This is a genomic window from Flavobacterium sp. AC274 (assembly GCF_979258275.1).
In genome coordinates this window covers 1903157-2133842 of the sequence record NZ_OZ409852.1, presented here as the reverse complement: position 1 = coordinate 2133842, position 230686 = coordinate 1903157, and the positions used below count along the sequence as shown (strand labels likewise).

The 230686-nt window shown below is 33.5% G+C and carries 192 protein-coding genes, 3 tRNA genes, 1 other RNA gene and 13 pseudogenes (1 of these 209 only partly in view); 119 read left to right on the top strand and 90 right to left on the bottom strand.

The window, feature by feature from the left end:
- From ACZZZT_RS10005 to ACZZZT_RS09995, 3 genes are all read left to right on the top strand, one after another.
- A protein-coding gene (locus tag ACZZZT_RS10005) for a four helix bundle protein (RefSeq protein ID WP_463460249.1) crosses the window boundary here: on the top strand, positions 1-180 show its 3' portion. Its footprint begins 171 nt before the window's first position; only the last 180 of its 351 coding nucleotides appear in the window; its start codon lies beyond the left edge, outside the window; its stop codon occupies positions 178-180.
- Between the two features lie 62 nt (positions 181-242).
- A complete protein-coding gene (locus tag ACZZZT_RS10000) occupies positions 243-2048 on the top strand; it encodes an acyl-CoA dehydrogenase family protein (protein ID WP_463460248.1) in 1806 nt (601 codons plus the stop codon).
- 334 nt (positions 2049-2382) lie between these two features.
- Positions 2383-3477: a glycoside hydrolase family 18 protein gene (locus ACZZZT_RS09995; RefSeq protein WP_463460247.1), complete on the top strand. Its 1095-nt coding sequence runs from the start codon at positions 2383-2385 to the stop codon at positions 3475-3477.
- A gap of 240 nt (positions 3478-3717) precedes the next feature.
- On the opposite strand, the gene ACZZZT_RS09990 is transcribed toward ACZZZT_RS09995, so the two are convergent.
- Together ACZZZT_RS09990 and ACZZZT_RS09985 are read right to left on the bottom strand one after the other, a co-directional pair.
- Complete coding sequence (locus ACZZZT_RS09990; RefSeq protein WP_463460246.1) at positions 3718-4236, bottom strand: DUF4251 domain-containing protein; 519 nt, start codon at positions 4234-4236, stop codon at positions 3718-3720.
- 5 nt (positions 4237-4241) lie between these two features.
- Entirely contained in the window at positions 4242-4736 is a 495-nt protein-coding gene (locus ACZZZT_RS09985) for an META domain-containing protein (protein ID WP_463460245.1), read from the bottom strand.
- A gap of 119 nt (positions 4737-4855) precedes the next feature.
- Here ACZZZT_RS09985 and ACZZZT_RS09980 point away from each other — a divergent pair, with 119 nt between their 5' ends.
- Together ACZZZT_RS09980 and ACZZZT_RS09975 are read left to right on the top strand one after the other, a co-directional pair.
- The gene (locus ACZZZT_RS09980; RefSeq protein ID WP_042563108.1) at positions 4856-5383 is read left to right on the top strand and encodes a superoxide dismutase family protein; all 528 of its coding nucleotides are present in this window, start codon (positions 4856-4858) and stop codon (positions 5381-5383) included.
- A 106-nt stretch (positions 5384-5489) separates the two neighbouring features.
- Positions 5490-6692 (top strand): LETM1-related biofilm-associated protein, encoded by a 1203-nt coding sequence (locus ACZZZT_RS09975; protein WP_463460244.1) that lies wholly within the window; start codon positions 5490-5492, stop codon positions 6690-6692.
- A gap of 34 nt (positions 6693-6726) precedes the next feature.
- Here the strand turns inward: ACZZZT_RS09975 and can are convergent, their stop codons facing one another.
- From can to ACZZZT_RS09955, 4 genes are all read right to left on the bottom strand, one after another.
- A complete protein-coding gene (can, locus tag ACZZZT_RS09970) occupies positions 6727-7365 on the bottom strand; it encodes a carbonate dehydratase (protein WP_042563110.1) in 639 nt (212 codons plus the stop codon).
- 127 nt (positions 7366-7492) lie between these two features.
- Positions 7493-9166, bottom strand: a complete 1674-nt coding sequence (locus ACZZZT_RS09965) for a SulP family inorganic anion transporter (protein WP_463460243.1) — start codon at positions 9164-9166, stop codon at positions 7493-7495.
- 53 nt (positions 9167-9219) lie between these two features.
- Positions 9220-9432 (bottom strand): hypothetical protein, encoded by a 213-nt coding sequence (locus ACZZZT_RS09960; protein ID WP_463460242.1) that lies wholly within the window; start codon positions 9430-9432, stop codon positions 9220-9222.
- 204 nt (positions 9433-9636) lie between these two features.
- Positions 9637-10116 carry a Dps family protein gene (locus tag ACZZZT_RS09955; protein ID WP_042563113.1) on the bottom strand — a complete coding sequence of 160 codons (480 nt, stop codon included), beginning with the start codon at positions 10114-10116 and terminating at the stop codon, positions 9637-9639.
- A gap of 108 nt (positions 10117-10224) precedes the next feature.
- Between ACZZZT_RS09955 and ACZZZT_RS09950 the strand changes: the two genes are divergently transcribed.
- On the top strand, positions 10225-11169 hold the full coding sequence (locus ACZZZT_RS09950; RefSeq protein WP_073395279.1) for a LysR substrate-binding domain-containing protein: 945 nt from the start codon (positions 10225-10227) through the stop codon (positions 11167-11169).
- A 31-nt stretch (positions 11170-11200) separates the two neighbouring features.
- Here ACZZZT_RS09950 and ACZZZT_RS09945 read toward each other — a convergent pair whose 3' ends face one another.
- Together ACZZZT_RS09945 and mnmC2 are read right to left on the bottom strand one after the other, a co-directional pair.
- Positions 11201-11398: a hypothetical protein gene (locus ACZZZT_RS09945; protein WP_042563115.1), complete on the bottom strand. Its 198-nt coding sequence runs from the start codon at positions 11396-11398 to the stop codon at positions 11201-11203.
- Positions 11399-11563: 165 nt separating this feature from the next.
- Positions 11564-12229, bottom strand: coding sequence for a tRNA (5-methylaminomethyl-2-thiouridine)(34)-methyltransferase MnmC2 (gene mnmC2, locus ACZZZT_RS09940; protein ID WP_463460241.1), 666 nt, complete (start codon positions 12227-12229; stop codon positions 11564-11566).
- 308 nt (positions 12230-12537) lie between these two features.
- On the opposite strand from mnmC2, the gene ACZZZT_RS09935 reads away from it, so the two are divergent.
- Positions 12538-13608, top strand: a complete 1071-nt coding sequence (locus ACZZZT_RS09935; RefSeq protein ID WP_463460240.1) for a branched-chain amino acid aminotransferase — start codon at positions 12538-12540, stop codon at positions 13606-13608.
- A 248-nt stretch (positions 13609-13856) separates the two neighbouring features.
- Here ACZZZT_RS09935 and ACZZZT_RS09930 read toward each other — a convergent pair whose 3' ends face one another.
- Positions 13857-14237, bottom strand: coding sequence for a pyrophosphohydrolase domain-containing protein (locus tag ACZZZT_RS09930; protein ID WP_463460239.1), 381 nt, complete (start codon positions 14235-14237; stop codon positions 13857-13859).
- 82 nt (positions 14238-14319) lie between these two features.
- On the opposite strand from ACZZZT_RS09930, the gene ACZZZT_RS09925 reads away from it, so the two are divergent.
- The 5 genes from ACZZZT_RS09925 (at position 14320) to ACZZZT_RS09905 (ending at position 17296) form a co-directional block, all read left to right on the top strand.
- Entirely contained in the window at positions 14320-14508 is a 189-nt protein-coding gene (locus ACZZZT_RS09925) for a hypothetical protein (protein ID WP_042563119.1), read from the top strand.
- A 191-nt stretch (positions 14509-14699) separates the two neighbouring features.
- Positions 14700-15851: an SRPBCC family protein gene (locus ACZZZT_RS09920; protein WP_463460238.1), complete on the top strand. Its 1152-nt coding sequence runs from the start codon at positions 14700-14702 to the stop codon at positions 15849-15851.
- 64 nt (positions 15852-15915) lie between these two features.
- Positions 15916-16485, top strand: a complete 570-nt coding sequence (locus tag ACZZZT_RS09915; protein WP_463460237.1) for an RNA polymerase sigma factor — start codon at positions 15916-15918, stop codon at positions 16483-16485.
- A gap of 5 nt (positions 16486-16490) precedes the next feature.
- Positions 16491-16907, top strand: coding sequence for a hypothetical protein (locus ACZZZT_RS09910; protein ID WP_463460236.1), 417 nt, complete (start codon positions 16491-16493; stop codon positions 16905-16907).
- A 221-nt stretch (positions 16908-17128) separates the two neighbouring features.
- Positions 17129-17296 (top strand): hypothetical protein, encoded by a 168-nt coding sequence (locus tag ACZZZT_RS09905; RefSeq protein WP_463460235.1) that lies wholly within the window; start codon positions 17129-17131, stop codon positions 17294-17296.
- Between the two features lie 327 nt (positions 17297-17623).
- Here the strand turns inward: ACZZZT_RS09905 and ACZZZT_RS09900 are convergent, their stop codons facing one another.
- On the bottom strand, positions 17624-18604 hold the full coding sequence (locus tag ACZZZT_RS09900; protein ID WP_463460234.1) for a WD40/YVTN/BNR-like repeat-containing protein: 981 nt from the start codon (positions 18602-18604) through the stop codon (positions 17624-17626).
- A 201-nt stretch (positions 18605-18805) separates the two neighbouring features.
- Between ACZZZT_RS09900 and ACZZZT_RS09895 the strand changes: the two genes are divergently transcribed.
- From ACZZZT_RS09895 to ACZZZT_RS09885, 3 genes are all read left to right on the top strand, one after another.
- On the top strand, positions 18806-20095 hold the full coding sequence (locus ACZZZT_RS09895; protein ID WP_463460233.1) for a hypothetical protein: 1290 nt from the start codon (positions 18806-18808) through the stop codon (positions 20093-20095).
- Positions 20096-20226: 131 nt separating this feature from the next.
- Positions 20227-22191, top strand: a complete 1965-nt coding sequence (locus ACZZZT_RS09890; protein WP_463460232.1) for a KUP/HAK/KT family potassium transporter — start codon at positions 20227-20229, stop codon at positions 22189-22191.
- Between the two features lie 146 nt (positions 22192-22337).
- Positions 22338-23552, top strand: a complete 1215-nt coding sequence (locus ACZZZT_RS09885) for an RsmB/NOP family class I SAM-dependent RNA methyltransferase (protein ID WP_042563127.1) — start codon at positions 22338-22340, stop codon at positions 23550-23552.
- Between the two features lie 448 nt (positions 23553-24000).
- Here the strand turns inward: ACZZZT_RS09885 and ACZZZT_RS09880 are convergent, their stop codons facing one another.
- Complete coding sequence (locus tag ACZZZT_RS09880) at positions 24001-25041, bottom strand: AMP-binding protein (RefSeq protein WP_463460231.1); 1041 nt, start codon at positions 25039-25041, stop codon at positions 24001-24003.
- A 7-nt stretch (positions 25042-25048) separates the two neighbouring features.
- Positions 25049-25981, bottom strand: a complete 933-nt coding sequence (locus ACZZZT_RS09875; RefSeq protein WP_463460230.1) for a lysostaphin resistance A-like protein — start codon at positions 25979-25981, stop codon at positions 25049-25051.
- Between the two features lie 159 nt (positions 25982-26140).
- Here ACZZZT_RS09875 and arsC point away from each other — a divergent pair, with 159 nt between their 5' ends.
- From arsC to fumC, 3 genes are all read left to right on the top strand, one after another.
- The gene (arsC, locus tag ACZZZT_RS09870) at positions 26141-26485 is read left to right on the top strand and encodes an arsenate reductase (glutaredoxin) (RefSeq protein WP_463460229.1); all 345 of its coding nucleotides are present in this window, start codon (positions 26141-26143) and stop codon (positions 26483-26485) included.
- Between the two features lie 95 nt (positions 26486-26580).
- The gene (locus ACZZZT_RS09865) at positions 26581-29034 is read left to right on the top strand and encodes a TonB-dependent receptor (RefSeq protein WP_463460228.1); all 2454 of its coding nucleotides are present in this window, start codon (positions 26581-26583) and stop codon (positions 29032-29034) included.
- Positions 29035-29796: 762 nt separating this feature from the next.
- Positions 29797-31182, top strand: coding sequence for a class II fumarate hydratase (fumC, locus tag ACZZZT_RS09860; RefSeq protein ID WP_073395290.1), 1386 nt, complete (start codon positions 29797-29799; stop codon positions 31180-31182).
- A gap of 147 nt (positions 31183-31329) precedes the next feature.
- Here the strand turns inward: fumC and ACZZZT_RS09855 are convergent, their stop codons facing one another.
- Positions 31330-32532 (bottom strand): NAD(P)-dependent oxidoreductase, encoded by a 1203-nt coding sequence (locus ACZZZT_RS09855; protein ID WP_463460227.1) that lies wholly within the window; start codon positions 32530-32532, stop codon positions 31330-31332.
- Positions 32533-32772: 240 nt separating this feature from the next.
- Between ACZZZT_RS09855 and ACZZZT_RS09850 the strand changes: the two genes are divergently transcribed.
- Both ACZZZT_RS09850 and ssrA read left to right on the top strand, forming a co-directional pair.
- On the top strand, positions 32773-33978 hold the full coding sequence (locus ACZZZT_RS09850) for a serine hydrolase domain-containing protein (RefSeq protein WP_463462408.1): 1206 nt from the start codon (positions 32773-32775) through the stop codon (positions 33976-33978).
- A 67-nt stretch (positions 33979-34045) separates the two neighbouring features.
- Positions 34046-34441: a transfer-messenger RNA gene (gene ssrA, locus ACZZZT_RS09845) on the top strand.
- Positions 34442-34715: 274 nt separating this feature from the next.
- Here ssrA and ACZZZT_RS09840 read toward each other — a convergent pair.
- From ACZZZT_RS09840 to ACZZZT_RS09825, 4 genes are all read right to left on the bottom strand, one after another.
- Positions 34716-36380, bottom strand: coding sequence for an arylsulfatase (locus tag ACZZZT_RS09840; protein ID WP_463460226.1), 1665 nt, complete (start codon positions 36378-36380; stop codon positions 34716-34718).
- Positions 36381-36758: 378 nt separating this feature from the next.
- Positions 36759-36899: a hypothetical protein gene (locus ACZZZT_RS09835; protein WP_463460225.1), complete on the bottom strand. Its 141-nt coding sequence runs from the start codon at positions 36897-36899 to the stop codon at positions 36759-36761.
- Between the two features lie 93 nt (positions 36900-36992).
- The gene (locus ACZZZT_RS09830; RefSeq protein ID WP_463460224.1) at positions 36993-37160 is read right to left on the bottom strand and encodes a hypothetical protein; all 168 of its coding nucleotides are present in this window, start codon (positions 37158-37160) and stop codon (positions 36993-36995) included.
- Positions 37161-37360: 200 nt separating this feature from the next.
- A complete protein-coding gene (locus ACZZZT_RS09825; protein ID WP_463460223.1) occupies positions 37361-38017 on the bottom strand; it encodes a response regulator in 657 nt (218 codons plus the stop codon).
- Between the two features lie 96 nt (positions 38018-38113).
- Between ACZZZT_RS09825 and ACZZZT_RS09820 the strand changes: the two genes are divergently transcribed.
- From ACZZZT_RS09820 to ACZZZT_RS09810, 3 genes are all read left to right on the top strand, one after another.
- On the top strand, positions 38114-38827 hold the full coding sequence (locus tag ACZZZT_RS09820; RefSeq protein ID WP_463460222.1) for a LytR/AlgR family response regulator transcription factor: 714 nt from the start codon (positions 38114-38116) through the stop codon (positions 38825-38827).
- Positions 38828-39152: 325 nt separating this feature from the next.
- Positions 39153-39356, top strand: coding sequence for a hypothetical protein (locus ACZZZT_RS09815; protein WP_463460221.1), 204 nt, complete (start codon positions 39153-39155; stop codon positions 39354-39356).
- A 132-nt stretch (positions 39357-39488) separates the two neighbouring features.
- A complete protein-coding gene (locus ACZZZT_RS09810; RefSeq protein ID WP_463460220.1) occupies positions 39489-41444 on the top strand; it encodes an ATP-binding protein in 1956 nt (651 codons plus the stop codon).
- A 57-nt stretch (positions 41445-41501) separates the two neighbouring features.
- Here the strand turns inward: ACZZZT_RS09810 and katG are convergent, their stop codons facing one another.
- The 9 genes from katG to ACZZZT_RS09765 form a co-directional block, all read right to left on the bottom strand.
- Positions 41502-43766 carry a catalase/peroxidase HPI gene (gene katG, locus ACZZZT_RS09805; RefSeq protein ID WP_463460219.1) on the bottom strand — a complete coding sequence of 755 codons (2265 nt, stop codon included), beginning with the start codon at positions 43764-43766 and terminating at the stop codon, positions 41502-41504.
- A gap of 245 nt (positions 43767-44011) precedes the next feature.
- Positions 44012-44356, bottom strand: a complete 345-nt coding sequence (locus tag ACZZZT_RS09800) for a TolC family protein (protein WP_463460218.1) — start codon at positions 44354-44356, stop codon at positions 44012-44014.
- Entirely contained in the window at positions 44353-45420 is a 1068-nt protein-coding gene (locus tag ACZZZT_RS09795; protein ID WP_463460217.1) for a TolC family protein, read from the bottom strand. Before ACZZZT_RS09795 ends, ACZZZT_RS09800 begins: the two co-directional genes overlap by 4 nt.
- Positions 45401-46753, bottom strand: coding sequence for an HlyD family secretion protein (locus tag ACZZZT_RS09790; RefSeq protein ID WP_463460216.1), 1353 nt, complete (start codon positions 46751-46753; stop codon positions 45401-45403). Before ACZZZT_RS09790 ends, ACZZZT_RS09795 begins: the two co-directional genes overlap by 20 nt.
- 2 nt (positions 46754-46755) lie before the next feature.
- Positions 46756-48411, bottom strand: a complete 1656-nt coding sequence (locus ACZZZT_RS09785) for a peptidase domain-containing ABC transporter (RefSeq protein WP_463460215.1) — start codon at positions 48409-48411, stop codon at positions 46756-46758.
- 101 nt (positions 48412-48512) lie between these two features.
- On the bottom strand, positions 48513-48917 hold the full coding sequence (locus tag ACZZZT_RS09780; RefSeq protein WP_073395299.1) for a hypothetical protein: 405 nt from the start codon (positions 48915-48917) through the stop codon (positions 48513-48515).
- Between the two features lie 424 nt (positions 48918-49341).
- Positions 49342-49671, bottom strand: a complete 330-nt coding sequence (locus tag ACZZZT_RS09775; RefSeq protein WP_042563144.1) for a DUF4870 domain-containing protein — start codon at positions 49669-49671, stop codon at positions 49342-49344.
- A 128-nt stretch (positions 49672-49799) separates the two neighbouring features.
- Positions 49800-50543: a LytR/AlgR family response regulator transcription factor gene (locus ACZZZT_RS09770; protein ID WP_207384877.1), complete on the bottom strand. Its 744-nt coding sequence runs from the start codon at positions 50541-50543 to the stop codon at positions 49800-49802.
- The gene (locus ACZZZT_RS09765; RefSeq protein WP_463460214.1) at positions 50540-52564 is read right to left on the bottom strand and encodes a sensor histidine kinase; all 2025 of its coding nucleotides are present in this window, start codon (positions 52562-52564) and stop codon (positions 50540-50542) included. Before ACZZZT_RS09765 ends, ACZZZT_RS09770 begins: the two co-directional genes overlap by 4 nt.
- Before the next feature lie 247 nt (positions 52565-52811).
- On the opposite strand from ACZZZT_RS09765, the gene ACZZZT_RS09760 reads away from it, so the two are divergent.
- From ACZZZT_RS09760 to ACZZZT_RS09745, 4 genes are all read left to right on the top strand, one after another.
- Positions 52812-53264, top strand: coding sequence for a hypothetical protein (locus tag ACZZZT_RS09760; RefSeq protein WP_463460213.1), 453 nt, complete (start codon positions 52812-52814; stop codon positions 53262-53264).
- A 4-nt stretch (positions 53265-53268) separates the two neighbouring features.
- Positions 53269-53727 (top strand): hypothetical protein, encoded by a 459-nt coding sequence (locus ACZZZT_RS09755; RefSeq protein ID WP_042563148.1) that lies wholly within the window; start codon positions 53269-53271, stop codon positions 53725-53727.
- Entirely contained in the window at positions 53711-54181 is a 471-nt protein-coding gene (locus ACZZZT_RS09750) for a hypothetical protein (RefSeq protein ID WP_463460212.1), read from the top strand. Before ACZZZT_RS09755 ends, ACZZZT_RS09750 begins: the two co-directional genes overlap by 17 nt.
- Positions 54182-54243: 62 nt before the next feature.
- Positions 54244-54855, top strand: a complete 612-nt coding sequence (locus ACZZZT_RS09745; protein WP_042563150.1) for a hypothetical protein — start codon at positions 54244-54246, stop codon at positions 54853-54855.
- Between the two features lie 49 nt (positions 54856-54904).
- On the opposite strand, the gene ACZZZT_RS09740 is transcribed toward ACZZZT_RS09745, so the two are convergent.
- Positions 54905-56377: a M28 family metallopeptidase gene (locus ACZZZT_RS09740; RefSeq protein WP_463460211.1), complete on the bottom strand. Its 1473-nt coding sequence runs from the start codon at positions 56375-56377 to the stop codon at positions 54905-54907.
- A 399-nt stretch (positions 56378-56776) separates the two neighbouring features.
- On the opposite strand from ACZZZT_RS09740, the gene ACZZZT_RS09735 reads away from it, so the two are divergent.
- The 7 genes from ACZZZT_RS09735 to ACZZZT_RS09705 all read left to right on the top strand — a co-directional run bounded on the left by ACZZZT_RS09735 (position 56777) and on the right by ACZZZT_RS09705 (position 69750).
- A complete protein-coding gene (locus ACZZZT_RS09735; RefSeq protein WP_463460210.1) occupies positions 56777-57364 on the top strand; it encodes an RNA polymerase sigma factor in 588 nt (195 codons plus the stop codon).
- A 352-nt stretch (positions 57365-57716) separates the two neighbouring features.
- Positions 57717-58751, top strand: coding sequence for a FecR family protein (locus tag ACZZZT_RS09730; protein WP_463460209.1), 1035 nt, complete (start codon positions 57717-57719; stop codon positions 58749-58751).
- A gap of 281 nt (positions 58752-59032) precedes the next feature.
- Entirely contained in the window at positions 59033-62272 is a 3240-nt protein-coding gene (locus ACZZZT_RS09725) for a SusC/RagA family TonB-linked outer membrane protein (RefSeq protein WP_463460208.1), read from the top strand.
- Between the two features lie 11 nt (positions 62273-62283).
- The gene (locus ACZZZT_RS09720; RefSeq protein ID WP_463460207.1) at positions 62284-63654 is read left to right on the top strand and encodes a RagB/SusD family nutrient uptake outer membrane protein; all 1371 of its coding nucleotides are present in this window, start codon (positions 62284-62286) and stop codon (positions 63652-63654) included.
- Positions 63655-63717: 63 nt separating this feature from the next.
- Positions 63718-64665, top strand: coding sequence for an ABC transporter ATP-binding protein (locus tag ACZZZT_RS09715; protein ID WP_073395305.1), 948 nt, complete (start codon positions 63718-63720; stop codon positions 64663-64665).
- Positions 64666-64676: 11 nt separating this feature from the next.
- The gene (locus ACZZZT_RS09710; RefSeq protein WP_463460206.1) at positions 64677-66938 is read left to right on the top strand and encodes a Gldg family protein; all 2262 of its coding nucleotides are present in this window, start codon (positions 64677-64679) and stop codon (positions 66936-66938) included.
- Positions 66939-66984: 46 nt separating this feature from the next.
- Positions 66985-69750: a M16 family metallopeptidase gene (locus ACZZZT_RS09705; RefSeq protein ID WP_463460205.1), complete on the top strand. Its 2766-nt coding sequence runs from the start codon at positions 66985-66987 to the stop codon at positions 69748-69750.
- A 208-nt stretch (positions 69751-69958) separates the two neighbouring features.
- Here the strand turns inward: ACZZZT_RS09705 and ACZZZT_RS09700 are convergent, their stop codons facing one another.
- The 12 genes and pseudogenes from ACZZZT_RS09700 to ACZZZT_RS09645 form a co-directional block, all read right to left on the bottom strand.
- Complete coding sequence (locus ACZZZT_RS09700; protein WP_463460204.1) at positions 69959-71539, bottom strand: T9SS type A sorting domain-containing protein; 1581 nt, start codon at positions 71537-71539, stop codon at positions 69959-69961.
- Positions 71540-71885: 346 nt separating this feature from the next.
- Complete coding sequence (locus tag ACZZZT_RS09695; RefSeq protein WP_463460203.1) at positions 71886-72788, bottom strand: ROK family protein; 903 nt, start codon at positions 72786-72788, stop codon at positions 71886-71888.
- A gap of 111 nt (positions 72789-72899) precedes the next feature.
- Entirely contained in the window at positions 72900-74360 is a 1461-nt protein-coding gene (locus ACZZZT_RS09690) for a glycoside hydrolase family 125 protein (RefSeq protein WP_463460202.1), read from the bottom strand.
- 4 nt (positions 74361-74364) lie between these two features.
- Positions 74365-76635 carry a GH92 family glycosyl hydrolase gene (locus ACZZZT_RS09685; RefSeq protein WP_463462407.1) on the bottom strand — a complete coding sequence of 757 codons (2271 nt, stop codon included), beginning with the start codon at positions 76633-76635 and terminating at the stop codon, positions 74365-74367.
- An 82-nt stretch (positions 76636-76717) separates the two neighbouring features.
- The gene (locus ACZZZT_RS09680; RefSeq protein WP_463460201.1) at positions 76718-78994 is read right to left on the bottom strand and encodes a GH92 family glycosyl hydrolase; all 2277 of its coding nucleotides are present in this window, start codon (positions 78992-78994) and stop codon (positions 76718-76720) included.
- A 211-nt stretch (positions 78995-79205) separates the two neighbouring features.
- Positions 79206-81193 (bottom strand): annotated as a pseudogene (locus tag ACZZZT_RS09675) (beta-mannosidase).
- A gap of 338 nt (positions 81194-81531) precedes the next feature.
- Entirely contained in the window at positions 81532-83049 is a 1518-nt protein-coding gene (locus ACZZZT_RS09670; protein ID WP_463460200.1) for a SusD/RagB family nutrient-binding outer membrane lipoprotein, read from the bottom strand.
- Between the two features lie 10 nt (positions 83050-83059).
- A complete protein-coding gene (locus ACZZZT_RS09665; RefSeq protein ID WP_463460199.1) occupies positions 83060-86149 on the bottom strand; it encodes a SusC/RagA family TonB-linked outer membrane protein in 3090 nt (1029 codons plus the stop codon).
- A 306-nt stretch (positions 86150-86455) separates the two neighbouring features.
- On the bottom strand, positions 86456-87466 hold the full coding sequence (locus tag ACZZZT_RS09660; RefSeq protein ID WP_463460198.1) for a LacI family DNA-binding transcriptional regulator: 1011 nt from the start codon (positions 87464-87466) through the stop codon (positions 86456-86458).
- A gap of 457 nt (positions 87467-87923) precedes the next feature.
- Complete coding sequence (locus ACZZZT_RS09655; protein ID WP_073395313.1) at positions 87924-89186, bottom strand: MFS transporter; 1263 nt, start codon at positions 89184-89186, stop codon at positions 87924-87926.
- Between the two features lie 21 nt (positions 89187-89207).
- Entirely contained in the window at positions 89208-89435 is a 228-nt protein-coding gene (locus ACZZZT_RS09650) for a hypothetical protein (protein ID WP_073395314.1), read from the bottom strand.
- A gap of 6 nt (positions 89436-89441) precedes the next feature.
- Complete coding sequence (locus ACZZZT_RS09645) at positions 89442-90038, bottom strand: TetR/AcrR family transcriptional regulator (RefSeq protein WP_302097103.1); 597 nt, start codon at positions 90036-90038, stop codon at positions 89442-89444.
- A gap of 547 nt (positions 90039-90585) precedes the next feature.
- Here ACZZZT_RS09645 and ACZZZT_RS09640 point away from each other — a divergent pair.
- From ACZZZT_RS09640 to ACZZZT_RS09585, 12 genes and pseudogenes are all read left to right on the top strand, one after another.
- The gene (locus tag ACZZZT_RS09640) at positions 90586-91851 is read left to right on the top strand and encodes a histidine kinase (RefSeq protein WP_463460197.1); all 1266 of its coding nucleotides are present in this window, start codon (positions 90586-90588) and stop codon (positions 91849-91851) included.
- A 106-nt stretch (positions 91852-91957) separates the two neighbouring features.
- A complete protein-coding gene (locus tag ACZZZT_RS09635; RefSeq protein WP_463460196.1) occupies positions 91958-94555 on the top strand; it encodes a zinc-dependent metalloprotease in 2598 nt (865 codons plus the stop codon).
- Between the two features lie 26 nt (positions 94556-94581).
- Complete coding sequence (locus ACZZZT_RS09630) at positions 94582-97932, top strand: SusC/RagA family TonB-linked outer membrane protein (RefSeq protein ID WP_463460195.1); 3351 nt, start codon at positions 94582-94584, stop codon at positions 97930-97932.
- A gap of 11 nt (positions 97933-97943) precedes the next feature.
- Positions 97944-99263 (top strand): RagB/SusD family nutrient uptake outer membrane protein, encoded by a 1320-nt coding sequence (locus ACZZZT_RS09625; RefSeq protein WP_463460194.1) that lies wholly within the window; start codon positions 97944-97946, stop codon positions 99261-99263.
- A 57-nt stretch (positions 99264-99320) separates the two neighbouring features.
- Positions 99321-100079 carry a LytR/AlgR family response regulator transcription factor gene (locus ACZZZT_RS09620; RefSeq protein WP_463460193.1) on the top strand — a complete coding sequence of 253 codons (759 nt, stop codon included), beginning with the start codon at positions 99321-99323 and terminating at the stop codon, positions 100077-100079.
- Positions 100080-100475: 396 nt separating this feature from the next.
- Positions 100476-101687: an NO-inducible flavohemoprotein gene (gene hmpA / locus ACZZZT_RS09615; protein ID WP_463460192.1), complete on the top strand. Its 1212-nt coding sequence runs from the start codon at positions 100476-100478 to the stop codon at positions 101685-101687.
- A 453-nt stretch (positions 101688-102140) separates the two neighbouring features.
- Positions 102141-102587 (top strand): response regulator, encoded by a 447-nt coding sequence (locus ACZZZT_RS09610; protein WP_042564616.1) that lies wholly within the window; start codon positions 102141-102143, stop codon positions 102585-102587.
- A 10-nt stretch (positions 102588-102597) separates the two neighbouring features.
- Positions 102598-103095, top strand: coding sequence for a PAS domain-containing protein (locus ACZZZT_RS09605; RefSeq protein WP_463460191.1), 498 nt, complete (start codon positions 102598-102600; stop codon positions 103093-103095).
- 32 nt (positions 103096-103127) lie between these two features.
- Positions 103128-104711: a PAS domain-containing protein gene (locus ACZZZT_RS09600; RefSeq protein WP_463460190.1), complete on the top strand. Its 1584-nt coding sequence runs from the start codon at positions 103128-103130 to the stop codon at positions 104709-104711.
- Positions 104681-105043, top strand: coding sequence for a PAS domain-containing protein (locus tag ACZZZT_RS09595; protein WP_463460189.1), 363 nt, complete (start codon positions 104681-104683; stop codon positions 105041-105043). The genes ACZZZT_RS09600 and ACZZZT_RS09595 overlap by 31 nt, the downstream gene beginning before the upstream one ends.
- A pseudogene (locus ACZZZT_RS09590) lies at positions 105040-105399 on the top strand (PAS domain-containing protein); the annotation flags it as partial. The gene ACZZZT_RS09595 and the pseudogene ACZZZT_RS09590, both read left to right, overlap by 4 nt.
- Positions 105400-105474: 75 nt before the next feature.
- Positions 105475-106182, top strand: coding sequence for a sensor histidine kinase (locus ACZZZT_RS09585; RefSeq protein WP_463460188.1), 708 nt, complete (start codon positions 105475-105477; stop codon positions 106180-106182).
- Between the two features lie 92 nt (positions 106183-106274).
- Here the strand turns inward: ACZZZT_RS09585 and ACZZZT_RS09580 are convergent, their stop codons facing one another.
- Positions 106275-106646 carry a lipocalin family protein gene (locus ACZZZT_RS09580; RefSeq protein ID WP_463460187.1) on the bottom strand — a complete coding sequence of 124 codons (372 nt, stop codon included), beginning with the start codon at positions 106644-106646 and terminating at the stop codon, positions 106275-106277.
- A 446-nt stretch (positions 106647-107092) separates the two neighbouring features.
- Between ACZZZT_RS09580 and ACZZZT_RS09575 the strand changes: the two are divergent.
- Positions 107093-108453, top strand: a pseudogene (locus ACZZZT_RS09575) (GH1 family beta-glucosidase).
- Positions 108454-108497: 44 nt separating this feature from the next.
- On the top strand, positions 108498-108662 hold the full coding sequence (locus tag ACZZZT_RS09570) for a hypothetical protein (RefSeq protein WP_165768485.1): 165 nt from the start codon (positions 108498-108500) through the stop codon (positions 108660-108662).
- A 90-nt stretch (positions 108663-108752) separates the two neighbouring features.
- Here the strand turns inward: ACZZZT_RS09570 and ACZZZT_RS09565 are convergent, their stop codons facing one another.
- The 6 genes from ACZZZT_RS09565 to ACZZZT_RS09540 form a co-directional block, all read right to left on the bottom strand.
- Entirely contained in the window at positions 108753-110186 is a 1434-nt protein-coding gene (locus ACZZZT_RS09565; protein WP_463460186.1) for a TolC family protein, read from the bottom strand.
- Positions 110179-113346 carry an efflux RND transporter permease subunit gene (locus ACZZZT_RS09560; RefSeq protein ID WP_463460185.1) on the bottom strand — a complete coding sequence of 1056 codons (3168 nt, stop codon included), beginning with the start codon at positions 113344-113346 and terminating at the stop codon, positions 110179-110181. The genes ACZZZT_RS09565 and ACZZZT_RS09560 overlap by 8 nt, the downstream gene beginning before the upstream one ends.
- Before the next feature lie 121 nt (positions 113347-113467).
- Positions 113468-114550, bottom strand: a complete 1083-nt coding sequence (locus tag ACZZZT_RS09555; RefSeq protein ID WP_463460184.1) for an efflux RND transporter periplasmic adaptor subunit — start codon at positions 114548-114550, stop codon at positions 113468-113470.
- Positions 114551-114736: 186 nt separating this feature from the next.
- A complete protein-coding gene (locus ACZZZT_RS09550) occupies positions 114737-115084 on the bottom strand; it encodes a hypothetical protein (protein ID WP_463460183.1) in 348 nt (115 codons plus the stop codon).
- Positions 115085-115387: 303 nt separating this feature from the next.
- Positions 115388-115597 carry a GNAT family N-acetyltransferase gene (locus ACZZZT_RS09545; protein ID WP_463460182.1) on the bottom strand — a complete coding sequence of 70 codons (210 nt, stop codon included), beginning with the start codon at positions 115595-115597 and terminating at the stop codon, positions 115388-115390.
- Complete coding sequence (locus ACZZZT_RS09540) at positions 115579-115773, bottom strand: hypothetical protein (protein WP_463460181.1); 195 nt, start codon at positions 115771-115773, stop codon at positions 115579-115581. The genes ACZZZT_RS09545 and ACZZZT_RS09540 overlap by 19 nt, the downstream gene beginning before the upstream one ends.
- Before the next feature lie 176 nt (positions 115774-115949).
- On the opposite strand from ACZZZT_RS09540, the gene ACZZZT_RS09535 reads away from it, so the two are divergent.
- The gene (locus ACZZZT_RS09535; protein WP_463460180.1) at positions 115950-116513 is read left to right on the top strand and encodes an outer membrane beta-barrel protein; all 564 of its coding nucleotides are present in this window, start codon (positions 115950-115952) and stop codon (positions 116511-116513) included.
- Positions 116514-116584: 71 nt separating this feature from the next.
- Here ACZZZT_RS09535 and ACZZZT_RS09530 read toward each other — a convergent pair whose 3' ends face one another.
- The 6 genes from ACZZZT_RS09530 to ACZZZT_RS09505 all read right to left on the bottom strand — a co-directional run bounded on the left by ACZZZT_RS09530 (position 116585) and on the right by ACZZZT_RS09505 (position 123375).
- A complete protein-coding gene (locus ACZZZT_RS09530; protein WP_463460179.1) occupies positions 116585-116977 on the bottom strand; it encodes an ACT domain-containing protein in 393 nt (130 codons plus the stop codon).
- Positions 116978-116997: 20 nt separating this feature from the next.
- On the bottom strand, positions 116998-118224 hold the full coding sequence (locus ACZZZT_RS09525) for an alpha/beta hydrolase-fold protein (RefSeq protein WP_463460178.1): 1227 nt from the start codon (positions 118222-118224) through the stop codon (positions 116998-117000).
- A 211-nt stretch (positions 118225-118435) separates the two neighbouring features.
- Positions 118436-119053, bottom strand: a complete 618-nt coding sequence (locus ACZZZT_RS09520) for a hypothetical protein (RefSeq protein WP_463460177.1) — start codon at positions 119051-119053, stop codon at positions 118436-118438.
- 183 nt (positions 119054-119236) lie between these two features.
- Positions 119237-121096: a M1 family metallopeptidase gene (locus tag ACZZZT_RS09515; RefSeq protein ID WP_463460176.1), complete on the bottom strand. Its 1860-nt coding sequence runs from the start codon at positions 121094-121096 to the stop codon at positions 119237-119239.
- Positions 121097-121403: 307 nt separating this feature from the next.
- Positions 121404-122984 (bottom strand): NADP-dependent glyceraldehyde-3-phosphate dehydrogenase, encoded by a 1581-nt coding sequence (locus ACZZZT_RS09510; protein ID WP_463460175.1) that lies wholly within the window; start codon positions 122982-122984, stop codon positions 121404-121406.
- Positions 122985-123063: 79 nt separating this feature from the next.
- On the bottom strand, positions 123064-123375 hold the full coding sequence (locus ACZZZT_RS09505; RefSeq protein ID WP_302097126.1) for a rhodanese-like domain-containing protein: 312 nt from the start codon (positions 123373-123375) through the stop codon (positions 123064-123066).
- 364 nt (positions 123376-123739) lie between these two features.
- Between ACZZZT_RS09505 and ACZZZT_RS09500 the strand changes: the two genes are divergently transcribed.
- Entirely contained in the window at positions 123740-124366 is a 627-nt protein-coding gene (locus ACZZZT_RS09500) for a Crp/Fnr family transcriptional regulator (protein WP_073395514.1), read from the top strand.
- A 34-nt stretch (positions 124367-124400) separates the two neighbouring features.
- On the opposite strand, the gene ACZZZT_RS09495 is transcribed toward ACZZZT_RS09500, so the two are convergent.
- Positions 124401-124577, bottom strand: a complete 177-nt coding sequence (locus ACZZZT_RS09495; RefSeq protein ID WP_463460174.1) for a hypothetical protein — start codon at positions 124575-124577, stop codon at positions 124401-124403.
- A 76-nt stretch (positions 124578-124653) separates the two neighbouring features.
- Between ACZZZT_RS09495 and ACZZZT_RS09490 the strand changes: the two genes are divergently transcribed.
- On the top strand, positions 124654-125439 hold the full coding sequence (locus tag ACZZZT_RS09490; RefSeq protein WP_463460173.1) for a sulfite exporter TauE/SafE family protein: 786 nt from the start codon (positions 124654-124656) through the stop codon (positions 125437-125439).
- 216 nt (positions 125440-125655) lie between these two features.
- On the opposite strand, the gene ACZZZT_RS09485 is transcribed toward ACZZZT_RS09490, so the two are convergent.
- The 4 genes from ACZZZT_RS09485 to ACZZZT_RS09470 all read right to left on the bottom strand — a co-directional run bounded on the left by ACZZZT_RS09485 (position 125656) and on the right by ACZZZT_RS09470 (position 129503).
- Positions 125656-126129: a hypothetical protein gene (locus tag ACZZZT_RS09485; RefSeq protein WP_463460172.1), complete on the bottom strand. Its 474-nt coding sequence runs from the start codon at positions 126127-126129 to the stop codon at positions 125656-125658.
- A 170-nt stretch (positions 126130-126299) separates the two neighbouring features.
- Positions 126300-127376, bottom strand: coding sequence for a cytochrome d ubiquinol oxidase subunit II (gene cydB / locus ACZZZT_RS09480; protein WP_463460171.1), 1077 nt, complete (start codon positions 127374-127376; stop codon positions 126300-126302).
- Positions 127377-127378: 2 nt separating this feature from the next.
- Entirely contained in the window at positions 127379-128725 is a 1347-nt protein-coding gene (locus tag ACZZZT_RS09475) for a cytochrome ubiquinol oxidase subunit I (protein WP_463460170.1), read from the bottom strand.
- Positions 128726-128912: 187 nt separating this feature from the next.
- A complete protein-coding gene (locus tag ACZZZT_RS09470) occupies positions 128913-129503 on the bottom strand; it encodes an HD domain-containing protein (protein ID WP_463460169.1) in 591 nt (196 codons plus the stop codon).
- A 209-nt stretch (positions 129504-129712) separates the two neighbouring features.
- On the opposite strand from ACZZZT_RS09470, the pseudogene ACZZZT_RS09465 reads away from it, so the two are divergent.
- From ACZZZT_RS09465 to ACZZZT_RS09340, 26 genes and pseudogenes are all read left to right on the top strand, one after another.
- A pseudogene (locus ACZZZT_RS09465) lies at positions 129713-131130 on the top strand (MBL fold metallo-hydrolase).
- A 149-nt stretch (positions 131131-131279) separates the two neighbouring features.
- Positions 131280-131847 (top strand): annotated as a pseudogene (locus tag ACZZZT_RS09460) (YeeE/YedE family protein).
- Between the two features lie 28 nt (positions 131848-131875).
- Entirely contained in the window at positions 131876-132355 is a 480-nt protein-coding gene (locus ACZZZT_RS09455) for a DUF6691 family protein (protein ID WP_463460168.1), read from the top strand.
- Between the two features lie 183 nt (positions 132356-132538).
- A complete protein-coding gene (locus ACZZZT_RS09450; RefSeq protein ID WP_463460167.1) occupies positions 132539-134149 on the top strand; it encodes a glycerol-3-phosphate dehydrogenase/oxidase in 1611 nt (536 codons plus the stop codon).
- Between the two features lie 227 nt (positions 134150-134376).
- Positions 134377-134838, top strand: a complete 462-nt coding sequence (locus ACZZZT_RS09445) for a MarR family winged helix-turn-helix transcriptional regulator (protein WP_042564639.1) — start codon at positions 134377-134379, stop codon at positions 134836-134838.
- Positions 134839-134842: 4 nt separating this feature from the next.
- Positions 134843-135474: pseudogene (locus ACZZZT_RS09440) on the top strand (NAD(P)H-dependent oxidoreductase).
- A gap of 31 nt (positions 135475-135505) precedes the next feature.
- Complete coding sequence (locus ACZZZT_RS09435) at positions 135506-136072, top strand: YceI family protein (protein ID WP_042564641.1); 567 nt, start codon at positions 135506-135508, stop codon at positions 136070-136072.
- A gap of 201 nt (positions 136073-136273) precedes the next feature.
- On the top strand, positions 136274-137548 hold the full coding sequence (locus tag ACZZZT_RS09430) for a hypothetical protein (RefSeq protein WP_463460166.1): 1275 nt from the start codon (positions 136274-136276) through the stop codon (positions 137546-137548).
- Positions 137549-137841: 293 nt separating this feature from the next.
- A complete protein-coding gene (locus tag ACZZZT_RS09425; RefSeq protein WP_463460165.1) occupies positions 137842-139242 on the top strand; it encodes an anthranilate synthase component I family protein in 1401 nt (466 codons plus the stop codon).
- Between the two features lie 192 nt (positions 139243-139434).
- Positions 139435-139593, top strand: coding sequence for a hypothetical protein (locus tag ACZZZT_RS09420; protein ID WP_463460164.1), 159 nt, complete (start codon positions 139435-139437; stop codon positions 139591-139593).
- On the top strand, positions 139590-139874 hold the full coding sequence (locus ACZZZT_RS09415) for a hypothetical protein (RefSeq protein WP_463460163.1): 285 nt from the start codon (positions 139590-139592) through the stop codon (positions 139872-139874). The genes ACZZZT_RS09420 and ACZZZT_RS09415 overlap by 4 nt, the downstream gene beginning before the upstream one ends.
- A 93-nt stretch (positions 139875-139967) precedes the next feature.
- Complete coding sequence (locus ACZZZT_RS09410; RefSeq protein WP_463460162.1) at positions 139968-140534, top strand: anthranilate synthase component II; 567 nt, start codon at positions 139968-139970, stop codon at positions 140532-140534.
- Positions 140535-140586: 52 nt separating this feature from the next.
- On the top strand, positions 140587-140994 hold the full coding sequence (locus ACZZZT_RS09405) for a GNAT family N-acetyltransferase (protein ID WP_463460161.1): 408 nt from the start codon (positions 140587-140589) through the stop codon (positions 140992-140994).
- A gap of 85 nt (positions 140995-141079) precedes the next feature.
- Positions 141080-142072, top strand: a complete 993-nt coding sequence (gene trpD / locus ACZZZT_RS09400) for an anthranilate phosphoribosyltransferase (protein WP_463460160.1) — start codon at positions 141080-141082, stop codon at positions 142070-142072.
- Between the two features lie 87 nt (positions 142073-142159).
- On the top strand, positions 142160-142945 hold the full coding sequence (gene trpC / locus ACZZZT_RS09395) for an indole-3-glycerol phosphate synthase TrpC (RefSeq protein ID WP_463460159.1): 786 nt from the start codon (positions 142160-142162) through the stop codon (positions 142943-142945).
- A gap of 143 nt (positions 142946-143088) precedes the next feature.
- The gene (locus ACZZZT_RS09390; RefSeq protein ID WP_463460158.1) at positions 143089-143721 is read left to right on the top strand and encodes a phosphoribosylanthranilate isomerase; all 633 of its coding nucleotides are present in this window, start codon (positions 143089-143091) and stop codon (positions 143719-143721) included.
- A gap of 12 nt (positions 143722-143733) precedes the next feature.
- A pseudogene (gene trpB / locus ACZZZT_RS09385) lies at positions 143734-144914 on the top strand (tryptophan synthase subunit beta).
- Between the two features lie 155 nt (positions 144915-145069).
- A complete protein-coding gene (locus ACZZZT_RS09380) occupies positions 145070-145387 on the top strand; it encodes a gamma-glutamylcyclotransferase family protein (RefSeq protein ID WP_073395349.1) in 318 nt (105 codons plus the stop codon).
- Positions 145388-145402: 15 nt separating this feature from the next.
- Complete coding sequence (locus ACZZZT_RS09375; RefSeq protein WP_463460157.1) at positions 145403-146140, top strand: carbon-nitrogen hydrolase family protein; 738 nt, start codon at positions 145403-145405, stop codon at positions 146138-146140.
- A gap of 230 nt (positions 146141-146370) precedes the next feature.
- On the top strand, positions 146371-147132 hold the full coding sequence (gene trpA / locus ACZZZT_RS09370; protein ID WP_463460156.1) for a tryptophan synthase subunit alpha: 762 nt from the start codon (positions 146371-146373) through the stop codon (positions 147130-147132).
- Between the two features lie 48 nt (positions 147133-147180).
- Positions 147181-147423 carry a hypothetical protein gene (locus tag ACZZZT_RS09365; protein ID WP_463460155.1) on the top strand — a complete coding sequence of 81 codons (243 nt, stop codon included), beginning with the start codon at positions 147181-147183 and terminating at the stop codon, positions 147421-147423.
- On the top strand, positions 147414-147611 hold the full coding sequence (locus tag ACZZZT_RS09360; RefSeq protein ID WP_463460154.1) for a hypothetical protein: 198 nt from the start codon (positions 147414-147416) through the stop codon (positions 147609-147611). Before ACZZZT_RS09365 ends, ACZZZT_RS09360 begins: the two co-directional genes overlap by 10 nt.
- Positions 147612-147863: 252 nt before the next feature.
- On the top strand, positions 147864-148493 hold the full coding sequence (locus ACZZZT_RS09355; RefSeq protein ID WP_463460153.1) for a TetR/AcrR family transcriptional regulator: 630 nt from the start codon (positions 147864-147866) through the stop codon (positions 148491-148493).
- Entirely contained in the window at positions 148483-149802 is a 1320-nt protein-coding gene (locus ACZZZT_RS09350) for a TolC family protein (protein ID WP_073395354.1), read from the top strand. The genes ACZZZT_RS09355 and ACZZZT_RS09350 overlap by 11 nt, the downstream gene beginning before the upstream one ends.
- Positions 149803-149814: 12 nt before the next feature.
- A pseudogene (locus tag ACZZZT_RS09345) lies at positions 149815-150893 on the top strand (HlyD family secretion protein).
- Positions 150894-150896: 3 nt separating this feature from the next.
- Positions 150897-152486 (top strand): MDR family MFS transporter, encoded by a 1590-nt coding sequence (locus ACZZZT_RS09340; RefSeq protein ID WP_073395356.1) that lies wholly within the window; start codon positions 150897-150899, stop codon positions 152484-152486.
- A gap of 158 nt (positions 152487-152644) precedes the next feature.
- Here the strand turns inward: ACZZZT_RS09340 and yaaA are convergent, their stop codons facing one another.
- Positions 152645-153403, bottom strand: a complete 759-nt coding sequence (yaaA, locus tag ACZZZT_RS09335) for a peroxide stress protein YaaA (RefSeq protein WP_463460152.1) — start codon at positions 153401-153403, stop codon at positions 152645-152647.
- A gap of 340 nt (positions 153404-153743) precedes the next feature.
- Between yaaA and ACZZZT_RS09330 the strand changes: the two genes are divergently transcribed.
- Both ACZZZT_RS09330 and ACZZZT_RS09325 read left to right on the top strand, forming a co-directional pair.
- A complete protein-coding gene (locus ACZZZT_RS09330; RefSeq protein WP_463460151.1) occupies positions 153744-155174 on the top strand; it encodes a CCA tRNA nucleotidyltransferase in 1431 nt (476 codons plus the stop codon).
- A 367-nt stretch (positions 155175-155541) separates the two neighbouring features.
- Positions 155542-156567 (top strand): COX15/CtaA family protein, encoded by a 1026-nt coding sequence (locus ACZZZT_RS09325; RefSeq protein WP_463460150.1) that lies wholly within the window; start codon positions 155542-155544, stop codon positions 156565-156567.
- Positions 156568-156746: 179 nt separating this feature from the next.
- On the opposite strand, the gene ACZZZT_RS09320 is transcribed toward ACZZZT_RS09325, so the two are convergent.
- Genes ACZZZT_RS09320 through ACZZZT_RS09300 form a run of 5 tightly spaced genes read right to left on the bottom strand, consistent with a single transcriptional unit; the run spans position 156747 to position 159680 of the window.
- The gene (locus ACZZZT_RS09320; protein ID WP_463460149.1) at positions 156747-157514 is read right to left on the bottom strand and encodes a LytR/AlgR family response regulator transcription factor; all 768 of its coding nucleotides are present in this window, start codon (positions 157512-157514) and stop codon (positions 156747-156749) included.
- A 37-nt stretch (positions 157515-157551) separates the two neighbouring features.
- Positions 157552-157917, bottom strand: coding sequence for a 2TM domain-containing protein (locus tag ACZZZT_RS09315; protein WP_463460148.1), 366 nt, complete (start codon positions 157915-157917; stop codon positions 157552-157554).
- A gap of 16 nt (positions 157918-157933) precedes the next feature.
- The gene (locus tag ACZZZT_RS09310) at positions 157934-158251 is read right to left on the bottom strand and encodes a 2TM domain-containing protein (protein WP_082036945.1); all 318 of its coding nucleotides are present in this window, start codon (positions 158249-158251) and stop codon (positions 157934-157936) included.
- Positions 158242-158568, bottom strand: a complete 327-nt coding sequence (locus tag ACZZZT_RS09305) for a 2TM domain-containing protein (protein ID WP_042564661.1) — start codon at positions 158566-158568, stop codon at positions 158242-158244. The genes ACZZZT_RS09310 and ACZZZT_RS09305 overlap by 10 nt, the downstream gene beginning before the upstream one ends.
- 2 nt (positions 158569-158570) lie before the next feature.
- Positions 158571-159680 (bottom strand): histidine kinase, encoded by a 1110-nt coding sequence (locus ACZZZT_RS09300; protein ID WP_463462406.1) that lies wholly within the window; start codon positions 159678-159680, stop codon positions 158571-158573.
- Between ACZZZT_RS09300 and ACZZZT_RS09295 the strand changes: the two genes are divergently transcribed.
- Positions 159640-159930, top strand: coding sequence for a hypothetical protein (locus tag ACZZZT_RS09295; RefSeq protein WP_394332802.1), 291 nt, complete (start codon positions 159640-159642; stop codon positions 159928-159930). The genes ACZZZT_RS09300 and ACZZZT_RS09295 overlap by 41 nt on opposite strands.
- 3 nt (positions 159931-159933) lie before the next feature.
- Here ACZZZT_RS09295 and ACZZZT_RS09290 read toward each other — a convergent pair whose 3' ends face one another.
- The 3 genes and pseudogenes from ACZZZT_RS09290 to ACZZZT_RS09280 form a co-directional block, all read right to left on the bottom strand.
- Positions 159934-160557, bottom strand: coding sequence for a hypothetical protein (locus ACZZZT_RS09290; protein ID WP_042564663.1), 624 nt, complete (start codon positions 160555-160557; stop codon positions 159934-159936).
- Positions 160558-160605: 48 nt separating this feature from the next.
- Positions 160606-161013 carry a DUF2141 domain-containing protein gene (locus tag ACZZZT_RS09285; RefSeq protein WP_117614809.1) on the bottom strand — a complete coding sequence of 136 codons (408 nt, stop codon included), beginning with the start codon at positions 161011-161013 and terminating at the stop codon, positions 160606-160608.
- Between the two features lie 327 nt (positions 161014-161340).
- Positions 161341-163505: pseudogene (locus ACZZZT_RS09280) on the bottom strand (TonB-dependent receptor).
- Positions 163506-163643: 138 nt separating this feature from the next.
- Between ACZZZT_RS09280 and ACZZZT_RS09275 the strand changes: the two are divergent.
- The 9 genes and pseudogenes from ACZZZT_RS09275 to ACZZZT_RS09235 all read left to right on the top strand — a co-directional run bounded on the left by ACZZZT_RS09275 (position 163644) and on the right by ACZZZT_RS09235 (position 170388).
- Positions 163644-164102, top strand: coding sequence for a DinB family protein (locus tag ACZZZT_RS09275; RefSeq protein WP_042564665.1), 459 nt, complete (start codon positions 163644-163646; stop codon positions 164100-164102).
- Between the two features lie 319 nt (positions 164103-164421).
- Entirely contained in the window at positions 164422-164997 is a 576-nt protein-coding gene (locus ACZZZT_RS09270) for a sugar O-acetyltransferase (RefSeq protein WP_463462405.1), read from the top strand.
- Positions 164997-165386, top strand: a complete 390-nt coding sequence (gene gloA2 / locus ACZZZT_RS09265) for an SMU1112c/YaeR family gloxylase I-like metalloprotein (RefSeq protein WP_302097167.1) — start codon at positions 164997-164999, stop codon at positions 165384-165386. Before ACZZZT_RS09270 ends, gloA2 begins: the two co-directional genes overlap by 1 nt.
- Positions 165387-165643: 257 nt before the next feature.
- On the top strand, positions 165644-166924 hold the full coding sequence (locus tag ACZZZT_RS09260) for a chloride channel protein (RefSeq protein ID WP_463460147.1): 1281 nt from the start codon (positions 165644-165646) through the stop codon (positions 166922-166924).
- Positions 166925-167018: 94 nt separating this feature from the next.
- The gene (locus ACZZZT_RS09255) at positions 167019-167618 is read left to right on the top strand and encodes an HPP family protein (protein WP_463460146.1); all 600 of its coding nucleotides are present in this window, start codon (positions 167019-167021) and stop codon (positions 167616-167618) included.
- 295 nt (positions 167619-167913) lie between these two features.
- Positions 167914-168453 carry an IS1096 element passenger TnpR family protein gene (locus ACZZZT_RS09250; protein WP_042564669.1) on the top strand — a complete coding sequence of 180 codons (540 nt, stop codon included), beginning with the start codon at positions 167914-167916 and terminating at the stop codon, positions 168451-168453.
- Positions 168454-168569: 116 nt separating this feature from the next.
- Complete coding sequence (locus ACZZZT_RS09245; RefSeq protein ID WP_073395371.1) at positions 168570-168929, top strand: four helix bundle protein; 360 nt, start codon at positions 168570-168572, stop codon at positions 168927-168929.
- 42 nt (positions 168930-168971) lie between these two features.
- A pseudogene (locus ACZZZT_RS09240) lies at positions 168972-170027 on the top strand (nucleoid-associated protein); the annotation flags it as partial.
- A gap of 187 nt (positions 170028-170214) precedes the next feature.
- A complete protein-coding gene (locus ACZZZT_RS09235; protein ID WP_463460145.1) occupies positions 170215-170388 on the top strand; it encodes a hypothetical protein in 174 nt (57 codons plus the stop codon).
- Between the two features lie 80 nt (positions 170389-170468).
- On the opposite strand, the gene ACZZZT_RS09230 is transcribed toward ACZZZT_RS09235, so the two are convergent.
- Together ACZZZT_RS09230 and ACZZZT_RS09225 are read right to left on the bottom strand one after the other, a co-directional pair.
- Entirely contained in the window at positions 170469-171050 is a 582-nt protein-coding gene (locus tag ACZZZT_RS09230) for a TetR/AcrR family transcriptional regulator (protein WP_463460144.1), read from the bottom strand.
- Positions 171051-171120: 70 nt separating this feature from the next.
- Positions 171121-171873 (bottom strand): glucose 1-dehydrogenase, encoded by a 753-nt coding sequence (locus ACZZZT_RS09225; RefSeq protein ID WP_463460143.1) that lies wholly within the window; start codon positions 171871-171873, stop codon positions 171121-171123.
- A 228-nt stretch (positions 171874-172101) separates the two neighbouring features.
- Between ACZZZT_RS09225 and ACZZZT_RS09220 the strand changes: the two are divergent.
- A pseudogene (locus tag ACZZZT_RS09220) lies at positions 172102-174470 on the top strand (GAF domain-containing protein).
- A 17-nt stretch (positions 174471-174487) separates the two neighbouring features.
- Here the strand turns inward: ACZZZT_RS09220 and ACZZZT_RS09215 are convergent.
- Entirely contained in the window at positions 174488-175672 is a 1185-nt protein-coding gene (locus ACZZZT_RS09215; RefSeq protein WP_463460142.1) for a Pycsar system effector family protein, read from the bottom strand.
- Between the two features lie 26 nt (positions 175673-175698).
- Here ACZZZT_RS09215 and ACZZZT_RS09210 point away from each other — a divergent pair, with 26 nt between their 5' ends.
- Positions 175699-178356: a metallophosphoesterase gene (locus ACZZZT_RS09210; protein ID WP_463460141.1), complete on the top strand. Its 2658-nt coding sequence runs from the start codon at positions 175699-175701 to the stop codon at positions 178354-178356.
- 89 nt (positions 178357-178445) lie between these two features.
- The gene (locus ACZZZT_RS09205; RefSeq protein ID WP_463460140.1) at positions 178446-179432 is read left to right on the top strand and encodes a BamA/TamA family outer membrane protein; all 987 of its coding nucleotides are present in this window, start codon (positions 178446-178448) and stop codon (positions 179430-179432) included.
- Positions 179433-179600: 168 nt separating this feature from the next.
- On the opposite strand, the gene ACZZZT_RS09200 is transcribed toward ACZZZT_RS09205, so the two are convergent.
- On the bottom strand, positions 179601-180437 hold the full coding sequence (locus tag ACZZZT_RS09200; RefSeq protein ID WP_463462404.1) for an SdiA-regulated domain-containing protein: 837 nt from the start codon (positions 180435-180437) through the stop codon (positions 179601-179603).
- 125 nt (positions 180438-180562) lie between these two features.
- Positions 180563-181614 (bottom strand): annotated as a pseudogene (locus tag ACZZZT_RS09195) (hypothetical protein).
- Between the two features lie 107 nt (positions 181615-181721).
- Between ACZZZT_RS09195 and ACZZZT_RS09190 the strand changes: the two are divergent.
- From ACZZZT_RS09190 to ACZZZT_RS09180, 3 genes and pseudogenes are all read left to right on the top strand, one after another.
- Positions 181722-182632: pseudogene (locus ACZZZT_RS09190) on the top strand (ABC transporter ATP-binding protein).
- A gap of 3 nt (positions 182633-182635) precedes the next feature.
- Entirely contained in the window at positions 182636-183472 is an 837-nt protein-coding gene (locus ACZZZT_RS09185; RefSeq protein ID WP_463460139.1) for an ABC transporter permease, read from the top strand.
- A 13-nt stretch (positions 183473-183485) separates the two neighbouring features.
- Positions 183486-185822, top strand: a complete 2337-nt coding sequence (locus ACZZZT_RS09180) for a choice-of-anchor L domain-containing protein (RefSeq protein WP_463460138.1) — start codon at positions 183486-183488, stop codon at positions 185820-185822.
- Between the two features lie 91 nt (positions 185823-185913).
- Here ACZZZT_RS09180 and typA read toward each other — a convergent pair whose 3' ends face one another.
- Entirely contained in the window at positions 185914-187710 is a 1797-nt protein-coding gene (typA, locus tag ACZZZT_RS09175; protein ID WP_463460137.1) for a translational GTPase TypA, read from the bottom strand.
- A 167-nt stretch (positions 187711-187877) separates the two neighbouring features.
- Here typA and ACZZZT_RS09170 point away from each other — a divergent pair, with 167 nt between their 5' ends.
- Positions 187878-189590 carry a PAS domain-containing sensor histidine kinase gene (locus ACZZZT_RS09170; RefSeq protein WP_463460136.1) on the top strand — a complete coding sequence of 571 codons (1713 nt, stop codon included), beginning with the start codon at positions 187878-187880 and terminating at the stop codon, positions 189588-189590.
- 5 nt (positions 189591-189595) lie between these two features.
- Positions 189596-190006, top strand: coding sequence for a response regulator (locus tag ACZZZT_RS09165; protein WP_042564684.1), 411 nt, complete (start codon positions 189596-189598; stop codon positions 190004-190006).
- Positions 190007-190158: 152 nt separating this feature from the next.
- Here ACZZZT_RS09165 and rpsT read toward each other — a convergent pair whose 3' ends face one another.
- The 5 genes from rpsT to proS form a co-directional block, all read right to left on the bottom strand.
- Positions 190159-190410 carry a 30S ribosomal protein S20 gene (gene rpsT / locus ACZZZT_RS09160; RefSeq protein WP_041517133.1) on the bottom strand — a complete coding sequence of 84 codons (252 nt, stop codon included), beginning with the start codon at positions 190408-190410 and terminating at the stop codon, positions 190159-190161.
- A 155-nt stretch (positions 190411-190565) separates the two neighbouring features.
- Positions 190566-190637, bottom strand: a tRNA-Glu gene (locus ACZZZT_RS09155).
- 42 nt (positions 190638-190679) lie between these two features.
- Positions 190680-190751 (bottom strand) — tRNA-Glu (locus ACZZZT_RS09150).
- A gap of 46 nt (positions 190752-190797) precedes the next feature.
- Positions 190798-190869: transfer RNA gene (locus tag ACZZZT_RS09145), tRNA-Glu, on the bottom strand.
- Positions 190870-190946: 77 nt separating this feature from the next.
- The gene (gene proS / locus ACZZZT_RS09140; protein WP_463460135.1) at positions 190947-192425 is read right to left on the bottom strand and encodes a proline--tRNA ligase; all 1479 of its coding nucleotides are present in this window, start codon (positions 192423-192425) and stop codon (positions 190947-190949) included.
- A gap of 101 nt (positions 192426-192526) precedes the next feature.
- On the opposite strand from proS, the gene ACZZZT_RS09135 reads away from it, so the two are divergent.
- The 8 genes from ACZZZT_RS09135 to ACZZZT_RS09100 all read left to right on the top strand — a co-directional run bounded on the left by ACZZZT_RS09135 (position 192527) and on the right by ACZZZT_RS09100 (position 200007).
- Positions 192527-193543 carry a hypothetical protein gene (locus tag ACZZZT_RS09135; RefSeq protein ID WP_463460134.1) on the top strand — a complete coding sequence of 339 codons (1017 nt, stop codon included), beginning with the start codon at positions 192527-192529 and terminating at the stop codon, positions 193541-193543.
- 45 nt (positions 193544-193588) lie between these two features.
- On the top strand, positions 193589-195091 hold the full coding sequence (locus tag ACZZZT_RS09130; protein WP_463460133.1) for an OmpP1/FadL family transporter: 1503 nt from the start codon (positions 193589-193591) through the stop codon (positions 195089-195091).
- A gap of 433 nt (positions 195092-195524) precedes the next feature.
- The gene (locus ACZZZT_RS09125) at positions 195525-195965 is read left to right on the top strand and encodes a hypothetical protein (protein WP_463460132.1); all 441 of its coding nucleotides are present in this window, start codon (positions 195525-195527) and stop codon (positions 195963-195965) included.
- A gap of 181 nt (positions 195966-196146) precedes the next feature.
- Positions 196147-196536, top strand: a complete 390-nt coding sequence (locus ACZZZT_RS09120) for a hypothetical protein (protein ID WP_463460131.1) — start codon at positions 196147-196149, stop codon at positions 196534-196536.
- The gene (locus tag ACZZZT_RS09115; RefSeq protein ID WP_463460130.1) at positions 196533-196949 is read left to right on the top strand and encodes a MauE/DoxX family redox-associated membrane protein; all 417 of its coding nucleotides are present in this window, start codon (positions 196533-196535) and stop codon (positions 196947-196949) included. The genes ACZZZT_RS09120 and ACZZZT_RS09115 overlap by 4 nt, the downstream gene beginning before the upstream one ends.
- A 215-nt stretch (positions 196950-197164) precedes the next feature.
- Entirely contained in the window at positions 197165-198478 is a 1314-nt protein-coding gene (rimO, locus tag ACZZZT_RS09110; RefSeq protein ID WP_042564688.1) for a 30S ribosomal protein S12 methylthiotransferase RimO, read from the top strand.
- Positions 198479-198518: 40 nt separating this feature from the next.
- Positions 198519-199067, top strand: a complete 549-nt coding sequence (locus ACZZZT_RS09105) for a hypothetical protein (protein ID WP_463460129.1) — start codon at positions 198519-198521, stop codon at positions 199065-199067.
- Between the two features lie 34 nt (positions 199068-199101).
- Positions 199102-200007: an N-acetylmuramoyl-L-alanine amidase gene (locus tag ACZZZT_RS09100; RefSeq protein ID WP_302097190.1), complete on the top strand. Its 906-nt coding sequence runs from the start codon at positions 199102-199104 to the stop codon at positions 200005-200007.
- Positions 200008-200395: 388 nt separating this feature from the next.
- Here the strand turns inward: ACZZZT_RS09100 and ACZZZT_RS09095 are convergent, their stop codons facing one another.
- From ACZZZT_RS09095 to ACZZZT_RS09060, 8 genes are all read right to left on the bottom strand, one after another.
- Complete coding sequence (locus ACZZZT_RS09095) at positions 200396-201490, bottom strand: outer membrane beta-barrel protein (RefSeq protein WP_302097191.1); 1095 nt, start codon at positions 201488-201490, stop codon at positions 200396-200398.
- Positions 201491-202080: 590 nt separating this feature from the next.
- Positions 202081-203046, bottom strand: a complete 966-nt coding sequence (locus ACZZZT_RS09090; protein WP_463460128.1) for a glycoside hydrolase family 5 protein — start codon at positions 203044-203046, stop codon at positions 202081-202083.
- Positions 203047-203056: 10 nt separating this feature from the next.
- Complete coding sequence (locus tag ACZZZT_RS09085; RefSeq protein ID WP_463460127.1) at positions 203057-204292, bottom strand: glycoside hydrolase family 27 protein; 1236 nt, start codon at positions 204290-204292, stop codon at positions 203057-203059.
- An 88-nt stretch (positions 204293-204380) separates the two neighbouring features.
- Positions 204381-205652: a fasciclin domain-containing protein gene (locus tag ACZZZT_RS09080; protein ID WP_463460126.1), complete on the bottom strand. Its 1272-nt coding sequence runs from the start codon at positions 205650-205652 to the stop codon at positions 204381-204383.
- 79 nt (positions 205653-205731) lie between these two features.
- Positions 205732-206790, bottom strand: coding sequence for an IPT/TIG domain-containing protein (locus ACZZZT_RS09075; protein WP_463460125.1), 1059 nt, complete (start codon positions 206788-206790; stop codon positions 205732-205734).
- A gap of 18 nt (positions 206791-206808) precedes the next feature.
- Entirely contained in the window at positions 206809-208368 is a 1560-nt protein-coding gene (locus ACZZZT_RS09070; RefSeq protein WP_463460124.1) for a RagB/SusD family nutrient uptake outer membrane protein, read from the bottom strand.
- A 10-nt stretch (positions 208369-208378) separates the two neighbouring features.
- On the bottom strand, positions 208379-211546 hold the full coding sequence (locus ACZZZT_RS09065; RefSeq protein WP_463460123.1) for a SusC/RagA family TonB-linked outer membrane protein: 3168 nt from the start codon (positions 211544-211546) through the stop codon (positions 208379-208381).
- Between the two features lie 307 nt (positions 211547-211853).
- Positions 211854-212732 (bottom strand): AraC family transcriptional regulator, encoded by an 879-nt coding sequence (locus ACZZZT_RS09060; RefSeq protein WP_073395391.1) that lies wholly within the window; start codon positions 212730-212732, stop codon positions 211854-211856.
- Between the two features lie 302 nt (positions 212733-213034).
- On the opposite strand from ACZZZT_RS09060, the gene ACZZZT_RS09055 reads away from it, so the two are divergent.
- The 11 genes from ACZZZT_RS09055 (at position 213035) to ACZZZT_RS09005 (ending at position 223021) form a co-directional block, all read left to right on the top strand.
- The gene (locus ACZZZT_RS09055; protein WP_463460122.1) at positions 213035-214165 is read left to right on the top strand and encodes a glycoside hydrolase family 26 protein; all 1131 of its coding nucleotides are present in this window, start codon (positions 213035-213037) and stop codon (positions 214163-214165) included.
- A 114-nt stretch (positions 214166-214279) separates the two neighbouring features.
- Complete coding sequence (locus ACZZZT_RS09050; protein WP_463460121.1) at positions 214280-214903, top strand: MFS transporter; 624 nt, start codon at positions 214280-214282, stop codon at positions 214901-214903.
- Complete coding sequence (locus ACZZZT_RS09045; protein WP_463462403.1) at positions 214789-215643, top strand: MFS transporter; 855 nt, start codon at positions 214789-214791, stop codon at positions 215641-215643. Before ACZZZT_RS09050 ends, ACZZZT_RS09045 begins: the two co-directional genes overlap by 115 nt.
- A gap of 54 nt (positions 215644-215697) precedes the next feature.
- Entirely contained in the window at positions 215698-216210 is a 513-nt protein-coding gene (locus tag ACZZZT_RS09040; protein WP_463460120.1) for a hypothetical protein, read from the top strand.
- Positions 216138-216887, top strand: coding sequence for a glycoside hydrolase family 130 protein (locus ACZZZT_RS09035; RefSeq protein WP_463460119.1), 750 nt, complete (start codon positions 216138-216140; stop codon positions 216885-216887). Before ACZZZT_RS09040 ends, ACZZZT_RS09035 begins: the two co-directional genes overlap by 73 nt.
- A 6-nt stretch (positions 216888-216893) precedes the next feature.
- On the top strand, positions 216894-217454 hold the full coding sequence (locus ACZZZT_RS09030; RefSeq protein ID WP_463460118.1) for an AGE family epimerase/isomerase: 561 nt from the start codon (positions 216894-216896) through the stop codon (positions 217452-217454).
- A complete protein-coding gene (locus ACZZZT_RS09025) occupies positions 217451-218086 on the top strand; it encodes an AGE family epimerase/isomerase (protein WP_463460117.1) in 636 nt (211 codons plus the stop codon). The genes ACZZZT_RS09030 and ACZZZT_RS09025 overlap by 4 nt, the downstream gene beginning before the upstream one ends.
- 2 nt (positions 218087-218088) lie before the next feature.
- The gene (locus tag ACZZZT_RS09020; RefSeq protein ID WP_463460116.1) at positions 218089-219318 is read left to right on the top strand and encodes a glycoside hydrolase family 26 protein; all 1230 of its coding nucleotides are present in this window, start codon (positions 218089-218091) and stop codon (positions 219316-219318) included.
- 336 nt (positions 219319-219654) lie between these two features.
- On the top strand, positions 219655-220485 hold the full coding sequence (locus ACZZZT_RS09015; protein WP_463460115.1) for a glycoside hydrolase 5 family protein: 831 nt from the start codon (positions 219655-219657) through the stop codon (positions 220483-220485).
- A complete protein-coding gene (locus ACZZZT_RS09010; RefSeq protein WP_463460114.1) occupies positions 220437-220937 on the top strand; it encodes a glycoside hydrolase 5 family protein in 501 nt (166 codons plus the stop codon). The genes ACZZZT_RS09015 and ACZZZT_RS09010 overlap by 49 nt, the downstream gene beginning before the upstream one ends.
- 104 nt (positions 220938-221041) lie before the next feature.
- Complete coding sequence (locus ACZZZT_RS09005) at positions 221042-223021, top strand: glycoside hydrolase family 97 protein (RefSeq protein WP_463460113.1); 1980 nt, start codon at positions 221042-221044, stop codon at positions 223019-223021.
- Positions 223022-223092: 71 nt separating this feature from the next.
- Here ACZZZT_RS09005 and ACZZZT_RS09000 read toward each other — a convergent pair whose 3' ends face one another.
- Positions 223093-224049, bottom strand: a complete 957-nt coding sequence (locus ACZZZT_RS09000) for an aldo/keto reductase (protein ID WP_463460112.1) — start codon at positions 224047-224049, stop codon at positions 223093-223095.
- A 112-nt stretch (positions 224050-224161) separates the two neighbouring features.
- Between ACZZZT_RS09000 and ACZZZT_RS08995 the strand changes: the two genes are divergently transcribed.
- The gene (locus tag ACZZZT_RS08995; RefSeq protein ID WP_463460111.1) at positions 224162-224392 is read left to right on the top strand and encodes a DUF433 domain-containing protein; all 231 of its coding nucleotides are present in this window, start codon (positions 224162-224164) and stop codon (positions 224390-224392) included.
- A complete protein-coding gene (locus tag ACZZZT_RS08990) occupies positions 224392-224727 on the top strand; it encodes a DUF5615 family PIN-like protein (RefSeq protein WP_463460110.1) in 336 nt (111 codons plus the stop codon). Before ACZZZT_RS08995 ends, ACZZZT_RS08990 begins: the two co-directional genes overlap by 1 nt.
- Positions 224728-224872: 145 nt before the next feature.
- Here the strand turns inward: ACZZZT_RS08990 and bglX are convergent, their stop codons facing one another.
- The 4 genes from bglX to ACZZZT_RS08970 form a co-directional block, all read right to left on the bottom strand.
- On the bottom strand, positions 224873-227170 hold the full coding sequence (gene bglX / locus ACZZZT_RS08985; protein ID WP_463460109.1) for a beta-glucosidase BglX: 2298 nt from the start codon (positions 227168-227170) through the stop codon (positions 224873-224875).
- Positions 227171-227462: 292 nt separating this feature from the next.
- Positions 227463-228854 carry a sialate O-acetylesterase gene (locus ACZZZT_RS08980; RefSeq protein WP_463460108.1) on the bottom strand — a complete coding sequence of 464 codons (1392 nt, stop codon included), beginning with the start codon at positions 228852-228854 and terminating at the stop codon, positions 227463-227465.
- Positions 228844-229107 (bottom strand): SGNH/GDSL hydrolase family protein, encoded by a 264-nt coding sequence (locus ACZZZT_RS08975; protein ID WP_463460107.1) that lies wholly within the window; start codon positions 229105-229107, stop codon positions 228844-228846. Before ACZZZT_RS08975 ends, ACZZZT_RS08980 begins: the two co-directional genes overlap by 11 nt.
- A 2-nt stretch (positions 229108-229109) precedes the next feature.
- Positions 229110-229931 carry an SGNH/GDSL hydrolase family protein gene (locus tag ACZZZT_RS08970; RefSeq protein WP_463460106.1) on the bottom strand — a complete coding sequence of 274 codons (822 nt, stop codon included), beginning with the start codon at positions 229929-229931 and terminating at the stop codon, positions 229110-229112.
- 221 nt (positions 229932-230152) lie between these two features.
- On the opposite strand from ACZZZT_RS08970, the gene ACZZZT_RS08965 reads away from it, so the two are divergent.
- Positions 230153-230662, top strand: coding sequence for a C40 family peptidase (locus tag ACZZZT_RS08965; RefSeq protein ID WP_463460105.1), 510 nt, complete (start codon positions 230153-230155; stop codon positions 230660-230662).
- Positions 230663-230686 lie beyond the last annotated feature (24 nt).

The following is a 230686-nucleotide window of genomic DNA, read 5'->3' as shown; positions in this document are numbered from 1 at the left end:
ACAGATAAATCTTTTAGTCATTTTTTAGACATTTCTCTAGGTTCTTCATTTGAACTCATTACACAATTATTGATTGCAACGCATAGAAAATATATAAACGAAACACAATTTAACCAATTAGAAATTAAAATAGAAGAATTTCAAAGAATGACAATGGGCTTCCAAAACGGCTTAAAGTAAAGTAAGCCCAGTCTAAAATCTATTCTCTATATTCTATTTTCTTTTCTCTAAAAAGAATAAAAATGGCAGATACAATCGAAAAAAACGTAACCCGTGGTGGTCAGTTTTTAGTTAAAGAAACAAAGTGCGAAGATATCTTTACACCAGAAGATTTCTCGGAAGAGCAGTTAATGATGCGTGACTCTGTGAAGGAGTTTGTAGACAAAGAAATTTGGCCTAACAAAAATCGTTTTGAGAAAAAAGATTACGCATTTACAGAAGAAAGCATGCGTAAAGCTGGTGAATTAGGACTTCTTGGAGTTGCAGTTCCTGAAGAATACGGTGGATTAGGAATGGGATTCGTATCTACAATGTTGGTTTGCGATTACATTTCTGGTGCTACAGGATCTTTCTCAACTGCTTTTGGAGCACATACAGGTATTGGAACTATGCCAATTACACTTTATGGTACAGAAGAACAAAAGAAAAAATACGTTCCGAAATTAGCTTCTGGAGAATGGTTTGGAGCTTATTGCTTAACTGAACCAGGTGCAGGATCTGATGCTAACTCTGGAAAAACAAAAGCTGTTTTATCTGAAGATGGAAAATATTATTCAATCACTGGACAAAAAATGTGGATTTCGAACGCAGGTTTCTGTAGCGTTTTCATCGTTTTTGCCCGTATTGGAGATGATAAAAACATTACAGGTTTCATCGTTGAAAACGATCCGTCTAACGGAATTTCTATGAATGAGGAAGAGCATAAATTAGGAATCCGTGCATCTTCTACTCGTCAGGTTTTCTTCAACGAAACGAAAGTTCCGGTTGAAAACATGTTGTCTGAGAGAGGAAACGGTTTCAAAATTGCAATGAATGCATTAAACGTTGGTCGTATTAAATTGGCTGCTGCATGTCTTGATGCTCAAAGAAGGGTTACTTCAGGAGCTGTAAAATATGCTAACGAAAGAATTCAGTTTAATACTGCAATTTCATCTTTTGGAGCTATCCGTTCTAAATTGGCTGAAATGGCTACTAGCGCTTATGCCGGAGAAAGTGCTTCTTACAGAGCTGCAAAAGATATTGAAGACAGAATTGCTGCTCGCGAAGCAGAAGGTACAAGTCATCAGGAAGCTGAATTGAAAGGTGTTGAAGAATATGCTATCGAATGTTCTATTTTGAAAGTAGCTGTTTCTGAAGATGTTCAGAATTGCGCTGACGAAGGAATTCAGGTTTTTGGTGGAATGGGATTCTCTGAAGACACTCCAATGGAAAGTGCCTGGAGAGATGCTCGTATCGCTCGTATTTACGAAGGAACAAACGAAATCAACAGAATGCTTTCTGTAGGTATGCTGATCAAAAAAGCAATGAAAGGTCACGTTGATTTATTAGGACCTGCAATGAAAGTTCAGGAAGAATTAATGGGAATTCCATCTTTTGATACTCCGGATTTATCTGAATTATTTGCTGAAGAAAAAGGAATTATCGCTAACCTGAAAAAAGTTTTCCTGATGGTTGCCGGAAGCGCTGTTCAAAAATACGGTCCGGATTTAGATTCTCACCAACAGTTATTAATGGCTGCTTCTGATATCTTAATCGAAATTTATATGGCTGAAAGTACTATTCTTAGAACTGAAAAATTAGCCAAAAATCAAGGTGAAGCTAAAGTACAGGAACAAATTGCCATGGCAAAATTATACTTATACAAAGCTGTAGATATCGTGAACTTAAGAGGAAAAGAAGGAATTGCTTCTTTCTCTGAAGGAGACGAACAACGTATGATGTTAATGGGATTAAAACGTTTTACAAAATACACCAACTTGCCAAACGTAGTGGCATTAAGAGAAACAATTACCAATAAATTAGTTGCAGAAAACGAATACTGCTTCTAATACAAAAATAGTTTTTAGCTTTTAATTTGTTTAAACCCGCACTAATCCGAAACAGTGCGGGTTTATTTTTTTATTTTTTCACTATGTGAATTTTTTTCACCATATAAGTTATATAAGTTCATTTAAATATATTTTGCCGATATTGTTTGCGATTTTAATTACTTATATTTTCTAAAACGCATTTAAAAGATATAGCTTATATTTTCTTATATAACTTATATGGTTTAAACAATCACAAATCTTTATTAAAATTACAATTCTGTTACATATTCTATAGCGATTTTTATATTCTAATGTTTTATATTTAGCATTTCAAAAAACTAATAGCTTAAAAATGAAACAAATTAACCTGATTGCCCTTTTATTATTTTGTGCTCTTACTACAAACATCTTTGCACAAAAAAATAAAAAAATGGATGTCATTGCTTACTATACTGGTGATGATAAACTAATTAACGAATACGAAGTAAATAAACTGGATCAAATTATTTTTAGTTTTTGTCATTTAAAAGACGGAAAACTAAGCGTAGATTCTGCTAAAGATTCTACCACTATTAAACATTTGGTTTCTTTAAAAGCATCAAATCCACAACTAAAAATTGTGCTTTCACTTGGTGGCTGGGGAGGTTGCGAACCTTGTTCAGCAGCATTTTCGACTGCTGAAGGAAGATTGAAATTTGCAAAGTCCGTAAAAGAAGTAAGTACTTATTTTAAAGTTGACGGTTTAGATCTTGATTGGGAATATCCTGCAATTGAAGGACTTCCGGGTCATTTATTTCAACCTGCTGATAAACCTAATTTTACAGAATTAATTAAAATTCTGCGTTCTACTTTAGGAAAAAAATACGAATTGAGTTTTGCTGCCGGAGGTTTTCAAAAATATCTTGACGAATCTATCGACTGGAAAGCGGTTACGCCATTGGTAAATCGTATTAATATTATGAGCTACGATTTGGTAAACGGTTATTCTAAAGTTACAGGACATCATACGCCATTATACAGCACAAATCCTAATGAAGAATCTACAGACAGAGCGGTTGCTTTTTTACTAAAACAAGGAGTTCCTGCTGAAAAACTAATTATTGGCGGTGCATTTTATTCGAGAACATGGAAAAATGTAGAAAACGTAAACAATGGTCTATACCAAGCCGGAGAACATATTCAGGGTGCTGATTTCAAAAACTTTGCAACCACTTATACAGAAGCAAATGGCTGGAAATATTTTTATGATGAAAAAGCACAAGCACCATATTGGTACAATGCGGGTACAAAAACATTTGCAACATCTGATGATATTAAATCTATCAAAGCAAAAACTGAATATGTAAAAGCTAAAAAATTAGGTGGAATTATGTTCTGGGAACTTACCTTAGATAGTCCTAAAAACGGAATGGTTAATGCTATTTATGAAGTTAAAACAGCCAAATAATCACATTAAAAACAACTATTGGGTGTAATTTTTAACACATAGAAACATAGAATTATTGAACTCAGAAAGACGTTTCACTTGCATTAACAAACATAGCTATGTGTGAGAAACTAGTTTCTTTTTGATTTCCTTTTTCAACTACATAAATCTATGCCTCTATATGTTTAATTAATTTTTATGATTACAATGGATTTAAAAGAATAAAAAACGGCAGTTGTCTTAGAGATAACTGCCGTTTTTTTATTTTTTAGTTTCACTCTCTTTCGGAGCATGAATTCTTCCATCGTAAGAAATGGATGCTCTGTTATTACTATTGATACTAACCGATGTACCGCCATCATAAAAAATAGTAAACAAAAGATCATAAACATCATTTGTTCCGCTAACGGTTGTTTTGATCAGGTATTTTTTTCCCTTTTGTTCTACTTTGATATTTTCCGGTTTTCCTTCAAATTTTATTCCGCCATCAGATCCATACCCTACGTTGAATGCTCTTCCAAAAAAAGGCAAATCGCAAACTACATTTTCTGAAGTAAATTTTATAAAATAGGTATTGTAATCTAAATTAAGCATTCTGGTTCCTTGCGGATAAGCTTTCTCTGCATCAAAAACAAAATTTTTAGAATTGATAAGTGCTTCAATTTCTTTTTGTTTTTCAAGTTCTTTTTCTTGTTTTAATTCTTTTTTGGTTTTTTCCTGTGCGAAACCATCAAAGCTAAAGAAACAAAACAGCATCAATAAAATGGCTACCCTTTTCATGATTTCTATTTTTTAGTGAATCGCATCATAGCAATATCACCAGAAATTAAATTCAGTGTTTTGCCATCATCTGTAATATCGTACGAAGTTATTTTTTGCAGTGTATTCATATACGTCTGCTCACCTTGCCCATCTCCACACATCATTTTGGTCATTGCCATTGGTTGTGTAAAATCAATTTTGTTGCCGTCAATGCTCAATTTTCCTGTGTATGAATTACAGCTGCTATTACCCGAAACACGGTTTTCTTTTGAGTCAAAAACTATGGTTGGTTTTTTATTTGGGTATAAACCATCAAAAGCAATTCTTGGTCCTGAAATATAATTAAGTTCCCAGGTTCCGTCAAGTTTAGAAACTGTATTTGTTTTTGTGCATTTACATGAGATCGATACAAGCCCTAAAAAAACTAAAATTAAAGCATTCTTTATCATAATATTACTGATTAAATTAAAAATTTCAATTGAATTATTTACGTAAAATCGTACCCAGAACTGAATCATTTTTATAAAAACAGGAACAAAGCAAAACCAATAGTTTTGGTTTTTTTTAACTTTTGGCCTCAGAGAGTTTCAGTAATTTTATGCTAAATTTACTTATTATTTAATTAAATGCCTTAAAAATGAAAAAAATAATCCTCTCTTTCGCTATAATTACAGCCTTAATTGTTGGTTGTAAAACAAGTACAAAATCTAATGATGCTAAAACTTTAACGGTTGCACTGGAACCAAAAAGTGGAAGCACTGTTACCGGAACAGCAACTTTTACTGAGAAAAATGGAAAAGTAACATTTACAGCAAAAATGGCCGGATTACAACCCGGAGTTCACGCTATACATATTCACGAAAAAGCAGATTGTTCTGCTGCTGATGCAAGTTCTGCAGGCGGACACTGGAATCCAACCTTTAAAAAACATGGAAAATGGGGCGTTGGAGAGTATCACAAAGGTGATATTGGAAACTTTACCGCAGATGCCCAAGGTAATGGTTCTATCACATTGACAACTGACGAATGGTGTATAGGATGTGAAGATGAAACCAAAAATATCCTGGGAAAAGGTTTAATCGTGCATCAGGGAACGGATGATTTTACCACTCAGCCAACCGGAAATGCAGGCGGTCGAGCGGCTTGTGCAGGAATTATCAAGTAAAAACACAATAACCACTATTTTTTCACAAAATTTAGTGGTTATTTCATTTAAAATTTAAACATACCACAAGAAAAAGATATAGCTTTGTAGCCTCAAACTAGTAATAATGATTAACCCATCGGCATCCGGCTGGATCGATAAATTTTTTAGCGAACAAAAGTTCTCAGAAGCAATTCCTTTTGAAACTGTGGATTCTTTTTACTATAAAGTGAGAGAAACCGGCTTTATCTATGGGCACATTATTTCAATTGATTCCCAAATTCCAATTCCGATAAAAGGCTGGTTTAAAACCGAAATTTCTAAAATTGCCTTATTAAATACTTTATATGGTGTTTTTTGTTTAGAAAAAAGAAATTCGGAACCAAAGAATTTTATTGCAGAGGTTTTAAAGTTCTACAATGAAATGAATCCTGAGGGATTTAATCTTTTTAAAATTTTACTGCCAAAAGATACTCCTTCCCTTTCTTTAGAAAATATAATCGATGAAAGAGTTCAGACTAATGATAGTATTATTAGTAAAAACTTTTCGCATTTGGTAACCAACGCTTTGTTGTTTATTGATGTTTTGGCTTTCAGACAGTATTTGGCTCATGGTGAAATTCCGGAGAAGTATTTAAAACGAATTGAAGAAACGGTGCTTGGTATTGTTGGTTTGGCTTTAAAAACCAAAACAGTAAAATCACAACATGACGATTTATTGATTAAACTTTTTGAGGCTTCTATTCGCTATTCAAAATTTTCAAAAGTTACTGTTGAGACTTTAGAAACTTTGCAATTGGATTATTTCATCAACAGGTTAGAACAATACTATTTGATTGATATGGCGGGAATGGCTTTATGGAGCGATGGTGTTGTAGAAAATGAAGAAGCTTATTTTCTATATTCATTAGGATCGATGTTGCGCGTTTCTGATAATTTTGTAACACAAAGTATTGATACTACACATAGTTTTATTACAACCCATAAACATAAAATTCCTTATTTTAATTACTCAAACCCAGTAAAGCATTTTTACGACCAAATGACGCATACGGTTGTAAAACTGATTATAAGAAACAAAAACAGACTTGTTAGGGAAATTGTTCAAAGCAAAGAATTAATGGTTCTTTTGGCTCATTCTACAACGAGGGATCTGGATGCGAAAGAAAAGAAAAAAGTAAAAAAACAGATTTTGGATATCTGTAAAACGATCCCGTCGCTCACTATATTTTTACTTCCGGGAGGAAGTTTGTTATTACCGATTTTAATCAAGTTTATTCCAACCATGTTACCATCGGCATTCAATGAAAACCTGGACGAAAACGAATAAAAAAAATCGCCCTTTTGAGGCGATTTTTTATTTCTTATAAATTACTAAGCTGGTAAACTTCGTCTAATTCATCATTCGAAGCAATATTTACATTTAAATCGGTTACAAAACCAGAATTTAAACCGTAAACCCATCCGTGAAGCATTAAATCCTGACCGTTTTTCCAGGCACCTTGTACAATTGATGTTTTGGCTAAGTTGTAAACTTGTTCTTTAGCATTAATTTCAACAAAAGCATTAAAACGCTCTGTTTCATCTTCAATTGAATTTAAATATTTATCATGTAAACGATATTCATCTTTAATATGACGAATCCAGTTATCAATAATTCCAACAGACATATTTCCCATTGCAGCTTTTACACCACCACAACCGTAATGTCCGCAAACAATAACGTGTTTTACTTTCAAAACATTTACTGCATAATCCAAAACACTTAGCATATTCATATCAGAGTGTACGACCATGTTGGCAATATTTCTGTGTACAAAAACTTCACCCGGTTTAGCACCAATAATTTCGTTTGCAGGAACGCGGCTGTCAGAACATCCAATCCATAATAATGGCGGTGTTTGTCCTTTTGCTAAATCTGCGAAATAATTTGGGTCTAATGCTAATGATTTTTCAACCCATTCTTTATTGTTGTCTAATAATTTTTGATAAAATTCTCTCATAATGTATTACTATTTTATAATGGCATTTATAGTGTCTAAAAATATCAATAAAGACTACTTTTTTGTAAAGTTACCTAAATTCTGATATTTCTTCACTTTAGAAATACCTAAAATTTATTTAATTGTTTTAAAATTGTTCTTTTGTAACTTCTTTCTTAACCAGCGCTCTTTTTGCAACATCATAATAATGTTCTATCGAAACGTGATTGTTATTATCAGGCGTATTTTCTAATTCATACGCTTTTTTGAAACCTTTCAGTTTCACCTTAATATTTTCGTCAATTGCACGTGTTTCTTTAAACTCGCGAATTAAATCAAGAACATCATGAGCAATATATTCCGTATCATGCGCATTGATGATTACTTTTGAATTTTCAGGAATTTCACTCAATGTTAATTTAATTGCCGCTTTGTTTAAAAATGAAACTTCCTGCGCCAAATCGATATGAATAACATCTCCGTCTTCGTATTCTTCCTTTTTAAAGCTGTAGGCTCTTTTCAGGTTTCCTCTCAATACAAAAATAATACTGATGATGATTCCTAATGCCACACCTTTTAATAAATCTGTTGCAACAACAAATACCAAAGTGGCAATAAAGGGCACAAACTGATATTTTCCTTTTTCCCAGAAATGGAAAAACGTTGCAGGTTTTGCTAATTTATATCCAACTAAAATCAAAACAGTTGCTAAAGTAGCCAACGGAATTTTGTTTAAAAGTGCCGGAATAGACAAAACACTTACTAATAAAAGTACACCGTGAATAATTGCCGACATTTTAGATTTTGCCCCGGCATTGTTATTTGCTGAAGATCTTACCACAACAGATGTCATTGGCAAACCTCCTAAAAGTGAACTTACTATATTACCAATTCCCTGAGCTCTAAGTTCAACATTGGTATCAGTATAACGTTTTTGAACGTCCATTCTATCTGAAGCCTCAATACACAATAAAGTTTCGATAGAAGCAACAATAGCAATGGTAACACCAACAACCCAAACCTGTGGATTTGTTACTGCAGAAAAATTTGGTGTAACTATAATAGATTTAAATTCATCAAAAGATTTTGGAACCGGTAAAGAAACCAAATGTTCTTTTGCTATCGCCAAAGAGCTTCCGGTAGCAATAAAAATTTCATTTAAGACTACTCCTAAAATAACAGCAATAAGCGCACCCGGAACTAATTTTAATCGCTTTAAGAAAGGAACTTTATCCCAGGAAATTAAAATCGCCAGCGAAATTAATGAAATAACCACTGCTCCTAACTGAATATGATTGATAACATCGAATAAAAATGAAAATGAATTGCTTCCATCATTTTGAATAAATGCCTGATCGCCTTCAAAATCAGCATCGTAACCAAAAGCATGCGGAATTTGTTTTAGGATGATAATGATACCAATACCTGCTAACATTCCTTCGATAACATTGGTTGGAAAATAATTTGAAATACTTCCGGCTTTTAAAAATCCTAATGCTAACTGAATTGCCCCGGCAATAAAAACAGACATTAAAAATACATCGAAGGCACCAAAATCAGTGATTGCGGTTAAAACTATAGCTGTTAAACCAGCTGCGGGACCAGATACACTAACATGTGACTGGCTTAAAAACCCAACCACAATACCACCAATAACACCTGCGATAATTCCAGAAAATAAAGGCGCTCCAGAAGCCATTGCAATACCTAAACACAACGGAAGAGCCACCAAAAAAACCACTAAACCTGAAGCAAAATCAGATTTAAGGTTGGCAAAAAGATTAATTTTTTTGACATAATACAATACTAATAATTGATACATAAAAGATCTACTGTATTTATGATAGAATACAGTTTTTTAAATAATCGGAAGTATTATGACAAGTTGGGAGGTGGAGCAAAAATGCTCTGAGAAATATTATCAAGTTTGGCAATATTTTCAGAAACTATTGTTCTTTTTTCAATATAAGCGGGCAATAAAACTTCATGTTGAATTATTGCCGGATGAACAGTTGCTTTAAGTTCTTTATGTGAATGCTCTTCTTCAGAAAAACTGAAAGATAAAGACGTATTATTACATTTCTTCATCAACGTTACTACTGTAGGAGTTGATAAGAAAGCAATAAATATGAATAATAATATGCGAGCAACTAATTTCATTGTGGCAAAAATAGCGTTAAACAAATAAAATCAAAGCGAAGAACGTAAAATTTTATAGAAATTTAACAAAAATAAAAAACAGAATGATGTTTAATTAACCATTCTGTTTCTAATTTATTTATAAAGAGCTTTTTACAACTCTTCTTCAAGCCAGGCATTCATCATCCAAATTGTTTTTTCCTGTTCGGCAATGAAATCACTCATCATAGAATTTGTTCCTTCATCATTAATTTCTGCTGCTTTATTAAGAATTTCTCTTTCAATTTTTAATAAATCAGATAAGGAATTAACGATTAAATGAACCGCTTTCTCATCATTTGAAATGTTTTTTCCAACAGTTAATTTGTTATTTTGAATGTAATCTTCAAATGTATGCAACGGAGTTCCGCCTATGGTCAGGACTCTTTCGGCAATCATATCAATTTTCAATTGTGAATCTGTATATAATTCTTCGAATTTTACGTGTAAATCAAAGAAACGTTTTCCTCTAATATTCCAGTGAATTCCTCTTAAGTTTTGATAATAAACCTGAAAGTTTGATAATAAAACGTTTAGCTCTTTTACTAATAATTCTGACTCTTTTACAGGTAATCCTAAAATATTTGTTTTCATGTTTTTATTGTTTTTACAGTAACTTACTACAAATTTAGAGGAAGTTCTTTAAAAAAAGTATAAAAAAAATTATATTTTCTTATTTTTGTATCAAAAATTACTATCAAAATGACGATAACTCAATTACAATATGTATTAGCTGTAGCCGAACATAAAAATTTTACCCTTGCTGCCGAAAAATGTTTTGTTACGCAACCCACTTTAAGCATGCAGATTCAGAAAATTGAAGAAGAATTGAATATTTTAATTTTCGACAGAACAAAAAAACCAATCCAACTTACAGAAATTGGTCAAAAGATTGTAAATCAGGCCAAAAATATTGTAAATGAAGCTGATAGAATTAAAGATATTGTAGAACAGCAAAAAGGTTTTATTGGCGGAGAATTTCGTTTAGGAATTATTCCGACGATTATGCCAACGCTTTTACCTATGTTTTTAAATAATTTTATCAAGAAATATCCAAAAGTGAAGCTTTTAATCGAAGAATTAAATACGGATGAAATTATTGTAAAATTAAAAAACGGACATCTTGATGCTGCGATTGCCGCCACTCCATTAGAAGATGAAAAAATTAAGGAAATCGTTTTGTACTTCGAACCGTTTGTAGCTTATATTCCGGAGCAGCATGCTAATTTTCAAAAGGACGAAATTGAAGTTGCCGATTTAAACATCAACGAAATTTTGCTTTTGCAGGATGGACATTGCTTTAGAGACGGAATTTTGAATTTATGCAAAAACGGAACCGATGTAGAACAAAATAATTTTCAGATTCAAAGCGGAAGTTTTGAAACCCTTATAAAATTAGCCGATGAAGGTTTGGGCACAACGTTACTTCCGTACTTGCACACCTTAGATTTGAAAGATTCCGATAAACTGAAACTACGAAACTTTAAGGAACCAAAACCTGCCCGCGAGGTAAGTTTAATTTACCCAAAGAGCGAATTAAAAATGCAAATCATTGACGCTCTCAGGTCTACAATTGCCGGAGTTGTAAAAGGCGCAATTGTTTTTCAAAACGTACAAATCATTAGCCCGCTGCATCAAAAGAAATAAAATAAAAAAGGAGCTGATTAGGCTCCTTTTTTTATACTTTGATGAGTAGTAAACTTGGTTTTAGTTCTGGTTTTTCAATAATAAAATTTAATAACCACTCTTGTAATTGCTCCATTTCGTATGGTAACAGCGTTTTGATAGCTTTTTCTAGTTCTTTACAGAAAAGTATCGGATCGAAACTTACTCTCTCAAGTATTGATTTCGTGTAATCAAACATCATTTTTGACATAATAAAATATGAATATGGGGGTTATTTATATTTCTAAACTCGCACCAAATGTAAACAAATATCACACATAAAGATGCTTTTTAACTTATTTTTTTAAAAATTTTAGCAACGAAACCGTTTTCTTAATAAACATAAATCAATATAGAACTATTCTAAATAACTGATTTAAGTGCTTTTAGTCGCTCTAAACATCTCACGTTTTCCTGGTGGTCCAGCTAACTTTTCTACGGTAAATCCTACCGAAATCATGCTCCTTTTAACAACTCCTCGGGCAGCATAAGTTACCAAAACACCATTTGGTTTTAAACTATTATACATTTTCTGAAAAATTTCTGTACTCCATAACTCCGGTTGAACCCGATATCCGAAGGCATCAAAGTAAATCAAATCAAAAATTTCATAATCGTCTATTTCATCAAAAAATTGTTTCCTTTTAGTTAACGAAAAGCAGGTGCTAATTTCGGTTTTAATATTCCATTCACATTTATGCATTTTTTCAAAAATGTTATCGAATTCCAATGCGCCGAGTTCTGTCACATAATTCATTTCTAAAACTTCACTTGCATCAACAGGATATGCTTCTACCCCTACATAATCTATATTTTGCTGTTTTTGGTTTGCTTCCAGAAAAGTAATAAAAGCATTAAGTCCGGTACCAAAACCAATTTCAAGAATCGAAACGGGTTTATCACCAAATAATGAAAGTCCATTTTTTATAAATACGTGTTTTGCTTCCTGAATTGCGCCATGTTTAGAATGGTAACATTCATCCCATTCTTTCAAATGAATTGTCGTTGAACCATCTAGCGTTTTAATTATTTCTCTTTCCACTTTTTTGAGATTACTAGCAGGATTTTATTCGTTTAAAATCCATTTTCCTAGTCAAAATTACTCAAAACAAATGCGTAAAGCCTTAAAATTCGATTGTTTTTTCATAAATTCTTTATAAAACTAAGTATTTTATTTCCGTTTATTATAAGATAAATAAATCTCAATTAAACACAGGAATTAATGCAGTTTTACCAAGCAAATTGTATAATTTTACTTAATTTTGCATTGAATAAAACCTATTTAACACCAAATCATCACTTTAGATTCATTTTATTGAGATAACATTACATAAAAAAACATACATTACTATGAGTACAACTCAAACAAACAAAATTGAAATCAGAAAAGCTACTTCGTCTAAAATAAGCGCAGTAGACTTTGAAAACTTAAGCTTTGGTGCTGTTTTTACAGACCATTTATTTGAATGTGATTTTAAAAATGGAGAGTGGCAAAATCCTGTCATTAAGCCTTATGCTCCTATTTTAATGGATCCATCTTCAAAAGTCTTCCATTACGGACAAGCTATTTTTGAAGGAATGAAAGCTTATAAGGATGAAAACAATGATGTTTGGTTGTTTAGACCTGATGAAAACTACAAACGTTTCAACAATTCTGCGGTTCGTATGGCAATGCCTGAAGTTCCTGAAGACATTTTTATGGAAGGTTTAAATGAATTATTGAAAATCGATCAGGAATGGATTCAGAGAGGAAACGGAAGCAGTATGTATATCCGTCCTTTTATGATTGCTACAGGACCTGGTGTTATTGCAAATCCGTCTGATGAATATAAATTCATGATTTTACTTTCTCCTGCAAAATCATATTATGGTGGAGAAGTAAAAGTAATTATTGCTGAACATTATAGTAGAGCTGCAAATGGTGGAATTGGTGCTGCAAAAGCGGCCGGAAACTATGCTGCACAGTTTTACCCAACTAATTTGGCAAACAAAGATGGTTTCCAACAGGTTATCTGGACAGATGATGCAACGCATACTAAATTGGAAGAAGCAGGAACAATGAACGTTTTCTTTAGAATTAATGATACTTTATTGACTGCTCCAACAAGTGAAAGAATTTTGGATGGTGTTACCAGAAAAAGTCTAATTGCTATGGCAGAAAAAGAAGGATTAAATGTAGAAGTTCGTCCGGTTATTGTTTCAGAATTGGTAGAAGCTGCTAAAAACGGATCTTTGAAAGAAATTTTTGGAGCTGGAACTGCTGCCGTAATTAGCGTAATTAAAGGATTCTCCTATCAGGATGTTTATTACGAAATGGATCCAATTGAAAATTCATACGCTTCTTTATTAAAAGAAAAACTAACAAATCTTCAAAATAAATTATCTGAAGATACTTTTGGCTGGACTGTAAAAGTTCAATAATCGAAAGATATTTCAAAATAAAAACCCGACAGATTTAAAATTTGTCGGGTTTTCTGTTTTATTCTATTTATTTATAATGTAAAAAAATTAAACACATAGAAACATAGATTTTATATGCATAACAAAGAATATAAAAAGAAACAAGTTCCTCAAACATAGCGATGCGTATTAATACAAGTGAAAACGACTTTTTTCAAGCTTCAAAAAACTATGTTTCTATGTGTTTAAAATATTTGCAACAAGATTTTTTATAACAGTTTCGAAAAATCCGGTTTAAAATAATTTGGGCCTTTCATTACCTTACCATCTTCTCTGTAAATTGGCTGTCCGTTTTCGCCTAATTTACTCATATTACTACGCTGAATTTCATCAAAAACAGCTTCAATTTTATCCTGCAAACCGTGTTCAATAATTGTTCCGCATAAAATATACATCATATCTCCAAGAGCATCAGCAATTTCGACTAAATCATTTTTTTGCACTGCATCGAGATATTCTTCATTTTCTTCTTTCATTAAATTATAACGAAGGTATTTTTTAGTTTCGCCCAAATCTGCAATTGGTGTTTCGCTGTGTCCTATTTTAAAAGCCGTATGAAATTCTTTTACAGCATCTATTTGTTTCTTCATGATTTTATTTAGTTAAATGGAGTACCAAATTAGCAACTATTCATATACAATTCTCTAAATTTGTCAAAAATAATTTCAACTTATGTTTAGTCAGGGACAATTAATATTCGCAGTCTGTTTTTTTATCGCATTTGTAATCGTTATGATTTTTGCTTACCGAAAAGATCTTGCACTGCACAAAATTTTTTACAAAGGAAATTACAAAGTATTAATTGGTTTCTTACTTTTTATTGCGATTTTATTTGTCATCAAAATCTTTTTTAAAAGGTAATTCCGGAATTTATTTCTATATTTAAAATATAAAGACAGAAGCCTGAGATTTATACTTAAGTTTTTATTATTACCGTTCTGTCTAAATATTTTTATTGATCATATTATAACTAAAAAGTACCGTTTTATTTTTACGCTATTCGCCAGACTAGTAATAAAATTTATAACTTTACGAACCAAATAACCTGCACGATGAAGATTTTAAAATATCTATTTCTATTATTATTACTAACTCTAGTTGCCCTAACTGTATTTGTTGCTACTCAAAAAGGAATTTTTTCTATTGAAAGAAGCAAGGTGATTAATTCACCCCGAGCTACAGTTTATAACTATGTAAATGATTTTAGAAATTATGAAGATTTTGAATCATGGTCTCTGGAAGATCCTTCAATGAGAATGACTTTTCCAAATAAAACTATCGGAAACGGAGCTTCATATTCATGGGAAGGTGTTGAAGGAAAAGGAAGTGCGATTACACTTAAAACAAAAGACGGGGAAAGTATTGAGCAAAAAATGAAGTTTGATGATACAGAAGCGGATGTAAACTGGACTTTTAAAGACACTTTGGCAGGTAAAACTGTTGTAACCTGGAAAGCCAAAGGAACAATGAGTTTTTTATTTAAAATCTATACCGCTTTAAACGGCGGATCTGATAATGTTATTGGTACTATTTATGAAAAAAGTCTTGCTAACATTGACAAAAACTTAGATTACGAAACTAAAACTTTTACTGTAAAAGTAAATGGTGTTGTTAAAAAAACAGAGACTCCTTATATTAAACAAACTTTTACGAGTGAAATTTCTAAAGTAAATAAAAATGCCAGAGTCGTAATTCCGAAACTGATTCATTTTAGCCAGACTAACGGATTACATAATAATGGAAAACCATTTATTATATATCATACTTACGATATAACAACAGGTTTGGCAAAAATTTCTATTTGTTTGCCAATCAATAAAGAGATTTCGATTAGCGCAGGAAGTGATATTTTAGCTGGAAAATTAAATAGTTTCGAAGCTGTAAAAACCACTTTAACGGGCGATTACTCGCATACTAATGAGGCAATTGTAAAAACAAGAGCTTTTATAAACAATGAAAAAATTGTTCCTGAATTGGGATGGTCGCATCTTGAAATTTTAACGGTTAGTAAATTGGATGTAAAAAGTCCGTCGAAATTAGTAACTGAAATTTATTTTCCAACAAAACCAAAAGTAGTTCCAGTTCCGGTTGAAGCTCCGGTTTACAGACCGCAAACCCAAACACAGGCACCAGCACAACAAAAACCAGCAGCTACAACAACTACGCCTCCACCTGCAAAAGAAGAAGAGCAATCTGAATTCTAAAAAAATTAAAAGGTAGATTAAACCTTTTGTTTTAAATTCATTCTAATAAGTTAAATGATAAAGCTTGACAAACGAGAAGGAATTTATCGCACAATTATTAGATCCTAAAACGCAAAATATTGCGTTTCAAAAACTCGTGTCTGATTATCAAAAACCACTGTATTCTCATGTTCGAAACATTGTTTTGAACCATGATGATGCCGATGACGTTTTGCAAAATACTTTTGTGAAGGTCTTTCAGTATTTAAAAAATTTTAAGGGAGAAAGTAAACTCTTTTCCTGGATGTATCGCATTGCGACCAATGAAGCATTGACTTTTTTGAGCCAAAAAGCAAAACTAAACGGAATAACATCTGAAGCCTTACAAAATAAAACAATCGACAATTTAAAAGCCGATACTTATTTTGATGGTGACGAGATTCAGATTAAACTTCAAAAAGCTATTGTAACATTGCCGGAAAAACAGCAATTGGTATTTAAAATGAAGTATTTCCAAGAATTAAAATACGAAGAAATCGGAGAAATTCTGGGAACTTCGGTTGGGGCACTCAAAGCATCTTATCATCATGCAGTAAAAAAATCGAATTATATGTTACATCAAATTAAACCTTTTGTTATAAAACATATCTTATAGACATTATGAAGACATTTAAATTAGAAAACGAACCGAAAATAACAACTGGATTTAAAACTCCGGATGATTATTTTGATGATTTCTCAGCAAAAGTTTTACAGCAAATTAACGAAACGAAAGAAGTAAAAGTAATTCCGATTTACAAACGTAAAAATGTTCTTTCAATACTTGCCGCTGCTGTTGTTTTTATAGGCTTATTGATTCCGATAGTAAACAACTACAACAATACATCAAAAGAACTTGACGAAGCTACTTTAGAAACCTATTTAAGCTATCAATCTAATTTGAATCAATATGATTTAATTAAAGAATTGGATACAAAAGACATAGACAAACTTAATAAGAGTGTTGCTCTTGAACAGGAAACACTGGAAGATATTTTATCTTCAAATCCAAACATTGAAAATTTAATTTCAGAATAAAAAACTTAAAAGATGAAAAAAATATACTACCGATTCTGCTATTTTTAGTAAGTTTTTCATTTTATGCACAAAGTGATAAAGACGAAAAACGCGAAAAAATAAAAGCTTATAAAGTTTCTTTTTTAACGACAGAACTGGAACTTACTTCAACAGAAGCAGAAAAATTCTGGCCGATTTACAACACTTATGATGACAAACAATTTGAATTGCGTCATGATAAAATGAAAACATATTTACGAAAATTAGATGATGATAATATCAATTCTTTATCTGAAAAAGATGCAGCAACACTTTTGGCACAAATAGAAAGTACTGATAAAGAATTATATCTTTTGCGTGAAAAATATATGACAAATCTTAAAAAAGTCCTTTCGGCAAAAAAATACTAAAGCTTAAAAAATCTGAAGATGACTTTAACCGCAAATTGCTAAAACAATATCGCGATAAAGCTGCCAAAAAAGAATAAAAGAAACAACAGCGACAAGGCCCCTATATAATAATACTTACTTTATTATTTAGGGGTCTTGTTATTTTTATTTAAGTAGTAAATCTAAGTGTAATTTTAACCGCAAGGCACGCAAAATTTTTTAATATGATTGGGTTAGAAAACGCAAAGTTCGCAAAGCTTTCTATTTAATTAGCTTTGCGAACTTTGTGTTTTCTAAACATATGCTTAAATAAATCTTAGCGCACTTTGCGTTAAAATATAACAATTATTATTTAAATCGAAGACGGATTACTTTATTAAAACCTGCAGCAATAGCTGTATTTCTATTGACAAAACGAATCGTAAACAGAGAGGAATCAGTAGATAACTGCATCCAGTTTTCGCCTCCATTTTGAGAGTATTGTATCCCTTCTGAACCAACACATATAATTTCTTTTCCATTTCCGCCCGGAACATATTGTATACAAGAAGCGTATCCAAACCCCATATCCTGGCCTATTAATGTCCATGTCATTCCGCCATCAGCAGTAAAAGCTTTATTATTTGATTTTTTGTTTGGAAGATCATAATCTCCTCCGGCAATAAATCCGTGTTTAGAATCATAAAAATCGGCTGTAAAAATACCCGTCATTGCCTTTCCCTGCACGATTGGAGTTTCAATAACTTTCCATGTTTTTGCTTTATCGGCAGAGTAAAAAACACGTGCTTTTTTTCCTCCGGAAACCAGCCATGTATCATTTCCATTAATTACAATATTCGTGTTACTTGCTGCAAAAGCCGCCTCTCCTTGCGAGTTTGTTGGCAATTTATCTGATAATAATTTTGTCCATGTTTCACCTCCGTCGCGGGTAACAATTATAGAAAATGTATCTTCTGTCGGATCTCCAATTGCAATACCTTCTTTATCGTTCCAAAATTGCATACTATCGTAAAAAACTTTCTGATTGATTTCTTTATAAACTAATTTTACTTTTTGTGTTTTTTTAGAAACCTGGTAAAGCAAAGCAGGATTTGCAACACTCAATAAATATATATTTTGTGAAGTTTGTGCGATACTTCTGAACTCTAATTTTAAAGTGTCACGATAAATATGTTCTTCAAATTTTTCGTTTTTATCTAAATCATAATAGCCAAAGCGAGAATAATCTCCTCCGTACCACACTTTATTTTTATCAATTAATATTGCTCTAATACTAATTTTATCCTTAAATAAAGTATCTATTTGTACTGAAGTAAAACCACCGAACAAAGCTTTTTCTCATTGAAGTTCAGCGTTTTAAAAGACACCATCAAAACAAATAGAGTGCAAAATAAAAGTACTTTTTTCATATAGATTAGATTTTTTTTATTGCTAAAATACAATTATTTATAACATTTAAAAGAGGTTTGATATTTTTTTCTGGCACAGTAATTGGATATCCAACAATATTAAACTTAATATGATTTTATCATGAAAACGAAACTACTTTTAATAGCGATAATAGCAATAGGTTTTGGATCTTGTAAAGCACAAAGCCAAACTACTGTATATGCAAAAAATTCAGATATAAGCGATAATTTAGACTTAAGAGCCGTGGCATCGATGTTTGGGGACTCAGACAATCTTCAGGATTTTGAAAGAAGACTGAACGATCCTAAATATCAAATTTCAAACCTTGACTTAAATGGTGATGACCAGGTTGATTATTTACGTGTAATAGAATCTGTAGAAGACAGAACTCACGTTGTAATTATTCAGGCTGTACTTGATCGTGATGTGTATCAGGACATTGCAACTATAGATATTGAAAGAGACAATTCTAATAAAGTTGTTGTTCAGGTTGTGGGTAACAGTTATTTATATGGAGATAATTATATTTACGAGCCTGTTTATAGTGTAGCACCAGTAATTTACACTTCATTTTGGGTAACGAATTACAGACCATATTATTCAACTTGGGGTTGGAATGTTTATCCAACATATTATTCTGCCTGGAGACCTTACCCTATTTACAGATATAGAAACAACGTTAATGTTTGTATCAACGTAAATAACCATTACAACTATGTAAACACACGTAGAAGTTACAGAGCTCCTGTTATCTATCAAACAAGACGTAGTTATGGTTATGAAACAATGCGCCCTAATTACGGTTTCTCTCAAAGACATTCAAATGTAAACAACCGTTATGAGTTAGATCAAAGACGTGTTGCAAGCAGAGAAGCAAACAGAGGTTCAAATACATATAACACAAACAGATCTAATTCTAATAGAGTTTCTGGTTCTGATAACAGAACAACAACAAACAGAAATTACACAGAAAACAGAACTAATACAAACAGAAGTTACAATTCTGAAAGAGGTAATGCAAGTAGAAATAATTCGGCTACGCCAAATAATTCTGCAAGAGTTGATAATAATACACAAAGAACTGAATCAAGAGGATATTCAAGCGAAAACAGATCAAACACAAACAGAACTTCTACAGCTTCACAACAAACACAGCCTACAAGAAGTTATTCTGAAAACAGATCAAACACAAGCAGACCAACCTCTGTGCCTCAACAGACGCAGCCAACCAGAAGCTATTCTGAAAGCAGCAGATCAAGTTCTAATAATAACTCATCAAGAGCACAAAGCTCTCAAAATACGCAACGTTCTGAATCTCCAAGAGCAAGTCAGGAATCAAGAAGCAGCAGCCAACCGCAAAGAGGAGAAAGCGGATCTAACTCATCAAGAGGTGGCGGAAGAAGAGGTTAATAAATTCTTATTTCTTAATCAAAAATTAAAGCACAATTTGACGATTGTGCTTTTTTTTATCTTTTTAATTTTAATTACCGCTAATTTGTTTTAAAACAGTAAATTTGCAACCGTCTTTTATAAAAATATACATGAGCGCAGCACATAAAAACTTACACAGTAAGTTGTCTATTGGGGGTTTATTAATCACACTAGGAATTATTTATGGAGATATTGGTACATCTCCATTGTATGTAATGAAAGCCATCCTTGGCGAGCATGCTATTACTGCGGATATCGTTTTAGGAGGTATTTCATGTGTTTTTTGGACATTAACATTACAAACTACTATAAAATATGTACTTATTACCTTAAGCGCTGACAATCATGGCGAAGGTGGTATTTTTGCTTTATATGCATTAGTCAAAAAAACAAAAATTCAGTGGCTTATTGTTCCTGCAATTATAGGTGGTAGCGCCTTGCTGGCAGACGGAATTATTACACCGCCCATCTCAGTATCATCTGCTATAGAAGGAATAAAAACATACTATCCTGAAATAAATACTATTCCAATCGTTATCGGAATTTTATTTGTTTTATTTACAATTCAACAATTTGGAACTAAACTAGTTGGTAAATTTTTCGCACCAATGATGTTAATTTGGTTTACCATGCTGGGAACTTTAGGAGTTATTCAAATTGCGCAACATGTCGAAGTTATAAAAGCCATTAACCCGTATTATGCTTATCATTTACTGCAAGTACACCCAGAAGGATTTTTCGTTCTTGGGCTAGTATTTTTATGTACAACCGGAGCCGAAGCTTTGTACTCAGACATGGGACACTGCGGAAGAAAAAACATTAGAATAAGCTGGATTTTTGTAAAACTAACTTTAGTATTAAACTACTTTGGTCAGGCAGCTTATTTAATTCACCATGAAGGTCAAACTTTACAGACTTTGGGCGGAGAAAACGGAAATCCGTTTTACTTAATCATGCCGGACTGGTTTCAGCCTGTGGGAATTATTATAGCAACTTTGGCAGCTGTAATTGCATCTCAAGCTTTAATTAGCGGATCGTTTACTTTGATTAACGAGGCAATGAGATTGAATTTCTGGCCTAAAGTAAAAATCAAATATCCTACTGAAGTAAAAGGACAATTGTACATTCCGTCGATTAACTGGTTATTGTTTTTTGGTTGTGTGGGAATCGTTCTTCACTTCGAAAAATCTAGTAATATGGAGCATGCCTACGGTTTAGCGATCGTGTTATGTATGATCATGACTACTATTTTGCTGAATTATTACTTAATCATGAAAAGAATAAAATTGTATTTCATGGTTCCGTTAATAACCGTTTATTTATTGATCGAATTTAGCTTTTTGATTGCCAATGTTACCAAATTTGCCGAAGGTGGTTACGTAACTTTAATCATAGCAGCAATTTTGATTTCGATCATGACCATTTGGTATCTGGCTAAGAAAATCAATAAAAACTACACCAAAATCGTTAAGATTGACGATTACAAAAAAGTACTAGTTGAGCTAAGCAAAGATTTATCGATACCAAAATATGCTACGCATTTAGTTTACATGACCAATGCCAATCGTGTTGACGAATTAGAACAAAAAGTAATGTATTCTATATTACAAAAACGTCCTAAAAGAGCTGACATTTATTGGTTTGTACATGTAAATATTTTAACTGAACCATACAAAACACAATACAAAGTAACTGAAATTGCAAAAGACGATATTTACAGAGTTGATTTTAATTTAGGTTTTAGAGAGCCAACAAAAATCAATTTGATGTTTCGTGAAGTAATTAGAGATATGGTAAAAAATGGCGAAGTAGATATTACAAGTCGTTACGAATCATTAAATAAAAACAATATTATTGGAGACTTTAAATTTGTATTGTCTGAGAAGTTCTTATCAAACGACAATGATTTAAGATGGCACGAGAATATTATCATGAACTCTTATTTCTTCATTAAAAAATTAAGTTTGTCTGAAGAAAGAGCTTTCGGTTTAGATAGTAGTTCTGTAAAAATAGAGAAATTCCCAATGGTGCTTCATGCTCCGGAAAATATTGGATTAACGAGAATTATAAAATAAAAGTTATTTCAAAATAAATTCAGAAAACACTCTTTTAAACTTTATTAGAGTGTTTTTTTCTTTTTAATGAAAGTTGAAACTACAATTAGAATTAAAAATTTAACTTTCAATCAATTAATAGTACCTTTGCAACTCAAATAATAAAAATGAGATTACACAGAAATTTAGTTTATACTACCATCGATTCTTTAAATGCAATTTTCAATGAAGGAGAATATGCAGACAAAGTGGTAGCAAGAGCCTTAAAAAAAGACAAACGTTGGGGAAGTTCTGACAGGAAGTTTGTTGCTGAAACGATATACGAAATTGTTCGTTGGAAAAGATTATATGCTGAAATTGCCGAAGTTAAAGAACCATTTGACAGAGACAATTTATGGAGAATGTTTGCAGTTTGGGCCGTTTTAAGAGGATATCCAATTCCGGATTGGAAACAATTAGAAGGAACACCTGAAAGAAAAATAAAAGGACGTTTTGACGAACTTTCAAAAGTTAGAGCATTCAAAGAATCTATTCCGGATTGGATGGATGAATTGGGTGTAAAAGAATTAGGCGAAAAAGTTTGGTCTAAAGAAATTGCTGCTCAAAACCAGCCTGCAAAAGTTATTTTAAGAACAAATACACTTAAAGGAACAAAAGAAAACCTAAGAAACACGTTGATGGATTTAAATATTGAAACAGAATATTTAAAAGATCAGCCCGAAGCTTTAGTTTTAAAAGAAAGAGCCAATGTATTTTTAACAGACGCTTTTAAACAAGGTCTTTTTGAGGTTCAGGATGCCAACTCACAATTAGTGGCTGGTTTTCTGGATGTAAAACCTGGAATGCGTGTTGTAGATACTTGCGCAGGAGCTGGTGGAAAAACATTGCATATTGCGTCTTTGATGGAAAACAAAGGACAATTGATTGCAATGGATTTGTACGAAAGTAAATTGAAACAATTGAAATTAAGAGCCAAAAGAAATGGTGCTTTTAATATTGAATATCGCATTATCGACACTACAAAAGTCATTAAAAAACTGCACGAAAAAGCAGATCGTGTTTTAATTGATGCACCTTGTAGCGGTTTAGGAGTACTAAAAAGAAATCCTGATGCAAAGTGGAAATTACAGCCTGAATTTATTGACAACATTCGTAAAGTTCAATCTGAAGTTTTAGAAAGCTATTCTAAAATTGTAAAACCAGGCGGAAAATTAGTTTATGCAACATGTTCTGTTTTACCATCGGAAAATCAGGAACAAGTTGAAAAATTCCTGAAAACTGAAATAGGAAAACAATTTAATTTTATAAAAGACCGTAAAATTTTGGCCTCAGAGTCTGGTTTTGATGGTTTTTATATGGCACTTTTAGAACGTAAGGAATAAATTAAATCCCAAATAAGATTAAATTCCAATAAAAAAATCCCAAATTCCAACCGTAAAATTGGAATTTGGGATTTTTGTTTGCTTTTATTTTTTTTGATTTATCGCTTAGAATGTTTAGTCCCTACGGGCAATGTCGTTAAGTTAAGCTTTTTAAAAAATAAAATTATTGCAAATCAAATCTGTTTTTATCCGCGTTTTTACAAAGTAAATCTGTTTTATCCGCGTCAAAATTAGACGCTGATTTTACTGATTCCCTAAAGCGAAAACGCTGATAAAAACGGATTTTTCTAATTACTTTCTTGATTAAATTGTTAGGTAATTTTTAGACTTACTCTTAACTTAACGACATTGCCCGTAGGGACTACACTTCATTATAAAAAATTTTCAAATAAAAAATCCCAAACCCCAATTTTACGGTTGGAATTTGGAATTTTTATTTATTGGAATTTCACACTAAACTCGGTTTACGCAACAATTTTCCGTTTTCGTTTTCTTTGAATTTCGGAACAAAAACAATTTCTTTTGGTTTTTCATATCTGTCCAGAACATCAAAAAAATCAGTTGCAAAATCTTGTTTTTCACCTTCAATAACCAAAATTAATTTTTCTCCCAAAACAGTATCCGGAATTCCGGTTACAAAAAATCTGGAATTAATTTTATCAATCAGCTTTGCTTCTATTTGCTCTGGAATCAATTTTACTCCTCCGCTATTGACAACATTATCAATTCTTCCTAAAAAAATAAACTGATTTTCTCTTATTATTTCTACCAAATCGTTAGTTACTATTGGTTCCTCAGAAATAGTATCAACAGTAATAACAAGACACCCTCGATCATCCTGAGCAATATTTACGTTTGGCAAAACGGTAAAAACGTTCTCTCCTACCCTTCTTGCCGCGATATGGGTAATGGTTTCCGTCATGCCATAAGTTTCATAAACTTCTGTTTTTAACGGCAAAACTTTTTCCTCAAGAGATGAATCCATCTTGGCTCCGCCAACAATCAGTTTTTTAACATTTTGCAAAGCTTCAATTGAATTTTGAACTTGTAAAGGTACCATTGCAACAAAATCATATTTAGTAATATTTAAAGCTAATGGATGTGTGCTTGGCTCAACAATATCTAAATCAAGACCTAAAATAAAACTGCGAACCAGCATCATTTTACCGGCAATAAATTTTACAGGCAAACAAAGTAAAGCTTTATCACGAGGTTCTAATTCAAAAAAATCTCCCGTAGCCAATGCAGATTGAATCATGGCTTGCTTTTGCAATTTTACCACTTTTGGCAATCCTGTTGTTCCCGAAGTTCTCATTTCGATATAATCTTTATCATCAAACCAATCCAATAAAAACTCTCCTATAGCTCTATCATTTGCATCGCCTTCTTTTATATAATCATAACCCACGCGACGCAATTCATCTGCAGTTAAATGATATCCGTTTATCTTAAAATAATTGTGAACATTTTTATGTGTTAACTGTAACATATATTATTTAATTTGATGATTCTACTACGTTTATTTTTCCAGTTAATTTTTCTTTCCAGTTGCTCCAATTGTATTTTTTAGTAAAAATAAAAAGCAAAATAGGATAAACCACTACCACAGGCAGGATAACATCCAGACCCGCAGAAGGTTCTGATAAATCTATAAAAACAGAATGTGTTTGAAAAACCGTCCAATCCGAAGTTACCAATAAAGCACCTACCAAATTATTAGCAGCATGAAAACCTAAAGACAATTCCATTCCTTCATCCATGAGGGTAATTACTCCTAAAAACAGGCCAGTACCGATGTAATAAATCATAATGATATACCCCATTTTTGTTACTTCAGGATTAAAAACATGCATAGATCCAAAAATTAGTGAAGTCATCAGTAATGGAAACCATTTGTTTAGAGATAAATTGGCAAATCCCTGCATTAAATATCCTCTAAAAACATATTCCTCTGTACTGGTTTGTATCGGAATTAAAATAGAACCAACGGCTACCAAAATTAAAAACGGAACTAATTTAAAATTCCACACAAAATTTTCAGGAGCTCTGAAATAAATTATAAAAAAGCTAATTATTGAAAAAACCGCCCATAAAATAAAGGAAAAGAAAACCCTCCCCCAATCTATTTTTTGACGTGATGTTGTAATTGATAAAAGAGTTTGATTGTGCAGATATTTTACTACGAAATAAATCCCGGCAAACGCAAAAGCAAAGGATATCATGACCAAAAACAATGTTAGATTGGGTTCAAACATTTTCATTAACATTTCATTGCTTTTTGGTTCCGCCCTATTATTAAATATAATTTCATATTTAACAAAGCCCCAAAATGGCATCTGTCCCAAAACTGAAGCAGCTATGATTAAGGCTGATCCAATAAGGTATTTCCAAAATCTATTTTCGGGCTTAATTCCTTGTTCTAAAAACATATATTAAAAATTTAAAAAATGAGAAATAATATCTTTTAAAGTTATGATATATTTATTGCTTTTAAAAGATATATGATAAATAAGTAAATCTTACTTTTGGTGTAGCTAAAATACCTAAATTTTACTTTAACTGCCTTACAACATATTAAAATTAACAAAATGATACAAATTTATCATAATCCCCGTTGCGGAAAATCAAGAAATTGTCTTGCATTTATTGATCAGTCAAATCAGGAATATGAAATTATTCCCTATTTAACGGAAACACCTTCTTTTGACGAATTAAAATCTTTATTACAAAAATTAGATCTTCAACCTATTCAATTAGTGAGAACTAAAGAAAAAATTTGGATCGAAAATTATAAAGGAAAAACGATGAATGATGATGAAATTATTCAGTCCATGATTGACAATCCTATTTTAATTGAGCGCCCAATTGTTGTAAAAGACGGAAAAGCCATTATAGGAAGAGATCCTGATTTGGTTGCTGCCTTTTTAGATTGATTATAAAGAAGCGCATTAACATTTTTTTGTGATTTCTCTCTTTAAACCAAAAGCTACATTTGCGGTCTAAAAAGAAAAAGAAACCAGAAAAAACAATGAAACAAATCAAATTTGCTGTATTACTTGTATTGCTTTTTACAAGTTTTTACAATTATGCGCAACAACCACCTGCAGGAAGAAACAAGGTAAAAGTTACCGGAAAAGTTTTCGAAAAAGTGAGTAAACAACCACTTGAATATGCAACAATTTCGATAATAGCACCTAATGATACCAAAGTTATTGCCGGAGGAATAACGAACCCAAAAGGTGAATTTGAAGTTGCTGTTGCACCAGGAACTTACGACATAAAAATTGAGTTTATTTCTTTTAAATCAACCGAAATTAAACAAAAAAGCATTGAGGATGATACGAACTTAGGTGTAGTAAACCTGTCTGAAGATGCAGCCCAATTGAATGAAGTTGTAGTTCGTGCCGAAAAATCGACAGTAGAAATAAAACTTGATAAAAAAGTTTACAACGTTGGTCAGGATATGATCGTTAAGGGCGGAACTGTAAGTGATGTTCTTGATAACGTTCCTTCGGTTTCTGTTGATACAGAAGGAAATGTAAGCTTAAGAGGAAGCGATAATATCCGTATTTTAATTGACGGAAGACCATCAAATGCTATTAATGTTGCCGAAGCTTTACGTCAGCTTCCGGCAGATGCTATTGACAAAGTAGAAGTTATTACCAACCCATCGGCCCGTTATGATGCAGAAGGTGGTTCGGGTTTGATCAATATTATTTTGAAAAAAGGAAAAAATCAAGGTTTCAACGGAACCTTTATTGCTTCGACAGGACTTCCTGAAACGTATGGCTTAAGCGCCAATTTAAACTATAAAACAGAAAAATTAAACTACTTTACCACTGGAGGTTACAACTACAGAACAAACGAAGGTGGCGGAAAAACTAATTCTGAATATTTTAACGAAGACGGTACAACTAAAAGTTATTTAGACGAAGATCGTGATACCAAAAGAACCAGAGACGGATTTAACGGAAGAGCGGGTGTTGAATGGACATTAACACCAACTACTTTTTGGACAAACGCCATTAACTACCAAAAAAATACCGGAGAAGATGTAGATGTAATCAACTACAATAATTACGACGCTGCCCGTGCTTTTACCGGAGCTTCATCCCGATTAAACAATGCCGATACCGGAAGTGAAAATGTAGAATTTACTTCTAATTTAATCAAAAACTTCAACGACAAAGGTCATAAACTTACTGCTGATTTATCTATTTCAAGAAATACAGATGACAGCAACAGTATTATTACCGCATCGCCAAATTTCAATACTACTTTAAATGATCAGGTTCAAAAACAAGTTTTATTACAGGCCGATTACGTTTTGCCATTAGGTAAAGGAGGTCAGTTTGAAGCCGGATATAAAGGAAGTTTTGGCGACCTGAACAACCAATATGTAATAACAGACGATCTAAATCAACCAGATCCAAATTTATCAAATACATTGGAATATAAAGAAAACATCAATGCACTTTATACCCAATATGGTTTCAAAGTAAACAAATTTTCTTACTTATTTGGTTTGCGCTGGGAAGACACTAATATCCAGGTTAACTTATTAGACAATAACGATTTCAACACTAAAAAATACAACAACTTATTTCCAAGTGCGTTTATTAGCTACGAAATCTCAGATCAAAGTAATTTTACAGCAAGTTACAGCAAGCGTTTATCAAGACCGAGAGGGCGTTTTATGAACCCTGCAACAAATTACTCAAGTAACATTAATATTTTTCAGGGAAATCCAGATTTAGACCCATCATTAACAGACAAATACGATATTGGTTTTATCAAGCGTTGGGACAAAGTAACTTTCAATACTTCGGCTTATTTTGAAGATACAAAAGACGTTTTCAGTTTTGTGAGATCTCCTACGGGCGAATTAGTAAATGGAATTCCTGTTATTTTAAGCAAACCTATTAACTTAGGTCAGGAGCAAAAATTTGGTTTTGAATTTACTTTCAATTACACACCTTTCAAATGGTGGAAAGTAAACAGTAACTTCAACTTTTACAATGTAAAAACAACAGGAGAAAACAGCTATGTAGATGTTGTAACCGGAGAAACAGTAGTACAAAATCTCGACAATCAGGCAAATTCATGGTTTGCAAGAATTAATTCTAAAGTTACTTTGCCATACAAAATTGATTGGCAATTAACCGGAATGTACAATGGAGAGCAAAAAACTGCACAAGGTAAAAACTTAGGTCAGTTGGGTATCAATACTGCTTTTAGTAAAGATGTATTAAAAGACAAAGCTACAATTGCTTTCAATATTAGTGATATTTTCAACTCAAGAATCATGAAATCATATACTTATCTTGAAAATCAAACATCATACAGCGAAATGCAATTCCGTAAACGTCAATTCAACTTATCGTTTACCTATCGTTTTAACAAAGCTAAAAACGAACGAGAGAAAAATGCAGCACCTAAAAATGATGGCGGCGGCGAAGGCGGCGGAGAATTTCCGGGATAGTATATAAAATTCCAAAAAAAATAAATTCCAAATTCCAATTTTCTAAACTTAATTATTAAGTCTCGCAAATTGGAATTTGGAATTTTTTAATTGCTATTTTGATTTTCTTATTGGAATTTGGAATTTAAAAATATTGGAATTTATTTATTTTTTAGCATAAAAAAAGGACTCGTAAAACGGGTCCTTTTTTATTGAAATCAATTTAAAATTAAATCGATTGTTCTTGTCTTTTCTTTGCTCTTTTCTCTTTGAACATTTCCCAGCTAGCACCCGTAACCCAATAAGATACGAAACCAACTAAGAAAAACATCAACCAAAACCCTATAGTTAGTATGGTCAAGAAAAGTAAAAAACCTAAGTACTGTGAAAATTCAAACATGTTTTCCGGAATTTTTGAATGTAATGACAAATGTAAGTTTTATATTTTTCCTTAGCAATAAAATCCAAATCAATTTTCGTAAAATCACAATTATCCGTATATTTAAACTCATTTTAAATAAGGATTTTTTCATATAAACTTTTAACTATCTAAATAAGAAGAATATGAGTGTTTTCAGGAGCTATTTCCTGCTGTCCACTATATCTTTTATGGTGAACCCCACCATAAAAGGATGCCGTTTCCATCAGGGCTAGGGCAATCGTTTTCAAAAGAAATTTAAACATGAAAATAAAAAATCCGTTTTAATCAGCGTTTTTACAAAGTAAATCAGCGTCATCCACGTTCAATACACCACAACAAACAATAATCATATATACAACAAAATGAAATACAGAATAGAAAAAGACACCATGGGTGAAGTTCAGGTCCCAGCCGATAAATATTGGGGTGCACAAACAGAACGTTCCAGAAATAATTTCAAAATTGGTCCATCGGCATCTATGCCACAAGAAATTATAGAAGGTTTTGCTTATCTAAAAAAAGCGGCCGCTTATGCCAATCATGATTTAGGTGTTTTGCCAATCGAAAAACGTGATGCAATTGCAGCGGTTTGCGATGAAATTTTAGAAGGAAAATTAGATGATCAATTTCCGCTTGTAATTTGGCAGACCGGTTCAGGTACACAAAGCAACATGAACGTAAATGAAGTTATTGCAAACCGCGCTCAGGTTCTTAAAGGTTTTGAAATTGGAGAAGGTGAACAATTTATAAAAGCAAATGATGACGTGAATAAATCGCAGTCATCTAACGATACTTTCCCAACCGGAATGCATATTGCGGCTTATAAAATGATTGTGGAAACCACAATTCCCGGAGTCGAGAAACTTCATGCTACTTTATCCGCGAAAGCGAAAGAATTTAAGGATGTTGTAAAAATTGGCCGTACGCATCTTATGGACGCAACACCTTTAACATTAGGACAGGAAATTTCAGGCTACGCTGCTCAATTGGCATTCGGATTAAAAGCTTTAAAAAACACTTTAGCCCATTTATCTGAAATTGCATTAGGTGGAACTGCCGTTGGAACCGGACTTAATACTCCAAAAGGTTACGACGTAAAAGTGGCCGAATATATTGCGCAATTTACCAATCATCCTTTTGTAACTGCAGAGAATAAATTTGAAGCTTTGGCTGCTCACGATGCCATTGTTGAAACGCACGGTGCATTAAAACAATTGGCTGTTTCTTTAAATAAAATCGCCAACGATGTTAGAATGCTGGCTTCTGGTCCACGTTCGGGAATTGGCGAAATTCATATTCCAGAGAACGAACCCGGATCTTCTATAATGCCTGGAAAAGTGAATCCAACACAATGTGAAGCTTTAACTATGGTTTGTGCTCAGGTTATTGGAAATGATATGGCAATTGCCGTTGGCGGAATGCAGGGACATTATGAACTGAATGTTTTTAAACCTGTTATGGCTGCCAATTTCCTTCAATCTGCCAGATTATTAGGAGATGCTTGTGTTTCATTCGACGAACATTGCGCTCAGGGAATTGAGCCTAACTACAAACGCATCAAAGAATTAGTTGATAATTCATTAATGCTTGTTACGGCTTTAAATACTAAAATTGGTTATTATAAAGCGGCAGAAATCGCTCAAACCGCACACAAAAACGGAACTACACTAAAAGACGAAGCCGTTCGTTTGGGTTATGTAACTCCAGACGATTTTGACGCCTGGGTGAAACCAGAGGAGATGGTTTAGATTTTTTATTTAAAAAAGTTTCAAGTTTCAGGTTTCACGTTCTGGATCGCAGAACTAACTACAAACTATTTGAATAACAAAAAGCGATATAAAACTTTAAAAGTTTTATATCGCTTTTTAACTTGAAACCTGAAACTTGAAACTTTTTTACTTCCCGTCAACGTAGTCTTGTAAATACGCAAATCTTGGTGTTAACTTACCTTTTTCGGTGATTTTGGCACGTTTAAGAATTCCATCTTTATCGCCATTAAAAAAGGCAGGAATAACGTGTTCCATAAATTGTTCACCAAAACCTTCGCTTGCATCTTTTGGAATTTCGCATGGTAAATTATCAACCGCCATAACTACAACAGCAGCAGGATGAAAAACATCAACTTCTTTATTTTCTAAAGGAAAATAACCATATATAGGTTCTTCAATGGTCGAAGAACGCAGGGTACTGGCAATTGGTCCGTTTACGTCGCAAGAAATATCTGCAACTACTTTTACTTTACAATCGCTGGCATTCAGCATTTCTTTGGTTAAAATCATCGGAGCGCCACTTGCGTGAAAATGACCCGCAAAATAAATATCCGAAACTTTAGTGAATTTTTCAAAATCAGAAACATAAGCTTCAGGATGCTCTACAAAATCATTAAAATCAAGAGCTTGACCGTCAATTCGTTTGTTATATTCTAAAACATCCAACTGCACATATACCGCTTGTGTATAATTTTTCGTCAGATAATTTTCGATTGTAATTTCTTTTACCTTAATCGCATCCAGAATTTCTTTTACCCCAGAACCTACTTTCCCCGTTCCTGTAACTACAAATTTTAAAGGCGGTAATGTAATGCGTTTTAAATGCATAATTAGCGCCTCTTTTCCGGCAAGAGTTTCAGCTTTTGGAAGTTTAAACAATTCAAATTTTATTCCGAAAGCACGAATTCCGTTATAAACGCCAACCATTCCGGCATACTTTCCAAAACCTATTAAACGGCGATTATGCTCATCAACTATAGTTTCATGATCATACAAATCGATGTTTTTTTCTAAAATTGCTTTTAGTAGTTTCTGATTATAAGGTTGTTTCTTAATTGTGTGCGAAAAAAAGAAGTATGCTTTATTTGGAATTAAATTTTCAACCGGGACTTCTTTTACACCAAATAAAACATCACAATTTGATACATCATCTGTAATAGTAATCCCTAAACTTTTATACTGAATGTCTGAAAAAATCCTAATATCTGAGCTTTCTACCTCAACTGTAGCATCGTGATAAAGCTGTTTTAATTTAGCAAGTTCACCCGGAGCAAATACCACGCGCCTGTCTGGTGGGTTTTTTCTTTCTTTTATAATTCCAAATTTCATTTGTATCAGATTAAGATAAATATTAATATAACTTTTTAAACTCAATTTGTTTCAAATATAACAAAATAAGTTAAAATTTTGTTGATTTTTTCTGATTTCAAACATTTTTATAACGCTAATCGCTGATGCACAATCGACTAACAAAAAAAGAAGTTAAAACAATGTTAAAAAAAGTTTCTTCAGAGGATGAAAAAACAAAAACATAATTATTGAATTCTATATATTTGTTTTTAAAGAATGATGAAAATGAGCCTCCTTAAAAAAACAAATATACCACAAATACTTTTCCTAATTTTAGTTTTCGCTTCATGCGGAAAAGAAAAAGCCACAACCCAAAAGCCAACTGTCACAACAGTAGAAGATACATTGCCTAAAATGAAACCTGCCGGTCCTGAAAAAAGACTTCCGGCAAATTATGTAAACTCAGTTACTGGAAGAATAAATCATTTTTACAATAAAAACTGGCCTAATAATAGCATGAACGGAAGTTTTCTGGTAGCCAGAAATGGTCATATTATTTTTGAAAGATATAATGGATTTGCCAATAAAAACGAAGGGACAAAAATTACAGCAGAAACACCTGTACAGATTGCTTCTGTAAGCAAAGTACTGACTGCTACGGCTGTTTTAAAACTTGTAAATGCCGGTAAAATTGATTTGGACCAAAAAGTAAATACAATTTTAAAAACATTTCCATACGAAAATTGTACCATTAGAATGTTATTATCCCATAGGACCGGAATGCGAAATTATGCGTATTTTACAGATCATGATAAATCAGTTTGGGACAGACATAATCAATTAACTAATCAGGATATTCTTGATATCCTGGCAACTAAAAACATTGCTCTGGAAGCACCAACGGGAACTCGTTTTAGCTATTGCAATACTAATTATGCCATGCTGGCTCTTATTATTGAAAAAGTTACAGGTTTAAAATATAAAGAAGCAATGTCTGAAATGATTTTTAAACCATTAGGAATGACACATACGTACGTTTTTGACGATGACAAGGATCGAAAAAACATTGTACCTTCGTATAAAGGGAATGGCGTAGAAATTGGTTTTGATTATCTGGATAATGTATATGGAGATAAAAATATATTTTCTACTGTAAGAGATCTTTTAAAATTTGACAGAGCAAGAAATGCACCTGGCTTTTTAAAACCTGAATTACTAAAAGAAGTTTATACAGGTTACAGCAATGAACGCAAAGGAACAAAAAATTACGGTCTTGGCATCCGAATGATCAATTGGGATTCGGGACAAAATTATTACTTCCATAATGGCTGGTGGCATGGAAATACCTCATCTTATGTTCCACTAATGAAAGAGCATGTGACGATTATTGCCTTATCAAACAAAATGACAAGAAAGACGTATGCAGTTCGTAAACTGGCTCCAATTTTTGGCGATTATCCGTTTGTTTTTAAGGATGACGAATAATAAAATTTTTCTCAAAAATTTATTATAATACTAACTTCAAATAGTATAAATTTGCAAACTCATTTTTGGGGTCGACTGGTTTTGACAGCAAGTCGAATTGGAAAGTAAGCACGTCGAGCATTAAGACCTTGCTCGTAAATATAAGATCTTACACTTTTACACGGCGAAAATAACTACGCTTTAGCTGCATAATCTGAATTATAGTAAGATTAGCCACGTCCCTATCAGATAGGGAAGCTGGATTCTCCTTGAAAGCCTTGGTTTGTGGCGGTCAGTACAGGGGAACCGTAAAAATAAACCTAGATTTCCATGAGCTTCGGGTGGATATCGAAATTAAGAAGATAAGTGTTGAGTGGTTGTTCCTGACCTAGCTTAACATCGAAAATCCAATCAGGAAATAAACGTGTAGAAAGCTCTTTAGTTGCTTGTTTGGACCCGGGTTCGATTCCCGGCGACTCCACAAAAAAGCCTGTAAACTCTTTGTTTACAGGCTTTTTTATTTTTAGTTGACAATTTAGTTGATGTTTTTATTGTTAATAAAAATTATAAAAACAATTCGAGAACCCTCTCTCTTACAAATTAAAAACATCTCTTTACAGTATTAATCAATAGAAACTATCTTTCAATACAAAAAATATGGATTAAGTTAATTTCACTTCCAGAAGTTAAATTTTCAGCAATGAGTTAACTAAAATTGATTTGAGGTACATTCAAAATACAAATCAAATCAAGATAATTTATTTTTTTAAAGCCATTTGTTGTGTATGGATCATTTTAATTTGCTCTTTTACTCTTTCACTTATAGCATTAATTGAGAAACTGGCAGGATCCTGACTTGGAGGATAGGTAACAAACGATTCTAAAAATACAGCTCCCTTTTGAATACCCTCTGCCACAATGAACATTTTTGTTCCCCACCATTTTTCATAGACGAAAGAGGTAATATCAGCTCTCTCGTAGGGATCTTGGCGTAGATTAAACAATTTTGGAACACGAAGCGGAGTAAACGGATTTGCCCATATCCCAAAACCACCTTGCGTCCTTTGTTCTTGAAAAACGATTTTCCAATCACCCATTCTCATTGAAACTAATTCAGCATCGTCATTAAAATAATAAAACTCATTTCTTGCAGATTTTGGCTGTTGTCCTGTAAGATATGGCAGCTGATTAAAACCATCTAAATGCACTTTGAAGTTTGTACCCTGTGATTTATAGCTGTTTAAAAGTTTTTCTTTTATTGTTGGTTCTCCCGCAGCAGCAAGTACTGTTGGAAACCAATCTAGTCCTGAAACTATTTCATTGGAAGTTTTTCCGGCAGGAATATGACCTGACCAACGCACAAAGGCAGGTACACGGAAAGCGCCTTCCCAATTAGAATCTTTCTCACTTCTAAATGGAGACATCGCCGCATCTGGCCAGCTGAACATGTTTGGTCCATTATCTGTCGTATAAATAACAATTGTATTGTCTGCAATTCCTAAATCATCTAAAGCTTTCAATATTAGACCTACATCCCCATCATGTTCGAGCATACCATCGGCATATTCGTTATCAGGCATACCGCTTTTTCCTCGAAGAGATTCTCTAACATGGGTAAAGGCATGCATACGCGTTGCATTCATCCAGCAGAAGAATGGTTTTCCGTCGGCATTTTGTCTTTTAATAAAATCGATCGCTGCTCCAAAAGTTTCATCATCAATTGTCTCCATTCGTTTTTTAGTCAGAGGCCCTGAATCTTCGATAATTTGTTTACCAACTCTTCCAAAGCGTGGATCAACTGTTGGATCATCTTTATCTGTTGCTCTGCATTTCAATACTCCTCTTACCATGTATGACTTTACAAAAGCTGAATCTTTATATGGATAACTTGGGTCTTCTGGTTCTTCTTCTGCATTCAAATGATAAAGATTTCCAAAAAATTCATCAAATCCATGGACTGTTGGCAAATATTTGTTCAAATCACCCAAATGGTTTTTTCCGAATTGCCCTGTAGCATATCCCAGAGGCTTGAGTGCCTGAGCAATAGTAATATCTCGTGCCTGTAAGCCAATGGGTGCACCTGGCATACCTACTTTCGATAATCCTGTACGATAACAGCTTTGTCCGGTAATAAGAGTAGACCTACCCGCAGTACAACTGTTTTCTGCATAATAATCATTAAACATTATTCCTTCTTTTGCCAAGCGGTCAATATTAGGAGTTTCATATCCCATTAAACCATGGGTATAGGCACTTATATTTGACTGCCCAATATCATCACCGAATATTATTAAAATATTTGGTTTCTTAGTGGTTTGTGCATTGGTATTTTGAAAAGGAATAAATACTGTTGTTACCACAATAATTACTATTACAGTACTTTTAGCAAATTTACTTAATAGCTCTTGGAAATTAGTTCGCATAATTACAGCTTTATAGTTGTTTTATAAATTTAAATTGCTACTTATTATATAATAAGCAATCTAAAATTACGATTAACTATTGTCCAAAATTTTAGGACTTTGTTGCATATTATAATTTGAAACCAATTCAATTTCAAATATATAATGCTATAAAAGAATTACAAATGTCAAATTTGCCTATTATTTCAATTACCATCATTCTGAGTTGTGGCAAAATCATGGCACACCCCGCTTTTAAAACTAGAAATGCAGAAAATAGAAAGCTTCACATATTTAGGTTCGATTGTGATCCCATCCGTTCCACAAAAAAGCCTGTAAACTCAATGTTTACAGGCTTTTTGTTTTTAAATAAGTTTTAAAAGTTTAGCAGTGTCATGTTTATGTTCTAAAAATATCACGAAACTGATATAACAATCTTTCTGCTAATCTTAAATCTTCGGTAATAATCTCTGCGGTTTCTGACATTTCCTGCTGAAACGGAATGGTTTTATGATATGAGGTTTCTACCTTTTTGGGCAAAACTACATCAATCCATAATTATTTTTTCATTCTATTTTCTAAATTAGAATATGATTCTAATAGATCAAGGCTGAAATAAATCAGCCTTAATCATCAAATATTGCATTTTATCAGATTAGCATCTACCAACGAAATCTGAAACTGATCCAGATTGACCGTTGTAAGATCCGTTACAATAACAAGAAAATGACCCCCGGAAATTATTCTCATTTCGTCTCTGTTCAATGCATTTTTAACGTCTTTTAGACTTATTTTTTTCATCTAAGGTTTTTTTGATGATTAATAAATAGTTAAAAACTATCTTAAATCTCAGAAATTAATCCAAAGTGCACGTTGCTTTCGTTAATTTAAATAACTATTACCAAACTTATAAAGAAGAAATGGAATGCTAACATATCGCAAACAACCTTTAACAAAGAAGGTTATTTATAAGTAAAATATGTTAAAATCGTGAAGTGCACTTAAATAAACCCCTGCTTTATTGCTTCTTTCACTAATCCGGAATCATCAGTTACGTCAAAGACTTTTTTCATGCGGAGAATACGTTTTTGAATAGCGCTTGTTGTCAAACAAATAACACCATCAAGTTCTTTTATTTTAAAGCCTTTGGATAAATAAAATATAATCTGACGGTTGTAATCTTCGACCATCAATTCTTTTTTCCAAATTTCATTGATGCATTTTTTTGCGGTCGGGCTTTGATATTGTTTGCCATGCATTACGTCTGATACTGCTTCCTGCAATTTCTCCGGAGTGATATCATTTTTTATAATTAAACCTTCCGGGCGGACTTTTTTTGCAATATCATAAACGATAATTATCTCGGTATGTGCCGTAATCATAATAGATTTGCAGTTTGGCATAACTTCTTTAATGTACAAAACTAAATTACTGCCCGAAAAGATAGATTTTTCTTCATAAGCAGGTAATCCTTTATCAACTATCGCGATGTCAAAAGATTGTTTTGAAGCGATATTTTTGGTAATGGCAAAATAAGCTTCTTCACAATTATGAGCTTTTGTGAAATGTGGTTTATTTGAGGCAAAAGAATCCCCTGAAAGTGCATTAATATAGCCCTCTACAGTCATCGGATGATCATCTACTACAAGTATATTCATTAATTAAAATTTAACTTTAACAAAATAGGCAGTTTTTCTGCAACAGTGAAAATTTAAACTTTTCTAGATTGCGCTTTCTTATTATTAGTATAATTTATGCGGTTTTCCTTTCTTCTTATTGATGACAATGCCTCCAATGCTAAAAAAACCTTAGAACTTTTCGAGAATTTTCCTAATTATTTTTGTGCCGGTGTAGCCAAAGATAATCAAATGGCAATAAACCAAATCATAAAACTAAAACCACAATTGGTAATTGTACAGATTCCTGAAAAACCTGAAGACCGAACTGTACTTTTTAAAACCATTACAGAATTATTTCAATATGTAGAATCCCTACCTTATTTTGTTGCTTTGGCAAAATCATCAAATTATGCATTTGAAGCAATACAATCCGGATTTTCTGATTATATCGTAGAGTCATTACAGTTGCATGATTTAGGGAAATTGCTGTTTAAATTTGAAAAGAAAACCCCTGTACACCTTGCAACAAGTATTTGCATTAAATCTTATAGTGATTATCATTTTGTGGCGCTGCAAAATGTAACTTATTTAAAAGCAGACAATAACACAACTGATATTCAAATGGATAACGGAAAAACTGTTAATGCCTACAAAACTTTAAAACATTTTGAAAGTACATTGCCCTTTTACTTTCTACGAATCCATAAGAGCTATATCGTAAACATAAATCATGTTTCCAGAATACATTTCAGCAAATCAAAATGCTATCTAAATTACAACGAAATACTCCCTTTTTCACTTACTTACAAAGATAATGTCGATTCTATAATCAGAAAAATAAACATTTAGAAGATACCGCTTCCTCTATCTAAAAACGAATAAAATAGTCCTTTTATTTTAAATGATCCCTTTCACCACTTCGATTATGCCTTAAACTATTGTAATCAACAGGGTCACTATAAGCAAGGCAAAAACTAAATATCAAACCTCTTTTTTCCTGTTTATTTGCCATTATAATCAACCAAAATAATTATTGAAAGTGGGGAAAATATTGCTTTTAAGTAATGTCATTTTCAATAATTAGAATTGTCACTTCCCGGCTTTTCAAAAAGGTAATTCCGTAAGGAAGACTGCCCCAGATATTATTTACTAATTATTTAATTCATTACTTTTTATGAAAAAGCTATTATTTGCTATTGGCTCTATTGCGGCTATGATTGTCGTTTCTTCTTGCTCTACTGACAATTTGGAAGAGGGGAAAACAGAAAATTTAATAAACAAGAACCAAATTTTGCCATCGGTAACTACTGACAGTTTAAATAGTACAACTCCTCAAAATCTACTTGAGATATCTGATAAAGATAAAAATCAAGGGTAATATTTTTATAATAACCAGATAATGTTTCTAATTATCTGGTTATTAATATCTATTTTTGGATAAACTTTTTCCGAAGACATTGAAGATAAAATCTAAAATATTCTTGTTGTTGTTGTTGTTTTTAATTATAGCATGCCACAAAAAAATCATTCCAGCAAATTTAAAAAAGCAGTAATTGAAGCTTTAAAAAATACTGATTCAGAAACATTTAAAAATGATAGTAAAGAAAAAATAGTAGATACTATTTATAATTATTTATCAAAATATGAAAATGATTCTGTTACCAGAAATTTGTATTTTAAAGTTGCCAGCAAGTATTACAATATTGGCCAATATGAAAAATTTCTAACTGCTGTTAAAAAAGTTTACAATCTTGGACTAAAACAGGATGATACTACTCATATTGCAAAAGCACTTTATTTTTTTGGTGATTATTATGAACAGAAATCGCAATTAGACAGTGCTTTTAGTTATTATTCGCAGTCTGAAAGACTTTACAAAATAAAAAATGATACGTTAAATTCAGGAAGAACACAATTATACAAAGCCGGAATTTTATTTGATGCCGGAATTTTTTCTGAAAGTGAAATTGAAGCTATCAGCGCTTTAAGGCTTCTTTCGAAAACTACCAATACACGATTAATCTATGAATCTTATGTTTTGTTGGCTATTTCATTGAATGAAGTTAATGACTGCTCTAATTCATTAAGATATTTCAACCTCGCTTTAAAGCAATTAAATCAGCTTGAAAAAGAAAATTATCCAAAGGAAAAAATTATTAAATCGAGAATTTCCTGCTGCAATAATATGGGCCGGATTTATGAAAAACTAAACAATCATAAAAAAGCAATACAATTATATAATACTGCTTTACAAATCAAGGATTTAAAACAAAATTATCCAAAATCGTATGCAATGCTGCTGGATAATCTTGGGCATTCTCAAATGAAAACAGGAAATTATACGAATGTATATCAACTGTTGAGCGAATCGTTAAGAGTAAGCGATAGTCTTGATATAAAACCCATTATGATATCTAATAAAATTAATATTGGGCAATATTTTCTATTTAAAAAAGATACTGTAAAAGCGTTAAATTATATTAAGCAAGGATTTGAATTATCCCAAAAAATAAAATCTAACGAATTAACTATTCAATCTTTAAAATTGTTGATGGAGAATGACTTCAAAAACAAGACCTTTTATACAAATCAGTATTTAAAAATTGATGACAGCCTGCAAAAAGTAGAAAGAATAACAAAAAATCAATTTGCAAGAATTGCTTTTGAAACAGATCAGGTTGAAGAAAAAAATGAAATTTTATCTAAAAGAAACAGTTATATTATTATTGGCTTTGGCATTGTAATTCTTTTTTCATTTGTGTTTTTTATAATATATCGGTTGAAATCAAAAAATAAAGAACTGTTTTATATTAAAGAACAACAGGAAGCAAATGAAAAAATATACCAGTTGATGTTACAGCAGCAATCTGAAACAGAATTGGCCCGCAATGAGGAACGAAATCGTATTGCAATGGAATTACATGATGGCATTGTGAATAGTGTTTTTACTACCCGATTCAATCTGATTCAACTAGATTCAATTCAAACAGATAAAAAAGAGCTATTGGTTAAGGAACTTGAAAAAACAGAGAATGAAATTAGACGAGTTTCGCATAATTTAACACAAAACCTGCTTTTTGAAGATAAGAGTTTTCCTGAAATAGTGACAAACCTTGTTGAATCTCAAAAAAATCAGTTTAATACAAAGTTTGATGTATCGGTAGATAAATATATAGATTGGTTTTCTGTATCAAGCATAAACAAAATACATATTTACCGCATTATTCAGGAGGCATTGCAAAATATCAATAAATATTCGAATGCCGAAAGATGTTATATAATGCTATTAAAAACCGGAGATAAAATTACGATTCGGATTTGGGATAATGGAAATGGATTTAATATTGAAAAAGTAAAATATGGTATTGGATTAAAAAATATTGAAGAGAGAACCAATGCATTGGAAGGAAAATTAAAAATAATATCTGACATAGGAAACGGAACTACGATAGAAGTGGTTTTTTAAGATTAAAAACAAAAAGAGGAGATATGAATCTCCTCTTTTTTTGATGTTTAACAATGTTTATTTTGCTAAATCAAACCTGTCTAAATTCATTACTTTGTTCCATGTTGCAACAAAGTCATTTACAAATTTTGCTTGTGCATCGGCACTTGCGTATACTTCTGCTATTGCTCTTAATTCTGAATTAGATCCAAAAACAAGATCTGCACGAGTTCCAATCCATTTTGGCTGACCTGTATTACGATCGTTTCCTGCATAAAGTTCTTTATCATTTGATACTGCTTTCCATTGGGTATTCATATCAAGCAAGTTTATAAAGAAATCATTAGTTAACTGACCCGGACGATGTGTAAAAACTCCATTTTTGCTTCCATCTGTATTAATATCCAACACACGTAAACCTCCTAAAAGCACAGTCAATTCTGGTGGTGTAAGTGTTAATAAATTTGCTTTATCAATAAGAAGCTCTTCTGTAGAAACTGTTGATCTTGTTTTTCTGTAATTTCTAAAACCGTCTGCTTTAGGTTCTAAATATCCAAATGATTCAACATCTGTTTGTTCCTGAGACGCATCCATACGACCTGGTGTAAAAGGCACTCTAACTGTATTTCCTGTTGCTTTTTCTACACCGGCGCAACCTGCCAAAACGATTAAATCGGCTAGTGAAACTTTTTTGTTTACTTGCGCTGCATCAAATTCTGCTTTAATACCTTCAAGTTTGTCCAAAACCTGTTTTAGTTGTGCAGGATTATTTACTTGCCAGTCTTTTTGAGGAGCCAGTCTTATACGCCCACCGTTTGCACCTCCACGTTTATCTGAACCTCTAAATGTAGAAGCCGAAGCCCATGCAGTTGCCACCAATTGAGAAGTACTCAATCCTGCATTTAGTATTTTTTCTTTTAATTGAGCTACATCATTTTCATCTACTAATGTATGGTTTACTTCTGGAATAGGATCTTGCCATAACAATTCTTCCTGCGGAACTTCTGGTCCTAAATAACGTTCGCGAGGTCCCATATCTCTATGTGTTAGCTTAAACCATGCACGGGCAAAAGCGTCTGCAAACTCATCAGGATTTTCAAGAAAACGACGTGATATTTTTTCATAAGCAGGATCTAATCTTAATGATAAATCGGTAGTAAGCATTGTTGGCAAATGTTTTTTACTACTGTCAAAAGCATCCGGAATAATCGCTTCGGCATTTTTTGCTACCCATTGATGCGCTCCGGCAGGGCTTTTAGAAAGCTCCCATTCAAAACCAAATAAATTTTCGAAGAAATTATTACTCCATTGCGTTGGCGTTTTTGTCCACGTAACTTCTAATCCGCTTGTAATTGCATCGGCACCTTTTCCGGAACCAAAACTATTTTGCCAGCCAAATCCTTGTAATTCAAGACCTGATGCTTCTGGTTCTTTCCCTACGTGATCAGAAGAAGCTGCTCCGTGGGTTTTTCCAAATGTATGTCCTCCGGCAATTAATGCTACAGTTTCTTCATCATCCATCGCCATACGGCTAAAAGTGTCTCTAATATCTTTGGCTGCAGCAATAGGATCAGGATTTCCGTCAGGACCTTCAGGGTTTACATATATAAGTCCCATTTGTACAGCAGCAAGAGGATTTTCTAAATTTCTGGAGTGAACATGACCATCTGCATCATCATCAGAAGATACAACGCCATGCTCTTTTGGTACTCCTTCAGAACCATCACTATAACGTTCATCTCCACCTAACCATGTAGTTTCCGAACCCCAATAAACAGCTTCATCCGGTTCCCATACATCAGCGCGTCCTCCCGCAAAACCGAAAGTTTTAAAGCCCATAGATTCTAAAGCTACATTTCCGGTTAATATCATTAAATCTGCCCATGAAATTTTTTGTCCGTATTTCTGTTTAATAGGCCATAAAAGTCTTCTTGCTTTATCAAGACTTACGTTATCCGGCCAACTATTTAGAGGAGCAAAACGTTGTTGCCCCGCACCTGCACCACCGCGGCCATCCTGTACACGATAAGTTCCTGCGCTATGCCATGCCATTCGAATGAATAAACCTCCGTAATGACCAAAGTCTGCAGGCCACCAATCTTGCGAATCTGTCATAAGTGCATGCAAATCTTTTTTTACTGCTTCAAGATCAAGACTTTTAAATGCTTCTGCATAATTGAAATCTTTATTCATAGGGTCTGAAAGTGGCGAATGCTGTCTCAGGATACTTACCTTTAACTGATTGGGCCACCAGTCACGGTTTTTTGTGCCTGTTGCAGCTGCATTATCCATACTGCCATTATGAAAAGGGCACTTACTGATGTCATTTGATTGATTTTCCATGATTTACAAATTTTTTATTTTTTTGTTTTTGTATAATTTTCGATACTACTAATTTACAAACAAAATAAAAAGGATGTATGCGTTATGAATATTATATCAATCTACTTTAATAGATAAAATCTATTGTTTTGATTTTAATTAGTTTGTTATTTAAGATTTTTACCTATAAATTAACTATATAAAAAAACCTGTAAATAAAAATTCACAGGTTTCTCTTTAAACAATTAACTATTAAAAAAATAAAATCAATCCGGATTTGCCAGTATCTTATACAACTCGGCATTTGAAATATAAAACTGATTTTCAATACCAATTTGAGACAGTTTTGCACTCACCAGATTATTCTCTCTCGAATTGATCAGGAAAATGGAGCTTTCGCCAAATGAAAACAATTTCTCTTCAGAATTTAGCATTGTCAAATAATCTTTTACCAGACTGTCAATAACATCTTTTTGCTTTTTCAAGGATGTAATTTCAGTTTGCTGTGCTTTTATTTTGTTTTTAAGTTCTAGTCTTTGCTGATCAATATCAAACTTTAGATCCTGTATTTTTAATTTAGCCAGTTTTAAGCTTCCGCGTTCTTTTCTCAAAAAATCGGAATGCTGAAATCAATATTAAATTTGTAATCATCGGCATTAAAAGAATCAAAATAAACGGGTTCTGAAATATAATTGTAACCAACATTGACCTTTGGCAAAAGCGAATTTGCTTTTAATTTTCTGTTGATTTCCAATATTGATAATTTAGTCTCTAAAGCTTGTATTTTAGGATGCGATTCTAATGTTTCAATATTTACCATCATCGCATCTGTTTTTAGCGTTTCTTCAACAGTTTCAATTAAATTTTGTTCCGGTTTTACATGATCTTCCAATTCTACCGGAACATTTTCAATCCATAAATAATTTGAAAGATTAAGTCTGGCTTTTGCCAATTTCAAGTTTCCGTTTTCAACATTCAATTGTCTGTTCCGGACTGTAATTTTAGCTTCGACACTATCAATTGCGGGAGAATCACCAAGTTCAATCAGTTTTTTTACGCCTTCAAAACGGGTACTGGCAAAACCCAGATAACTTTTATAAAGTTCGGCTTCATTAAAGCTTTTCCTCCATTCAAAATAAGCCTCGCTTGCTTTGTATAAAACGGCTATCGCTTTTAATTTTCGTTCGGCATCGCTTAATTTTATCTGTAGTTTACCTTCTCTTACATCGGCCATACGCTGGTTGATGAACATTCCCTGCCCCAGAGCCACACTAATTCCAAGAGAAGTTAATCCTGCCTCTGGCGTACGATTTTGCGGGTTGTAATATTGCCCGTCTGTATCATCAAATCCTGCTTTAACTTCAATTCCATACCAGGTTGGAATTTTGAAACTGCTGTTTAACAGCGAATAATATTCTGTTCCTTTAAATTCTTTCTTATTGTAATCTACTTCAATTTTTGGATCAAAACCACCACGCGCCACCATAAGTTTTGCCTGCGCATTACTTACTTCAAGATTGGCTTGTTTTACCAGCGGGTGGTATTTTTTTACGTATCCTAAAAATTCGCTGTAGCTTAGTTCTTCTTTGTTAAAATCCTGACTGTATGAATGAAAACCAAGGAAAAACAAAAAAGAAAACACAACGTATCTTATTTTATTTTTTCTCTTTTCCATTTGCTGCTTTTTCATCTGACTTATAATAATTTGGCGGAAAACCATTTAGGTTACGCCATATTTCATACCATACAGAAACTGTTTCTAATAAGGCGATACTTTGTGCCCCGGCACCAATACTCAATTCTTTTGGCCATTTTTGATCTTTACCATCCGGAGAAATAAGCACTCTGTATTTTCCGTTGGCACTTATAAAGTTTTCAATTGCTACAATTCTTCCGCCAAAAGTTCCATAAGACAATCCAGGCCAGCCCGAAAATACAATTCTTGGCCATCCATCAAACCAAACTCTAACTTTTGCACCACGATGCACCAACGGAAGATCGATAGGATCTACATAAGTTTCTACCGCAATATCATAGCTTGATGGCATAATACTTACAACCGGAGTTCCTTCTTTAATTGTTTCCCCAAGACCCGCCAATAAAGCACGATTTACGTAACCGCTTTGCGGAGCCGTAATATAATACATACCGTTTCTTAAACTATAGTTTACATATTGATTTTGCAGTTTATTGACCTGGGCTTTAGTATCATATTGCGTACTTAAAGCAGTAAACTTATCGCTTTTTGATTTCGAAATTTTCTCAGTATATTCGGCTGTAATTCTATTTATTTCGACTTTCGCATTGATCAGTTCGTTTTTACTGCTCAAAAGTTTGTTTTGCTGTGTAATGATATACGCTTCAGATTCCTGAAGTTTTAATCTTTTTTGTTCGACATCTGTAAGTGGTTTTAAACCTTCTTTGTTAAGTGCTGTCGAACGATTAAATTGAGTAGTAGCGATTCTTAATTGCGTTTTTACAGCTTCAAGATCCATACTGTCACTTTTAATTTTTAAGTGCGCCTGTTTTATTTTATTCTGAGCCTGTTGTAGTTTTAATTCTCTTTCTGTATTAAGCGACTGTGCCTGAACATCAAGTGAGTTTACTTTATCACCGTATGATTCTACGGCCATTTTTTTTGCATCCACCTGATCTTTTGTATTTCCAACCAGATTCGGATCTAAATAATCTTCTTTGGTTTCAGAAATAAACAAAATCGTGTCTCCTTTTTTTACATAATCACCTTCCTGAACGTACCATTTTTCGATTCTTCCGGCAATGGCATTATGGACGGTCTGAGGTCTTTGATCCGGTTTTAAAGTTGTAACAGAACCACTCCCTGAAATATTTTGAGTCCACGGTAGAAAAAGGCAGGCAACAGCAAATAGTAAAAAACCAACTATTACTCTGTTTAAAATTTTATAATGTGGTCTGCGGGCAACGCTGGTAATAGAAGCGTATTGTCCCGGAGTTATGAGTATATTATTATCTTTAGATATATTGAGCATGATTAAAGCTTTATGTCGTTAATAATTTTTCCGTCATCAATCGTGATCATACGGTCGCATTTGTCCATCCAAATATCATTTTTAGAAGTCACAATTACCGTCCAGTTATTTTCTTCAGAAAGTAAAAATTCAATGATTTTACCCGAAGTTAATTCGTCCATTTTATCAACAGGATCTTCTAGAAACAATATATTCGGTTTATGAACAATGCTTCGTGCCAACAATATTTTTTGAATATCGGATGCCGAAAGTTCTCCCCCACCCGGATGAATCTGATTTTCAAGTCCGTTTGGAAAAGTTTTGATATAAGGAGTAAGGCAAACATTATCTAAAGCCCATTTTAAATCATCATTATTAATGGTTTTATTTCCAAAAAGAATATTTTCTCTAATGGTTCCGGCAAAAAGCGTATCACCCTGCAGGAAAGTTCCGGCCTGCGCTCTGTATGCATCTTCGTCAAGACGGTTCATGTAATTATCTGTCACATACATAGCACCACTTTCAGGTTCAAGTAAACCGGAAAGTAAACGTAATAAGGTACTTTTTCCTGCTCCGTTTGTTCCTCGTAATACTATTTTTTCGCCCTGAGCGATTTTCAGATTAATATTTTTAAGTGATTTTTTATTATAACCCGGATAATTATAGGCAATACTTTCGGTTTCGATTGTAATTCCGGTTTCGGTTACTGTTGCTGTTTTCGGAATACAGGATATTTCCATATCCGTTACCTGACCAATTTTTTCTACAGAAGTCAGTACATCATAAAAAGATTCCAGACCAAAGATTATTTTTTCTACAGAATTGATTAACAACACAATAACAATTTCAGCAGCTACAAACTGCCCAATGTTCATTTGATGGTGAATTACCAGAAAACCACCAATCGACAACAGGGCAGCCGTAACTATTACTTTAAAAATAGTAAGCTGAATGTATTGTTTTTTCATTACCTGAAAATGCTTTTCGCGGTAATTGACGTATTGACTTACGTAACTATCATTTCTTTCGAGAGCATATTCGAAACTTCCTTTTTTGCGGAAGCTTTCGCGGTTGCGTGCTATTTCCTGAAGCCAGGCCGCGACTTTGTATTTAAATTTCGATTCGTTAAGACTGGTTTCAAGACCGTCTCTGTATGAAAATTTAAAAATGATATATAAAATGGCGATAAAGAAAAGCCCAATTACGGTAAAGAAAGAATGGTATAAAACCAATAATATAATCCCAAGACCTACCTGCAAAAAAGCGGTACAAAAGTCTAATAAAAGTTTTGCGGTTCCTTTTTGTACCATCAAAGTATCAAAAAAGCGATTTGCTTTTTCGGGAGCATATTCAGAATACATTTCCTTAAATTTTATTAAAGGCATTCTGTAAGCAAATTCAAATGAGGATCGTACAAAAATTCGCTGTTGCAAATTCTCCACAATTCGAAGCTGTAAAATAACGAGAACACCTCCAAATCCTACTCCGACAGTAACTAAAAATACAAGTACAATCCAGGAAACACTAAGCTGACCGCTTTGTATAAAATTTATAATAGCCTGGATTCCCAATGGCAGCGAAAGGTTGACCAAACCGGCAAAAGCAGCGTAAAAAATAATTTGATATACGTCGCGTTTATCTAGTTTTAGTAAATTAATAAAACGTTTAAATGGTGTCATGAATTTATATATAAATACAAGATTAATAGATAGATAATATATACGGCAAATGCCATATAAAGGATTTTAGAATTGCTTCTAATCCGAAAAAAAGAGAGTATTTATACTATGAATTGAGGAGGTGGCAAATGAATTTTGCCATGAAAACCGAAAGTGAAAATCGGGTTATTTATATAATTTTTTCCTTTAGTCCCTGTTTTAATATATAAATCAGGCAATGAAGCACTTAAAGGAATTAAATAATCTAATGAAGGAATACCTTTTGCAACTTTAGCAGTCTTTGCATCTTTAGATTCAAAATCATTTTTTTCTTCGGTAATACCGTCACATTTAAAAATCTTTTTTAGAAAATTGCAGGTCATTCCCTTAATAGAATCTTGTTCTGTATTTTCTTTAATGATTTGGCTCAGACTATTAGACATGTTCATACTGCTCATTAAAAAGTACCCAATTAGCAACACCTGAAGGCATTTGCATAAAAGACTATTTTTAATTTTGTTCAGCATTCTATCGTTTCTAAATTTACTTTTTACCCAAAAAAACAGATCTCATTTTGTATACAAAACCGCTCTTATTTAAGCTGATTTTTATACCGTTTTTTCGTGGGTGCGCAAGTTAAAACTAAATTGAAAGCGCAACATTAGAATAACATTAGAATTTGACCAATCGTAATCAAATAATTCATTATCAGGTATTTAAATAATACGAACGTCCTTTTTTTATGTTATTTTTTTCCTAATTAGCTTATTTATAAAAAAAAGAGACAATTATAAATTATCTCTCTTTTGATTTTCCAAATTAAATTCCGAATTTATTTCCAGCGATTTTGCCTTCAAAAAAACTTTACTTCATATAAAAACTACAAGTTAAAAAAGAAGCAGAATTTGGTTTTAAATATTCAAAAACCAAAATTAAAAAGGGAGATTAGATTTAGTTGATAAAACCAAATTTATCCTCAAAAATTTTCCCGATAACCGGAATAGGTTTCTTTTGCTCGTTGGCTGCATTTATGATTCCGAAAATCCATAAAATGAAAATAGCGTAACCAATATAATTCAGAAAATAAAGTGAAGTAATCGAAAATACGATTACAGAAAGCACAATATTTACAGCAAATGATACCAGAAAAATTCCGAAGCCTTGTTTAAGGTGATAGGTTACCAAATCACTTTTTGGCGTTAAATCTTTGCTTTTTACATAGGCTATAATCCAACCAATAATGGTGATGTAGCTCAGGATTGATAATGTTTTTTTATCCATTGTTCTATTTATTTGTATGGTTCAAAAATAAATACAACACCGGAAACTTCAAGCAAACACTTTGTTACTGGTAGCTTTTAATTGGTATTTGTAGCACTTGAATGTATAATCCGTCAAGAGCTATATCATTATAATTCATCTTTCATTAATTTAAAAAACTGCTCTTTTTTTCCTCTCGAAACAGGCACGGCAGATTTGTCATTCATGTGTATCATTCCTTCTCGCGAATAACTTAAAATGGCGTTTATATTGATGAGATGCGACTGATGAACGCGAAAAAACAAGGGCGGAACCAGAATGTCTTCGTAATTCTTTAACGGTTTGGAAACCATTATTTTTCTGCCATCTACAAGAAAAAATGTGGTATAAGAACCCGAAGTTTCGCATCTGATAATGTGATCTAATTTTACCACATACATCGCTTCCTGCGTGGGCAATACAATCCTGTCCGGTGTTTTAGAGAGATTAGTTTGAAGCTCATTAATTTGCTGGTTTTCAAGAACTCTTTCTTTTAAAACTGCAATTCGGTCGATTGCCATTTTTAATTCCTGCGGATCAATGGGCTTGAGCAAATAATCTATGGCGCTATACTTAAAAGCATTTACGGCATGCTGCTCATAAGCGGTTGTAAAAATGAGATGAAAAGATTGAAAAGTAAGTTGCTGAAGTACCTCAAAACCAGTTCCGTCCTTCAGCATAATATCCATAAAAACGAGATCAGGTTTTAGTCTGTCGATCATTTTTTTTGCCTCGTCAACACTTTCTGCATAACCAATTATCTGAACCAAATCTCCAGCCACCATTTCGAGCATAATCGATAAGGCTTCTCTAAGCCTGTTTTCGTCTTCAATAATTATCGCTTTATAAATCATAATGTCGGAATATTTAAAATTACGATACAACCCTGCCCGTCTGTAACATTATCACGTTCTATAACTTTAAAACCGGCATTTGGGTTTTCTTTTTTCATTTTTGCCAGTCTTTCGTCTGTAATTGTGGTCGAAAGAGATTCGTGCGTATCATTAATTTTCAGTTTCCTGGATGCCGCCAATCCTATTCCGTTATCTTTAATAGTGCAAATTAAATTGCTTCCGTTTTCATCCAGTGCAAAATAAATTTCGATCAGTCCTCTTATATGATTTGCCTGTGGTTTTAAACCGTGTTCGACTGCATTTTCTATAAAAGGCTGAATCAATAATGGCGGTATCAGAATGTCCTTTTCTACTTCATCGGCACATTCAATTACATAATCAAACCCATTATTTAAACGGAGCTGCTGTAATTCGATATAATTTTTTAAGGTATTTATTTCTTCTTTCAGCGATATGGTTTCTTTTCTGGATTGCTCCAAAACCTGTCTGGTAAGTTTAGCAAATTTATTGAGATACGAAACGGCGGGAACGGTATCTTTTTGAAGGATCATACTTTGGATATTTCCCAAAGCATTAAAAATAAAATGCGGATCCATTTGCGAGCGAAGCAATCGTCGTTCAAGAAATAATCTTGCCGACAAATTTTCGATTGTTTCTTTTTCCATTAACTGCATTTTCAATTCGCTGTTGGCTTGTTCCTGCTGCAAAAATTCTTCCCGATTTTGATAATACCGCTGACGATAATGATACGAACGAAACATAAAAACGAGTCCAATTAACAAAACGCCGGCAATTCCGTAACCTAATAATTTATTTTGCTGCTCGAGTTCATTTTCAAGTTCAAGCTGTTTGATACGTTCTATTTTTTTTGCAGATTCATATCTCGCATCTGCATTTTGAAGAATTGACTGCGTTGATTCTTTGTACTTTAACTGGTTGTATTTTGTAAATAACGTATCGTAACCATAATAGGCTTCAAAATCTCTTCGCTTAACCGAAACTTCTTTTAAGCAATCATAAAAAGTGGCCAAAAGATAATTATCCGTATAAGGAAGACTTTTTTGATACTTGATACCGTCAATAAATAAAAGTTCGGCTTTAATATAATCGCCTTTTTGCGTAAAATAAAATCCCTTTAAACCTATCGCGCTTCGGTATATAATTTTAATATTATATTTTTTAGCAATTACGGTTGCTTTTTCCAGATTCTGCAAAAAAGCTTTTTCATTAATAGGCTGAGGCCCTTTTGTATACAGATCAGCCAGATTTATATATGCTATGCCAATATTACTTTTGCTGACTATTTTAGCTTCATTTTTTTCAGCAAAGGATACCGTTTCCTGAAAAAAATTTAAAGTCGATTCCCAGTCTTTTATTCCTTCGGTTTCAATATTATCGGTTAAAAAACTTCCAAAAGCCAGTCTCGCATACATCTGGCTTTCGGGATCACCAGATTTTTCGGCATGTTTCATGGCTTCACGTGTATACTTTTCGACTTTTGTTGGCGATGCAGGCGAAAAAAGATAAGAGATATCCGAAGCAATTTTTGCACATTGATCGTGTGCATTTATCTTCGAAAATAATTTATAAGAATCTAACAAATAATTCAGTGCCTGAGGTTTATCATCAATATAAGATTTTAAAGATCCCATTGCGGCAGCTGCTTGTGCCTTAGCCCTTATGTTTTTAACTTTTTGTGCCAAAAAATAAGCGGTATCTGCATAGTGCAAAAATTCTTTAAGATGCAGCAATCGCCTTTGTGTCATGGCCATGTAGGCGTATGAAATTATTTCATCTTCTTTGCTTTTATTTTTTATAGCCAATTGAAGCGCCTGCTGCTGAATTTTAAGACAGGCAACAGTATCAGAAAAACGTTTGGCATATCCTTTTGCAGCCATTTTTTCAACTGCAGAAATATTTTGTGCCTGAATTGATATTGCAAATAAAAACGAAACCAAAAGGTATAAAAGGAACTTTAATTTGCTGTTTTTATCTAAAATACTAGTAAAAATTTGATACATAAATAATCATTAATACCGGCAAAATACAAATTGTGTTTGATTTACCAAACATTTCGGTATCGATTTTAAATTCATAAAACTCTAAATGAGAACATCTTAAAAGAAATAAAAAACCTACAGGATTCGCAATATATTTCAGAATGAACCAAACAAAAACCAAAACCATCCATTTACCAATTCCCAATTGTTAATGGCTCCTGTATAGCGTAATCTTGTTCTAATTAATTATTTTAAAATGAATTCTATTATGAATAAGAAAAAACTTTCTTTACTGCTACTCTTCTTTTGTTTTTTAACGGGAATTGCATATGGGCAACAACTTGATGATAAACATACAAAAATTGAAATCATGGTTAAAGACGGAAATAAACCGATCACGGTGCAGGTTCGATCTTCCAGTATTTCTTTTAGCAAATCGGCCAATCTTACAGCCAAAGATTCTATTCAGAAAAATTATTATATCGCGATAGATTTAGAACGCCATGATATTAATTTATTAACTGCTTTTGCGAAAAACAAAAAAGGGCTTGACGGACAAATTATGATGACTGATACTAACGGAAAAACGCCTGCGCGAAAAATTGAATTTAAAAAGGCAACTTTAGATGCATTAACAGACCAGTTTACAAATGATTATTCGAGTGCCTATTTATCTCTTAATTGCAGCGGACTTGTAATAGATGGCATCAACATAGAATAAAGTTATGGAACTTCAACATTTTACAAAAAACGGCAATCAGTATATCATGAAAAAGCAATACATTTTTGGATTGATTGTGAGTTTTGGTATGGCGGCTTTTGCCATTGTGGGTATTTGGATAAATGAAATCATCATGGTCTGGATTTTTGGCATTTTGGCGGTTCTTTGTTTTATTTCGATCTGGATGAAACATGTTGTCATCGATTTGGACAAAAATGAGATTACGGTAAAAGTGGGATTAATAAATCCTGTTGTTCGTATTCCGCTAAAAGACTTTTTAAACTTTGAATTGGTGCGCATTACACAATATTTAATTACGACAAATACCTGTTTGAATGTCTATTATTTAAAAAACGGAGAAGAAAAAGCAGCCATGATTGCACAAGGATTTACAAAAAGATCGATGCAAAATCTGGTAAATGAAATTGACGAAATAATGAGGCTCAATGAACATTCGAGATAAATACGGAATTGAAGAAAATCTAAACTGGTTTTCTCTTCAGCCTGTAAAACCGCTACAAAATGTATCACAGTGGTTTTTGGCAGGAATTTTTGCAGCGGGAATTCTTTTGGCATTATTGGGTGAAATACTAAGCGAAGTAATGCGATATTCTATTGCTGTATTATTGATTTATGGCGTATTGCACAGTTTATATGATATTATAATAAGAGCCAAAATTCGTTATACTTTTGATATACGAAGCAATGCTGTTTACAGAACGATTCCGTTTTTTTCAGAAAAAAAGATAATGAAACTCGAAGAAGCTGTAATTTTTGTAAGTTCGTACATGGGAAGCTGGCATTATAGTTTAGGCGCCAAAAAAAGTCATTTTGTAAAGAGTTATTTTATTAGCGAAAATTTTAGTTCCGGAAAAAAAGCGAACAAAAACAGCTGGAATATGAAGAACAAATTTTGATTAAAATTCACAAACTAATCGACGCCGTTCAGCCTTTGGCATAATATTGATATTTACAGCAAATGAAAAACTTATTTTTATATTTGATTTTTAGCCTTTTTACTATTTATAATCTGAGCTGTAATTCGGTTTTTAGAAGCAAAAATCAAGCGGTTGAAAATTCTAAACGGGATACTATTTATTTAAATGAAGATTTAAAAAAGCAATTAAGTCCGGTTTTAAAAAATTCTAAACGGATTAATTCCATAAAAAACTGGACTATAAAAACCAAAAGTTTGTGGGAAACGGCAGAAGGCGGAGAAGCAAAATTTTATTATAAAAACGGAAAACTGGAAAAAATCACCACGCATTATTTGAGTGAAACTTTTCAAAAACTAACGGTTTACCATTTAGAAAATCAAAAATTATCTTTTGTTTTTGACAAATACTACCAATACAATCGCCCCATGTATTATGATTCTATTGCCATGAAAAGTAATAACGATACCGAAGTATTCGATTTTAATAAAGCAGAAATAACAGTAAACAGATATTATTTTTTAGATCAGAAATTGATTTACCAACTCGATAGCGAAGATTGTGGCGCGCCATTTTCGACTGATTATTTGCTTGAAGCAGAAAAAGAAATAAAAAGGGAGTTTGAATATTTAGTGGAGATTTCAAATCAGAAATAAAAAAAGGAGACTTTTCTAATTTAAGAAAGTCTCCTTTTTTCTAAATATATTATCGCTCCAAATCCGCCTTTGGTAAAAGTTTGGGTCTGTTTGCATCATTCGATAAAATCCATCCGGTGCGGTACATCCATTCTGTCATTTTGTGGAGTTTTGTATAGTCAATGTTTTCAGATTCATCCATTGGTGTGTGGTATTGACTGTGCAAAACACTGGTAAAAAACACAGCCGGAATTCCCTTGCGTACATATGGCAAATGGTCTGAACGGAAGAAAAAATACTCCGGATGTTCTGGTTTGTCCCACAATTTATCCAATTCAAATTTCGGACCTTCGTCATTCGCTTTTTTCGCAATCGCAACGAGATCTGAGGAATTTTCGTGTGGCGGAGTCGAACCTAAAAGTGCTGCCTGATTCACATTATTTCGGCCAATCATGTCTCCGTTTAAAACCGCAACAATATCTTTTTCAGGAACTGTAGGATGTTCAGCATACCAGCTTGATCCTAATAAACCACGTTCTTCTGCACCATGAAAAACAAATAAAGCAGTTCTTTTGCCGGGTTGTTTTTTATACGCTCTTGCCATTGCCAGCATCGCTACACACGTACTTGCATTATCGTCTGCACCATTGTAAATAGAATCCTGACCGTATTTTTGTCTCACGCCATCATGATCCTGATGACCGCTAAAAAGTACATATTCATTTTTCAATTTAGCATCAGTTCCTTCTATTTTTCCAACCACATTTACAGAGGGATATTTGTAGGTTTCTGAAACGACTTCGGCAGATAAATTATCTTTTGAGTTTTTTAGAAATTCTAACTGATCGTTGTGCAGCCAAAAAACAGGCATTCTTGGCGGCACCGGAATTTTATCCCTAAAACCCTGAATTCCGTAAACGCCTCTCGTCATTTGCGGCTCTACCTGCGACCAGCTTTTTTCTCCTAATTCATCGGCTACAATAATAAGTGCAACGGCTCCTTTCTGAATTAAAAATTCATAATATTTTTGTTTTACAAGTCCGGGATAACGTCTGTCAAAAAGCGAAATCTCATCCGGAATTCCTTCTTTCGAAGCTAATAAAACAACGGCTTTTCCCTTAATATCAATTTTGTCAATTTCCTGAGTTGATGAAGTTCCTAAATAAATTAACGGAGCATTGACTTTGATATTTGTAGTTTCGGCTATTAAAACTTCGCTCCACAATTTGAACTGTTTTTCCCCTATTTTAAATGTTGTATTTGCGGTAACCTGATGTCTGTATAAATCAAAAAACTGGAAAAAAGTTCCGTCATCTCCGGCTGGCGACATTCCCGCTTCTTTGGCTTTATTGGCCAGCCACATCGACACTTTTAATTCGTCTAAAGTTCCGGCTTCGCGACCGTTAAAATGATCGCCGGCCATTTCGTACATATCTGTTTTTAAATCCTTTATGATTATCGCACTTACCAGAGGTTTTTTAATTGCCTGTGCAAAAACAACTCCACTGTAAGCTATAAAAAGTAGTATAATTTTATTTGTCATGGGTTTTAATTTAAATCCAAACTTAGTAATTAAATGATAACAAAATATTTTTTTTGATTTTAAGCCCTTTTTAAAATCATAAAATATCGTTTACAATTCCTTCACTTTCAATTAAATCAATTCTATAATTAATTTCTAAAGATTCTTCAAAAAATGACTTATTTTCAATTTAAATCTTTGCTGATTCTCAATTAAAACAAGACTTAACCTACAATTCACTAAACAGAGATTTGCAAATATTTGAATCTTCTGCAAAAGAATATTCCGTTTTTTAAAAAAATTAAAGATTTCTTGCTTATAAATTAACAATTCAGCATTTATAGAGGCGATTAGAAATAAAGAATATTTGAGTATCCAAAAAATTAATAATATTGCTAAAGTGAATAAATCATTCTGATTATGTCTTTAAACTCCAGTTTTGACGAAAATAAACTTCTTCATGAGTTATCTCAGGGAAGCGAGCTGGCTTTTACGGAATTATACAATCGTTATAAAAATTTGGTTTACGGTACAGCTTTAAAAATAACAAAATCAAAAGTTCTGGCTGAAGAAGCTGTTCAGGATGTATTTTTAAAAATTTGGCAGAATCAGGAAAAGGCAGCCGAAATAACCAATTTTGAAAATTATCTTTTCATTATTTCCCGCAATCATATTTTTGATATGATCAAAAAAATAGCCCGCGAAACGAATATGGCTTCTGATATAACTTATAAAAATAGTGCTGCTGATGATACTGATACGGCAATTAAAGACGATCAGTACAATGTTATTTTAAATCAAATTATTGAACAGCTTCCGCCACAGCAGCAAAAAATCTACAAAATGGCGAAGATGGAAGGTTTAAGTCATCAGAAAATTGGAGAGAATTTAGGCATTTCTACAGAAACCGTTAAAAAACACATGGCTCAGGCTTTAAAATTTGTCCGTTTTAAAATTTCGCCTTACATGAATCTTTTTATGTCTTTATTTTTGTTTTCAAGTATTTGAATTTACTTCGGAAAACACCTTTAAACATTCGCAAATTATTTTTTTTACGATTTTTTTACATTTTTTTCACTTTCGACTACTCCCTCCCTCTTTTTCAATCGTCTTTATAATAAAGAACAAGAATTTAAGGGGGAAATTCCAATATTTAAATTCCAAATTCCAATGTTTAGGGTTTAGTTTTTAGAGTTTCCTATCACTGAAAACGAAATTTCAATATTGGGATTATAAATTTAAAGATTCCATTTTTTGGAATTTAAATATTGGAATTTCCTTTTTTTTTTTGAATTTAAATTTTAAACTTCCCCAGGTTTACCATTTATAAAACTAATATTAACTCATAATTACAAAGCAAATGCATCAAAAAGTATTTGAAGAATTATTGGAAAGCTATTTACAGAATACAATTTCTGAAGTAGAAAAACAGCAGCTAATGGAAATTATTCGTAATGGAATGCATGATGATTTCATCAAAGAAAAAATCACTATGCTGCTTCAGGAGAATAAAGGTTTGGATCTTTTAGACACTCAAAAAAGTGATAGTATTTTAAAATATATTCTTTCTAGTCCTTCAACGAAAGTTATTCCGATTAGAGAAAAATCATCTAAAAAAACAATTCGCGTAATCTTGTCGATTGCAGCAGCGATTACGATTTTATTCGCCATCAGAAGTGTTTTCTTTTATACAAATACACCTGATCCTGTAAAAACAGCAACATCTGAAACAGCCGAAGAAGTAGATCCGATTTTAGCTTTTAGCGGCAAACAGCTTATTCATTTGCCTGACGGAAGTACGATTTTGCTGAATGAAAACAGCAGCATAGAATACAATCAGAATACTTTTAATACTAAAACCAGAGAAGTAACCTTAACCGGAGAAGCCTATTTTGACATTAAACGAAACGAGACAAAGCCGTTTATCGTTCATACTGATAAAATACAAACCAAAGTTTTAGGTACAGCTTTTAATATTAATGCTTACAGCAAATCCGGAAAAATTGAAGTTACGGTAACCCGTGGTAAAGTACAGGTTGGTGATGTCGAAAAAGTATATGGCGTAATTACGCCAAACCAGCAGATTACGGTAAATAAAAACACGCTTGATCACACACAAAATACGGTAAATGCCGAAGCTGTTGTAGAATGGAAAAGTAAATACCTGATTCTGGATAACATTAATATGGAAGAAGCGATTGCGCTTATTTCTCAAAAATATAAGGTGCCTATTACGCTTTCTAACGAAAATATTAAAAATTGCCGAATTACTGCGAGCTTTCTAAATGATGAAGATCTGGATCATATTCTAAAAGTAGTCTGCAGTGTTATTGAAACGGAATATCACTATACAAAAAACGGCGCAATTGTTCTGGAAGGAAAAGGTTGCGAATAAAAATCTATTAATAATTAACCTTAAAAAAACTAGCCTATAGCATAAAACCAAAAAAAGCCATCTAGCTCCTACACCAGATGGCCACGATTCTTAATAATTATACCAGTAACCATTAAAAAACATGCAAATTTATGAAATTACGCTGTAAAACAACCACGTTTGATAGGGAAAAGAATGCACCATTATTTCACCTGTCAAAAAAAACCCTCAAGATTATGCGAATCAGCTTATTCCACATTTTCTTATTGACCTGCGGCACCCACATGGTTTTCGCAAATGAAATGAACGGTCAGTCTTTAGAATCGATATCTGTTGATATTGAGCTTCATAACCAGGATATAAAGACTTTATTTAAAAATATTGAAAATAAAACAGGATTGCTTTTTGCGTATCAACCGCAGATTATTAAAGATTTTCCGAAAATAAATACACCAAAAGGACGAAGATCTGTAAGCGACATTCTCGATTATGTACTAAAAGGCAGTAACCTTGTCTATAAACAGGTAGATAAAAATGTTGTGATTTACAGAAAAGAAAGCAGCAAAACAGAAACCAATTCAGTAAAAGAAAATACTGCCGAAGCAAATTATATGCTTGCAGGAAAAGTACTGGATGAAAATGGTCTGCCATTGCCGGGCGTAACCGTTACACTTTTGGGCGGAAACAAACAGGGAATATCCGATTTTGACGGACAATTTTATATTGAGTTGCCTTCTGGAAAACACGTTTTGAGGGTATCTTATTTAGGATATAAATCTCAGGATATTACTGTTGAAAACCAAGTATCTGTAACCATTAAAATGCAGCCCGATTTAGCTAAACTAGACGAGATTGTAGTTATTGGTTATGGAACAACTACTAAAAGAACAGCAACTGGATCTGTAGTTAAAATAACTTCTGAAGACATTGAAAAACAGCCGGTAACGAATCTTTTGCAAACATTGCAGGGAAGAACTCCGGGTGTTTTTGTTACGCAGACTTCCGGTTATGCAGGAAGTGACATGAACATTAGTATTCGAGGCAGAAATTTTATCGCAGGAAATAATCTTCCGCTTTATATTGTAGATGGTGTTCCTTATATTGGAAACGATATTAAAGAGCAGGTACAGCAGGATAATGTGATACAAGGTGCTCAAAAATCTACAAGTCCGCTTAACATTATCAACCCAAATGATATTGAAAGTATCGAAATATTGAAAGATGCTGATGCAACAGCTATTTACGGTTCAAGAGGAGCAAATGGTGTTGTACTTATTACGACCAAAAAAGGAAAATCAGGAGAAACAGAATTTACTGTAACTACCAATTCAGGAGTTTCTGAGGTAGCGCACATGGTAAAAACATTAGATACGCCTGCTTATCTTAATATGCTGCAAACGGCTTTAAACAATAATGGAGATGTTGCAGATGTTGATAGCAATGGTATTGCCCTTACAGACTGGGATCCGAATGCGCAAACCAACTGGCAGGAAAAATTAATTGGAGGGACAGCAAACTTTAATAATTTTTCGGCTTCGTTAAAAGGTGGAAGCGATACTACGAATTTCCTTTTAAGTGCCGCTTATCACAAAGAAACCACTGTAGTTCCGGGAGATTTTAGTTATAATAAATTTTCTACCAACTTTAATGTCAACCACACTACGCTGGATAAAAAACTGAGATTAGGAGCCTCTGTTATTTTTGCTACAGATAATAACAAACTTCCTTTCTTTGATATTACAACTTATGCCGTGGGTACTGCTCCAAACCGTCCTTTATATAATGCAGACGGAAGCTTGTACTGGTCACCGGATTATTTTAGCGACATCAACCCTATTGGCGCTTTGGGCAAAAGAGTCGATGATAAAGGAATAAACCTGATTACAAGTTTCAGCGTACAGTATGAAATTGCAAAAGGATTTTCTTTTAAAACAGATTTAGGTTACGGAAGAGCCCAAATGCAGAGCAAGCAAACTTTGCCTGCATCGTCTGGTAATTTTGCCTATTCAGAAGCTAACGGTTTTGATTTGAACTTTTCAAGATCCTATACGGTTTCGACCAATAACACGAATAATTTTTCTGTAGAACCTCAGCTGAATTATACGACTGAATTATGGAAAGGAAATTTATCTGCTTTGGTTGGAGGTTCCTGGCAAAACAGAAAATCTGAAATGCCTTCTTATGTAAATTCAAGCGGTTATAGCTCGGATAATTTAATTGGAAATTTAGGTACTGCAGAAAATGTAACGGTTTACAACGGCAGTTCAGAATACAAATACATTTCTATTTTTAGCAGACTTAACTACAATATTGCCAATAAATATATTTTGAATATCAACTTTAGAAGAGATGGTTCGTCCCGTTTTGGAGCGAACAACCGTTTTGGAAATTTTGGTTCTATTGGTGGAGCATGGGCTTTTACAGAAGAAAATTTCATGAAAGATATTACGGTATTGAGTTTTGGAAAAATCCGCTCGAGTTATGGAGAAATAGGAAGCGATGAAATTCCAGATTATCAATATGCCGATACTTTTGACACCCGAACTTATGGTGATGGAAATCCATCTATGATGGCTTCCAGAATTGAAAACCCAAACATTAAATGGGGATTAACCAAGAAATTTGAAGCCGCTATTGATTTAAGTTTCTTTAATGATCGTGTTTCCTTTACTGCTGCTTATTATAAAAATACATCCAGCAATCAATTAGTGGGATATACACTTAGCTCACAGGCAGGATTTACATCATACACAGCAAATTTACCGGCTGAGGTTGAAAACACGGGATGGGAGTTTACTCTTGGTACAACAAACATTCACACTAAAAATCTAAATTGGTCTACTTCTTTTAATATTTCGACCAATGCTAATAAACTGAACAGATTTGATGGTATCGAATTTACAAGCTACTACACGCAATATATCGTTGGAAAACCATTAAACAGCCGATATTTACACACTTTTACAGGTGTAAATGATGCTGGAATTGCTCAGTTTCAAGATGTAAACGGAGATGGCAGAATATCAAATGGACTTGCTGAGACTGGCAGAGGAGACAGACAATATTACGGGCCAACTTATCCTAAATATTATGGAGGAATTTCAAATACAATTAGTTACAAAAAATTCTCACTAGACTTTTTATTTCAGTTTGTGAAACAGGAAGGCACCACTTTAATGGCTACTACTGGGGCACAACCGGGTTATCCGTATAGCATTAGCAATTATCAGGTTGATGAATATAATAATTATGTGGCACAAGGAAATGCTTTGAGTTCAGGCTTTCAAAATAGTTTCTTTAATTATTTAGGCTCTACTGCCACTATAACAGATACTTCTTACATCAAACTTAAAAATGTGAGTGCTTCTTACATGATCCCTTTAGATACTGCTACGCAAAAAATACTGCAGAGTATTCGTATTTCACTTCAGGGCCAGAATTTGGTAACTTTTACTAAATACAAAGGACTTGATCCTGAAACGCAAGGTTTGGCTTTACCTCCTATGCGTACAATCACTCTTGGAACTCAGTTTACATTTTAAATCTAAAAATCATGAAAAATTATTATACTAAATATACCTATATATTTTCGTTTTTTCTTTTAGCAGGACTTACAGGCTGCGATGATGCACTAGATGTTGATTTGCCAAGTAATCAGTTATCATCTTCAACTGTATACCAATCAGATGTTACTGCCGAAGCTGCCGTAAACGGAATTTACCAAAGCATGGTCGAATCTGCTTATTATAATGATCTGCATTCTGTTCTTGGCGAAACTTCAGATGAGTTAGTTCCCAGAACAGGTATTGCCAACGTTTACAGCTCTAACGAAATCCCTGAAAATGACGGATCGATGAGCAGCATGTGGGGCCAATTTTATAAAACGATTTATAATGCTAATAATGTAATAGAAGGAATTAGCAAAAGCACCACACTTAATCCTGCTAAAAGCAAACAATGGCTTGCCGAAGCAAAATTCTTAAGAGCTTATGCCCATTTTTACCTAACCAATATCTGGGGTGATGTACCTTTAATATTATCGACAAATATAGACGTAACTGCCTTGGCACCAAAAACTGCTCAGCAGGCGGTTTATACTCAAATTGTTCTTGATCTTACAGATGCTTCAAAAGATCTTCCGGTTAATTATGACAATTATGATGACGAAAGAATCAGAGCTACAAAATGGGCTGCCGAAACTTTATTGGCAAGAGTAAATTTGTATTTAGGAAATTGGAATGAAGCTGATGCTCATGCCTCTGCCGTAATAAATCAAAGCGACACTTACAAAATCGTTACCGGTTTAACAGATACCAACAATCCGTTTATTGCTGATAACGAAGAAGCTATCCTGCAAATACCGTACTTTAATGTTACCTATACTTATGAAGGATCTGCTGTATTTACAGCCGGAGGTACTTTTTTACTAAGAAAAGGGAATGCTCTTTTTGAAACCGGTGATGACAGAAAAACAAACTGGACAATTGATATCAGTAACAATGCCGGCGTCTTTTTAGGCATTGCACCCTATAAATACAAAAATAACTTTAATGATTCTCCTGCAGAGCGTTCTACAATATTAAGATTAGCAGAACTTTATCTGATAAGAGCAGAAGCCCGTGTGAAATTAAATAATATTACTGGCGCTCAGGAAGATATCAATGTAATCAGAAACAGAGCATTATTAGAATCAACATCTTTAACAGATCCTACCCAGTTATCAGATTTAATTGCTTTGGAAAGACAACGTGAGTTTTTTGCAGAATGCGGTCACAGATGGCTGGATCTTAAAAGAACCGGAAAACTTGATGAAACACTTTCTGTTTTAGCCGATAAAATCTGGAAATCTACGGATAATTTATATCCAATTCCCGAAGATGCTATTCGTTCGAATCCCTTCTTAATTCAAAATACAGGATACTAAATATTAAAATAATGCGGGAATGTGTTTTCAGTAAAAATACATTCCTGCATTTTAAAAAACACTATGGAAACAACAATTGTAAGAGTTGAGGACTTGTCGCATCAATATAGTAAGGATTGGGCGATACAAAATATTAGTTTTGAAATCAAAGAAAACAGGATTTTAGGGCTTCTGGGATCTAACGGAGCAGGAAAATCGACCACAATGAATATTCTTTGCGGAGTTTTAAACCAAACCAAAGGCAATATTTTTATCGACGGAATTAATTTAAAAGAAAACCCGGTTGAAGCTAAAAAACTAATTGGATTTTTGCCTCAAACGCCACCTTTGCATTTAGATTTAACAGTAAATGAATACTTAACGCATTGTGCAGAATTACGTCATGTAAAAAAAGAAGATTTAAAAAATGCCGTGGAAAGAGCTAAGGAACAATGCGGAATTTCACATTTCAGCAATCGTTTAATCCGCAATTTATCAGGAGGATACAGACAGCGTGTGGGTATTGCACAGGCCATTATTCACGAACCGAAATTAATAGTTTTAGATGAGCCAACAAACGGACTGGATCCTAACCAGATTTTAGAAGTTAGAAATTTAATCAAGAAAATCTCAAAAGATAAAGCGGTTATCTTCTCTTCTCACATTTTATCTGAAGTTCAGGCAACCTGTCAGGAAATTAGAATGATCGAAAACGGACACATGGTTTTTGCAGATTCTCTCGAAGCTTTTAACAATCATATTGAAGCCAATACATTAACGGCTAGTTTCGAAAATCCACCTGAAATTAAGGTTATCAAAGATATTCCTGAAGTTCTAAATGCTGTTTTTCTTTCGGATAAAAAAATGCAGATCACTTTTGAAGGTACACAGGAAATTGCCGAAAAAATTGTAGCGCTCAGCGTTTATAACAATTGGAAATTGCGTGAAATTCAATTCGAGAAAGTTTCTCTTGATGAAATTTTTGCACAATTATCTAAAAAAGCGCCTTCTAAAAACTCTCCTACTTCTTAAAAAATAAACAAATGAAAACAATATATAGAATCGCTAAAACAGAACTCAACACCATGTTTTATTCGCCTGTTGCATGGGTTGTTTTAGTAATATTTTCGATCCAGTCGAGCTGGAAATTCTTTGACACACTCGAACGTTTTGAAAAGGGTCAAAAAATGGGACAAAACATGGATAACATGACACAAGTCATATTTTCTGGATTTAGTGGTCTTTTTACCGAAATGCAAAATTATTTATACCTCTATGTTCCCCTATTGACAATGGGATTAATAAGCCGCGAAATCAATAGCGGTTCTATCAAACTTTTACTTTCATCACCCATCCAAATTAAAGATATCGTATTGGGTAAATTCCTCGCCATTGCCGGTTACTGCTTATTATTTATGGCAATTCTGGGTTTAATTGGTGTCTCCGCTTATTTTTGTATTGATAATTTAGACATTAGTTTTGTTTTATCAGGCCTTTTGGGCTTGTATTTATTGGTTTGCACATACGCTGCAATTGGTTTGTTCATGTCTTGTCTTACTTCTTATCAGGTTGTGGCTGCCATTAGTACTTTAGTAGTTTTAGCGGGTTTAAACTTTGTAGGCAAACTATGGCAGGATATTGATTATGTCAAAGATCTAACATATTTCCTTTCTATTTCCGGCCGCGCCAATGAAATGATCGAAGGGCTTATTGTGAGTAAAGATGTGCTTTACTTTATTTTGGTGAGTACGCTTTTTATTGGTTTGAGTATTTTTAAATTACAAACAGGCAGAGATGCTCAGACTGTTTCAAAAAGAGTTTTAAAATATAGCGGATTAGTCGTTGCAATTTTTTCACTTGGTTATATTACTTCCAGAGCTCCTTTGACTTTTTATGCAGATATGACGCGCACAAACGACAGAACACTAACCAAAGCAAGTCAGGAAATTGTAAAAAAGATCGACGGGCCTATCAAAATCACCACTTATGTCAACCTGTTAGATATTAATTATTATATGGGTATGCCGTATTCTCAAAATCAGGATTTTGCCAGTTTTGACAAATACTCTCGTTTTTTACCTCAGATACAAATGGATTATGTGTATTATTACGATACGTCTACAAACACAGCCTTGTATGAGCAAAATCCGGGATTGAATGACAAACAACTGGCAGAAAAATTGCTGGAAACTCAGGATATAAAACTAAAAAAATTATACTCTCCTGACGAAATAAACAAAATAATCAACTTAAAACCAGAACAAAACAGAGTTGTGAGAACGGTTGAATACAACGGAAAGAAAACGTATTTACGTATGTACGATGACATGTTTAAAATTCCTTTTGAAAAAGAAATTTCAGCTTCATTAAAACGTTTGGTTACAACTCCCGTAAAAATTGTTTTTGCTACAGGAAACATGGAAAGAAGCATTGAAAAAAATGGAGACAAAAATTACAAAATAGGTTTCAAAGAAATAACCTTCAGAAACTCTTTAATCAATCAGGGATTTGATGTTGCTTCTGTAGATATTAATGCACAGAATATTCCGCAACAAACTGATATTTTAATTGTTGCCGATCCCAAAACGCAGTTAAGTCAGGGAGCCATTGATCGCATCAGCCAATATATCGATCAGGGAAAAAACGTAATGCTTTTGGCAGAACCTGAAACCAACACAGCGTTAACCCCAATTACAGCTAAATTAGGTTTAGGTTTTACCAAACAAACACTTGTTCAGGAAAGCGAAACAAATGCGCCGGATTATCTCGTTACTGAATTTGAAAAAACAATTGACACAACGGTTATTAAATTACATAAAAGTCAATATACAATTCCTCTTTTGGGAAGCAGCGGAATCATTACTGCAAAAGATGCCGGATTTAAAGTGACGCCGTTATTAAAAACAAACAGTCAGCCGGTTTGGGAATCTCCAGCAGGAATTAGTTCCATTTCTCAAGATTTAAAGAAGCAGCCATCGACTAAAGCTGTGCCGCTTGTTGTAGCCTTAACGAGAAATATTAACGGTAAATCGCAAAAAATAATTGTGGCCGGAGATGCCGATTTTATGGGCAACGCCGAATTAGGCCGTCAGCAATCAGGAACGTTTCAGTTTTTTACCGATGTTTTTACGTGGTTCAGCAATTACGAATTTCCTATTGATACCACACGTCCTAAATCTACAGATAATAAAATAATTGCAAGTACAAATCAGGTTTTTATCACTAAAATTACCTTCATTGCTCTATTTCCGTTATTGATAATAGCAACTGGCGCTTTTATATTAATTAGAAGAAACAGAAGATAAAAAACAACAAAATGAATACTAAAAAAATATCATCATTGGACTTTTAGTGTTATCTTTTCAAGGCGCATTGGCTCAGTTCAAAACCACAATTCCGCTGGATAAAAATGTAACAACCGGCAAACTAAAAAACGGTTTAATCTATTATATTCTGCACAACGAAGAACCAAAAGACCGCGCCAGTTTTTACTTTGTTCAAAATGTGGGTGCCATTCTCGAAGAAGACAATCAAAACGGATTGGCACACTTTTTAGAACACATGGCTTTTAACGGAACAGAACATTTTAAAGGCAAAGGAATTATCAAAATGCTCGAAAAAGACGGCGTAAGTTTTGGTAAAGACATTAACGCTTATACTGCTCAGGATGAAACAGTTTACAACATTAGCGGCGTTCCGGTAAATAATGAAACGCTTATCGATTCTACACTTTGGGTATTGCACGACTGGTCCGGTTCTCTTTCATTAACAAATGAAGAAATAGATGCCGAAAGAGGTGTAATCAGAGAAGAATGGAGAACCAGACGAACAAGCGATTTTCGTCTAAAAGGTCAAACGGATCAGTTTTTATACAAAGGTTCAAAATATGCGCAAAGAGATGTTATTGGCGATTTAAACATCATTAATAATTTCAAATACGAAGAACTTAGAAATTATTACAAAAAATGGTATCGCCCGGATTTACAAGCTGTAATTATTGTAGGAGATATTGATGTAAAAGCTATTGAACAAAAAGTTAAAACCATATTTTCGACTATTCCGCTGGCTAAAAAAGTGGCCGAAAGAAAGTATTTTGATATTCCGAAACACAACGAATTGTATTTTGGCATCGCTACTGATAAAGAAGCTTCATCAACCAGCATTACGTTGCAATATGTTCTCGATGAACCATTGGTAAAAGATGTTTCGGTTACCAGAAAAAACGTTATGAATTCTTTGTACACTAGTATTTTGAACAATCGTTTGAAAGAATTATTACTGAAAAACCAAAATTCGAGTTTGAGTTTAAAAACCTATTTTGAACCAATTTCAAGATTAAACACTTCTTTTAATATTTCGGCTTTAGCCAAAAAAGGAAAAGTATTGGCCTCTTTTGAAGAAGTGTATACCGAAACCGAAAGAATGAAAAGATACGGCGCAATTCAATCAGAATTGGAGCGAACCAAGAAAAATTTTATAAGCTCTTATGATGATTTCATTAAAAATAAAGACAAAGTAAACAGCGATGATTGGGCCGATAAACTGACCAATTATTTCCTGAAAGCAAAACCTTTTCTTTCGCCTGAAGATGATTATGATCTTATTGTTGGGATCCTAAAAAACATTTCGCTGGAAGAATTAAACGCTTACGCGAAAACCATTCAGCAGCCTAATAATCAGGTCGTTTTAATTAGCGGTTCTGATAAAGATCAGAATGAATTCCCTAAAAAAGAAGCTGTTGTTGAGATAATGAAAAAGGTCGAAAACAGTACTATGGAACCATATTCAAAAAAAGAAAACAAAGAACCCTTAATTGCTTTAGACCTAAAACCTGTCGCTGTTAAAAGTACGTTTGAAATTGCCGGAATAGACAAAGCAAAAGGTTATACGCTTGAAAACGGTGCCAAAATAATTATTTTGCCAACCACTTACTCTCAGGATCAGATTGTATTTAGTGCTTTTGGAAAAGGTGGAAAATCTTTGGTAAAAACAGAAGATTTGGCCTCTGCAGAAATTGCAACCACATTGGCAAGATCTTCCGGATTGGGCAATTTTGACATTACGGCATTAAAAGAAAAACTAACCGGAAAAGTAGCTCAGGCTTCACCTTTTATTACAGACAACACCGAAGGTTTTCAAGGAAGTAGCAATCAGGCTGATCTTGAAACGATGCTGCAATTGCTGTATCTTTCTTTTGAAGCGCCGCGTTTTGATCCTACTATTTTTGAGATTTTAAAATCGCAATATCAAAACCGTTTAGAAAATCTTAAAAAAGATAATGACAACGCTTTTAATGATACGGTTGCATTGGCGAATTCAAACCATAATCCCAGAACTTTTCTTTTTAATGAAGAATTTCTAAAAAATATTGACCTGAAAAAATCAGAGCAAATCTATAAACAGAGAATCAATAACGCTGCTGATTTTACTTTTGTTTTTGTTGGAAACATTCCGGATTCGGCTTTAGGTTTAATTCAGAAATATATCGGAAATATTAAAAGCAATCCCGCTGCAACAGAAACTTTTAAAGATCATAATATAGAACCTGCCAAAGGAAAAACCAAAGTAGTGTTTAAACGTCCAATGGAAGTGGCAAAAACCACAGCCTATTTGAGTATAACCGGTAAAATGGAATACAGTGAAGAAAATGCATTGGGTATGTATGTGATTGGCGAATTGCTTTCGAAACGCTTTTTGCAGACCATTCGCGAGGAAGAAGGCGGAAGTTATGGCGTAAATGTGAGCGGAAGTCTTTTGACAACACCAAAACAAGCATTTGATCTTTCTTTGAGTTTTGATTGTAACCCTGACAAACAAGAGAAATTAATGCAAATTGTATGGCAGGAAATCAATGATTTAAAATCGAAACCGGTTAATGCAAATGACTTGGAAGACATTAAAAAAGCGCTTTTGAAAAACAGAGAAGAATCAATGAAAACCAATTCTTTCTGGAGTGATAAAATCTATAATATTACAATGAATCAGGTTCGGTTTTTACAGGACGCCGATTATAAAATTTTAATTTCTAAAATTAATCAGAAAACTATTCAGCAGTTAAGCAAGCAAATTTTGGATAGTTCTAATAGTGTTGAGGTAATTATGAATCCGGAAAGGTAAATCCGGAAAAATAAGAACTTTAGAATACTTTTTATTTTTTATTAGTCATTAAAGGTTGCCTTTTGCCAGGCAGCCTTTTCTGGCTTGATTTAATTGACGTAAATGCGCGATTCATTTAAATAAAAAAGCGCAAAGTCAGAGACATTTGCGCTTTACACTAGAAACCTTAATGGAACGGTGCATCGATTAATTGAATAAAATCTAATTTTTATTTTACAATTTTTATCGTTTTAGCAGCTTTTCCATTACCATTTATTTTTAGAAAGTAAATTCCTTTTGATAAGTTTTTATTGGATAAATCTAATTGTTCGGTATTCGATCCTTCGCTATAATTTTTATTTTTAACCAAATTAGAAACTAAAACTCCTTTAACATCATATAAATCAACGCTTAAATTAGTAGATTCTTTTAATTCTAAATTTAAAGTTGGATAATCATTTACAGGATTTGGACTTATATTGATCTTATTTTCCGTTTTAGCAAAATCAATTGTTGATAATACTGTTGTATTATTTATTCTCGCTAAAACAAAACTGCCTTTATTTCCAGCCATAACGATTTTATTATCTGGCTGAACAAGCATCGTTTCAAAATAATCATGTCCTGTTCCAAAATTAGTCATAAAATAACCATTTGTACCAAATGAAGTATTTAAGACTCCGCTCAAATTATAGGATTCTATACCAAAATTATAATCACTTGTTAATCCTACTCCATATCCTACAAGTAAATTATCATTGTGATCGATTGTAATATCGTTTGCAAAACTTGCTATATTATTGCCAAAATCTCTTAAAATTTTACCATTCACTCCAAATGAGTTATCGGCAATACCACTTGCAGAATATTTTGATATAAAAGCAGAATATTTTACCCCGTCAAAGGATGCACCGCCAATATAAATATCATTGTTTTTTGAAATTACACATTTGTACAATAATGCAATTATTCTATAATCTTCTTCAATAAGTCCAGTTCCATTTGGTCCAAAACTCGTTACGATCTCACCATTAGCATTATATTTTCCTACAACACAATCAGGTCCGTAATTATTTCTTCCTACGGCTATAATATTTTCATTGTCAGCAAATTTCATGTCCATTATTTCTCCACCCGAAAGGTCAGGAGTAAATACAAATCCACTAACGCCGTATGTTTGATCTAAACTCCCGTTTGTATTAAATCTGGCTAAGCCAAAGGTAGCAAATGCAGGATTATCTACAGATTCAAATGAACCTCCAACAACCATTTTACCGTCTGCCTGAATTAATAATGCATTTACAGATTGTGAATAATCCATGGTTTCAACTTTAATACCATCAGTATCAAAAGTTGTATCTAAACTTCCGTTTTCATTATATCTTACAATCATGATATCAGTTCGAACTGCACCTTGTGATGGAACATAAGTGCTGCCCGCAACAACAATTTTACCATCCGTTTGCAAAGCTACACTTTGTCCTGTACAGTGATTTCCCACTAAAGTTGTTACATATCCGCCAGTTCCAAATGTGGTATCTAACGCTCCGTTTGGTAAATATCTGGCAAGTAAAAAAGCAGAGCCGTCAGCATACGAATTGCTATTACCTGCTAATATGATTTTCCCGTCAGATTGTAAAACCGAATCATTTACCAGGTTGTTTCCCGGAACTCCTGGAATTCCGGTAAATGTAGTCACTTTACCTCCGTTCCCGAATGTTGCATCAAGTGTTCCTGCCTGAGAAAATACTGTATTTGAAAATAATAATAAAAGCACTAGCGTGCCAAAAATGGGTAAAGCTCTTTTCATTCAATAGTTTTTTAAGGTTTAATTTTAGGTGAAAATTGAGATATCGACTTTTTTCGATGGCTAATTTAGTCCTATTATACTCATTATCCTAATTGATGTTGAAGCGACAGACATAAGATTATTGATAATTACCGCTAGCAGACAGCTTATTATTTCCACATTAAAATAAAATCAATCAAATTATCAATAATAATTTTGAGCCAATTTTTTCCATTTCCTGTTTTTTCAGTTTTTTCCATTACATACTTTTCTTATTATCAATAGTTTAAGGGATTAAAGTGTTTTTATCTGTGGAAATCTTGTAATCTGTGGCACATTTTATTTACAAAGTAAACCTAGAGAAAAATTATGAATTATAAAGCAAACTCGCAGCTCCCAATAATGCTGCAATTTCATTATCTGCAGAAATAGAAACTTTGATTTCAATGTTGTTTTCTTTTAATTTTCTGTTGAAAGAATTCAGGAAAAATTCACTTGCATTTGCTATTTTTCCGCCAATGATAAAACTTTCTGCTTCAAATTTTTCTAACCACGAAAGTACAACCAAAGCCAGATCCTCACCCATTTCTTCAAAAACCTGTATGGCAATTTTATCTTCGGCTACAGCCAAATTAAAAAGTTCTAAGCCGTTATTCAGTTTTTTTCCGGTTAACGATTTGTAATTATTTAAAAGTCCGCGAACCGAAACGTAATCTTCGGCAATTCCGTTTTTATAAGGAAGATTCCAGATTTCTCCATCCTGAGGAACTGATTCTCCGGTAGAAATCGAAACTCCTTTATCAATAAAACAAGCGCCAAACCCGGTTCCAAGGGTTACTGCCATTACTTTTTTTGAAAGATTTTCAGAGTTTTTAAAAACTTCGCCTTTACCAAAACAAACAGCATCATTTTCAAAAAGAATCGGAAAATCGCTTGAAAGATTTAGTGTTTCATGAAGCAAATCACGCACATTTAAACCGTAAAAATGTTCGTATTTTGATTGGTCTTTTATCATGCAGATTCCGCTTTCATAATCAAACGGACCGGGCATACAAATCGCCAGACCTTTTATATTTTCTACCTTAGAATTTCTGATCGAAATTTCAATTGCTTTTTTCCAGACAGCCATGACTTTTTCAACCGGCATATTAGAATCGAAACATTCTTTATGCAGCGAAAGGTCAATCACTTTCATATCTAAAATATTGATAACCGCAGCGGTAATATGTGTTCCTCCAATATCTATTCCTACAGCGTAGTTTTTATTCATGCTTTTGTATTTTTTTACCATTAAGAGATTAACAAAATCAAGACACATAGAATTAAATCAAGTACAATTCCTTAATTTTTCTTAATCTCTTAATGGTTTAATATTTTTTAATTAAATGTTTTTGTCTTTTAAAATCTGAGGATATTTGATGCTCGTGTGAACAATCATTTCTCCAAAAAGTGTATTTGCCCACGCGAACCATTTTCGGGTAAATTTGGCAACATCATCTTTATGAAATGATTCGTGCATAAAACCGGTATCAGCATTGGTTTTTATCAAATTGCTGATACACATTTTGATTTCTTTTTCATCTACACTTGTAATGGCTCTTAAAACAATACTCATTGGCCAAATCGTATCAACTCCCGTATGCGGACCTCCAATTCCTTCTCCTGCTTTTCCTTTATAGAAAAACGGATTGTTTTCTGAAAGCACTACTTTTCGGGTATTCAAATAAAGCTGATTATCTGGTTCAATCGCACCTAAATAAGGCAATGACAATAACGAAGGAACATTAGCATCATCCATCATATGAAAACTGCCGTATCCGTTTACTTCAAAAGCAATTATTTTTCCAAATTTTGGATGTTCGATGATTCCGTTTTCTTCTAATCCTTTCTGAACCTGAGCTCTTAGTTCTTTGGCTTTGGCAACCAGATTATCATCTTTTAAGGCTGGCAAAGAGAAAATTTCGATCAGATATCCAAGTACTTCAATCGCAAACATATTACTCGGAATTAAATAGCCAAATAAAGTGCTGTCGTCACTTGGTCTGAAAGTCGAAACAATTAGTCCGCAAGGTTTTACAGGATATCCGTATCCTCCTAACGGAACGCCATCTGTTGCCCACGCTGTTTGACGCTGAAAACTATAAGGACCTTTCCCATCTAATCTTTGCTGTTCTTTAAATGTTTGTAATACCAAAAGCATGGCTTCTTTCCACTTACTATCAAATAAGCTTATGTCTCCAGTCTCCTTCCAGTAGCCATGCGCCAGGCGAATTGGGTAACATAAACTGTCTATTTCCCATTTGCGTTCATGAATACCGGGCTGCATTTTGGTTAAATCATTTTTCCACTCGCTTTCTTTTGTAAAATCTTTATAAAAGGCATTGGCATAAGGATCTAATAAAATACATTTCGCCTGACGATTGATTACGCCTTTTACCAATTCTGCCAGTTTTTTATCTTCTTTTACAAACGGAATATACGGCCAAATCTGAGCAGTACTATCCCGAAGCCACATCGCATCGATATCGCCGGTAATGACGTAAGTATCGGGTTTTCCATCAATAATTTCAAAATCAACTGTGGTGTCTAAAGTATTTGGAAAACAATTTTCGAACAGCCACGCAAGCTCCGGATTGGCAATTTGTTTTTTGATGCGGACAATTGCTTTTTCTACAGCTTCGCTTGTAAATTTCCTTTCTGCCAATGGAGGCCTTTTGCTGATAAAATCTTTAAGTGCAAAATTGAAAGTATCTGACGGAAGTGCAAAAACATCGGTTTGAAGTGCCAATAATCCGGCAGAAAAAATGCCTGTATTTTTTATAAATTTTCTACGTGAGTGCATACTATTATTTTGAATTTGAATAAGAATAAGGATAGTTTTTTGCTGAAGTTCCTCTTTTTAAATTAGGAGAACTTGTCATATCGAAATTTAATTCGCCGCCTTCTAATACATCAAAATGGTTGATATAATTATTGGAATAATTTTTATTGCCCCATTCTAACTCTTCGACATATCGGTTAATTTCAGAATTATCGGGAGCGTTGATAATAAACTGTTTTCCGTTTTCTAGTTGTAAGGTCACTTTTTTAAACAAAGGTGCTCCTAAAACATACTCTTCTGTTGCGGGGCAAACCGGATAAAATCCTATTGCAGAGAAAATATACCAGGCCGAAGTTTGTCCGTTATCTTCATCTCCACAATATCCATCCGGTGTTGGTTTGTATAAACGATTCATTACTTCTCTGGACCAATATTGTGTTTTCCACGGTTCTCCTGCATAATTATACAAATAAATCATATGCTGAATGGGTTGGTTTCCGTGCGCATATTGCCCCATATTCATGATTTGCATTTCTCGGATTTCATGAATTACAGATCCGTAATAACTGTCATCAAAAACCGGAGGCGTTGTAAAAACAGCATCTAATTTTGCTGTGAAATTTTTCTCGCCGCCCATTAAATCAATCAAACCCTGTATGTCATGAAAAACGCTCCAGCTATAATGCCAGGCATTTCCTTCTGTAAAAGCATCTCCCCATTTTAGCGGATTAAAATTGGTAGGAAAACTTCCGTCCAGATTTCTTCCGCTCATTAATCCGATTGCCGGATTATAAAGATTTTTATAATTCATCATTCTTTTTTCGAATAACTTAATCTCTTTGTTTGGACGGTCTAAGGCTTTTGCCAGTTTCCAGATCGCAAAATCATCATAAGCATATTCAAGCGTTCTGGCAGCATTTTCGTTGATTTTTACATTATACGGAACATAACCTAATGTATTATAATACGAAACTCCTTTTCTGCCCACAGCATCCATCGGTCCTTCGTTGTTGGCTCCGTGTACTAAGGCTTCATACAATTTATTGATGTCATAACCACGCAACCCTTTCATGTAAGCATCAGAAACTACAGATGCCGAATTATTTCCAACCATCACATTTCTAAAACCGGGACTTGACCATTCGGGCAAAAATCCGCCTTCTTTATAATCATTAATTAAACCTTCCTGCATTTCCTTATTTATCGAAGGATAAACCAAATTTAGCAATGGATAAAGAGCACGAAAAGTATCCCAAAATCCTGTTCCTGCGTACATATAGCCCGGTAAAACCTTGCCGTTGTATGGACTGTAATGAATAGCATCACCATTAGCATCAATTTCGTATTGCTTTTGAGGAAAACAAGTCGCGCGATATAAACAGGAATAAAATGTTTTTAATTGTTCTTCACTCCCACCTTCGGCTTTAACTTTACTCAAAACAGTATTCCATTCTTTTTTAGAGTTTTCTAAAGTTTCCTGAAATGATGATGTTCCTAATTCGTTCTTTAAATTCAATTCCGCTTGTTCGGGACTAATAAATGATGAAGCTGTTTTTACATTTATTATTTCTCCTTTTTTGGTTTTAAAAGTGACTATTGCACCCACATGAATATTAGTTTTCTCTAATTTATCTTTTTCTAAAATTTTATCATGCCAAGTATAATTAGATGTAAATGGTTTGTCGAATACCAAAACAAAATAGTTTTTAAAATTCGTTGGAACTCCGCCACTATTGCGTGTTGTATAACCTATAATTTTATTTTCTGATGGAATTATTTTGATGTAAGATCCTTTATCAAAAGCATCAACAACTATAGATGATTTCTCGTTTTCCGGAAATGTAATTTGAAAATGTGCTGCTCTTTCTGTTGCTGTAATTTCTGTTGTAACATCATAATCAGCAAGATAAACGCTGTAGTAATATGGTTTTGAAACCTCAGCTTTATGGCTAAACCAACTTGCTCTTTCTGTTTCGTCAAAAACTATTTTGCCTGTTACGGGCATGATCGAAAATTGTCCGTAATCATTCATCCACGGCGAAGGCTGATGCGTTTGCTTAAATCCTCTAATTTTTTCGGCAGTATACGTATACGCCCATCCGTCTCCCATTTTACCGGTTTGCGGCGTCCAGAAATTCATTCCCCAAGGCCTGCAAATAGCGGGATAGGTATTTCCGTTTGAAAGATTGGGTAACGATTGTGTTCCCATTAATGGATTTACATATTCTACGGGATCCTGAATTTTATCCTGAGAATTTACTGTAAAGCAATGCAATAATGCCAAAAAAATAAATATGTTATTTTCATCTACTATTTTTATTATCCTGTAAGGTTTTCAAAACCTTGTAGGAGATGATACTGAATTCTTAAATCTACAATTATTGAGGTCTGTCTTCTTTTTTAACTCCAAAAGTCGACGAAGGTTTACTTCCCATAAATAATTTCAATTCTCCTCCGTTCGCAATCATATCGTGTGTGATATACGATTTTGCATACGGTTTTCCGTTGTATTCTGCTTTTTGAATATAGATATTTGTGGCATTGTTATCGATTGCTTTCAATGTAAATGAAATGCCTTTTTTATGATGAATTGTAGCTTCGTTTACCAATGGACTTCCCAAAACATAAATTCCATTTGCAGGATTAACAGAATAAAATCCCATTGAAGATAAAACATACCATGCCGACATTTGCCCTAAATCTTCATTTCCGCATAATCCGTCTGGTTTTGTCGAATAAAATTTATCATCAATTTCGCGAATTAATTTTGCAGTTTTCCAAGGCTGGCCTGCGTATGCATACAAATACGGAATATGATGATTGGGCTCGTTTCCTTGTGCATATTGTCCGATTAAGCCACTGATATCCGGAGAAACTTCTTCGCCTTCTACTTTATCTGTTATCAAAAATAATTGATCTAATTTTTCTAAAAACTTAGTTTCGCTTCCAAACAAATCAATTAAACCATATGGGTCCTGAGGAACCAGCCAGGTATATTGCCACGCATTTCCTTCTACATAATCGTCTTTTCGGTGTGCCGATGAAAGCGGGTTAAAAGGTGTTCGCCAATTTCCATCGGTTAATTTTCCTCGCATGAAAGTAGTTTCCTTATCAAAATAAAGTTTGTATAAATTGGCTCTTTTTGTAAAATAAGTATAATCTTCCGTCTTGTTCAAGGCTTTTGCCATTTGCGCTACACAGTAATCATCGATAGCATATTCTAAAGCGTTTCCAACAGATTCCAGCATTTTATCAGCAGGAATATATTCTAATTTCTGAACATAATCCATTCCGTCACGGGTTTGCATCGCCGTTTTTTTGATGGCTTCGTAGGCTAAATTAGTATCATAGTCTTTGTAGCCTTTTAAATAGGCGTCTACAATTACTGCTATCGAATGATTTCCGTTCATGGTATTGGTTTCATTGCCCATTAAATGCCAAACGGGTAATCTTCCCTGCTGTTGGTAAATTGCCAAAAATGATTTTACGATGTCATTAATTTTATCCGGCTGTGTAATGGTGTACAAAGGATGTAAACCTCTGTAAGTATCCCAAAGTGAAAAAGTCGTGTAATTGGTAAAATTGGCTTTTTCGCAAACCTTTTTGTCTGTTCCTCTGTAATCTCCATTTGCATCATTAAAAATAGAAGGCGCAAATGCAGTGTGATACAATGAAGTATAAAAAACCTTCATCGTTTTATCATTGGCTTTGATCTGGATTTTGCTTAATTCATTGTTCCATTTTGAGGTGGCTTCTTTGACTGTTTTATCAAAATCCCAATTCGGAATTTCGGTTTTTATGTTTGCTAATGCATTCTCGTAACTTACCGGGGAAATCCCAACTTTTACTAAAACCTGTTTGTTTTTTAAAGACGTAAAATCTAAAACTGCTTTCATTTTTAAACCTTCGCCTTCGTTTCCTGTAACAGCTGTTTTATCATCGTATAATGTCATGTTTGCAATTGATTCAGAGAATTCAATCGCAAAATAAACACGCTGATCGACAGCCCATCCCGAAGAGAAACGATAGCCAACAATCGTCTTGTCGTTTATTTTTTTAATGAAAGTTTTTACGGGTTTATCCCATCCTAAACCATCTGCAAGATCTAATAAAACATGGGAATCTGTAGCACCGTTAAAAGTATATTTATGAAAACCAACTCTTTCGCTGGCCGTTAGTTCTGCCTTGATTTTATATTTATCTAATAAAACACTATAATAACCGGGTTTACTTATTTCATTTTCATGAGAAAAATAAGAACCATAACCGTTTACCATATCTTCTTTTGTGCCTTTAAAAAGCGGCACTTTCCCTGAAACTGGAAGTAAAAGAATATCGTTTAAATCACCAATTCCGGTTCCGCTTAAATGCGTGTGCGTAAAACCTAAAATGGTATTACTGGCATAGTTGTAACCGCTGCACCAATCCCAGCCTTCAAAAATGTTTACGGGTCCTAACTGAACGGCCCCAAAAGGAACATTGGCGCCAACAAATACGTGACCGTGACCTGCTGAACCTATTAACGGATTTACGTATTGCGTGTAATCGATATTTTTTTCTTTTGCTTTCTTTTGCTGTGAAATTGCGGGATTTGCAAAAAATAGGTTTATCGCTAAAATACTGGTAAAGACTGTTTTGTTATACTTTGTAAACATTATTCTATATTTTTTATTTTACTTGTGTGTTGGGCCACGGATGACACGGATTTTGGCGGATTCTAACGGATTTTTTTTAATTCTTTGAACATAGGTTTAACCGCAAGGTTCGCAAAGTTTTTGCCTTTGAACCTCTGAACCTTTGCCACTTTGAACCTAAAACCTTAGTACCTTAGTATCTCAGTCCCGAAGCTTCGGGATAGAACCTTAATTAATATTTCTTCAAAACCTCATATAAAGAAAAAACTTTAATAACTGGCTCTTTAATTTTCCCTTCAAAAGAAATTGTTTTTTCTTCTCCTTCTTTCAAATCTATGTAATTATCGCTCCATTTTCCGGTATATCCTTTTATGGAAACATATACATATTTTGCTGGTTTCACAGCTTTTAAAGTTACTTTATTTCCTTTTACTACCCATGTTATTTTTGGATCTTCGAGTTTTAAATCGATTGGGCGTGTTAACTCAATTTCAGGGGTTTTGTCATCCCGATAGGCTTCTTTCATCGCGTACCATGCCGCTTTGGGCTGTCGATCGTAATAATCGGTTACGCTCCAGCTTGCTACGGGCCAGCAATCGTTGAGTTGCCAAACTAAAGTTCCCATATTGTAGGGTGCTTTTGAACGATGGATTCCGATGATATTTTTTAAAGCAAAATATTGCAGACATTGTGTGAGATAGGTATAATCTTCGACAGACATCTTTTTTATTTTTTCTGAACTGATGAAATAGCGATTCAAATAAGATTCTAATTTCGTAAATCCTTTTCCGGCTTTTTGATGTGCTTCGAGAATATCTGAATATAAATATCGGTCTTCGGGCAGGGTAAATTTTTCTATTGAAGAATAATTAGGCATTGCTTCCATTCCGTATTCGCTCACAAAACGTCCTGTTTTTTTCTCTGTGATTTCGATATCCTGCAAACCCCACCACGTTCCCCAATAATGACTGTCGCCTTGGGTAGTACTCTTTTCTTTTGACCAATGAAATAAAGGTGAAGAGCTAATGTAAGGTCTTTTTCCGTCGACTTCTTTTACCCATTTCGGAATACTGTCGTGAAACAATCGTACGTAATCATGCCACAAACGGGTTGAATCTTGTTTAGACATTTTCATGTTTTTTTGCCAGCCCCAACTTTTAAAAGCTTCATCGGCTTCATTGTTTCCGCACCATAAAACAATACTCGGATGATGTCGCAGGCGTTTTACCTGATACTGAACTTCTTCTTTTACATTATCAAAAAAAGCTTTGTCGCCCGGCACCATTGTTCCGGCAAACATAAAATCCTGCCAGACATTGATTCCGTATTGATCACATAAATCATAAAAATAATCGTCTTCGTAAATACCGCCGCCCCAAACACGAAGCATATTCATATTGGCATCTTTGGCAAGAGCAATTACTTTTTCATATTCTTTTTTGTTCATTCTCGAAAGAAAAGCATCTGACGGGATATAATTAGCGCCTTTCATATAAACTGGTTTTCCATCAATTTTAAAATAAAATGATTTACCAAGACTGTCAGGCTGTTGTATTAATTCTATTTTGCGATTTAGAACGTATGGTTTCTCCGAAGATTTTTCATCATAAGCTTCTAAACGCGGCGTTTTCCATATTCCACATGTGGTGAATTTTGGTCCCCAATCCCATCCAAAATGGTATTGTGCTTTGCGAACATAAGCTCGCGGATTATCGGGAATTATAAAGGGAAAATCTTTTTTTGCCAATGAATCGACTACATTTTGTGCCGATTTGAAAACAACAACCAAATCATTATTTCCTGATTTTAAAATTTTCTTTACATCTACACGCCATTGACGGAACATGTTATCAGCTTTTAAAACCAATTGGTTGTTTAGATAAACTGTTGCGTAGGTATCTAACCCATCAAAAACCAGTTCTGTATTTTTCTTTTTTAATGTTGATGCCGTAACTTTAAAAGTAGTTTTGTATTCCCAGTCTTTCTTTTCTATCCATTGTACTTTTTTTCATTGTCTCTGTAAAATGGATCCGGAATTGCTTTATTATTCAATAAATCAGTGTGAATTTCTCCCGGCACTGTGGCTGGAAACCATTTATCAGTTTTTGTTTCCCGATATTGCCAATCTTCTTTTATATCAATATTTTGAGCATTGACTACAAATGAGAAATTCGCAATATAAAGACATATTAACCAATAAAAGTTTTTTATAAATTTCATTTTTTATTTTTTTACTGCAAGTAACGGAAAGCGGATGACGCTGATTTAGGCGGATTTTTTCTGATAATCTTTGAATATAAATTTACTGTAAAGTGTAATTTTTTCTTCCTTTTGAACATAAAAATTTAACCGCAGAGTTCGCAAAGGTTTTACGCAATCCCGAAGTCTCGGGACGCAAAGTTTTTTTGAGGTTTGAGCATAAAAAGTTGATGTAAGTTCGCAAAGCTTTGTCTCTTTGAATCTCTGTCCCTCTGAACCTTCAAAAAAATAAGCCGGGCGCGGTACAGGTAATCCTACCCGGCTTAAGTCAAAAACTCAACTAACTGACTAAATTTAAACTATTGCTTATCCCACCAGATTCTGGTTGTCATTCTGTCTAATCCCTGACGGCTTATTGCTTGTTGATAATTATCTGCATTTGTTAAAAGCTCTGACTGATCGTAGATTAATCTTCTCGGAATTGTTCCGTTTGTTTCTCCCGTAGGATCATTTACCGGAACTAAAACCGGATATCCTGTTCTTCTGTATTCTGAAAAAGCTTCAAAACCATTAAACAACAATACAATCCATTTTTGAGTGATAATCTGTTCGATTTTTTCAGCATCAGTTCCTGCAGTTTTAAACGGATAAGTGGTGATGTAAGTGTTGTATTCTGCACTTGTAACGGCTGGAACTTTGTCTCCAAAAATGGTTAGTATTTCCATTGCTGCTTTTACACCGTTTTCATAATATTGCTGTGCACTTCCGCCAACGTTCCAGCCTTTTACTGCTGCTTCTGCCAATATGTATTGAACTTCGGCATATGACATAATTAATGTTGGTGCATCTAAACGTAATACGGTTGAAGTATTTGGGTCTGAGAAAACTTTTTTGTCTCCTCCCGGAAAGTCTTTAGCATCATTGGCAAGACCTTGTTGGTTTGCAGGGTTGTTGTCTCCCGTTGCTTCTAATTTGGCATAAATTCTTAAACGCGGATCGTTTGTGTTTTTCAATAAATCGATAAATGTTTTACTGAATTTTATGTTTGATTCTCCTTTGTTTAAATCATTTGTAACCCATGCAGATGTAATTGGGTTTGTTCTAACTCCTTGCGGACCTGCATCATGTTTTAAAACAAGGCTGTCATCATTTGAAGTAAAAACACCTTTTGAAACTGCTTTTTCTACATATTCTTTAGCTTTAGCCGGATTTACTTTAGATAAACGCATCGCTACTCTTAGCATTACGGAATTGGCCAATTTTTTCCATCTTGCAACATCGCTTTGGTAATACAAATCTGCTGCACCAACAAAACCTTTGTTAGCATCCAATGCTGTTCCGGCTTCGTCTAATTCTTTTAAAAGGTCATTGTAAATAGCTTCCTGAGTGTCATATTTTGGGGTAAAAATATTTCCATTGTATCCTTTTCCTGCTTCAAAATAAGGAACTTCTCCATAAGTATCTGTTAGTTTTTGAAACATTAAAACTTTCATAATTCTTAAAGCCTGAATTGTGTTTGAATTTTCATCAGTGTTTGGTAAAACCGACATTAACTGATAAATCTGGTTCAATCCTTTTCCGTAAGATTCTCCAAAAAGAGCCGCTGAATATTCAGAAGAATAGGTGTATTTTGAACCTGCTCCTCCTGGTGAAGAAAATTGCTGTACGATTTGTGCTGCATAAATGTTATTTCCTCGTGTATTAGAAAAATCCTGACCGTCAACATAAATCTCAGCAAGTGTAAACATCGATTTTATTGCAGGATCTGTTAAGGCATTTGGATTCGTATTCATTTCTTCAAATCCTTTATCGCATGATGCTAATGTCATGGCACTAACAATTGCGATACAAAATATTTTTATAGCTTTATTTTTCATCTTTTTATTATTAGAATTTGACATTAAGTGTTAAACCATAATTTCTTGTCAAAGGCATAGAAGCTCTTTCAAGTCCCTGAGCATTACTATTATTATAGTTTGACTCTGGATCGATATTAGGCACTTTGTCATAAATTGTCCATAAATTATGGGCAGAGAATGCTAGACTAATCGATTGGAAAGGTGTTTTTTTGATATACTCTTTTGGAAAATTGTAGCTAAAAGAGATTGCTCTTAGTTTTACAAAATCAGCATCGTAAACAAAATTTGATGTTACATCGCTATAACTTCTCCAGTAATCGTATGCAGAAACGGTTGTGTTTACAGGATTTCCGTTAGTATCAGTTCCTGAAACTGCAACTCCGCCTTCACGGCCAGGAAGCGAAGCTTCAGATAATCCGTAACGCATTCCTAATTGGTTTGTTGCAGAATAAATTTCTCCTCCAAATTTCGCATCTACGAAAACAGAAAGTGTGAAATTTTTATAAGAGAAATCATTTGAAAGTCCCATTGAAGTTGGCGCAACACCTTGTCCTGCAATGATTAAGTTTCCTCTAAGGAATTTACCGCTTGGGTCAAGTACAATATTTCCGTTTGCATCTCTCAAATAATCATAAGCTTTGATTACACCAAAAGGCTGTCCTTTCTCTAATACTACTGAAGCTCTTGCATCTCTGTTATCATCTAAAAGTTTTGTTGGAATTTTATCGGAAAGATTAACAACTTCACTTTCGTTGTAAGCAAAATTGTAACCAACACTCCAGCTAAAATTAGGTGTTTTTACTGCTTTTACATTTACGGCAAATTCAACACCCTGATTCAGGATTTCTCCCACATTGATTTTTGTAGTTCTGTAACCGGAAGCTTTAGAAATATCAGCATCGGCAATATCATTCGTTGTTCTTTTTTGGTAAAAAGTCAAATCTGTACTTAATCTGTTGTTGAAAAATGTATTTTCGAAACCAAATTCGATTGTACTTACATTATAAGGTTTTAAATATTTGTTTGGAACTGTTTCTCCATTAATACCTAAAATTGGCTGTCCTTGCGAATCTGTTTGTCCGTCTGGCGCAGTATAAGTTAGTGATAAAGCATAAGCATCCGGCAAAGCTCCACCAACATTACCCCAACCTGCTCTAATTTTACCATAAGACATCCATTCCGGTAATTTAATTACTTCAGAATAAATAAAACTCGTACTCACAGATGGGTAAAAAGTACTGTTATTTGCCGGATCTAAAGTTGAAAACCAATCTTCACGGCCCGTTAAACTCACATACAAGAAATCTTTATACCCTAAATCTGCTGAATAAAAAAGTGAATTTACCTGGCTTTCAGAAAATAATTTTTCTGTTTTTACAGGCTGAGTGTTTGCATAAAAATACTTGAACGGAACTATGAAGTTATTTCCTCTCATTTTAATACCACTCATTCTGTTATCCTGACGGTTTGCTCCGATAAAAGCATCTAAAGAAAGATTTTTAACGATATCGCCTTTGTATCCTAAATAACCTGAAGCATTAAACTCAGAACGGTTTTGAACTGTGTTTTCATAAGCTCCTCCCGGTGCATAGTTAATTCCGGTTGGTTCGATCTCTGTAAATTCATAATTAATATCATCGATACCCACTACAGCTTTTGCGTAAATTTTATCGGTAATATTATAATTTACTTTTGCAGAACCTATAAAACGTTTTCTAAGATCGTTGTTCAGGTCTTCCTGCGTAGCAAAATATGGATTTGTCTGATATACATTTGAGGCAAAATAGTCTGCCTCTCCTCCATTTTCATCATATGCATTGTTGATCCATCTAATGTCTGTTCCCGGAGTCATAAAAGTAACCGGAAAAGACGGGTTTCTTGGAGAGTCATTCAAATAAGGTCTGTTATGACTTTTCTCAGAAATATACTGTGCATTTGTCTCTATGCTTACCTTTTTGTTTGGCGCTGAATTCAAGCTCAAAGTCACGTTATTTCTTCCAAAGTTCGTTCCTGGCAAAATAGATTCGTCTTTAGTATTTCCAAAAGATAACCTGAAATTAGTCGTTTCGTTTCCTCCGGAAATTGCTAAAGTATTACTGAAAGAATATCCGGTTCTGTAGAAATTTTTAACGTTGTCTTGTCCGTATGCCTGATATGGTCTTGTCGTTCCATCGATACCAATAGAAGGGGTTCCGTCGTATTTATCACCCCAGGCAAAATAGTAAGAATCCCTAAGTTCCTGTAAACTTGTAAATCTTGTTGCAACACCATTTACAGGCGCTCCAGCTCCGTATTGATCCTGCCAATGTAAAAGAGTTGCTGGTGTATTGAAGGTAGAATTTGTACTAAAATCTACTCCAATTCCAGTTCCGCTTTTTCCTTTTTTAGTTGTAATCAAAATAACACCGTTTGATCCTCTGTACCCGTAAAGTGCAGAAGCTGCACTACCTTTTAATACAGACATCGAAGCGATATCATCAGGATTGAAAGAGGACATCCCATCTCCTTTATCGGCTCCTCCGTACATTCCGGCATTTCCTTGCTGACTATTGTCTATCGGAATACCATCTACAACATATAAGGGCTGGTTAAGTCCCGAAGCAGAAGTTGCTCCACGAATTACAACACGGCTTGACCCGGATGGACCTGTAACGGGCGCAGAAACGTTTACTCCGGCAATTTTTCCCTGAAGTGCATTTCCTAAATTGATTTCTTTATTTTTTGTCAGGTCGTCTCCTTTTAGTTCTCCAACTGCGTATCCTAAACTTTTTCGCTGTTTTTTAACCCCAAATGAAGTTACAACAACATCTTTTAATTCCTGTGTATTTTCTACCAATACAACTGAAATTCTGGTTTCATTTTCCTGAAGTACTACTGATTTTGATACAAAACCCATAGAAGATACATTTAAAGTAACTTTACCTTCCGGAACGTTCATTCTAAATCGGCCTTCAGCGTCTGTAATTGCGCTAAAAGGTTTTCCCTGAACTTCGATTGATGCAGCAACAACTCCCTTGTTGTCTCCATCTGCTACTATGCCTGTTATTAAGCGGTTTTGTGCTACAGCTCCTAAGCTGCTCAACAATACCATCGCTAACATTGCCAATATTCGTTTCATAAGCATTTTTTGGTTTAATTTTGTTTTGATTTTGTTTTGTTTTGTTTAATCTGCTTGTTTTAATAATTAATAAAAATTTGAACTCAATTGTATATGGTATTCAGTGGTCTCCACGCATTGAATACTATTGGTTAATAGCAACATAGACTTTCTATATTTCACGCAATCGATATAGCAAACCAGATATAACTGTATTGCGGATTATTTATTTTACTCAACTAAAATTTTACTAAAACGATTTAGTAAAAACGGTTAAAAAAAACAAAATCAATTTGCTTTTATTTTTTTCCTATTTCAAGCTGGTTTTTACACCGATTCTCTTATAATCAATTTTCCTTTTTTAAGGCTCTTTTCTACTTTATAAACCTCCATATCAGTCATCTGACTCATTAACAATTGTATTGATTTAACAGCAATTTCTTTTATTGGCTGTTCAATCACTGTAATGGTTGGCGTATGTAATTTAAAACTGTCATGATCGTCAAAACTAACAACCGAAATATCCTGCGGAATTCTGATTCCCATATCTTTAAAAGCTTGTAAACCTGTAAGTCCCATATAATTCGTTAGAAATATAACGGCATCGATTTCTTTATTCTTCTGAAAAAATTCTACTACAGCTGCAATTCTGTTTTGTTCATCGCTGTGGTATTCCATGTGAAGAACAAGTGAATCTTTATAAATTCCGGCTTCTTTCAATGCGTCTCTGCAACCATCTTCCCTCAATGACATCTGAATCATTTCGGAAGTATTATTAACAACTGCAATATTCTTACAGCCTTTATTAATCAGGAATTTAGTAGCTGAATTTGATGCTTCGTAATTATCCATTGCAACATGGCTTACTCTTTGTCCCGGAAAATACCTGTCTATTAAAACTACGGGTTTTTTCAATTTTATAAGAAGTTCAACACTTTCTTCCAGATTTTTTGTGGGAGTTATAATAAAACCATCTACGTTTGCCTGTAAAAGACTGTGTATTAATTCTTGTGAACGTTCATCATCATCGCCTGTACTGCAATAAAAAACTCTGTAATCGATATTTTTAGCTTCGTCTTCAATAACTCTGGCCAAATCAGCAAAGAACTGATTGGAAATATCTTCAACAATTAAACCAATAGATCGCGTTTTTCCGGTTCTAAGACTGGTCGCTATCATGCTTGGTCTATAGTTAAGCCTTTCTGCTACATCTTGTACTTTTTTAATAACAGTACCACTAATTCCCATTTTCTCTCCCTTACCATTAATGACAAAAGATACCGTAGATATGGATACTTCGGCTTCTGTAGCAATATCCTTAATAGTAATCTTTTTCATTCAGCAGATTGTGGTTTTGTAAGCTTATTAACGATATCACAAATATATGCAAAAACAATTACTAAAACGATTTTGTAATTATTTTTTTGAATAAATCGTTTTTTTATTCAACTAAATTAGAATAATCATTAGCAAATATAAGCATTTAGCAAATAATTATTTTTTTATAAGGTTATTTTGACCATTACGATTTATTAGTAATAAACGTTCAAAATGATATTTGATTTAGAGTTGTCTATGATTTTTTCGAGTCTTTTAAAGAAGTTTTCGCTTACCATTGGGCAGCCGTGACTGTTTGATATGTAGTAATCCTGTTCCTCTTCGGGAACTGCAGAATAAGGGTGTAAAACACCAGCAATACGACTTATTTTTTTCGATATTACATTTACGGATTAAACATAAAAAATCCTTGTAAACATAAGTTTACAAGGATTTTTATTTTAAGTATTTTGAAATTTTATTCGATAATAACAGGCGTTTCCAAAGCTTTATCTTTTGATTTTGCCAATTGGTTTACCCTCCACATTAAAAATACTGTCATTAATGTAACGACTGCAATTACATAACCCAGTATATCATAGTTTTCTAATGGCGAAGTTTTCGTTTCCTGATGAACAATAAACCCGGCACAAACGGCTGCAATTCCACCAGCAATTTGTTGCAAAGATGAAGTAATAGACATATAAGCACCGCGATCTTTCATTTCGGGAATTGCTGTATTAAGCGTTGTTGCAGGAATCATACGGCTCATAATTCCCATAAAAAGAATCATATTGATTACGACAATTTCCCATAACGGAATTGGATCAAGATTGGTGTAAATTAAAATCATTATAACAGAAATCACTGATCCTGCCGCAAACAATTTAAACTTACTTACTTTATCACTCAATTTTCCAATCAAAGGCATTATAAAAAGCACCGAAAGTCCGGTGAAGAAAAATACCATTGGCAATTGAAGATGACTGATATGAATGTTGTTTACCAAATAGGCGGTGCCAAATGGCTGCAGCATAAAACCTCCAACAGAAAGAAAGGCGATTGCTGTAAATCCTACCTGATAATGTTTGTTGCTTAATGTGTGCCAAAGATGCAAAAAAGGATTTTTTTCTGACTGCAGTTCTAAGTGTTTGGTTATGGGCTGCATTTGTGTAATTATGGCAATTAAAATAAGCACTCCCAAAACGGCAATCATAATAAATGCCGAATGCCAGCCCCAGTTATTTGCAAAATATAATCCTACGGGAATACCCAAAATCTGACTGGTTGCAAATGCCATTTGAATAAAACCCATAACACGTCCTCTTTGCTGAATAACAAATAAATCGGTTACAATTGCCAATGAAACCGAACCAATAACGCCACCAAAAAGCCCGGTAACAATTCTTGCCATCAGCAACATTAAATAACTTGTAGAAAGGGCACAAAAAACAGTTCCGATAATGAAACCGGTGTAAAAGAAAATCAAGAGTTTTTTTCTGTCAAACTTATCAGCAAAACCTGCGGCAAGCAATCCTGAAATTCCGGCACTAAAGGCGTAAGCAGAAACAGCAAAACCAAAGTTTGCAGTTGTCATATCCAATGTTTTCATCAGGATATCTCCCAATGGGGAAATTACCATAAAATCGAGTATAACGGTAAATTGTAAAAGTGCCAGTATGGCAATAATTATTTTTTGATGTGAAGTAAAAGCAAAGCTTTCTGTTGTATTTTTTTCCATATAAGATTGGTGATATTTTGATTAAGGTAATTCCTGGCACTCGTGGCCAAGTTCATTGATGATGCCGATAATTACTTCTGGCTGCAGCGTTTCTGAAACAACGCGAAGTACACGATCGACATCTTCACAATCGACACTCCATTGCTGAATATCCTTGTGATTGCCCAATGTTGTATTGATGGCACAATCCGGATATATTTTATCAATGTTTGTTTTAAAAATGTGTATTTTGTGTAAATCTGTTTCCATAATTTTTCATGGTTTTAATGCTTTAATAGTCGCCTGAAAAGCTTCTCTCATTATTTCTTTGGTCAACACAAATGGTTTTCCTCCCATACTTTTACCTTCGGTGTGAAAATTCAGTAAAGTATATAATGGCCCATAAGCGATGCTCCAAAAAGCTTCAAATGTCATCGGAATTAGCTCTTTATTTTCCAGTCCGTTGTCAATAAACTGTTTCATAATAGCCCTGAAATCTGAAAACTCTTTAATTGAATCTAAAATAGTTTCTGCATGAGGCGAATGTTTGATTATTTCAAAAAATGCAACTTCTTTTGGATATTTCATCGTAAAGTTGGCGCGGTTTTCCCATTGTTTCCACAAACCTTCTTCAAAGGACATATCCGGCGAAAAATCTTTAACAGTTCCCGAAAAGAACTTTAATGCCATTTTTCCGCCTATTTTTTGAATCAAATCATCTTTGTCTTTGTAATAGATATATAAAGTGGCGACAGAAATAGAACAGGCTTTTGCTAATTTATTCATGCTAAAACCCTGAAATCCATCTCGTACAATTTGATCGATTGCATTTTCAATGACCAAATTTTCTTTATCTATATCTCTTATTCTCATGACAACTATTTTTAGCAAAGTTAAAATAATAAATGAATGAACATTCTTTTATTTATTATTTTTTTATGAAGCGTAATTTTTTTTACTTTCTTAAGTATTGATTAAATCAGTAAACCTTTACAAGAGCAGTAAAAACAAAGTAAAATCACCAATATCAAGGGTTTAATTCAAAATCGATTTAAAAGAAATACTATATTTGCCCGGCAAAAAAAATCCACAATTAATATTCCTTTATTTAAAAAACATCTTTGAAATTCACTTTAAAAAATATCTTTTCAGGCCGAAACTTTTTCATTTTAGGAATTATTTTTATTGCCCTTACATTGCTTTCTCTTTATGTATTAAGTAATTTGATTACGCAGATAACCGAAAAATCGAATACAGAAAGTACACATCGCAACTTTCTTAAAGAGAAGAAGTTGTACAACAGGAATTTTCACGTTTTCTGGACACACAAAAAGAGCTAGATCATATTATCAAAATTAGTAATGCACAAAATCTTGCCGATCATTTAAAGGTTTTAAGTACGATTCATGCCAATGATAGTTTGATTAAAAATAATTGGTTTCAGATCAATAATGGTAAAATAGAATTTACTACTTCTAAAAGCGATTCAAATCTTGATGCTACTATAAAAGATTTAATTCTAAAAAATAACGCTAAAAATCAATCGAGTAGTATTGTTAAGGATAATGAAAACATTTTTTGGCGTATTTATTTTAAATCTATTTCAGAAAACGGAACCATTGTTCGATACGGTTTTGATGTTGATCTTAAATCACTGCAATCTTATTTTAAGAACATCAATAAGAATTTACCCAATTACGCTTTTGTTTTTGATAAAAAAGGAACAATTCTTTATCATCCGGAAGTAAAACTTCTGAATCAAAATGTTTTTAAGATTACCAATATGACTCCGAAAGATACTACGTTTATCAATGACGAGTTTTATGGTAAAAAAATTGCGCTTTCTGAATATCTGAAATTAGATATTGTACGATATACAAAACGACTGAATGTAAAAAATACAAACTGGTATATTAGTGTGAGCTCACCCAAAGAAATTGGAAGTGAAGATGTTGAGGCTGTCAAAAAATACGCTTCGTTAATATATGTCATTACGACTTCGATATTGATTTTGTTTTTCTATCTGTTTACTATTTTTAATAAAAAGACTTTTAAGGAAAAAGCTGTTTTATCAAAAGAAAAAAACAGGCTTCTTCTCGAAAATGAAAAGATAAATAAAGAGAAAGCCCTCATTCAGTTACAACAGCTGAAAGAGCAGATTAATCCGCATTTTTTATTCAATTCGCTCAATTCGCTGTATATGCTTATTGACAGTGATACGGGCGTAGCACGTAAGTTTACTTTGAATCTTTCGAAAATTTACCGATATCTTATTAATCCGCCGGTGCAGAATATCGTTACGCTGCAGGAAGAATTACTTTTTATCGAAAAATATATCTTTTTACAGCAAACCCGTTTTAAGGAAGAATTCGTTTTTACCATTAATACTATTGATGATGAAAATGTTTTGTTGAAGAAAGTTCCGTATCTGGCTTTTCAGATTGCTATTGAAAACGCCATAAAACACAATATTGCTTCTGACGAAACCCCTCTTAAAATCAACATCGAAATTAGAGAAAATGAGGTTGTTATTACCAATAATCTAAACGAGAAACCTAGCTTTGGACAAGAGTCTAAATTTGGTCACAAATACTTAGAAAGTATTTATTCTTATTACTCAAAAACTCATTTTCAGGCCTACAAAAAAGACGGGGATTTTACTTGCATTTTACCGCTTATTGGCTAAAAAGAAAACATTCACTCCCAAAAAAAGCCACTCACTCCATTTTGTTTTTTTTAACATTATTTACAGAATAATTTCGGCAAAAATTAACCTAAACTTAACTTTCATCATGAGGGAAAAGGCATTGCTGATAAACCTAAAAACCGTTGTTTTAGCAACTGTACTATTGAGTACCGGTTCTGTGGTTTCTCAAAAAAAGAATAAAAAAGACAAAGACAAAACCGAACAGGTTGCCGATTCTCTTAAATCTTCAAAAGGGAAGAATTACAACGATCTTGTTAAAAAGGGAACTTTTAAAAAAGGTTTGTTTAATACCATTCAGGTAAAATCAGATTTGTATTTAGAAATCAATGATTCTTTGTTTCAAAGAGAATTTTTGGTGGTTAATAAAATTTCAAGCGTTCCAATGCCGGTTAACGATGCCGGACTTAACAGAGGAATGAACTACGAAAACAAGATTATTACTTTTCATAAAGATCTTGTTGCAAAAAAAGTTTGGGTAAAATCATCTGTACCTAAAGTTTCTTCACCTGTTGGAGATGCTATAACGGGTTCTGTAAATGCTAATTTTTCGGAATCTATTATAGAAGTTTTTGATATTGAAACAAAAAACAACGATTCTACTTCGATCGTAATCAAAGTAAATAAAGTTTTTGACGGAAAACAAAAGAGTTTCAATGATGTTTTAAGCAATACTGGTCTTGGCGGATCTGTAAGATCTGAGCTTTCATACATAGAAAGTGTGAAAACGTTTCCAAAAAATATTGTTGTTAAATCTCAGCTTACCACTTCGGTTTTCGAAGGCGGTCCTGCTTTATCGGTAACTCTTGGTGTGACGAGCAATATTATTTTATTGGATAAAGTGCCAATGCAGCCTCGTTTTGCAGACAAACGTGTTGGTTATTTCTCTGAAAAACACTGGTATTTCAGCGATGATCAGCAGGCAATGCGTGAGCGAGAATTAATTACGCGCTGGAGATTAGAACCTAAAAAAGAAGACCTTGAAAAATATAAAAATGGCGAATTAGTAGAGCCTAAGAAACCCATTGTTTACTATATCGATCCATCGACACCTAAACAATGGCGCTCCTATATAATAGAAGGGGTTCGCGATTGGCAGGCTGCGTTTGAAAAAGCGGGCTTTAAAAATGCTGTTATTGCAAAAGAACCTACGGATGAAGACACTGATTTTGATATCGATGACGTTCGTTATTCTGTTATTACTTATGTTGCGTCGCAAAAGTCTAATGCGATGGGACCAGCGGTTGTTGATCCAAGAAGTGGCGAAATTATCGAATCAGATATTATCTGGTGGCATAATGTGATGACGTCACTTCATAGCTGGATGCGCATACAAACCGGTGCAATTGACCCAAAAGCGAGAGGAAACAAATTTAGTGATGAACATATGGGAGAAGCAATTCGTTTTGTTTCATCTCATGAAGTGGGGCACACTTTTGGTTTGAGACACAATATGGGCGCCTCATTTGCTTATGATGTAGAATCGCTGCGATCTCCAGCTTTTACGGCAAAAATGGGCGGCACTGCTCCTTCTATTATGGATTATGCACGATACAATTATATAGCGCAGCCAGAAGATCATGTAGAAGCGATTACACCAAAAATTGGTGAATATGATAAATACGCAATCGAATGGGGTTACAGATGGTATGCTAACGAAAATGAAGAACATACTGCTTTAAACGCTTTGATTACCAAACATCAAAATGATCCTATTTATTTTTATGGAGAACAACAAGATGGAGAAGCTCCAATTGATCCGCGTTCACAATCTGAAGATTTAGGAAATGATGCCATGAAAGCCGGAGAATACGGACTTAAAAACCTGAAAAGAGTGGTAAGCAATATTCTGGACTGGACGTATGATAAAGATGAATCTTACTACGGAACAGGTAAACTTTATATTGCCGCAATCGGTCAATGGAATTTGTATAACTATCACGTATTAAGCAATCTTGGAGGTGTTTATTTAAACACAACTGTTCACGGTGATAATAAAGCGAGTTATGTTGCAGTTCCGGCTGAGATACAAAAAAGAGCTGTGGCTTATTTATTAAAAAACACTATTACGCTTCCTCAATGGTTGTTTTTCAATCCAATTTTAGACAAAACAAATCCTTTAAAAGATTCTCCACTTGGGCCTTATGAGTATACGCCTTATACTTTGGCAAGAGAACTTCAATACGGAATTCTTTATAGCATGTTAAACGACGATCGTTTGTTGCGCATTACTGAAAACGAATTGTTTCAGCGTAATGAAACGAAAGAAAACGTGTTTACGGTAACGCAATTATTTAAAACGTTACGTCAAAGTATTTTTGCTTCGACAATTCAGAATAAATCACTTACGATTTTAGAGCGTCTGACTCAGAAAAATTATGTTGATGTTTTAATTGTATCAACAAACAAACTTTTTGAAAAAACAGAACCTAAAAAGAGTATCGAAATTCAGGAGAACTTAAACATGCCGCAATTGTGTGATTATTTGGATAATTCGAAAATGGCACGCAATATTAATCAGTCTGCCATGAAAAGAGTTTCGGAAGTAACATCGGATAAAAAAGGAGAATTAAATCAGGTTTTACAATTATTAAAATCGAAAAGAAACATCGGGAACCAGGAAACTAAAAACCATTATTTCGACCTGATTCAACGTATAGAAAGAGCATTAAACAACACATTATAAATTTTTAACCAAACCCAAATTCCAGAATGAAAAATCTATTCTACATGCTGAGTTTTCTCCTTGCCCTGTCCGGGTATGCCCAGGAAACCAGAACTATTAAAGGAAAAGTAACAGATTCAAAAGATGGTATGCCCCTATATGGTGTATCTGTCTTTGTAGAAAATGCTTCTATTTCAAACAGCACACAACAAAAAGGTGTAATTCAAAGTTCAAGCCTTGGTACCGTTACTGACTTTGATGGTACATTTTCACTACAAATAAACGGTAACGTAAAGTTTTTAAGGGTAACTTATATCGGATATGAGTCTACATCACTTGAAGTTACAAATCAAAAAAACTACAATGTTAGTTTAAAATCTGAAACTGCAGAATTAAAAGAGGTTGTGGTTACAGGTTACCAAAAAATCGAAACCAGAAAATTAACTTCTGCTATTAGTAAGGCTAACATGATCGACATTCAACAAGCGGGTGTTGCCAGTATTGATCAATTATTGATTGGTCAGGTTACGGGTGTTGCCGTTACTCAAAATACAGGTGCTCCTGGTACAATCGCAAAAGTGAGAATTCGTGGTACAGCTTCGCTTTCAGGTCCACAAGATCCTTTATGGGTTTTAGATGGTTTGCCTTTAGAAGGAAATGATGTTCCACAAAATTACGATAAAGACAACATTGATCAATTGACTAACTTTTCTATCGCAGGGTTAAACCCTGAAGATATTAAAGATATTACGATCTTAAAAGATGCTTCTGCAACTGCTATTTATGGGGCAAGAGCTGCAAACGGGGTTATCGTTGTTACTACTAAAAAAGGTAGAAAAGGAAATATGAGAGTAAACTTTACTACCAATACTTTCCTTACACAAAGACCTGACTTTTCTAAATTAAACTTGATGAATTCATCTCAAAAAGTTGATTTTGAATTAGGAATGGCTGCTGATCCAAATTTAACTTACAGAAGTGAGAACGGACAAGTTTCTCGTATTTTAAATGGCGCTAATGAATTAGGAGCTTACAGAGCAGGAGGTTTTTCAGCTTTAAGTACAGATTCACAAAATTCTATCAATGCATTAAGAAACAACAATACAAACTGGGGTAACTTATTGTACCAAGATGCAGTAAATACACAATACGGTTTGAGTTTATCTGGTGGTGGAGAAAAATCTGACTACTATTTCTCTTTGGGTGCTTATAATGAAGAAGGAACTACAATTGGAACCGGATTCGACAGATACAACCTTACTTTAAAAAACAACTTTGAAGTAAGTGATAAATTACGTGTTGGTATTAGTATTTTTGGTTCACAAAGTACTACAAAATCGTACATCTCAGATACAGATGGTTTTACAAATCCTGCAAATTACTCAAGAACTGTAAACCCGTACTTAACTCCACTAAATGCTGATGGAAGTTATAACTACGACAAGGATATTAGCGGATACAGTAACAATTCTGTATATGTTCCTTTTAATATTCTTGAAGAAAGAGAAAACACATCTTACGAATTAAAAAACAGAGCTATAAAAGCGATACTTGATATTGATTATAACATTACTAAAAACTTCAAAGCAACTACACAGGTAGGTCTTCAATTTGACAATAACGCTTCTGAAAAATTTGCAGATAAAGAAACATATTACACTAGAAAAGTAAGAGAAAACACAAAAAGAATTAATGATGATGGAGATCCTTTTTATTTTCTTCCTGAAGGTGGAATTATTCAAAATTCAAATACAGACTTTTTCCAGTACAACTGGAAAACAATGTTAAACTACAGTGCCGTTTTCAACCAAAAACACGAGGTTGAGGTAATGGCGGGTAGCGAATTAAGAAGAAATAAAAATACTTCTATTGCAACTAAAGGCTTCGGATTTGATCCACAAACTTTAACAACGCAACAAATTATTTTCCCTAATAAGGATACTGCTGGAGATGCGCCATACAGAACGTATCAAAAAACAGAGAATGAAAATGCATTTGCTTCATTCTTCGCTACTGCATCTTATACATACAACAGAAAATATACTGCTTTTGGTAGTGTGCGTTACGACGGATCTGATTTATTTGGTGTAGATCCTAAATACAAATACTTACCATTATGGGCTATTTCTGGTTCTTGGTTAGTATCAGAAGAAAATTTCTTAAAAGAAAACCAAACAATCTCTGCATTAAGATTGCGTGCCTCTTATGGTTTACAAGGAAATATTGATAAAAACACATCTCCCTTTGTAGTTGGACAATACGAAAACGTAACTATTTTACCAGGACAAACAGAACCTATTATAGATGTAACATCTCCACCAAACGATAAATTAAGATGGGAAAAAACAACCAATACCAACTTTGGTTTTGATCTTGGTTTGTTTAACAACCGTGTAAGTGTAGTAACTGATGTTTACGGAAGAAAAAGTACTGATTTAATTGGTTTACAATCGCTTCCTGTTGAGAATGGTTTTGAGTATTCTAACTTAAACTGGGCACAAGTCTCTAATAAAGGTTATGAAATTGCCTTAACAACAAAAAATATTGAGCGTCCTAATTTCCAATGGAATACTACTATTAATTTCTCTCACAATAAGAGTAATGTTGATCGTGTTCAGGTAAGAGAAAATAGCTTATTGCCATCAAAAGAAGGACATCCTGTTAATGCTGTATTTGCCCTTAAAACAGCAGGACTTGATGAAAATGGATACCCATTGTTTATTAATAAAAACGGAGAAACCGTAAATACAAATACCCTTTTTGCCCTTTATGACCCACTTGCAGTTTTTTTACCAGGAGAGTTAACACAATCTGGTTTAACAAATGCAGAAACGAGAAACCTTTACACCTACGTAGGAGATCGTGACCCTAAATTTACAGGAGGTTTTATCAACACGTTTAAAGTACATAACTTTGACCTAACCATTGCTACTACTTTTAACATTAAACAAACTGTTGTTGAGAGACCTCCTTATAATGGTACAACTGTAGATCGCGGACAAAATTATTCTACGGATATTTTGAATGCATGGTCTCCAACAAATACAAATACTAATTTACCTGGAATTAATGGTAGAAACTCTGGAACAGGAGATGATACATGGATGACATACATGTGGTATTCTGGCCAAAGCGAAACAAATAATTACGCTTTATTAGATACATGGGTTCATGATATGAGTTATATGAGATTAAGCAGTGTACGTTTAGGATATTCATTACCTAAAAAAGCAACTAATAGTGTTTTCATGGAAGATATTAGATTTAGTATAGAAGGAAGAAACCTATTTGTTGTAAGCTCTGATTATAAAGGATATTTTGATCCTGAAACATTCGGAAACATCTACGCACAACCAATCCCGAGATCAATATCTATAGGATGTAACTTAACTTTTTAAACTGATTTAAAATGAAAAATATATTAAAATACACCTTCTTTTTTGTTGCAGCTCTTGCAACAGTAAGTTGTGATGATTATCTGGATATACAACCTATTGGTAAAGTAATTCCGCAAACATTAACAGATTACAGAGGAATACTTACAAGAGGATATGATCAATATCCTGCTCATAAATCTCTTGCTTCGGCAAGAGGCGATGAGTTTCTTATGAATGAAAATAGTGATGAGTTAGTTTTATTTAGAGATATCTATATCTGGAAAGACGGAAACCCAGATGTAATAACAACATCTTTTCAATACAATCGTCTTTATACTACGATTTTTTATACGAATGTTATTATCAACGATGCAAACGGTAAGCTTGAGGCATCTGCAGATAAAGATCAGTTAATTGGTGAAGCTTATGCATTAAGAGCTTATGCTTATTTTGATTTATTGAATTTGTTCGCAAAACCTTATGATGCTGCTACAGCAGGTACTGATAAAGGTGTTCCTTTAGCTTTAGAAATAGATTTAGAGCAGGCTTTTGTTCCTGAAAGTGTAGCAAGAATCTACGAGCAAATTAATGCTGATAAAGAACAAGCTAAAAAATTGCTTAATGTAGAAACGCAAACTAAAGGAATCAATTACCGTTTCTCTAAAGCTTCGATATATGCTTTGGAATCCCGTATTTCTCTTTATCAAAAAGAATGGGCAAAAGCCTTAGAAGCTGCTGATAAAGCATTGGCATTAAAAAATACTTTAATCGATTTAAACGCGACTCCGGTTTTGGTAAATAATTATGATAGCGCTGAATCAATACTAGCTCTTGAAAATGTTTTTACTATTGAATTAAAAGGAGTTATGTATGCTGCACCAGCATTAACTAATATTTACGATAAAACGAATGATTTACGTTTTGCATTGTATTTTCAGGCAAGTGGAAGCAACTTTAGAGTTAGAAAAGGTGGAAATGCTGCTCAAAAATGTTCATTTAGATCATCTGAATTATATTTGACAAAAGCAGAAGCTGCAACTCAATTGAATGACCTTACAACAGCGAAAACTACGGTTTTAACTTTTATTAAAAACAGATACAAAGAGGCAGGTTATACTGCACTTGCTACAACAGTTGATGCAATGGACCAAGCACAACTTCTTGAGTTTATCGCTTTAGAAAGACAACGTGAATTTGCTGCAGAAGGACACCGTTGGTTTGACTTGAGAAGAACGACTCAAAAAGAAATCATACATAATTTCGGTGGAGTTGAATATAAGTTAATTCAAAATGATCCTCGTTATACAATACCATTCCCAAAGAATGCACGTTTAAATAATCCAAACTTGTAGATTGAATTAAGCTCCGTTTTTAACGGAGCTTTTTTTACCTTTGCAAAAAAAAGGAAAATGAAAATTGCCATCATTGAAGATGAACATCTGGCTTCAAATTATCTGAAATCAATTCTCGAACAACAACAAATTATCACCATAAGTGAAGTAACGATATTAAAATCTGTAAAAGATGCTGTGGCTTTTTTTAAAGAAAAAATAGTAGATCTTGCGTTTATGGATATTCATTTGGGAGACGGAAAAAGTCTTGACATTTTTGAAGAAGCAACCATTTCATGCCCCGTTATTTTTATTACCGCTTATGATTCTTACGCTGTAAAAGTTTTCAAACATTTTACAATCGATTATCTTCTAAAACCTTACGAAGAGCAGGAATTATTAGAAGCTTTATCCAAATACAAAAACATCAAGGAAACTTTCAATCCCAACCCCATTCTTGAATCTTTGGTTGAAATTGAAAACCAAAGCAATATTCAGCATCATTTTTTGGTCAATCACAGAGATAAACTCATTTCAATAAATGATACTGTAATTCCTTATTTTTTTGCCACAGGAAAACATCTTTTTATTCATACCAATTCGGGAAACAGCTATTTATACAACAGCAATCTTAAAGATCTTATCAATAGTCTGGATCCGAAATTATTTTTTAAGATAAATAGAAAGTACATTATCAACAGACATCATATCCAGGAAATTGTAAAACATTCGAGTCAAAAAATCGAATTATTGCTTAACATTTCCGTTCCCGATACTGAACCTATAATTTTAAGTAAAAAAGAAATTAATAATTTCAAAAACTGGCTTAATTCGTAAATTAATTTCAATTATTTTCTACCTGAATAAAAAATTATCAAGTTAGATTGTGTTTCGAATTTGTGAAAATTTGTGACTAACTTTTTTAGATCATAATTAGTTTTTTTTGGCGTTCCCTCCGGTCGGGCTATCCGCTCCCAATCTTTTTTTGAGCAGAAAAAGCTCAAAAAAAGGATTTCCGCTTCTATCCCTAACGCAAACCTATTCATTAGATCTTTTCGGAGTTATTCGCTTCTAAAATAACTTTAACTTATTTCCATCTTTTTTAATTCTTATGATTTGAGTCATAAAATAGAGCCTTACGCCCTATTTAAATTTGTAAATATCAAATTCTAAACACATTTATTGCTTTAGAATCTGAATATTTAATCCTAATCAAATCCTAATTATTAAAAAATGAATCCACATCAAAAAGAGCTTATCAAAGCTACAATTCCAATTTTAAGAGCAAGCGGCGAAGACCTTACCAATTATTTCTATAAAAGAATGTTTACGCATCATCCTGAATTGCGAAATATGTTTAACATGGGAAATCAGGCAAACGGAAGACAAAAATCGGCGCTGGCAAATGCAGTTTTGGCTTACGCTGAAAACATTGACGATCCGAGTGTTTTAATTGGAGTTCTAAAAGGAATTGGAACAAAACACAGAAGTTTAAATATCCAGCCCGATCAATATAAAATCGTAGGAACACAACTTATCGCTTCAATTGGCGAAGTCGTTGGAGAAGCTGCAACGCCGGAAATACTCGACGCCTGGACAGTTGCTTTTTATCAGCTTGCAAAAATTATGATTGATATTGAAAAAGAAATGTATCAGGAAAACAGCGCCAAACCCGGAAGCTGGAACGGCTGGAGAAAATTCGTAATCAAAAAAATTGTAGAAGAATCCACCGAAATCAAATCCTTTTACCTCTATCCCGAAGATGGAAAAGAAATCACCAATTATCATGCCGGTCAGTTTATTAGCGTTCAGGTTTATGTGCCCGAATTAGAACTTTTGCAACCCAGACAATACAGTTTGTCAAGCGCTTTTAATCCTGAATATTATAGAATTTCGGTAAAAAGAGAAAGCGGCATTGCACCAAATCCATCAGGTTATGTTTCGAATACTTTGCATTCAAAATCAGAAGGCGATCATATTTCAATCTCTGCTCCTGCCGGATTATTTCATTTAGAAAAAGATACTCCAAATCCGTTAGTTTTAATCAGTGGCGGAGTTGGGCTTACGCCAATGTTAAGCATGCTGGAAACTAATTTAAACAACATTCAGAATAAAAAAACAATCTGGATTCACGGCTGCAGAAATGAATCTGTTCACGCATTTAAAAATCAGATTACAATATTAAAAGAAGAAGCAAAACATCTTGAAACTTTTACTTTTTATGACACTTTAGGAGATAAAAATGAGAGTCAAAGTGAAATAATTCAAGGGCGCGTTGATCTTCATAAATGCAAAGATTCTATTTTATTGGATCAGGCAAAATATTACATCTGTGGTCCCGAAATATTTATTAAAACACAATACGAAGCTTTGGTAAATCTAAATGTAAGTCAGGAAAATATTTTTTACGAAGAATTCGGACCTCAACTTATCAATTTGAATTGAGATGAAAATGGTCCGGTTTCAAAATAAAAAATACCTAATTCCAGTATTGCAAAATTTGATAACAACGTTTTTTATCACCTTTACATTAGCCAGTATTAATTGCACAAATAAATCTGCTTTTTTGTTTTTTTGGATGCGTTCGTGGTTAGTTGCGGGTTTAATTTCAAACTTGTTTTCATTATTTATATTTTCTAATAAAAAGTAAATATTCACAGTTTTAATCCTGCAAGGTTTTGGAAACCTTGCAGGATTAATTATTTAAATCAAGAAACCTTGCAGGAAAACACAACGAATAACGAAAAATAATTTGGCTTCTTTTATTTCTCCAAAAATCAAGGTAAAGACAATACGGTTTATTAAACTCTATAAAAAATTATAGAGTTTGATTTATTGCACATTAATATTTGTAAAAAAATAGTTTTATATTAGCTAAAACATTTCTACCTTAATATAATGAAACAACAATACAATCTTTTACTTGCAGACGACGACGAAGATGATTGTGACTTCTTTAAAGAAGCTCTCGACGAATTACTTCTTCCTACATCGCTTGTAACGGTAAATGACGGAGTACAACTTATGGATTTTTTATCTGAAAGTGGTGCGGAAAATTTACCCGATATTTTGTTTCTTGACCTAAATATGCCCCGAAAAAATGGTCTGGAATGTTTAACGGAAATAAAACAGCTGGAAGAATATAGAAATCTTCCGGTCATTATTTTTTCTACTTCCTTAGACAGAGATATCGTAGATTTAGTTTACGGAAAAGGAGCTGTTTATTATATTCAAAAACCCGGTGAATTTTCTAAATTAAAAAAAGTAATTGGAAGCGCTTTAAGCATTGCCTCCGAAAGCAATTTTAAACAACCTGCAAGAGAAAATTTCATCCTTCAACCTTAAATTTATTTGAATGGGTATTACAAATAAAGAGCTGTATTTTTTGGAAGGTGGCGCAGAAATGGGGAAACTCATACGGTCTAAAGACTGGAGTAAAACACCTTTGGGCGATCCGGCATTTTGGCCCCAAAGTCTTTGTACTATGCTGTCTGTAGTTCTTAATAACCCTTTTGGAATGTACATTGCATGGGGAAATGAATATACTCAATTATATAATGACAGTTTTCGGCCTATTTTGGGTTTAACTAAACATCCGGAAGCTTTAGGAATTAGTTCGAAAGAAACATTTTCTGAAATTTGGGAAACCATTGGACCTATGTTTGCGGATGTAATGAAAGGAAAATCCGTTAGTATTCCTGATTTTATGGTGCCTTTAAACCGTAATGGATTTACAGAAGAATGTTATTTTGATTTTTCATATAGTCCGATCAAAAAAGAAAATGGAGAAGTTGGCGGTGTTTTGGTCACCGTAATTGAAACGACTGAAAAGAAAAAAATTCTGAAGCCTTAAAACAAAGCAATATCCGATTTCGAAATAATATCATGCAGGCTCCTGTAGCAATGTGTGTTTTTAGAGGTGAAAATCATGTTGTTGAAATTGCAAATGAGCAAATGGTTCATTTATGGGGAACTACAAATGAAGAGGTCATTAACAAACCCATTTTTGAAGCATTACCGGAAACTAAAAACAATTATCTTGAAAGTTTACTGGATAATGTATACAAAAAGGGCGAAAAAATTACGGCTAACGAACAACTCGTTAAACTTCCCAGAAATGGAAAAATAGAAGACACCTATATCAATTTTGCCTACGAAGCGCTTACTGAACCTGACGGAAGTATTTCTGGCATTGTAGCCGTGGCAATTGAAGTAACGTCTCAGGTATTATCGAGAGCAAAAGTTGAAGAGAGCGAGCATAAAGTACGAGCATTGGTAGATAATGCACCTTTTCCTATTGCAGTTTATGTGGGGAAAGAAATGCGAATTGAACTTGCAAATGAATCTATTATCAATATTTGGGGAAAAGGAAATGATGTCATCGGAAAATCTTTTAAAGAGGTATTGCCGGAACTTGATAATCAGCTTGTATTTGAGCAGATTAATGAGGTTCTTGAAACAGGAAAATCGTTTCATACTCAAAATACACCGCTTGATTTAACGGTAAATGGAAAACTTCATACTTATTATTTTAATTATAGCTTAACGCCGCTTTACGACATAAATGGTAATATTTATGGTGTAATGAATACGGGAGTTGATTTGACTGATTTAAATCTGGCAAAGAAAAAAATAGAAGAAAGTGATAAGCGTTTTCGTAATACTGTAAAACAGGCTCCGGTTGGAATTACCATTTTGCGTGGTAAAAAACTTATGGTAGAAATGGCAAATGAAGCCTATTTAAAATTAGTAGGCAAAGAAGAAAAAACCTTTGTTGGCAGACCTTTATTTGATTCGTTGCCTGAAACAGAAAAAACGGTAAGTGATTTATTAATTGGTGTATTGGAAACCGGAATTCCGTATCACGGAAATGAACTTCCCGTACCAATCAATAAATTCGGAAAACTGCAAAATCTTTATTTCGATTTTCTTTATCATCCTTTAAAAGAAGAAAATGGCGAAATATCCGGAATTATAGTAACGGTTACCGAAGTTACCGAAAAAGTTCAATCAAGAAAAATAACAGAACAAAACGAAGAACGCCTGAATATTGTTGTAGAAGCCAGCGAATTAGGAACCTGGGAATTGAATGTAAAAACAAAAGAAGCCATTTATTCGCAAAAATATCTTGAAATAGTTGGCGGTTATGACACTCATATTCAATTAACACACGAACAATTAATAAAACATATTCATCCCGATGATATGCCTGTACGAAACAAGGCACTTAAAAGCGCTTTTAGAAAAGGATATTTACAGTATGAAGCGAGAATGATTTGGCTTGACAAATCGATACATTGGATGGAAAGCAAGGGGAAAGTTTTTTATGATGAAAACAATAATCCCGAAAAATTAATAGGGACTATAAGAGACACTACTCTGGAGAAAAAAATCAGCAGGAACTGGAGGATAGCGAAAAAAGATTCCGCAATCTGGTTATGTATTCTCCTGTACCAAAGGCAATACTAAAGGGACGCGATATGATTATTGAAATGGCTAATGCTGTTTTATTAAAAAATATTTGGCGAAAAAATGAAAGTGACGTACAGGACAAAAAAATCTTAGACATATTTCCGGAACTCAAAGAACAAAAATATGCCCATTTATTAAACGAAGTTTACACAACCGGCAAAGTACATTCTGAGTCTGAGTCGTTAATTTTTATTAATGGCAAAAACGGCGGTCATGAAATGTATATTGATTTTGAATACGCACCAATGCGTGAAAAAGACAACAGCATTTCTGGAATAAAAGTGACCATAATTGATGTTACCGAAAAAGTTCTGGCAAGAAAAAAATAGAAGAAAGCGAAAAAAGATTCCGTTCCTTAACAGAAAGTATTCCGCAATTAATCTGGGAAACAGACGAAAATGGAAATGTTTTATTTGCATCAGGAAAATGGTTTGAATATACAGGCATTCATCTTAATGGAGAAACTAAGTGGAAAACTCTGATTCATCCGGATGATTATGACGAAAATATCAAAGTCTGGACCCATAGTCTGGCAACAGGAGAAGTTTACAGATGCGATGTAAGAGTAAAAGGCAAAGGTGGAAATTACAGATGGCACGCCGTTATTGGTGAGCCGGTTTTTGGCGAAGAAAATAAAATCATAAAATGGGTTGTCGCTTTTACAGATATTCAAACTGAAAAGGCTTTTACAAACGAATTAGAAAAGCAAGTTGCAGCAAGAACCGAAGAATTGGAGCGCAATAATACGGAACTGGAGAAAATGAATAAAGAGCTCCAGTCTTTTACGTATATCTCAAGTCACGATTTGCAGGAACCGCTTCGAAAAATTCAAACATTTGCTTCACAGATTATGGAAAGAGAATCTGAAAATTTATCTGATGTTGGAAAAGATAAGTTTCAGCGAATGCAAAACGCAGCCAAAAGAATGCAAACCCTTATTAATGATTTACTTTCTTATTCAAGAACAAATACTCAGGAAAGAATATTCGAAAAAACAGATATTTCTGAAATTATAAATGAAGTAAAAGAAGATCTAAAAGAGGAACTGGAACTAAAAAATGCAGTTGTTGAAAATACGGAATCTTGTGAAATTAATATCATCCCATTTCAATTCAGACAATTAATATATAATTTGGTAAGCAATTCACTTAAATTTTCTAAACCGGATATTCAGCCGATTATAAAAATAAAAAGTAAAATTCATCAGGTAAAAAGCTCTGAAGACAATTTAACCAATGAAGGAAGTTATTGCCACATCAGTATTTCTGACAATGGAATTGGTTTTGACCAACAATATAACACCAAAATCTTTGAAGTTTTTCAGCGTTTACACGGAAAAGAAAAATATAACGGAACCGGGATTGGCCTTGCTATCGTAAAAAAAATTGTAGAAAATCATAACGGCTATATTACTGCCAAAGGTGAAAAGGATAAAGGTGCCACTTTTGACATCTATATCCCCTTATAATCATAAATAAAAAAACGGAAACAACTTTTATGGAGTCGTTTCCGTTTTAATCCTGGCTTCTATGAAGTCAGGATTTGCTTCAAAAAAATAAATTATCTTGTATAAACTGTAATAATACCAGTTGCTTTATCTTTAATTTTCAGCTCTTTGTTAGTAAGATTCATGATATCAGATGTTGAACTTACATTTCCTACAGTGATAGTTAAATCATTATGAGATCTTACGTAAGTACCTGTAGTTTCTGTTAAAGCACAATTAGCACCGTCGTAATCACCTATAACTGCTGTGTTACTTAATCTTAACTCTAAATAGTCTCTGCTACATCCACTTGCATTTTGTGGAGCATCTACCAATACTTCTTGTCCATTAACGATTGTTCCTGTTTGACTTAGGTTGAATTTACCTTGAATTGGAACAATTGTTTCTCCTTCATTATCGTCGCTACTACAAGATGTTGCGAACATACCAAAGCTTAATGCTACTACGAATAATATTTGTTTTAAATTTTTCATGATGTGATCTCGTTTTAATTATTTTTTAATTACTAAGTCAAAATTAGGCCGAAAGAAGCTGAAGTATGTTCTATAATTTTTGGCATTTCTTACATAATTTATATTTTTAGATAATTTTAACTAATATCGTTGCATAATTATCACTTATAGCTCTTTTAATTAAGCTTTTGTTAATTTTTATTCAATATTGATTTTTGGGACAAAAAATATAGTTAACCATTTCATAACCTTTAGGTTACGCTCAATTTATATATGTTTTATTAATTTGATTAAAACTATATATCATGAAATTCTTCAACTTATCATTCCTGACTTCATTTAAAGAATGGCTTTTTTTAAGAGCAATGCAAACTACTTTCCTTCATTAATGACTAAAAAATAAAGGACAGCATATTTAAATGAATAAAATTGACCACTCACTACTAAATAAAGAACAATTTGGGAAGGATTTTCTGTGGGGAGTCTCCACAGCCGCTTTCCAAATTGAAGGAGCGCATGATGCCGAAGGTAAAGGTGCTTCGATCTGGGATGTTTTTACTTCTCAAAAAGGCAAAATAAAAAATGGTCATCACGCCATTAATGCATGTGATTTTTATAATACTTATAAAGATGACATTCAGTTAGTACGACAGCTAAATATCCCAAATTTTAGATTTTCTATTAGCTGGTCGCGTATTATGCCTACAGGAGTTCATCCTGTAAATCAGGCAGGAATTGACTATTATAATAAAATCATTGATTTTTTAATTGAATGCGAAATTGAACCCTGGATTACACTTTATCATTGGGATTTACCGCATGCGCTGGAATTAAAAGGCGGATGGACCAATCGGGAATGTGTTTCATGGTTTTCAGAATATACCGAGGTTTGCGCACAATATTTTGGCGACAGGGTTAAAAACTGGATGGTGATAAACGAACCTTCTGTTTTTACAGGCGCAGGATATTTTTTAGGAATTCATGCTCCGGGAAAAAAGGAATTACCAATTACATCAAAGCCATGCATCATGTAACATTGGCAACGGTTGCCGGCGCAAAAATATTGCGAAATAAAGTTGCTGATGCAAATATTGGCACTACTTTCTCCTGTACGCATATTGAACCTTTCTCTGACAAACCTACAGATGTTCAGGCTGCAAAAAGAGTCGATACCCTGCTAAACAGAACTTTTATAGAACCTATTTTAGGACTTGGATATCCACAGGAAGATTTGCCTGTGCTTAAAAAACTCAACAATTATATTGTAAAGGGCGATCTTGACAATCTCGCTTTTGATTTTGATTTCATCGGATTACAATGTTATACACGCGAAATAGTAAGATCGTCAATGCTGATTCCGTATATTGGTGCCGAACTTGTTAGTGCCGAAAAAAGAAATGTAATTACCACCGAAATGGGATGGGAAGTTTATCCTCCTGCCCTATACCATGTTTTGAAAAGATTCAACGGTTATAAAAACATCAAAAAAATCATTATAACCGAAAATGGAGCTGCTTTTCCGGATACTGTTACAAATGGAAAAGTATATGATATTAAACGTACTCATTTTATACAGGATAATTTAGAACAGATTTTAAAAGCCAAACACGAAGGTTTAAATGTTGATGGCTATTTTGTTTGGAGTCTTACCGATAATTTTGAATGGGCGGAAGGTTATAATGCAAGATTCGGATTAATTCACGTTGATTTTGAAACTCAAAAAAGAACCATCAAACAATCAGGATTATGGTTTGGTGAATTTTTATCAAAACAAAACTAAGAAAACAAAATCCGGAAATTCACATCAACTTAAATAGCAATTTTATGGAAATCAACTGGTTTATTATAGGTGCAATAATTATTGGCGTTGTTTTGCTGATTTATATTCTGATCAAACAAAATAAAAAAGACCGCAAAAAGATTGAAGAAGAGCTAAACTACGTTCCAAAAAAAGAAGAAGCCGAGATTAATAATGAGAAGGAGTCATAATACTATTCAGAATTTTCAAAACCAAAAATAAAAAAGCCTTTCAGGATTTTACTCCCGAAAGGCTTTTGTCTACAAATTAACAAGGCAATATTATTTCCAACCGCCGCCTAGTTCTTTATAAACATTGACTGCAGCCGTTAATTGGTCTTTTTTAGTTTCTATTAATTCCAGTTTAGCTTCCAAAGCATCTCTTTGTGTCATCAATACTTCAAAATAATCTACTCTGGCTGATTTAAACAAATCATTCGAAACATCAATAGATATGTTTAAAGCATCAACCTGTTGAGATTTTAGATCGTAACTCTTTCCTAAATTATCAATTTTAGAAAGCTGATTTGAAACTTCGATATAAGCATTCAAAATTGTTTTATCGTAGTTATACAACGCCTGAAGCTGTCTTGCATTGGCACTGTTAAACTCTGCCTTAATCGCATTTCTGTTAATTAATGGCGCTGCAATATCTCCCGCCAAAGAATACAATAACGATTCTGGAAGCGTAAACAAATACGATGGATTAAAAGCGTTAAAACCAACCGCTGCAGAGATATCCAAAGATGGATAAAACTCAGCTCGGGCTACTTTTACATCCAGTTTTGCAGCTGTAAGTTGCAATTCAGCTTGCTTAACATCGGGACGATTGGCTAACAATTGAGATGGAATTCCTGATTGTACTGTTGAAGGTAACAAAGTCAGGAAATTGGTTCTGTCTCTTTTAATTTCCTGTGGATATTGACCCACTAAGAAATTAATTTTGTTCTCTGCTTCTTTTATTTTCTGACGAATGTCAAACTCAAGACTTTTTGAAGTTAAAACCTCAGCCTGAAACTTCTGAACTGCCAATTCTGTTGCTCTCGCCGCTTGTTTTTGAACTTTTACAATTTCTAAAGCGTTTGATTGCAATTCGATATTCTGTTTTACAATATCAAGCTGACTATCTAAAGCCAATAACTCATAATAGGAGTTTGCAATTTCACCGATCAGGCTTGTTACTACGAAGTTTTTACCTTCAACAGTAGCCAAATATCGGGTTAACGCAGCTTTTTTAGAATTACGCAATTTTTTCCAGATATCCACTTCCCAATTCGCGTAAGCGGCTATTTTAAAATCGCCTAGCGGATCTGGAGTTTCCTTACCTGGCATAATTTCTGTCGAAGCATCACCCGCACCCTGACTTGTATATCTACCCACTTTTTCTACACCCGCTCCGGCTCTAACGCCAACAGTTGGCAATAAAAGTCCTTTTCTAACGCGAACGTCATTTTTGGCAATTTCAATTTCCTGCAAAGTCATCAGTAACTCCTGATTGTTTTTCAGGGCTAAGTCAATTAAATTTACCAGATTTTGATCTTTAAAGAAATCATGCCACGGAATAGTTGCCATATTCGTTGTGTCTTTGCTATTTGCAAAAACCTCAGGAACTGGTTTACTTGGTGTTTCGGCTGCCGTTTGTGGAGCTTTACAACTTGCTACAGCAAGACAAGCACCCAACGCAACACCATATTGATATGTTTTAAATTTATACATGATTGTTGTCAATTTCTTCTGTTAATGGATTCTCTTCTTCATGTTTAACCAATTTGTGTTTCTCTGCAATTTTTGCGAAGATGTAATACAATCCTGGAATCACAAATACACCACAAATAGTTCCGATAAGCATACCTCCCGCAGCTGCAGTACCAATAGTTCTGTTACCAATTTTACCCGGACCAGATGCAAATGCAAGTGGTAATAATCCGGCGATAAAAGCAAATGAAGTCATCAAAATAGGACGGAACCTTGCTTTTGCACCTTCCATTGCAGCTTCAAGAACTGTTTTTCCTGCCGCATGCCTTTGTATCGCAAACTCTACAATCAATACAGCATTTTTACCAAGTAAACCAATAAGCATTACCATGGCAACCTGTGCATAAATATTGTTTTCTAATCCTGCAACTTTTAATAAAAGGAAAGCTCCAAAAATACCCGCAGGCAAAGAAAGAATTACTGATAATGGCAAAATAAAACTTTCATATTGCGCCGCCAAAACCAAGTACACAAATCCTAAACAAATAAGGAATACCCAAATTGCCTGATTACCCTGAGCTACCTCATCTGCAGAAATACCTGCCCAGTCAATATCATATCCTCTTGGTAATTTTTTGGCTGCAACATCCTGAATTACTTTAATGGCTGTACCAGAACTGTATCCCGGAGCCGCACCACCACTAATTTCTGTAGAAGTATACATATTATGTCTCGTAATTTCCGAAAGTCCATATACTTTTTCTAATCTCATAAAGGCCGAAAAAGGAACCATTTCATCACGATCATTTTTTACATAAAGTTTTAAAATATCATCTGGCTGCGCGCGATATTCCGGTGCGGCCTGAACGATTACTTTATAATTAATACCGTATTTGATAAAACTAATTTCATAGTTACTACCAACAAGAGTAGACAAGGTATTCATTGCGTTTTCGATAGAAACTCCTTTTTGCTGAGCCAAATCGTTATCGACTTTCATCATGTACTGAGGGAAACTCGCACTAAAGAAACTAAACACGTTAGATAATTCAGGACGTTTGTTCAATTCTTCTACGAAATCTTTATTAACGGCTTCCAGTTTTTTGAAATCACTAGAACCTGTTTTGTCCAGTAAACGAAGCTCAAATCCTCCCGCAGCTCCATATCCCGGTACTGCCGGTGGTTGAAAAAATTCGATATTGGCACCCGGAATATCTTTTGATTTTTCTTCCAGTTCCGTCATAATTTCCTGTACAGATTGCTTACGATCGTTCCAGTCTTCTAAATTGATCAAACAAGTTCCTGCATTCGATCCTGTACCTTCAGTTAAAATTTCATAACCTGCCAATGAAGAAACTGATTTTACTCCTTCTACTCCTTCTGCTATTTTTTGCAGTTTCTCAGCGATATTATTGGTTCTTTCCAATGATGATCCCGGAGGTGTCTGGATAATAGCATAAAACATTCCCTGATCCTCATTTGGGATAAATCCTGAAGGAACTGTGCTGCTGATTAACCATGTTCCGGCGCAAAATCCTAAAAGCGCAATAATTGTAACGGCTCTTCTGTTTACGATTTTACCTAATACATTTTGGTATTTGCCCTGAGCGAGATTAAACTTATTGTTAAAACCATCAATAAATACATTTACAGGTGTTTTCTTTTTCGGTTTGCCGTGATTGTTTTTCAACATCATTGCGCAAAGTGCCGGTGTTAAAGTCAAAGCCACAATACCCGAAAGTATAATCGCGGTTGCCATTGTTATAGAAAATTGTCTATAGAAAACCCCAACCGGACCAGACATAAATGCAACCGGAATAAATACCGCCGCCATAAGGAATGTAATGGCAATAATAGCTCCTGCGATTTCGTGCATTGCTTTTTTAGTCGCTTTAAATGGAGAAAGATGTTCTTCTTCCATCTTGGCGTGAACGGCTTCGATAACTACAATTGCATCATCGACGACGACTCCAATTGCCAATACTAAAGCAAACAACGTAATCAAGTTCAATGAAATATCAAAGAAAGTCATGAACACAAAAGTTCCTACTAATGAAACGGGTACCGCAATTGCAGGAATAACGGTCGAACGCCAGTCTCCTAAGAAAAGAAACACAACTAATCCCACCAATATAAAAGCCTCAATCAACGTATGAATTACTTTTTCGATAGAAGCATCAAGGAATTTAGAAACGTCATATGATATTTCATAATTCATTCCTTTTGGGAATTTTTGCTTGATTTTTTCCAATTTTGCTTTTACGTCTTCAATAACCTGATTCGCATTACTACCAAAAGACTGTTTTAATACAATCGCAGCAGACGGCTTACCATTTAAGTTCGAATAAATATCATACATCGAACTTCCAAACTCCACTTTTGCAATATCTTTCAAACGTAAAAGTTCGCCGTTACTGGTTGATCTTACTACGATATTCTCATATTGTTCTTTTGTTGTAAAACGCCCTGAATATTTTAAAACATATTCAAACGCCTGAGAACGTTTACCGGAACTTTCTCCCGTTTTACCCGGAGAAGCTTCCAAACTCTGGCTTGATAATGCTTCCATTACCTCATCTGCAGAAATTTTATAAGCCAGCATTCTGTCTGGTTTCAACCAAATACGCATTGCATATTCACGTGTTCCCAAAATATCTCCAGATCCAACACCGTTTACCCTTTTTAATTCTGAAAGTACATTGATATCGGCATAGTTGTACAAGAACTTCATATCGGTATTTTTATCCGTACTATAAAGATTCACATACATCAACATACTCGGAACTTCACGCGTAATTTTTACACCCTCTCTTACTACTAAAGGAGGAAGCTTATTTGTAACCGAAGCTACACGATTTTGAACGTTAATGGCTGCCTGATTAGGATCTGTACCTAAATTAAATACAACCTGAATACTTGCTTCACCATCATTTCCGGCATCAGAAGTCATGTATTTCATTCCCGGTACTCCATTTAGAGCTCTTTCTAAAGGAATTACAACCGATTTGATCATCAATTCTCCATTTGATCCAGGGTAATCTGCCGTAACATTTACCATTGGAGGAGAAATTGAAGGGAACTGGGTAATTGGTAAATTCATCACCGACAACACCCCTAAAAAGACTATCACAAGCGATATAACTATCGAAAGTACAGGTCTTTGAATAAATTTATTAAACATTTTTATATTTTTTAATGATTAAACCAAATTGGAATTTGAAAGTTTCTGGTTTCAGGTTCCAAGTTTCAGGTTCAGTGCGCAACTTGAAACTTGAAACCTGAAACAATTACAACAAAACTTATTACTCCGCTTTTAATCGTAAATTATTCATTACCGTTTTAGGAGAAAGGAATTCGAATTTAATCTTATCATTGTCTTTTACCTTTTGAACTCCTTCAAGCAAGATTTTATCATTTTCTCCTAGTCCGCTGCTTACAACATATAAATCCGGAATTTCACCTGTAATTGTGATTTCTTTAGAAGTTACCACGTTGTTTTTATCAACTACGAAAACGTATTTTTTATCCTGAATTTCATAAGTTGCTTTTTGTGGAATTACGATAGCATTTTTCAACGGAACAAGCATTTGAACTTTTCCTGTTTCACCATTTCTTAACAGTTTTCCTGTATTTGGGAATCTCGCTCTAAAAGCAATATTTCCTGTTTCGTTATCGAATTCACTTTCAATAACTTCAACATTTCCTTTATATTTAAAAGACTCTCCATTTGCCAAAAGCAAACCAATATTATTTCCTGCACGGTCTTTTACATCAGTTTGATATTGAAGATATTCTGGTTCAGATACATTGAAATAAGCAAACATTTGACTGTTGTCTGAAAGGCTTGTCAATAATTCTCCTTCGTCAATAAGACTTCCTAATTTTAAAGGAATTCTATCGATTGTTCCGTCAAACGGCGCTCTGATTTCGGTAAATGATAAATGTAATTTTGCTAATGCAACTTCTGCTTTTGCTGATTGTAATTTTGCCTGAGCTACACTTAATTCGTTTTTAGAAACGATATTTTTATCTGCTAATAATTTAGAATTTTGCAATTCAATTTCTGTTGATTTTTGCTCTGCCTGTGCTTTAAGCAATTCTGCCTGATACATGTTTGGCATAATTTTAAACAACAACTGGCCTTTTTTTACAAACTGACCCTCATCAACATAGATGTTTTGTAAAAACCCTTTTTCCTGGGCGCGGATTTCGATGTTTCGAACAGATTTTATCTGCGAAACATACTCTTTAGTAAATGAAGTGTCAATTTTTACAGGGTTGGTAACTGTAAATTTTTCTTCTTCTTCTTTTTCTTCTTTTTTTGATGTACAACTGGTAAGGCACAACACGGCAAGCATGCCCGTTAACACGATAATTCTTTTCATTGGTATGTAATTGGAAATTAAGCGATTGAATAAGGATACAAAAAATCCCTTTAGATGTAGAAAGCATCAGTCGCCAATACGTGAATTGAATGTCGTAAGTGTGGTAAATTTTAAGAAGTAAATTCTAAAAATAAAATCCATATTTATGCATGATCACGCTTTTGGTAACCGATGTATAAAATAGAATCAAATTCTTAAAACTCTCTGAGTAATGTAGATAGGATTTGACTGGCCACAAGATGAGCCGAAAATATCAAAATGATTGGAAGATTTTGCAGCGCTTTGACGAGATAATGTCAAATACCAGCTATCAAGTAAGCTGTAGTTTGTTGCAAAAAATTTATTGGAAAGTCCACCTTTAAGATTGTCGCCAAAATACTCTTCATCCAAATCTATATCAGCATCTTCAATTATTGAACTGCCTTGTTCGTTATTGGTAAATTTTACGCGGTGTCTTTTCTCAAGATTGTGGTGAGAATTTAGGTGTGTTTCAGCATTAAGGTATTGCCCTCCGCCTAGCAGAAGGAAATTCATAAATGTTAAAAATACTACTAACTTTCTCATTTGAGTGCGAAAGTAATAAAAGATCGGAATAAAAAAATAAAATAAGAAAGTCTTAACAAGTTATAATTTGCGAAAACGTTTTCTTTTTATTTCACTATTAATTCAACAATAATTAGAGCGATTTTGTGCGGAAATAATAGAGCAAATTAACATAAAAGTAACTTCACTAAAATATTGACAAATAAGCAAGTTCCAAAAAACGAGAATCGTAAATATTTGATTCTCTATATTTTATTTCGCAATTATGATGCTATTTCTAAAACAAAATTTCCATTATAGTAAATTCCTGTTCGTTTTTTTCAAAAGTTTTATAGGTATCTGACATTCCAAATTTCCCGTAAAAATTCTTTTTATTTGTTCTGGCATTACACCAAACTTTTTTACTCCTTTTTCTTTTGCCAATTTCAAGATATAATGCAATAATCCTGACGCAATTCCCTGTCCCTGAAATTGTTCTAAAGTTGCTAATTTCCTAAACTGCATTTCATCTCCAGAAAAAAACAGGAAACTATTGAAACTAATTGGTCATCTGTAAAAACACCAAAATGTTCTCCTAAATCATCTTCCTTTAATTGAACAAATTCAAAAGGCTGATCGGGCCACATAACGTCATGTCTGATTTGCCAGGTTTGAGAAGCCTGTATTGCTGCAATTTTCATTTTAAATTCTTTTGTTTTCAAAATTAAGCCAATTTGCTTTTATTCTTCCTCAAAGAAAAGACAAAAACATATCTATTTAAATACCAGACAAATAATTAAAAAATAAATAAGATAAATCTCTCTATTCTAATGAATAATAATTATTTTTATAGTAACTAAAAACAACAAATCCAGTTATGAAAAAATTCCTTGCAGCAGTATTATTATGTATAAGTGTAAATGGTTTTGCACAATTAATACAATTTGGACCTCAATTTTCATCCAATATTACTTCAGCGGTAACAGATGATTTTAGTTCTAAAAGTTCAGGTACAGATATAGGTTTTTCGGGATTTGCGAGAGTTAATTTATTGCTTTTTTACGGTCAGGCCGAATTTGGTTATGGAAAAAATAAATTTAGTGTTTCTCAAACCGGAATTGGCGAAACGGAATATGAATTATCAGGAACAGACGCTTCTTTAATTGCTGGTTATAAAATACTTCCGTTTGGAAAACTAGGAAATCTTCGTGTTTTTGTTGGCTATAACTGGAAACATTACTCTGATATAAAAGCCAATAACGATCTTAGCTTAATTGCTTTTGAGCAGGACAACAGCAGTATTCTTGGCGGTGTAGGCGTCGATGTATGGAAATTTACTTTTGATGCCCGTTACCTTGCAGGTCTATCAGATCTTGATGCTTCTAACAGAGAATTAAAAACAGGAGTTGTGAATTTTTCACTTGGGTATAAATTTTTATAAAAATAAACACCACAGATTTCAGAGATTCAAAGAATTATAATCTTTGAATCTGTGGCAAAAAATATTTAGCTTTAATTCGAAAATGCATTCAGAGTTTCCATTGCTTTTTCTATATCTTTTTGATTTACAAAAATATGATCGTGATAAAATGCTGCGACAACATTACAGCTAATTCCGTTTTCTGAAAGTGCTTTCGAAAATGCTGCCGTTAATCCAACTGCTTCTAACGAAGAATGAACAGTTAATGTTATCCACGCCATTATAACGGAATATTCCAGCTTTAGAATCTCTGCTATTTCTTTTTTCAGAATTAAGGTAATCGCTTCTTTTTCTCTAAAGAACATTTCAACTTCATTTAGATTTACGTTTTCTAAATTGGCAACTTTACAAAAAACATAATCTCCGGAAATATGTTCCGGTTTCATGCTTTTTAGCAATTGCTTTAAATCTTTTTCTCCTGACATGACTATTTTTTACTAAACAATTATTTTAAGAGTTTTTCTAATTTAGATCTTGTTTCCGGAAAATCTTTATCTAAAGTCAATGCTTTTTGATAATTGGTAATAGCATTTTTTTTATCTCCGTTTGCTTCATAAAAATCTCCAAGAGAATCAAATACGTTCGGACTTTCTGGATAATTTGTTACATTTAGTTTAAATAAATAACCTGCCAAATCATTATCCTTTTTTGAAAGAGCCTGATAACCATATACATTTACGACCTGCTCCGGAATATTTACTTTATAACCAAGATGTTTCGATACATTTTCATAATGTTTTTCAATTTTAGCAAAAACCGCTTTATTGAAATTCATTTGCTCTCCAATTGAAAGCTTTAATTGATTAAAAGAAAAAAGAAAACGAAGTGCGTCATAAGTCGCAATTAAGGGAATCGAACCATGATTATCGTCTTTATAATATTTGTATTGATATTGTAAATTGCTTTTTTTATTCTGACTTAAAAAGTCGTTTAAATCTAATGCAGATCGAATATGTTTTGTAATTACTGAAGTATCTTTTCGAACTTTTAGAAGATCCATATTGTCTTCCATCGTATTGGCAACACCTAAAAACAGAGAAACATTTGCCAAATTTTTAGTTGCTAATGTTTTTGTGGTTTCTTTTAAAAACTTTTGCTTATCCCACCACATACTCGGATCGATGGCAACATAAGAATTGAATAAATTAGTATGATTGGTAAGAACATTCATAACGGTTAATCCGCCAAAAGAATGTCCAATTAGTGTTTTATAAGGTGCTGTTGGATATTTTGAATCGATATAAGGGATCAATTCTTTCTCTAAAAATTCTGTAAACTTTTCTCCTCCGCCAGATTGCTCACTTAAACCTTTATTCACAAAAGGCAAATCGATATCAGAATGTGTTGGGGTTAAATCTCTGGTTCTGTTTGTATTTGGAATGCCTACAACAATCATTTCCGGACATATTGTGTTTCCGTTTATTTCGCTTAATTCCTCTATCATTCCAACAACAGAGCTAAAATGGGCATCTCCGTCTAATAAATAAACGACCGGATATTTTTGGATAGAAAATCCTTTATATTGAACACTTCTGGGAAGATGAATCCAAATTTTTCTTTGTTCATTTAAAACTTTCGAAGAAATACTATCAATTGTTCCTATAGTAATCTGGTTTTTATTTTGAGCGTTTGAATAATTTCCAAACAATAAAATACAACATAAAAGAATCATATTGAAATTTAGAAAAACTGAAAAATTACCTCGGAAATTAATTTGTTTCATCTTTGTTTTTGCGTTAGTAGTTAGACAATAAATATAAAACAAAAACGATAAAAATTGATTTTTGAATCACCAATTCTAAGAAAAATAAAAGCCGCAAAGAGTTTTATTTCTTTGCGGCTTTTATAAGTATTATAATTAGAAAAACTCTTTTTATCAGTAATTACATTTTCAAATAATAACGTTCTAAATTTTCACTTTCAATTTTTTCAACACCGTTTTCCGTTTGTTTGGCAATGTTTATTACGTGTAATGCATGTGATTTATCATCGACAGTGCAATTCCAAATTGTACCATCAGACAAAATAACGGCCGAAAATAATGAATCTGATTTGTCTTTGTTGTAATAAACTAAGTTCTCTGTTTTTATTATTTTTTTAACCAAAGTTTTTTTGTCCTGCTCGTAGAACAAAATCTTATTTTCTGATATTTCAACAAATTCATCAACTAACTTGTTTTGAGAATCCTTTGTTGTTTTTACTGCCCAAAGTGGTTTATCGCCAATCAGTTTCCAGGTACCCAAAGCTTTTTGCATCATATCTTTTCTCAGGAGACATTTTAAAGTATCTACTTTTTTAATTGATTCCTGACCCAATTCATTTTCAGGTTTAATTTTTGATGCCACAGAAAATAGATCCAATGCGTTTACAAAATCTGATTTTTTGTAACAGGCAACAGCTAATTCGTATTTATTTTTTTGAAATTTAGCCTTTGCATCGATCTGAGCAAAGCTTTTAATTGCAAATAATAAAATAATAACAGTAAAGTATTTTTTTCTCATTTAAAAATGGCTTTATTTTTTTGCAAACATAATTGTTAAATTCGTAACTATTTTACGCTTTTACGTATTTTTTTATAAAGCACAAACCAATAACACGCAAATAATTATATATCAACGAATTAAAACGCAAAATCCTCTTTCTTAAAATAAGAAAGAGGATTTTTTATTGCTAAAACAGATAATTTATCTTACTAAAAATATATTATTGTTTGGTGTGGCATCCATAAAAATACCTCCATCAACAGTTATCTGCTTAATTTGTTTTTTATTTTTTAAGGTAACTGAAGCTGTTTTTTGATTGTTTTGCCAAATTGCCGGAGTTTGATGCAAAGTTTCTTTTGAATCGTCTGTGTAAATGACATTTACGTCAAATGGAATAGCAAAACCTCCCACGTTTTCTATAGCTACAATATTTTTTTCGACTTTTTTAACGGAAAGGTCTATATAATTATTGGTAAAAAACCAGTTATTAAAAAACCAATTCAAATTTCGTCCTGAAGCGGTGTTCATCGAATTAAAATAATCCCATGGAATTGGATGTTTTCCGTTCCAGTTATCCATATAAGCGTGAAGCGATTTTTTGAACAAATCATCTCCAAGCAAATCTTTTAATGCAATATAGGAAAGAGAAGCTTTTCCGTACGAATTGTTTCCGTAACCCGGACCTGAAAGTTGAGATGACATTGAAATTATGGGCTGATCTTCTTCTGTTGAAACATCATTTATATAACCTTCTACTCTGAATTCTTTATAAAATTTATCAGCAGCTTCTTTACCATGTTCTGCAATTCCTATTAAATATTCAAAAGTGGTTGCCCAGCCTTCATCCATAAAAGCATAACGCGTTTCATTGATTCCCATGTAAAAAGGAAAATAAGTATGTGCTACTTCATGATCCTGAACTAATTGTGCAAAAACCGGATCGTTCATCTGCGAATCATTACACATCATTGGATATTCCATATCTGCAAAACCCTGAAAAGCGGTCATTTTAGAAAATGGATACGGAATTCCCGGCCAGTTGTTTGAAAACCAGTCCAGAGCATATTGATTGTTTTTAATCGAATTTACAAAATCAGTTCCTTTTATATCATACGCCGCCTGAACACTCGCACGACGATTTGTTTTTTTGTCTACAACAACGCTGCTCGCATCCCATAAATAATGATCGCTCAAACCAAAACAAACATCTGAGATATGTTTTGCTTCAAATTTCCAAACATTCCATTCGTTTTGCTTTGTTACTACGCCACTTTTCATTTCCTGTTCGTTTGCAATATGCAAGATTTCATCTGTTACATATGATTTTTTCAAACGCGCTGCAAATTCAGGCTGTAAAACCTCATCCGGATTTAATAAATCTCCGGTTCCGTAAACTACATAGTTTTTAGGTGCTTTTACAGAATAGGTATAATCATTAAAATCATTGTAAAACTCCTGACGATCTGTGTGTGGTAATCTGTCCCATTTGTTATAATCATCAAATACAGTAACACGTGGATAACTGTAAGCTGCAAAGAAAGTCGTATTATCAATTTGTCCCTCTCTTCCACTCTCTTTTGATAAAGGATAATGCCAATCGATATTTATTGTAATTTTAGAATGTGGCGGAATTGCTTTTTTCAATTTTACATTTCCAACTGTTCCCCAGCTTCTGGCATCTTCTTTATAAACTTCATCCCCAATTTTTAAAGCTGTAATGGTTAATCCGTCGCTTAAAAAATCATCACTAACAGCTCCTCCCCTTGGCGAAGATGGTTTATGAAGGTTGTTTACAAAACGAATTGGTAAATTTTTTAAAGTATCGCTGCTATTGTTTGTATAGACAATAGTTTCAGTACCGCTGATAATTTTTGTGTTAGCATTTACAGTTAATGCGATATCGTATTTTCCGTGGTTTTGCCAGTAATTTTTTCCAGGTTTTCCGTCCATCGAGCGGGTACCTTTTGCATAAGCTTCTTTGATATTTCGCGGCATATAAAGTTCCTGCGCAAAATTATTTTGTGCCAAAAACAAAAAGACAATTAGTATAAATTTTTCCATACGTGGTTTTGGGAATTTTGTTTATTTAATAGTTGCTATGAATATTAGTTGCGTTTTTTTATTGAATGTTACAATTCTTTAAAGATATTTTTAAGTTTAGGGTTAATTTGCCACGAAGGCACAAGGACGCAAAGATTCTTTTTAAAGACACAAATTAAAAAAACTTTGCGTCTTCGCGACTTTGCGAGATTAAAATTTAGCTCAAAACAAAAAAACTTTGCGTCCTTGTACCTTCGTGGCAAACAAAAAAACCGCCTAATTCAAAAGAAAAAGACGGCATCTACAATTTAATATATAACCTTGATCACTACAAAATATAATCGGTATTAATGAAGTTTGATTCCTTGCTGTTTAACAATTCCTGCAAAATTTCATTATTGTAAGCGATATCTTTTGAAGCTACAAACGTACGAATTGAGAATGAACGCAATGCATCCGGGATACTTAAGGTTCCTACGGCAGAATCTTTACGACCTGTGAAAGGGAAAGCATCCGGGCCTCTTTGGCAAGAACTGTTCAGGTTTACTCTGCACACTAAATTCACTAAAGAATCAATAAGTGGAGCCAAAGTTTTAATATCTTTTCCGAACAAACTTACTTGTTGTCCGTAATTTGATTCGGCCATATCATCCAGAGGTTCATCAATATGTTTAAATGAGATAATTGGCACTACAGGTCCAAATTGTTCTTCGTGATAAACTCTCATTTCTTTATTTACCGGAAATAAAACTGCCGGAAAAATATAATTTTCAGTATGTTTTCCACCTTTTTCATTCAGGATTTTTGCTCCTTTAGAAGTTGCATCATCAATTAATCCCTGAATGTAGGCTGGTTTATCTGTTTCAGGAAGCGGTGTTAACGAAGCATTTTTATCCCAAGGGTTTCCAAATACTAATCCGTCAACTTTTTCAGAAAAACGTCTGTTGAATTCTTCTGCAATAGATTCGTGAACGTATAATACTTTTAGAGCCGTACAACGCTGTCCGTTAAAAGATAAAGAACCTGCAATACATTCCTGAATTGCCAAATCCAAATCGGCATCCGGTAAAACGATCGCCGGGTTTTTGGCTTCTAAACCTAAAATTAAACGCAATCTGTTTTTATTAGGGTGTTGATCCTGCAAAGCAATCGCTGATTTACTGTTCCCTATTAATGCCAAAACATCAATTTTCCCTGATTTCATGATTGGAGAAGCAATTTCACGGCCTCTGCCATAAACAATATTGATTACACCTTTTGGAAAACTGCTTCTAAAGGCATGCAATAATGGCGAAATACATAAAACACCATGTTTTGCCGGTTTAAAGATTACGGTATTTCCCATAATCAAAGCCGGAATCAATAACGAAAAAGTTTCGTTAAGCGGATAATTGTAAGGTCCAAGGCACAAAACAACACCCAGAGGTCCACGGCGAATCATGGCATTAACACCTTGTACTTTTTCAAAATGAGAACTACGTCCGTTCAGTTCTTTATAACTATCAATCGTATCCTGAATATATTCTACCGTTCTGTCAAATTCTTTTTGCGAATCGCCAAGATTTTTTCCAATTTCCCACATCAAAAGTTTCACCACTTCTTCGCGGGTATCCTTCATTTGTCTTACGAAATTCTCCATGCATTTAATTCGGTCAGCCACTTTCATCGTTGGCCATAAGCCCTGACCTTTATGGTATGCACCATTGGCAGCCTCAACAACTTCTGCCGCTTCTTTTTCTCCCATAAACGGGATTGATCCTAATAATGTTGGCGAGTATTTTTCTGTAGAAGAAATCGTCGAAAAAACAGGGGTTGTTTGTCCTGTCCATTGTTTCAATTCTCCATTTACAAGATAAGTGTCTTGATTTATTAGTGTTTTAATCTGATATTCTTCGGGTATAAAACTCATAATCTGGTAATTTTTATAGTTTGGTTATTAATAGCAATTTCAAAAGAAAAAAGAGGCCTTTTATGCCTCTTCTTTACTTTTATGGGTTTACAGTTTCACCTTCCCAGTCCAGGATTCCACCAAGCAGGTTATAGGCATTTTGTATACCTAACTCATTCATAACCTGGCATGCTTTGGCACTTCTTGCTCCAGAACGGCAATACACATAATAATTTTTATTTTTGTCAAGTTCTTCGATTTCATAAATAAATGCCTGACCTTTATTGATATCAATATTTAAGGCATTTTCGATATAACCGTCATTAAATTCGTCTTCAGTTCTTACGTCCAGTATAACTGCATTCTCGTCAGCAGCAAGCTGATTAACCCAATCTTCTTGTGATAAATTCATAATATGTGTTTTTTGTAAAATTACGACGTTTCTATTAATTAAAAACGTACCAAATGCGATTTCGATTATTATTCTCAGAAAACGTTTTAGAGAAAGTATAATAATCAGTGAAATACAAATTTACTTACTATTTTTAAAAATATACTCTATAAAATCGATGGAAAATAGGTTTTTTGCATTTACGTAAAATACATCTTAAAAATAGTTTTCTGACAATTAATAACGTTTCAATCTGCTATCTTTGTATAATATTATGTTCTTTAATCTTAATTTGATAAAAAAAGATTACCACGAATTTCACTAATTTTCACTAATTAATTCGTGCTGATTCGTGAAATTCGTGGCAAAAAAGCAAACCAGATACATGCAAAATTCATTACAAAACATATTTCCCAATTTCTCCAGCGAACTTATTTCTACTATTGAAGAAAATGGAAGCGCACAGGATTTTGAAGCAGGAACCATTTTAATGCGAACCGGACAATACATTAAAAACACAGTTTTGATTACCAAAGGAAAAATCAAAATTTATCGTGAAGGCGAAGATGGCGGCGAATTTTTAATGTATTATCTTCAACCGGGACAAGCGTGTGCAATTTCTATGATTTGTACAGCCAAAAGCGAGAAAAGCCAAATTATGGCAAAAGTTGTCGAAGATGTTTCGGTCATGATGATTCCGCTGCAAATGATGGACAAATGGATGATGGAACACAGAACATGGTATGAATTTGTAATTGAAACTTATCGAAGCCGTTTTGAAGAAGTCTTAGAAGTTGTCGATAATATTGCCTTTAGATCTATGGACGAGCGTTTAGAATTTTATCTCAAAAGACATTCTGATGCCTGTGGCTGTTCTGAAGTAAAATTATCGCATCAGGAAATCGCAACCGAATTAAATACTTCACGCGAGGTCGTATCCAGATTACTCAAGAAAATGGAACAACGCGGTTTGGTCAAACTTAACCGCAACCAAATTGAGCTTTTAAAGTAAAAAAGCCCGCGGATTTTACGGATTAAACCGGTTTTCACTGATTTTCTTTTTGCCAGTTCGAGCGTCCCGAAACTTCGGGAGAGAACTCACAATGCATATCTCCCGAAGTTTCGGGACGCTCGACGTGACAAATTAGAACTTTTAAAATTAAAAAAATAATCTGCGACAATCCGTTTAATCCGCCAAATCCGCGGGCAAAAAAAATCCGCAAGCAAAAAAACTCTTATGTGATAAATGTTACTGTACATTTCTAATTAACGAAGCACCTTTGCATAAAAACAAATGCAATGGAATATTTAGGCTATTTTGCTTCAATCATTATCGGGATTTCGCTTGGCTTAATTGGTGGCGGCGGATCTATATTAACGATTCCGATTTTGGTGTATTTATTTAAAGTAAATCCGGAGCAAGCCACTTCTTATTCTTTATTTATTGTTGGATTAACCGCAATGTTTGGGAGTTACAGCCATTACAAAATGGGAAACCTCAAACTAAAATCGGCTTTGTATTTTGCGATTCCTTCTGTGATTTCGATTCTGATTATTCGCGAAGTGATTTTTCCTCAAATTGCTTCTACTTTATTTTCGATTGCTTCTTATTCTGTTTCCAAAGATTTTCTGATTATGATCATCTTTTCGGTATTGATGATTACGGCAGCAATTTCGATGATTCGAAAAAACCAACCCGAAATAAAAGGTGCCGAAACGAATTATATTCAACTCAGCTTCATAGGTTTTATTGTCGGTATCATAACCGGATTCCTAGGTGCCGGCGGCGGATTTTTGATTATTCCTGCCCTTCTCTTCTTCGCGAAATTACCCATGAAACAGGCCGTTGGAACTTCATTATTAATTATCTCAATCAATTCTTCGATAGGCTTCGCAGGAGATTTATACATCGGAACTCCTATAAATTACCCTTTTTTATTAGGCATTTCGGCAATGGCACTCATGGGAATGATAATTGGAAGCCAGCTTTCTAAAAAAATTGACGGAACTAAACTAAAACCAATTTTTGGCTGGTTTGTTCTCGTTATGGGATTTTATATTATTACAAAAGAGGTTTTATTTTAGTTCACTTGTAGAGTAATCTTTGTCAAAGTTTTAAATTTTGACAAAGATGAAACTAAAAAATCCGTTTATTTCAGGGAATAAGCGGATTTGTATTTTTTGGGCGTTTCCTTCGGCCGGGCTATCCGCTATATCTTTTTATTTTTAAAGAAAAAACAAAAAGGATACCGCTTCTATCCCTAACGCAAACTCCGTTAAATTAGAATTTTTTGTCATTAATTAAATTTCCAGAGACTTGTTAATAACCCATGGAATATGAGCTTCAAACTCGACCTGAATTAATTCACTTTTATCTTTAAAAAAAGTTAAACTGCTTTGCTCACAAAAACCTATCGAAAAATCATTTCCGATCTCTGTTAACCCAATATAAAAACCTGACTTTTTAATATCTTTTTTACGATTTTTACCTTCAATAATTTTGCCTTTAAAATGAAACCATCCTGCAATATGATGTAATCCATTTGGCAGAATCTGCCAGGAACAAATTTCAACTTCTTTATTATAGTCAATTCCTAAATTTAAAAACAAATCTTTAACTTCTTCAGGGAAAACATTTTCTCTATTTGCAATATAATTTTTACAATCATTGCATCCACAAGAGGTGCTGCCGCTATTAGTAACTCCTGTGTAGGTCTCTAGAGTTAAAGTTTTATCAACTTCAAATTTCCAATTTTTAAACTGCACAACTTCCATATTATTTTTTTGAATTGCCTCCTGCTTTAGCTGGAGGAAACTTATTAATAAAAAAAGGCTTTAGCCAAATAGTTATAAATTTGGCTAAAGCCCGTCACTTAATCATTTTGACCGTTGGTTAAAACCAACGGCTATTCATATAATAATTCGTGAAATTATTCTCAAATAAACTAATGCTCCCCATACCCAATATCATCCATTTTCCCGCTAAAAACGCGATATTGAATAATAAAATAAATAATTACCAAAAACAAAGCGATAAAAAACCAGCTTAATCCTGCGTTTAAACCGTATTCTCCTGCTGCGGTATTATAAATCGTTAACGATGGATTTACTTTATTTGTGGAAGGCAAAACATTCGGAAAAATTGAAACTGCTGTTGAAGCAAATCCGCCGACTAAAAATAAGGAGGAGAATATAAAGGCGTGGCCGTCTTTTTTGAAGGAACGTACTTTGAATAATCCTAAAATACCAACAAAAGCCATTACAGGAAAAAACCAAAGAATTGGCGTTTCAATAAAATTATGAAACGGTTCCGGCTCGATAAAATGCCAGATTTGCAGTGAAATGCAAACCAAAACCAATAAACCAATATTAAGCCTGAAAACCATGTTTTTTAGTTGCGGATTCAAATCTGAATTGGTTTTAAAAATAATCCAGTTGGCACCATGAATCATTAAAGCGACAACACTTACTATTCCCAGAAAAAGTGTAAACCAATCTATAATTCCCAGTTCATTTGCCTGCGGACTAAAAGTTGGATTCCACAAAGGCAAAAAGAAAAAATGTGGTTCTTGTGTTGAAACTCCATTTTGCACCATTCCGAGATTGACACCACGAACGATATTTCCTAAAGCAATTCCGAAGAACAGCGCTAAAAGTAAACTCGCGATTCCAAAGGCTTTATCCCAAATTGCTTCCCACATTGGGTGATGCACTTGTCCGCGCATTTCTAATCCTATGGCGCGAAAAATCAAAAGCCATAAAATCATGATCAAAGGCAAATAAAATCCGCTGAAAGAAGAAGCATATAAAGTTGGGAAAGCAAAAAACAAAACTCCCCCGGCAGCGATCAACCAAACTTCATTGGCATCCCAAAACGGACCAATGGAATTTGTGATTGCTTTTTTATCTTTTTCTGTTTTGGCAAAAAATAAATGTATAATTCCTGCTCCAAAATCATAACCGTCCAGTACAATATAAACGGCCAGAATTCCCATTAAAACTACGTACCAAAAAAATTCCATACTTATATTTTTTCTGTTGAAAGTTCCACATGATGCGGACCTTTATTGATAATTTTTCCAATTAAAAGCAAAAACAGCATACCGAGTAAAAGATACAACCCGATAAAACCTAATAAGGTAAATAAGGTATTTCCTGATGAAACGGTTGGCGATGCACCTTCTGCAGTTCGCAATAAATTATAAACAAGCCAAGGCTGCCTTCCTAATTCTGCTGTGTACCAACCTGTTGTATTGGCGATATACGGAAACGGCATCATAAACATGAGCGACCATAAAATCCATTTGGTTTGGTATAATTTTCCTCTAATTAACTGAAAAAGTGATAAAACCATTAATCCAATAAAAATAGTTCCGAGTCCAACCATAATATGATATGCATAATACAATCCCGAAATATTTGTTGGATGTAAATCTTCTTCAAACTGGTCTAAACCTTTGATTTCCTGATCCCAATTTCCGTAAGTCAGGAAACTCAAAATATTGGGAACTGCGATTTTATTGTCCAATTTTTTATCTTTTACATCGGGCTGACCAATTAAAACAATTTCCGAACCTTTTTTCTCGGTATGAAAAATTCCTTCCATCGCGGCAAAAGTTACGGGTTGGTATTTTACGACATTTTTAGCCAGTAAATCTCCCGTGGGAACAGCGACAATAATGCTCGAAATCAATCCAAAAATTACTCCGGTTTTCAAAAACAATCTTCCAAAAGAAACGTTCTTCTGACTCAAAATATAAAAAGCACCTATTCCGGCTACGACAAATGAACTCGTTACCAAAGAAGCTGCCTGATTGTGTAAATATGAAGGCCACAACCACGGATTGAGAAACAAGGCTTTGAAATTCGTAAGGACAAATTTCCCGTTTTCAAGGATTTCATAACCAACCGGATTCTGCATCCACGAATGTGTAGCAATAATCAGATAACCGCTCGCCCAGGAACCAATCATAATTAATACTCCGGTGACAAAATGCCATTTATGTCCGAGAAGTTTTTCTCCAAATAAAAATATTCCAAGAAATGAGGATTCTAAAAAGAAGGAAAACATGCCTTCCATCGCCAAAGTCTGACCAATAATTCCGCCTGTTAATTCAGAGAATTTAGCCCAATTGGTTCCAAACTGAAACTCCATTGGAATTCCGGTTACAACGCCCATTGCAAAATTCAGGGCGAAAATTTTCATCCAGAAATGCGTGGCATGATTGTATTGTTCGTTTTTGGTTTTGAGGTATTTCCATTTAAAATAAACAATGATCAGCGAAAGACCCATTGTAAGTTGCGGAAAAAGATAGTGAAAGGTAATTGTGAAGGCAAATTGCATTCGGTCATAAAAAAGCATTTCTTCCATGAGTGGTATTTGTTTATGAAGTCCCACAAATTTACCCATTAAAACCCGAAATTCCTGCCTTAAAAAAAACTTTATAACCTGATATTTGTTAAACTTTTCAACAAAACATAGCCCGCGGTTTCAACCGCGGGAACTCATGCAAAATCATCATACGTTTCCCACGGTTGAAACCGCGGGCTATGTTTAATCATTTTTTCAAAATTCCTTTTTCAACACTTTCATTAATTAAACCTTCAGCGTAATTCCATACAATTTCGGAACCTTCGTTTATCACGCTCTTTTTTTCGTAAACCTTATCGTATTTTACGTCAAACTCTTTCCAGGTTCCTCCGTTATTTGAGGTGTTTTGTAATAACGGTTCTAATCTGTCCATTGCTTTTGCAAATTTGGCCTCATTGGTTTCACCGGCTTCAAATTCTTCCCAAACTGCAATTAATTCCTCGGCTTGGTTTTTTGGCAATAAACCAAAAATGCGATTTGCCGCCAATCGTTCCTCATCTGTATTACAATGATTTTTTTCAGAATCGTATATAAAAACATCACCGGAATCAATTTCGACAATATCATGAATCAAAACCATTTTTACTACTTTCAAAACATCAATTGGTTCATTTGAATGTTCAGCCAGAACAATCGTCATTAATGCCAAATGCCAACTGTGTTCTGCATCATTTTCATTTCGGTCGCTATTAAACAGTTTCGTTTTTCGCTGAATATATTTTACTTTATCAATTTCTTTTATAAAAGCAATTTGATTCAATAAATCTTCTGTCTTCATAATGATTTTGTTAGGCTGTAAAATTACGTAGATTTTTTTCTACTATATAAATGATGTTAAGTTCAATTATGTAGAATTTCTTACTTAATTTACTTCTATGATAAAATCCTCAAATTTTTACACAAAAATCAAATTTGTGTAACATTAGTCACTCATTTTAAGTAAAAACTAAGTTACCTTTGTATTCCCTTATTTTTACAACACATATCATGAAAATAGAACAAATCTACACCGGATGTTTAGCACAAGGTGCCTATTATATTACCTCAAACGGAGAAGCAGCTATTATCGACCCACTTAGAGAAATCCAACCTTATTTGGATCGCTTAGAGCGCGATCAGGTAAAATTGAAATATATTTTTGAAACGCATTTTCACGCTGATTTCGTTTCAGGTCATATCGATTTAAGTAAAGAAACTCAGGCACCAATTGTTTACGGGCCAAATGCGGCTTGCGAATTTGACTGCATTTCTGCAAAAGACGGACAGGAATTCAAACTTGGAAATGTGACGATTAAAGCGTTGCATACTCCCGGGCATACTATGGAAAGCACCACATATTTATTGATAGATGAAAACGGAAAAGATCACGCTATTTTCTCTGGAGACACTTTATTTATTGGTGATGTTGGCCGTCCGGATTTGGCACAAAAAGCTGCTGGAATGACTCAGGATGAATTAGCCGGGATTTTATTTCATTCTTTAAGAAAAAAATCATGACTTTGGCCGATGATGTAATTGTTTATCCGGCGCATGGTGCAGGAAGCGCTTGCGGAAAAAATATGAGTAAAGAAACGGTTTCGACAATTGGAAATCAAAAAGCGACAAATTATGCTTTGCGTGCCAATATGACCGAAGCTGAATTTATTGAAGAAGTTACGGACGGATTATTACCTCCGCCAGCCTATTTCAGTATGAATGTGGCGATGAATAAAGGCGGTTACGAAAGCTTTGAAACAGTTTTGCATAACGGGATGAAAGCTATTAAAGCAGCAGAATTTGAAGCTGTTGCCGAAGAAACCGGAGCATTGATTTTAGATACCCGAAAAAGTGCTGATTTCTACAAAGGATTTATTCCGCAATCTATTAATATAGGAATCAATGGTGATTTTGCACCGTGGGTTGGAACTTTAGTTGCTGATGTAAAACAACCTATTGTATTAGTTACCGAAAATGGTCTTGAAGAAGAAACAGTAACACGTTTAAGTCGTGTAGGTTTTGATACAATTATTGGACATCTTGAAGGTGGCTTTGAGGCTTGGCAAAAAGCAGGTTTTGAAGTGGATACGGTGAACCGAATTTCGGCTGATCAATTTGCTGATAAATTCAATATTAAAGAAGATAAAATTATTGATGTTCGTAAAGAAACTGAATACGAAGCGGAACACATAGAAGATGCTTACAGTAAACCACTTGCTTACATAAATGACTGGGTAAAAGACATTAACCCAAATGAGCATTTTTATTTGCATTGCGCGGGAGGATATCGCAGTATGATTGCGGCTTCAATTTTGCAAGCTCGCGGTTTCAGAAATTTTACCGAAATTGATGGAGGTTTTGGAGCCATTGCAAAAACAAATATTCCTAAATCAGATTTTGTTTGCCAAAGCAAAGTTTTGAAAGCATAAACGTTAACATAATTTTTACCATTAAGATATTAAGTTTATTAAGCTAGTAATACTTAATTTTTCTTTATCAAGTTTCATTAAGCTGCCAAATCTTAATTCCCTTAATATCTTAATGGTAAAAAATAAAAATCTAATTTTTAAAATAAACTATGAACCTACTAGAAATTTTAAGAGAACCTTGGCCTTGGTATGTTGCAGGTCCGTTGATTGGGTTGACTGTTCCAATTTTGTTGATTATTGGCAATAAGTCGTTTGGAATTAGTTCTTCATTACGCCATATTTGTGCAGCTTGCATTCCGGCGAATATTTCCTTTTTAAATACGACTGGAAAAAAGAAAGCTGGAATTTATTTTTCGTTTTCGGAATTTTTCTTGGTGGAATTATAGCAGCTTATTTTCTATCAAATCCAAATCAGGTTGAAATTACACCACAACTCTCCCAACAATTAGCATCTTATGGAATCACAGATCATTCTGGTTTATTGCCAAAAGAACTTTTTCCTGGGAAAGTTTATTTACACTTCGTGGATTTATAATGATTGTCGCGGGTGGATTTTTAGTTGGTTTCGGGACGCGTTATGCGGGCGGATGTACAAGCGGACATGCGATTATGGGAATTTCAAACTTGCAATGGCCTTCATTAGTAGCAACAATCTGTTTTATGATTGGCGGTTTTATCATGGCAAATTTGATTCTGCCTTATATTCTTGCACTTTAGGATATTCTTTCACTTTAAAATTTCAAAAATGAATAATTTAGAAAATAAAAATACAGATACAGAAGGAATCAACGGAAGTCAATTGAAAGATTCCGGATTCTCAAACCTAAAATATCTTTTGGTTGGAATCTTTTTTGGAATTGTATTCGTAAAAGCAGAAATCATTAGTTGGTTTCGTATTCAGGAAATGTTTCAATTGCAGTCTTTCTTTATGTATGGCGTAATTGGAAGTGCAGTTGTGGTTGGAATAATCTCTGTTCAAATCATAAAAAGATTTAATATTAAAACCATCCAAGGAGAAAAAATAGAAATTCAGCCTAAAACTTTCAGTAAAGGACAAATTTATGGCGGATTGATGTTTGGTTTTGGTTGGGCAATAACCGGAGCCTGTCCTGGCCCTTTATTTGCGCAAATAGGTACTGGAGTAACCGTAATTGTAGTAACTTTATTAAGTGCTATTTTAGGAACATGGTTTTATGGTTTGATAAAAGATAAACTTCCTCATTAATTTTTTTCGATTTAAAATATCAAACCCGACAGATTCTTAAAACCTGTCGGGTTTGCCTTTTTAATAACTTTCCCTGAGTTGCTCTTTTAAATCTATTAACAGACAAATTTTAAAAATAGGTTTGGTTTCATTTTCTTTAGTTATGTTTGTTAAAAATAATACCCGCCAAAACAATCCATAAATATGAAACGTTCAGAACAGTTATCAATATTAAAAAACACTGAAAAGTGGGACGTTATTATAATAGGTGGCGGGGCAAGTGGTTTGGGAACAGCTCTTGATGCAACAAGCAGAGGATACAAAACTATTTTGCTCGAAGCTGTAGATTTTGCAAAAGGAACTTCCAGCAGAAGTACCAAACTTGTTCATGGCGGTGTGCGTTATCTGGAACAGGGAGATATTCATTTGGTAAGAGAAGCACTGAAAGAAAGAGGTTTATTGGCAAAGAATGCAAGTCATTTAGTCAAAAACCAATCTTTTGTAATTCCAAATTATAATTGGTGGGGCGGCTGGTTTTATACGTTCGGATTGAAAATCTATGATTTATTATCAGGACGTTTAAGTTTTGGCAGTTCAAAATATATTTCAAAGAAAAAAACAATCGAAATGCTACCCGCCGTTGAAAGAAAAGGCTTGATAAGCGGTGTTATTTATCATGACGGGCAATTTGATGATTCGCGTTTGGCTATTAATCTCGCGCAAACTGCTATTGAAAAAGGAGCTTGTCTTTTAAATTATTCCAAAGTCGTAAACTTATTAAAAGACGACAAAAACCAAGTTGTTGGTGTTGAGGCAATCGATCATGAAACAGGAGACAGATACGAAATAAAAGGAGCTGCAATTATTAATGCAACAGGCGTTTTTACAAATGCTATAATGAAACTGAATGACAAGGTTTATAAAAAATATATTGTTCCAAGTCAGGGAATTCATCTTGTATTTGACAAATCTTTTCTACCGGGTGAACACGCTTTGATGATTCCTAAAACAAGCGATGGAAGAGTTTTATTTGCTGTACCCTGGCATAATTATATTGTTGTGGGAACAACCGATACATTAATAAAAAAACACAGCTTAGAACCTATCGCACTGGAAAGTGAAATTGAATTTGTATTGCAGACTGCTCAACGTTTTTTATCAAAAAAACCAACCAGAGCAGATGTTTTATCTGTTTTTGCCGGCTTACGTCCTTTGGCTGCTCCCGAGGAAGAAGGAAAAAGTACCAAAGAAGTTTCCAGAAGCCATAAAATTATTGTTTCAGAAACAGGCTTGATTACAATTACCGGAGGAAAATGGACCACTTACAGAAAAATTTCTGAGGACATTATAAACAAAGCAATCAAGACAGGCAAACTTCCTAAAAAAGATTGTACTACGGAGTTTCTTCCTATTCATGGAAATAAGGATACTTCTGCTTTAGATAGAGAAAATCATTTATATATCTACGGTTCGGATATCCCAAAAATAATTGAATTACAAGAAAACGAACCCGAATTAAAAGAGAAATTACATCCCGATCACGAATTTACAATGGCAGAAGTTGTTTGGGCTATTCGACATGAAATGGCCAGAACTGTTGATGATATTTTAGCAAGACGTGTTCGTTTATTATTCTTAGATGCCAGAGCCGCAATTGAATCTTCAGAAAAAGTAGCCAGAATATTGGCTAAAGAAATCGGACATAATGAAGTCTGGATCAATAGAGAAATTTTAAACTTTAAAGAAATTTCTAAAGGTTTTTTGCTGCCCGAATTTCAACAAGTCTTTCTTAATAAGGACAAAAAGCCTGCTTAGTACGCTCCTATCCCAAATCAATTTCAGAAATAAAATTATAGGAAAACATTTTATTATCAGCAAATCAAACATCTAATCAAAATTTTGCATTACTTTTATACTAATTCTATAGGCTTTGTGAAGTTATAATAGCTGTTAATTTGAATTAACAAAAAATTAACACAACATTTGTATATACAACTATTAAAAGTTATACATTTGTATATACAAATTATACACTTACGACTATGACAATTGAAGAGGTTATTAAAAGTACAGTTAAGATGGATAATGCGAAAAAAGTTATTCTGAATATCATGTACACGCAAAACGTGATTCAGGATCATTTCAGCGAGTTGATGAAACCGTATGATTTATCCGGAGAACAATATAATGTTCTACGTATATTAAGAGGACAAAAAGGTAATCCTGCTAATATGTGTGTGATCCAGGAGCGAATGCTTGCTAAAACTAGCAACACGACGAGACTGGTAGACAAACTGTTACTAAAAGATTATGTTACAAGAAATGTTTGTCCTGGCAATAGAAGAAAGATTGAAGTATCAATCACTCAAAAAGGATTAGATGTTTTAAAAGAATTAGATCCGAAAGTAGATGAACACGAGCGTTCATTTGCCAGAAATATAAGTCCGGAAGAATTAGAATTATTAAATCGATTATTAGAAAAATACCGAACCCAACAAAATTAATATTATGAGTACATTATTAGAAAATTTGAACTGGAGATATGCAACAAAAAAGTTTGATGCAACAAAAAAATCTCAGATGCAGATTTAAATACCTTAAAAGAAGCTGTTAGATTAGCTGCTTCTTCATACGGATTACAACCATACAAAGTTGTTATCGTAGAAAATCCTGAATTAAGAGAGCAATTAAAAGCTGCTGCTTACGGGCAAACTCAAATTACTGATGCATCTCAATTATTCATTTTTGCAAATGACTTAAATGCCGGACCAGAATCTGTAGCAGCTTATATTAAAAACATAAGTGAAACAAGAGGTCTTCCTACTGAAGCTTTAGGCGGATTTGCGGATATGATGAATGGTGTGATCTCAAACTTATCACAAGAGGCTAAAAATATCTGGACAGCCAAACAAACTTATATCGCTTTAGGAACTTTATTAGCTGCTGCTGCGGAATTAAAAATCGACGCAACTCCAATGGAAGGCTTCAATGCAGCTGCATTCAACGAAATTTTAGGTTTCGATAAATTAGGCTTAAACGCTTCAGTTATTGCAACTGTAGGTTACAGACATGATGAGGACGACGCTCAGCACTACAAAAAAGTTAGAAAATCTCACGAAGAATTATTTATCACTATATAATTATTATTAATCCAAAATCAATTTTAACAAAATGAAAAATTTAAAAACAATTGCAATAGCATTATTCGTAGCAGCGGCTAGTATTTCAGTAAATGCTCAAACTAAAAAAATCGACGTTAAGGCATCTACTATCAAATGGGTAGGTAAAAAAGTAACTGGAGAGCACTCTGGAACTGTAAACTTTAAAGACGGAGCTTTAGTTTTCAAAGGAAAAAAATTAACTGGTGGTAGTTTTACTGTTGATATGACTTCTTTAACTGCAACTGATTTAACTGGAGAATACCAAGGAAAATTGAATGGTCACTTAAAAGCTGACGATTTCTTTGGAACTGACAAATTTCCAACTGCAAAATTAGTTTTCAAAACTATCGGAGCTAAAGCAACTGACGTTTATACTGTAACTGCTGATTTAACGATCAAAGGAATCACTAAACCTGTAACTTTTGACATCACTGTAGCTGGAAACACTGCTACAACTGCATTTAAAGTTGACAGAACTAAATATGATATCAAATACAACTCTGGTAACTTCTTCGAAAACTTAGGAGACAAAACTATCAATGACGATTTCGAATTAACTGTAGCTTTAAAATTCTAATATTTTAGACTTACTGATTCAAAATTTAGAAAACCCCAAAAGTTTAGGCTTTTGGGGTTTCTTTTTTATACTTTTCACAATAATAACGTTCTTAACACTTAAATAACCCTTTCATAACAACGCACAATGTTTTGATTAACATACGGCTTTTAATTTTGGAGTACTTAAAAAAATCAAAAACTAGAAATCCAAATTATAGTTATGAAAACAAAAATCAGCATTGCAATTCTAAGCATTCTAAGCAGTTTTTTTCTACAGGCACAACAACAAAGAGGAATTGTTGGCACCACAAACTGGATGAACAACTGGACTAATTTTAAACCGGCCAACACAGAATATAGCGAAGCTAGCAATATTATTGCAGGAACGATTGACAAAGACACCAAATTATATAAACGAAACACTTATCAATTGGTTGGTACTGTTTATGTAACCAATAATGCTGTTTTAACTATCGAACCGGGAACTGTAATTCGCGGAGATGATAAAACCTGCGGAACATTAGTAATAACAAATGGCTGTAAAATAATGGCTGAAGGTTTAGAAACCGATCCTATCATTTTTACATCAAACAAGGATGTTTTGGACAGAAAACCAGGTGACTGGGGTGGAATTGTTATTATGGGAAAAGCTCCAATAAATAGCCTTGGAGGATTGCACACTTTACCTTTTGATCTTGATCCTTTGTTAAATCATTATGGTGGTCATGATCCCGAAGACAATTCCGGAATTTTAAAATATGTGAGAATCGAATATTCAGGAAGAAAATTAAGTGCTTTGAAAGAACTTAACGGGCTTTCATTAGCTGCAGTTGGAAAAAAGACAGTTTTAAATAACATACAAATTAGTTTTTCAAACGATGATTCATTCGAATGTTATGGAGGAAATTTAGACATGAACAACTTAGTTTCTTACAGAACTACAGATGATGATTTTGATTTTACACAGGGAGCACAAATCAATATTAGCAACAGTATTGCTATTCGCCATCCGTTTTCATCAGATATTTCAGGTTCAAGATGTTTTGAAATTGATTCTTATGATAAAATCGAAAATACAGACATCAATAAATTGACTAAAATAAACGCCACAAACATTACGCTTGTTAATTTGGAAGAAAATAATCAGGGCCTGGTTAGAGAATCTATTCATATAAAAGAAAATACATTTTTTAATCTAACAAATAGTATCGTATCCGGCTTTACACCTTTTGTTATATTGGAAGGAAATATAGGAAATAGAGATGCTAATTTATCTAAAATCAACTTCAAAAATGTAATTGTAAATAACTGCCAGGGCGAAATTACAAGTGAATCAAGCAGTAATGATGCGGGAATTAAAAGTTATTACAGCAAACCGCAATTTGCTTTGGATTTTACTAAAATTAGAAACATTGACTTATTTACAACGCCTAATATCAAAGGAAGTCCAGATTTTAGAGTAAACCAAAATAACACTATTGCAATTGGAAACTAAGTAATTAAAACCATCTTATCTGTCGAAATTTAACAAATTTGCAGATTTAGAAAAGTTTTTTTTCAAATTTTATGTATTCTAATCCAAATTACATTTATATATTTGTGACATCAAAATAAGATATGAAAACAACAATGAACAATATTTGGTGGTGGAAGAATTTACGTCAAACGTCGTGAACAAAGCTTCCTATGGTATTGTAAAACTATAAATTTAAAAGGCTTGTCATCACGACAAGCCTTTTTTTTGGTCGAAACTCAAGTGAAATAAATTAAAATTAAAAACAACATACTTTGAAACCTTTTATACTCAACACACACTACAAACAAATTCTGGCAGACACGATTACGCCAGTAAGTATTTATTTTAAAATAAGAGATAAATTCCCTAATAGTTTATTATTGGAAAGTAGTGATTATCATGGAAATGACAACAGTTTCTCTTACATCTGCTGCAATCCGATTGCGACGATTAAAATCGAAAACGAAACCATTTCAAAAACTTTTCCTGATGGAACTACAGAAAAAATTTCAATTGATGCAACGACTAATATTCCAGAAGTAATACAGGAATTTTCAAGTCAGTTTCAATCAGAGAAAAACGATTTTAAATTCATCAATAACGGTTTGTTTGGATACATTTCTTATGACGCTGTTCGTTATTTTGAGAAAGTTTCGATTGCCAAAAAAGATAACGCAACTTCAATCCCTGATGTATTTTACGCCGTTTATCAAAATATAATTGCTATCAATCACTTTAAAAATGAAGCTTACATTTTTTGTCATAGTGTTGATGGAAAAAACAACATTTCGGAAATTGAACAATTATTACAGTCCAGAAATATAGCCTCATATAAATTCACTAAAGAAGGTGAGGGTTTTTCTAACTTAACAGATGAGGAATTTAAACACAATGTGGCTTTAGCTAAAAAACATTGTTTCCGCGGAGATGTATTTCAATTGGTATTATCACGTCGTTTTACACAAGGTTTCAAAGGCGATGAATTCAATGTTTACAGAGCTTTGCGCAGTATAAACCCGTCTCCTTATTTGTTCTTTTTTGATTATGGAGATTTCAAAATATTTGGGTCTTCGCCCGAAGCGCAAATTATCGTAAAAAACAGAAAAGCCGAAATTCATCCAATTGCCGGAACTTTTAAAAGAACCGGAAATGACGAACGTGACGCACTTTTGGCCAAAGAACTTTCTGAAGATAAAAAAGAAAACAGCGAACATGTAATGTTGGTCGATTTAGCCAGAAATGATTTAAGCAGAAATGGACACGATGTAAATGTTGAGAAATATAGAGAAGTTCAGTTTTTCTCGCACGTAATTCACTTGGTTTCAAAAGTAACAGGGCATCTACACGATAAAGCAACAACGATGCAAGTTGTTGCAGATACTTTCCCGGCAGGAACTTTAAGCGGAGCGCCAAAACACAGAGCAATGCAATTGATTGAAGATTACGAAAAAACAAATCGTAATTTCTACGGAGGAGCAATTGGTTTCATGGATTTTAACGGAAACTTTAATCACGCGATTATGATTCGAACTTTCCTTAGTAAAAATCATCAACTGCATTGTCAGGCCGGAGCGGGAATTGTAGCAAGTTCTGACGAAGAAAGCGAAATGCAGGAAGTTTATAATAAATTAAGAGCGTTGAACACAGCGCTGGAAATGGCGGAGAAAATTTAGTTTTTCAGTCGAAGTGACCGGGACACAGAATGATTAATAATATGTCTCCCGAGGTTGAAACCTCGGGCAATGTTTAAAAAGCAGTTATAAAAGGAATCGTATATAAACATAGCCAACGGTTTCAACCGTTGGAGACAACGATTGGTAAAACATGAAATAATTAACAAACAAACTATAAAACCATAAATAATCATGAAAAAAGCGATTTTAATTTTAGTTTTAATCATTAGCGTAACAGCTTGTAATTCGGAAAAAAAGAGAATCCAATTAAAGGAACCTGGCGACTTATCTCAGCTGAAACAACAGAAAAAGATTCAACGTTCTCAACTTTCAATCCAAAAACAAAAATGATTAAAATTATAAATGACACACATTTTGCTTTTTTCAATCATGATTTAAATAATGGAAAAGACAGCACAGCAGCAGTTTTCTTTGGCGGAGGCGGAAAATATACTTTAAAAGATAGTGTATACACCGAGAATTTGGAATATTTCAATAACCGCCAATGGGAAAATGGAAAATTTGAGTTTGTAGTAAAAATTAAAAATGACACATTAACTCAAAAAGGAATCGAAAAAGTAGAAAAATTAGGAATCGATCGCATTATTACAGAAAAGTACGTTCGAGAGTAAAAATAGTTTCAGGTTTTCTTTGTTTCAAGTTTCAAGTTGTTGGAATCTGAAACTTGAAACAAAAAAACCTGAAACCTGAAACAAAATTAAGACATGAAAAAAATATTAGTTATAGACAATTACGATAGTTTCACTTATAATTTAGTGCATTATCTGGAAGATTTAAACTGCGAAGTTACCGTTTACAGAAACGATGAATTTGAGATTGACGAAATCGCGACTTTCGATAAGATTCTACTTTCACCAGGACCCGGAATTCCGGATGAAGCTGGTTTATTAAAAGCTGTAATCGAAAAATATGCTCCAACAAAAAGCATACTTGGAGTTTGTTTGGGACAACAAGCGATTGGTGAAGTTTTCGGTGGAACGCTTTCAAACCTTGATAAAGTATATCACGGTGTTGCAACAAATGTAAAAACAGTAGTTTCAGATGAAATTTTGTTTGAAGGTTTAGGCAAAGAATTCGAAGTTGGAAGATACCATTCATGGGTTGTAGACGCAAATTTACCAGACGTTCTTGAAGCGACTTCAATTGATGAAAATGGTCAAATTATGTCATTAAGACACAAAACGTTTGATGTTAGAGGCGTTCAGTTTCATCCGGAAAGTGTTTTGACACCAAAAGGAAAATTAATTTTAGAGAATTGGATAAAAAGCTAATATACAGTCACAGCTTAAAACCTTAGTCCCTTTCTTAGCAACTTAGAACCTTATGAAAATAACACTTTCAGAAACAAAAGAAATCAATATTGACGACATTTTAGTTTTATACAAAGCCAACGAATGGAGTTCGGCCAATAAACCAAACGAGTTGTATAAAGGTCTTTTAAATTCAGAAACCTTAATTACGGCTTGGGAAGGAAAAAAATTAGTTGGACTTGGGAATGCAATTTCTGATGGATTTTTAACCGTTTATTATCCGCATTTATTGGTTCTTCCGGGGTATCAGGGAAAAGGAATTGGAAAAATGATTGTAGATAAAATGCAGGAGAAATACAGTCACTTTCATATGCAAATGTTAACCGCAGACGGAAAAGCGGTTGACTTTTATAAAAAAAATGGTTTTGTAAGAGCAGGAAAAACAGAACCCATGTGGATTTATCAGGGAAATGAACATTGAAAAACAAGTAAACAGTCTCAGTTTAAAGTCTCAGTTTAAAAAACTTAGAACCTTAGTATCTTAGAATCTTAGCAACTTAAAAAAAATGAAAACTATATTAAATAAATTAATCAATCACGAAGTCCTTTCAAAAGAAGAAGCCAAAGGCGTATTGATTAATATTTCAAGCGGAAGTTATAATCCAAGTCAGATTTCGGCATTTTTGACCGTATTTATGATGCGAAGCATTACGATTGATGAGCTTTCGGGTTTTCGTGAAGCTTTGTTGGAATTATGTGTTCGCGTTGATTTATCAGCTTACAACACCATCGATTTATGCGGAACAGGCGGTGACGGAAAAGACACTTTCAATATCTCAACTTTAGCATCATTTATATCGGCAGGAGCCGGAATAAAAGTAGCAAAACATGGAAATTACGGAGTATCATCGATTTCAGGATCAAGCAACGTGATGGAAAAAATGGGAATTAAATTTAGTAATGATCCGTCGTTTTTAGAAAAATGTATCGACAAAGCCGGAATCTGCGTTTTGCATGCTCCCCTATTTCATCCAGCGATGAAAAATGTTGGACCAATCCGTAAAGAATTAGCTGTAAAAACGTTCTTCAATATGTTGGGACCAATGGTAAATCCGTCGTTTCCACAGAATCAATTGGTTGGTGTTTTCAATCTTGAATTAGCTCGAATGTATGCTTACTTATACCAAAATACCGACATCAATTTCACCATTTTACATTCGCTTGACGGATATGACGAAATCTCTTTAACTGGTCCAACCAAAACGATAACATCGCACATGGAAGGAATGTTGAAACCAGAAGATTTTGGGGTTAAACTTTTATCTCAAACCGAAATCGAAGGCGGAAAAACCATCGAAGAATCGGCAGAAATGTTCACTAAAATCATTTCTGGAAAGGGAACTGAAGCACAGAATAATGTAGTTTTAGCCAATGCAGCAATGGCAATCGCAACGGTTACAAAATGTTCTCCGCTCGAAGGATTTGAATTAGCGAAAGAAAGCTTGTTCTCAGGAAAAGGATTAAAAGCATTACAGACATTACAAGAATTAAGTAAATAAAAAAATAGTTTCTTTTGTTTCAGGTTTCAAGTTTCAAGTTAGTTGGAACGTGAAACCTGAAACTTGAAACTTGAAACAAACGAGATCATGAACATATTAGATAAAATAATATTTGATAAACAACGAGAAGTCCTTCTAAAAAAATCGATCATTCCAGTTTCACAATTGGAAAGTTCTGTATTTTTTGGGAGAGAAACTATTTCTTTAAGTCAAAAATTAAGAACAAGTTCAACCGGAATTATTGCAGAACACAAACGTCGTTCGCCTTCAAAATCAGTTATCAATCATAGTTTTACGGTTGAAGAAGTCGTAAAAGGATATGAAAATGCCGGAGCTTGCGGAATTTCAGTTTTAACCGATGGAAAATATTTTGGCGGTTCTCTTGACGATTTACTTTTAGCAAGAGCGAGTGTTAATATTCCGCTTTTGCGAAAAGAATTTATTGTTGATGAATACCAAATTCTTGAAGCCAAAGCTTTTGGAGCCGATTTGATTTTATTGATTGCAGCCGTTTTAACTCGTGAAGAAATCAAATCATTATCTGAATTTGCAAAGAAATTAGGTTTAGAAGTTCTATTGGAAGTTCACAATCAGGAAGAATTAGAAAAATCGATTATGCCGAGTTTAGACATGATCGGCGTAAACAACAGAAACTTAAAAACATTCGAAGTAAGTCTTGATTTCAGCAAACAATTGGCGTCGCAAATTCCAAATGATTTTGTAAAAGTATCCGAAAGTGGCATCTCATCAATCGAAGCCATTTCAGAATTAAGACCTTACGGTTACAACGGATTTTTAATTGGAGAAAACTTCATGAAAACCGATAACGCCGGACAAGCCGCAACAGAGTTTATTAAAAACTTGAGCATATAAAAAATAGCCACGAATTCACGAATTTATTTATTATCATTCGTGAATTCGTGGCGAAAAACTTTGTAAGCTTTGCATTTTTTAAGCGCAATCAAAACAAAAAAAACTTAGTGTCTTAGCGCCTTCGTGGCAAAAACAACAAAAAAATGAAACTCAAAATATGCGGCATGAAATATCCAGAAAACATCCTCGAGGTAGGCGCACTCCTACCCGATTATATGGGATTTATTTTCTGGGAGAAATCCGCACGATATTTTAACGGAGAAATTCCGGAACTAATAGAAACGATCAAAAAAGTGGGTATTTTTGTAAATCAGTCTCAGGAAGAAATTCTGGAAAAAGTTGCAAAATACAATTTACAAGCCGTTCAATTGCACGGACATGAATCTGTTGAATTTTTATCAGATTTAAAAAAACAATTGCCAAAGAAAATCGAAATCATCAAAGTTTTTTCGGCAGATGAAAATTTTGATTTCGAAATTATAAAACCTTTCGAAGCTGTTTGTGATTACTTTATGTTTGATACAAAAGGAAAATTACCAGGCGGAAACGGAACCACTTTTGACTGGACGATATTAAAAAAATACAATTCGAAAAAGCCTTTCTTTTTGAGTGGCGGCATCGGAATTCAGGAATTAAAAGCCATAGAAGAAATTTCAAAAACAAATCTTCCTATTTATGCAGTCGATTTAAATAGTAAATTTGAAATCGAACCGGGGCTAAAAAACAAAAATCTATTTAGCAATTTCAAACGAAAATTTGATGTTGCCAACTTTTAAAATTGGAATAAAATGAATTTTAACGTTAACGAAAAAGGATATTACGGAGAATTTGGAGGAGCTTATATTCCTGAAATGCTGTATCCTAATGTAGAAGAATTACGCCAGAATTATTTAAAAATTACCAGCGAACCAGATTTTAAAGCAGAATTTGATCAATTGCTAAAAGATTATGTTGGTCGCCCTAGTCCGCTTTATTTTGCGAAGCGTTTATCTGAAAAATACAATACAAAAGTTTATCTAAAAAGAGAAGACTTAAATCATACCGGCGCACATAAAGTTAACAATACAATTGGGCAGATATTGGTTGCCAAACGTTTGGGCAAAAAAGAATTATTGCCGAAACCGGTGCAGGTCAACACGGCGTTGCAACGGCAACAGTTTGTGCTTTAATGGGCTTGCAATGCATCGTGTATATGGGCGAAATCGACATTGCTCGTCAGGCACCAAACGTGGCTCGTATGAAAATGTTGGGTGCAGAAGTTCGTCCGGCACTTTCGGGCTCTAGAACGTTGAAAGATGCTACAAACGAAGCAATTCGCGACTGGATCAACAATCCGGTAGATACCCATTATATTATTGGATCTGCCATTGGACCACATCCTTATCCGGATATGGTGACACGTTTTCAAAGTGTAATTTCCGAAGAAATAAAATGGCAGTTAAAAGAAAAAGAAGGACGTGAAAATCCTGATTACGTTATCGCTTGTATTGGTGGCGGAAGTAACGCTGCAGGAACGTATTACCACTTTTTACACGAGCCTGAAGTGGGTATTATTGCTGTCGAAGCTGCCGGAAAAGGTGTCGACAGCGGGCATAGCGCAGCAACCAGTAAATTAGGAAAAGTAGGCGTTATTCACGGTTGTAAAACCCTTTTAATGCAAACTCCCGATGGACAAATTACAGAACCTTATTCGATTTCTGCAGGGTTGGATTATCCAGGAGTTGGCCCAATGCATGCACATTTGGCACAAACGGGACGTGGAGAATTTTTCTCGGTAACCGATGATGACGCAATGAATGCAGGTTTACAATTGACTAAATTAGAAGGAATTATTCCGGCGATTGAGAGCGCGCATGCTTTTGCGGTTTTAGATCAAAAGAAATTCAAACCAACAGATATTGTGGTCATAAGTCTTTCTGGTCGTGGTGATAAAGATTTAGACAATTATATTGATTATTTTAAGTTGTAATATAATAATTTGGGCGTTCTCCGCCGCGGCGGATCGGGCCTGTCCGCTAAATTCCCGATTAACAAAAACTACGGCTAAAAAGCCTTGTTTTTCTAAATCGGGAGATACCGCTCCCATCCCTAACGCAAAAACTAATAACAAGAAAAATAGCAATCATGGAACAATTATTTTCTTACGGAACATTACGATCTAAAGAAATTCAAAGACAGGTTTTTAATAGAATATTAACCGGAAAACCGGATCAGCTTTTGGGTCACAAGCTTAAAAGTTTGCAAATAGAAGAAGAATTTGGAATGGCAGACTATGTTGTAGTTGTACCAAGCGCAGATGCTTCAGACATTATACATGGCGTAGTTTTCGATGTTTCTAATGCTGATTTAGCTAAAGTTGATATATTCGAATCGAATTCCTATAAAAGAGTTAGAGTAAAATTGAAATCCGGAACAGAAGCCTGGATTTACATGGAAAATTAATATTTACAGAGCAAAATGATTCTAGCAGCAGCACAAACAAAACCAACACGAGGAAATATTGAAGCTAATTTATTAGATCATTATCGTCTTATAGAATTGGCTGTTCAAAATAAAGCTCAATTAATCGTATTTCCTGAGTTATCAATTTCAGGCTATGAAAGAGAAGATGCTCAAAAACTGGTTTTCAAAAAAGATGATTCCCGTTTGGATCATTTAAGGAAATTAGCTGTAGAAAATAATATTATTATTGTTGCCGGCGCACCAATTCAAATTGAAAATGAAATGTTTATTGGAGAATTTATTATTTCTCCTGATAATTCAGTTTCAATATACACAAAGCAATTTTTGCATGAAGGCGAAGATGAATTTTTTGAATCATCTTTTGATTATAATCCGATGATTATGATTGAGAATAAAAAGATTTCGTTTGCAATTTGTGCTGATATTGATAATCCGCTTCATCCTGAAAATGCCTGTAAAAGAGAAACTGATATTTATATTGCGAGTATTTTCTTTACTCCAAACGGGATTCCGAATGCGTATCGAGATTTACAAAATTATGCTCAAAAACATAAAATGAATGTTTTGATGGCAAATTTTAGCGGAGAATCCTGGGGATATCCTTCGGCAGGACAAAGCGCTTTTTGGAATAATAAAGGTGAATTGGCTGGGCAAATGAATGATTCAGATTCCGGATTATTATTAGTAGAAAATCAAAATGATAATTGGACAAGCAAAGTTGTGAAGATTTAAAAAAATATAATGCCACGGATTTGCACGATTAAAAAGATTTTTTCACGCAGATTTGGCAGATTAAAGCAGATTTAAAAAAGATCTGCGCAAATCAGCTTAAATCTATTTAAATCTGCGTGAAGTAAATTTGCACAATAATCAATGAAAATCTTTTAATCTGTGGCAAAAATAAAACTTAATAAATACCTACAAGGTTTTGAAAACCTTGCAGGAGAAAAAACATAAACGAAATGAACAGAATAACTCAAAAATTACAAGAAGATAAAAAAATACTTTCTATTTATTTTTCTGCCGGGTATCCTAACTTAAATGATACAGTTCAGATTATTCAGGATTTAGAAAAAAATGGTGTTGACTTAATCGAAATCGGTTTACCTTTTAGCGATCCTTTGGCAGATGGACCAACAATTCAGGCGAGTTCGACAACGGCACTCCATAACGGAATGACAACTCAAATTCTTTTTGATCAGCTGAAAAACATCCGCGAAAGCGTAAAAATCCCGTTGATTATTATGGGGTATTTTAATCCGATGTTACAATACGGAGTGGAAGCTTTTTGTAAAAAATGTTCTGAAATTGGTATTGACGGATTAATTATTCCAGATTTACCAGTTGATGTTTATGCTGATGAATATAAAGCTGTTTTCGAAAAATATGGATTGATAAACGTGTTTTTGATTACACCTCAAACTTCAGACGAACGTATTCGTTTTATAGACAGTGTTTCAAACGGATTTATTTATATGGTAAGTTCTGCAAGCGTTACAGGTTCTCAATCTGGTTTTGGAAATGTTCAGGAAGATTATTTCGAAAGAATTTCAAATATGAATTTGAAAAACCCTCAGATTATTGGTTTCGGAATTTCGAATAAAGAAACTTTTAATCAGGCTACAAAATTTGCAAAAGGTGCCATAATTGGAAGTGCTTTTATTAAACATTTAAGTGAAAATGGTTCTGGAAAAATTTCGAAATTTGTTGGGGAGATTCGATAAATCCAAACATTTACAATTATTTTGTATATTTGACTAAAATCAATTATCATGGATTTAGAAGCTCGTAAAATATCGTTCGTTCAGGAATTTCTAAGACTTGAAAGTGAAGAAATAGTAATTCATCTTGAAAAAATACTTCACAAACAAAAAGTTGAATTAATAGATCAGGAAATGAAATCAATGAGTATTGATCAATTTAATAAAGAAATTGATCAATCTCTTGATGATGCAGAAAATGGTCGAATTAGATCGGCAAAAGACTTGAAATCTAAAGTTAAAAAATGGGATTAACCGTTTATTGGACACAATTTGCTGAAGATAAACTTAATGACATTTTTGAATACTGGAAATTTAAAGCAGGAATCAAAGTGGCTCAAACCTTAGTAAATGGAATAATTGATGTTTCGTTAACTTTAGAGTTTAATGCTTACGGTGGGCAAAAAGAAGAACTTCTTTCAGAGAAAATTGAAGATTTTTAGATACTCAATTTTCAAAAATTATAAAATCATATATTGGATAGACGAACATAGACAAATTGTATATGTTTCTAATATATTTGATACAAGACAAAATCCCCAAAAACTTATTTTAGGAAAATAATTGTTTCTTTAGACATTTTTTTACCATAAAAACAACTACACCGTTTTATGTTAATATTATGTTAAACAAAAATTAAACGATCGTTTAATTTAAACACTTGTTTAATTTTGTACCCGAATAGAAACAATACCATGTCACACATCGAATTAAACGATAAAAAAATTCAGATTCTGGAAGTTGCTGAAAAGCTTTTTTCTGAGAAAGGATTTGAGGGTACATCGATACGGGATATTTCCAAACATGCAAAAATTAACATTGCAATGGTATCGTATTATTTTGGCTCAAAAGAAAGGCTACTGGAAGCTTTGATTCTTTACAAAACTTCTGATCTAAAATTACAACTCGAAAATTTATTACAGGAAAATCTGGAACCTATTGAAAAAGTCAATAAATTAATCGAAATTTACATTAACAGAATAAGTTGTAACAAAGGGATTTTCAGGGTTTTACATTTTGAACTCAACTCCGAAAAACGAGAAAGAAGCATGATCGCTTTTACTGAATTAAAAAAAGGAAATTTAAAATCGGTAGAAACTATTATCGCACAAGGCCAGGCCAAAGGCGTTTTCAGAAAAGATATTATAATTCCGCTTCTTACACCGACCATAATCGGAACCTTTTTTCATTTCCACATGAATAAATCATTTTTTGTGGAATTACTGAATTTAAACACCGAGGAAATGTATAACAATTACATTAAAACCAGTCTTACTAAGCACATTCAACAAACTATAAAAGCTCTACTTGTTTATGAAAATTAATCAATTAATGCTCTTTGGTATTTTCTTCATCGGAATTTCATCAATAGAAGCACAAGAAAAAACAAGTTTAACCTTGGACGAAGCCGTTAAAATGGCTTGGGAAAAAAGTAACGAAGTTACGCTTGCCAACACTAAGGTAAACACAAAAAAATATGAATTACAAACGGTTAAGAATAACCAATATCCTGATTTAAAAATATCTGGTCAATATCAGCGTCTTACAAAGGCTTCGATTGACATGCCAAATCAAGGTGAGAGCGCTTCTTTAGCTTCTCCGGATCGCGCAATGATAGGAATGGCAAATTTAAGCTTGCCACTTTTTGCAGGATTTAAAATTCAAAGTAATATTGATGCATACGAAAGCTTGTATCAAGCTGAAAGCGTTAATGCCATTAAAACAAAAGAGGATGTTGCTTTAACAGTAATCACTTACTACACTGCATTATACAAGGCACAAAAAACGCTGGATGTTTTAAATGAAAATCAAAAAAGCGCCAAACAACGTGTTACTGATTTTACAGAACTGGAAAAAAACGGAATTATTCCAAGAAATGATTTATTGAAAGCACAATTATTGGTTTCTAAAACACAATTATCTATTGATGAAGCTAATAATAATATCAATAACATTAATTTTTATTTAACGACAATCCTTAAATTAGATCCGTCTGTAAAAATTCAGGTTAACGAAGATGATTTCTTTAATTTAAAGACAACCAACGCACCAACATCTGATGCTTTGGCTCTTGAAAACAGAAAAGATTTAGAGGCTATTCGCTTGCAGCAAAAAGCTTCTGAAGCCAACATTAAAATAGCAAAATCCGGATATTATCCAACTATTTCGTTACTTGGCGGTTACACTGCGTTAGATCTTAAAGATATAATTACTGTAAAATATGCGATGAATTTTGGTTTAGGTTTATCTTATGATTTATCTGGTATCCTTAAAAACAGCGCGCATGTAAAACAAGCTGAAAGCAAAGCACTTGAAGTAAAAAATACTGAAGCTATTATGACAGACCGTATTAAGGTTGAAGTTCAAAAATCTATTGAAGATTATGACTTGGCTATTAATCAAAGTGTTGTTTATGATGAAGCGCTTCAACAATCAGTTGAAAATTACAGACTTGTAAAAGATAAATTTGACAACGGTCTTGCTGATACCAATGATTTGGTTGAAGCCGATGTTGAACAATTAAGCGCTAAAATAAATACGGCGGTATCTAAAGCAACTATAATTCAAAAATATTACGAATTACTTTCAGTATCAGGACAATTATCACAATCATTCAATCTTTCTAAAATATAATCGATAGCTCTCATGGAAAAGAAAAAAACAAATACTAAATTCATCATTATACTAACCGTATTGATTTTAGTGGGCGGAACTTACGGAATAACAAAATACATGCATTCACTAGCACACGAAGAAACGGATGATGCTCAGATCGAGAAAAAATGAATCCGATTATCCCGAGAGTTTCAGGATATATCAGCAAAGTGTATGTAAAAGATAATGATTTTGTAAAAAAAGGAGATACTTTATTTACTATCGATAAAAGAGATTACCAATTGAAGATTGATGAAGCAAATGCTGCCTTATTAGGTGCTGAAGGGCAATACGAAGCTGCAAAAGCAGATATTGGAAGTGCTTACGCAAGCATCTCGGTTTCTGATGCGCAAATGAGATCTGCAGGCGGTTCTATAGAAAGTGCAAAAATCAGATTGAGACAATTGACAAACGATTTCAACCGTTATAACAATTTGTATAAAACGCATACTATTACAAAACAACAATTTGAACAAGCTCAGGCTGCAAAAGACGAAGCTGAAAACCAAGTTCGAGTTTTAGAACAACAACAAAGAGCTTCTTCTTACCAAAAATCTGTAATTCAGTCAAAATCGAAAGTTTCTGATAAACAAACAGAAGTTGCATCAGCAAACATCAAAAGAGCTAAAACTATGCTTGATGTTGCAAAATTAAATCTTACTTATACTGTTGTAACTGCAGCAATTGACGGTCAGGTTTCTAAAGTAGATATTCAGCCGGGACAATTGGTTCAGCCAGGACAATCTTTATTTTATATCATTAATAATACTGAAGCCTGGGTTGTTGCCAATTTCAAAGAAACACAATTAAACAAAATGATTGTGGGACAAAAAGTAAGTTTAAAAGTAGATGCATATCCAAATTATGAATTCAAAGGTACTTTAACATCATTTTCGCCTGCTACAGGATCACGTTTTTCATTATTACCTCCTGATAACGCGACAGGTAACTTCGTAAAAACGATTCAGAGATTACCGGTGAAAATTAGTTTAGACGAATCAAACGATCCAGAAAAAGTAAAATTATTACGTCCGGGGATGAATGTTGACGTAGATGTACATTTAAAATAAAATATGGCAACAGCAGTACAAGCAGACGACGATTTAGTAGAATACGGATACAGACGTGTGATCATTACGATTACTGCAGTACTTTGTGCACTGTTGGAAATTGTTGACACGACGATTGTAAACGTAGCGCTAACAGACATGCGAGGCAGCCTTGGTGCTACTTTGACAGATGTGGCTTGGGTAATTACGGCATACGCAATTGCGAATGTTATCGTAATACCGATGACGAGCTGGCTATCGCAGCAATTTGGAAGACGTAATTATTTTGTGGCTTCTATCATAATATTTACAGTCTGCTCTTTTTTGTGTGGTAACGCCAGTAATATTTGGGAATTGGTTGCTTTCAGGTTTGTGCAAGGTATGGGTGGCGGAGCTTTATTGGTAACAGCCCAAACTATTATTACAGAAAGTTATCCGGTTGCAAAACGTGGTATGGCACAGGCTATTTACGGAATGGGTGTAATTGTTGGTCCAACATTAGGGCCGCCTTTGGGAGGTTATTTAGTAGATAATTATTCATGGCCTTATATATTTTACATCAATATTCCATTAGGAATTATAGCAACTATTTTGGCTTTGACTTTTGTTAGAAGTCCGAAATATGGAGAAAAATTAAAAGCAAATCAGGTTGACTGGTGGGGAATTATATTGTTAGCTTCATTTATTGGATCACTACAATTTGTATTAGAACACGGACAACAAGATGACTGGTTTAACGATTCGTTAATTGTAACCTTAAGCGTTGTAACAGTTCTTGGTTTAATCTTGTTTATATGGCGAGAACTTACTTATAAACACCCGATTGTAAATTTGAGTGTTTTAAAAGATGGAAATTTAAGAATTGGAACCGTAATGTGTTTTATTCTTGGTTTCGGATTATATGGCTCGACTTTAATTATCCCGATTTATACGCAATCTATTTTAGGATGGACAGCGACAGACGCAGGGTTATTATTGATTCCGGGTTCGATTACAACCGCGATTATGATGCCTTTTGTTGGAAACATGATTCAAAAAGGTGTACCTCAGGGTTATATGGTTGGAGTAGGATTTTTAGTTTTCTTCTTCTTTACCTTTATGATGCAGACAAGAATGACACCTGATACTGGTGTAGAACATATGTACTGGCCTTTAATTTTAAGAGGAATTGGTTTAGGATTACTTTTTGTACCTATTACAACGCTTTCACTTTCTACACTAAAGGGAAAACATATTGGTGAAGGAGCTGCTTTTACCGGAATGATGCGTCAATTAGGAGGGTCATTTGGTATTGCTATTATTACCACTTTTATTACCCGTTTTAGCCAGGAACACCGAGTAAATTTGCTAACAAATTTAGATCCTGCAGATTACCAGGTTCAACAACGTATTCTGGGAATGCAAAGAGCTTTTGAAGCTAAAGGCTATAGTGCTGACGTAGCGCTTAAAAAAGCATACCAGGCTCTAGAATTTTCAGTAATGAAACAAAGTACAGTTATGTCATACATGGATATATTTATGTACTTAGGAATCATGTTTTTATGTTGTATACCGATTATCCTTTTAATTAAAAAAGGAAAGAACAAGATTAATCCTGCTGATGCAATGCATTAATAATAATTATAATAATTGATTTATAATACGAAAAAGCCGAGTTATTAATTTAACCCGGCTTTTTTATTTTTATAATTTTGAATATGAATTCTAGTCTACAATTCTCTAGAAAAACCTCTGAACCTTTGTCTCTTTGAGCCTTTGAACCTCAAAAAAAATTATCTCGTAAAAACCAGATTGTTTCCTTTAGAAAGATTGGCATCAAAACCATATCCATCATAATTGAAACCCTTTAAATCTTCAATAGTTTCTGCATTGGTGTCGATAATATAACGTACCATCATTCCCCTCGCCTTTTTGGCAAAGAAACTAATCATCTTCAATTTTCCGTCTTTGTAATCTTTGAAGTCTGGCGTAATTATTGGAACTTTTAGTACCTTAACATCAACTGCCGAAAAATATTCATTACTCGCTAAATTCACAAATAATTCTCCTTTTTTTAATTCTTTATTTAAAGCCGCAGTAACTGTTGGTTTCCAAAATTCATGAAGATTTTTATATTCGCCAACGGGTAATTTTGTTCCCATTTCTAAACGGTAGGCCTGCATTAAATCAAGTGGTTTTAAGATTCCGTAAAGTCCTGATAAAATTCGAAGTTTATTCTGCAAAACATCAATTTTATCTAACGGAATTGTATACGCATCTAAACCTGTATAAACATCTCCATCAAAAGTATAAACTGCCGGACGGGCATTTTCTGGAGAAAAAGGTGTTTTCCATTTTTGATTTCGTTCCCAGTTTAAATCAGATAATTTCTCTGAAATTGACATTAGTTCAGATAATTCAGCAGGTTTCTTTGGTTTTAATACTTTATGGACCTGACGTGCTTCTTTTAAAAAAGCGGGTTCTGTATATTGAGAAGTAGGTAATTCTTTTTCAAAATTTAAAGATTTAGCCGGCGATATAACAATTTTCATTTGTGCGATTTTATAAAATCAAAAATACAAATTGAAATTTTAAAAATAAGAGATAAATATTGATTTGTTCAATAGTCCTATAAGCACAATTACGCTACTATTTTTTTGCCACGAATTACACTAATTTTCACCAATTCTTTTTTTGAATTCCAATGTGATTCGTGGAAATTCGTGAAATTCGTGGCAACCTTTTTCTAATACACTAAATTCTAAACGTCAAATTGTGAATTTCTATAAAAAAGTGGCCTTTACATTATAATAGGCATTTTCTATGTTGTAAATTTGCAGACCTTTCATTCTCTTCAAGAATAGAAATGTAATATTAAAAATTACTGAATTCGTGGCTATACAAACAAATTATAAAACAGCTTTACAACATAAAATCTTCGAAGTTATTTCGAAAGCATCTCAGGAACTCAACGTTGACAGTTATGTTATTGGCGGTTTTGTCAGGGATTTGCTTTTAAATCGAGGTTCTAAAAAAGACATTGATGTGGTTGCTGTTGGCAGCGGAATTGAATTGGCTTTGAAGGTTTCTGAATTGCTTCCAAAAAAACCAAAAGTTCAGGTTTTTAAAACTTACGGAACGGCAATGCTCCGATTTGAAGACACTGATATTGAATTTGTTGGCGCCCGAAAAGAATCTTATAATTTTGATAGCCGAAATCCGATTGTTGAAAACGGAACGTTGGAAGATGATCAAAATCGTCGTGATTTTACCATTAACGCTTTGGCTTTATCTTTAAACGAAAAAACTTTCGGAGATCTTTCTGATCCTTTTAATGGTTTGGCTGATTTGGAAAACAAAACAATCAAAACACCTTTAAACCCAGATATTACTTACTCTGATGATCCGTTGCGAATGCTTCGGGCGATTCGTTTTGCAACACAGTTAAATTTCGAAATAGAAGAAAATTCATTGAATGCGATTACGAAAAATGCAGATCGTATTAAAATTATTTCCGGTGAAAGAATTGTAGACGAATTAAACAAAATTTTATCTACGCCAAAACCGTCTATTGGATTTTTACTTTTATATCAAACCGGACTTTTAGATATTATTTTACCTGAATTAACGGCATTAAATCAGGTTGAAGAAATTGAAGGTCATACACATAAAAACAACTTTTATCATACTTTAGAAGTTGTCGATAATATTTGCCCAAATACAGATGATGTTTGGTTGCGCTGGTCGGCTCTATTGCATGATATTGGAAAAGCGCCAACAAAACGTTTCAATAAAAAACAAGGCTGGACTTTTCACGGACATGAATTTTTGGGTGGAAAAATGGCAAAAAAAATATTCGAACGCCTGCACATGCCATTGAATCACAAAATGAAATTTGTGCAAAAAATGGTTATTATGAGTTCACGTCCTATTGTTTTAGCGCAGGATATTGTAACAGACAGCGCAGTGCGTCGTTTGGTTTTTGATGCCGGAGAAGATGTCGAAGATTTAATGACGTTGTGTGAAGCGGATATTACAACCAAAAATCCGTCGAAATTTAAAAAGTATCATAAAAACTTTGAAATCGTTCGCAAGAAAATTGTTGAAGTTGAGGAACGCGATCATGTGCGTAATTTTCAACCACCAATTTCCGGTGAAGAAATTATGGAAATGTTTGACTTAAAACCTTCACGTGAAATCGGGGTATTAAAAGAAGCCGTAAAAGAAGCCATTTTAGAAGGCGATATTCCAAATGAATATCAAGCGGCTTATGATTTTATAATTAAAAGAGCGGAGAAATTAAATTTAATTGCTAAGAAATAATGGATGCTTTAGGAGGTGTTTTTTTATTCATTTTTATATTGATATTTCTAATATCAAATATTCTTTTTATAAAGGGATTAAAACGAAATAAAATCACACGTTTCAAATACAAATTAATATTTTCTTTAATGTGCATTATTTCTGTTTTTGTAACAATATTTTTCTATATCATTTTTAAATCTTCTGTTTTAGTTGATTTATTTAAACTAGAAATTGATGAGGAAAGTTACACAGACAGAATTATAACAGTTATTGTGGTCAGTATATTAAATACTACAGCAAACTTAATTTTATTAAAATATTATTTAAAAAAGATTTCCTTAAAAGAAAATACGAAAACAAGCGAAATAGAATTAATTGGAATAGAATGAAAAAAGAGAATAAATCAGTAATCATTTGGTTACTATCGGGTTGTGTTTTATTATTTTTAATGGTTGTCGTGGGAGGAATTACCCGCTTAACAAATTCAGGTTTATCAATGACCGACTGGCATTTGGTAACCGATACTTTTCCGCCTTTAACAGAAGCAAAATGGAATGAAGCTTTCGAACAATACAAGAAATTTCCTGAGTATCAAAAAATCAATATTCACAATGATTTTCAATTAGCCGATTATAAATTTATTTATTTCTGGGAATGGTTTCACCGTTTTATTGGAAGAATTATTGGGCTTGTTTTCTTTGTACCTTTTGTTTATTTCTTAATTAGAAAAAAATTGGATCGCGAAACTATTAAAAAATGCATTGTTCTTTTGGCAATGGGCGGTTTCCAAGGATTTTTAGGATGGTTTATGGTTCGCAGCGGATTAATTGATAATCCGGATGTTAGCCATTTTAGACTTTCATTACACCTTACTTTTGCTTTTATCACTTTTGCTTATACTTTATGGGTTGCGCTAGATTTGATTTATCCTAAGAGAGACATCAATAAAATCATTCCGCTTCGAAATATTGCGAGATATGCTCTTGTTGCTTTATTAATTCAGATTATTTACGGTGGTTTTGTGGCAGGATTAAATGCAGGATTAATTCACAATCACTGGCCTTTAATGAGCGATGGTCAATTTATACATGATTCAGTTTTTATTGAACAATCGACTTTGGTAAAAAACTTAATTGAAGGTAAAAGCGGTGTTCAGTTTGTACACAGAACTTTTGCTTATGTTGTTGTGGCTCTGATTCTTTTTCTTGCTTACAAAAGCAGTAAATTTTCACTTAGCCAAACACAAAAAAACGGAATCAAAACTTTAGTAGTTTTCGTTTTTATTCAATTTTTACTTGGGGTATTTACACTTTTATATAGTGTGCCATTGGCATTAGGATTAATTCATCAAATAATGGCATTTTTCCTTTTAAGTGCTATGACATTTACATTACACCGATTAAGTAAATAATAAATTTCAAAACATAAAAAAATCCTTCATTTGAAGGATTTCTTTATGCTTTGATTTGCTGAATTCTATATTTTAAACCGGATTGAAATCCGGCCCTACAAAATAGATCGAGCCGATGGCTCTTTACTATTGAGATGAATTCCGTAGGAATGCTTTATATTGTTATTTATGAATTAATTTTACCCTAACCAATTCTTGAAATCTCCCACTTTTTCGCGGCTTACAATAACCTCATCTTCTTTATAGGTTGGTAAAATAACTTTTAAACGAGAATTGGTGTACACCTGAATTTCTTTGATTGCAGGAAGCGGAACAATAAATTTTCTGCTTACGCGAAAGAAATTCTTCATATCTAATTCCTGCTCTAAAATTTCTAAGGTAGAATCGACTAAATAGTTGCGATTGTCGAAAGTATGAATATAAGTTCCTTTGTTTTCACTAAAAAAACATTCTATTTCATCTGTGGTAATTACTTTTAAATGCTGCCCGATTTTAACCGTAAATCGCTTTTTAAAACTCTTTTCAAAAGGATTAGACAACATTTGACGTATTTGCTCAAAATCCAGCTGAAGATTTTTGGGTTCGGATTCTATTTTAGGCAAACGCATTTTAAATTTAGCAACCGCAACGTCAAGATCATCTTCGTCAATGGGTTTTAAAAGATAATCGATACTGTTGAGTTTAAAAGCTTTTAAGGCATATTCATCATAAGCAGTTGTAAAAATGATAGCACTTTTAATCTCCACTTTTTCAAAAATTTCAAACGACAAACCATCTGACAATTGAATATCCAGAAAAATCAAATCCGGATGCTCATTATTCGAAAACCAATTCACTGCTTCTTCGACAGAATGCAGCATGGTTTCTACAGCGATATTTAGCTTTTCTAACTTTCGTTGCAATAACCTTGCAGCCGGTTTTTCGTCTTCTATTATTAGTGTTGTCATTTATTACAAAGCAAAATTTAAAAAAGTAAATTTACAATTATTCCCATTTATTACTGGCAGCTTCCTTTTTCATATATTCCTCAATTTTTCTTTGCTCCCAATCAGCACTAAAAAACACATCTCTTCCAAAAACTGAGACTCCGTGAGCCAATAAACCTATTCCCCAAAATAAAGCAGTTGAATATGTTTCCCAATCTAATAATCCGCTATCCAGAATTCCTTTTGAAAAAAAGTCGTCATTTACACTGGCAACAATGATGATAGCGTTTACAATAATATAAATTCTTAAATGCGAATAAAAACCTTTTATTCTTTTTACTTTTCTGTACGCCTCATTAAAGCGTTCATCTGTTGAAAATTCTTGCGAATATTCTTCGTACATACGTCTTCTAAATCTTCCCATTATATTATAAATTAAATTATTTCCACTTGTTTTTGTTCTCTTTTTCCTTTTCCATAAATTCTTTGATTTTTCTTTTTTCCCAGTCTTTTCCTAAAACCGGAAGTACTTCAAAAACCTTTAATCCGTGAAAAAGTACGCCTAATCCCCACCACAATAGCGGCCAGTAAAACCACAAATGATCTGGTGTTGTATATAAATTAATGAAAATTAAAATCACATTCACACCAATAAATGACGTAAGATTTGCGTAAAATCCTTTTATGCTTTCTACTTTCTTTTTTGCAAGATAGTATCTGTCTTCTTCGCTAAAATTCATTTCCATGATTACTCCCATTTTTGTTTTTCTTTTCTTTTATCTAAAATATTTTTGACTTTATTTTGCTCCCATTCCTCTCCAAAAATCTTATAATAAGCAAATATATCAACTGCTGAAATTATAAATACACAAGTCCAGATTAACATTATAATGTAATTAAGATATTTGAACGGAAAGAAATTGAGTGGAAATCCGTAATAATCTTTTAAAATAAAAATAATTAATCCTGTGATGTAAATAAACGTATGTACATAAAATGACTTTAGTTTTATTACTTTTTTACTTGCGATTTGAAAATCAAATTTTTCACGATCAATATCAGAATTTGTTTCCATGACTATTTCCAGTTTTTTTGATTGTTATTCTCTTTTTCCAGAATCTGTCTAATTTTTCGTTCTTCCCAATCAGAGCTATAACCAAAAACTTTAAAAGCATGCATTACTACTCCAAATCCCCAGCCTAAAGCCGAAAACCAAAACCATTGAAATCCTGGTGAAAATTTTAAATTTATAAAGACCAGAAATGGAATTACACAACAATATGAAAGTATGTTTCCGTAAAAACCTTTCAGTTCTTCAACTCTTTTTTTAGCTCTGAAATAAGCTTTATTTTCATCATTATAATCTACACTTGCATCCATAACTGTAATTTGTTTGGTTAAAATTGGAATCTTAACGGTGAAAGTTTCCTTGTTTTGTTCTATCAAAACCTTTCTATTGGTTATAATTCCGTATCGATCTACAATGTTCTGCAAACCAACTCCTTGTCTATCCTGCAAAACTTCTTTCTTTTGAAAAACATTTTGAATGGCTAAATAATCTCCGTCAACAAAAATTTTGATATGCAGCGGTTTCTGCTCGCTAACAATATTGTGTTTTACCGTGTTTTCGAGTAAAAGCTGTAACGATAACGGAACCACTTTTGCATCGGGATTAATATCTGTTGTTGCTGGCAATTCGTAAAACAAACTATTTTCGAAACGCATTTTCAGCAAATTCATGTAGGTTTTTGCAAACGATAATTCATCTTCAACAGAAACCAGTTCTTTATCTTTTTGCTCCAAAACGTAGCGATAAATTTTAGATAAAGAAGTGGTAAAACGTTGTGCATTATCCGGATTTTCTTCGATCAAAGAACTTAATACATTTAAACTATTAAAAAGAAAATGCGGGTCTATCTGATTTTTTAAACTTTCGAATTTCGCATTTGCCGTTCCTGCAATAATTTTTTGCTGCGTTACCTTATTTTCCTGATATAATCGATAAAAATGAAGTGCATGAAATATCAGTAAAATAATAAACGTTATAACCGAAGATTCAATATAACTAGCCGCTCTTTCATTTGCCAAAAAACTAATTATCGGTCTTTTTTCTATAACAACCTGCGTAAAAATTCGCAATAAAAAAATGACAAAGAGCGAAATGAAAAAGGAGCTTGTAAATCCAATTAAAATTCTTTTTGTTGAAAATCTCCCGTCTTTAAAAACTTTGTCGAGATATACAAATAAAGAGGCATTAACAACATATAAAACAATGCTGTATAACATGCAATACAAGAAAAAAATGTATAAATCTTTGCTGAAAACTTCGGTTCCAATCGAAGCAAAACGAATTAGAAAGGAGAATATAAAAACAACTCCGCCAACTAAAAACGCTTTAAACAAATTTGGTTTTAAAGACATTACTTTATTTTATTAATTATTATTTTTTACAAGATTTTTGGGTTTCCAAAGCTCTGTCTAATCCCCATTTTGGAGAAAAAGGTGTTTCTGGTTTAAAAGTAGCAAAAAGTTCGATAGCTTTATCAACTTGCGCACATAGCGGTTTTGTGTCAACTCCTGTCCATTTTGCTCCGCCTAACTGGTAATCAGCTTCTCCAAAAACTGCTCTTGGGTTATTTGGATTCAAGGTTTTTGCTTTTGCATAAGCTTCCATTATTTTAGAAGAATATTTTGGCGCATTTGTCATTGGGTCAGCAACCACATAAGCCGTATAAAGTAAAGCCTGAATCACGTATAATTCTGAATTGCTTTGATCTTTTATCATTTCAACATCAATTGCATCTTGCGCTTTTGTTAGCATCAAATCAATTTTAGTTGGATCTTTTTCACTAAATGCTGCTGTCGTATTTACCATTGCAACATAATAATTGGGTAACCAGCTTGTTTTTTCTGCCGACGCAATTCTTTCAAACATAGCCGATGCTTCTGAATTTTTTCCTTCTTTCCAAAGTCCGAAAGCTTTCCCCATTCCTTGTTCAAATTGTGTTTGTGCAGTGCTTATTGCAACTATAAATAATGCGGTTAAGGTGATTATTCTTTTCATTTTATAAGTAATTTAAATGGTTATATTAATTTATTGATTAGTATTTATTTATAATGTAATTTCAATTTTTGAATCTTTATTGATAACAAATTTAGCATCATTATAGGAAGGAGGCCCCATAAATCCTTTAGCATTGTTTGAAGCCGCATAATCTTCAGAAGGTATTCCCATTGCATTTCTGTCTAATTTTCCGTTATTGTTTTCATCGTGATACGTTGAAATTGCATATTCTCCTGCCGGAAGATTTTCAAATGTTACAACTGCTTTATCGTTTTTAATTTCAGAAGAAAGGCTTTTAAATACTGTTTTAAGAAATGTACCTTCTGAGTTGTACAAACCTACTTTAACAACTCCTGTGTTGTTTTTTAAACCTGAAACAGAAACAGTTAGTTTTACATTTTGAGCAGAAATAAAACTGCAGATAAATAACATTGTGATTGCGATAATTTTGGTCATGGTTTTTCTTTTTTAAGTTACTATCCCGAGGCTTCGGGACTAAGGTTCTGAGATTCTAAGTTTTTTTCTTAGTTTCTTAGCAACTCAGTGCCTTCTGATTTTGATGATTAAAACTCTGATTGTTAATTTATACTTCAAAAGTACTTTGGTTATTATTCATTTAAAATTAAATAATACTGAGTTGTTGATTTTGGTTACTGAATTGTTTTTTGAGGAACAAAGGTTCAGAGTGTCAAAGGTTCAAAGGTTTTTTATAGGTTTTCAAATATAACAGCCCAAAATATTTGTACCTCTGAACCTCTGAACCTTTGCCTCTTTGAACCTTTCCTAAAGATTCTTCAACTGATTCTCATTTTTATTATCACTAATTGTCCAAAAGAAACCAACGAAAAAGAATCTGTCTGCGGTTGGCGTTACGGCTTGTCTGTTGTAGATTCCGTTTGCGTCTGGAGTTTTGGCGTAATCGTACCCAAAAACGTTTTGAGTTCCTAACACGTTTGAAACTGAGAAATAAAGAATTTTTTGTGTTGTCAATAAATACGCCCAATTAAAACTCAAACTGTTATATGATTTTGTTTTTCCGTTCATGAATTGCGTTTGGTTTGGATCATTATAAGGACGACCTGAACTGTAACTGTTTGTAAAACCTATTTGCGATTTCCAGTCTGTAATAAAATATTTTGTTACAATTGATAAACTGTGATTGGCAACAAAATTTGGAGTGGCCATCGTTGGAAAATTCTTGTATTGCCTTTCAGAATCGATATAAGAATAAGATACCCAGTATTCTAAATGTTTTAATAAATTACTGTCTCTCCAAAACAAATCCAATCCTTTTGCGTAACCTGAACCGTTATTATTAAAAACTGAATTGTAAGCAATATCTCTTGTATCATATTGAACCAAATTGCTGTAATCTTTATAATAAGCTTCGGCTCTAAAAGTTTGTCCAGGTCTTGTAAACTGGTAATTTAAAATATAATGTTGTGCTTTTTCACTTTCAAACTGATGGTATTTTGAATATTTGATATAATCTACAACCGGTGTTTGAGAGAAATCTCCATAAGCAAATGAAAACTGACTCGTTTTAGAAACTTTATAAGCAATAGAAGCTCTTGGTGCAATATTGGTTTCGTCTAATAAACTATTATTCGAAAGTCTGGCACCGACTTTCATTGCCAGATTTTTTGAGAATAAAATATCTCCTTCGGTATAAAAAGCAGCGATATTTGAATCGTAACCGTTTGCAACATCAATTGAAACATTATCCTTGAAATTTTCATTGAATTTTGTGATAAAATAATCTGCACCAAAAGACAATTTAAAATAGTTCGAAATATTTTTTCTTAATTTTAATTTCAATTGCGCAGCATTTTCATTAGTATCTACATCATTTATATCGTATTTGATTTTGTTTTTGCTGTAACCGTAACTAATTCCGGTTGTAAGCTGCCAGCCAGTTCCAAAATCTCCTTTGTAAGAACCGTTTAAATAAAAATTATTATTGTTCAAATCAGTTCTTATCGGATCAGTGAAGTTTACATTTTTTTGATTTAAATCGAATTTCTCTGAATCAAAAGCAGCGTATAATTTAAAAATTCCTCTTTCAAAATGATAACGATATACAGCTTCTCCACCTAGAGATTGATACGGATTATTCCAGTCTACATTTTGCGGAATCACTGCCTGATAAGGCGCTAAGTTGATATAATTGGTATTAATACTAAAAGAACTTTTTTCCATTTTTGTGTATTTCCAACTCCCAAACCTACAGTCATTAAAGCAATATCTGTTTTATTTTGGTCCGGTTCATCTTGTGTATTCAATAATAAAACACTTGATAAAGCCTCACCATATTCTGCAGAATACCCTCCTGTAGAAAATGCGATTCCGCTAAATAAGAAAGGAGAAAATCTGCTTCGTGTTGGTAAATTGTTTGTTGTTGCGCCATAAGGCTGTGCTACACGAAGTCCGTCTACAAAAGTTTGTGTTTCGCTTGCTTCTCCTCCACGAACAAATAAACGTCCGTCTTCGCCCACAGTTTGTGTTCCAGGCAATGTTTGCAAAGCCGCAATAATATTTCCTGCAGAACCAGCAGTTGTTACAATATCCAAAGGTTTTAAAACAGAAACTCTCGCTTTGTCTCCAGATTCTAATGTTCCCGCGGTAATAACAACGGCATCAAGCGCGTTTACATTTTCTCTTAGTTTTACCGTTTGATCTTTATAATTGGCAACATCAATTTCTTTTTTGAATGTTTCATAAAGTAAAAAACTCACTACTATAAATTGATTTCCTTCGGCAGTTGTTTCAAAAGAAAATTCTCCTGTTTCAGAACTTGTTGCTCCATCGTAAGTTCCATCGATATAAATATTTGCTCCCGGAACTGGTTTTCCTTTTTCATCTACCACTTTTCCTGAAATGGTATTTTGAGCAAAAATGATTGTTGTAAAAAATAAAATGCTAATTGTAAAAAGTAATTTGGTTGTCATGGTTTTTGATTTTGATGAAGCAAATGTATTTTAACATTCTTACTAAAAAAATAATAAATAACCCAATTGTAGATTTTTGAGGATGAGTTGTAAATTACTTATTCGTATCTTAGCTTTCACGTTTAAAAACTATCAATCATGTCAGAAAGTAAAAGAGTTTCAAATTTATATCAGTCCATTTATAATGGAAATCCGTGGCTTGAGGTCACATTAGCAGATACTTTAAAAGATCTTACAGCTGCACAGGCTATTAAAAAAGTAAATCCTAATCTAAATACGATTTGGGAAATTGTCAATCACCTAATACAATGGAGAAGAAATATTTTAAGACGTGTTCAGGGAGAAATTATCACAACTCCGGATCACAATTATTTTGTTCCAATATTAGATTCATCGGAACCAGCCTGGGAACAATCTTTACAAAGTCTTGCAAAATCTCAGGAACAGTGGAGTGCCTTTTTGAGTGATTTTGATGATGCAGGTTTTGATAAAATAGATCCAAATAACAATCATAATTTTTATGAAGATATTCATGGAATTATTCAGCATGACGTTTATCATTTGGGACAAATTGTTATTTTGAAGAAGCTTCTTTAAATAGAAATATGCATTTTAATCAACACAGACGATACTTCTTTATGGAGTTTCCTGCGAAAACTTCTCGTTTCTGGAAATGACGAAATAAACGAAAATATTCTTTTGAAAATGAGTGTCCTAGCCCCGATAGAAGTGGAAATCCTTTTGTGTAATGAAATGGAGCAAAAGATTGAAACGGATAGCGGGATTAGCTCCTGAAAAAGATTTGATTTATGTCAAATTGATCGTATTTAGAAAAAAAACTTTTTTACCAAATTAGCGTCGTAGTATTCATCTGCAGTTTTGCAGAAAATTGCCAGGACTAAAATATTATACCCTTATAATGACAGAAAAAGAAAAAATGATCTCGGGCGAATATTACAATGCTTTTGACCCGGAATTAGTAAAAGGCCGCAGAACAGCAAAAAATCTTCTGCATACTCTGAATGTAAGAGAATACAGGGTAACCAAAAAAGCGAAAGAAATATTAAAAGAACTGATTCCTAATACAGGAGAAGGTTTTTATATAGAACCGCCTTTTCATTGTGATTACGGATATAATATTTTTTGTGGAGATAACGTTTATTTCAATGTAAATTGTGTTGTTTTGGATTGTGCTCCTGTAAATATAGGATCAAATGTATTTATTGCACCAAATGTTCAAATTTACACGGCATCGCATCCGCTTGACGCCGAATTGAGAAAATCACTTGAAAATGCTTATCCTGTAACTATTGGAGACGATTGCTGGATTGGCGGAAATTCTGTTATTTGTCCCGGAGTTACCATTGGAAAAGGATGTGTAATCGGTGCAGGATCTGTGGTAACAAAAGACATTCCGGATAACTCACTAGCCGTTGGAAATCCGGCAAAAATTATTAGAAAATTAAATCAGGAACCTGAATCAAATACATAATGCTTACCTTAAACAAAGTTCACCACATTGCCATTTTATGCTCTGATTATCAAAAATCTAAAACTTTTTATACCGAAGTTTTAGGTCTGACAATTATTAGAGAAATTTATCGTGAAGAACGGCAATCCTATAAATTAGATCTGGCTTTGAATGGCACTTATATTATCGAATTATTTTCATTTCCAGATCCCCCAAAACGCCCTTCAAGACCGGAGGCTGTTGGTTTACGCCATTTGGCTTTTGAAGTGATTAATCTGGATGAAACTGTTGCTTTTTTAAACACAAAAAATATAGAAGCAGAACCAATTCGAATTGATGAAACTACTCAAAAACGTTTTACATTCATTGCTGATCCTGATTTGTTGCCCATTGAATTTTATGAGCGATGATATTTTTGCCGCGAAGGCACTAAGACACTAAGTTTTTTTAAGATTAAATGATTAAACGTATTGTTTGTCAGAAATGACAAAAAACAAAAAACTTAGCGTCTTAGTGCCTTTGTGGCATCCTTCTTTCACAAAGAAAGATTTTTCCTTCTTATTAAAGTTTTAACACATTTTAATGATTCTTTTTTACGAAAAAACGAATTTGATTCTCTAATTTTGTAATCCGCATAAAAATAATGCGGTTTACAAATTTACTTCTGATGAACAAAACGGCGCAAATCAAAAAAAATCATCAATTTATTAAGTTCCGAAAATTAGTTATTGTTTCTATTTTAATTGGCTTTCTTTCAGCCTTTTTAGGAATTTCACTTAAAAAAATAACTGAATATTACGAAGAAATCTTCTTTCATGAAGTTTCTGTAAATCCACTTTTTTACATTCTTTTTCCGGTTTTCGGATTGTCTGTAATTTATTTCCTTAGACAATATCTTTTTAAGAAAAAAGAAAACAAAGGAATCAAGGAAGTTTTTGAAAGCACAAAATCAACTTCAAAAAACTTACCCTCTTATAAAATTCCATCACACTTTATAAACGGATTATTAACGGTTATTTTTGGAGGTTCAACCGGAATCGAGGTTTCTACCGTTGTTGCAACCGCTACAATTGGTTCTGTGGCTCAGCAAAAAGAAAATGTATTTCGTCAATACAAAACCGAATTAATTTGTGCGGGAGTTGCGGCTGGAGTTACAGCTTTATTCAGTTCTCCAATTGCCGGAATTTTATTTGCTTTGGAAGTTATTTCACGAAAAGTAACCCGCGCTTTTATTATCTCTAATGTTATTGCGGTTTCAATAGCTTTTGGTTTACTTTCTATTTTAAAAGAAGAACCTTTATTCGCCGTAACAATTTCAACCTGGCATTTAAGAGCTATTCCGTATTTTATCCTTTTGGGAATTTTAGCCGGAATGAATTCTGTTTATCTAACACGTTGTGTATTATTTTTCAAATCTCAATTTGGCAAAATCGATACACATTATTATAAAATCATTATAGGATCTGTAGTATTGAGTGTTTCTCTTTTTATTTTTCCGCAATTATACGGAGAAGGATATCACGCTATAAAAGGAATTTTTGGCAGTTCATCACAACTTCCTCTAACCTTAACTCTGGCTTTTACTTTTGTTGGAATTTTGCTTTTAAAACCTATAGTAACTTCTATAACATTAGCTTCCGGTGGCGACGGCGGTGTTTTTGCTCCGAGTCTTTTTATTGGTGCTTTTTTAGGATTATTACTTGCTTCGATTTTAAATACTTTTTTCCATGTAAACGTGATTCCGGTTAATTTCATGATTATCGGAATGGCGGCTGTTTTAAGTGCCAGTATTCACGCACCTTTTACAGCCATATTTTTAGTTTGCGGATTAACAAACGATTATACGCTGTTTTTACCAATACTTGTAGTTTGTTTAATTTCAAAATACACAGCAAAAATGATTTATCCTTATACGGTTTACTCCTATTCGCCAAGTTTAATAAAGTAAAAAAAATATTGCCACAGATTAATTAATTGCCCACAGATAATTAATCTTTGAAATCATTTAATCTGTGGCAAAAAAACAAAATAATACCACATAAATGCCCACTCAAAAATTAAAAAGAAGCTATCGCAAAACACGTTATATTCTTTATAAAGAAACTTTGATCGATTTTAAAGAACATTTTTGGTCTTTTATAGGATCGTTTGTCGGGATTGGAATTTTAGCTTACATTCAATCGATTCATTTTTCAGGAAACGATGCCGTTTATTTAATTGGTTCTTTTGGAGCTTCGAGCGTTTTGGTTTACGGAATCATTCAAAGTCCGTTTTCTCAGCCCCGAAATCTAGTTGGCGGACATCTTGTTTCTGCCTTTATTGGCGTTACAGTTCATAAACTTGCTCCGGATATTATCTGGATTGCTGCTCCCCTGGCCGTTTCACTGGCAATTATTTTAATGCAAATTACCAAAACACTCCATCCGCCAGGAGGCGCAACGGCTCTTATCGCGATTATTGGTTCTGACAAAATAAAAGCTTTGGGTTACGAATATGTTTTTTCTCCAGTATTAGTCGGCGTTTTGATTTTGCTTTTAACAGCCTTGGTTTTTAACAATATGACCCCAAGCAGAACTTACCCAAGTCATAGTTCTTATCATAAACGTTATCATAAGATTAGAAAACGCCTGATTGGGAAATAGTAGTTTTCTATTATTTCGACGTAAGGAAAAATAAGAAAAAATAGCCACGAATTCACGAATGATAATTTACAATCAAAAGAAAAAATTCGTGAATTCGTGGCTGAAAATTTTCAGAAAAAAGAATAACTAATTGCATCCTAAACAATGCGTTGCTCTCTGAATATGATTTCTCCTCTTTCGAAATGACACACTATGTGAAAAAATCAACGAAAAAATCTTTTCAACAAATCGCAATTCGTGATTCGTATTTCATTTTTTATATTTTACCTTTGACTTTTCAAAAAATACAAAGATTATGGTTTATAAATTTAGAGTAATTCTAGACGCCGAAGAAGACATTTTTAGAGACATTGCAATTCTTGAAGACGATACGCTTGAGGATTTACACAATGCGATCTTCAACGCTTTCGGTTTTGACGGAACTGAAGTTGCTTCATTTTATACTTGTGATGAAACCTGGAATCAGGAAGATGAAATTCCACTTTTTGATACCGGCGACATTCCCGGCGAACAACGAACTATGGGCGATTATCCATTATCTAGTATTTTGGACAAGGAAAACACTAAAATTATTTACGTGTATGATTTTATCAGCATGTGGACTTTCTTAGTTGAATTGGCTGCGATCGAAGATCAAATTGCCGGAGCTACTTATCCTGAAACTTTATTCTCTCACGGAGAAATGCCGGACGAAGCCACCGAAAAAACTTTCGAAGCCGATATGCACGACGATATCTACGGAGAATTTGAAGATGATCTTGACGAAGACGATCTTGACATGTTTGAAGGCGATGACAGCTTTGAAGATTATGGATTTGAGGAGAATTGGAATTAGTTTTTTAGGTTCAAAGGTTCTGAGTTGCAAAGGCTCAGAGGTTTTTTCTTTTTAAATCTTTGATTTAAAATATACGAATATTCTTATTTTTGTATTTAATTTTTTAAATATAAAATATGAATACTTTTCGAGACCTTTTAATCTGGCAAAAATCGATGGCCATAGTAACTGAAATTTACCAATTAACAAATTCATTTCCCAAAGAAGAAATTTATGGACTATCTTCACAAATTAGAAGATGCTCTATATCTATACCAAGTAATATTGCCGAAGGTTACGGAAGAGATGGAAATAATGATTACCTGAGATTTTTAAATATTTCAATGTCATCATTATTCGAGATGCAAACACAACTTGAAATCTCATTCAATTTAAAATATTTAAACGAAAATCAATTTAACAAAATAAATGGAGAAAGCAGAGAATTAGAACGAATGTTAAGTGCTTTTATCCGAAAAATAAAAGACAGGAAATAACCTTTGTTACTTTGAACCTCTGTATCTCTGCACCTAAAAAATATGATCAACCTATTCAACACCCACATCGAGACGCTTGCGATACACCGCGTAGGGAACAAAAGCAGAAACGAAGCTATTTTTTTATCGGAACAGCCATTTAATTTAAATGATGAAATTGTGCCTTTGATAAAAGAGTACTTTTTTAAACCTTTTAGAGAGAAAGAAGAAAACTATTATCAGTTTGCGCACGAAGTCGATTTGGATTACAATGACATGTTTAAATATGCAACTGAGATTTTTACTAATCCTGGTAACTTACAGGAAATTTCAAAAAAAATCACGACGCATTTATTCGAACAATCAAACCATCCGCATATTAAAAACGGAGAAGTTTATGTAACCTATTTAACAAATTTAAGTATCGACAATAACGTTGTTGATGCTATCGGAATTTTTAAAAGTGAGTTACAAGCCGACTTTTTACAGTTTGAAGAAAAAGACAGCAATCTTGAAATGATTTTGCAACAAGGTATCAACCTAAGTAAATTAGATAAAGGCTGTTTGATTTTTAATTACAAAAAAGAAGAAGGATATAAAATTCTAACTGTAGATAGTAACCGTTATGATGCGCGTTATTGGTTAGAGCACTTTTTATCTGTTGATGCTTTTGAAGATGAGAACTTCATCACTAAAAAATACTTAAAATTCTGCCAGAACTTCGCAAAAGATGTTGTTTTACCGGCAGAAGACAAAAAAGAAGAAGTAATGTTTATGAACAGATCTGTGAATTATTTCGCTAAAAATGATCAGTTTGAAGAACAAAATTTCCTGAATGAAGTATTAGACAATCCAGACTTGATTCCTGAATTCAAAAACTATAAGGTTGATAAAGGAGAAAAATACAGCATCGAAGATGTAACCTCATTCCCTATTGCAAACGCAGCAGTTTCAGACGCCAGAAAATCGATTAAAAACGTTATTAATCTGGATACCCATATTCAGATTAAAATGGATTTTATCAACCCTGAAAGCGCTGAGAAATTTGTTGAAAAAGGCTGGGATGAAGAAAAACAGATGTATTACTATTTAGTTTATTTCAACAAAGAAGAAAAAGCTAAGAGTCATTCATTTTCTATTACTTACTTAAAACAAAAAACGGCAACTACATTCTGTAATTGCCGTTTTTTATTTATTGTTTATAAATTACTAGATTTGATATTCTATCTCACTTACACCCAAAAATGGCAGCTTTAAAAAAACAGAACTTACATTAGAAGAACGTGCTTTTGAAACTGCAAAAATATTGCTGGAAAAATATCAAAATCCACATAATCTTAAACTTGAGGAAAATTCAAATTTAGAAGATTCTTATACTGTTTTAATTACTCTTTTATATACTGAAAAATTAGACGAGGAAGAACAATTAGCAATTCTTTCTATCATAGACGAAATGAAACTACTTGACGAAAACAGATAATTATTTTATTTTCTGTCAATTAAAACAAAAAACGGCAACTACACTAGTAATTGCCGTTTTTTGATTGCCAGTTTTCTAAATTATAATATAGAAAATAATGCTTTTACAATATCATCATAAACTTGTTTATCTCTTTCGCCGGTTCTGGCTAGAACCCTGATTCCAGAGTAATTATTAAAAATAAATCGAGCTAAAACCCTCGCATCAGTAACTTTGGAAATATGTCCGGCAGCTTGTCCTTTTTGAACTGCTTTTGTAAAAACTTCTTCCATTGTCTGACTGTTGTTTTTTACGATTTTTGCAATCTCTTCATCGTGCATGGCAAGTTCTACAGAAGAATTGACCATGAAACAGCCTTTTGTAATTCGGTCTTCTAAGCTTTCGATAATTGCTTGTTTAAAAATATCATGCAATGTCTCTTTTACATTTTTAGATTCATCCAAAAGTTTAATAACCTGATCTTGTGACTGTTTTTGATAACGCAGTAACGATTGAGCAAATAATTTCTGCTTGTCTCCAAAAGTATCATACAAACTAGAACGGCTTAACCCTAAATGCGTTACCAAATCCTGAGCCGAAGTTCCGTTGTAACCTTTGTGCCAAAAAATCTCGATCGCTTTGTCTAAAGCCTGATCTTCGCTAAATTCTTTTGTTCTAGCCATAACTTCAAAATTAAATTACTTTGCAAAGATACAAAAATACGGAACAATCGTTCCTGAATTAGTCAAAAAATTATACAACAGCGTTTACAGTAAATCCGCCATCAACAACAATTTCTGTTCCTGTAATGAATGAAGCATCATCTGAGGCAAGGAAACCAACAGTTTTTGCAATTTCTGCAGATTGTCCAAAACGTTTCAATAATATTTTATCGGCCAAAATTGCTCCAAAACCTTCCACTTCTTCTTTTTGTAAACCTAATTTTCCGTAAAGCGGAGTTTCAACAGGACCAGGAGAAACAGCATTTACCCTGATTTTTCTTGGTGCTAATTCTGTTGCAAAAACTTTGTTTAAAGATAAAACTGCAGCCTTGCTTGATGCGTAAACGCTTGAATTTGGCATACCAACATGTGCGTTGATTGAAGTATTAAAGATAATAGAACCACCATCGTTTAAAATTGGCAATACTTTTTGAACTGTAAAATAAACTCCTTTTACATTTACATTCATAATACTGTCATAATGTTCTTCTGAAGCTGATTCTACCGGAGCAAAAGAGGCAATTCCTGCATTTAAAAATAAGATGTCAACTTTTCCGAATTGTGCTTTTACTTGCTCAACCAAACTATCAATTGATTTTAAATCTGATTGATCTGAAACGATTCCGGTTACGTTCAATTCTGTTTCGGCTTTTGCCAAAGCTTCTTTGTTTCTTCCTGTTATAATTACTTTTGCACCTTTAGCAACTAATTCTGCTGCTGCTGCATACCCTATTCCACTATTTCCACCTGTTACAATAGCTACTTTGTTTTCTAAATTTTTCATTTTATTTGTTTTTAAATTATTGATTATTCAATTATTATGGTACAAAGATATTATAACGGAACGATCGTTCCGTTATAATTAATGTTAATATTTAGTTAAAATAATTTGCTGTTTTTAAAAGCTCCCATTTTTAAGGCATTCCCTCTATGTTGCTATAAACGAAAGAAATCGTAAAATGTCAAACATTCTTAATTTATGCTTAATTTTGTAGCTTAAATAAAAATACCAATGGATAATCTTCTACACAACGAAAGTCCTTTCCAAACAATAATATCTTTTCATAAGCTAATTGAATCTTTTGAAGAAATTGCTTTATCAAATGTTGATTATCGATCAAATTATGCCAAAGCAATTTTAAAAGAAGTTGAAGCTATCCCTGAATTCAGATCAGGAATTCACGATTACAGTATTATTAAAACACATGAAGCTTTAATCAAAAATATTACAGCAGATTTATTTCCTACTGCATTAACATACAATGAAATAAAAGCGATTACAATTCCTTTTCAAAACATATCTTTTAATTACACCGAACGTTTCAAGAAAATATTGCGTAATGCAGGAGACGAATTTTACATGGAAATTCGTGATTTTGATAGTCATCAGTTTTATATCAACAATTGCTGCCTTATTTTGAGCAGTTATTACAAACAAAATATAGACTTCAATAAACCTTTCTTTTACGATATTCCTGACGAAGAGGGTGTCGAAAAACATTATCGAATTTTGTACAATGCCGATTTCATGGAAATTATTCCAACAGAAAATTCAGTGCATTTAACGCAAGATGATATCGATTTATTAATTGATAATTATAATGATATTGATTTATGGAAATCTAAATTTCCTCCGGGAAGCTGGACTTTAAAAGGTTTCGGAATTGTTTCTTTATTTGATGCAACGACTGAAAGTGCTATTTCGAACTTAAAAAGTAATTTACTTAAACCAGATACAAAAACGGTTGCTTCTAACGATATTATAGAGAATATTTTTAAATCGATTTTTAAGGTTTCACATCTTAAAGTTGGTTTTATTATTTATAATCCGGAAGAAGAAAAATTCATCAGACCGGTAAAATATGATAATCAGCTGCAGAGTTTTTTACTTTCTAAAGAACAGGAAGTAGATTGCAAGAATGCTTTTTTGGATGTTCGTTTGAAAATTTATTAGATAATAAAGAGCCTTTTGTGATTTCGAATGTAAAAAAATTCATTGAAGAATCTCCAAATAACAGGCTTGGCGAACATTTATTAAAACTAGGTATTCAAAGTGCCGTGTTTGCACCTGTTGTAAAAGACGGACATTTACTGGGAGTTGTAGAATTGGTTTCTGAAAATCCGAGAGACTTAAATAGTGTAAATGCAACCAAACTAGAGTTGGTTTTACCTTATTTAACAGACACTATTGATCGATACAATACTGATATGCAACATCAGGTTGAAGCGATTATTCAGCGTGAGTATACTACGATTCACCCAAGTGTTTATTGGAAATTTAAAAAAGAATCTCAAAATTATTTTCAAAATATTAATCATACAAAAGATTATATTTTTAAGGAAATTGTTTTTAAAAATGTGTTTCCGTTATACGGACAAATCGATATTAAAGGTTCGTCTGAGCACAGAAATGAAACGGTTAAAAGAGATTTAAAAAATCAGCTGACGACACTTTTGGATATTTTCGAAAATCAAAAACCCAACAGCAATTTAGTACTTCTTGAACAACGAAAATTTGAATTGGAGTCTATGCGCGCTGAACTGGAGAATCCTTTAAAAGCAGATACTGAGCAACACATTCAACGTTATATAGAAGAAGAAATTCATCCTATTTTAAAGAATACCAAAGACACGGCAAAAAACCAAAAACTGGAAGAATTGTATTTTGAAAGTCTGGACGAAAAAACAGGAATGTTTTATCAGGAAAGAAAGAAATTTGACAATGCAATGTCTATTATAAATAAGAGATTAGCATCGGTTCTGGACAAAAAACAGCTTGAGGCGCAACAAATTTATCCGCATTATTACGAGCGTTTTAAAACGGATGGTGTCGAACACAATTTATATATTGGTGCTTCAATTTCGCCAACCAAACCTTTTGATATTATGTATTTGCACAATTTACGTTTGTGGCAATTACAAACTTTATGCGAAATGGAATTAGAACATCATCAGCTTAAAGAATCCTTACCTTATGAGTTGGATGTTACTTCGTTGATTTTGGTTTTTAGTCAGGCGCTTTCTATTCGTTTTAGAATGGATGAAAAACGTTTTGATGTGGATGGAACTTACAATGCAAGATATGAAGTTGTAAAAAAACGTATTGACAAAGCAAACATCAAAGGCACAACTGACAGAATTACTGAAAAAGAAAAAATTACGATTGTGTATTCTCAAAATAATGAGGAAACCGAATATTTGAAATACATTAAATATTTACAGCATAAAAAAATCCTGGAACCTTCTATCGAACAATTCGAAGTAGAAGATCTTCAGGGCGTTTCGGGTTTACGCGCTATTCGTGTAAAAGTAATTAACAACGTAAATAATCCGGCAACAAAAAAAATAACCTATCAGGATTTATTGGATGAGCTCAACTAATTAGTTGAGCTTTTCTCTTATGCTCCTACTCCTTTAAATGCTATTACAAAAGCAATTACCGTTATAATTATTCCCGCCATAAAAAGATTATAGGCAATTCGGAGTAAATTATACTTACGCTGTAAAACTAATCCAAGATAGTACAAATCTTTAATCATAGTCGAATACAGATAATCGCGATCTTTCATCATTTCGTTCATTGCCCAATCGTATTCTTCCAAAGGCATTTTGTAGAAATTTCCAAAAACAATAAATTGATCTTTTTTGGCTTCTATATCTTCTCTTGTAAAAACTCCCGTCGTTACTTTTGGACGTGTTGAAAGAATGGCAAAAATAATTGTGGTAACACTGGACATTAGCATAATAAATGTCGGAATCACTAAATGTGCATTCTTCGGACTGTCTAATTTTGGAATAATAGACGAAAGTGCAATGGAAATAATAATTGCATTTACTGACAATAAAATATTGGCTTTACTATCTGCAATTCCGCTTAAGCGAGTATGATTTCCAAGCGTAACGCGAAATAAAGTATCAACGCCTCGATCGGGTTTTTCAATTTTATCTTTCTTTTTATTTTCTTCTTCCACTTTGTCGGCTGCTTTCTTTTCTTGTTTGTCGATTTTTTTCTGAACAAGAATTAAGTTTTTCTCTTTTAAAGGCTGCCATTTTTTCAAGGCATAATCTGTATAAAAGCGATGTTTATTTAATAAAAAGTTTTGGTTTTCTTTTGCCCATTCGGTATTAGAAAACGAAACATTGTAGGCGTTTTTTAATTCAAGACGTAATAATTCGCAGGTTGTTTCATATTGGGTTCCCATTAGATGTGCGTAATCTGCATCTTTTATAATTTTCTCTAAATGAGTTTTTGGAACATATTCTTTTATAGTAGCTAAAATTAAAGAAGAAACTTTTGCAATAAATTCATCAGATTGTCCTTTTTCTTTCAGGAATTTAGTTAGAATTTTAACACTTTCTTCTTCATGGTTTTCATATCCAACGGTATAACCTGTATCGTGAAACCAAGCTGCGACCAAAAGCATTTCTTTTTCATTTCCATCTACATCTTCTTTTTTGCACAGCTCTTTTACCGCATTTACTACGGTTAAAGTATGGTTAAAATTATGGTAAGAATATAAATTAGAAAGTTTATCTTTGAGTAAATTACTGACGAAATCTTCGGACTGTTCTATTAGATTCATAAAGAATATTTTTATACCACTAAATTATGAAATTGTTTTTGGATAATCATTTTATTACTAAGATTAAAAGTTATTCTTTAGTAATTACCCTATTATTCTTACTCTATTCCTGCGCAACACATAAGGCGCAATACGGAAAAAATGTAAGCGCTAACGAAACTGACAACGCAACTGATACTATAAAAATTGCACATACTTTATTTTTGGTGGGAGATGCCGGAAATGCAGATGAAGAACAATCGCAACAAACACTTGAATTATTGCATCAAAAATTAAAGAAGGCGAATAAAAAATCGACTTTAATATTTTTAGGAGATAATATATATCCAAAAGGCTTTCCTAGCGACAACAATGCTTCGGATAAAACTTTGGCAGAAACAAAACTAACCAATCAATTAAAATTAACAGAAGGATTTAAAGGTAAAACCGTTTTTATTCCCGGAAACCACGATTGGTACAGCGGTATTAAAGGTTTGGAACTTCAGGCAGATTTTGTAACGAAATATTTAAACGATAAAAAAGCATTCCTGCCAAGAAAAAGCTGCCCGATAGAAGATATAAAAATTGATAGTACAGCTACATTGGTTGCTATTGACAGTGAATGGTTTCTGGAAGATTGGAATAATCATCCAACAATTAATGATAATTGTGACATCAAAACCAGAGAAGATTTTTTTGATGAACTGGAAAACATTCTAAACAAAAATCAGGAAAAAACAGTTGTTCTGGCAATTCATCATCCTCTATTAAGCAACGGAACGCATGGAGGTCAATTTTCGTTAGAAAAACAATTATTCCCTTTAGAGAAAAAAATTCCGCTTCCGGTAATTGGCTCGTTTATTAATTTACTTCGAAAAACATCTGGCGTGAGTCCACAGGATATTCAAAATAAACAATATACTATTTATGCCAAGAGAATTAAAACACTTTTACAAGGGCAGAAAAATGTAATTGTAGTTTCGGGGCACGATCATAACCTTCAATACATTAGCAAAGAAAATATCAGGCAAATTATTAGTGGTGCAGGTTCTAAATCTGAAGCTGCGAGAGCCATTAATGAAAATGATTTTTCGTACGGCGGAAATGGTTATGCAACACTAACTTTATTTAAAAGCGGAGATGCAAAAGTGACCTATTTTGGAAATGAAAATCAAAAGGAAAAATTACTTTTTGAACGTGAGATTATAAAAGCTAAAGAAATTAACTGGGCAGCAGGTGAATCAAATAAATTTCCCGCGACAATTAATACTTCAATTTATTCTGCTGAAATGACCGATAAAAGTTTGTTTCATAAATTTTTATTTGGACAGCATTACAGAAAATATTACAGTATGCCTATCGAAGCCCGAATTGCTACAGTAGACACTTTAATGGGTGGTTTAAAACCTATTCGCGAAGGCGGCGGACATCAATCTGTATCTTTAAGAATGTCTGACCCAAAAGGAAGAGAATATGTGATGCGTGCCATGAAAAAAAGCGCAACCGTATTTTTACAGTCGGTTGCATTTAAAGATCAATACGTTGTAAATGATTTCGAAGAAACATATACTGAAAATTTTCTGTTAGATTTTTATACGACTTCTCATCCTTATGCGCCTTTTGCAATTGGCAGTATGGCAGATCATTTAGGAATTTCGCACACTAATCCTGTTTTATATTATATTCCAAAACAAAATGGATTGAAAGAATTCAATGCAAATTTCGGCGATGAATTGTATATGGTCGAAGAAAGACCCGCAGATAATCATCTGGATGGTAAAAATTTTGGAAATCCAACCGATATTATCAGTACAGAAGACATGATGGCCAACCTTCATAAAGATGAAAAATATTCGGTTGATGAAAAAGAATATATGAAAGCGCGTTTGTTTGATATGCTAATTGGCGACTGGGACAGACATAGCGATCAATGGCGTTGGGGAGAATATAAAAAAGGCGACAAAGTTATTTATAAACCAATTCCGCGCGACCGTGATCAGGCTTTTGCCAAATACGACGGAACTTTACTTTCTCTTTTAATGAATATTCCTGCGCTTCGTCATATGCGTACTTTCAAAAACAAAATTGATAATGTAAAATGGCTTGCCAGAGAACCTTATCCTATGGATTTGGCTTTCTTAAAAACTTCTGAAGAAAAAGACTGGATTGAACAGGCAAAATTTATTCAGGAAAACTTATCGGATGCTGATATTGACAATGCTTTTAAAAATATGCCGAAAGAGGTTCAGGATGAAACCATTGAAGATATTAAACGCAAACTGAAAAACAGAAAAAAAGACCTGCAAAAATATGCTTCAGAATATTCAGATGTGCTGTCTAAAACGGTAATGATTGCCGGGACGGATAAAAAAGATAAATTCGTTATAAACCATAATGCCAGAAAAAGCATTGAAATTCAGGTATACCGAATTAAAAAAGACGGTGATGAACTTGTTTATACCAAAACGGTAACGGATGCCAAAACCAAAAATCTTTGGGTTTATGGTTTAGACGATTCTGATGTTTTTCAGGTTGTTGGAGATCAGAAATCAAAAATCAAAATTCGTTTAATTGGCGGACAAAATAATGACACTTATAATATCGAAAACGGAAAAAAGTTATTGTTTACGATTTCAAATCAAAAAACAATACTTATAATCTTGATTCTAAAACAAAAACGGAGCTTACAGATGATTATGATGTAAACTTATACAATTATGAAAAACCAAAATATAATGTTATTTCAGGGCTTCCAAATATTGGATTTAATCCTGATGATGGCGTAAAAGTTGGTGTGAATTTAAATTATACTGTTAACAATTTCAAACAAAATCCGTATACGCAAAGGCACGTTATAAATGCATTTTACTATTTTGCTACGGGTGGTTTAGAATTTAATTATGTAGCACATTTTCCCGGATTATTGGGTAAATGGGTTATTGATGTTGAATCACTTTATACGACTCCAAATTTTGCCATGAACTATTTTGGTTACGGAAACGAAACCACATATGATAATCAGGAAGTTGATATGGATTACAACCGTGTTCGTATTAGAAAATTTAATGTTTCAGGTGCCATTAGACACGTCGGACGTTATGGAAGTGAATTTAGTGTTCAACCTGTTTTTCAAAGACTGACAGTTGAAGAAACCCAAAACAGATTTATCGATACACCAAATATTATAAATCCAAATGTTTTTGACAGTCAGAACTATGGCGGTTTAAAAGTTAAATATCTATTTAAAAATTCTGATTTTGCTGCTAAACCAACTTTAGGCGTGGCTTTTATGGTTTCGGCAACCTGGCTGACTAATTTAGATGAAAGCAAACAAAATTTCCCAACTCTTGAAAGTCTTTTAGGATTTACACATAAAATTGATCACAACGGAAAATTAGTTCTGGCCACATATCTAAAAGGAAAAGCTGTATTAAATAATAATTATGACTTCTATCACGGGGCAACTTTAGGTGGAGATACTGACTTAAGAGGTTATAGAAACGAACGCTTTTTAGGAAGTTCTTATTTTTCTCAAAGTAGTGATTTACGATTGAGTCTTGGTAAAATTCAAAAAACAATTGCTCCGTTAACATACGGAATTTTGGGTGGTTTTGATTATGGAAGAGTTTGGCTTGACGGCGAAGATTCTAAAAAATGGCATCAGGATTACGGTGGTGGACTTTGGATAAATGCAATTAATGTTTTAACAGCACGAATCTCTTACTTTAAATCTCCTGATGAAGTAGGAAGAGTTATTTTTGGAGCGGCATATAGTTTTTAGAGCAAGATACTAAGGTTCTGAGTTGCTGAGATTCTAAGTTTTTTTAGGTTCAAAGTTGCAAAGAACAAAGTTTTTAGCCACGAATTCACGAATTTTTATTACTAATAATTCGTGAATTCGTGGCTAACTTTTTTACTTAGTACCTCAGAACCTTAGCAACTTAGAATCTTATTTTAATTTAAACTCGTATACGTTCCCTCCTACTTTGTTTGTTTTTTCGTCGGCGATAAGCAGCGTGCTATTGTCTTTAAAAACTATGGCTTCTTTTTGCGAAAAGTGATTTAGTTTGATTTCTGTCTGGGTGCCTTTGTGGAATAAATCTCCTTTAAAATCTTTAAACAAAACTATTTTATCATGACTTAATACCACAACTTTTTTTCCATCCGGACTGATCGTTGCACTTGTTAAAACACAATGATTATAGTTATCACAGGTTTTAAATTCTCCAATTTTTGTTGCTTTTTGAGTTCCGGGTGCGTTTAAGATTTTGTAAATAAAAACTGTTCCGTCGAAATTTTTACTGCGGTTTTTTGTAAAAAGATAAAAATAGTTTCCATGCTCAAAAAACCCTTCAACATCATAAAACAATTCTTTTTTCTTTGGCGGAAATTCTGTTTGTTCGGGATACGAAAATGAAACTTTATATTCGGCTACAGCCAAATCTTTATTCAGTTCATTCTTGGCAACTTTGTAAATACATAAATCTTTACGTTCATTGTCGTTATTTCCAAAATCACCAATATAAATATTATCGTTTTTATCTTTGGTAATATCTTCCCAATCTACATTTGTCGCATTGGTAATTGTTATTGTTTTGGCTAATTTTCCATCTGAATTTAAAGCATAAATGGCATTTTTATTTCCACTATCTTCTAATGTATAAAGCAAATTGTTTTTAGGAAAATAGGTAATCCCCGAAACTTCTTTCAACTTTTTAGGAAGCGAATAAAGCTCCTTTAAATCATTATTTGATTGTTGCTGACAAGCCAATAAAGCAACGGAAATTCCAAGTAAAAAAACTTTTTCATAGTATTTATTTTAATTATTAGCCACCGTTTTCAAAGAGTAATAGGATTTTTAATTTGTTTTTAAAATCATTTTAATCTGTGAAATCTGTGGCAAAAAAAGACTCAAATTAAGTTAGTGTTTTTAAAATTACGTGTAATAAACTCAAAAGCTGCAAACATAATATGCCCCATTGATTTTGCATTTTTGAATTTCATATCATTTGTATAACGGTACAATTCCATTTTTAGTTGATTGAGATGTTCATCTGTCGAAATGGTATCATGACACATTATATTCAATAATTTTTTGATTCTATTTTCAGCAGAATGAATACGTTTCGCCAAAATTGCTCTTTCTTCATCCTTATACTGAATAATAGAACGTTCTTCTAATTTTTCTTTGATGAGCTTTATCATCGGATAATTTTCCTTAAAAAATTGTGGGCGATAAACTTTAAAATTTCCTTCATAACATTGCTGATCAAAATCAATTGGACGAATTTTATAAACCACCTGATCAAAATCATGAATTGGCACAATTACATAATTATACGCTCGCATATCGCCTAAAAGCCGAATCATACAACGTTCGTTGAATTTTACAAACTCTTTTGCAATTTGAGATTTCTCCATTTCGGTACAATTATCCAGTAAAGTATCCATGAAAACATCTCCGGGAATTCCGATAATATGCTCTTCGATTAAAGTGTCTTTAAAAACTAAAAAATTTATTTTATCGGGCGAAAGAATATCTTCCAATTCTAAACCGTAAATTCTTGAAGCATCTGCTTTTTTGATATAAAAATGAACGTAATTATCATTAAGGATATTTCTAACCTTTATGCGAAAAGGTTTCGAGTTTCCGAAAGTACAATAATCAATCGCATCAATATTTAAAAACTGGATAATCTCGCTATTTCCATCAGAGTGTAAAAGCGAATAGATTTTTTTAGATTGAGGTCGATTTCACTTCTTTCAAATTCACTATAATAAACCCGAATCCAGAGCGTATCGGTTTCATTCTTATCATAAACATTTACAGAACCCGCAAACCGCAATAAATCATCATAGAACACTGATACTTTTGAAATTCGTTCGTATCGTTCTAAATAACTTAAAAGAGATTGCGTTAAAGGATAAGATGGTTTTTTTAAAACCATTAAAGGTTCGCTCATTTTGAATATCTTTAATACAAATTTACATCAATAACAGGATATAAATAAATTTAGCGTAACAATATACAAGTTGAATCGTCATACTAAAAACTAAAACCGAAATAAATTTGGAAACCATTCTTACTATTGAAAATCTTCACAAACGATACGGGCGTATTCAGGCCTTAAAAAATGTATCTTTTGAAATACAAAAAGGCCGTGTATATGGCATTTTAGGACCCAACGGAAGTGGAAAATCAACCACATTGGGAATTGTGCTGAATGTTGTAAACAAAACCTCTGGCGATTATCGCTGGTTCAACGGGAACATTCAAACGCATGAAGCATTAAAAAAAGTTGGTGCAATTATCGAAAGACCTAACTTTTATCCTTACATGACTGCCGAAGAAAACCTGAAATTAGTCTGTAAAATAAAAAGTATTGATTATTCTAAAATAATCGAAAAACTGGATTTGGTAGGTTTATCAGAAAGAAAAAACAGCAAATTCAGTACGTTTTCTTTAGGAATGAAACAGCGTTTGGCCATTGCCTCAGCACTTTTAAATGATCCGGAAATTTTAATTTTGGATGAGCCAACAAACGGATTAGATCCGCAGGGAATTCACCAGATTAGAGATATAATAAAAAAATCGCATCACAGGGAACGACAATTTTACTGGCTTCACATTTGTTGGATGAAGTCGAAAAAGTATGTTCGCATGTTATTGTTTTAAGAAAAGGTGAAATTTTATATTCCGGCTCAGTAGACGGAATGTCTGCAAATGAAGGCTTTTTTGAAGTTATGGCAGATGACAATGTACTTTTAAAAACTGTTTTGCAGGAACATCCTGCAATAGACAGAATTACTGAAGAAGATGGGAAATTATTGGTTTACTTAAAATCAGATTTATCAGCATCAGAACTGAATCAGTTTTTGTTTTCTAAAAATCTTACTTTAAGCCATTTGGTAAAACGTAAAAATAGTTTAGAAGCACAATTTTTAGAATTAACCAAAAATGCCACCATCAAAAACAACTAAACCATGAACCGACTTATATCTATAGAATTACAAAAAATCTGGAAAAACAAAGCCAGTCGTGTCCTTACTTTAACGTATTTTATTTTACTTTCTTTTATTGCTTTAATTGCTTCGATAAAATTCGATTTTGGAGTTGTTAAAATTCATGTAGCAGAAATGGGAATTTTCAACTTCCCTTTTATCTGGCATTTTAACACCTATATTGCAGCGTGGCTGAAACTTTTTCTGGCGATCGTAATCGTTTCAATGATGGCAAATGAATATAGTTATGGTACTTTAAAACAAAATTTAATAGATGGTTTAAGCAAAAAAGAGTTCATTTTGTCTAAATTCCTGACAGTTGTACTTTTTGCATTATGCTCTACAATTTTTGTTTTTGTGATGAGTTTAATTTTAGGATTTAGCTTTTCGTCTTATACAGAATTTGATGTTATTTTTATGGATTTGGATTACCTTTTGGCCTTTTTTGTTAAACTTACCGGATTCTTTTCTTTTTGTTTATTTTTAGGAATCTTCGTAAAACGATCTGCGTTTGCATTAGGTTTTCTTTTAGTATGGCTTTTTGTAGAATCAATCATAAAAGGACTTTTAGTTTTTCAGGTTTTTCCAAATAGTAATACTGGTGATTATATCATGCAATTTTTACCTTTAGAAGCAATGTCTAATTTAATTGTTGAACCATTTACAAGATTATCAGTAATAAAAACAATTGGAAACCAAATTGGTGTTGAAAATACTAAGGATTATGGCGTACATTATCTTTCCATTCTGATCGTTATGATCTGGACATATTTGTTTGTTTATTTTTCTTACAGAATACTAAAAAATAGAGATTTATAGTATATTTGTCACTATGAATTATTTTAAAATTGTTTTGTTCGTTTTATTTCTAAGTTGTCTATCTGTAAAGGTAAATGCACAATTTATAAGTATTGATGATCAAAAAACACCCCAGCAGCTTATTGAAAATATTTTAGTAAACAGTTCTTGTGTTTCTATTACAAATTCATCAGGAAAAGGAGATGATTTTAGTCCGGGTCAAAAAAGTTTTGCTTATTTTAATGCCGGTTCAACCCGTTTTCCTTTTCCTGAAGGTATAGTTTTAGCAACTTCTAAAAGTACAAACGCAATTGGCCCTTATAAAAGTGATTTAGGTGAGGGAAGTACAAAATGGCTAGGTGATTCAGACTTAGATCAAACATTAGGAATTAGCTCTATAAATGCTACGTCATTAGAATTTGATTTTGTACCATTAACAAACTTTTTAAGTTTCAATTATATTTTTGCATCAAATGAATATCAATCTTTTTATCCATGTGTGTATTCTGATGGCTTTGCATTTTTAATTAAAGAAGTCGGAACAAACGATCCTTATAAAAATCTGGCTATACTTCCTAATACAAATACACCGGTTTCGTCAACAAATGTTCATCCAAAAATTGAACCTAGCGTCGCCATTAACGGGGATAAATATGATGGCTGCCCAGCTAAAAACGAAATTTATTTTAATGGATTAAATAATGGTTCGAGCCCTGTAAATTATGCCGGACAAACTGTTGTTATGAATGCGCAGACTAATGTAATTGCAGGAAGAAAATATCACATAAAACTCGTTATTGCAGATGATAAGAACCAATATTATGATTCGGCTGTATTCTTAGAAGCAGGAAGTTTTATTTCAAAAATTGATTTTGGAGAAGATCGCACAATTGCAACCAATAATCCCGCTTGTTTTGGAGAAAAAATTCTTTTAGACAGCAAACTTTCTGCTACTGATCATACATTTAAATGGTATAAAAAAGATAATCCTGCTACAATTTTAGGCACAAATTCAACTTTTGAAGTTGCAGAAGCCGGGACCTACAAGGTTGAAGCTACCGTAATAGGAACAACATGTGTACTATCCGGAGAAATAAAAATTGATTATGCACCTGAAATCCTTTCGGCAAATACGACTTTAATACAATGTGATGATAATACAGATGGAATTTCAATTTTCAATTTAACGAAAGTAAATAATATCATAAAAAATAATGATTCTGAAATTTTAAACAGTGGATATTATGAATCATTGACTAATGCTGAAGCCAAAACAAATCCAATTCTAACGCCTGAAAAATATACCAATAAATCAGCCTCTCAAATTATTTTTGCAAGACTTGAAAACAAGTACGGCTGTTATAAAATAGCCGAAATAACATTACAAATTTCAAATACAACTATTGCAAGCCAAAATCCCGTAGCCACATGTGATGGAGATGAAATACAAGATGGTTTTTATCAATTTGATCTAAATGCAGAAGTTACTCCTCAAATTATTTCAGGATTACCGGCAGGATTAACAGTTCAATATTATTTAGACACAAATGCAGCAGTAACAGAAACAAATCCTTTAGCCAACATCTTTAAAAATACAACAGCTTTTACACAAACAATCTATGCGAGAATTATTAATGGACCCAATTGTTATGATATAACTCCGATTACACTTGTTGTAAATACTTTTGATCCGCCAAATTTTGAAGATGAATCTAAATATCTATGTAAAGGTGATGAAATCGATTTGACAGTTGCTACAGGCTTCTCAAGTTATTTGTGGAATACAGGAAGTACAACAAATACAATAACTGTAAATACTGCTGGAGATTATTCAGTTACTGTAAAAGACGCAAATGATTGTGAGAAAACTAAAAAGTTCAAAGTAATTCTATCAGAGCCTGCAACAATAACAGGAGCAGCAATAAAAGATTTTTCTGCCAATGAAAATTCAGTTTTACTTGAATATACAGGAGTTGGAAATTATGAGTTTTCATTAGACGGAATTGTTTTTCAAAAAGATCCGTTATTTACCTATGTTGCTCCGGGAATTTATAACGCTATTGCCAGAGATATAAATGGTTGCGGTTTATCAAACTCTTATCTTGTATATGTATTGGACTACCCTAGATTTTTTACTCCAAACGAAGATGGATATAATGATTTGTGGTTTATCAAAAACTTAGATCAACTACCTAATTACACGCTTTTTATTTTTGATCGTTATGGTAAATTACTAAAACAAATGAACCGAAATAGCAGTGGCTGGAATGGAATTTTTAACGGACAACTATTACCTTCAGATGACTATTGGTTTAATCTAACTTTTGTAGATGGTAAAATAGTTAAAGGTCATTTTAGTTTAAAAAGATAACAGTACAAAATTCCAAATTCCAATATCTTTAAAATAAAAAATCCCAAACTCCTTTATGGAATTTGGGATTTTTATATTGAAATTTAAAACCTTAGATTTTATATCTTTTTCTATCAGTTTCTGTTAAATAGATTTTTCTCAAACGAATAGATTTTGGTGTAACCTCTACATATTCATCTTTTTGAATGTACTCTAAAGCTTCTTCAAGAGAGAAAATAATTGGCGGGATGATTCTTGCTTTTTCATCATTTCCAGAAGAACGAACGTTAGATTGTTTTTTCTCTTTCGTTACGTTTACACACATATCATCAGCACGAGAGTTTTCTCCAATTACCTGACCTTCGTAAATTTCGGCATTTGGTTCAACAAAAAACTTACCACGATCTTGCAATTTATCGATAGAATAAGGAATAGCTTTTCCTTTTTCCATAGAAATCAACGAACCTTTGTTACGTCCTGCAATTTCTCCTTTGTAAGGCTCATATCCAATAAAACGGTGTGCCATAATAGCCTCACCAGCTGTTGCAGTAAGTAATTGATTACGCAATCCAATAATTCCACGTGATGGAATATTAAATTTTACAATCATACGCTCCCCCTTAGTTTCCATAGAAAGCATTTCTCCTTTACGCATTGTAACGAATTCAACTGCTCTACCTGAAAGGTTTTCTGGTAAATCGATTGTCAATTCTTCAATTGGCTCACATTTTTTACCATCAATTTCTTTGATGATAACCTGTGGCTGACCAATTTGCAGCTCATACCCTTCTCTTCTCATTGTTTCAATAAGAACAGATAAGTGAAGTACTCCACGACCAAAAACCATGAATTTATCAGCAGAATCAGTTTCACCTAACTTCATAGCTAAGTTTTTCTCTAATTCTTTTGTTAATCTTTCTCTAATATGACGAGAAGTTACAAATTTACCTTCTTTACCAAAGAAAGGTGAATCGTTAATTGTAAACAACATACTCATTGTTGGCTCATCAATTGCGATAGTTTGTAAAGCTTCAGGATTTTCAGCATCGGCGATAGTATCTCCAATTTCAAAACCTTCAACTCCAATAATAGCACAGATATCTCCAGCAATTACTTGTTGTACTTTTTTACGGCCTAAACCTTCAAAAGTATGTAATTCTTTAATACGTGATTTTATAACTTTACCATCTCTTTTTACCAAAGAAATTGGCATACCTTCATTTAAAATACCTCTTTCAAGACGACCAATAGCGATACGACCTGTAAATGCAGAGAAATCTAAAGATGTAATCAACATTTGAGGAGTTCCTTCAGATACTTTAGGAGCTGGTACATTTTTGATAACCATGTCTAATAAAGGCTCAATGTTGTCAGTTTGGTTTCTGAAATCATCAGACATCCAGTTGTTTTTAGCAGAACCGTAAACAGTTGGAAAATCTAATTGTTCTTCAGAAGCACCTAATTCAAACATTAAGTCAAAAACTTTTTCATGAACCTCTTCAGGAGTACAGTTTTCTTTATCAACTTTGTTGATAACTACGCATGGCTTAAGACCTAAGTCAATCGCTTTTTGTAGTACAAAACGAGTTTGTGGCATTGGACCCTCAAAAGCATCCACTAGCAAACATACACCATCGGCCATGTTCAATACACGTTCTACTTCACCTCCAAAATCCGCGTGGCCTGGAGTGTCAATAATATTGATTTTTGTTCCTTTATATTGAACTGATACGTTTTTAGAAGTAATAGTAATACCTCTCTCACGCTCTAAATCGTTATTATCAAGAATTAAATCACCTGTATTTTCGTTGTCACGAAATAATTGACAGTGATACATAATTTTATCAACCAAAGTGGTTTTACCGTGATCGACGTGGGCAATAATTGCAATGTTTCTAATAGATTCCATCTGTGATTTTTAATGGGTGCAAAGGTACACTTTATTTTGATATAAAAAACGTTTCTTTGATAGTTTGCGTATATCCAAGTAATTAGTTCAACTCTCAATGTTAATTTTAAGGTCAAAATGAAATCTAATTTTTGCTTAATTATGGTTAATTTAATTATATTTGAGTAATGAAAAGTAAAACTATCCAAATTACTCTAATCTATATTATGATTTCGTTATTTGTGACTATAATCTGTCATAAATTACTCACTAGTTTTATCTCCTCCAAAGAAAACTTTTATTTTTTTATTATAAAAGACATCATTTTCATCTTAATTACCGGTCTCGTTTTCAAATACATACTCTCTAAAAACGAAAGCAAAAATGTCTCAATTTTCAAAAAACTAAAGCAGACAAACGAAGAAATCAAAGAATCTAATGAAAAATATGATATTGTAGCAAAAGCCACAAGCGATACCATTTGGGATTGGAAAATACAAGAAGACAGCATTAACTGGAATAAAGGAATTGAAAGCGTTTTTGGGTACAAGCAAGAAGAGGTTGGAAAAACTTCAAAATGGTGGTTTGACAAAATTCATCCCGAAGACAGCATCAGAATGTCTATAAAACTATATTCATTTATAGAGCAAAAAACCGAAAAATGGCAGGATCAATATCGCTTTAGATGTGCAGACGGAACCTATAAATACGTTTTAGACCGGGGCTTTTTACTGAAAGACGAAAACGGAAGAGCCATTAGAATGATTGGAGCAATCCAGGATATTACCAAACAAAAAGAAGAAGAACAACGATTGAAGCTTCTCGAAACTGTAATTACACAATCTAAAGATTCAATTTTAATTACAGAAGCAAACTCTATAAACGGAAAAATACCTAAAATTGTTTATGTAAATCCTGCATTTTTGCAAATGTCAGGCTATCATTCAAATGAAATAATTGGAAAATCAACTAATATTTTCAACAAAGGCCCAAATTCAGATTCAGATGAATTAAAAAAACTTTTGCGGGCTATTAAAAATGAAGAAGAATGTTTAATAGAAACCATAAGCTACACAAAACATAAAGAAGAATATTGGGTGCGTTTTTCCATGATTCCGATTTTTAATAATGAAGGTGTTATTTCGCATTGGATTTCTATTCAACGAAATATTACAGATGAGAAAAAACTAGAAACAGAAAAAGAGCATCTTATTCGCGAATTAACACAAAACAATAAAGATTTAAAACAATTTTCGTACATCACATCACACAATCTGCGTGCGCCTTTGTCAAATTTAATTGGACTTTTAAATCTTACCGAAGATATTCCGATAGAAAACCCTGAATTAAAAGAAATTTTGACCGGATTTAGCAAATCAACTCACTTATTAAATGAGACTATTAATGATTTAGTAAAGGTTATTATCATTAAAGACAATCCTTCAATGCAAAAAGAAGAAGTCTCTCTAAAAGAAGTGTTCGAAAACGTATTTAGCCAACTATCATTTCAAATCGAATTACATAAGCCAATAATCAAACTTAAGTTTGACAGGGTACCATTATTAAACACAAACAAAGCTTATATTGAAAGCATTTTACTTAATTTACTCACCAATTCTATAAAATACAAATCAGAAAACAGGAAACTAAAAATATCTATAACTGCAGAACAAATAGATCATCAAGTCATTCTAACCTTTAAGGATAATGGAATTGGTATTGATCTTGAAAGAAATCGTGATAAAGTTTTTGGATTATACCAAAGATTTCACAACTATCCCGACAGTAAAGGATTGGGATTATATCTTGTAAAATCGCAAGTAGAAACAATGGGAGGCACTATTAGTATAGAAAGTGAAGTTAACATAGGAACTACTTTTACAATAACATTTAAAAATTAATTATTATGCTTGAGCAAATTTTATGTATTGATGACGACCCTATCACACTAATGCTATGCAAAAAAGTGATTGCGAAATCTTCTTTTTCTAAAGAAATCATTACTGCTCCAAATGGCGAAGAAGCATTACATCATTTCAACACATTAAAATACAATAACAAAAACAAGGTAAGCAAAAAACCGGAATTAATTTTTTTAGACTTAAATATGCCGGTGATGGGTGGCTGGGAATTTTTAGACCACTTTACCTCTAAGGCTTATTCTGAATTTAATACTGCAAAAGTTATTGTCTTGTCTTCTACAATTGATCCTCACGATCTTGCCAAAGCCAAAAAATACCCTATAATAATAGATTTTCTTTCAAAACCAATTACAAAGCCGATGTTAGAATATTTAAAAAAGAAAATGGAGCTTTAAAAACGTATAATCAAAAATCAAAAAAATCAAATACTTCTACAGAAATATTGGAACTTGAATTTTTTTATTGAAAATTTATAAAATTCAAGTTCATTCAAACAAAAAAATCCTCTAAAAGAGGATTTTTTATATTTTTAGGAAATTGCAATTAATTACAATTTAGCAACATGTTTAGTTAATTTAGACTTCAAGTTAGAAGCTTTATTATCATGAATGATGTTCTTTTTAGCTAATTTATCAATCATAGAGATTACAGTTGATAATTTTGAAGCAGCATCAGATTTATCAGTAGCTAATCTTAATGCTTTAATAGCATTACGAGTAGTTTTATGTTGATATCTGTTAAGAACTCTTCTTTTTTCGTTACTTCTGATTCTTTTTAATGCTGACTTATGATTTGCCATTTTGTTTTAATTTTAGATGTAATAATTATTATAGATACTAGTTAAAAAAGAAAAACCTCCCACAATTGCAAAACAATCACTTTGGTTTTAACTAATAAAACAAAAACCGAGACACCAATTTTTATTTTACAAAACTTATTCACAACTAATTTTAGTAGTCTGTAAGGGAATCGAACCCCTGTTACCAGGACGAAAGCCTGGAGTCCTAACCCCTAGACGAACAGACCATATCCTTCTAAGTTTTTCTATATTTAAATAGAGGTATTTTGTAGCCCGTAGCGGAATCGAACCGCTCTTACATGGATGAAAACCATGCGTCCTAACCGATAGACGAACGGGCCATTTTAATTCTCAGTATTTTAAGAACAATTTACAGTAAAAAAGTAGTAGCCCGTAGCGGAATCGAACCGCTCTTACATGGATGAAAACCATGCGTCCTAACCGATAGACGAACGGGCCTGCTTCTCTAATGCGGATGCAAAAATACAACTATTTTTAAGATGTACAATACCTGATGCAAAAAAAATTAAAAATTTTTAATATGCCTTAGCAAACAGCACTCTTCTAGTAGAAGGATTACCAGTAAACACACAGGTTCCGGCCTCCTCGATACTATCCAAAGGTATACAACGAATCGTTGCTTTTGTCAGGTCTTTTATTTTTTCTTCAGTAGCTGCCGTACCATCCCAATGAGCCGATACAAAACCACCTTTTCCATCTAAAATCTCTTTAAACTCCTCAAAACTATTTACTTCTGTAATATGTGTATTACGATAGTCTAATGCTTTATTAAACAGATCTGTTTGAATCTGCTCTAAAAGGTCATTTATATAAGTAACGATTCCTTCTGCAGGAACTACTTCTTTTGTCAAGGTATCACGTCTTGCCACTTCAAAAGTTCCGTTTTCTAAATCTTTTGGACCAACAGCAATTCTAACAGGAACTCCTTTTAATTCCCATTCAGCAAACTTAAATCCTGGTTTTTGAGTTGTTCTGTCATCATATTTAACTGAAATCTTTAACTTTTTCAACTTAGCAGTCAAATCATTAACTGCAGCGGTAATTTCTGCTAATTGTTCATCTGTTTTATAGATTGGCACAATAACAACTTGTATAGGTGCCAAATTTGGAGGCAACACTAATCCCTGATCATCAGAATGCGTCATAACCAACGCTCCCATTAATCGGGTAGAAACTCCCCAGGAAGTTCCCCACACATGTTCTTGTTTTCCTTCTGCATTAGCAAACTTTACATCAAATGCTTTTGCAAAGTTTTGACCTAAAAAGTGAGAGGTTCCCGCTTGCAATGCTTTTCCATCCTGCATTAATGCTTCAATACAATAGGTTTCATCAGCACCTGCAAAACGTTCTGTTTCGGTTTTAATACCTTTTACAACCGGAATCGCCATAAAATTCTCTGCAAAATCAGCATAAACATTCATCATTTTTTCAGATTCTTCTACCGCTTCTACTTTTGTGGCATGCGCTGTATGTCCTTCCTGCCATAAAAATTCAGCCGTTCTTAAAAACAAACGTGTACGCATTTCCCAACGCACTACATTTGCCCATTGATTAATCAATAAAGGTAAATCTCTGTAGGATTGAACCCATCCTTTATAAGTAGACCAAATAATTGCCTCACTCGTTGGACGAACAATAAGTTCTTCCTCCAGCTTGGCATTTGGATCAACCATTAATTTTCCGGGTTTGTCCGGATCATTTTTTAATCTATAATGTGTTACAATGGCGCATTCTTTTGCAAATCCCTCTGCATTTTTTTCTTCAGCCTCAAACATGCTTTTAGGCACAAATAAAGGGAAGTACGCGTTTTGATGTCCTGTTTCTTTAAACATCCTGTCCAGCTCAGCCTGCATTTTTTCCCAAATCGCATATCCGTATGGTTTAATAACCATACATCCTCTAACGCCTGAATTTTCGGCTAAATCTGCTTTTACAACCAGTTCGTTATACCATTTCGAATAATCTTCTGATCTTGTAGTGAGGTTCTTACTCATATTGAATAGTTTGGCACAAATTTTGTTTTAATAATTTTAACTAAATAGTTTGACAAAACTAACTATTTTTGTAATGTGCAACAATAAAAAACACCACAGATATGAAAACTTCTATTTCTCTTCGCCAAAACTCAGCTCATTTCTATTTAATTGGATTATTGAGTTTTCTAGCAGCATCGTGTGGTTCTTACCAAAATACTTCATATAATGACAATGACGGAGTATATGGTGGTTCATCAAGAACGTATGCTCAAACAAATACCACAGGTACCAACAATCAATATAAAGAATACTTTAAATCATTGCAAGACGACGATCAGCCGACCGAAATTTTTACCGATGTAGATTCTTATGGCAATTATGCCGAAAATGACAGCACACAAACTGCTGTAACTACGAATGCATATCCTGCATGGGGAAGCGGTAATACTGAAGTTGCCGTTAACTATTATTCTGACCCAACCTGGTCAATAGGTTTTGGCTTTGGATTAGGATACCCTTATTATGGATGGGGTTATGGTGGTGGCTACTGGGGATACCCTGGATACACCTGGGGTTATCCAGGATATTGGGGACCTGGATGGGGATATCCTGGATACTGGGGAGGTGGTTACGGATACCGTTATAACAACTACGCCTATAATTATGGAAGAAGAGGATCTGCTGCTTACTATGGAGGAAGAAATTATGCTTATAACAGAAATTACACTTCAAGAGGATATTCTAACAGAAGCTACACAGACAGAAGTTATTCCAATAGAGGCTATTCAAACAGAAGCTATACTACTAACAGAAATAGTTACAACACAAACAGACAAAGCAGCTATTCTGATTACAGAAGAGGTTCTTCTGTAAATAGTAGAACAACAAGCCCTACTTTTACAAACAGAAACAACTCTTCCAGAAATAGTAGTTACGATTACTCAAACAGAGGATCAGGCAACTCAACTAGCAGAAGCTATAACAACAGCAGCAATAACTCATCAAGAAGTTATTCAACACCAAGCAGCAGTTCTTCACGTTCTTACAACAGTGGCGGCGGCGGAAGCATGAGATCATCAGGCGGCGGTGGCGGCGGTGGAAGATCTTACGGCGGTGGCGGTGGAGGAAGAAGATAATTCCTCTACTGTTTCAATCTTTAAATCATTTTAACACCTAATCAAATGAAAAAAATATTATTCCTAATTCTATCAGGACTAACTTTTAGCGTCTCACATTCTCAAGAAGTTTCAGATGCCGTACGCTATGCTCAGGACAATTTGACCGGAACTGCCAGATTTAGAGCCATGAGTGGTGCTTTTGGAGCTGTTGGCGGAGATTTATCTTCTCTTTCCGTAAACCCTGCAGGATCTGCTGTGTTTTCAAATAATCAGATGGCGGTAACTTTCAGCAATCAGAACAATAAAAATAATTCTAATTACTTTGGAACTCAAACAAGCGACAAGGATAATTCTTTTATCCTGAATCAGGCCGGAGGTGTATTTGTTTTTCATGACAGGAATCCAAAAAACGGATGGAATAAAATTGCTATTGGGGCTTCTTACGAAAACACTAACAACTTCAATAACAATATTTTTTCAGCAGGAACTAATCCAACAAATTCTGTTGATCAATATTTTTTAACTTACGCTAATGGAATTTCTTTGGGAGACATTAGAAACATTCCATATATAGATCAATTCTATGATGAGCAACAAGCTCATTTTGGGTATGAAGGATATGTTATAAACCCTTTAGCCAACAATGACAACAATACACAATATACTTCAAATGTCCCTGCCGGCGGTAATTACTATCACGAGAATGAAGTTTATACAAGAGGATATAACAGTAAATTAAGTTTCAACATTGCAACTTCTTATAAAGACAGAATTTTTCTTGGAGCAAACTTAAATGTACATATCACAGATTATACGAGATCAAGCAGCTTTTATGAAGATAACAATAATCCGTTACAGTCAACTGCAACTATATCTAATTTAAGATTCAACAATAACTTATATACTTACGGAAACGGATTCTCTTTTCAACTAGGTGCTATCGCCAAAGTTACAGAAGCATTTAGACTTGGTTTAGCCTACGAATCTAATACCTGGTATGAACTTTATGACGAAACTTACCAAAGCCTACACACAACAAGACAAGCTAACGGAGGACCTGAACTTTATGAAGATGTAGATCCTAATGTTGTAAATGTTTATGAATCTTACACCTTACAAACTCCGGGAAAATTCACTTTTAGCGGTGCGTATGTATTTGGAAAATCAGGATTAATTAGTATTGATTATTCTATTAAAGATTACGGAAACACAAAATTCAAACCAACAAATGATGCCGGTTTTAGAGGCGTAAATAACGACATAAGCAACCAATTGACCAATAATGGTGAATTGAGAATTGGTGCAGAATATAAAATAAAGAGATTAAGCTTAAGAGGCGGATATCGATTTGAAGAAAGCCCATATAAAAACGGAACTACTATTGGAGATTTAAACAGCTATTCTGGCGGTTTAGGATATAGTTTTGGTGGCACAAAATTAGATTTAGCATATTCTTATGCTGAAAGAAAAACAAATCAGGGATTTTTTGCCACAGGATTTACTGATGGCGCCAATATTAAATCGAAACTAAATAATGTCTCTTTGACTTTATTATTTGAATTGTAATTAATAACAAATAGATGATTTTAAACCACTTAACTATTTAAGTGGTTTTTTTATTTATATTATATAATAATTAACGTATATTTTCTTATATTTTTTTATATTTTCGTAATATACTTACTACAAAGTATGAGGCTGGAATTAACTAAAAAAAATCCTTACAGCCTTTTAAGCACATCAATGTGTAGAGGATAAATAAAGCTATGAGAAAAATAATTTTATTTTCAATCTTTGCAATTACTGCAGTAACATTTGCAAGTTTTGCTCAATCAACAACGTCAGATCGCACTCTAACAACACAACGCGATCAAGATGATTGCGCAGAAGGATGTGGTGGCGGAACAAGAGTTTGTTGCTCAAGCACATCTCTAAACTTTGGTTAAAATTCCTAAAGGCTGTTAAAAAAACAGCCTTTTTTATTAATTAAACAAAAAACATGAAATCGAAATTTTTTAAAATCATAATAATATTAGGAATTTCTATCCTGACTATCTTTTTATTTTATATATTAAATAGGGATGAAAATCAATTAACTTTTAACAAAGATAGAATATACAAACAATCTATTGTTTTAAGTAAATCTATCATTTTAGATAAAAAATTAAGTTTAATGAAATATAAAAATGATCAACTATATTTTGTTAGCTGGACTAATAATAACCAAGGGAAGCTTTTTTCATTAAATTTAAAAAATTATAAATTTGAAAAAGAAATTGACTTAAATCCAAAATTAGAAACTATAATTATTAATAACTACTATCTTGAAGGCAACAATATATCATATATAGATAAAGCAGGAAAATCTATTATAAATTTCAATCTAGAATCCAAAACAAGCAATAAAACAGTTTATAAAAAAATTTTCGAGAATTTCTAAAAGAGATTCGAACTTATTGGTTTCCGGATGGAATGACAATTATGAAATCTTTTTTGAAAAATTTAATCTAAAAACAAAAAGTATATCTACAATAAACATACAAGATGATTACTTTACTAAATACAAGAACACTGGGATTTCACTAGATGGTGTGTACTATGAAAACGATAAATACACTATAATGCTACCTTATTCAACTAACAGGATCTATGTTTTTGATAATGAGTTCAATTATAAAAAGAAATTAGATCTTATTTATAATCCAACTGATTTTAACTTTAGGTATACTAATAAAAAAGCAGATCTAATGGTGGACCCAAACAACTTAAATCCAAATTTATATGGTTATTTAGACGAAAATGATATGTTTTATATTTTAACAGATCAATCAACTAAATGGAATAAAACAAATCAATGTTTTATCGATATTTACGACATAAACAATAACAATTATATAAGCAGTATCAAAATTGTTGATTACAATAATTCAGCACCAAGATCTATCCTAATACATAACAATAAGTTATATGTGCTTTTTGAAGAAAATTTAAATATATATAATATAAAATGAAAAAGATAATATTACAATCTCTAAGGCTAATTCTAATATTTTTATTTTCATACACAACGTATCACAAACTAATTGATTTAGATCTTTTTAGAAAAACCTTAATGAAGTCAACTTTGATAGAGGAATATCAAATCAACTTTTTATTATATTTTGTACCAATAGTAGAAATCATAACTATTTTACTTCTTATTTCAGAGAAATATATTATAGGTTTTTATGGGTCTTTATTATTAATGCTAACTTTCACAATATATTTGGTTGTCTTAAACAACTTTTCATTTTACAAAGGATGCTCTTGCGGAGGAGTTTTTAACGAGATGTCATATTTTGAACATATTGCAGTAAACATTACATTTATTATATTCAGTTTAATTTGCATATTTCTATGTTCAGAAAAAACTTTAAATAAGTAATTCCTTATATTTATAAATTTTCCGTCAGGTTCTTACTTGACGGTTTTTTTTAGCTGTGTTGGAAGTGACATCCTTTTATGTTGGTGTTCGCCACAAAGGATATAACGGATCCCGAAGTTTTCGGGAGATTAGCTTCATAAAAAACATGTAAAACAAACCGAAACAAGTGGTGTTTGAATAAAAAAGTGTAATTTTGCACTCCAATTTATAAAAGTATGAGAACCAAGTCTTTAAAAAAGAACAAAATTAACGTAATCACTCTTGGGTGTTCGAAGAATGTATATGATAGCGAAGTGCTTATGGGACAGCTTCGTGCGAATGGAAAAGAAGTACAACACGAGGCACCAGCTGCAGAAGAAGGAAATATCATTGTAATTAACACTTGTGGATTTATTGATAATGCAAAAGCTGAATCAGTAAATATGATTTTGGAATACGCTGATAAAAAAGACAAAGGCTTAGTTGATAAAGTTTTCGTAACCGGATGTTTATCTGAACGTTACAGACCCGATTTAGAAAAAGAAATTCCGAATGTAGATCAATATTTTGGTACAACAGAATTACCTCAACTATTGAAAGCTTTAGGAGCTGACTATAAACATGAATTATTAGGAGAACGTTTAACTACAACTCCAAAAAATTACGCTTATTTGAAAATTGCCGAAGGCTGTGACAGACCGTGCAGTTTTTGTGCAATTCCTTTAATGAGAGGTACTCACGTTTCTCAACCAATTGAAAAATTAGTAAAAGAAGCTCAAGGCTTAGCTAAAAATGGCGTTAAAGAATTAATTTTAATAGCGCAGGACTTAACTTATTACGGTCTTGATATTTATAAAAAAAGAAATCTTGCTGAGCTTTTAGAAGAATTAGCAAAAGTGGAAGGTATTGAGTGGATTCGTTTGCACTACGCCTACCCTACCGGCTTTCCGATGGACGTTTTGGAATTAATGAAACGCGAACCAAAAATTTGTAATTATATTGATATTCCATTACAGCATATTTCTGATTCTATTTTAAAATCGATGCGTCGTGGTACAACTCAGGCAAAAACAACTCAATTATTGAAAGATTTTCGTGCTGCAGTTCCGGGAATGGCAATTAGAACTACTTTGATTGTTGGATATCCTGGAGAAACTCAGGAAGATTTTGAAATTTTGAAAGATTTTGTTCAGGAAATGAAATTTGACAGAATGGGTTGTTTCGCTTATTCTCACGAAGAAAATACTCATGCTTATTTACTTGAAGATGATGTTCCTGCCGATGTGAAACAAGCCAGAGCCAATGAAATTATGGAATTACAATCACAAATTTCATGGGATTTGAATCAGGAAAAAGTTGGACAGGTATTTAAATGTATTATTGACAGAAAAGAAGGTGCCCATTTTGTGGGAAGAACAGAGTTTGATAGCCCGGACGTTGATAATGAAGTTTTAATAGATGCATCAAAACATTACGTAAAAACAGGTGAATTTGTTAATATAAGGATAATTGAAGCTACAGAATTTGATTTATACGGAGAACCTGCTTAAATTTACAGTATTCATTCGCTAATTTTAGAAAAAACCATTTATGAAATCTATCCAATCTTTATTTCTTTTAGTTTTCACCTTATTATGTATTAATTCTGTTTCTGCTCAATACGGAAACGGGGGATACAATAATGGTTATGGTAGTGGTGGTGGTTACGGCAGAGGTGGCGGAATGGGAATGGACAGAAGTATGATGCAAGGACCTCAGGGAAACACAAGCAAACCTAAAGAAGTTCCTCCTGAAGAAACAGCTGCCAAAATTGTTGAACAAATGAAACCCGAAGTAAATCTTGATGAGCTACAGGCTATTGCAATTACAAATGTATTTGCTGACAGTATGAGAGAACAAGGAATTCTTTTGAAAAACGAAAGCAGTAGCCAAGATGAGAAAATGGAGCAAATGAAGGCTTTAAGAGAAAGTACTACTAAAAAAGTAACTGCTTTTCTAAATCCTGATCAGATTGAAAAATATACATACTTCATGGAAAATTTCAAAGAGGTAAAAAAATCAAAGTCGAAAAAGAAAAAAGATTCTAAAGAAATCAAAGACGACAAAAAAGAAACAGAGGCAATAAAAACAGAAGAATAATTGTTTTAACTATATCTTTAAAAATAATAAAACCATGGCAAAAAAACATTTTTGTTATCTGATTTTAGCAATTATTATTACTTCTTGCTCTACAAATCCTTATAAAACTACTGAAAAAGCCTACGACCAACAGCTTAAAACTTTAGAAAATCAAATTACAAGTAAAGAAGCTCAGCCAATACCTGCTGTTAGCCCTGTAGTTATTGACACTACTTACGCACAGCAATTAGGCATTATAAAAGACACCTTATCAAAAACAGGATCAACTGCTTTATTGAATGGTATAAACACAGAATGGATTGGTACTGTAAATTTTAATTTAAGGAAACCAAGTTTTATTATTATTCATCACACCGCTCAAGATTCTGTACAGCAAACTATAAACACTTTTACAAAAACTAAAACACAGGTTAGCGCACATTATATTATTTCTGAAAATGGAAAAGTAGTGCAAATGCTAAATGACTATTTAAGAGCATGGCATGCCGGAGCATCAACCTGGGGGAAAAATACAGATTTAAACTCCAGTTCTATTGGTATTGAGCTTGACAATAATGGTTTTAAACCTTTTACTGAAGCACAAATAAGCAGTTTAGTTGCGCTTTTGACAAAACTGAAAAAAGATTACAATATACCAACTCAAAATATTTTAGGTCATGCTGATATTGCTCCCGGAAGAAAACAAGATCCTAGTGCGTTGTTTCCATGGAAAACCTTAGCAGAAAAAGGCTTTGGAATCTGGCCAGACGAAATTTTGGAAGAAGCTCCTTTTGATTTTAAAATTGAACCTGCTTTACGCATTATTGGTTATAATACTAAGAATCTTACTGCAGCAATTCAGGCTTTTAAATTACATTATATTCAAACGGATGCAACAGCTGTTTTAGACCGAAAAACGATTGACACGATTTATTCGATTTATAAAAAACAGCTTCAATAATACATCATCATTATAAAATATAAAAAAGGCATTTCTAAATTTAGAAACGCCTTTTTTTGTTTGCTAGAAGTTCGCCACGAATTACACTAATTTTCACGAATTTATAATGCGGAAATTTTGTCACACATTAAATACTATCCGCTTAGTTTAAATTAGAAAAAAAATAAGGAAATTGCTTCTCTAGTGTGCTATCTCCAGTCTTGGTAAAAAAACTCAACACAAAGAAGACAATCTTTTCAATCATTTAATCTGTTGAAAAAATTCAACACAAAAATCAGCATCTTTCTAATCCTTTAATTTGCAGAAAAAAACAAGCATAAATAAAAAAGCTGCCAAAACATAGTATGTTTCGACAGCTCCAAAAAAAAAAAAATATCAATCTTTATCTCTAGAAAGAGTATGTTGTAGCAATTAGAGCATAGAATGAGCCTCCTGTTGGCAAAGCATCTTTATCTAAAAAGATATCTTCTGATGAAGCATCGTATCTTAACTCAGGAATTATTGTTAGTTTTCCAACTTTATAATTCAATGAAACCGTGTTTGCAAAAACGCTAGTTCCTGCTAATGTTCCTAAACTTGGGGCAGCATCTTTAGCATCAAAATATTCTATTCTGTATGCTAAAAGCAAAGATGGTTTAAATGAATAATTAGCATATCCTACTAATGAAAACCATTCTCCATCTAAAGTACTGTCAAAATCATTTTTAGTTTTGGCATACGTTGCATTAAAACCAAGACCGAAACTATCACTTATTGTTTTTGAAGCGGTTAAATCAAACTGAGTTTTATTTTCATCAGATGGCACAACTAAACTTCCCGGCGTAGGGTTAGTACTGCCTGTTGTAAAATTCAGATAAGCACTTCCTGTTTCTCCTATATAACCCAATTGTCCTATATATGTTTTTTGACTTGAACCGGCATCCATTGCTGATTTAAAATCAGTTGGATTTGTTATTCCAAGCATTGCCGTAAATTTTCCTGCGGTATATTGTGCTTTCACCCCAGTATTAAAGAATGGCCCATATGAAAATGCATAAGACATGCTATAGTTTTTATTATCTACTGCATCTAATACTTCATAACCTATATGTGTACCAAAACTACCGGCTACTACTTTAAATTCTTCTGTAATCTGATATGTAAAATATAATTGTTTAATTAAAAATTTTGCGTTAATATCTTTATCTGTTGTTTCATTATATGAAAACTCTCCTGCTCTTTTTCCGAAACCTAAATCGACGAAAACAGAAGCTTTACCAAATGTGTGTGATGCTTCAACAGAAGCCATTCCTAATTCGAATGAATCTTGTGAGTTGGTAAAGCTCGTTAATCCATTCATTTGTTTTGAAAAATCATACTTATAATATGCATCTGCAGATCCTCCCCAGGTCGTTGCAGGTGATGTAGCTGTTTCAGTTTCGTCTTGTGCAAAAGCAAAAGAACTGGTTAACATCGCGGCTAAAATGTGAAAAGCTTTTTTCATTTTTAAATTGGTTTTAGTTAATAATTGATTCTGGTTAGTTAAATCTTTATATATGTATGTAATACTATAAGCCACTTCTAAAACCTCTTTTTCCCCTTTAAAACCTCTTCATTTTCATTAGCGAATTTATTAACTTTTGTATGAGTAAAAGAATTGATATCTGTTTTTTTGACGTTTTAGATAAAGAATTATGGATTACAAAAATTATTTTAACAATAATCGTGATTTGACATTTATAAAGATTTATTTTTGAAAATTCAATAACGGTTTTTAGTAAAAATCCATTAAAAAAACATGGTCAACAACAAAATTGAAGCCATAAACAACCAAAAAACATCTACAAAAAGAAACAAAAACTATTACACCCCATAAAAAATAGGGGTGTTTGATTTTTAATTAAAATAAAAGAAAAATAATACTCCCTGAAACCGAAGCTTTATCGGTTATTTTTTTTAATTCAAAATTCTTACAAAATAAATTCAGCCTTAAACTCCAAAAAATGCTTTATGAATGTTATTTATAAACAAAAGACAAACAAAAAAGCCTGCTCAAAAATGAACAGGCTTTAATTATAAAATAATATACAGAAACTATTCTTGCGAATTGTACCTTCTTAAAAACTCGCGAACTTTAATTCCGGATTCTTTTAAATCTTCTTTTTTCCATTTTCCTTCAGACTTCGCTGATTTATTCAGGATAGAACAAGTTTCATCTTTATCAGATACAGACCATGTTATCCAGCTTAGTTTACGTTCTTCCATCCAATCAATATATTCCTGCCATGCCTGATAATTTAACGGTCCATCGCCGGTCGCCTCCATTCCTGCAGATTCTGAAACGAAAATTGGCAATCCACTTTTTATAGCTTCATCCGTTTTTTCCCGTAATTCTTTTCCGTGCGTAGCTGCATAAAAATGCATAGTGTACATTAAATTATTGTATCCTTTTATAGGATCTGCTGCCGGAAGATTAACATCCTGATCCCAATGCGGCGAGCCAATCAAAATTATATTATTAGGGTCATTTTCTCTTATTACCTTAATTACCTCTTCTGCGTAAGCCTTAATTTCCGGCCAGGTTTCATGATCGGGCTCATTAAAAATCTCATAAATTACATTAGGGTATTTTGCATATTTTTTAGACATTTGTGCAAAGAATTCTTTGGCTTCTTTTAAATTAACATTATGACTATGCCAGTCAATAATTACATATATATCTGATTTTATTGCTCCCTTAATAACCGCTTCAATTTTTTCTTTTGAAAATTGTGGCTCTTTCATATAAGACATTTGCCCTAATTCTATACCCATTGCGGCACGAACAACATTGCAGTTAAAATCTTTTTTAAGCCACGCGACTGCTTTTTCATTATAAAATCTTGGCCACATGCTATGCCAGCCAAAACTCATTCCTCGAAGTACAATCGGATTATTATTTTTATCGACCAACTGTGTTCCGGAAACACTAAGCTGACCATGCTTTTTTACAAATTGTGCATTTGAAAAACAAAAAATCAACAAGAAAATAAAAGTAAAAAATTTAGTTTTTGATTTCATTATAATTGATTTACGGAATTAATCTCAGTGTAATTACATCGTGAGCAACAAGATCTGAAACGAAATTTTTCTTTGTGTTTCCAATTTCTTTATTTTTCCAAAGATCTTTTAATTTAAAAACTGTCTTGTTGAAATCGGCTTCATAACCAAAATCTGCATCCTTAATAATATGTTTTTTCCAATCGAAATTGATCTTTTTAGCAACATCGCTTCTGTTTAAGAAAGTTACAGCCCAATTTCCATCCGATAAAGGTTTAACCCAAACTTCTAATCCATCTTCAGCAGAATATTTAAATCCCTGAATCCCTAATTTATCCTGATCGACAGCTATTAATTCTTTATTAGTCAAAATTGCCAATGTTTCTTTTGACATTTTTCTGAAATCATTTCCCGCAACAAGTGGAGACGCCATCATGCACCACATAGCAAAATGTGATTTATCTTCGGTATCATTCATTTCGTTTCCAACTTCCATCATGTCAAAATCGTTCCAATGATCGGGGCCAGAATATTTACGAATGTCTTTTCGCATTTCGACGATTTTCATAAATCCCCAGGATGACCAATTTTCAGGATGTTTGAATTCACAATCAAAACAAGGATATATATCACCTGAGATTCTCCAGAGATTTCCAACTGGTTTTCCCCATTCCCAAGGCTGATTGTCTCCCCATTCGCAAAGACTGAAAACAATTGGTCTTCCGGCAGTTTTAAGCGCATTGCTCATTGTTGTGTATGCTTCTGGCGCGGTAATTCCTTTTGTATTACACCAATCGTATTTTAAAAAGTCTATTCCGAGTTTGGCATAAAAACGGGCATCCTGATATTCGTATCCACGTGTTCCGGGATAACCGGCACAGGTTTGAGTTCCTGCACAATTGTATAATCCAAACTTTAAACCTTTGCCGTGAACATAATCGATTACAGCTTTCATTCCGTTAGGAAACTTTACAGGATCTGGAACCAAATCTCCGTTAGCATCGCGTTCTTTGGTCATCCAGCCATCATCAAGTACAATATAATTATAACCTGCAGCAGCCATTCCCGAAGAAACCATTATATCAGCAGTTTCTTTTACCAGTTTTTCATCAATATTGGTTGCAAAAGTATTCCAGGAATTCCAACCCATTGGCGGAGTCATGGCCAAACCTTCAAATTTTCCTCCAGATTGTGTATGTGTATTCCCTTGGCTAAAGCCTAAAAATGAAATACTTAATATGAATATTAAAATTATTCTTTTCATCATAAGTGAATTTAAAAATATACTATAAAAAAAGTATTCCCTAATTGAGTAGATTAGGGAATACTTAAAACAAAACTCAAAATATATAATCTTATAAAAATCCTATATCATCAAAATAAAGAATGCTTGGATTTCCTGGATCTACCGTAATTCCGTTGGAATATTCTTTAATAAAAAGCGTATTAAAAGTTGCGCCAACTTTATCTGTTTTCAAGTCAGAGAACGGAATAGAAATATTATTCCATTGTCCGGCTGTTAATGTAACGGTTGTCCCAAACTCATCGGCAAAATCAGAATTTAATGAAACTAAGATTTTAGTACTTTGGGTTGGATAAACAGAAATTTTTAAGTAGCCATAATCAGCTATATTTAACGTATTGAATCCAATATTAAAACCACTCCATGCATCGGCATATTTTTCAATTGCATATGTTCCTCTGCTTACTTTTACCGTACTTTGAAAATCAGAAGATCCTCCCCAGCCTCCAGAAGATTCTGGTGTTGCAGATCCTGAAAAATCATCTCCGTAAAGTAAAAATTTAACTCCAACAGTGGCCGTATTTGAGGTACCAAAAGCAGTTTGTACCTTTATAAGTGCATAAGATCCAAAATCAGCAGGAACAGTAACCTCAATTTTTGAGTTTGAAACTGTTTTGAATGTAGCCTCTTCTTCTCCAAATTTCACTGAAGTTACATTTACAAAATTGGCTCCATTAAGTATTAAAACATCACCAGGAGAAGCAAAAGCCTGCGAAACACTTGTAATTGATGGTGATGGAGGAATTAATGAAATGACATTATCCAGAACATGAACAAACCCATTTGTTCCATAATAATCCAGACCAACTGCTGCTTTATCAGAACCATTAACTTTTAGAACACCTTCTTCAACTTTTACATCAAGTAAGTATAAATCTGAATTTGCGAGGTTTGCCAATGTTGTTAATTGGCCGGTTTCCAGATAATCTGCTTCAACTCCTGTTAACTTTCCTACTCGTTTTTTGACACCTTTTACAACATGACTTAAAACGATTTGTTTTAAAACATCGACAGGAACGAGATTAATATCAGGATAACCAAGTGTATTTACATAACCGTTTTTTACAAGAAATGCTTCAAATACGGCATCTGTTGGTACAAAAAAGGTAAAACTATCTGCGGTATCTAATGTTGTCTCTAATTTTGTTAATCCAATTGCTTTATAATAAAGACTTAGATTCGTATTTGCTTTTAGTAAGCCGTAAACCGAATTATAATTCTGCTCTGCGCCACCAACATCCGGCAGTGAATCGTCGCATGAAGCCGCCATGGCAACCAAACACAAACACATTGCAATTTGCTTAATTTTATATATTATTTTCATAAGTTTATTTTTGATATTAAATCACTTTCTAAAAGATTCCAATTCAATAAATGAAAATCATTAGAAAGTTTTTAAATTATTATTTTAAGATAAAACCAAAATCATCAATAAGAATTGTATTTCCTCCAAAATTTCCAGACTCCTGAAACGTAATTTCTGTTATTTCTGTTGGATTTCCCACTGCACTAAAAGGAATTTCAATATAAGTCCAATCTGTTTTGAATGCTAAACTGAATGTTGCGCCATAATTTCCGTTTACGATCATATTCGCTGTTCCTGTTTTTTCTCCTTTTAAATTAATCCTAATACCCTTGTATTTAGTCATATCCACCTTAGTTTTGTCGATACCAACATACAAACCATTCCATCCGCCAGCTTTCCATTGAATACTTTTAGTTCCTTGCTTAGCATCTTTATCATAAGCTACATTATAACCATCGGCAGCATTCCATAAACCATCATATGCTTTTATCGAAGTATAAGCATCATCGTAAATAGCGCTTCCAAAAGATTGTGATGCAACAGTAGTTCCTGAAACATTCGTTATTGATAAGTTTTTATATTGGATATCATTTGGAACCTGAACTTTAATTTCTGTCAAAGTAGAAGATATTGGTTCTACAGTAGTAGTGCCAAAATTAACTACAGGTCTAAGAAAATATTCTCCTGTTATGGTAATAATATCACCTGGATTTGGGTTAATTGGAAAACCATTAATATTAGGAAATGGAGGTCTTATTTTTACATTATATACTAATGTACCAATGTTGGTTACGATTTTTAATTCGTCCATTTCATTGTAATACGGTGTTTTTTGATCTACACTAACTACAATAGCATTATCAGTAACAAAAGTTGGATTAAAAGTAGATTCTAATCCATTAAAAGAGATCGATTTTAAGGTTGCAAAACCGGAACCTCTAATAATATACGTATTTCCTGCATTAATGACATCAGTAGGTACATCAACTTGTCTGTCACCTTCTATTAAAGGATCATCAATAACTGATTTGCTAATTCCGGTAACGGCTAAAGTACCTGATGAACCTCCATCATCATTGGAGCAAGCACTTAGTAAAATTAAAATTGAAGCCAGAAAATAAAACTTCAACAACATTATATTTTTTAGATTTTTCATAATTGTTTTCTTTAAAGTTTATTTAAAAACATAAGGAACCGGAGCTTCTTTTAATTTTGGATTTTTTCTAACATCATTTGCTGGTTTAGGAAAAATAAAATCTGTTTCTACCGGCGTATAATGTTTTACTCCTTCATAATCCGAACCTCTGTCTTGTTTCGAAATAATATCAATTGCCTCTGCTCTTGGTAATCTGCCTAAATCATACCAATACTCTCCCTCAAAAGCAAATTCAACTCTTCTTTCATGAAATAAACCTGTATGTGTCAAAGGTGTATTTGCATCTAATTCGCTCAAACCTGCTCTTTTTCTAACAAGATTGTAAGATGCTTTTGCAGCAGCATTATTAGTTTCATCTGCACCTGCCATAATTGCTTCGGCATGAATTAATAAAAGATCAGCGTAACGCATGATATAATTACAATTACTCATAGACGCCCAGTTGTCTGCAGGTCCCGTTTCTCCGGTAGCCTCACCTACAACATATTTTTTTACTGCCGCACCTGTTGCATCCAAAGCGCTTGGATATTTTGTTTTATCAAGGGTGAAACCAACAACGCCGTCTCCTTGCATTCCAGGATATGTGTCACCGTAAATCATATAAGATTCTTTCCTTCTTACATCTCCGGTTTCAAATGCTTCCTGAATATCATTTGAAGGAACGTAAACAGCTCCATAAGATGCATTGTTTAAAATTTCCAAACCATATTGAACATTCGATGGATTCCCAGCCTGATACTCATTTACAGCACCAGACCATTGCCATGAATAAATAGACTCTTCGTTATTGTTTTTGCTTGTTAAAAATAAATCTGAATAATTTGGTACAAGTGCAAACTCGCCAGAATTAATTACTTTTTCTGCCATTGTTTTTGCATTTGGATAATCTTTTTGATAAAGATAAATCTTTGCCAAAAATGCTTCAGCAGTTCCCTGAGAAACAAAAACATTTTCTGAACTTGCGCCTCTGGCTCTAACTTTTGCTTTAAGATTTGCTGCTGCATATTTTAAATCATTTTCAATAAATTTATATACATCTTCAATTCTGTTATTGTTTACCAACGGATTTTTTGCAAGCGCTAAATTATCCTCAATAATTGGCACAGGACCAAATAAACGAACTAAATAGAAATAAGAAATTGCTCTGAAAAAATGCGCTTCTGCAATTGTATTTTTAATTACATCAGGGCTTACACCAGCTTTAGCATTATTATTTAAATTATTAATCAAATCATTTGATTGCGCAATAACTCCAAAACATGATCTCCAAGGATCTGATAATATATAACTATCAGAAGTTAATTTAAACTGAATAACTTCATTTCCGTCAACATTAGACCAGCAATTTCCCGAAGACATTTCTGAAAGTGCAAAAAAACATTTTGTAAAAAATGGCGCCCACATTCTTCCATACATTCCATAAGTAGTACGCTGAACTTGTTCATCTGATGTATAAAAGTTATCACTTACATAACCATCCTGAGTAGGTCGATCTAAATAATCTTCACTACATGAAGCAGATAAAGTAAGCAAAACGCAAAGCGCTACGCTTTTAAAATTTATTTTATATATTTTCATAATCGTTTTATTAAAATTCTACATTCATTCCTAAAGTAATTGTTCGGTTCGTTGGGTAACGTCCGGAATCAATCCCGCTCAATAAAGCATTTTGGTTATAATCTCCAATCTCCGGATCATAACCCGTGTATTTTGTGAAAGTGTATAAATTTTGAACACTTGCATAAAATCTAAGTTTACTTAATTTAGTTTTAGAAATAACATCCGATGGTAAGCTGTAAGCGAAAGTTAATTGCGAAATTTTCAAATAAGAACCATCTTCAACATAACGGTCAGAAATTGCAATATTTGGATGTCCGTCTCCACCATCAGGTCTCGGATATTTAGCATTCGGATTATCCGGGGTCCAAAAATCAGCAGCTTCAGCCAATTGGTTTTCATATAAACGCTGATTTTTTGTAGCAGCTCTTCTGGTAAGGTTCATTACTTTATTACCTTGAGATCCTGTAAGGAAAATGGTAAGATCAAGATTTTTGTATCTAAATGAATTCGAGAAATTATAAGTAAATTTAGGTGCCGGATTTCCAATATAAGTCAAATCTTTTTCATCAATCAATCCGTCTTTGTTTTGATCTACATACTCAACATCTCCCAAAACACTTTTTACTGCTTTGTTTCCTGTAAATGGAATTGGTGCATTTGCCAATTGCTCATTTGTTCTGATAATTCCAACCGTTTGATAGCCGTAAAACTGACCTATTGGCTGACCAACTTCACTTTTTGTTACCGTTTTTGTGGTATAACCATTAACCTGAACATCTTTAATTAAGTCAAAGTTATCAACCAGACTCAATAATTTATTGTTGTTTTTTGCGAATGTAACCGTAGCATCCCAAGAAAAATCTTTACTAAAATTGTTAGAATATTTTAAAGTAGCTTCGATACCTTCATTTCTTAAACTTCCTAAGTTTACTGTAGGAGCCGCCAAACCACCTTGATATTGTTCTAAACCTGTAACATAAGTTGGCAAAGGCAATACAAACAAAAATCCTGATGATTGTTTTCTATATACATCTACACTTGCATTTAATTTAGATTTAAACAAACTAAACTCTAATCCCAGATTGGTATCTTCTGCCGTTTGCCATGTCAAATCAGGATTCGCAATATTACCTGCCGTAAAGAAATTTCCTAAAGCCGATTTAATGGTTTGGATGTTAGAAGCGTATAATCCGCCGCTAATATTTTGGTTTCCTGTTTCTCCATAACTTGCTTTCAATTTAATATTATCTACAAAGTCTTTTGTTCCTTCCATGAATTTCTCATTAGACAATTTCCAAAATCCTGAAATCGAAGGAAAGTAACCCCATCTTTTATCTTCTGCAAAATTAGAACTACCGTCAGCTCTTATTGTAGCCTGCAAATAATATTTATTGTCATAATTATAGTTAAGAGAACCTGCAAAAGAGTACAAAGCATTTGCACCTTTATATTCGCTCGCTACCAAAGTCTTTTGATCTCCAAGGTTTATAGAGTGTACATCATTACTTAACAATCCGCTTATAGACTGGCTTCCGCCAAACCAATGAGAATCGTTTGCTTCCTGAATCCCCATTAAAGTAAAATTATGTTTTCCTAAAGAAGTATTGTACGTCAACATATTTTTAAGCGTTAAACCATACCAGGTATTCGCTCTTTCCTGAAGATGATTAACTTTATTTACAGCTGCTCCCCATGTATAAGTAGGCTGAAATCCATCAAAATTTTGAATATTGGTAGAACCACCAAAATCAAAACGATAATCCAATCCTTTAGCCAATCTAATGGTAGAATAAAAATTACCCTGAAAATTCTTTTGAACTAATTTATTGGTATTCATCAAAGTACTTGCAACCGGATTAATCCAGGCTCCCTGCGATCCGTCTTTTGGCGGACCAGCATAAGTTCCGTCTAAATTTTTAACCGCAACATCAGGAGTCGATAATATTGTAGTACCAATAATACCGTCGCTATAGCCTTCGATAGTTATATTTTGATTTGTTATACCAGCTGTTATAGAAACGCCCATTGTTAACCAATCTTTTACCTTTGATTCCAGATTAGTTTTAAAAGTATATCTTTTAAAATCAGATCCAATAACAACACCTTCCTGATTTAAATATCCACCAGAAATATAATAATTATTGTTATCTTTTGCTCCTGAAAAAGACAATTGGTGACTGTTCATTAAAGCAGTTCTGTATATTTCGTCCTGCCAGTTTGTCCCACTACCCAAAACAGAAGGTACTGCAAACTCATCTCTTGGCGCAACACCATAATAACTTGCCAATGCATTTTGCTGTGTGGCGTATTGGCTTAAATTCATTGTATCCAGCAATCTCGTAACCTTTTGAGTAGAAAGTGCTGTGTCATAAGTTATTTTTCCTGTACCTTTTTTACCTCTTTTAGTCGTAATAATTACAACTCCGTTTGAAGCTCTTGAACCATAAATTGCAGTTGCTCCGGCATCTTTTAAAATATCCATGGTTTCAATATCACTAGGATTCAAAAAAGCTAGTGGGCTATTGGTTACAGAACCTGTATTTGTACCTATATAACCACTTACAATTGTTCCTCCAGTTGACTGATTTGTTGCATCTCCTGAAATAGGAAGCCCATCTACAATATACAAAGGTTCATTTGATCCGCCTAAAGAGGCAGCACCACGAATTTTTACAGAAACATTTCCTCCTGGCCTGCCAGAGTTATTTGTAACTACAACACCTGCAGCTCGTCCTTGCAATAATTGTTCTACCGTAACTTGTTGGGAATCTTTAAAATCTTTGGCTGTTACAGTAGAAATTGAACCTGCAACATCTTTTCGTTTCTGGCTTCTATATCCTACGTTTACAAGTACTTCACGCAAATCTTCAGCACTAAGCTTTAGAACAACATTTATTTTACCTCCGCTTTTAACGTTTATAGTTTGGGAAACGTATCCAATAAATGAAACCGAAATATTTGAATTTGCAGGCACATCAATAGAATAATTTCCATCAAAATCTGTAGAGGCAGAAATTTTACTTCCTACGACCATTATATTGGCTCCGGGTATAGAAAGTCCCTGAGCATCAGAAACTATTCCTGTTACTTTTACCTGAGCCGTAACAAAATTACATGTCAGTAACAAGAATAAAATCAAAGGAACTAATCTGTGGTTAGCGTTCCAATGAATGAAGTTAGTCATTAGTCTTTTCATAATAAATGTTTGGTTAGTTTAAATTTGTTCTTCATAATTCAGTAAAAGGGTTGTGGTTTACTTTCTAAATTATTTAACAAATCTATAACACAAGAAACGATTAAATTAATAGTATTATATCATTTGATGATAATATTTTTACTATAGCGCTTTAAAAAAACATATATGAAAAATAAAATGAATCTTTTTTGCATTATTCGCAACGACCTACCCTTAAACAACTTGAAATTATAAATAAAAATTAACGAATAAGCGAAATGCAAACGTTTTCGTTAAAAATAATATTTGTTTGTGCAAAAAAGTATCACTATAAAATTCGCTTTAATCCAGAAAAATCTTCCCTATACTGACTTGGTGTACAATTTTTAGTAGCTTTAAAACTACGATTGAAGTTGGCAATATTATTAAAGCCTGATTTAAAAGCAACTTCAGAAACGCTCATGTCTTTTTCAACCAGCCAGCGAGCCGCATATCCTATCCTAATATCATTGATATAATTGACAAAAGTTTTCCCGGTGCGTTTTTTAATGAATCGGTTAAATGAAATAATAGACATGCTCGCAACATTAGCAACATCCTCTAAGGTGATCTTTTCAGCAAAATGTTTTTGCACATATTCATAAACCACTTTCATTTTATCATAATCATCAAACGTATCATAATCTACTGTATAAGTAGAAAGCAGTCGCTGATTTCTGGAATTTGCCAAATCATATAATAAGGAAGTAATTTCCAAAAAGTAGTCCATACCATCTAGTTTTGAGAGCTTTACTAGTCTTGGCGTTAATTCTTCAGTAACTTTTTTAGAGAATAAAATACCATGAATCGATCGATTAAACATATCACGGATCGGATTCATAATTCGTCTCGACAATAAAGATTCATGAAATAAATCATTATGAAACTGAATTGTAATTTCGTGGATTTTTTTGCTTGTACATTTATTAAGTTCCCAGCCGTGATATAAATTTGGGCCAATTAAAACCAGTTCGACATTGTCAATTTCCTCAATATTATCTCCAACAACCCGCTTCACTCCTTTTCCATTTAAAATAAAATTGATTTCAAATTCAGGATGATAATGCACCGGAAAATCAAAATTATCTTTTACTCTGTCAAACACCAAAAAGCTGTCTCCCGCAGAAAGCGGAGCAATTTCTCTGTAAAAATTCTTAGCATTACTCATCCTGAAAACTGTTTTATAAAATGATATTCGATTTTTTTATTTGCAATAATATGATATATAATTGATAAAATAATATTAAATAGACGATAAACATCCGTTTATCTTTGAAAAATAGAATTATCATTATTTCAAAAACTACATCAATAATAAACATTAATCATTTTTAATATTATATCTTTTTAAAGTTTTAATAATTTTATACAAAAAACAATATCAAATTAAAGATCAAAAATTGAACTATAAAAAAGTCATTATTAATTTGCCTTTTTATATCATATTACAGGAAAACAACTAATTCTAAAATGAAAAAAAACATAATAACCCTAATAATTGCAGTATTTATAGGCGGTTCTTGTTCTTCTCAAAATAATAAGGCTAATACTAATTTGTCACTTTCAGATCAAAAAGCAACACCTGAAACCATTTCTTTATACAAAAAACTTAATAAACTAAGTCAGAAAGGATTTCTTTTTGGGCATCAGGACGATCTTGCTTATGGCGTAAAGTGGAAATATGAAGATGGCAGAAGCGATATAAAAGATGTTGTTGGAGATTATCCCGGAGTTTATGGCTGGGACTTAGCGGGTCTGGAGAAAGACAGCCCTAATAATATCGACGGAATTCCATTTGCCAAAATGAAGCAATATATAGAACAAAGTCACGAAAGAGGTGGAATTACAACTATAAGCTGGCATTTTGACAATCCTGCAACTGGAAAAAGTGCTTGGGACAACACCCCAAATTCATTGAAAACAATTTTACCAGGCGGAGAAAATAATCAGAAGTTTACCATTTGGCTAGATAAAGCTGCCGCTTATTTGTTATCCTTAAAAGATAAAAAAGGAAAAAACATTCCGGTTCTTTTTAGACCCTATCACGAACTTACCGGTGGTTGGTTTTGGTGGGGAAAAGGAAACTGCACGCCGGAAGAATTTAAAGCTGCATGGAAATTTACCTTTGAATATTTACAGAAAAAAGGAGTTCACAACCTAATTTATGTCTACAACACAAGCAGTTTCAACACAAAAGAAGATTTTTTAGCTCATTATCCCGGAGACAATTACGCAGATATGATAAGCTTTGATTCTTATCAGAATAATGACGACAAAGAGGGACAAAAATTCATCACCGAAGTTCAAAATCAGCTGAAAATCATTAACGAAATTGGCATTGAAAAGCACAAATTAATTGCTGTTGCAGAAGCAGGCTATGAAGCAATTCCTGATCCAAAATGGTGGACAGGAACTTTACTTAAAGCCATTGGGGATTATAAAATATCGTATGTTTTATTATGGCGAAATCACGGCTGGCAGGAAAAAGAACAAAAAATGCATTATTACGCACCCTATACCGGACAAATAAGTGAGAAAGATTTTGTTGATTTTTATAATTTGGACAAAACTTTATTTGAGAAGGATATCAATAAAAATTGAGAATTAAAAATTAAAAATCCGCTTAAATCCGTGTCATCCGCGTGCTAAAAATTCAACACATAGAAATCACAACAACTAACCAAATCTAAATTACAACCAATAAAAAAAACCTAAATGCACGATAAAATTAGTTTAAAAGAAAAAATAGGTTACGGTCTTGGAGATGCTGCATCATCCATGTTCTGGAAAATTTTCAGTATGTATCTTTTATTTTTCTATACCGATGTTTTCGGATTGGCGCCTGCCGTTGTAGGGACCATGTTTTTGATTACCAGAATCTGGGATTCTTGTTTTGATCCGATTGTGGGAATCATTGCCGACAGAACAAAAAGCAAATGGGGAAAATTCAGACCCTATTTATTATGGGTTGCCGTGCCTTTTGCCGTAATTGGCGTATTAACTTTTTACACACCTGATTTTGACGAAAAAGGGAAAATAATCTACGCTTACGTAACGTACTCGGCCATGATGATGATTTATTCTTTAATCAATGTGCCATATGCATCACTTTTAGGCGTAATGTCATCTGACAGAAAAGAAAGAACCACATTATCATCTTACAGAATGGTTTTTGCCTTTGGCGGAAGTCTTTTGGCACTTTGGCTAATCGAACCTTTAGTACAATATTTCGGCGGAAGCCTAAACTCCAAAACAGGCTGGCTGGCAACAATTTCCGTTTTTGGAGTTATAACAACAGCTTTTTCTGGGGATGTTTTTTCTTTACCAAAGAAAGAGTAAAACCAATTGATGATGAACAAGCGAATTTAAAAGAAGACTTAAAAGATCTGCTACAAAATAAACCGTGGTGGATTTTACTCGGAGCCGGAATTGGCGCTTTGGTTTTCAATTCCATTCGTGATGGAGCAGCCGTTTATTACTTTAAATATTATATAAGCAGCAGTGTAAACTTCGATTTTTCACTTTTCGGAACCGATTTTCATATGACGCCAACTTCTATTTATTTGGTTCTAGGACAAGCAGCAAATATCATCGGAGTTATAATTGCAACGCCAATTGCAAATAAAATTGGCAAAAAGAAAACCTTTTTTGGTGCTATGGCTTTGGCCGCACTTTTAAGTCTAGTTTTCTATTTCTTCGGAAAAGAAGATGTTTTCTTAATCATGAGTTTCCAGATTTTAATAAGCATTTGTGCGGGTTGTATTTTCCCTTTAATCTGGTCTATGTATGCAGATAGTGCCGATTATTCAGAGTGGAAACAAGGCCGCAGAGCCACAGGTTTGGTTTTCTCTGCCTCCTCAATGTCACAAAAATTTGGCTGGACCATTGGTGGTGCGGGAGCAGGATGGCTTTTAGGATATTTTGGTTTTCAGGCCAACGTAGAACAAACCGTCGCAACTCAAAACGGAATTCAATTAATGTTAAGCATACTTCCTGCCCTGGCAGCATTTATATCAGTCGCTTTTATTTTTTCTATCCTTTATCTGAAGAAAAACTTCAAACGATCGAACAGGATTTAAATGAAAAAAGAGACCTGACTAATTAAAATATTACGGATACAGAAATCGATTTATATGACTACAATAACATCTTCGACTATTTTTAAAGACAGAAAAATAGCATTAGAAAAAGAACATACAACACTGATTGAGCAAAAAAATAAGCCTCAGGATCAGGCAGGAAACGGTATATATGAACGTTACAAAAACCCGGTTGTGACAGCAGCTCACGTACCATTAAACTGGCGTTTTGACCTCAACGAAAAAACAAATCCGTTTTTACAGGAACGAATTGGCATGAATGCCGCTTTTAATGCCGGAGCCATCAAGTGGAACGGAAAATATTTACTGGCCGTTCGTGTTGAAGGAATTGACAGAAAATCTTTTTTCGCTATAGCGGAAAGTCCAAACGGTATCGATAATTTTAAGTTCTGGGAAAAACCATGTGTAATTCCACAAACTGAAGAACCGGACACCAACGTTTATGATATGCGTTTGATCAATCATGAAGACGGTTGGGTTTACGGTATTTTTGTACTGAAAGGAAAGATCCAAAAGCACCAAAAGGGGATACCAGTTCGGCTGTAGCCAATGCCGGAATCGTACGCTCAAAAGATTTAGTAAATTGGGAAAGATTGCCCGATTTAATTTCAAATACCGGACAACAGCGCAACGTGGTTTTACATCCTGAATTCGTAAACGGAAAATATGCCTTATACACACGTCCGCAAGATGGATTTATTGATGTTGGTGCCGGTGGCGGAATTGGCTTAGGTTATATTGAAGATATGACAAACCCAATTGTTAAGGATGAAAAAATCATCTTCGGAAAACAATATCATACCATTTACGAATTGAAAAATGGTCTTGGTCCTGCTCCTATCAAAACAGAAAAAGGCTGGCTGCATTTAGCGCACGGCGTTCGTAATACCGCTGCAGGTTTACGCTACACACTTTATATGTTCATGACAGATTTGCATGATATTACAAAAGTAACACACGTTCCAGCAGGTCATTTTATGGGGCCTGAAGGCATTGAAAGAGTTGGCGATGTATCGAATGTTTTATTCTCAAACGGATGGATTGAAGATACTGATGGAACTGTTTACATCTATTATGCTTCATCAGATACGAGAATGCATGTGGCCGTTTCATCAGTTGCAAAACTGGTTGATTATGTTACCAATGCTCCCGCAGATACTTTTATTTCTGCAGGATCTGTAAAAACGATCATCAATCAAATTGAAAAAAATAACGCAATATAATTCACCGTGTCAACAAAACTAAAGCAACTTAAAACCGAATTATCAGCTGAATTGGATTCAATTTTAGACTATTGGTCGAAAAATTCAATCGATACTAAAAATGGTGGTTTTATTGGTCAGATTGATAACGATGAAAATGTTATTGAAGATGCAGAAAAAGGTTCTGTTTTAAACGCCAGAATTTTATGGTCGTTTTCGTCAAGTTATCAAATCACAAAAAATGAAGAACATAAAGAAATTGCAAAACGCGCTTTTGAGTTTCTTTCAGCCTATTTTTATGATGTTGAATTTGGCGGATTATTTTGGAGTATCAATGTTGATAAATCACCAAAGGACACAAAAAATCAAATCTACGCTTTAGCTTTTGCCATTTACGGACTGTCTGAATATTATGCTATTTCTAAAGATGAAAAAGCTTTGGCAATAGCAATAAATTTATATTTAAGAATAAAGAAAAATAGTTACGACCCAATAAAAAAAGGCTATCTGGAAGCTTTTACAAGAGATTGGCAATCTATCGATGATTTGCGTTTGAGTGAAAAAGATGCCAACGAAAAAAAACAATGAACACACATTTGCACATTGTTGAAGCATACGCAAATTTGTTTAAGGTTTGGAAGGACAAAACCCTTCAAAAAGATATTGTCGAATTATTACAAACTATAGAAGAACATTTCATCAATACCGAAACCGGACATTTACGTTTGTTTTTTGATGAAAACTGGATCGAAAAACCAGATGTAATTTCATACGGTCATGACATCGAGGCAGCGTGGCTTTTGCTGCAATGCGCCGAAATTTCTGAAGATGAAAATTTAATCGCCAATTACAAAAAACACGCCATTCAAATGGCAGAAGTGACCAAAGAAGGTTTAGATACTGACGGCGGTTTATGGTACGAATTTGATCCCGAAAAGAATGAATTAATTGCCGAAAAACACTGGTGGGTTCAGGCCGAAGCTTTAATTGGCTTTTACAACGCTTATCAATTAACAGGAAATGAAATTTATTTAGACATAGTTTTAAAAAACTGGGATTTTATAAAAAACCACATTCTGGACACTAAAAATGGCGAATGGTTTTGGGGAATTTACCGCGATAATTCCCTTATTGAAAAAGACAAAGCCGGATTCTGGAAATGTCCGTATCATAATAGCCGGGCTTGTATGGAACTTATTCACCGCATTAAAACAGCATAAAAATGAAAAGTACTTTTCTCAAAATAGCATTTTTAAGTCTTTTTGTTTTGGCTTTTATAAATTGTTCTTCGGATAAAGAAACAGATAATGAAATCATCGTAGATCCTCCTGTGCAGGATGATGCTTTGACAACGCAAAATGTTACCAATTATATGGTTGATGCTAATGCAACTAAAGAAACTATAGCTTTATTTTATAACTTAAAAATACTTGCAAAAACAAAAGTTGCTATTGGTCAGCAAGATGCTTTTAATAGTTTTTACCAAGATGCTGCGGGCGACTCTGACATTAAGAAAAATACAGGTTTTGATCCAGCCGTTTTGGGTTCTGATTTTATGTTTATTACCGATAAAAACAACAATAATCAGGCTGATAACTGGTTTTATCAACAAGAATTAAAAATTACAAATGATGTGAAAGTTGCTTACGCCAAAGGCATGATAAATACTTTTAGCTGGCATTTGAGAGAACCTAACAATGAAGATTCTTTTTATGCTGCCGATATGACATCGGAACAAAAAACCACTGCTTTTAAAAGTATTTTGCCTGGCGGAGCAAATCACGAATGGTACAAGAAAAAACTCGATAAAGTTGCCAGCGTTGTTTTAAATTTAAAAGGCGCAAATGGAGAATTGATTCCAGTAATTTTTAGGCCATTTCATGAATTTGACGGAAGCTGGTTTTGGTGGGGCGCTAATTTTTGTACTGCTGATGAATACAAAACCGCGTATCAATTTACGGTTGATTATTTGAAAAACACAAAAGGAGTTCACAACATTTTATATGCATTTTCGCCTGACAACTCCTATACTACAGAAACCAATTATTTAAGCCGATATCCAGGAGATAAATATGTAGATATTCTGGCAATGGATAATTACGGAGATTTTGATAATCAAGGTTCTGCCGGAGCTGCAAAAGCAAATTTGAAACTAAAAACTATTTCTGATCTGGCGAAAACGAAAGTAAAAATCGCCGCTTTGTCAGAAACTGGTTTTCGCGTTACAAGTTCTAATTCGCCTATAACGGATTGGTTTTCGTATTATTTATATAGTGCGTTAACATCAAATAGCGTAGAAATCAGTTATGTAATGTTCTGGAATAACAACACTGACGGTTATTATGTTCCGAATGGTGCTGTTTCGAATGCAGCTGATTTTAAAACATTTGCAACAAAGCCAAAATCGGCATTGGTGAATTCGTTGCCGAAAATGTATGAATTGCCGAAGTAAATTAGTACAGAAATAGCACGCGGATTTGACGGATTAAAACTAATTTACACAGATTTATTCTTATTTTTTGTTTTTTTGTCATTCCGAGGAACGAGGAATCTTCGTAAGAAGCTCGACAAAGATTGGCGATTCTCTGGATGGAGTTACTTGCGGAGATTCCTCGTTCCTCGGAATGACAAAACAGTGGAATTGGAATCAATTAACGAAACTGACAAAAAAGAACTTCTTATGAAACCTAAAGCCATAGCCCTGATAGAAGTGAAAATCCTTTTGTGAAATGAAATGGAACAAAAGATTGTAACGGATAGCAGGAAATAGCTCCTAAAAAAGATAATAATGAAAAACACATTTTTAAAAACCTTCGGATTAGCTTTATTTTTTTCTGTAGTCGCTTGTAACGCGCAGGAAAGAATTACGGTAAAAGGAACGCAATTTTATAAAGGCAACAAACCATATGCCTACATTGGAACAAATTATTGGTACGGAAGTTTGCTGGCTTCAAAAAAAGTGGGCGACCGAAAAAGATTGCTTCGCGAACTGGATTTGATGCAGAAAAACGGAATCGATAATTTGCGTATTTTGGTTGGTGCCGATGGCGGAAAATACGATTTTACGGTTCGACCGGCGTTGCAATATCAACAGGGAAAATATGATGATGATTTGCTTGACGGACTGGATTTTTTGATTGCTGAAATGAGCAAACGTAAAATGTATGCGGTTTTGTATTTGACGAATAACTGGGAATGGTCTGGCGGAATGTCTCAATATCTGGAATGGAATGGCAAAGGCGCAATTCCGGTTCCGAATATTGCTCCAAATACCTGGCCGCAATTTATGTCGTATACCGAACAATTTCATAGTTGTGAACCTTGTATGAAAGCTCTGGAAGATCATGTGAAATTTATTATTGGAAGAACAAACAACTATTCTAAAAAGAAATATAACGAAGACAACACCATTATGGCGTGGCAGGTTGGGAATGAACCAAGACTTTTTACGGTTGAAAACGAAACAAAATTTACGATTTGGCTAAATAATATTGTGAATTTGATTGATAGCTTAGATAAAAACCATTTGGTTTCGACTGGTTCTGAGGAAAAAACAGTTCGAATGACAGTATGGAAATTTTTGAACGTACACACCAGAATCCGAATATCGATTATTTGACGATGCATATCTGGCCAAAAAACTGGAATTGGTTTAAAGCAGAAAATACTGAAACCACAATGCCAAAAACAATCGAAAATGCAGGGAAATATATTGACGATCATATTAAGGTGGCTAATAATTTAAAAAGACCAATTATTATTGAAGAATTTGGTTTACCAAGAGAAAATGAAAATTTGAATGCGGGTGCTTCTTCTGTTTATCGCGATCAGTTTTACAGTTATATTTTTGGAAGAGTTCTGGAAAGTCATAAAAATGGCGGTCCTTTACAAGCAGCAAATTTCTGGGGATACGGTGGCGAAGGAAAAGCGGTAAACGAAACTGGAAAATGGAATCCCGGCGAACCCCTAACAACAGATCCTCCGCAAGAACCGCAGGGTTTAAATTCTGTTTTTAATGGAGATAAATCGACTTTGGAAATTGTGAAAAAATACAATAAACAATTGAAGTAGTTAAAATTTTAAACCATATAAGTTCATTTAAGAGATTATAAGCTGAACTTTGCGCGATTAACTAAATGAACTTATATCACTTATATGGTGAAAAATATTCCAACATGAAAAATCTATTGGCTCTTTTTTGTTTCTTTTTCTTAAACCTTTCTTTTTCACAGAAGAAACAAGACTTTGTTTTGAATTCTTCTAACGGAAAAATTGAAATTAAAATTGTTGTAAATGATAAAATTTCTTGGACAATTTCTCATGAAAAAGATTTGATTTTGGCGCCTTCTGAAATGTCAATGACTTTAGAAGGAAATACTGTTTTAGGAAAAAATGCTGTAGTTATAAATTCGAAAAAAGAAAGTGTTGATGCTTCATTTGAAACTCCGTTTTACAAAAAGAAATCGGTTCAAAATAAATACAATCAACTGGTTTTAGATTTTAAAAATGATTTTAGTATTGAATATCGTGTTTTTGACGATGGCGCTGCGTATCGTTTTATTACCAGAAAGAAAAAAGAAATTACAGTAATATCTGAAGAAGTTATTTTGAATTTCGATCAGGATTATAATTCTTTAATGCCGTATGTTCGTGATTTAAGAAATCCGAAAGATCCATTTATTTCATCATTTGAAGCGCATTATGAGAACAAAAAAATAAGCGAATTTGCAAAAGATACTTTGGCCTTTCTACCTTTTTTAATTGATTATAAAAATCGTAAAAAAGCGGTTTTTCTTGAGGCGAATTTAGAAGATTATCCGGGTTTATTTGTAACGAATAATAGTTCTAAATCTGGTTTTGAATCACGCTTTTCTAAATATCCGTTAAAAGAAACAAACGGTGGCTTTAACAACCTCAACAAATTAATTACTGAAAGAGCTGATTATTTGGTTAAAACCAAAGGAACCCGAGCTTTTCCGTGGAGAGCGATTGTGATTTCTGAAAATGATGCGGCTTTAGCTAATAATGATATGGTTCAGAAATCAGCTGAACCTTCAAAAATAAAAGACGTTTCGTGGATAAAACCCGGAAAAGTAGCCTGGGATTGGTGGAACGACTGGAACATTTATAATATCGATTTCAAAGCCGGAATCAATACCCAAACGTATAAATATTACATTGATTTTGCCTCAAAAAACAAAGTCGAATATGTGGTTTTGGATGAAGGCTGGAGTGTAGAAACCGACATTATGAAACACAATCCTAATGTAGATTTAGAAGCTTTAATCGCCTACGCGAAAGAACGAAACGTTGGTATTATTTTGTGGAGTTCGTGGATGGCGTTAAATAATAACATTGATGGTATTTTTGAGAATTACGCCAAACTCGGAATCAAAGGTTTTAAAGTTGATTTTATTGATCGTGATGATGCCAAAATGGTAAATTCAGTTTATGATATTGCTCAAAAAGCAGCCAATCACAAATTGCTTTTGGATTTTCACGGTATGTATAAACCAACAGGAATTCAGAGAACTTATCCGAATATTCTAAATTTTGAAGGCGTAAAAGGATTAGAAAACAATAAATGGACACCAAACGACGATGTTCCGTTATACGATACAACAATTCCATTTATCAGAATGATGGCCGGTCCAATGGATTACACACCGGGCGCAATGCGAAATGCCACAAAAAGCGAATTCAAACCGAGTCATTCTAATCCAGTAAGTCAGGGAACGAGATGTCATCAGCTGGCACTTTACACCATTTTTGAAGCGCCTTTGCAAATGATGGCCGATAGTCCGACAGCTTATATGAAGGAAAAGGAAAGCACTGATTTTATTGCTAAAGTTCCGACTACTTTTGATGAAACAGTTTCCTTAAATGGCGAAGTTGGAAAGTTTGTAACAATTGCCAGAAGAAAAGAAAACACCTGGTATTTAGGCTCCATTACCAACTGGGATTCACGAGAAATAACAATTGATTTTTCTTTCCTTCAAAAAGGCAAAAAATTCGAAGCTGAAATTTTCTCTGATGGATTAAATGCTGATAAAGCTGCAAACGATTATAAAAGAGAAATTATTACGGTTGATTCTAACACGAAATTAAAATATAAATTGGCAAGTGGTGGCGGTTTGGCAATGATTATAAAATAATATTCAATTCAACGTTACGTGTAAAACCCGACAGGTTTTAAAAACCTGTCGGGTTTGAATATTGTAATAAATTATTTCAAAATGCTTTCAATCGCATTCAATTCATCTGATGTAAAATCAAAAATTTGCAGACAATCAATATTATTATTTAACTGTTTTACAGAACTTGCGCCAATTAAAACTGAGGTAATTCGTTTGTCTTTCATCAGCCAGGCCAAAGCCATTTGTGCTAAAGATTGGTTTCTATTTTTAGCAATTTCATTCAGCTGAACTAATTTCTGAATTCTTTCTGCTGTAACCTCATTTTCTTTTAAATGCCCGTTTGGGTTATGCGCTCTTGAGTTTTCCGGAATTCCGTTTAAATATTTATCTGTTAAAAGTCCTTGTGCCAAAGGCGAAAATGCAATGCAGCCTACTCCTTTTTCTTCCAGAACATCTAGTAAACCGTTTTCAACCCAACGCTCTAACATGGAGTATTTTGCCTGATGAATTAAACATGGCGTTCCTAATTGTTTTAAAACATCAACTGCAACACGCGTTTGCTCTGCCGAATAATTACTGATTCCAACATACAATGCTTTTCCGCTTCTTACGGCGTAATCTAAAGCCTGCATGGTTTCTTCAATTGGCGTTTCGGGATCTGGTCGATGCGAATAAAAAATATCGACATAATCGACTTTCATTCTCTTTAAACTTTGATCTAAACTTGACAGCAAATATTTTCGGGAACCCCAATCGCCATAAGGTCCATCCCACATAGTGTAGCCGGCTTTGGTCGAAATGATGATTTCATCACGCAGATTTCCCTGAAAATTATGCCAAAGGATTTTACCAAAATTAGTTTCAGCAGATCCCGGAACCGGACCGTAATTATTGGCTAAATCAAAATGAGTGATTCCTTTATCAAAAGCCTCTACTGCAATACTTTCAGCATTATCAAAATTATCTACCGATCCGAAGTTATGCCATAATCCTAAAGAAATTTCAGGTAATAATAACCCGCTTTTTCCACATCTGTTATATTTCATTATTGTATTTTAAAGGTTGAAAGTTTAATAGGTTTTAAAGGTAAAAACAAACCGTATTATTTTAAAAGCAAATAGTGCTTTATTTTTGTAAATTTGTTTAAATAAAAAAATCATGGAAAATAACTGGCAAAATTTAATTTCAATTAATCCTGATATCCGATTTGGAAAACCTGTAATTACCGGAACCCGAATTTGTGTTGCAGATATTCTTTCATGGCTTTCAACCGGAATGTCTTTTGAAGAAATTATTGAAGATTTTCCTGAATTAAAAAAAGAAGATATTCTTGCTGCTCTGGCTTTTGCTGCAAATAGAGAAAACATCACAAAAATAATTGCAGCATAATGAAATTACTTTTGGATGCCAATATTTCATGGAGAATAATTAAACTTATAGCAAATGATTTTTCGGATTGTTTGCATTCTAATGAAATCAAACTACCTCAACCAGCAAAAGATATTGAAATTTGGGAATTCGCCAAAAAAAATGATTTTACAATACTTACACATGATGACGATTTTGAAAAATTATTACTTTTAAAAGGAGCTCCTCCAAAAGTAATAATTTTAAAAACCTTCAATAAAAACACAAAGCAAATTGCTGAGCTTCTAATTTCAAAAAAGGAAATTATTGAATCGTTTATTTTGAATGACGAATTGATGATTCTAGAAATTTATTAAATAAGATAACTCACTAAAAAAGAAATCGCCACGAATTCACGAATTTTTAAACAATCAATTCGTGAATTCATGGCGAAAAAAACTTTGCGCCTTTGCGCCTCTGCGAGATTAAAAACTTCGCGTCTTAGCGCCTTCGTGGCAAAAACTATTCTTTTATCTCAAAACCACTCTCCAAACCTTGATCAGAACTTCCTCCAACCATGATTTTAAAAGTTCCCGGCTCAACTAAATAATTTCCTTCATTATCATAAAAGCCAAGTTCTTTATTGGTTAAAGTAAAAGTTACCGTTTTAGTTTCTCCTTTTTTCAGGTTTACCAATTCAAAACCTTTCAATTCTTTTATCGGGCGAACTATACTGGCAAATTCATCGTGAATATATAATTGTACGACTTCTTTTCCATCATAATTTCCAGAGTTGGTAACGGCAACGCTAACCTGAACATTTTCTCCTTTGGCAAAAGCCGTTTTATTTATTTTTAAATCTTTATAATCGAATTTGGTATAACTCAATCCAAAACCAAACGGAAATTGAGGCGTTTTCTCCACATCCATATAATGCGACCAAAAAACGTTTTTATCGCTGTCAATTGGTCTTCCAGTACTGTATTTGTTGTAATAAATCGGTACCTGACCTACATTTCTAGGGAAAGACATTGGCAGTTTTCCACTCGGATTATAATCTCCGTATAAAACCTGCGCCACGGCATTTCCGGTTTGAGTTCCCAATTGCCACGCTTCAACAATTGCCGGAACATGCTCTGCAGCCCACGGAATACTTAACGGACGACCATTATTTAAAACCAAAACTATATTCGGATTCACTTTATAAGTTTCTTCTAATAATTCTTGTTGTAATCCCGGCAAATTCAAATCTGTTCTGCTTCTTCCCTCACCGCTTTGAAAACCGTATTCTCCCAAAACCATAACCACAACATCGGCATTTTTCGCTGCAGTTTTTGCTGCTTCAAATCCGCTTTTATCTGTTGTATTAAAAACTGTTTCTGTCAGGAAAGTAGCTTTTTGAGATAATAAATCGACACCTTTTTCAAAAGTTAATTGATTGTCTTTATATTGCTGCATTCCTTCTAAAACCGAAACCGCCGTATTATCATCAGCCGCAATTCTCCAGCTTCCAAGCGGACTATTTTTATCATTTGCCAAAGCCCCAATCAAAGCAATTTTTTGTCCTGATTTCTTTAGCGGAAGCAAATTCTTTTCGTTTTTCAACAATACAATCGACTTTTTGGCCATGTCTAAAACGCCTTCATTGTTTGCTTTACTTCCCACAACTTCTTTTTCGCGTTTCTCGTCACAATATCGGTACGGATCATCAAATAATCCCAATTCAAATTTCACGCGAAGAATTCTGCGGACGGCATCATCAACCAAAGCTTCTTTTACTTTTCCTTCTTTTACTAAACCAGTCAATTTCGCCACATACAAATACGACTCCATATCCATATCAGAACCAGCAATAACGGCTTTTGCAGTTGCATCGGCTTCGTCTTTTGCATAACCGTGGGCGATCATTTCGCGAATCGAAGCATAATCTGAAATTACAAATCCGTCAAACTTCCATTTACCTTTTAAAATGTCTCTTTGCAAAAAAACATTTCCCGTTGCAGGAACGCCATTCAAAGTATTAAATGAATTCATAAATGTTCGAACTCCAGCCTCTACAGTAGCTTCAAAAGGCGGTAAAACCGAATTATATAATTTAGAATTACTAATATCTACAATATTATATTCCAATCCCGCTTCAACATAACCATACGCTGCAAAATGTTTCGCACAAGCCGCAATCGTATTTACTTTAGCCAAATCAGCGGTTGTTTCACCCTGAAAACCTTTTACTCTCGCGTAACCCACTTTGCTTCCTAAATACGGATCTTCACCCGCACCTTCCATAACACGTCCCCAGCGCGCATCGTTTGCAACATCGACATTAGGTCCAAATGTCCAGTTTATTCCAGATGCCGAAGCTTCATCAGCCGCAATCGCCGCCGATTTTTTAATCGCTTCCAAATCCCAACTCGCTGCTTCTGCCAACGGAATCGGACTTAACGTTTTATAACCGTGAATAACATCAAAACCAATAATCAACGGAATTCCCAAACGGGTTTCTTCAACCGCAATTTTCTGAACAGCGCGAACCTCTTTTACGCCACGAACCGTCAGCATCGATCCTACCCATCCTTTTCGCAAATGTTCATATTTCAGTTCGGCTGTTCCGCCTTTTGGAGCCGGACCCGTTACATCCCAAAATCCATTGTATTGGTTCATTTGTCCCACTTTTTCTTCCAGCGTCATCAAAGGCAAAAGCAAATCGATACGTTGCTCAACGGTTTTATTTTTATCTAAATAAGGTTTTTTCTGTGCATTCATATTTCCAACTGTAAACAGGGCAAAAACCCCAATCGTTATTATTTTTTTATTTTTCATTGGTTAGTTAGTTTAGTAATTTGGGCGTGTCCCTCCGGGTCGGGCTATTCGCTACAAGTCCTCGCACTTCCTTCGTCAGGCTGTGGGCTTTCCACTGCTATCCCTCACGCGAACCAATACACAAGAGCTTTTCGAATTATTTCTTTTTCCACAAATCTTGTCATTTTGAGGAATAAGAAATAACAAACTTTGAGTACCTCACTTTACGGGACTTCGACTCTGCTCAGTCTGACAAAAAACAAAATAAGATCAGTGACAACCCTTTAAACCCGTAAAATCCGTGGCCAATTCTCTACTCGACAATAAAACAAGAAGCAGGCAAATTCACTTTATTAAACAAATCAGATTGTATGGTATTTCCCCACGCAAATCTCACTTTTGTTGGATTTGCAACTTTCTTGCTTATCAAAATCACCTGATTATTTTTTATTGAAGCTTCTGCAGGATAATAAACCTCATCGGCTCCAGAAACTTCAAATTGATTCGAGGTTTTGTTTTTAAAATGCAATCCTTCTGCATAATCAAAAGAAACTACTACTTTATTTTTCTCGACTTTAAAATCTTTAAAAAGTGGTCCGTTTACCAAATTAGAATTTAGTCCCGAAGCTTCGGGATAGATTTCGGCCAAAGCCAAATTTGCCAAACGAATTCCGACATCTTTTTTATTCTTTGGATGAATATCGATTGTGTCTGAAATATCAGAAGTCAGAACCATTCCGGTTTTTGGGACTTCTTTTAAAATTTTTCTTTGAGAATTTCTAACAATAACATTTGAGAAGTTATTGCTGCCCGTTTTGTACGGCGCAATTTGAACAAAATAAAAAGGAAATTCGTCCTGCCAAGCTTTTCTCCAGGACGTAATTAAAGCCGAAAGTGTTTTATCATAAACCAATGAACCAACATTCGATTCACCCTGATACCAAAGTGTTCCTGCAATTTTAAAACCCGTAATTGGATAAATCATCGCATTATAAGCACGTCCCGGTTGGCGTGGTCCGTATTCTTGTTCGTTGAGTTTTTTGGCATTTTCTAATAAAACAGGATCATTTTGCACGACTTCTTCCGGTATCCAGATTTCTGCCGGAGTTCCGCCCCAATTGGAAGAAATTAACCCGATTGGAACATTTTTTAAATCTTCTCTCAAACGTTTGGCAAAAAAATAGCCAATCGCGCTGAAGTTTTTCATCGTTTCCGGAGTCGATTCGACCCAATTTCCCAGCAAGTTATTTTGTGGCGTTGTCGCAGTTAATTTCGGAACGGTAAAAAATCTGATATTAGGATTTGCCGCATTTTTCATTTCCTCTTCGCCATTGTCAATTCCCCAGCTTGCAGACATTTCCATGTTCGATTGTCCCGTGCAAAGCCAAACTTCACCAATCAAAATATTTTTAAGAACAACTTCATTATATCCTTTTATCGAAATGGTAAAAGGTCCGCCGGCTTCTGGCGTTTTAATATGCAATTCCCATTGCGCCTGATTATTGGCGACCACTTTATATTCCTGATTATTCCAGCTCGAAACCAATTTGATTTCTTCTTTTGGACTTGCCCAACCCCAAATTTTGACTTCAGCATTGCGCTGTAAAACCATATTGTCGCCAAAAATATTCGGAAGTGTAACGTTTGCCATCATAGTACTGGAAATCAATAGAAAGAAAACAAACTTAAATATATTATTTTTCATTTAAGAGCTTTTTTAGAAATGGAGCATATTCAGCTGCTAAAACTTTGTGATCATTAACATCAGGATGCCCTAAACAACCTTTTGGAGTCATTGGTTTAAATTTAAAAATCAAGATTGGTTTATGTGTTTTGTCTTCCGCGAAAGCGTTTTTAACTTTCTTCAGACAATCTTCAAAAACTAATGCTCTTTCTCCGCCTACCATTGGGCTGTTTGTGATCACAATTTGTGCTTTCGGATTATGTTTGTACAACATTTTTATAAAGTTGATGTAATTCGAAACATATTTCTCCACATTAAAAGGCAGGCGCTCTTTTTTCCATCCCCACCAGAAAAATCATTGGTTCCCAAAGCAATACTGATAATATCAGGCTGAAAAGCAAAATCATATTTAGGTTTAGAATTGTCTTTGGTTAAATACAAATTCTCGTAAACATCAGGCATTATCGCTTCGTCTTTGTTCTCGTCGTTCCAGTTTCTATACATTCCAATTCCGGAAACAGAGCTTACCAAATAATCAACATCAATTTTTCTTGAAATTCTGGGGCCATAAGCAAAATAACCATTATGATGATCCATATATTCTCCCTTATCGCAATCAACTGAATCACTCGCAGCAGCGCAAGTAATAGAATCGCCAATAAATTCGATTTTCTTTTTCTTCTTTGTAGAAATTGAAGTCAGTTTTGCGGTTGTCCCGGCAAATAAAATATTTCCGCTTTGAGCTTCGGTATTTTTATAAATTTCAAGTCTATGAACTTTTTTGTTAGTTGTAGTTTTTATTGGAAAAGACTGAACTGCGCCTTTTTCAATTCTTATTTTTCCCAAATATTTTCCGTCTAACACCAACGAAACATAATTATGATGTCCGTACGAATCAACACTTTGAAGCGAAACTGAACATTCAGTTCCAGTAAAATTAAATGAAACAGAAGAAGCTGTTCCAATTAAAATTACTTTATTATTTTCAAGTTTATCAACTCTGCCGTGATAAAGAAATGTATTGGTTTTGTTTTGAGATTGAGAAACAACCGAAACCATCAAAAACAGAATTAAAAGCGGTATTTTTTTTAGAAACATAATATTATTCGTTAAATCTAAATGAGATTCACAAATATATCTGAAATAAGGTTTTGAAAAAGATACTAAAACATCAAAAGGCAATAAAAAATCACCAAAATAATTATATCATTTTTACGTTTTATTATTCACATAAAAACCTCGTAAAGAACTATTGCTTTGATATTCAAAACCTACGCGCTATCTTTATAAATTAATGTTCTGATTCAACTTCAAAAAAAATGAAATCAAGTCTCTATATATTATTCTTTTCTGCCATTTTATGTTCTTCGTTTACTTGTAAAAAAGAAGATAAAACAGAGGCAATTCAAATTCAGAAACCATCAACTAAAATAGACCGCGATTCTATTATCAGTTACGCTAAAAACTATTTAGGTGTTCCTTATGTATATGCAGGAAGTGATCCCAAAAAAGGATTTGACTGTTCCGGATTTGTGAGTTATGTTTTTAAAAATTTCGGAATGACTTTACCAAGAAGCTCCAGTGGTTATAAAGATTTAGGAACTGCATTAAATCCTGAAGAATTTAAAGTTGGAGATATTTTAGTTTTTTACGGTTATAAAGACAGAACTGTTGTTGGTCATCTCGGCATTATTTGCGAGGCGAACGGAATGCAATCTAAATTTATTCACGCTTCATCTGGAAAAGTGCAAAGTGTGACTATTACTTCATTAGACACGGAACATTACACAAAACGTTTTTATAAATGTATTGATGTAATTTCTAAGTAAGGTATTTTTTTGCCACGAATTGCA

Coding starts and splice junctions, on each gene's coding strand:
- ACZZZT_RS10000 (WP_463460248.1), top strand. CDS start 243: ATGGCAGATACAATCGAAAAAAACGTAACCCGTGGTGGTCAGTTTTTA.
- ACZZZT_RS09995 (WP_463460247.1), top strand. CDS start 2,383: ATGAAACAAATTAACCTGATTGCCCTTTTATTATTTTGTGCTCTTACT.
- ACZZZT_RS09990 (WP_463460246.1), bottom strand. CDS start 4,236: ATGAAAAGGGTAGCCATTTTATTGATGCTGTTTTGTTTCTTTAGCTTT.
- ACZZZT_RS09985 (WP_463460245.1), bottom strand. CDS start 4,736: ATGATTCAGTTCTGGGTACGATTTTACGTAAATAATTCAATTGAAATT.
- ACZZZT_RS09980 (WP_042563108.1), top strand. CDS start 4,856: ATGAAAAAAATAATCCTCTCTTTCGCTATAATTACAGCCTTAATTGTT.
- ACZZZT_RS09975 (WP_463460244.1), top strand. CDS start 5,490: ATGATTAACCCATCGGCATCCGGCTGGATCGATAAATTTTTTAGCGAA.
- can (WP_042563110.1), bottom strand. CDS start 7,365: ATGAGAGAATTTTATCAAAAATTATTAGACAACAATAAAGAATGGGTT.
- ACZZZT_RS09965 (WP_463460243.1), bottom strand. CDS start 9,166: ATGTATCAATTATTAGTATTGTATTATGTCAAAAAAATTAATCTTTTT.
- ACZZZT_RS09960 (WP_463460242.1), bottom strand. CDS start 9,432: ATGAAGAAATGTAATAATACGTCTTTATCTTTCAGTTTTTCTGAAGAA.
- ACZZZT_RS09955 (WP_042563113.1), bottom strand. CDS start 10,116: ATGAAAACAAATATTTTAGGATTACCTGTAAAAGAGTCAGAATTATTA.
- ACZZZT_RS09950 (WP_073395279.1), top strand. CDS start 10,225: ATGACGATAACTCAATTACAATATGTATTAGCTGTAGCCGAACATAAA.
- ACZZZT_RS09945 (WP_042563115.1), bottom strand. CDS start 11,398: ATGTCAAAAATGATGTTTGATTACACGAAATCAATACTTGAGAGAGTA.
- ACZZZT_RS09935 (WP_463460240.1), top strand. CDS start 12,538: ATGAGTACAACTCAAACAAACAAAATTGAAATCAGAAAAGCTACTTCG.
- ACZZZT_RS09930 (WP_463460239.1), bottom strand. CDS start 14,237: ATGAAGAAACAAATAGATGCTGTAAAAGAATTTCATACGGCTTTTAAA.
- ACZZZT_RS09925 (WP_042563119.1), top strand. CDS start 14,320: ATGTTTAGTCAGGGACAATTAATATTCGCAGTCTGTTTTTTTATCGCA.
- ACZZZT_RS09920 (WP_463460238.1), top strand. CDS start 14,700: ATGAAGATTTTAAAATATCTATTTCTATTATTATTACTAACTCTAGTT.
- ACZZZT_RS09910 (WP_463460236.1), top strand. CDS start 16,491: ATGAAGACATTTAAATTAGAAAACGAACCGAAAATAACAACTGGATTT.
- ACZZZT_RS09905 (WP_463460235.1), top strand. CDS start 17,129: ATGAAAACATATTTACGAAAATTAGATGATGATAATATCAATTCTTTA.
- ACZZZT_RS09895 (WP_463460233.1), top strand. CDS start 18,806: ATGAAAACGAAACTACTTTTAATAGCGATAATAGCAATAGGTTTTGGA.
- ACZZZT_RS09890 (WP_463460232.1), top strand. CDS start 20,227: ATGAGCGCAGCACATAAAAACTTACACAGTAAGTTGTCTATTGGGGGT.
- ACZZZT_RS09885 (WP_042563127.1), top strand. CDS start 22,338: ATGAGATTACACAGAAATTTAGTTTATACTACCATCGATTCTTTAAAT.
- ACZZZT_RS09880 (WP_463460231.1), bottom strand. CDS start 25,041: ATGTTACAGTTAACACATAAAAATGTTCACAATTATTTTAAGATAAAC.
- ACZZZT_RS09875 (WP_463460230.1), bottom strand. CDS start 25,981: ATGTTTTTAGAACAAGGAATTAAGCCCGAAAATAGATTTTGGAAATAC.
- arsC (WP_463460229.1), top strand. CDS start 26,141: ATGATACAAATTTATCATAATCCCCGTTGCGGAAAATCAAGAAATTGT.
- ACZZZT_RS09865 (WP_463460228.1), top strand. CDS start 26,581: ATGAAACAAATCAAATTTGCTGTATTACTTGTATTGCTTTTTACAAGT.
- fumC (WP_073395290.1), top strand. CDS start 29,797: ATGAAATACAGAATAGAAAAAGACACCATGGGTGAAGTTCAGGTCCCA.
- ACZZZT_RS09855 (WP_463460227.1), bottom strand. CDS start 32,532: ATGAAATTTGGAATTATAAAAGAAAGAAAAAACCCACCAGACAGGCGC.
- ACZZZT_RS09850 (WP_463462408.1), top strand. CDS start 32,773: ATGAAAATGAGCCTCCTTAAAAAAACAAATATACCACAAATACTTTTC.
- ACZZZT_RS09840 (WP_463460226.1), bottom strand. CDS start 36,380: ATGCGAACTAATTTCCAAGAGCTATTAAGTAAATTTGCTAAAAGTACT.
- ACZZZT_RS09830 (WP_463460224.1), bottom strand. CDS start 37,160: ATGAAAAAAATAAGTCTAAAAGACGTTAAAAATGCATTGAACAGAGAC.
- ACZZZT_RS09825 (WP_463460223.1), bottom strand. CDS start 38,017: ATGAATATACTTGTAGTAGATGATCATCCGATGACTGTAGAGGGCTAT.
- ACZZZT_RS09820 (WP_463460222.1), top strand. CDS start 38,114: ATGCGGTTTTCCTTTCTTCTTATTGATGACAATGCCTCCAATGCTAAA.
- ACZZZT_RS09815 (WP_463460221.1), top strand. CDS start 39,153: ATGAAAAAGCTATTATTTGCTATTGGCTCTATTGCGGCTATGATTGTC.
- ACZZZT_RS09810 (WP_463460220.1), top strand. CDS start 39,489: ATGCCACAAAAAAATCATTCCAGCAAATTTAAAAAAGCAGTAATTGAA.
- katG (WP_463460219.1), bottom strand. CDS start 43,766: ATGGAAAATCAATCAAATGACATCAGTAAGTGCCCTTTTCATAATGGC.
- ACZZZT_RS09795 (WP_463460217.1), bottom strand. CDS start 45,420: ATGGAAAAGAGAAAAAATAAAATAAGATACGTTGTGTTTTCTTTTTTG.
- ACZZZT_RS09790 (WP_463460216.1), bottom strand. CDS start 46,753: ATGCTCAATATATCTAAAGATAATAATATACTCATAACTCCGGGACAA.
- ACZZZT_RS09785 (WP_463460215.1), bottom strand. CDS start 48,411: ATGACACCATTTAAACGTTTTATTAATTTACTAAAACTAGATAAACGC.
- ACZZZT_RS09780 (WP_073395299.1), bottom strand. CDS start 48,917: ATGCTGAACAAAATTAAAAATAGTCTTTTATGCAAATGCCTTCAGGTG.
- ACZZZT_RS09775 (WP_042563144.1), bottom strand. CDS start 49,671: ATGGATAAAAAAACATTATCAATCCTGAGCTACATCACCATTATTGGT.
- ACZZZT_RS09770 (WP_207384877.1), bottom strand. CDS start 50,543: ATGATTTATAAAGCGATAATTATTGAAGACGAAAACAGGCTTAGAGAA.
- ACZZZT_RS09765 (WP_463460214.1), bottom strand. CDS start 52,564: ATGTATCAAATTTTTACTAGTATTTTAGATAAAAACAGCAAATTAAAG.
- ACZZZT_RS09760 (WP_463460213.1), top strand. CDS start 52,812: ATGAATAAGAAAAAACTTTCTTTACTGCTACTCTTCTTTTGTTTTTTA.
- ACZZZT_RS09755 (WP_042563148.1), top strand. CDS start 53,269: ATGGAACTTCAACATTTTACAAAAAACGGCAATCAGTATATCATGAAA.
- ACZZZT_RS09750 (WP_463460212.1), top strand. CDS start 53,711: ATGAACATTCGAGATAAATACGGAATTGAAGAAAATCTAAACTGGTTT.
- ACZZZT_RS09745 (WP_042563150.1), top strand. CDS start 54,244: ATGAAAAACTTATTTTTATATTTGATTTTTAGCCTTTTTACTATTTAT.
- ACZZZT_RS09740 (WP_463460211.1), bottom strand. CDS start 56,377: ATGACAAATAAAATTATACTACTTTTTATAGCTTACAGTGGAGTTGTT.
- ACZZZT_RS09735 (WP_463460210.1), top strand. CDS start 56,777: ATGTCTTTAAACTCCAGTTTTGACGAAAATAAACTTCTTCATGAGTTA.
- ACZZZT_RS09730 (WP_463460209.1), top strand. CDS start 57,717: ATGCATCAAAAAGTATTTGAAGAATTATTGGAAAGCTATTTACAGAAT.
- ACZZZT_RS09725 (WP_463460208.1), top strand. CDS start 59,033: ATGAACGGTCAGTCTTTAGAATCGATATCTGTTGATATTGAGCTTCAT.
- ACZZZT_RS09720 (WP_463460207.1), top strand. CDS start 62,284: ATGAAAAATTATTATACTAAATATACCTATATATTTTCGTTTTTTCTT.
- ACZZZT_RS09715 (WP_073395305.1), top strand. CDS start 63,718: ATGGAAACAACAATTGTAAGAGTTGAGGACTTGTCGCATCAATATAGT.
- ACZZZT_RS09710 (WP_463460206.1), top strand. CDS start 64,677: ATGAAAACAATATATAGAATCGCTAAAACAGAACTCAACACCATGTTT.
- ACZZZT_RS09700 (WP_463460204.1), bottom strand. CDS start 71,539: ATGAAAAGAGCTTTACCCATTTTTGGCACGCTAGTGCTTTTATTATTA.
- ACZZZT_RS09695 (WP_463460203.1), bottom strand. CDS start 72,788: ATGAATAAAAACTACGCTGTAGGAATAGATATTGGAGGAACACATATT.
- ACZZZT_RS09690 (WP_463460202.1), bottom strand. CDS start 74,360: ATGCACTCACGTAGAAAATTTATAAAAAATACAGGCATTTTTTCTGCC.
- ACZZZT_RS09680 (WP_463460201.1), bottom strand. CDS start 78,994: ATGTTTACAAAGTATAACAAAACAGTCTTTACCAGTATTTTAGCGATA.
- ACZZZT_RS09670 (WP_463460200.1), bottom strand. CDS start 83,049: ATGAAAAATAAAGCTATAAAAATATTTTGTATCGCAATTGTTAGTGCC.
- ACZZZT_RS09665 (WP_463460199.1), bottom strand. CDS start 86,149: ATGAAACGAATATTGGCAATGTTAGCGATGGTATTGTTGAGCAGCTTA.
- ACZZZT_RS09660 (WP_463460198.1), bottom strand. CDS start 87,466: ATGAAAAAGATTACTATTAAGGATATTGCTACAGAAGCCGAAGTATCC.
- ACZZZT_RS09655 (WP_073395313.1), bottom strand. CDS start 89,186: ATGGAAAAAAATACAACAGAAAGCTTTGCTTTTACTTCACATCAAAAA.
- ACZZZT_RS09650 (WP_073395314.1), bottom strand. CDS start 89,435: ATGGAAACAGATTTACACAAAATACACATTTTTAAAACAAACATTGAT.
- ACZZZT_RS09645 (WP_302097103.1), bottom strand. CDS start 90,038: ATGAGAATAAGAGATATAGATAAAGAAAATTTGGTCATTGAAAATGCA.
- ACZZZT_RS09635 (WP_463460196.1), top strand. CDS start 91,958: ATGAGGGAAAAGGCATTGCTGATAAACCTAAAAACCGTTGTTTTAGCA.
- ACZZZT_RS09630 (WP_463460195.1), top strand. CDS start 94,582: ATGAAAAATCTATTCTACATGCTGAGTTTTCTCCTTGCCCTGTCCGGG.
- ACZZZT_RS09625 (WP_463460194.1), top strand. CDS start 97,944: ATGAAAAATATATTAAAATACACCTTCTTTTTTGTTGCAGCTCTTGCA.
- ACZZZT_RS09620 (WP_463460193.1), top strand. CDS start 99,321: ATGAAAATTGCCATCATTGAAGATGAACATCTGGCTTCAAATTATCTG.
- hmpA (WP_463460192.1), top strand. CDS start 100,476: ATGAATCCACATCAAAAAGAGCTTATCAAAGCTACAATTCCAATTTTA.
- ACZZZT_RS09610 (WP_042564616.1), top strand. CDS start 102,141: ATGAAACAACAATACAATCTTTTACTTGCAGACGACGACGAAGATGAT.
- ACZZZT_RS09605 (WP_463460191.1), top strand. CDS start 102,598: ATGGGTATTACAAATAAAGAGCTGTATTTTTTGGAAGGTGGCGCAGAA.
- ACZZZT_RS09600 (WP_463460190.1), top strand. CDS start 103,128: ATGCAGGCTCCTGTAGCAATGTGTGTTTTTAGAGGTGAAAATCATGTT.
- ACZZZT_RS09595 (WP_463460189.1), top strand. CDS start 104,681: ATGTATTCTCCTGTACCAAAGGCAATACTAAAGGGACGCGATATGATT.
- ACZZZT_RS09585 (WP_463460188.1), top strand. CDS start 105,475: ATGAATAAAGAGCTCCAGTCTTTTACGTATATCTCAAGTCACGATTTG.
- ACZZZT_RS09580 (WP_463460187.1), bottom strand. CDS start 106,646: ATGTTCGCAACATCTTGTAGTAGCGACGATAATGAAGGAGAAACAATT.
- ACZZZT_RS09570 (WP_165768485.1), top strand. CDS start 108,498: ATGGAAATCAACTGGTTTATTATAGGTGCAATAATTATTGGCGTTGTT.
- ACZZZT_RS09565 (WP_463460186.1), bottom strand. CDS start 110,186: ATGTATAAATTTAAAACATATCAATATGGTGTTGCGTTGGGTGCTTGT.
- ACZZZT_RS09560 (WP_463460185.1), bottom strand. CDS start 113,346: ATGTTTAATAAATTTATTCAAAGACCTGTACTTTCGATAGTTATATCG.
- ACZZZT_RS09555 (WP_463460184.1), bottom strand. CDS start 114,550: ATGAAAAGAATTATCGTGTTAACGGGCATGCTTGCCGTGTTGTGCCTT.
- ACZZZT_RS09550 (WP_463460183.1), bottom strand. CDS start 115,084: ATGAATTTCCTTCTGCTAGGCGGAGGGCAATACCTTAATGCTGAAACA.
- ACZZZT_RS09545 (WP_463460182.1), bottom strand. CDS start 115,597: ATGCAGTTTAGGAAATTAGCAACTTTAGAACAATTTCAGGGACAGGGA.
- ACZZZT_RS09540 (WP_463460181.1), bottom strand. CDS start 115,773: ATGAAAATTGCAGCAATACAGGCTTCTCAAACCTGGCAAATCAGACAT.
- ACZZZT_RS09535 (WP_463460180.1), top strand. CDS start 115,950: ATGAAAAAATTCCTTGCAGCAGTATTATTATGTATAAGTGTAAATGGT.
- ACZZZT_RS09530 (WP_463460179.1), bottom strand. CDS start 116,977: ATGTCAGGAGAAAAAGATTTAAAGCAATTGCTAAAAAGCATGAAACCG.
- ACZZZT_RS09525 (WP_463460178.1), bottom strand. CDS start 118,224: ATGATTCTTTTATGTTGTATTTTATTGTTTGGAAATTATTCAAACGCT.
- ACZZZT_RS09520 (WP_463460177.1), bottom strand. CDS start 119,053: ATGAGAAAAAAATACTTTACTGTTATTATTTTATTATTTGCAATTAAA.
- ACZZZT_RS09515 (WP_463460176.1), bottom strand. CDS start 121,096: ATGGAAAAATTTATACTAATTGTCTTTTTGTTTTTGGCACAAAATAAT.
- ACZZZT_RS09510 (WP_463460175.1), bottom strand. CDS start 122,984: ATGAGTTTTATACCCGAAGAATATCAGATTAAAACACTAATAAATCAA.
- ACZZZT_RS09505 (WP_302097126.1), bottom strand. CDS start 123,375: ATGAATTTATCACAAGAAGATTGGGTTAATCAGCTTGCTGCTGACGAG.
- ACZZZT_RS09500 (WP_073395514.1), top strand. CDS start 123,740: ATGCAAAATTCATTACAAAACATATTTCCCAATTTCTCCAGCGAACTT.
- ACZZZT_RS09490 (WP_463460173.1), top strand. CDS start 124,654: ATGGAATATTTAGGCTATTTTGCTTCAATCATTATCGGGATTTCGCTT.
- ACZZZT_RS09485 (WP_463460172.1), bottom strand. CDS start 126,129: ATGGAAGTTGTGCAGTTTAAAAATTGGAAATTTGAAGTTGATAAAACT.
- cydB (WP_463460171.1), bottom strand. CDS start 127,376: ATGGAATTTTTTTGGTACGTAGTTTTAATGGGAATTCTGGCCGTTTAT.
- ACZZZT_RS09475 (WP_463460170.1), bottom strand. CDS start 128,725: ATGGAAGAAATGCTTTTTTATGACCGAATGCAATTTGCCTTCACAATT.
- ACZZZT_RS09470 (WP_463460169.1), bottom strand. CDS start 129,503: ATGAAGACAGAAGATTTATTGAATCAAATTGCTTTTATAAAAGAAATT.
- ACZZZT_RS09455 (WP_463460168.1), top strand. CDS start 131,876: ATGAATAATTTAGAAAATAAAAATACAGATACAGAAGGAATCAACGGA.
- ACZZZT_RS09450 (WP_463460167.1), top strand. CDS start 132,539: ATGAAACGTTCAGAACAGTTATCAATATTAAAAAACACTGAAAAGTGG.
- ACZZZT_RS09445 (WP_042564639.1), top strand. CDS start 134,377: ATGACAATTGAAGAGGTTATTAAAAGTACAGTTAAGATGGATAATGCG.
- ACZZZT_RS09435 (WP_042564641.1), top strand. CDS start 135,506: ATGAAAAATTTAAAAACAATTGCAATAGCATTATTCGTAGCAGCGGCT.
- ACZZZT_RS09430 (WP_463460166.1), top strand. CDS start 136,274: ATGAAAACAAAAATCAGCATTGCAATTCTAAGCATTCTAAGCAGTTTT.
- ACZZZT_RS09420 (WP_463460164.1), top strand. CDS start 139,435: ATGAAAAAAGCGATTTTAATTTTAGTTTTAATCATTAGCGTAACAGCT.
- ACZZZT_RS09415 (WP_463460163.1), top strand. CDS start 139,590: ATGATTAAAATTATAAATGACACACATTTTGCTTTTTTCAATCATGAT.
- ACZZZT_RS09410 (WP_463460162.1), top strand. CDS start 139,968: ATGAAAAAAATATTAGTTATAGACAATTACGATAGTTTCACTTATAAT.
- ACZZZT_RS09405 (WP_463460161.1), top strand. CDS start 140,587: ATGAAAATAACACTTTCAGAAACAAAAGAAATCAATATTGACGACATT.
- trpD (WP_463460160.1), top strand. CDS start 141,080: ATGAAAACTATATTAAATAAATTAATCAATCACGAAGTCCTTTCAAAA.
- trpC (WP_463460159.1), top strand. CDS start 142,160: ATGAACATATTAGATAAAATAATATTTGATAAACAACGAGAAGTCCTT.
- ACZZZT_RS09390 (WP_463460158.1), top strand. CDS start 143,089: ATGAAACTCAAAATATGCGGCATGAAATATCCAGAAAACATCCTCGAG.
- ACZZZT_RS09380 (WP_073395349.1), top strand. CDS start 145,070: ATGGAACAATTATTTTCTTACGGAACATTACGATCTAAAGAAATTCAA.
- ACZZZT_RS09375 (WP_463460157.1), top strand. CDS start 145,403: ATGATTCTAGCAGCAGCACAAACAAAACCAACACGAGGAAATATTGAA.
- trpA (WP_463460156.1), top strand. CDS start 146,371: ATGAACAGAATAACTCAAAAATTACAAGAAGATAAAAAAATACTTTCT.
- ACZZZT_RS09365 (WP_463460155.1), top strand. CDS start 147,181: ATGGATTTAGAAGCTCGTAAAATATCGTTCGTTCAGGAATTTCTAAGA.
- ACZZZT_RS09360 (WP_463460154.1), top strand. CDS start 147,414: ATGGGATTAACCGTTTATTGGACACAATTTGCTGAAGATAAACTTAAT.
- ACZZZT_RS09355 (WP_463460153.1), top strand. CDS start 147,864: ATGTCACACATCGAATTAAACGATAAAAAAATTCAGATTCTGGAAGTT.
- ACZZZT_RS09350 (WP_073395354.1), top strand. CDS start 148,483: ATGAAAATTAATCAATTAATGCTCTTTGGTATTTTCTTCATCGGAATT.
- ACZZZT_RS09340 (WP_073395356.1), top strand. CDS start 150,897: ATGGCAACAGCAGTACAAGCAGACGACGATTTAGTAGAATACGGATAC.
- yaaA (WP_463460152.1), bottom strand. CDS start 153,403: ATGAAAATTGTTATATCGCCGGCTAAATCTTTAAATTTTGAAAAAGAA.
- ACZZZT_RS09325 (WP_463460150.1), top strand. CDS start 155,542: ATGAAAAAAGAGAATAAATCAGTAATCATTTGGTTACTATCGGGTTGT.
- ACZZZT_RS09320 (WP_463460149.1), bottom strand. CDS start 157,514: ATGACAACACTAATAATAGAAGACGAAAAACCGGCTGCAAGGTTATTG.
- ACZZZT_RS09315 (WP_463460148.1), bottom strand. CDS start 157,917: ATGGGAAGATTTAGAAGACGTATGTACGAAGAATATTCGCAAGAATTT.
- ACZZZT_RS09310 (WP_082036945.1), bottom strand. CDS start 158,251: ATGGGAGTAATCATGGAAATGAATTTTAGCGAAGAAGACAGATACTAT.
- ACZZZT_RS09305 (WP_042564661.1), bottom strand. CDS start 158,568: ATGGAAACAAATTCTGATATTGATCGTGAAAAATTTGATTTTCAAATC.
- ACZZZT_RS09295 (WP_394332802.1), top strand. CDS start 159,640: ATGACAAAGAGCGAAATGAAAAAGGAGCTTGTAAATCCAATTAAAATT.
- ACZZZT_RS09290 (WP_042564663.1), bottom strand. CDS start 160,557: ATGAAAAGAATAATCACCTTAACCGCATTATTTATAGTTGCAATAAGC.
- ACZZZT_RS09285 (WP_117614809.1), bottom strand. CDS start 161,013: ATGACCAAAATTATCGCAATCACAATGTTATTTATCTGCAGTTTTATT.
- ACZZZT_RS09275 (WP_042564665.1), top strand. CDS start 163,644: ATGTCAGAAAGTAAAAGAGTTTCAAATTTATATCAGTCCATTTATAAT.
- gloA2 (WP_302097167.1), top strand. CDS start 164,997: ATGCTTACCTTAAACAAAGTTCACCACATTGCCATTTTATGCTCTGAT.
- ACZZZT_RS09260 (WP_463460147.1), top strand. CDS start 165,644: ATGAACAAAACGGCGCAAATCAAAAAAAATCATCAATTTATTAAGTTC.
- ACZZZT_RS09255 (WP_463460146.1), top strand. CDS start 167,019: ATGCCCACTCAAAAATTAAAAAGAAGCTATCGCAAAACACGTTATATT.
- ACZZZT_RS09250 (WP_042564669.1), top strand. CDS start 167,914: ATGGTTTATAAATTTAGAGTAATTCTAGACGCCGAAGAAGACATTTTT.
- ACZZZT_RS09245 (WP_073395371.1), top strand. CDS start 168,570: ATGAATACTTTTCGAGACCTTTTAATCTGGCAAAAATCGATGGCCATA.
- ACZZZT_RS09230 (WP_463460144.1), bottom strand. CDS start 171,050: ATGGCTAGAACAAAAGAATTTAGCGAAGATCAGGCTTTAGACAAAGCG.
- ACZZZT_RS09225 (WP_463460143.1), bottom strand. CDS start 171,873: ATGAAAAATTTAGAAAACAAAGTAGCTATTGTAACAGGTGGAAATAGT.
- ACZZZT_RS09215 (WP_463460142.1), bottom strand. CDS start 175,672: ATGAATCTAATAGAACAGTCCGAAGATTTCGTCAGTAATTTACTCAAA.
- ACZZZT_RS09210 (WP_463460141.1), top strand. CDS start 175,699: ATGAAATTGTTTTTGGATAATCATTTTATTACTAAGATTAAAAGTTAT.
- ACZZZT_RS09185 (WP_463460139.1), top strand. CDS start 182,636: ATGAACCGACTTATATCTATAGAATTACAAAAAATCTGGAAAAACAAA.
- ACZZZT_RS09180 (WP_463460138.1), top strand. CDS start 183,486: ATGAATTATTTTAAAATTGTTTTGTTCGTTTTATTTCTAAGTTGTCTA.
- typA (WP_463460137.1), bottom strand. CDS start 187,710: ATGGAATCTATTAGAAACATTGCAATTATTGCCCACGTCGATCACGGT.
- ACZZZT_RS09170 (WP_463460136.1), top strand. CDS start 187,878: ATGAAAAGTAAAACTATCCAAATTACTCTAATCTATATTATGATTTCG.
- ACZZZT_RS09165 (WP_042564684.1), top strand. CDS start 189,596: ATGCTTGAGCAAATTTTATGTATTGATGACGACCCTATCACACTAATG.
- rpsT (WP_041517133.1), bottom strand. CDS start 190,410: ATGGCAAATCATAAGTCAGCATTAAAAAGAATCAGAAGTAACGAAAAA.
- proS (WP_463460135.1), bottom strand. CDS start 192,425: ATGAGTAAGAACCTCACTACAAGATCAGAAGATTATTCGAAATGGTAT.
- ACZZZT_RS09135 (WP_463460134.1), top strand. CDS start 192,527: ATGAAAACTTCTATTTCTCTTCGCCAAAACTCAGCTCATTTCTATTTA.
- ACZZZT_RS09130 (WP_463460133.1), top strand. CDS start 193,589: ATGAAAAAAATATTATTCCTAATTCTATCAGGACTAACTTTTAGCGTC.
- ACZZZT_RS09125 (WP_463460132.1), top strand. CDS start 195,525: ATGAAATCGAAATTTTTTAAAATCATAATAATATTAGGAATTTCTATC.
- ACZZZT_RS09120 (WP_463460131.1), top strand. CDS start 196,147: ATGCTACCTTATTCAACTAACAGGATCTATGTTTTTGATAATGAGTTC.
- ACZZZT_RS09115 (WP_463460130.1), top strand. CDS start 196,533: ATGAAAAAGATAATATTACAATCTCTAAGGCTAATTCTAATATTTTTA.
- rimO (WP_042564688.1), top strand. CDS start 197,165: ATGAGAACCAAGTCTTTAAAAAAGAACAAAATTAACGTAATCACTCTT.
- ACZZZT_RS09105 (WP_463460129.1), top strand. CDS start 198,519: ATGAAATCTATCCAATCTTTATTTCTTTTAGTTTTCACCTTATTATGT.
- ACZZZT_RS09100 (WP_302097190.1), top strand. CDS start 199,102: ATGGCAAAAAAACATTTTTGTTATCTGATTTTAGCAATTATTATTACT.
- ACZZZT_RS09095 (WP_302097191.1), bottom strand. CDS start 201,490: ATGAAAAAAGCTTTTCACATTTTAGCCGCGATGTTAACCAGTTCTTTT.
- ACZZZT_RS09090 (WP_463460128.1), bottom strand. CDS start 203,046: ATGAAATCAAAAACTAAATTTTTTACTTTTATTTTCTTGTTGATTTTT.
- ACZZZT_RS09085 (WP_463460127.1), bottom strand. CDS start 204,292: ATGATGAAAAGAATAATTTTAATATTCATATTAAGTATTTCATTTTTA.
- ACZZZT_RS09080 (WP_463460126.1), bottom strand. CDS start 205,652: ATGAAAATAATATATAAAATTAAGCAAATTGCAATGTGTTTGTGTTTG.
- ACZZZT_RS09075 (WP_463460125.1), bottom strand. CDS start 206,790: ATGAAAAATCTAAAAAATATAATGTTGTTGAAGTTTTATTTTCTGGCT.
- ACZZZT_RS09070 (WP_463460124.1), bottom strand. CDS start 208,368: ATGAAAATATATAAAATAAATTTTAAAAGCGTAGCGCTTTGCGTTTTG.
- ACZZZT_RS09065 (WP_463460123.1), bottom strand. CDS start 211,546: ATGAAAAGACTAATGACTAACTTCATTCATTGGAACGCTAACCACAGA.
- ACZZZT_RS09060 (WP_073395391.1), bottom strand. CDS start 212,732: ATGAGTAATGCTAAGAATTTTTACAGAGAAATTGCTCCGCTTTCTGCG.
- ACZZZT_RS09055 (WP_463460122.1), top strand. CDS start 213,035: ATGAAAAAAAACATAATAACCCTAATAATTGCAGTATTTATAGGCGGT.
- ACZZZT_RS09050 (WP_463460121.1), top strand. CDS start 214,280: ATGCACGATAAAATTAGTTTAAAAGAAAAAATAGGTTACGGTCTTGGA.
- ACZZZT_RS09040 (WP_463460120.1), top strand. CDS start 215,698: ATGACTACAATAACATCTTCGACTATTTTTAAAGACAGAAAAATAGCA.
- ACZZZT_RS09025 (WP_463460117.1), top strand. CDS start 217,451: ATGAACACACATTTGCACATTGTTGAAGCATACGCAAATTTGTTTAAG.
- ACZZZT_RS09020 (WP_463460116.1), top strand. CDS start 218,089: ATGAAAAGTACTTTTCTCAAAATAGCATTTTTAAGTCTTTTTGTTTTG.
- ACZZZT_RS09015 (WP_463460115.1), top strand. CDS start 219,655: ATGAAAAACACATTTTTAAAAACCTTCGGATTAGCTTTATTTTTTTCT.
- ACZZZT_RS09010 (WP_463460114.1), top strand. CDS start 220,437: ATGGAAATTTTTGAACGTACACACCAGAATCCGAATATCGATTATTTG.
- ACZZZT_RS09005 (WP_463460113.1), top strand. CDS start 221,042: ATGAAAAATCTATTGGCTCTTTTTTGTTTCTTTTTCTTAAACCTTTCT.
- ACZZZT_RS09000 (WP_463460112.1), bottom strand. CDS start 224,049: ATGAAATATAACAGATGTGGAAAAAGCGGGTTATTATTACCTGAAATT.
- ACZZZT_RS08995 (WP_463460111.1), top strand. CDS start 224,162: ATGGAAAATAACTGGCAAAATTTAATTTCAATTAATCCTGATATCCGA.
- ACZZZT_RS08990 (WP_463460110.1), top strand. CDS start 224,392: ATGAAATTACTTTTGGATGCCAATATTTCATGGAGAATAATTAAACTT.
- bglX (WP_463460109.1), bottom strand. CDS start 227,170: ATGAAAAATAAAAAAATAATAACGATTGGGGTTTTTGCCCTGTTTACA.
- ACZZZT_RS08980 (WP_463460108.1), bottom strand. CDS start 228,854: ATGAAAAATAATATATTTAAGTTTGTTTTCTTTCTATTGATTTCCAGT.
- ACZZZT_RS08975 (WP_463460107.1), bottom strand. CDS start 229,107: ATGTTGTACAAACATAATCCGAAAGCACAAATTGTGATCACAAACAGC.
- ACZZZT_RS08970 (WP_463460106.1), bottom strand. CDS start 229,931: ATGTTTCTAAAAAAAATACCGCTTTTAATTCTGTTTTTGATGGTTTCG.
- ACZZZT_RS08965 (WP_463460105.1), top strand. CDS start 230,153: ATGAAATCAAGTCTCTATATATTATTCTTTTCTGCCATTTTATGTTCT.